This is a genomic window from Isoptericola cucumis (assembly GCF_014635665.1).
Taxonomy (GTDB): Bacteria; Actinomycetota; Actinomycetes; order Actinomycetales; family Cellulomonadaceae; genus Isoptericola; species Isoptericola cucumis.
This window is the reverse complement of the sequence record NZ_BMDG01000013.1, coordinates 1-170846: the sequence shown is the minus strand read 5'-3', so window position 1 is coordinate 170846 and position 170846 is coordinate 1. Positions and strand designations below refer to the sequence as shown.

The window sequence follows — 170846 nt, the reverse complement described above, 5'->3', positions numbered from 1 at the left end:
CGCCGCCAGCGTTCGTCCTGAGCCAGGATCAAACTCTCCGTAAAAGAGAGAAAACACCACGAACCACAAAGGCCCGCAGCATTCAACAATACCTGGCCAGACCAAAACAAACTAGCTAGTTCATTCAGTCCGATCCAAAGGAACCAAAAGGTTCAAAAATACTTGGCATTGACTATCAAGCACACTGTTGAGTTCTCAAACAACCGACACACACCATCAGCACCAGAACCTCAGTCCCAGCCCTCCGGGGCAACCCCTCAAACTTAGCAGATCCTTTTCTTCTTCTCAATTCGCCCTGATCCGGAGGATCGGGGCTCCTTGACGCGAAGGAATCCTAAAGTACCCACCGTTCGAGGCGCAGACATCTACCTCGAACTTGAGAGTGTGGATTTCAGTCCCGGCCCGGCCACCGGTACCCAGCCTCTCGGCTGTCTCCTCGGTGTCCGTCGGCCCGTCGGGCTGACGTCAGAGAACATTACCCACGTCCTGACCAGAACGCAACGTCGCCCGACGTGGCGCGCGACACGTCGTCGGCGAGTTCGCTCGCAGGCCCGGAATTCGGCGGCTGGGGGCTCCTGGGGAACGCCCGAGGGCGGCCCCGACCGTGATCGGGACCGCCCTCGGGCGTTGCCGGCCGCGCCTGGGCGCGCGGGCGAGGTCAGGCCGTCGCCGTCTCCGGCTCGGGCTTCTCGCCGGCGGCGAGCCGCCGGGCGAGCTCGAACTCCTCGAGCACCGCCGCGTCCGGCTTCGGCGTCAGGAGGCTGACCACCACGGCGACGACCAGCCCGCTGAGGAAGCCCGGCACGATCTCGTACAGGGTGTCCGCGAGTCCGGACCGCCCCCACGTGAACGCGACCACCGCGCCCACGACCATGCCCGACAGCGCGCCCCAGCGCGTGAGTCGTCGCCAGTACAGGCTCAGGATCACGAGCGGGCCGAACGCGGAGCCGAACCCGGCCCAGGCGAAGCCGACGAGGTCCAGGATCGTCGCCGTGCGGTCGAGAGCGATGAGGCCCGCGACCAGGGCCACGATGAGCACCCCGGCGCGGCCCAGCATGACCTCGGCCCGGTTGCTCATCGTCCTGCCCGTCATCTTGACGAGGTCCTCGACGAGAGCCGACGACGAGACGATCAGCTGCGAGGAGATGGTCGACATGATCGCCGCGAGGACGGCGGCGAGGACGAGCCCCGCCACCAGCGGGTGGAACAGCATCTGCGCGAGCACCAGGAAGACGGTCTCCGGGTTGTCGAGATCCAGCCGCCCCGCGGACGCGTACGCGACGCCGATGAGCCCGGTCATGACCGCCCCGAGGCTCGTGACGATCATCCAGCTGATCCCGATCCGGCGGCCGACCTTGGCGTCCTGCGGGCTGCGCAGCGCCATGAAACGCACGATGATGTGCGGCTGGCCGAAGTACCCGAGCCCCCAGGCGACCGCGGAGATCACGCCCGTGGCCGAGGCCCCTGCGAGGAACGACAGGTGGTTGACCGCCTCGCTCGTGTCCGCCGCGAGGATCCCGTCGCGCACCGCGCCCCAGCCGCCCAGGTCGATGAGCGCCATCACCGGCACCGCGACGAGGGCGGCGAGCATGAGCAGTCCCTGCGCGACGTCGGTCCACGTCGCACCCAGGAAGCCGCCGAAGAGGGTGTAGGCGAGCGTCACGCCGGCCACGACGAGCAGGCCCGTGAGGTAGCTGAACCCGAACGAGCTCTCGAAGAACGTGCCGCCGGCCACCATGCCCGACGAGACGTAGAAGGTGAAGAACACCAGCACGACGGCACCGGCGACGATGCGCAGCAGGTGCGCCGGGTCGCGCAGGCGGTTGTCGAAGAAGCTCGGGACGGTGATCGAGTTGTTCGCGACCTCGGTGTACGCCCGCAGCCGGGGCGCGACGAACTTCCAGTTCAGCCAGGCGCCGATCGTCAGGCCGATCGCGATCCAGGCCTCGACCAACCCGGACAGGTAGATCGCGCCCGGGAGCCCCATGAGCAGCCAGCCCGACATGTCGGAGGCGCCCGCGCTCAGCGCGGCCACGCCGGGGCTCAGCCGGCGACCGCCCAGCATGTAGTCGTCGAGGTCGGACGTGCGGCGGTAGGCGGCGTAGCCGATGGACAGCATCGCCACGAAGTAGGCGACGATCGCGATCGTCTGCCAGGTCTGATCGCTCATGCGATCGGTCACCCTCTCGGTCGTGTGGTGCAGCGTCTGGCGCCGTCGGCGCCGACCGCCGCGTGATGCACGACGGACCGGGGCCAGGTCAGAGCCATGGTCGGCGTTGACCTCGCTGCTGTGCCACCCCGTGGGTCCAGGAAAAGACGAACGGCCCGATCCCGAGAGGATCGAGCCGTCATCGTAGTACGTGCGCCCGGAGGGATTCGAACCCCCAACCTTCTGATCCGTAGTCAGATGCTCTATCCGTTGAGCTACGGGCGCAGTCCCGGTCGGCGCTCGCGCACCGGCCGACGAGAACATTACCGCCCCGGCGGCGGCTGACCAAACCGAGCACGCGCTTCGTGATGCACGACACCGCGAACCCCTCCGGCAGGTTCCGCAACCTCGCCGGGAGCCGGCAACAGAAAAGGCCCCGGGCGTCGAGCACCGGAGCCTTCCTGGCGGAGACGGCGGGATTTGAACCCGCGAACGGGTTGCCCCGTTACCACCTTAGCAGGGTGGCGCACTAGACCAGACTATGCGACGTCTCCTCGCGGCGGGCACCAGAACAGCCTCGCCGCGGCGCCCAGAGTAACCGCCCACGGCACTCCGGGGCAAAGCCGCGGCGTGGCGCCCCGCGCGCCCCCGAACCGCTAGCGTCGTGGCCCATGGTGAACGACGACGATCACGACGACCGCGACGACTACGACGTCGTGGTGGTGGGCTCCGGCTTCGGCGGCAGCGTCGCCGCGCTGCGGCTCACGGAGAAGGGCTACCGGGTGGGCGTCCTCGAGGCGGGCAGGCGGTTCGCCGACGACGAGCTGCCCCGCACCTCGTGGGACCTGCGGCGGTTCCTCTGGGCCCCCGCACTCGGCTGCTTCGGCATCCAGCGCATCCACCGGCTCCGGGACGTGCTCGTCCTGGCCGGGGCAGGGGTGGGGGGCGGCTCCCTCGTGTATGCCAACACGCTCTACCGCCCCTCGGGCCCGTTCTGGAAGGACCCCGCCTGGGCGCACATCACCGACTGGGAGGTGGAGCTCGCCCCGTACTACGACCAGGCGGAACGCATGCTCGGTGCCGTGACCTACACCCGCACGACGCCCGCCGACGAGGTGATGCAGGACGTCGCCGCACGGCTCGGCGTCGCCGACACGTACCGACGCGTGCGCGTCGGCGTCTACCTCGGTGACGATGCCGGGTCCGGGTCGTCGCCGGGCAGGAAGGGCTCCGTCCCGGACCCGTTCTTCGGCGGCGCGGGACCGGACCGCAGCCCGTGCCTCGACTGCGGGGCCTGCATGACCGGGTGCCGTCACAACGCGAAGAACACGCTCGTGAAGAACTACCTGCACCTCGCCGAGCGGGCCGGAGCCAAGGTCCACCCGCTCACCACGGTCACGGCCGTCCGCCCCGCTGCCGGCGGTGGCTACGAGGTCCGCACGCGCACGACGGGGCGACCGTGGGGCAGGCGGCGCACGTTCCGGGCCCGGCAGGTCGTCCTCGCGGCCGGGACGCTCGGCACCCAGCGGCTCCTGCACGCGATGCGCGACACCGGCACCCTGCCGCACCTGTCCGACCGCCTGGGTCACCTGACCCGCACCAACTCCGAGGCGCTGCTCGGCGCCATGCGCCCGGTGCGTCGCGGCGACGTGGGCGAGCCGGACTACAGCGAGGGCGTCGCCATCACGTCCTCCTTCTACCCGGACGAGCACACGCACGTCGAGCCCGTGCGCTACGGCCGCGGGTCCAACGCCATGGGCCTGCTGCAGACGGTGCTCGTCGACGGCGTCGGACCGGGTGAAGGACCGCGGTGGCGCCGCTGGCTCGGCGAGCTGTGGCGTCAGCGAGGACAGCTCAAGGCCCTCTACGACCTGCGGGGCTGGTCCCAGCGGACGGTCATCGCGCTGGTGATGCAGAGCCACGACAACTCGCTGACGACGTTCTCCCCCCGGGGCGTGCTCGGGCGCCGGCTGACGTCACGGCAGGGCACCGGGGCGCCGAATCCCACGTGGATCCCGTCCGCCCACGAGACCGTCCGCGCCATGGCCGAACGGATGGACGGCATCGCCGGAGGCACCGTCGGCGACCCGTTCGACGTCCCGATGACGGCACACATCCTCGGGGGCTGCGCCATCGGGGCCACGCCCGAGGACGGCGTCGTCGACCCGTACCTGCGCGTGCACGGGCACCCCGGGCTGCACGTGCTCGACGGCTCGGCCGTGACCGCGAACCTGGGGGTCAACCCGTCCCTGACCATCACCGCTCAGGCCGAGCGGGCCTGCGCGCTGTGGCCGAACCAGGGCGAGGACGACCCCCGGCCGGCACCCGGCCGGCCGTACGAGGTCGTCGCCCCGCGGTCCCCGGTGCGTCCGGCGGTCCCGGCAGCGGCCCCGGGTGCGCTGCGGCTGCCCATCGTCGAGATCCGCTGAGACGACGACGCCCCCGGCGACCGACGTCGCCGGGGGCGTCCTCCCGGGCGGAGGGCGAGGGATTCGAACCCCCGGTGCATTGCTGCACAACGGTTTTCAAGACCGTCACATTAGGCCGCTCTGTCAGCCCTCCTCAGGTCGGCCTGCAGGCGGCCGTCCGGCTCAGCAGTCTAGCCGCCGGCCCGTGCCCCCGGGCGCGGAGACGACGACGACGGCGGCCCCGGATCCCGGGACCGCCGTCGTCACCGCCTCGCGCGGGAGTCGTCGTCAGGCCGCGCCGCCACGCAGCTGGCGCATGGCGAGCTGCACGAGGGCGATGAGCGTCTGCTTCGTCGCAGCACGGGACCGCGCGTCCGTGTACAGCATCGGCACGTGGGCCGGGACCTGCAGGGCCTCGCGCACGTCCTCGAGGCGGTGCTTGGCGACGCCGTCGAAGCAGTTCACCCCGACCACGAACGGGATCCCCCGCGACTCGAAGTAGTCGATCGCCGGGAAGCACTGCTCGAGACGGTCGGTGTCCACGAGCACGACGGCGCCGATCGCGCCGCGCGCCAGGTCGTCCCACATGAAGAGGAAGCGGTCCTGGCCCGGAGTGCCGAAGAGGTACAGCCACAGGTTGCCCGGCAGCGCCACACGGCCGAAGTCCATCGCCACGGTGGTGGTCGTCTTGCGGTCCGAGACCCCGCCGGCATCGTCGACGCCGACCGAGTGCTCGGTCATCGCGGCCTCGGTGTTCAGCGGGTCGACGTCCGAGATCGACCCGATGAACGTGGTCTTGCCGACGGCGAACCCGCCGGCGACGACGATCTTCGTGACCGTGGGGGCGGCCGGCTGGCCGGCGGGCTTCGTGGCCGGCTGCGGGGCCGACCCCGCCCCGGGCGCCGTCGCGATCGGCTGCTGGGACTGCTGCGTCGGGACGGGCTGCGCGACCGGGCGAGGGGCCGCGGCCGGCTGCGCCGACGCGCCCGGCACCGACGTCACCGGGCCGGACGACGCGGACGCGACGGGCCGCGGGGCCGGAGCATCGGTCGCCGTGTTCCGCCCGCCGCCCAGCACGCTCTGCCGCGGCGGGTTCCCGCCCGCCGCCGGGGCGGGCGCGCCGGCCGCGGGTGCGCCCACGGCACCGACGGTCTGCGAGACCGGGGCCCACGCGGGGGACATGCCCCCGGACGCACCGCGCGTCGCGCTGTCAGAGGGCGGAAATGCCATTGAGAACACTCTCCAAGACGCTCAGGGACAGACCCGAGTGGGAACTGCCGTGCCCCGTGTGGACGTTGACCGGGGTCGAGGTGTGCACGGTGATGTGCCCCTCCTCCTGCATGTCCGCGACCAGGATGCGGACGACGCCGAGGGGCAGGCGCAGCAGCGCGGAGAGCTCCGCGATCGAGACGTACGTGTGCGCGGCGTGCTGCAGGATCGCCCGCTTCTCGGGGGTGAGGCCGACACTGTTGACCGCTCCCGGCATGACCTCGACCAGGGCCTCGAGCGGCAGGTCGGACAGCGCCGAGCGGACGCGGCCACCGGTGACCGCGTAGGGACGCACCGTGGAAGCCTCGTAGCCGTCCGCGGAGTGCGCGCCCAGGGAACCGAACGGTGCGTGCGTCATCGTCTGTCACTCATCCCATCTGCGCAGAGCGCGACGAGCCGTCGACGGGCAGGTTGCCACGCATCTCGGAGATGAGCTGCGGGGTGAGCGTCGCCTCGGTCCGCGAGACGAGCAGCGCCATCTCGTAGCCGATCAGCCCGATGTCGCACGACGACTCCGCGACCACGGCGAGCACCGAGCCGTTGGAGACGTTCATGAGGAACAGGAACCCGTTGTCCATCTCGATGACGGCCTGACGGACGTTGCCGGCGTCGAGCTGACGCGCGGCACCGCGGGTGAGGCTCGACATGCCGGAGACGATCGCGGCCAGCTGGTCACCGCTCGTGCGGTCCAGCTGGTCCGACATCGCCATGAGCAGACCGTCGGCCGAGACCACGAGGGTGTGGCGGCTGCCGGGAACCGTCCGCACGAAGTTGTCGAGAAGCCACCCGAAGTTGGTCGCTTCAGTACTGAGGGTCACGCTTCCTCCTCGTCAGGTACGCCGAAGGCGCAGGTCACCGCTGCTGCGGAGACGATCCAGGGACATCATTCACGGTCGGGGCGGGTTGCGTCGAGGCCTGTACGGCGCCAGCGTCGTTTCGGCCGCGGCTCGTCGCCGACTGGAACGCCGAGAGCCGCGCCCGCAGCTGCTCCGGGTCCCGGTCGATGCGAGCCGTGAACCGCTCGGCCGACGCGCTCGCCTCGCCGCTGCGGGTGCGACGGGCGAGCCCGCCCGCCGCGTCGGGCGCGACGGCGGCCGGCCGGTAGGTCTGCTCGTCGTTCGTCGAAGTCACGTTCCCTTCCTGGAAGACACCGCGCTGCAGCAGCGTGGACATCTCCTCGTACAGGACGGCCGACGCCATCCACTCGGACCGTGCCTCGACCGTGTCGGGCACGTAGTGCGGGTCGAGGGGGTCGCCACCTGCGGCCTCCGTGGAGCGCAGCGGGAGCACCGAGCCGCCGTAGGACGTCGACGCCCGCTGGGTGTCGTCCGTGGGCTCCGCCTGGGGCGGGGCCACGGGGGCGGGCGCCTCGTGCGCGGTCGGCATCGGCGGGCGGTACGCCTCCTGGGCGGGGGCGGGCTCCGGGGCCGCGGGCGGCGTCGCGGGGCTCGCGGGCGCCGACCAGGGTGTCGCGCCCGCGGGCTCCGCGGACGTGGGCGTGGCGCTGCCCGACTCGGTCGACGGCTTGCGCCCGAACAGCCCGCGCTTGCGGCCGCTGCCCGACGCCTCCTTCGCGCCCCGGCGTCCGGGCAGGTCCGCGATGAGGTCCTCGAACGCGGGCAGGCTCTCGTACTGGCCCTGCCCGGGCTCGGTGGCCTCGGCCGCGGGCACGGCAGGTGCGACGGGTGCGGCCGGTGCGGCCGGTGCGGCGGGAGCCTGCGGCGGGCGCTCGGCCCAGGCGGGCTCGGGAGCACGTCGCTCGGGGGCGGGCGCCGGTGCCGGGGCCGGCTCGGCCGGCTGCTGCGGCGCCCACGCGACCGGCTCGGCGGCCTCGCGGACGGGCTGCGGCTCCCGGGGCGCCGGGGTCTCGGGCACCGGCAGCGCGGCCGGTGCCGGCATCGGGACCTCGGTCACGGCGGGCGCCGGGGCCTCGGCCCGCGGCTCGTCGGCGAGCGGCGCGATGGCGTCCGGCAGTGCCGCGGGGTCCTCCGTGATCGCGTCCAGCTGCAGGGTGCTGTCCGTGTCGGACGTGTCGAGGGCGTCCATCGACCGGAAGCCCGAGAACAGGCCGGCGCGCTGCTCGACGTTCAGCACCGGGGCGGACGGGGCCTCCGGCTCGGAGATCGGGACGGGCGCCGACTCCGGCCGGGCACGGTGCCGGCTCGGGAGCGTGCCCGCCGAGCTCTCGGCGACCGCGCTCGGCGGGCGCCAGGCGTCCGTCGTCGTCTCGTCCGCGAGATCGGGCAGGGTGGGCGCCTCGAGGGGCGGCAGGACGATCGGGCCCGTGTCGGGCCGCTCGCTGCGGGAGTCGCCGGCGACCGAGCGACGACGACGCGGCATGCCGACCGACGTCGTGCCGTCGGTCAGCGAGTCGAGGTCCACGGGCACCGCGGCCGGAGGCTCCGGCTCGACGACCCCGCTGAAGGTCCCGGTGGGCGTGTACGCCGAGCCGGACGGCTGCGGCTCAGCGACGGGTGCCACCGTCGGTGCGCCTGCCGCCGGCAGGACGGCGGGCGTCTGCGTCGTCGGTGCGTCCTGCTCCGGGTACTGCTCGGCCGGGTACTGCTCGGCCGGGTACTGCTCGGCGGCGGGCGTGTGACCGTTCGAGAGGCCCGCGACCGCGGCCTGGGTGTCCGCCTGCAGCGGGTCGGTCGGCTGCGGCAGCGGGAGCGCGTCGTCGGGCAGGAACAGCATCGACGGGAAGACGACGGTCGCCTCGGTGCCGGTGCCCGACGGGCCCGTGCCGAAGACCACGGTGGCGCCGAGGCGCCCGGCGAGCCGGCCGACCACGTAGAGGCCGAGGCGCTGGGCGCCCACGGCGTCCGACGCGGCCGTCAGACCGACCTTGACGTTCGCCTCGGTGAGCTCCTCGGGGCTCATGCCCAGGCCGTGGTCGCGCACGGTGACCACGACGCCGCGCTCGTCGCGCGTCGTGGTCACCTCGACCGGAGTGTGCGGCTCCGAGAACATCGTCGCGTTCTCGAGCAGCTCGGCCAGGAGGTGCGCGGCGTTGAGCGCGTTGTGCCCGAGCATGTGCGGGTCGACGGTGAGGTTCAGCCGCACCCGGTCGTACAGCTCGATCTCGGACGACGCCGTCCGGACGACGTCGGACACGGGCATCGGGTTGCGCACGCGGCGCCCGGAGTCGATCCCCGCGAGGACCAGGAGCGACTCGGCGTTGCGGCGCATCCGGGTGGCCAGGTGGTCGAGCCGGAAGAGGTTCGACAGCGTCGAGGGGTCCTCCTCGGACCGCTCGAGCTCGTCGAGGAACGCCAGCTGGCGGTTGAGGAGCACCTGGTCACGACGCGCCACGTTGACGAACATCTCCGCGATGGAGCCACGGAGGGCCGCCTGCTCGCGCGCCACGACCATCGTGGTCTCGTTCACCTCGTTGAACGAGGCCGCCAGGCGTCCGATCTCGTCGCTGGACTCGACGGGGACCTGGACGAGGTCCACCGCGGGTGCCTGGCCCGGGACCGCCATCTGCTCCACCATCTGCGGCAGGCGGTCGCGCACCTCGGCCGTGGCGACGGTGAGGCGTCGCAGCGGCTCGACGATGCGGCGCGCGATGACCAGCGCCAGCAGGAACGAGATGAGCACGACGCCGAACGCCGCCGCACCCGTCAGGAGCGCCGTGCGCTGCTCCTCGCTCGCCTTGTCCGCCGAGTACTCGACGGTCATGTCACGGACCTCGTCGCGGACGGGCTGCGTGTCGTCGACCCAGCCCTGCGAAAGGTCGTTCCACTGACCGGCGAGCTCGGGGTCGATGCCCGAGAAGTTCAGGTAGCGCAGCTGGAGGCGCATCTGGTCGAGCTCGTCGGAGAACTCCGGCACCTCGATGTCGCCCGGCAGGAGGTCGAGCCGATCCTGCGCGTCGCTGCGCAGCGAGTTCGTGGCCTGCAGGGCCGTGACCATGCGGTTCATCAGGTCGGGGCTCGGGTTGCCGTCCTGCGCGTCGGCCAGGGCGGCCGCGACGATCGGTCGCTCCAGGGTGTTGGCCAGCATGGCCTGGTCCATCGCGACGTACGCGTTGATGCGCTGGGCGAGGCCCGGGTCCTCGGCGCTCTGCGAGACCGAGCGGGGCACGTCGAGCGCACGCTCGATGAGGTCGGTGTACTGCGCGGTCGCCCGCTCCTCGGTGATCTGACCCGAGGTCACCTTGCGCTGCAGCTCGTCGATGACCTTCCGGTCCTCGAGGGTGCGGTCGACCGCGTTCTGCACGTTGGTCGTCAGGACCGACGTGTCGAGCAGCTCGAGCCGCTCGTCACGCTCGTCGAGCGACCTGTCGGTCTCCGACTGGCTCTCGACGAGGGCGTCCCGGGCGTCCGGGAGGCCCATCGAGGCCGCCAGGTTCAGACCACGCTCCTGGGCGAAGGCGGTACCCGCCGAGTCCTGGAGCTCGAGCGAGTCCATGAGAGCCGCCGTCTGCTCCGCCTTGCGGTTCTCCTGCAGCGACTGCCAGGTGATCCAGCTGGCCGTGAGGGCCAGGACGAAGATCGGCACGGCGAGTGTCGCAAGGATCTTCCCGCGAACGCCCAACCTGCGGAGCATCTGAACCTCTCTCCATCCCTGTTCGAACAGGGTTCGTCGGCGGTCGCCGCGTACCCCGGTGAGGTGCCATCACGTCCGGCACCGTCCCACGCGCCCGGGGCAGCTCTGGGCGCACGGGTAGGCTCCATCGGTGTGCGAGCGGTCACGATATCGGCACCGGGCGGTCCAGCGAAACTCACCCCATCCCACGTAAACCTAGAGAAACCGGGCGTCGGGCACGTCCTGATCGACGTGGCGGCGGCCGGGATCAACCGGGCTGACCTGCTGCAACGGTCCGGACACTACCCTGCTCCAGCCGGTGCTCCCGAATGGCCGGGTCTGGAGATCTCGGGTACCGTCCGCGGCCTCGGCCCCGGGGTGACCACCTGCGCCGTCGGCGACGAGGTCGTGGCGCTGCTCGAGGGCGGCGGGTACGCGGAGCAGGTCGTGGTCCGCGCCACGCAGGTGCTGCCCGCGCCGCAGGGCGTCGACCTCGTCGACGCGGCCGCGCTGCCGGAGGCGGTGGCGACCGCCTGGACCAACCTCGTCGACACGGCCCGGCTGCGCGCCGGCGACCACCTGCTCGTGCAGGGCGGGTCGGGCGGGGTCGGCAGCGTCGCGGTGCAGCTCGCCGCCGCGCTCGGCGCCCACGTCGTCGCCACCGCCGGCGGCCCGGAGCGCGTCGCCCGCTGCCTGGAGCTGGGGGCCGAGGTCGCCGTCGACCACCGCACCGACGACGTGGTCGAGGCCGTGCGTGCCGCCACCGACGGGCGCGGGGCCGACGTCGTGCTCGACGTGCTGGGCGCCGGCGGCCTGCGCGACAACGTGCGGGCGCTCGCCCCCGGCGGGCGGCTCGTCGTCATCGGCCTGCAGAAGGGCGCCCGCGGGGAGGTCGACCTCGGTGCGCTCATGGCCAAGCGCGCCTGGGTGACGGGGACGCTGCTGCGGGTGCGCACCCCGCAGGAGAAGGCCGACATCCTCGCCGCCGTCCGCGAGCACGTCTGGCCGATGGTGGCCGACGGGCGGCTGCGGCCCGTGGTGCACGCCCGGCTGCCGCTCGACGACGCCGCCCGCGCGCACGAGCTGATGGAGTCGGGCGAGGTGTTCGGCAAGGTGCTGCTGGTGCCCTGACCTCGACGCCGTCCAGGCGGGTCGCCACCGGCGACGCCCGCCGTCGCCGGTGGCGGCCCTCTGGGCCAGACTGGGAGGCATGAGCGGCAGCGACCCGAACGACCGCAGCGACGAGACGACGAGCCCGACGGGAGGCCCGCGCGTGGTGCTGCCCGACGGGAGCGACGCCCCGGCGCGTCGCGGCACGGCCGCCGCGGACGAGCCCCGGCCGGACGACCTGCCGCACGGGGAGCCGGACGACGAGCCGGGCGAGGAGACCTCGCGGATCGAGGAGCCGGCCAAGGTCATGCGCATCGGTGCCATGATCAAGCGGCTGCTCGACGAGGTCCGGGACGCCCCGCTCGACGACGCGGCCCGCACGCGGCTGGCCGAGATCCACGAGCGGTCCCTCGCAGAGCTCGAGGACGGCCTCTCCCCCGACCTCGTCGAGGAGCTGCACCGCATCGCGCTCCCGTTCTCCGACGACGCCGCCCCCTCGGACGCGGAGCTCCGGGTCGCGCAGGCGCAGCTCGTGGGGTGGCTCGAGGGCCTCTTCCACGGGATCCAGACCGCGCTGGTCGCCCAGCAGATGGCCGCCCAGGCCCAGCTGTCGCAGATGCGCCGCGCCCTGCCCCCGGGCGCGCACCCGGCGCCCTTCGGGCCGGGCGGCCCGGGCGGGCAGGGCGGCCCGCCGTCGGGCCACGGGCACGAGCGGCCCGAGGACGGCCGCCCGTCACCGGGTCAGTACCTGTAGCCCCGCACGACCGGCCGAGGCCGGACGATCAGGTCCGCGCCGTCATCACGATCGCGCCCGAGACCAGCGCCAGCCCGACGATCTCGGGCCAGGTCGGCAGCTGGCGCAGGACGACCGCGCCGACGACGGCGGCCGTGGCGGGCAGCAGCGCGAGGAGGACCGCGAACGTCGCCGTCCCCAGCCGGCGCAGCACCACCTGGTCGAGCACGTAGGGCACCACCGACGAGCAGACGGCGACGACCAGCAGGAACAGCAGCAGGCCCGGGTCGACGACGACCTCCGGCACCGAGGCGCCGAAGAACGGTGCGAAGACGAGCGCCCCCACGGCCATGCCCACCGCGAGCCCGTCGACGCCGGAGCCCGCCCCGGCGACCCGCTTGCCGAGCACGACGTAGCCGGCCCAGAAGGCCGCGGCGGCGAGTGCCGCCGCGAGCCCGATCAGCACGTCCTCGCGCGGCAGGCCGGAGTCGAGCGTGACCCCGGCGAGGAGGACGACGCCGCCGCCCGCGACGAGGATGGCCGCCCGCTCGCGCCAGCCGCGGCCGGTGACGGCCGCGACCACCACCGGGCCGAGGAACTCCATCGCGACGACGACCCCCAGCGGCAGATGACCGATGGCGATGTAGAAGGCGATGTTCATCGCGGCGAGGACGACACCGAACATCCCCGCGCCGACGAGCTCGCGGCGCCCCGGCCGGCGGCGCCAGGGCCGGCGCCACGCCAGGAGCACGACCGCGGCGAGCACGATGCGCCACCAGCCCACCGCCGGGGCCCCCAGCTGCGCGAACAGCCCGACCGCGACGGCCGCGCCGGCGTACTGCGTGAGCCCGGAGACGACGAACAGGGCCGGAGCCGGGACCCGGTCCAGGCCCGTGGCGGGGCGAGCGGTGGGGATCGGCACCACGGGAGCATACGGGCGCTGCGCCGGGGCGTCGCCCCAGCGTCCGGGCCGAGGGTCGGCCCTCACGGACGCCTGGGAAAAACATGAAGGAAGTGTGATGGGATCCTGGACGCCATGTGCCGGAGGCCCTACGCTCTGGCGCGGCGCCGACCGGCGCCACCCTGCGACGTCGCCGACGTCTCGACCGATGAGGTAGCCACCCGATGTCACTCCCGGACGCAGTCAAGTCCGTCCTGTCCCAGTACGCCTCGTTCTCGGGGCGCGCGCGCCGCTCCGAGTACTGGTTCTGGGCCCTGTCCTTCCTGATCCTCGAGATCGTGCTGCTGATCCCGCTGGGCATCGTCATGGCCCAGTCGGTCGACCCCGAGACGATGACCTACGGCGCCGGCGCCTCCGTCGCCTACGGCATCTTCTCCCTGGTCATGCTGGCGCTCGTCCTGCCGACGCTCGCCGTGACGGTCCGCCGCCTCCACGACCAGGACAAGTCCGGGTTCTTCTGGTTCATGGGGCTCATCCCGGTCGCGGGCCCGATCATCATGCTGGTCTTCATGGCGTCCGACGGCACGCCTGGGCCGAACCGCTTCGGGCCCAGCCCCAAGGCCGTGGACGCCCCCGCCGTCCCCGCGCCGCAGCCGGCGGTCTGACGCACCACCCCGCTCGACGACGGCGGCCCGGGCAGCGTGCCCGGGCCGCCGTCGTCGTCTCGGCGCGTGCTCGGCGCATGGTCGGCTCGCGTCGGCTCGTGCGCCGGGCTCAGCCCTTGACCGCGCCGGCGAGCATGCCGCGCACGAAGTAGCGCTGCAGCGCGATGAACACGATCAGCGGCACGATCATCGAGATGAACGCGCCGGCGGTGAGGATGTGCCAGTCGCCGCCGCGCGAGCCGGCCATCTCCGCCACGGCCACCGTCAGGGGCCGGTACGGGGTGTCGGTGAAGGTCAGGCCGACGAGCAGGTCGTTCCACACCCACAGGAACTGGAAGATCCCGAACGACGCGATCGCCGGCACCAGCAGCGGGAAGAGCACCCGGAAGAAGATCTTCACGTGCCCGGCGCCGTCGACGCGCGCGGCCTCGACCAGCGACGGCGGGATGTCCTTCATGAAGTTGTGCAGCAGGAAGATCGCCAGCGGCAGCGCGAAGATCGAGTGCGACAACCAGACGGTCCAGAAGGTGCCGTTCACGCCGGCGTCGACGTAGTCCGACAGCAGCGGGACGAGCGCCACCTGCAGCGGCACCACCTGCAGCGAGAACACGGCGACGAACAGGAAGTTGCGCCCGGGGAACTTGATCCAGGCGAACGCGTACGCCGCGAGCAGCGCCAGCGTGATCGGGATGAGCACGCCCGGGATGGTGATGACGAACGAGTTGACGAAGAACGTCGACAGGTCGTTGCTGTTCCCGTACAGCGCCTCGTTGTAGTTGTCCATCGTGAACTCGGCGTTGCCGGTGAAGACCGTCCACCAGCCGCTGCGCCGGATGTCGCTCTCGGGCCGGAACGACGTCACGAACAGGCCGATGGACGGGATCGTCCACAGGAGGGCGATGACGATCGCGACGCCGGACGCCCACGGCGAGCTCAGCCGCCCCTTGGTGGCGATGGCGCGCTTCTCGAGCCGGGAGAGCTTGCGCGGTGCACCGCGGGCGTCGTCGTCGACCGCCGTACCCGCGACGGACTGGCCCGGGGTGGGGGTGGTGGTCATCGGATCTCCTCCGACTTGCGCATCTGCCGCACGTTGTACGCGATGATCGGGATCACCAGCACGAACAGGACCACGGCGAGCGCCGCCGCCAGCCCCTGGTTCCCCTGGCGGAACGCCTGCGTGTAGAACTCGTTGGCCACCACCTGGGTGCCGAACTGACCGCCTGTCATCGTCCGCACGATGTCGAACGCCTTGAGCGTGCCCATCGCGATCGTCGTGAGGACGACGACCAGTGCGGGCCGGATGCTGGGCACCGTGATGTAGCGGAACATCCCGAAGCCGTGCAGCCCGTCGAGGCGGGCCGCCTCCGTGATGTCGTCCGGGATCGCCTTGATCGCCGCCGACAGCACCGTCATCGCGAACCCGGTCTGGATCCAGATCATCACCACGATGAGGAACCCGGAGTTCCAGGGCTGCCCGATGAGGAACTGCTGGGGTGGGATGCCCAGCCACACCAGCAGCTGGTTGAGCAGGCCGATCTGGTTGACGCCCGGCTGGTCGGGGCGGAACTCGTAGACGAACTTCCAGATGATCGACGCGCCCACCATCGAGATCGCCATCGGCACGAAGACGAGCGCCTTGGCGAGCTTCTCGAAGCGGGTGCGGTCGACCAGCACGGCGTACGCCAGGCCGATGATCGTGCTCAGCAGCGGGGCGAGGATCACCCACGCCGCGGTGACGAGCAGGACCTTCTGGAACTGCCCCTCGGTGAACGCCCGCAGGTAGTTGTCGAAGCCGATGAACTCCGAGCCGGTGCGGTCGAAGAAGGACTGCCACAGCGTGATCAGCCCGGGCCGCACCAGGCCGTACGCGAGGAACGCGAGCGGCACACCCACGAACCCGAGGGCGACCACCCACGCGGGGACCCGCTTGGGACGGTCCACGGCGAACAGGATCACGCCCATCACCACGACGAACACGGCGACCGCGACGAGCATCACCGCGAACTTCTCGACCGCGCTGCCGGGTTCCAGCAACCAGGTCATCGACGACCTCCTCCGAGAGTCAGGAACACCTCAGGTCCGTCCGGGCGCGCCGGCCGCGTGGCTCGGGGCGCCCGGACGGACCTGTCGCGTCACTTCGGCCAGTTGTTCTCGACCTGCGTGGTGACCTCTTCGGTCGTGGCTCCCGTCAGCCAGTTGACGATGGCGGTCCAGAACGAGCCGGCACCGACCTCGCCGGGCATCAGGTCCGAGCCGTCGAACGCCTGGTAGGAGTTCGGGTCGTTGAGCTGCTCCACGACGAACTTGTCGAACTCCGTCGACAGGTTCTCCGGGTCCAGCCCGCTGTTCGCGCTCACCCAGCCGCCGTCGGGCGTGTTGAGCGCCTTCTGGTTGGCCCAGTCCGCGCTCGAGAGGTAGGTCTGGAAGGCCTGCACCTCGGGCCGGTCGGCGAACGCGGCGACGAACTCGCCGCCCACGAGCATCGGCTTGACGTCGGTCTGGTCGGTGGGCAGGTAGAAGGCGAAGACGTCGCCGTCCTCGGAGACCTCCGTGCCCTCCGGCCACTGCGTCTGGTAGAAGTTCGCGGCGCGGTGCATCCAGCAGGTGCCGTCGAGGATCGGCGTGCCGGCGTCCGTCCACGACTGGGTGGCGATGGAGTCCACGCCGCCCAGGCCCGCGTTCACGAAGTCCGGGTTCTTGAGGATCTCGCCGGCCGCGTCCCACGCCTCGACGTACTGCGGGTCGTTGAACGGCTTGGCGTGGCTGTACCACTGCTCGTAGGCCTCACCGTCCGTGGTGCGCAGCACCACGTCCTCGATGAAGTCCGTGCCCGGCCAGCCGGTGGCGTCGCCGGACTCGACGCCGGCGCACCACACGGGCCCGCCGGTGTCGCTGCGGATCTGCTCGGTGAGGTCCATCATCTCGGTCCACGTCTGCGGGATCTCGTAGCCCGCGTCGGCGAACGCCTGCGGCGAGTACCAGACGAACGACTTGGCGTTCGCGCCGAGGGGCGCCGCGTAGAACGTGTCGTCGACCGTGCCGTAGCCCTTCCACGTCTCGCTGAAGAACTCGTCCACGTTGGCCGCCGTCGCGTCGGGCGCGGGCTTGATGACGTCCGGGTAGTCGTTGACGATCGTGTTGAGCAGGCCCGGCTGCGGCAGGTACGCGATGTCGGGCGCGTTGCCCGCCTTGATGCGCACCTGGAGCTGCGCCTCGAACTCGCGCGACCCCTCGTACTCGACGGTGACGCCCGTGCACTCCTCGAAGGCGTCGTAGGAGTCCTCCTGGGACTTCTGCTCGGGCTCGACGATCGAGGTGTAGACGGTGACCGTCTTGCCCTCGAGGTCGCCGAACTCGTCGTAGGCGGCGCAGTCGATCTCCGCGGAGGAGGCGGTCGTCTCGCCGCCCTCCTCCGCGACGCCGCCCTCGCCGTCAGGGTCGCTGCACGCGGCGAGCACGAGCGCGAGGCCCGCACCGCCCGCTGCCAGCACCAGCGCGCGTCGCCGCGCGGCCGTCGTTCGTCTGGTCATGCCAAGCTCCTCCACTGCGTCGTGGTCCGGCCGATCGCCGGCAGGGCGTCAGCCGTCGGACCCATGGCCCCCATGGCACGGATCCTTCCTCCTCCCAGAGTCGACCGCACCTGGACCCCCCGGTGCAAGTTCCGGCAACTCGTTTCATGGTCACGACTCGATGACGATCCGTGACACCCTTGGAGCAGCAACGCCCTTGTCACGCCCTACGCCACCGGAAGGACCGCCATGATCGAGCTGAGGAGCCCGCGCGAGATCGAGGAGATGCGCCCCGCGGGACGCTTCGTCGCCGACGTGCTCACCGCCGTGCGCGACGCCGCGGGCGTCGGGGTGAACCTGCTCGAGCTGGACGCGCTGGCCCACCGGATGATCAAGGACCGCGGCGCCGAGTCCTGCTACATCGACTACCACCCGTCCTTCGGCGCGATGCCGTTCGGCAAGGTCATCTGCACCTCGGTCAACGACGCGGTCCTGCACGGCCTGCCCCACGACTACGTCCTGCGCGACGGCGACCTGCTGAGCATCGACTTCGCCGCGTCCGTCGACGGCTGGGTGTCCGACTCCGCGGTCTCCTTCGTCGTCGGCGGCTCGCCGACCCCGGAGCGTGCCGCGGGCGACGCGAAGCTCATCCGCACCACCGAGGAGGCCCTGGCGGCCGGCATCGCCGCCGCGCAGCCCGGCAGGAAGACCGGCGACATCTCCGCCGCCATCGCCGCCGTCGCGCGCGACGCCGGCTACTCGATCAACACCGACTTCGGCGGCCACGGCGTCGGGCGCACCATGCACGGCGACCCGCACATCCCCAACGACGGTCGCGCCGGGCGCGGGTTCCCGCTGCGGCCCGGGCTCGTCATCGCCGTCGAGCCCTGGTTCCTCGAGACCACGGACGAGATCTACACCGACCCCGACGGCTGGACGCTCCGGTCCGCCGACGGCTCCCGCGGCGCGCACAGCGAGCACACCATCGCCATCACCGCCGACGGCCCGCTCGTCCTCACGGCCCGCTGACACGCCGCTGACCCGTCACGCACGGGTGCGGTGGTGCGGGCCCCCGGACCACCGCACCCGTCAGGACAGTGAGCGGTCAGGGCAGGGAGCGCAGGACGGCGACGGCGCCGTCCTCGTCGATGCTCCCGGTGACCTCGTCGGCCGCGCCGCGCACGACGTCGTCCGCGTGGCCCATCGCGACGCCGCGCGCCGCCCACCGCAGCATGTCGACGTCGTTGTGCCCGTCGCCGACGGCGACCGTGGCACCCGGGTCGACGCCGAGGCGCTCGCGCAGCCGCTCCAGCGCCGACGCCTTCGTGACGCCGCGGGGCGCGACGTCCATCCACGCCGTCCACCCGACCGCGTAGGTGACGTCGTCCAGCCCGATCCGGGCCGCCATCGCGCTGAACTGGTCGGGCGTGTGCTCCGGGCTGCGGACGATGACGCGGGTCACCTCCCTCGCCCAGAGCTGGTCGAAGTCGACGACCTGGTGCTCGCCGTCCAGCTCGCCGTCGGGGAACAGGGCGTTGAGCCGGAAGCCCACCCCGATGTCCTCGACGGCGAACCGTGCACCCGGCAGCTCGTCGCGCAGCAGGCGCAACGCCGGCTCGGGGTCGAACGTGCGCACCTGGTCGAGCTCCCAGCCCCGCGGCAGGGCCGGGTCGAGCCGCACCGTCACCGCGCCGTTGGAGCACACCATCCAGCCCGACGTGATGCCCAGCAGCTCGGCGACGGGCGTCATCGCGGTGAGCGACCGGCCCGAGGCGAGCACCACGTGGTGCCCGGACGCCTGCGCCGCCGCCGCCGCGTGCTGCACGTCGGCGGAGAGCACGCCGTCGTGCGTCAGCAGCGTGCCGTCGATGTCCAGGCCGACGAGATGGCTCTCCGCCGGCCCGGCCGGCGCGGGCTCGACCCGGGACCCGGCCGCCGAGGGCTCGACCGCGCTGCTCATGCGACCGGCTCGAGCACCTCGAGCCCGCCGAGGTACGGGCGCAGCCCCTCGGGGACGCGCACCGAGCTGTCGGCCTGCTGGTGGTTCTCCAGGATCGCCACGATCCAGCGCGTGGTGCCGAGCGTGCCGTTCAGCGTCGCGACGGGGCGGGTGGTGCCGTCCGCCGTGCGCTCGCGCACCGCCAGCCGGCGGGCCTGGAACGTGGTGCAGTTCGACGTCGACGTGAGCTCGAGGAAGCGCTCCTGCGTGGGCAGCCAGGCCTCGCAGTCGAACTTCCGCGCGGCCGACGTGCCCAGGTCGCCCGCCGCGGTGTCGATCACCCGGTACGGCAGCTCGACCTTCGCGAGCATCGCCTCCTCCCACGCCAGCAGTCGCTGGTGCTCGGCCGCCGCCTCCTCGGGAGGGCAGTAGCTGAACATCTCGACCTTGTGGAACTGGTGGACGCGGATGATGCCGCGCACGTCCTTGCCGTGCGAGCCCGCCTCGCGCCGGTAGCAGGCGCTCCAGCCCGCGTACCGCCGGGGTCCGTCCGAGAGGTCGATGATCTCGTCGGCGTGGTAGCCCGCGAGCGCCACCTCCGACGTGCCCACCAGGTACTGGTCGTCCTTCTCCAGGTGGTAGACCTCGTCCGCGTGGCTGCCGAGGAAGCCCGTGCCGCGCATGGTGTCCGGCTTGACGAGCGTCGGCGTGATCATGGGTGTGAAGCCCGCGGCGACCGCCTGGTCCATGGCCGCGTTCAGCAGCGCGAGCTCGAGCCGCGCGCCGATCCCGGTGAGGAAGTAGAACCGGGCGCCGGACACCTTCGCGCCCCGGGCCATGTCGATGGCGCGCAGGCCCTCGCCGAGCTCGAGGTGGTCGCGGGGCGCGAAGCCCTCGGCGGCGAAGTCGCGGATGGTGCCCTCGTGTCGCAGCACCTCGAAGTCCTCCTCGCCGCCGGCGGGCGCGCCGTCGACGACGTTCGGGATGCGGTAGAGCAGCCCGTCGACCTCGCGCTCGGCCTGGGCCGCGTCGGACTGGCGGGCCTTGACCTGCTCCGCGAGGTGCTTCGTGCGCGTCAGCAGCTCGGCCTTCTCGTCGCCGGAGGCCTGCGCCACCTGCTTGCCCAGCGCCTTCTGCTCGGCGCGCAGCGTCTCGTAGTCCGTGAGGGACGAACGGCGGCGGGCGTCGGCGTCGAGCGCCGCGTCGACGAGGGCGGGGTCGTCGCCGCGGGCCTGCTGGCTCGCGCGGACGACGTCGGGGTTGTCGCGCAGGAGGCGGAGATCGATCACGCCCGCCAGCCTAACCGCCGGGCCCCGCGGCGCCGCGCGAATTCCGGCGCCGGCGGCGACCCGGCGGCGCGAGCCGCACGGCCTCGGCGCGGGCGGGAGGACCTCGGCGGGTCGGGACCGGGGTTTCGGCATAGGTTGCCCTCATGCCGTGGGGAGTCTGGATCGGGATCGTCGCACTGGTCGTCGCTCTCGCCGCGCTCGGGGTCGCGCTGCTGCTCTGGCGTCGGGCGCATGCGCGCACGTCGGCGCCCGAGACGACGCCCGACGACGACGCCGAGGCCGGGGTGCGCCTCGCCGTCGTCATCAACCCGTCGAAGGAGGGTGCCGCCGACGTGCGCGCGACGGTCGAGCGCGTGTGCGCCGACGCCGCGATGCCCACCCCCCGGTTCTACGAGACCACCATGGACGACCCCGGCACCGGCCAGGCCCGCGCGGCGCTCGCCGACGGCGCGGAGGTGGTGGTGGCCGCCGGCGGCGACGGGACCGTGCGTGCCGTCGCGGAGGCGCTGACGGGCACGGGCCGCGCCATGGGGCTGCTCCCCGTCGGCACCGGCAACCTCCTGGCCCGCAACCTCGACATCCCGCTCACCTCGGTGGCGGACGCGCTGGCCGTCGTGCTGGGCGGCCGCGACCGCACCATCGACGTCGGCCGGGCGCGCGTCACCGAGTTCGCCCCCGACGCCGAGCTGCCCGACGACCCCGACGCCACGCACGTCTTCCTCGTCATCGCCGGCCTGGGCTTCGACGCGGCGATGGTCGCGGACGCCGACGACCAGCTCAAGGCCCGGGTCGGCTGGGTGGCGTACTTCCTGGCCGGCGCCCGGCACCTGCACGGGCGCCGCATGCGCGCCACGATCCGCCTCGACGACGGCGAGGCGGTCGAGGCCCGGCTGCGCAGCGTCATGGTCGGCAACTGCGGGCGGCTGCCCGGCGGGATCACCCTGCTGCCGGACGCGATCATCGACGACGGGGAGCTCGACGTCGCCGCGATCGACACGCGCGGCGGGCTCGCCGGGTGGGCGCAGCTGCTGGGCGAGGTCGTCGCGCAGGGCCTGGGCGTGCGCAACGACCTGCCCGGCAAGATCGGCCGCATCGACCACATCCGCGCCAAGCGGGCCGTCGTCCGCGTCGACGGGGGCGAGCAGGCGCAGGTCGACGGCGACCCCCTCGGCCGTGCCGTGGAGCTCGAGACGTGGGTGGACCCGTCCGCCCTCGTCGTGCGGACCGGCTGACGCCGCAGCGCAACCGCAGGCGTCAGCCGCACCACAACCGCTGACGCCATCGGCGCTACGGAGGGGTGGGGGCCGAGGGCTGATCGCGTGAACGTCCGGGGGCGACGACGGCACGGGCCGGGCCGCGGGGACGCCCCCGCATAGGCTGGCCTGCGTGATCAGCCCTGCCCGCACGCTCTCGGCCGCCCGTGCCCCCCGCACCCTCGTGGTCCTCGCGGGCGTGGCGGCGGTGCTGCTCCTGCTGCTCACCACGCTCGCCGGCGCCGCGCGGGCGACGGCCGGCACGCTGTCGGCTCCTGCGGGATCGGCGGGCGCGGCGGGTTCAACGAGCACGGCGGGCACGGCCCGGGCCGCCGGCGACGCGGCGCCGGACACCCCGCTGGTCGTCGCGGGCGTGGCGGGGCTGCAGTGGTCGGACGTGGACGCGGGCCGCACGCCGAACCTGTGGCGGCTCATCGGCGGCGGGTCCGTCGCGTCGGTCGCCGTGCGCACGATCACGCCGACGTGCCCGCTCGACGCGTGGCTGACGTTCTCCGCCGGCGCCAAGGTCGTGGCCCAGGGCGACGACGACGCGACGCCGTCCGGCGTCGACCCCGACCAGGAGGAAGGCGCCGACGCCGCGGACGCGCAGGACGGCGACGCAGCGCGCGGGTGCCCGACGCTGCCGGCGCCGGCCGCGACGCAGGGCGACGCCGTGCCCGCGCACGTGCCCGGCTGGTCCGACCTCACGACCACGGACCCGGTGCTGCCCGCGACCGCCGAGCCGGGCGCGCTCGGCGACCTCACCGACGTCGCCGGCACGTGCGCGACGGCGGTGGGCCCGGGGGCGGCGGTCGCGCTCGCCGACGCGGGCGGCAGCGTGCCGCGCTACCTGTCCGACCCCGGGCAGCTCACGGCGGAGCACGTGGCGGCCTGCCCGGCCACCGTCGTCGACCTGGGCGAGCTGCCCGACGCCGCCGGCAAGCGCAGCAGCGCCGTCCAGGAGCTCGACGCCCAGGTCGGCCGGCTCTCGCAGCTGCTGCCGGGCGGCGGCCGCCTGGTCGTCGCGGGCGTCTCCGACACGCCGCTCGGCCCGTCGGACCTGCAGGTCGTCGTCGACTGGACCGCCCCCGGCGGGCGGGCGACCTGGCTCACGTCGACGTCGTCCCGCTGGGTCGGCGTCGTGGTGCTGGCCGACCTGTCGGCGACCATCGCCGACGCCGTGACCGGCGGCGGGCTCTCCGGCACGGCGCCCGAGGACGAGGCGGACGAGGGCGACGGCGCCGCCGACGACGCCGAGCCCGACCCCCTCACCGAGGCGCTCGCCCCCTTCACCGGATCGCCGCTGGAACGCGGCGACGACCGCCGCATCTCCGTGGCGCGCACGGTGGAGAACCGCCAGTACCTGAGCGTGCTCACCGACACCGTGCCGCGCCTGTCCCCGCTCCTGGTGGGCCTCGTGGTGCTGGCCGACGTCGCGGTGGTCGCGGCCCTGCTCCTCGCACGCCGACGGGCCACGCCGGGCTCCCGGGGCCCGTCGCCGTCCCCTGCCCCCTCCGGCCTCCGCATCGGGACCGCCCTGCTCGTGGTCGCGTCGAGCCTGCCCGTGGCGGCGTCGCTCGCGACGCTGTCGCGCTGGTGGGCCTGGCCGTCGCCCGTGATGACGCTCGTCCTGTCGCTGACGGTGGCGGCCCTGGTCGCGGCGCTGGTCGCGTGGGCCGCCCGCCGGCTCCTGCCGCCGTCCCCGTGGCGGCTGACGACGTGCCTCGCCGGCGTCACCTGGCTGGTGCTCACGGTCGACGGCCTCACCGGCACGACCCTCCAGCAGGGGTCGCTGCTCGGCCCCGCGCCGTCGCTCGGCGCACGGTTCTACGGCTTCTCGAACACGGTCTTCGCCGTCTACGCGGTGGCGGGGATCGTCCTGGCGGCCGGGCTCGCGGCCGTCCTGCGCGCCCGGGGCCGGGGCCGGATCGTGGCCGCGTGGGCTGCGGGCGCGGTGGGCGTCGTGACGGTCCTCGTCGACGGGCTGCCCCCGTTCGGTGCCGACCTGGGCGGGATCCTCGCGCTGGTGCCCGGCTTCGCGGTGCTCGTGCTCGGCGTCGCCGGCGTCCGCGTGACGTGGCGGCGGGCGCTGCTGGTCGGTGCGGGCACCGTCGCCGTGGTCGCCGTCGTCGCCGTCGTGGACTGGTGGGCCGGCGGCGGCAGCAGCCACCTGGGCGGCTTCGTGCAGTCGGTCGTCGACGGCCGGGCGCTCAGCGTCGTGGCGGGCAAGGCCGCGGGCGCCTGGGCGACGGTCGCGAACCCGGCCGGCGCGGCCGCGCTGGCCGTCTGCGGTGTGGCGGCGTGGGCGGTGCTCGCCCCCTCCCGCGCCCGGCTCGAGGGCGTCGCCGCGGCGTACCGCGGCGACGCGATGCTGCGCCGGCTCGTCGTGGCCCTCGTCGTCACCGCCGCCGTCGGCACCCTGCTCAACGACTCCGGCATCGCGGTCGCGTTCCTCGTGCTCGTGCTGGCCCTGCCCGTGGTGCTCGCCGGACGGCTGGAGCACGCGGCCGGGCAGGAGGCCGGGCAGCGGGCCGGGCAGGCCGCCCCGGCGACCCGCGAGCCCGGGATCCGGCGCATGCCGACGATCCTGCTCACCGTGAGCGGGACCGCGCTCGTGCTGCTGCTGCTCGCCTCCCAGGTGATGTCCGCGGCGGGCCTGCGCTCGGAGTCGGACGCCGCGCAGGCGGGCGCGCAGGTCGCCCCCACGCGCGCGGACACGGTCGCGACCGACGGGCCCCTCGTCGTCGTCGGCACGACCGGCGTGCGGTGGGACGACGTCGCCGAGGGGCGCGCGCCCACCCTGCACCGGCTGCTCGCCGACGGCGCGGGCGCGGGCGGCATCGCGCAGCCGACGGGCTCCGCGAGCCGGTGCGTCGTGGGGGGCTGGCTGGCCCTGTCGGCCGGCACGCTCACCGAGGTCGCGACCGAGCGGGCGCCGGACGGGACCTGGGCCTGCCCGAGCCCGCGGCCCGAGCCCGCGGGCGACGGCGCCACGGTCGCCGGCTGGCCGGGGCTGGTCGACCTCCAGCAGGGGTCCACCTACCAGGCCCGGCTGGGCTCGCTCGGGTCCCAGCTCGCCCCCGCCACCTGCGCGACCGCCGTCGGCCCCGGCGCGGCGCTGGCGCTCGCCGGGCCGGACGGCGACGTCGCGCGGTACCGCGACCTCGACGCCGCCCTGGCCCCGGGTGCCGACGCGTACGACTGCCCCATCACCGTGGTGGACGCGGGCGACGCCACGTCGCCCCCGGTGGACCCGGAGCTGACCGGGGACGAGGCGCGGGCGGCCCGCGAGGACGTGCACGCCGACCGCCTGCGGTCCGTCGACGACACGGTGCGCCGCGTGCTCGCCGCCACCCCGGACGACGCGACCGTGCTGGTCGCCGACCTCGCCGGCACCCCCGGCACCCGCCCGGTGCTCGGCGCCGCGCTCGCCCGGGCCGCGTCCGGCGGACCCGACCAGCCGCGCTTCCTCACGAGCGCCGCGACCCGCACCGACGGCGTCGCTCGCGTCCTCGACGTCCCCGCGACCGTGCTCGGCGCCGCCGGGATCACGCCGGCGGCGCCCGTCCAGGACACGCCCCTCGCGTGGGGCTCCCCGCGCCCCGCGGACTCGGCGTCGTCGGCCACGTCCCTCGCCGACCTGACCGAGCTCGACCACGTGCGCCGCGCGGTGTACACGTCGTTCGTCGACGCACCGCTGTACGCGGGACTGGCTCTCGCGGGGGCCTGCCTGCTGCTCGGGCCCCGCTCGGCCCGGGCGCGGACGGCCCGCGAACGGGCCCGCTGGCGCACGGCGTGGGGCTGGGCCCGCGGCGCCGCCCTGGTGCTGGCCGCGATGCCCAGCGCCGCGTTCCTCGTGTCGCTCACGGGGTGGTGGCACATCGACCAGCCGATGGTCGCCGTCGTCGCGTCCACCGTGGGGGCCACCGCCGTCGTGGCGGCGCTGGGTGCGCTCGCGCCGCGACGACCGGTGTGGCTCGGGCCCAGCATCCTCGCGGGCATCGCTTTCGTCGTGCTCACCCTGGACGCCTTCATCGGGACGCCGCTCAACCGGGCGAGCCCGCTGGGCTCCGCCCCCACCTTCGGGGCGCGCTTCTACGGGTTCGGCAACCCGACCTTCTCCGTGTACGCCGTCGCGGCCCTCGTGGTCGCGGCGGGGATCGCGCAGTGGCTGGTGCACCGCGGCCGCCGCGGTGCCGCGGCGGCCGTCGTGGCGGGGATCGGCGTGGTGACGATGGTCGTCGACGTGTGGCCCACCCTGGGCGCCGACCTCGGCGGCGGGCTCGTCGTCGTGCCCGCGTTCGCGGTGCTCGGGCTCGCCGCCTCCGGCGCCCGGCTCACCTGGCGCCGCTTCTTCGGGGTGGCCGCGGCCGGCGTCGCCGCCGTGGCGGCCGTCGGCGTGCTCGACTGGATGCGGCCCGCGGACGAGCGCTCGCACCTGGGGCGCTTCGTCGGCCAGGCGATCGACGGCGAGGCGTGGGAGACGCTGTGGCGCAAGGCCGGCTACGCCGCACGGTCGCTGCTCGGCGGGGTACCGGTCTGGCTCACCCTCCTGGTGCTGGTGGCGTGCGCCCTGCTGCTGTTCGCGCCCGGGCGGTTCACCCCGCGCTGGTTCGCCGTCACCGAGGAGGCGTGGCCGCTGCTGCGCCCGACCGTGCTCGCGGTGTGGATCGTGTGCGTGGCCGGCTCGGTCGTCAACGACTTCGGGGCGCGGATCGCGGTGATCGCCCTCGTGCCCGCGGTCCCGCTGCTCACCGCCGCCGTGCTGCACGCGCGGTGGCCGGAGCCCTACCCGGCGGAGGTGGGCTCCTCCGCCGAGGATCCCGTGGATCCCGCAGAGCCGGCCGTGGAGCCCGTGGACGCCGGCTCCGGTTCCCGACCGGGGCCCCTGCCGGGGAGGTAGACGGAGGTCTCGGGCTCCGGGTGCTGGCGCGCCCGGACGACGAACAGCGCGACCCCCAGCGCGATCGCCACGAGCGACGTCCAGATGTTGGCCGGGACGCCGAGCGGCGCGTTGCTCGTGGGGTCGATGCGGACCGCCTCCAGCCAGCTGCGCCCGAGGCCGTACCAGACCAGGTACAGCGCGAACAGCCGGCCCCAGCGCAGCCCGTACCCCGGCTCGCCGACGGCGTCCGCCCTGACCTCGCCACGCCGGCGTGCCAGGCGCTCGACGAGCAGCAGCACGGCGACACCGAGGAGGTTCCACAGCATCTCGTACAGGAAGATCGGGTGGAACAGGGTCGCGTCGGGGTGGCCCGCCACCGCGCCGTCGATCTCCAGGCCCCACGGCAGCGTCGTCGGCGCGCCGTACAGCTCCTGGTTCACATAGTTGCCGAGGCGCCCCACGGCCTGCGCCGCGAGCATGGCGGGGGCGAGCGCATCGGCGAACGACCAGAACCGCAGCCCCGCACGCCGGCACCCGATCCACACGCCGAGCGCCCCGCCGAGCAGGGCGCCGTAGATCGCGATGCCCCCGTCCCAGACGCGCACCCACTCCCAGTAGCCCCAAGGCCCCGTGCCGTCCGTGTAGTCGCCCAGGTGGGTGAGCACGTGGTAGATCCGCGCGACGACGATGCCCAGCGGGACGGCCCAGAAGACGACGTCGAGCGTCACCTCGCGGTCGGCGCCGCGCGCGACGAGCCGCCGGTGGGTGACGTACGTGGCCAGGGCGATGGCCGCCAGCAGGCACAGCGCATAGGTGTGGACGGTCAGCGGCCCCAGGGAGAACTGGGACCACGACGGGTCGGGGCTGGGGATGGACGCGGTGATCCCCGCTGCGGCCGGCATGGCCCCGAATCTACCCCCCGCCCGTCGGCGCCGGTCACGGGGCCGGTCGCAGGGCCGGTCGCAGGGCCGGTCGCAGGGCCGGTCGTCAGGTCAGTGGCCGGCGCCGAGGTTGCCGCCGAGCCGGTCGAGCCGCGCCGCGCTGTCGGCGTCGAGGCCACGGAAGGTCACGACCTTGCCGTGCGCGGCGTACTTGTGCTGGACGGCGTCCAGCGCGGCGACGGTCGAGGCGTCCCACACGTGCGCGTTCGACATGTCGATGACGACGCGCCCCGGGTCCGCGGTGTAGTCGAACTGGTAGACGAGGTCGTTCGAGGAGGCGAAGAACAGCTCGCCGTCCACGGCGTACACCCGCTCGTCGTCGGCGTCGGAGGCGTCCAGGCGGGTGACGGTCGTCAGGTGCGACACCCGCTGCAGGAACAGCACCGCGGCGACGGCCACGCCGACGACGACGCCGTAGGCGAGGTTGTGCGTGACCACGGTGACGACGACGGTCGCCAGCATGACCGCGGTCTCCGACCTCGGCATCCGCCGCAGCGTGGACGGCCGGACCGAGTGCCAGTCGAACGTGCCGACCGCCACCATGATCATCACGGCCACGAGCGCCGCCATCGGCATGATCGCGACCACGTCGCCGAGCCCGACGACGAGGACGAGCAGGAACACGCCGGCGAGGAACGTCGACAGGCGGGTGCGGGCGCCGGACGACTTCACGTTGATCATCGTCTGGCCGATCATGGCGCAGCCGCCCATGCCGCCGAAGAGGCCGGTGACGACGTTCGCGACGCCCTGGCCCCAGGACTCGCGCGTCTTGTTCGAGTGCGTGTCGGTGATGTCGTCGACGAGCTTCGCGGTGAGCAGCGACTCGATGAGGCCGACCAGCGCCATGGCCAGGGCGTACGGAGCGATGATCTGCAGCGTCTCCAGGTTCGGCGGGACGTCCGGGAGGAACAGCGTCGGCAGCGACTCCGGCAGCGCCCCCTCGTCGCCGACCGTGGGGACCGCGACCGACGCGGCCACGGCGACCAGCGTGAGCAGCACGATCGCCACGAGCGGCGCCGGCACGACCTTCGTCAGGCGCGGGAAGAACACCATGATCGCGATGCCGGCGGCCACCATGGGGTACACGGCGAACGGCACGCCGGCCAGGTGCGGGAGCTGGGACGTGAAGATGAGGATCGCGAGCGCGTTGACGAAGCCCACCATGACCGAGCGCGGGATGAACCGCATGAGCCGGGCCACGCCGAGCACGCCGAGCACCACCTGCAGCAGGCCGCCGAGGAGGACGGTCGCGACGAGGTAGTCCAGGCCGTGGTCGCGCACCACGGGCGCGACCACGAGGGCGACGGCGCCGGTGGCGGCGGAGATCATCGCCGGCCGGCCACCGACGAACGAGATCGTCACGGCCATCGTGAACGCCGCGAACAGGCCGATGCGCGGGTCCACCCCGGCGATGATCGAGAACGCGATGGCCTCGGGGATGAGCGCCAGGGCGACCACCAGCCCGCCCAGTACCTCGGTCCGCAGGCGGCGCGCCGAGGAGAAGGCGGCGCGGAACGAGCCCGGGGACGCTGCCTCGGGCGCGCCGGTCACCGGCTGCGGTTCGGGCGCGGGGTCGGGCAGCGAGGCGCGCAGGTCCGCCATGGGGCTCCGTTCGTCGCGGGGCGGCCGGTGGCACGCCCGGGCGGGGCACGCGTCGTGGTGACGGCGCTCCTCCCCCGATGGTCATGGTCGAGGGGCGCGTCGTCGCGCTGAGAAGTTCGAGGAGGCCGCGGGGACGTCGGGCACGAGCGCCCGCGACCGCCACGGACTCTACCCTCACGTGAGGGTAGAGTTCCACTCCGCCGGCGGCGGGCGCACCGCGCGGCATCGGTCAGACTGGATCCCATGACCGAGCTCTCCCCCGACGCGACCCTCCACATCGGGGCCGTGGCGACCCGCACCGGGCTGTCGCTGCGCACGCTGCGGCACTACGACGAGGTGGGGCTGGTGCGGCCATCAGCTCGCAGCGAGGGCGGCTTTCGCCTCTACACGGAGGACGACGTCGAGCGCCTCCTGCTGGTCCGGCGCATGAAGCCGCTGGGCTTCACGCTCGACGAGATGGCCGAGCTGCTGGAGATCACCGACGTCCTCGAGGCGGGCACGCTCGACGACGGCGGAGACGACACCGGCGGCGACGCACGCGCCCGGCTCGCCGGCTATCTCGTCGCGGCCACCGAGCGCCGCGCCGCCCTCGCCCGCAAGCTCGACATGGCCGACGAGTTCATCGCGCTGCTGCGCTCACGCTGACCCGGTCCGGGCGGGCGCGGTCAGCCGGCGAGCTCGCGGTCCAGGGCGTGGGCCCGGACAAGGCCGACCGCCTGCCGGACGGCACCCGTGCGCACGACGTCGGGGCCCAGGTCGGAGATCACGACCTCGAGCGCGGGGTCGTGCAGGTGGGCGGGGAGCAGGGTCCGGGCGTGCTCGACCACGGGCCCCAGGGACGGCGCCATCGCGCCGGTGACGACGACGCGGTCCAGGTCCAGCAGCCCGGCGAGCACCACGCACACCCGGGCCAGCCGGTCGGCGAGGCCGGCGCAGATCCGCCGGGCGACGGCGTCCCCCGCCGCGGCCGCCGCGAGGACGTGCTCCGCGTCGAGCAGGTGCGGGTCGACCGCGGCGAGCGGGGTGCCCTCGGCCTCGCCGTCCGCGACGGCCGCCCGCGCCTCCTCCCTCGCCTGGGCCCCGAGGCCGTCGCTGGAGCCGACGCCGCGCACGAGGTCGAGGATCCGCAGCTCGCCGATCGCACCGCGCGGTCCGCGGCGCAGCTCCCCGTCGAGCACGACCCCCGCGCCGAGCCGCTCGCCCACGAGGAGCGCGGCGTACGCCGGTGACCCGCCGGCGTGCTCGGCCTCCGCCACGGCGGCGAGGTTGGCGTCGTTCTCGACCACCGTCTCCCAGCCGCGCGGCGCGAACAGGTCGCCGAGCCCGGGGTTCATGAGCGCCCAGAACGGGTTGCGCTCCCCCGCCGGCACGCCGGTCGTCGCCACGGGGGCGGGCACCCCGACGACGACGGCCGCGACCGCGTCGTCCCCCCGGCCGGTGTCCGCGAGCGCCTCGTCGACGGCGCCGAGGACGGCGGCCCGGCGCGCGTCCGCGCCGCTCTCCGGGTCGAGGTGGACCGCGCGGGAGGCCAGGACCCTGCCGTGCAGGTCCGCGACGGCGGCGGACACCCGGTGCTGGCCGGCGTCCACCCCGACGACGAGGGCGGCGTCGGGGCGGAACGCGTACCGCAGCGCCGGCCGGCCCTTCGTGTAGGCGCCGGCGGCGCGGGCGTCGTCGAGCTCGGTCAGCCACCCCCGGTCGGTGAGCGTCCGGCAGAGCGTGAGGACGGTCGAGCGAGCCAGCCCGGTCGCGGCCATGAGGGCGCTCGCCGTCACCGGCTCGCCGTCCCAGACCTCCTGCAGCACGCGTTCGGCGTTGAGCCGTCGCAGGAGGTTCGTCGAAGGCGTGCTGGCCTCCGCGCCGTTCGTCATCGCGCTCCGTTTCTCCGTGGGGTGGGACCAGTATGGTCTGCGAGTTGATTCTAGTGTTAGATTTTCGCCGCCAACATAGTTCGACGACGAACGGAGTGAGCATGAGGGCACGAGCGACGGCGGGCGCCCTGGGGGTCGCCCTGCTGGCCGGCCTCCTCACGGCCTGCGGCGCCGGCGACGGCGAGGCGGAGACCGTGAGGTTCACCTTCAGCAAGCGCGAGGCGATCCCCTACATGACCAAGGTCGTCGACGACTACAACGCGTCGCAGGACGACGTCCGCGTCGAGCTCGACACCTCGGGCGTCGACGTCGTCTCCGCGAGCTTCGTGCGCGGCAACCCGCCCGACCTCATGCTCGCCAATTACAACAACGAGGTCGCACGGTTCGTCGACCGCTGCACGCTCAGCGACCTGGGCGACACCCGGGCCGCGAGCGCGATCCGCACGGACCTGCAGCCCCTCATGGACCAGTACGGACGCTGCGAGGGCCGCACGAGCGCCCTGCCGTACTCCGTGATGGCCGCCTCGGTCATCTACAACAAGACGATCTTCGCCGAGCACGACCTCGAGGTGCCGCGGACGTGGAGCGAGCTGATCAAGGTCGCCGACACGCTCGCGGACGAAGGCGTGACACCGTTCTACGGCACCTTCAAGGACGACTGGACCGTCGCCCAGGGCTGGTTCGACTATGCGGTCGGCGGCCAGGTCGACACCATCGACTTCTTCGACCGGCTCGCCGCCGAGGGGTCCGACGTCGGCCCGCGCTCGGCCGCGTCCTTCGAGAAGGACTACACGCGCCCGCTCGAGCAGATGACGCAGCTCGCGGGCTACGTGAACGACGACGCCCCGAGCCGCGCCTACGGCGACGGCAACCTGGCCTTCGCCCAGGGCGAGGCCGCGATGTACCTCCAGGGGCCGTGGGCCTTCAGCGAGATCGCCAAGACCGCGCCCGACCTCGACCTCGGCACGTTCCCCCTGCCGATGACCGACGACCCGGCGGACCTGAAGGTGCGCGTCAACGTCGACCTCGCCGCCATCATCCCCGAGGGCTCGCAGCACCAGGAGGCCGCGCGCGACTTCCTCGAGCACCTGTACCGGCCGGAGGTCATCGAGCCCTACAACGAGTCCCAGCTCGGCTACACGCCCACGACCGACGCGCCACCGCCGTCCGACCCCCGCCTCGCGGGCATGACCGACTACTACGACACCGGGAAGGTCTACCAGGGCGCCTCGGTGCTCGTGCCCAAGACGATCCCCCTCACCAGCTACGCGCAGGGGATCGCGTTCGGCGAGGACGTGGGCACCACGATGCGCACCCTCGACGAGGACTGGGCCCGCCTGGCGATGCGCCAGTAGGCCCGCCGTCAGGAAGCCCTGCGCCACCGGAGCGGAACGAAGGAGTCTTGCTCATGTCCACCCTCACGACGACCCCGAAGGGCGCCGCCCGCCCGAAGCGGGGCGCCCCTCATCACACCAGGCGCGTCGAGCCGGTCTACTACCTCTTCCTGCTGCCGAGCCTCGTGCTGTTCACGCTGGCGATCCCGGTCCCGGCGATCATCGGCATCTTCTTCAGCTTCACGAACTCGATCGGCATCGGGGACTGGGAGCTCGTCGGCCTCGTCAACTACGTCGCCGCGTTCAGCGACCCGGCCATCTGGCAGAGCTACCTGTTCACGTTCGGGTTCTCGCTCGTCACCGTGCTCGTGGTGAACGTCGCCGCCTTCCTGCTGGCGGTCGGGCTGACGTCCCGCATCCGGCTGAAGGTGAGCCTGCGGGCCGTCTTCGTCATCCCGATGGTGGTCTCCGGCATCATCATCGCCTACGTCTTCAACTTCCTGTTCTCGAACTCCCTGCCGGCCGCGGGCACCTCGCTCGGCATCCCGTTCCTGAGCACGAGCCTGCTGGCGAACCCCGACCTCGCGTGGGTCGCGATCGTCGCCGTCACGGCGTGGCAGGCCGTCCCCGGCGCGCTGCTCATCTACATCGCGGGCCTGCTGGCCATCCCGGGCGACGTGTACGAGGCCGCCGAGATCGACGGCGCGAGCCGGGCGCAGCGGCTGACGCGGATCACCCTGCCGCTCATGGCGGGCTACGTGGTCATCAACGTCATCCTCGGCTTCAAGAACTTCCTCAACGCCTACGACATCATCGTCGGCCTGACGAACGGCGGGCCGGGCACGTCCACCCGGAGCGTCGCGATGACCATCATCACCGGGTTCAACAGCGGCGACTACGCCTACCAGATGGCCAACGCCACGATCTTCTTCGTGGTCGCCGTGCTGATCGCCTTTCTCCAGCTCTCGGTCACCCGCGGAAGGAACACCCTGTGACGACGACGCTCACCACGCCGCCCCGCTCCGAGACCTCCGCCCCGAGCGGCGCCCGCGGCCGGGCGAGGAAGCCGCGGGAGCGGTGGAACAGGCCGGGCACGCTCGTCCTCGTCCTGTGCTCCGTCACCGTGCTGCTCCCGCTCTACGTGACGCTCTCGATGGCCTTCAAGTCGCCGGCGCAGGCGGTCGACGGCAACGCGTTCTCGCTGCCCGCGCCGCTCAGCGTCCAGGGCTTCGTACAGGCGTGGCAGCTCACCGGGTTCCCCGTCGGCCTCGCGATGTCGCTGCTGGTCACGGCAGGCACGGTCGCGGCGACGATCCTGCTGGCCGCCCTCGCCTCCTACGCGATCATGCGCAACTGGGAGCGGCGCATGTTCCGCTGGTCGTTCTTCTACCTGCTCGGCGCGATGTTCATCCCGTTCCCCGTCGTCGCGCTGCCGCAGATCCAGCTCACCGGCCGACTCGGCCTCGACAACCCCGCGGGCGTGGTGCTGCTGGCGACCATGTTCCAGCTGAGCTTCAGCGTGCTGCTGTTCACCGCGTTCCTCCGGTCGATCCCGGCGGAGCTCGAGGAGAGCGCCCGCATCGACGGCGCGACGACGGCGCAGACGTTCTGGAGGCTCGTCTTCCCCCTGCTCGCGCCCATGAGCGCCACGGTCGGCATCTTTGCCTTCCTGTACGCGTGGAACGACTTCATGATGCCGTCACTCATCATCTCGGACCCCGCCCTGCAGACGCTGCCCGTGCGGCAGCAGCTGTTCCAGACCCAGTTCTCCAACAACTACAACGTCTCGTTCGCCTCGTACCTCATGGCGATGGCGCCCGCGATCGTCGCCTACCTGTTCACGCAGCGCTGGGTGATGCAGGGCGTCACCCAGGGCGCCGTGAAGGGCTGAACCCGGCCCCCGGACCGCACCACACGAAGAAGGGCAGCACCCATGACCGACCTGCTGGACGTTCCCGCCGCGAAGGGCGACGGCTCCGACGCCGCGTCCGACCCGACCTGGTGGCGCCAGGCCGCCGTCTACCAGATCTACCCCCGCAGCTTCGCGGACTCGGACGGCGACGGCATCGGCAACCTGCGCGGCATCACCTCCCGCGCGGACTACCTCGCCGCCCTGGGGATCGACGCGGTGTGGCTCAGCCCGTTCTACCCCTCGGCGCTCGCCGACGGCGGGTACGACGTCGCGGACTACCGCGACGTCGACCCCCGGATCGGCACCCTCGACGACTTCGACGAGATGGTGGCCGCGCTGCACGGCGCCGGCATCCGCGTCGTCGTCGACATCGTCCCCAACCACACCTCGGACCTGCACGAGTGGTTCCGCGAGGCCCTCGCCTCGCCGAAGGGCTCGCCGGCGCGCGACCGCTACATCTTCCGCGACGGCCTGGGCGCGGACGGCGAGCTCCCGCCCGCCGACTGGACCTCGACGTTCGGCGGTCCCGCGTGGGAGCCCGTGGGCGACGGGCAGTGGTACTTCCACCACTTCGCGACCGAGCAGCCCGACCTCAACTGGGACAACCCCGAGGTGCGCGAAGACTTCCTGCACACGCTGCGGTTCTGGTCCGACCGGGGCGTCGACGGCTTCCGCATCGACGTGGCGCACATGCTCACCAAGGACCTCCCGGCGCCCGGCGAGCCCCTCCCGCCCCAGGCGGAGCTCGAGGCGATGCCGCGCGACGGCCGGCACCCGCTGTTCGACCGCGACGACGTGCACGAGGTGTACGCCGGGTGGCGCGAGGTCTTCGACGCGTACGACCCGCCGCGCACGGCCGTCGCCGAGGCGTGGGTGGAGTCCGCGGAGCGCCGCGCCCGCTACGCCAGCAAGGAGGGCCTGGGGCAGGCGTTCAACTTCGACCTGCTCGAGGCCGACTTCGACGCCGCGCAGTTCCGCCGCATCATCACGGCCAACCTGGAGCTCGCGGCGACGTCCGGCTCCTCGACCACGTGGGTCTTCTCCAACCACGACGTGGTCCGCCACGCGACCCGGTACGGCCTGCCGCCCCGCGGCGACCGGCCCGGCAAGGGCGGCGCCGAGTGGCTCCTCGCCGGCGGACCGGAGCGGGAGCTCGACCGCGCGGCCGGGTTGGCCAGGGCCCGCGCGGCGACGATGCTCGAGCTCGCGCTGCCCGGGTCGTCATACCTGTACCAGGGCGAGGAGCTGGGTCTGCACGAGGTGGCGGACATCCCCGACGACGAGCGTCAGGACCCGTCGTTCTTCCGCAACCCCGGCGTGGACATGGGCCGCGACGGTTGCCGGGTGCCGCTGCCGTGGACGACGGACGGTCCGTCGTTCGGCTTCGGCGACGGGCCGGCCCACCTGCCGCAGCCGGCGTGGTTCGCCGACCACGCGGCGGGTGCGCAGGACGGGGTCGAGGGCTCGACGCTGGAGCTGTACCGCGCGGCCCTCGCGCTGCGCCGCAAGCTCCAGACGGGCGAGGAGCTGGAGTGGCTCGAGACCGGGCCTGCCGACGTGCTCGCGTTCCGCCGCCCGAACGGCTGGGTGAGCGTCACCAACTTCGGCGACGCCCCGGTCCCCCTCCCCGACGGGGAGGTGCTGCTGAGCAGCGCGCCGCTCGACGGCGGCGTCCTGCCCGGCGCGACGACGGCGTGGGTCATGGCGCGCTGAGCGCCACCGGGCCCGTCGGGGCGACCCCGACGGGCCCGCCGGCCGTCAGTCCTCGTCCTGGTCGTTTTCCTGGTCGCCGTCGTCGTGGTGGCCGCTGAAGTGCGCGACGTCCGCGTGCCGGTCGTGCTTGACCACGAGGCGCAGCCCGACGTCCTCGCCGTGCGACGCACCCGTGAGGATGCCGCGCAGCCGGTCGGACTCGCGCTCGGCAGCCTCCGTGACGACGTCCACGTGGTCGGCCGTCTCCGGGGACGACGACCAGGTGCCCGCGTCCGCGAGCGCCGCCACGGCGTCGTCGACGGCCCGGGCCCCGCCGCCGTCGACCGTGACACCGGTCAGCGCGGCCAGCTGGTCCGGGGCGACCGTGATCACGGTCTTGTGCTCGTCGGAGTACCGGACCACGAGCGGTGTGCTCCCGGTCGACGGCTGGTTCGACGGCTCGGCCGTGGGCTCCTGCGACTCCGGGCCCGCCGCGGCGTCGTCGTCCGACGTGCCCGAGCAGCCGGTGAGCGCGAGGGCGGCGAGCAGGGCTCCCGCCGCCAGGGCGCGGGTGCGCCTCGAGGTCGTCGGCGTGGTCATCGGTCCTCCGGTCGTGCGTGCTGGTGGTGGACCGTCCACGCTACGAGGGCCCCACGGGTCGACCGGCTCCCCGGCTGCCGTTCGTGGCCGACCTCACCGATGGTGCGGCTCACACGGTCAGGTCACCGGCCGTCGGCGACGACTCCGCGGCGGCCACCGCGGCGTCGTCCCGCCCGCGCAGCGGGTACAGCCAGAAGCAGACGAACGCTGCGGCGGCCAGCACCACCGGCACGGCGCCGATGAGGAGCCGCACGCCGGTCGCCACCTCGGGCGCCTGGGCGGCAGCGCCCTCGACGTACCCGCTCGCGCCGAGCACGACGGCCAGGACCACCGCCTGCACGACCACCGACCCGCGCACCACGAAGCCGTTCGCGCCGAAGTACATGCCCTCGCGTCGCAGGCCGGTGCGGGTCTCGTCGTCGTCGATGACCTGACCGAGGGCGACCTCGAGCACCTGCATGAGCCCGGCCACGCCGAGGCCGACCGCGAGCCCGGCGGCCGCCGCCCCGATCACGGTCGTCGGGATCAGGTACAGGCAGGTCGCGAGGCCGTAGACCACGACGACGGCGAGCATGGCGGTGCGCGGGCCGACCCGGCGCACCACCCACGACCAGCCGACGATCGCGGGGATCGCGGCGACGAAGATCGGCGCCAGCAGCAGCGTCGCGTCGGCGTCCGTCCCGCCGACGGTGTACCGCACGTAGAACGGGACGCCGGCCAGCAGGATCGCCGTCGTGCTCTGCAGCAGCAGCGAACCGAGCACGTAGGTGACGAACGCCCGGTTGGCGAACGTGTACCGCAGCTGGTCGCCCAGGCCGACGGCGGCCTCCCGCTCGCGCACCGCCGCCAGGTCCACCGGGCGCTCGACCATCCCGACGACCGACCAGCAGAAGAAGCCCAGGCTCACGACGGCCAGGACGAGGCCCATCGCGGCCCAGCCCACGGAGTCGTACAGCAGGGGCGCTCCGGCGGTGCCGAGGATCATGCCGACCAGCGCGAACAGCTGGCGCGGGGAGTTGCCCCGCGCACGCTCGGCCGTCGTGCGGAAGATCTCCGGGAACAGCGCGGACACGTTGAGCACCACCGCGACGTACGCGACGTCGTAGATCGCCACGACCACGAGGAACCAGACGACCAGGCCCGCCGGCGGCAGCGGCGGCGGCATCCACACCAGCGCGAACGCCACGACGAGCGGCACGACGCCCAGCCCGATCCACGGCACGCGACGGCCCCAGCGCGTGCGGCGCCGGTCGGACGCGGCGCCCACCACCGGGTTGAGCAGCGCGTTGAGGATGCCGTGCGCGATCATCGCGCCGGCCACCCAGCCCGCCGGGACGCCGAGCCGGTCGACGTAGAAGTACACGACGAACGCGGAGAACGTCTGCAGCAGCAGGTTGGCCGGGAACGCCGACGCCCCGTAGGCGACGGTCTGCGCCCGGGTGGGCTCTCCCACCAGGCGGCGGTCGCGCAGGCGGGCGAGGCCGCCGCCGCCGGCGGCGCTCATCGCTCACCCCGCTGGACGGCGCGCAGGTCCCGCCAGCCGACGCGCACGAGCCCCTCGGCGGCGATCGTGGCCGCGACGTCCGGGTCGGCGAGCAGACGGTGCTCGAAGGCCCGCTTCGACGCGGCGTAGTCGACCGCGTCGGCGAGCTCGTCGTCGTGCAGCATCGGGTGCAGGAAGATCTCGGTCACGCCCGGCTCGGCGGCCCGCAGCAGGTCGAGGAAGCCGGCCTTGACGTCGTCGTAGCCCTCGGCGTCGGGCGTGCCCTCGCCCGCCAGCTCGAACGGGTGCGTCCACAGCCGGTCGAGGACGACGACGCCGAGCGCGTCCGCCGCCGTGGTCGCCGTCTCGAGCACCTGCTGGGCGCCCGGGCCGGTCACGTCGGCCCCCGTCGCCTCGAGCCGGTCGAGCGAGCGCGGCAGCCGGAACGGCAGCCCGCGCTCGGCCGCGAGCCGCAGCACCTGGGGCAGGAACGAGCGCCCCGTCGCCAGCCCGTAGACCGAGCCCATGTGGTTGTCGAGGTGGCTGACGTCGACGCCCGCGGCCAGCGCCGCGTCGAGCTGCGCCGCGAGCTCGGCCGCGACGTCCTCCTCGCTCGCCTGCCGCTCGACCGCCGGCACGTCGGCCGGGAAGTACCCGGCGTCGTCGACCAGGGTCGTGCCCACGCCCGTGAGCGGCCGCCACCGGTACCGGGTCCACTCGCTGGTGAGCACGAGGTGCACGCCGACGTCGAGCGCCGGGTCGGCCGCCGCCGACGCGAGCGCGTCCGGCGCCCACGGGCACGGCACCATGACGGTGGCCGAGTCGAGGTGGCCCGCCTCGAGCAGCGGCACGATCGCGCGGTTGGCCGCGCGGCACATGCCGAGGTCGTCGGCGTTGAGGATGATCGCGCGGGCGCCCGGGTCCAGGCCGAGGCGTGCGGTGAGGTCGGACGGCGCGGCGGTGCTCACCGCAGCGCCTCGCTCGCGGCCTGCGCCGCACCGCGCACGACCGCGTCGGGCCCCAGCGGGGACCCGACGACGCGCGCCGGCAGCACGGCGACCTGGTCACGCAGCCACGCGGCCACCCGGTCCAGGATCGGCGGCCGTGCAGCCTGGTCGCCCAGCACGAACAGCCCCGGGTCCAGCACGATCGCCATCGACGCGACGACGACGCCGAGCCGCCGGGCGACCTCGCGCACGACGTCGTCCGCGACCTCGTCCCCCGCCTCGGCGCGGTCGACGAGGTCGCCCATCCCAAGGGACTCCGGCAGCCCGTGCTCCTTGGCCAGGGCGGCGAGCGCCACGTCGCCCAGCACCTGCGAGCCGATCGCGCGGCCCGGCTGCGGGATGAACGCCACCTCGCCGGCGAGGCCGGAGGCGCCGCGGTGCAGTCGGCCGTCGAGCATGATGCCGGCGCCGAAGCCGTCGTCCAGCATCAGCGCCACGAACGTGTCCTCGCCCTGCGCGGCGCCCTGCCGGTGCTCCGCGACCGCCGCCAGGTTCACGTCGTTCTCCAGGATCACAGGGCAGCCGAGCGCGTCGACGAGCGCGTCGCGCAGCGCCGTCCCGCCTTTCTCGTGCCCGGGGACCCGGTAGACGCTGGCGTGGTCCGTGCCCACGACGGCGGGAAACGCCGCCACCGCGTGGCGGACCTCGACGCTCTTGCCGGTGCCCAGCCGAGCCTCGACGTCCTCGCTGCAGGAGTGGGCCAGCACCGCCACCGCCCGGGCGCGCGCCGCCGGCGTCGCGCGCACGTCGCGTCGTTCCGCCCGGGCCCGGACCGTGCCACCGGCGTCCACGAGCGCCACGCGGACCCGGTCGCGGGCCACCTCGACACCGAGGCCCAGCACGTGGTCCGGGACGGTCGTGGGGGCCGGGGCCGCGGCGCCCTGGTCGGGCTGGGCTGAGACGGCTGATGACGTGTCCATTGAGCCTCCGTCGAGCGGTAGGACGCGATGGCCGGGGCGCAGGTCGCGACCTCGTCGGCTACCCGAGCGTAGCCACGCCCGCGGGGGATGTCGACGCGTCCGTGCTGGCCGGGCGTGCCTTTCGGGGCTCGGGCCTCGTCGGTCGCTGCCTCAGCTGCGGGCGCGGTCGCGGCCCATGCCGCGCACGGCGGCCACCGCCCCGCGGACCCGGCGCGCGTTCACGGCGAGCACGACGTCACGGTACTGGCCGGCCCGGTGCAGCTGGCCCTTGAGGTCGTTCGACGACGCGCGGTGCTTGAGGTCGCACGGCACCTCGACGGCCACGTAGCCCGCCCGCAGGAGGTCGATCGTCATGCCGGTCTCCACGCCCCAGCCGTGCGCCAGCGGGGTGGCGGACTCGAACGCCTCGCGGGTCAGGCAGCGCATCCCGGACAGCGGCTGGCTCGGGCTCCAGCCCGTGAGGTGCTGGATGGCGCGCCGGGCCGTGCCGACGACGATGCCGCGTCCGCCGGCCCCCGTCTGCCGGGGCAGGAGCGCGATCGCGAGGTCGGCGACCCCTTCGCGCACGGGCGCGACGAGCGGGGCGGTGTTCACCGCCGTGTCGCCGAGGTCCCCGTCGACGAAGAGCAGGAGGCGCGGGGCGCGGCCGTCGGCGTCGCGCATCGCGACCACGGCGGCGCCGGTCTCCATCGCCGCCGCCTTGCCCCGGTTGTGCGAGTGCCGCACCACGACCGCGCCGGCGTCGCGCGCGACGTGCTGGGTCTCGTCCGTCGACCCGTCGTCGACGACGAGCACGAGGTCGACGTGCGGGATGGCGCGGGCGGCGCGGACGGTCGCGGCGATGCGCTCGGCCTCGTCCTTGGCGGGGATGATGACGGCGACCCGCTGGGTGTTGCGCTTTCCCGGCCCTGTCGGTGGGCGGGGGGTCTTCGCGACGGGCAGGACGCCGACCCGCGTCGCGGCCGTCGTTCCTGCCTCGTGCTCACCGGTGGACGCCAGTGCGGCGTCCGTGGAGGTGACGCCCTGGTCCGTGTTCACGACTCCCTGCCCGTTGCCCTCATGACCTGCTGCTCGACATAGATTCTTGACCAAATCTGCGGGGTTCGCCTGCGGAGCGTTTTCCCCGGCACGACTCTACTCCCCCGGCGTCCCCGAACCTGGTCAAGAAAAGGTGTCGGGAAGTGCGTCGAGTGAAGATCCGGCGGAGCCGCCCGCCACCCGTCCGACGTCGTCGTCGTGGCCGTCGTCCTGGCCGGGTGGATCAGCGCAGCGTCACCTGTCGAGAGACGATACCCGCCCGCGCCCGCCGCTCGTTCGCATCCAGCGGCGCGTCGACGCCGAGCGCCTCGTCGAGCTTGCGCCCGAGCTCCGCGACCGGCTCCTCGAGGTCGGCCGCCTCGGTGCCGCGCGGGAGCTCCCACACCGGCACGACGATGCCGCACGCACGGAACATCCCGAGGAACTTGCCACCCGCGAGACCCGACTCGCGCCGGGCGTGCAGGCGCGCGATCGCGTCGACCACGCGGTCCTCGTCCTCGGTGCGGGCCCAGCGCAGGAACTCCTTGGACATCTGGCACCAGTAGGCGGCGTCCACGGCCGAGAGCCGGACCGTGGGGATGCTCGTCTCCGCGGCCTCGTCCAGGGACTCGCGCACCTCGGCCGTGACCTCGGTGGTGCTGTCCAGCCAGTAGTCGTAGCCCTCGTGCACCGTCACCTCGAACGGCACGTCGGCGTCCAGGACCTCCTGGAGGCGCGGGGCGGCCGAGGTGTCCCCCAGCTGCTCCGGCAGGATCCCGGTCCCGGGCTCCGCGTCGACGGCGGCGAGCAGCGCCGCCGCGAGGTCGCGGCTGATGTCGTCCGAGGCGAGCACGCCCTGCACGGCGACCAGCACGGTGCCGTCCTCGCGGTGCAGCGCGCTCCAGCCGCCGGGCAGGACGGTCGTCACGACGACGTCGCGCCCGCCCCGGTCGGCCGTGGTGCGCGCCGTCGCCGTCGCGGACGGGACGATCTCGCGCATCGCCACCCAGTCCGCCTCACCCGGCAGGCCTTCGAACGGACGCAGGACGAGGTCGGACTGAGCGGTGGGGGCCATGGCCAGGATCCTAACGGCTCACGCGGTCGTTCGTGGGGGCCGTCGGCGCCGGCTCCGGCAGCGGCGCCGGGTGCCGCAGCGACAGCAGGCCGCCGACGACGAACGTGACGATCACGCCCATCAGCGGGTACCACTGCCACGCCACCCACACCTCGCCGGTGACGTACTTCTCCATCACGAAGAAGAACGCGTTGACCGCCACGGCGAGCACGAACGCGACGTTGGCGTCCGCCGCCCGGGCACGCTTGTTGAGGATGCCGAAGACGAACGCGCCGAGCAGCCCGCCGTACGTGATGCCCGCGACGCCGAGCGCCAGGATGACGATGTTGCCCTCGTCGGACTGGAACACGGTCGCCGGCGCGATGAACGCCAGTCCCCAGCCGATGGTCGCCCACCGGCCGGCCCTCAGGCCCTGCTCGTCGGTCATCGGCGTCTTCTTCAGGCGCCCGTACACGTCGGTGACGGTGGACGACGACAGCGCCGACAGCGACGACGACAGGGTGGACATCGCCGCGGCGAGGATGCCGGCGAGCAGCAGGCCCGAGACGCCCTGCGGCAGGCCCTCGATGATGAACATCGGGAAGATCTCGTCGTCGCGGCCCAGGCCGAGGTCGGCCGGCGAGGCCCCGTCGTAGTAGCCCCACAGCGCCAGCCCGACGAGCAGGAACACCGCGAACTGGAAGAAGACGATGATGCCGGACCAGATGAGCGCCTTCTGCGCCTCGACCTTGGAGCGGCAGGTCAGCAGCCGCTGGACGACGAGCTGGTCCGAGCCGTGCGACGCCATCGCGAAGACCGCACCGCCCAGCAGCGAGGGCACGAACGCCGACGCGTCGGAGATCGGGTTGCCGGAGAAGATGAACATGTTGAGCTTGCCGGCGTCCGCGGCCTCGGCGAACCAGCCGCCGCCGGTCTGCGCGGAGATCACGACGATCGCGACGATGCCGCCGAGCACGTAGAGGAACATCTGCGCGACGTCGACCCACACCACGGCCTTGATGCCGCCGATGAACGTGTAGAGGATCGTCACGATCGCCAGCACCACGATGATCGTGAAGTAGTTCGTGTGGATCCCCATCCCGTCGAGGATGAGCTTGAGCGGGATGGCGGCGGCCAGCACGCGGATGCCGTCGGCGAGCAGGCGGGTGAACATGAAGGTGACGCCGGCCGTGGTCTGCGTGCTCTGCCCGAACCGCTTGCCCAGGTAGGCGTACGCGGTCACCATCTCGCCGTCGTAGTAGCGCGGCAGCATGAAGAACGCGACGACGATGCGCCCGAGGATGTAGCCCAGCGCCAGCTGCAGGTACGAGATGTCGCCGAGGTAGCTCATCACGGGCGTGCCGATGACGGTGAGCGCGCTGGTCTCCGTCGCGACGACGGACAGGCACACGGCCCACCACGGCAGGTTCCGCCCGCCGAGGAAGTAGTCCTTGAGGCCGGTCTGCTTGCCGCTGAGCCTGAGGCCCAGCCAGGCGGTCGCGGCCAGGTACGCCACGATGACCAGGAGGTCGAGGGTCTGCATGCCGTGTCTCCTTCGGCGGGATGCGTCCGGGCGTCGCCCGGGTCAGTGCTGGTGAGTGGTGCGGTTCTGGGGGTTCGGGGATCAGCCGACGACGCGCAGGCGTGCCGGCAGGGTGTCGAGCGGTGCGGCGAGCCGCAGCGGGCCCGCCCCGGGCGTGAGCCGCCCGGCGACCGTGCCGCGGGCGGCGCCCGTGACGCTCGGCAGGGCGGCGGGCAGCCCGTGCCAGGTGAGCCAGCCGACGAGCGCCATGAGCGTCGCCTCCTTGGCCCCCTCGGGCAGCCCGAGCCGGTCCGTGGTGTCCACGGGGTGCCCGAGCTCGGCCTCGAGGGCCCGCATCAGGGTCGGGTTCCGGGTGCCGCCGCCCGACGCGACGACCGCGCCGACGCCGTGCGCGCGGCACTGGTCGGCGACGGTGCGCGCGGTGAGCGCGGTCAGGGTGGCGATGACGTCCAGGTCGTCGGGGGCGCCGTGCTGGTCGGTGTACCGCGCGAGGTGGCGGTCCAGGTACGCGGCGTGGAACAGCTCCTTGCCGGTGGACTTCGGCGCGGGCAGCGCGTAGTACGGCTCCGCGAGGAGGTCGTCGAGCAGCGCCGGGAGCACATGACCGCGGGCCGCGAGCGCCCCGTCGCGGTCGTAGCCGCGCCCGTCGCCGGTGATGCGGCGCGCCATGAGGTCGACGAGGGCGTTCGCCGGGCCGGTGTCGAACGCGACGGTGTCCCGCCCGGGCGCGACGACCGTGATGTTCGCGATGCCGCCGAGGTTGAGCGCCGCGGTCGGCGCGTCGGCGCCGGCCAGCAGCAGGTGGTCGAGGATGCCCGCGAGCGGCGCGCCCTGGCCGCCGGCGGCGACGTCGCGGGACCGCACGTCGGACAGCACCGGGACGCCGGTGCGCTCGGCGATCCACGCCGGCTGCCCGATCTGGAGCGTGCCGGTGACGCGGCCGTCGGCGACGTCGTGCCGGACCGTCTGCCCGTGCGACACCACGAGGTCCGCCGCGACGCCGGTGTCGGCGAGCACGCGCTCGACCGCGTCCGCGCAGAACCGGCCGAGGCGGGCGTCGACTCCGCTGACGAGCGCGAGCGGCACGTCGCGCGGCTCGAGCAGGCGCAGGAGGTCGCCGGCGAGCTCGTCGGCGAACGCCACCTCGCGGTGGTCCAGCAGGCGCACGACGAGCTCGCCCGCGACGTCCTGCGCGGCAGCGCCCTGCGGGGCGCCGTCCAGGGTGAGGTCGACGACGGCGACGTCCAGCGCGTCCGCCGACGTCCCGGTCATGAGGCCGACGACGATCATCGGCCCGCCCCCTGGCCCGGCAGGACGGCGCCGAGGTGCCCGCCGGCGGCGTCGAGGAGCTCGCGCGCCCGGCCGGCCGCGACGTCGAGCAGCAGGGCGGCGATCGCGACCTTGGCGTGCCCGCCGGCGGCGGCGAGCGCGCCCTCGGCCTCCTCGGGCCCGGCGCCGGTGGCCTCCATGACGATGCGCTGGCCGCGCACCCGCAGCTTCTCGTTGGTGACGTGCACGTCCACCATGAGGTTGCCGTAGACCTTGCCGAGCCGGATCATCGCGATCGTCGAGAGCATGTTGAGCACCTGCTTCTGCGCGGTGCCCGCCTTGAGCCGCGTCGACCCGGCGACGAGCTCCGGCCCGGTGAGCGTCTCGATCGGGTGCTCGGCGGCCGCGGCCAGCGCGGTGCCGGCGTTGTTGGTGATCCCGACGGTGGCGGCGCCTTCCTCGCGCGCGGCCGTGACCGCCGCGACGACGTACGGGGTCCGGCCGGACGCCGTGATGCCGACGACGACGTCGCGCGGGCCCACGCCCGCGGCGCGCACGTCGGCGGCACCGGCCCGGGCGTCGTCCTCCGCCCCCTCGACGGCGGTGATCATCGCGTCCTCGCCGCCCGCCATGAGGGCGGTGACCGTCTCGGGCCCGGCCCCGAACGTGGGCAGGCACTCGGCCGCGTCGAGCACGGCGAGCCGGCCCGGGGTGCCGGCGCCGACGTAGACCAGCCGGCCGCCGGCCTCCAGGCGGGACACGACCGCCCCCAGGGCCGCGGTGATCTGCGGCGCCGCGGCCTCGACCGCCTGCTGGACGGCGCGGTCGTTCTCGAGCTGGGCGGCCACGAGGCCGGCGACGTCCATCGTCTCGAGCCGCAGGTCCGGCCGGGAGCGCTCGGTGTCGAGGCGGGCGAGCTCGTGCGCCAGGTCTCCCGCGCCGGCGGGCCGCTCGTCGTGGTTGGCGGGCGTCTCGGCGGGGGTGTCGCCGGGGGTGGGTCGTGCGCTCATGGGGTCTCCGGTGGTGCGTCGGTCGGGCGCGGGTCGCGGGTGGACGACGCGCCGTGGTGCGGGAGGTCGGGGCGGGTGGCCAGCAGGTGCGCGCCGGCGAGGGCGTCGTCGTCGGGCTCCTGGCGGGCGACGCCGGGGAGGCGCTCGGCGAGCGCGAGGTCGAACGGGCCGGCGAGGACGGGCCCGGCGCCCAGCAGGCCGCCGGTGACCGCGACCACCGGGGACGTGCCGAGCCCGGCACGGCGCGCGGCGGCGGCGACGGCGTCGGCGAGGTCGGCCGCCGCGTCGGTGCAGATCCGGCCGGCGTGCGGGTCGCCCTCGCGGGCGGCGTCGAAGACGTCGCGGGCGAAGCCGGCCACGACGCGCGCGGGGTTGTCGGCCCCGTGCACGAGCCGCGGCACCTCGCGCGGGACACCCCAGCGCGCCACGAGCCGTCGCAGCAGCGCGGCGCTGCCGCCGCGGCCGTCGTCCTCGCGCAGGGCGGCCTCGATGCCCGCCCTCCCGATGGTGTAGCCGCTGCCGGCGTCGCCGAGCAGGTAGCCCCAGCCGTCGACGAGGTGCAGCACCCCGTCGACGCCGAGGCCCACGGCGCTGGTCCCCGTGCCCGCGGCCAGGACGACGCCCGGCCGCCCGGACAGCGCGCCGGCGTGCGAGGTGACGGCGTCGCTGGTCACGACGACGCGGGCGCCCGGGAACCGGGCGGCCAGCCCGTCGAGCAGCGGCGCGGCCTGCTGCGGCGCGCTGAGCAGCCCGGCGAGCCCGGCGACGACGGTCGCGGGCGACGCCGGGCCGCCGGGCAGCCCGGCGGCGGTCGCGGACATCGCCTCCAGCGCGGCGCGGGTGCCGCCGGCGCCCGCGAGGCCGACCGGCCCCGGGCCCTCGGCCTCGGCGGCCCGCACGCCGCCGGTCCACAGCGCGGCACGGCAGCCGGTCTTGCCGACGTCGAAGGTCAGGACGCTCGTCGGGGCGGTCATGGTGCTCCCTCGGCCGGCACGGTCAGCTCGGTGCGGATCTGATAGCGGTCGCCGCGGTAGACGGAGCGCACGAACTCGACGACGCCGACGTCCTCGCCGTCGCGCGCGCCCCACGAGGTGCGCTCGAACTGCAGGGCGGGCGAGTGCGCGGGCACGTCGAGGGCGCGGGCCTCGTCCTCGTCGAGGACGGTCGGTTCGATGGTCTGCACGCCGCGCACGACGCGCACGCCGTACCGCGAGCGCAGCAGGTCGTAGAAGGAGGCGTCCTGCAGGTCGGCGGCCTCGAGGCCCGGCACCAGGGCGTCCGGGACGTGCAGCTCCTCGATGGCCATCGGCTCGCCGTCGGCGAGCCGCAGGCGCGTCACCCGCACGACACGGTCGGTGGGTGACACCCGCAGCCGGCGGCCGACCCGCGCGCCGGCGCTGCGGCGCTCGAAGGCGAGCGTGCGGCCGCCGGGCCGCAGCCCGCGGGCGCGCATGTCGGCCGTGAACGACGACGCGACGAGCCCCGGGTCGAGCTTGGGGCTGAGGGCGAAGACGCCGGACCCGGGGCGCCGGCGCACGGCGCCGCGCGCGACCAGGTCGTCGATCGCGCGCCGCAGCGTCATCCGGGAGACCCCCAGCGACTGGGAGAGCTCGCGCTCCGGGGGGAGCTGCTCGCCGGCGGCCATCACCTCGAGGCGGTCGAGGAGCTGCTCGCGCACCCCGTGGTACTTCGTCACGGGCCCCATTGACACACAGACTCGGCCACAGTTCAAGACCACTGGACTAGAAATGGCGGCCCCAGGAGGGCCCTGCCACGCGGCGATCCTCACGCTGACCGGCGAAGATGGACCACCGGTCCGTCCGCAGATCCGTCGCGCAGGACGGCGTAGCGTCGGGACATGGAACCGTGGCGCCGCCTGGTGGCGGAGTACGAGACGGGCCTCGGCGAGGACGCCCCCGCGCCGGCGGCGCCCTCCGAGCCGCCCGTGCCCGACGGCGCCCGCGACGCGTGGCTCGCCGCCACGCTCCCCGTCCTCGATCTCGCGCTCGGCGCGGTCGCGGCGCTGTGCGCCGCCGCGGCCCGCGCGGGCGCGACGGGCCCGCTCACCGAGCGCGGCCCGGACCCGGCCCGCGTCGCGGCATCGTTCGGCTCCGACCGGCTGCTGCGCCTGGACGGCCGGCCCGTCGAGGGGTTCGCGCCGCTGTCCGGGTTCTTCCGCACCGCCGACGGCTGGGTCCGCACCCACGCCAACTACCCGCACCACCGCTCCCGGCTGCTGCACCTGCTGGGCCTGCCCGACGGCACCGGCCGCGAGGACCTGGCGGCGCGGCTCGCCGACGCCGACGCGGCGGCCCTCGAGGACGACGCCGCGGCCGCGGGCGCGATCGCGGTCCGGGTGCGCGACGAGGACGAGTGGCGCGCCTCCGCGCCCGGGACGGCCGCCCGCGCGCACCCCCTGGTCCGTGCCGCACGGCGCGCCGACGGCGTCGCCCGCCCGGCGGCGGCCATCGGCGGGGAACCGGAGGCGGGCGGGCGCCGCTCCGGAACACGCGGGGGCCCGGCCCCGCTCGCGGGGGTGCGGGTGCTCGACCTCACGCGCGTCATCGCGGGCCCCGTCGCGACGCGGGCCCTCGCCCAGCTCGGCGCCGACGTGCTGCGCGTCGACCCGCCGGTGCCGGCCGAGATCCGCTGGCAGCACCTCGACACCGGCCAGGGCAAGCACAGCACGCTGCTCGACCTGCACGACGCCGGCGACCTCGACCGCGCCCAGGCGCTGCTGGACGAGGCCGACGTGCTCGTCACCGGCTACCGCCCCGGCGCCCTCGACCGCTTCGGGCTGCGCCCGCCGCCGGGCGTCGTCCGCGCCCGGGTCAGCGCGTGGGGCGACGCGGGCCCGTGGGCCCACCGGCGCGGCTTCGACTCGATCGTGCAGGCGGCGTCGGGCGTCGCGCTCGTCGAGTCGCCGGACGGCACCACCCCCGGGGCGCTGCCCGCGCAGGCGCTCGACCACGCGACCGGGTACCTGCTCGCCGCCGGCGTCGTCGACGCGCTCGCCGCGCGGGCGGCCGACGGCAGCGGCCGCGACGTGGACGCGGCCCTCGCGCGCACCGGGGCCTGGCTGCTCGACGCCGGGCCCCGCGACCACGCGCACCCGCCGGCCGCCGCTCCGTCGTCGTCCGCGACGGTGAGCCACGGCCACCGGCCGCGCGTCACGACCGCCCGGCCCGCGCTGCCGGGAGCCGACGACCACCGCTCCCCCGCCCGCCCCTGGGGCACGGACCACGCCACCTGGTGACCGGCCCGCCCCTGCGGGCCGAGCCCGTCGGTCCCCGCTGGCGAGGCCACGGCGGGTCTGCTCTGATCGTGGGGCCGACACGGAGCACCCATCGGGAGGCCTGCCATGAGCATCGTGACGCGGGGGTTCGGAGGGCGTCGCGACGACCCGGGTGACGACGTGCCGCCGGGCCAGTTCGTCACGCAGGACTTCCCCGTGCTGTCGACGGGCCCGACGCCGTCCGTCGACGAGGCGCACTGGCAGCTGGCGGTGCACACCGAGACGGGCGCGGCGCACCGGTGGTCGTGGGACGAGCTGATGTCCCTGCCTGCCGAGGACGTCACGACCGACATCCACTGCGTCACGCACTGGTCGAAGCTCGGGACGACGTGGCGCGGCGTCTCGCTGGACACCCTCTTCGCCGACGTGGAGACGAGCGCCGACTTCGTCATGGCGCACTCCTACGGCGGCTACACCACCAACGTCCCGCTCCAGGACCTGCTCGACGGGCAGTCGTGGGTGGCCTACGAGTTCGAGGGCGAGCCGCTGGAGCCGGTGCACGGCGGCCCGGCCCGGCTGCTGGTGCCGCACCTGTACTTCTGGAAGAGCGCGAAGTGGTTGCGCGGCCTCGTCATGGAGGACGACGACCAGCCGGGGTTCTGGGAGAGCAACGGTTACCACGCCTACGGCGACCCCTGGCTCGAGCAGCGGTACTCGTGACGGCCGGGGCGACCGGCGGCTGGCACGTCGCGACCGTCGTCGGGGCACGCCCCCTGACGCGCTCGGCACGCGAGCTCACGCTCTCGGTCCCGGGGCTCGAGGCGTCGTCGCCCGGGCAGCACCTGGACGTGCGCCTCACCGCCCCGGACGGCTACCAGGCCACGCGCGCCTACTCCCTGGCCGCCACCGGACAGGCGGAGCGCGCCGACCTCGTCGTGGACCGGGTGCCGGACGGCGAGGTGTCGCCGTACCTCGTGGACGTGGCACGTCCCGGGGACCTGATGGAGGTGCGCGGCCCGCTCGGCGGCTACTTCGTCTGGCGCCCCGGCGACCCCGGGCCCGTGCTCCTGGTGGCCGGCGGCTCCGGGGTCGTGCCGCTGCTGGCGATGCTGCGGGCCCGGCGGGCGTCGTCGAGCCGCGCCCCCTTCCGGCTCGTCTGCTCCGTGCGCGGCCCCGCGGACGCGATCGGCCGCGAGGAGATCGACGAGCCCACGCCCGGCGTCGAGGTGCACTGGGTGTTCTCCCGCGAGTCGCCGCCGGGGTGGCCGACCCGCCCGCGCAGGGTGGCCGACGACGACCTGGCCGCACCCGGGTTCACCGCGGCCGACGGGCCCGACGTCTTCGTCTGCGGCCCGACCGGCTTCGTCGAGGCGGCCGCGGCCCTGCTCACCGGACTCGGCCACGCGCCGGACCGGGTGCGCACCGAACGCTTCGGAGGTGCCTGATGGACCGTCCCGCGCACGACGCCCCGCTCGACGGCAACGCCGTCGCCGGACTCCTCGGCGAGGCCTTCGCCTTCGAGACGACGCTCGCCTTGGTCCGCTGCGCCACCTGTGGGCGCACCGACGTCGTCGCACGGGCCCGGGCACACGTCAGCGCGATGGGCGCGATCGTGCGGTGCGACGGGTGCGACGCGGTGCTGCTCGTCGTCGTCGAGCGACCGGACGGGACGCTCGTCTCCACGCGCGGGGCCGCCTGGTTGCGAGCGCCTCGCCCCGCCGACCGGCCGTACTGACCTGACAGGCCGGCGGACCGGGTGTCCGGCGGTTCGTCGCCGCGGACCGTCACATGTGGTCGAGGCGCTGCAGGATGGCGCCCTCCCGCAGCGCCCACGGGCAGATCTCGACCTCGTCGACGTCGAGGGCGCGCATCGCCTCCTGGGCGACGACGCCGCCCGCGACGATCTGCAGCGCACGGCCGGGCCCGATGCCGGGCAGCACGGTGCGGTCCACGGACGACAGCCGCGCCAGCCGCGGCACCCAGTCGTCCAGGTGCTCGCGGCGCATGCGCCACCGGCCCGTGGGGCCGAGCACGTCGCGCGGCATGCCGGCGAGCCGCGCCAACGAGCGGAACGTCTTGGAGGTCGCGACGACGTGGTCGGGCGACGGCGCGGCCCGCAGCGGCCCGACGGCACCCGCCACGACCGCGCGCACGTGCGCGCGGAGCCGGTCGACGGACTCGGGGGCCGGCGGGTCGGACTCGAAGAGGAACGCCCGCGTGGTGCGGCCGGCGCCGAGCGGGAGCGACACCGCGGCGTCCGGGTCCTCGTCGACGCCGGTCGCGAGCTCCAGCGAGCCGCCGCCGATGTCGAGCAGGAGCAGGCGGCCGGCGCCCCAGCCGTACCAGCGGCGCGCGGCGAGGAACGTCAGCCTGGCCTCGTCGTCGCCGGCGAGCACCTCGATCGGCACCCCGGCCCGCTCGGCGAGCGCCGCCAGCACCTGCGGGCCGTTGGTCGCCTCGCGCAGGGCGGAGGTCGCGAGCGCCAGCGTCTCGTCGGTGCCGTGGGCCCGGCCCAGGTCGGCCGCCGTCCCGACGGCCTCGGTGAGCGCGGCGACGCCCTCGTCGGAGATCGAGCCGTCCGGCTCGAGGTAGCGCATGAGGCGCACCACGGAGCGCTGCGACACCTGCGGCACGGGCCGCGCGGCGGCGCGCGCCTCCATGACGAGGAGGTGGACGGTGTTGGAGCCGATGTCGATCACGCCGAGCCGCATCGACACACGCTATCGGGCGGGGGTCCGCCCGTCCGCCGCCCGGTCGCCGGCGAGCCCCACGAGCCCGGCGGCGGTCGCGCCGAGCGCCCCGGGCACGAGCGAGTAGTAGGCCCAGCGGCCGCGCTGCTCGCGGACCAGCAGCCCGGCGTCGACGAGGATCTTGAGGTGGTGGCTCACCGTCGGCTGCGCGAGCCCGACCGGCTCGGTGAGGTCGCAGACGCACGCCTCTCCGCCGCCCGCCGCGGCGACGATCGACAGGAGCTGCACGCGCGTCGGGTCGCCCAGCGCCTTGAACGTGCGCGCGAGGTCGCGGGCGTCGGCCGCGTCGACGGGCGCGACCACGGGGCCGCAGCAGCCGGCGCCGCCGACGGCGGCGGCCGGGGCGAGCAGCGGCAGGTCGGTCGTGGTCATGCGGGCCATCTTGCCACGCATCGAAGAATATGGATACGTTGTCGACTGTCAGGCATCGACGTTCTTCGATGCTTCGTGGACACGAAGGAGTGCGAGATGGTCACCACGGTGCGGGACGAGCTTCCGGTGGTCGTGATCGGCGCAGGGCCCGTGGGCCTGGCCGCCGCCGCCCACCTGCTGGAGCGGGGCCTGGAGCCCCTGGTCCTGGAGGCCGGCGCGCAGGCCGGTGCGGCGATCGCGTCGTGGGGGCACGTGCGGCTGTTCTCGCCGTGGCGCTACGACGTCGACGCCGCGGCCCGCCGGCTCCTGGAGCCGACGGGGTGGACCTCGCCCGACCCCGACGCCCTGCCCACCGGCGCCGAGCTCGTCACCCGCTACCTCGCCCCGCTCGCCGCCACCCCGGCGATCGCCGCCCGCCTGCGCACCGGCACCCGCGTCCTCGCCGTGGCCCGCGACGGCGCGGACAAGACCCGGTCGCTGGGCCGCGAGCGGCAGGGCTACCGGGTGCGGACGGTGGACGCCGCCGGCCGCGTCACCGACGTCCTCGCCCGCGCCGTCGTCGACGCCTCCGGCACGTACGCGACGTCGAACCCGCTGGGCGTCAGCGGGCTGCCGGCCGCCGGTGAGGCCGACGCCGCGCCGTTCGTCACCGGCCCGCTGCCCGACGTCCTCGGCGCCGACCGCGCCCGGTTCGCGGGGAGGCACACGCTGGTCGTGGGGATGGGCCACTCCGCGGCGAACACGCTGCTGAGCCTCGTGGAACTGGCCGAGGGCGCGCCGGGCACCACCGTCACCTGGGCGATCCGCGGGGGGTCCGCTCGCCGGCTGTTCGGCGGCGGCACGGACGACGAGCTGCCCGCCCGCGGCCTGCTGGGCACCCGGCTCAAGGAGGCCGTGGACGCCGGGCGCCTGCGCCTGCTCACCCGGGTGTCGATCTCCCGGCTCGTCCCGGGCGCGGAGTCGGTGCAGGTGCTCGGCACCACCAAGGACGAGGCCCTCGCCCTCGACGCGCACGCGATCGTCAACGCCACCGGCTTCCGCCCCGACCTGGGCATGCTGCGCGAGGTGCGCCTCGACCTCGACCCGGTGGTCGAGGCGCCGAGCGCGCTGGCGCCGCTCATCGACCCGAACCAGCACTCCTGCGGCACGGTGCCCCCGCACGGCGAGGCCGTGCTGGCCCACCCCGACGACGGCTTCTACCTCGTGGGCATGAAGTCCTACGGCCGGGCCCCGACCTTCCTGCTGGCCACGGGCTACGAGCAGGTGCGGTCCGTGGCGGCTGCGCTGGCCGGCGACCGGGCCGCGGCCGACCTCGTCGAGCTGAACCTGCCCGCCACCGGCGTCTGCTCCACCGACCTCGCGCTGGACGCCGACGGCGAGCCCGGCGCCGGGTCGTGCTGCGGGAGCGCGCCGGCCGAGCCGCAGCTGGTGACGCTGGGCGTCGGCGCCCCCGCCGGGGTCGGCTTCGGCACCGGCGTCGCCCACGGCCGCTCCGGCGACGACGAGGCCTGAACCAGGGTCGAACCCCTTCGAGAACGCGATCGTGGACGTCATCCGCCCAGATGACGACCACGATCGCGTTCTCGAAGGGGTGGGGGCCGAGGTCAGATGGCGGCGGGCTCGACGCCGAGGGAGTCCAGGAGGCCCAGCACGCGGCGGCGGATGTCGTCGCGGATGGGGCGCACGGCGTCCAGACCCTGGCCCGACGGGTCGTCGAGCTCCCAGTCCTCGTAGCGCTTGCCGGGGAAGATCGGGCAGGCGTCGCCGCAGCCCATGGTGATCACGACGTCCGACGCCTGCACGGCCTCGGTGGTGAGCACCTTGGGCTGCTCGGCCGTGATGTCGATGCCGACCTCGGTCATGGCCTCGACGGCGACGGGGTTGATCCGGTCGGCGGGCATCGACCCGGCGGAGCGCACGTCGACCGCCCCGCCCGACAGGGCGCGCAGGAATCCCGCCGCCATCTGGGAGCGGCCGGCGTTGTGCACGCAGACGAACAGGGCGGACGGCTGGGGCGCGCGGGCGGTCGTGTCGGTCATGGTGTTCTCCGTCGTCAGGGCTGGGTGGGCAGGTCGGTCGGCAGGTCGGGCGGCAGGGCGAGGTCGGGCAGCAGGTCGGCGAGGAGAGCCCGGACCCGCCGGTCCAGCTCGTCGCGGATGGCGGCCACGCCGGCGGGCGAGGCGAGGGCCGGGTCGCCGACGAGCCAGTCCTCGTACCGCGTGCCGGGCAGGACGGGGCACACGTCGCCGCAGCCCATGGTGACGACCACGTCGGCGGCACGGACGGCGTCGTCGGTCAGCGGTTTGGGGAACGGGTCGTCGGTGCCGAGGGCGGCGAGCTCGGGGCGCACGGCGGGGTGGACGTCCGCGGCCGGCGTGGACCCGGCGGAACGGACGACCACCCGGTCGCCGGCGTAGCGACGCACGAGCGCGGCCGCGAGCTGCGAACGGCCCGCGTTGGCGACGCACACGAACAGCACCTGGGGGCGCGCCGTGCCCGCGTCGCGGGTCAGGTCGGCCAGCCGCTGACGGGCGAACCGGTCGGTGAGGGTGAGCAGGTGGGCGGACACCGTGGCCGAGCGGGCGAGCGCGGTGTACGACTCCCGCACGGTGCGCAGCACCACGTCCGCGCCCAGCCCGGCGTGCTCGACGACGAGGTCCGCGGCGAGGCGGTCGAGCGACGCGTCGACGTCCTCGAGCCCGGCCAGGTGCGGACGCTCGCCCCCCGCGGCCAGGGCGGCGGGGGCGAACGCCTCCAGCATCGTGCTGACCGCGGACTTGTAGCCGGGGGTGATCCGGTACCAGACCCACGTGCCGCGCCGCTCGGAGGCGAGCACGCCGACGTCGCGCAGCACCTTGAGATGGTGGGAGACCGTGGGCTGGGACACGTCCGTCAGCTCGGCCAGGTCGCAGACGCACGCCTCGCCCGACGGCGCGGTGGCGACGAACGAGAGCATCCGCAGCCGCAGCGGCTCGGCCAGCGCCTTGAGCGCGGCCGCGACCACCCCCGCGGCCTCGGTGCCGATCGCGTGCGCGTCGACCTGTGACCCGCAGTCCGGGTCGCGCGGGGCCGCGAGCGGCGTCGCCACGGTCGTGCCGGTCGCCGCAGTCGTGCCGGTGGTCATGACCTCACCTCGTTCAGCTCTCGTGCGGGTGCCGCCGTGGCGTACGGGTCGGCGGCGAACCAGCGTCGGCCGACCCACAGGGACACGTAGACCAGGCCCACCAGGACCGGGACCTCGATGAGCGGTCCGACGACGCCGGCCAGCGCCTCGCCGGAGCTGGCGCCGAAGGTGCCGATGGCCACGGCGATGGCGAGCTCGAAGTTGTTGCCCGCAGCGGTGAACGCGAGCGTGGTGGTGCGGGCGTAGCCGAGGTCGAGCACCTTGCCCAGCACCGTGCCCAGGCCCCACATGACGGCGAAGTACACCAGCAGCGGCAGGGCGATGCGCACGACGTCGACCGGGCTCGACGTGACCGCCTCACCCTGGAGCGCGAACAGCAGCACGATCGTGAACAGCAGCCCGTACAGGGCCCACGGGCCGATGCGGGGGACGAACCGCTCCTCGTACCAGTCGCGGCCCTTGGCACGCTCACCGAACCAGCGGGAGGTGAACCCGGCCACCAGCGGGATGCCGAGGAAGACCAGGACGTTCAACGCGATCTCGCCCACGGAGACGTCCAGCCCTTGGCTGTCCAGCCCGAGCCAGCCGGGCAGCACGGTGAGGTAGAAGTACCCGAGCAGGGAGAACGCGACCACCTGGAAGACGGAGTTGATCGCGACCAGCACGGCGGCCGCCTCCCGGTCCCCGCAGGCCAGGTCATTCCAGATGACGACCATGGCGATGCAGCGGGCCAGGCCCACGACGATCAGCCCGGTGCGGTACTCGGGCAGGTCGGGCAGGAACGTCCACGCGAGGGCGAACATCAGCGCCGGGCCGACGATCCAGTTGAGGACCAGCGAGGAGACGAGGAGCCTCTTGTCCCCGGCGACGGCCGCGACCTTGTCGTAGCGGACCTTGGCCAGCACCGGGTACATCATCACCAGCAGACCGAGGGCGATCGGGACCGAGATGCCGCCGACCTCCATCGCAGCAAGCAGGTCCGAGACCCCTGGCACGAAGCGCCCCAGCGTGATCCCGCCGAGCATGGCGAGGCCGATCCACAGCGGGAGCCACCGGTCGAGGGTGGACAGACGGCGGGCGGCAGGCTGGTCCCGCGCTTGTATCGACATACGTCTATGTTGACACACGTCAATATAAGCGACCCACGGGCACACGCACGACGACGCCCGGCCCCGCGGGTGCGGGACCGGGCGTCGACCGGGTGGGCGGATCGCCTCAGGCGAGCGCCTTGGCCTTCAGCCGCTCGAACTCGTCCGGGGTGATCGAGCCCTCGTCGAGGAGGCGCTTGGCGGACGCGATCTGGTCGGCCGGCGACGGCTGCGTCGCGACCGACTGGATGTACGCCTCGGTGTCGGCCTTCGCCGTCTTCACCGCGGCCACCTGCCGCTCGGCCATGCCCCGCCCGCGGGCGATGAGGTAGACGAGGGCCGTGAGCAGGGGGATGAAGATCAGGCAGATCACCCACAGCGCCTTCCACCAGCCGGAGAGCTGGTGGTCACGGAACAGGTCCGTGAGGATCTGGAACAGCACCATCAGGTAGGCGATGAAGAAGAAGATCCAGATGAGATAGAGGATGTAGTCCCAGAAGCTGTCCATCGTCGGAGGGTCCTTCCGTTGCGGGTCAGGTTCTCGGCGGGAACCGGCACCCGAACCGGGTTTCCGCGTTCAGGACGCTAGTCCCGGCATGCCGGATGTGCTCGTCGAAACAGGGTGATGCCGGTCTCGTCCGTCGAAACGTGCCACTCCGGGACGTTCACGGCACGCCGCGACGCCTCCGCCGTCAGTGCGACCGGCTGGGCTCCTCGGCCGCCACGAGGGCCTCGGCCCCGGTGACGACGGCCGCCTCCTGTGCCCGCGCCCGCGCGAGCGCCGCGGCCCGGACCTCGACGATCCGGGAGTGCAGGGCGGAGTGCACCCGGCGACGCACGCCGCGTGCGATCGCGTCGAGGTCGGACTCGTCCGGCGTCTCGCCACGGGGCGCCAGCTCGGCCGCCAGCCGCGCGGCGGCGTCGTCCACCTCGGCACGGATCCGGGTCTCGGCCTCGTCGAGCAGCGCGACGACCGCGGCGTCCGCCGCGCGCCCGAGCCGCGTCTCCTCGAACGCGTCCGCGGCGCCGTCGACGATCCGGCGCGCCTCCGCCACCCCCGCGGCGGCCGCCGGGGCGTGCGCCTTGAGGGTGCTCAGGTCGTAAAGCAGCACGCCCTCGACGTCCGCCACGCGCGGGTCGACGTCACGGTGCAGCGCCAGGTCGAGCACGATCAGCGGCGCGCCGGTCTCGCGCCGGCCCGAGCCGGTCGACGGGCCGTCCGCCAGGGCCGACGCCCGCTCGCGGGCCCGCACCACCGCGGCGGCGTCCAGCACGTACTCCAGCGACACCTCGGCCCGGGCCTCGACCGGCTCGCCCGCCACGGACCCGCCCGCCGGCGCGCGGCCGCGGGCACCGGAGCAGGAGACCACGACGTCGGCGTCGGCCAGCGCGTCCACCAGCGCACCCGGGACGTCCGGCACGGCCTCGATGCCGTGCGACGCCGCGAACTGCTCGGCACGGCCCGACCGGGAGTAGACCCGCACGTCGTCACAGCCCCGCGCCCGCAGCGCCGCGACCGACGCACCGGCGTAGGAGCCGGTGCCGATGAGCACGACGCGCGCGCCGCGCCACGGTGCACCCGCCGGCCCTGCCTGCCCCGTGAGGTCGCGCTCCGCGAGGTCGAGGCCGAGCGAGACGACGGACCGGCCCGCCGCGCCCAGCGCCGTGCGGGTGCCGACCTGCTTGGAGGTGCGCGACGCCGTCTGGAACAGCAGCTCGAGCGTCTTGGACGTGGTCCCGTCGGCGCGGGCCTCGGCGAGCGACCGCTTCACCTGTCCGGCGATCTCGCGCTCCCCCACCACCATCGAGTCGAGCCCGGACGCCACGGCGAACAGGTGCTCGGTCACCTCCGGGCCCGTGCGCACGGTGAACGACTCGACCGCCGTCGGTGTCGAGACGCCCGAGCTCGCCGCGACCAGCTCGGCCACGTGCCCGGTCGCGTGCCGCACGGCGTCGCCGTCCAGGGGGGCGTCCACGTCGAGGTAGAGCTCGAACCGGTTGCACGTGGAGATCACCACCGACCCCCGCACCGGACCACAGGAACCGACGACGGCGCGGCCCACGGACGCCGAGCCGGTGGACAGTCGCTCGAGCGCGTCGAGGTCCAGCTCGCGGTGGGAGGCGGTGAGAGAGAGGAGTACCACAGTGCTCCAACTTTAAGAGAGGCGAGCCCCCGGGGCAGAATCATTGACCGTGACATCCCCCACGCATCCTGCCGCCGCCCCGGCGCACCTGCCCGCCGACCATCCGCTGGCCGACGGACGGACCGCCGGCGCCCCGCTGGTGCGTGCCCTGCGGGGCGAGCGCCCGTCCGACGCCGCCGGGACGATCCCGGTGTGGTTCATGCGCCAGGCCGGCCGGTCGCTGCCGGAGTACCGCGAGGTCCGTCAAGGAACAGGGATGCTCGAGTCCTGCCTCATGCCACACCTGGCGGCGGAAATCACCCTCCAGCCCGTGCGCCGGCACCGGGTCGACGCCGCCATCTTCTTCAGCGACATCGTCGTCCCGCTGCGCCTGGCCGGAGTGGACGTCGACATCAAGCCCGGCGTCGGGCCCGTGATGGACCGCCCCTACCGCACGGCCGACGACGTGGCGCGGCTGGTCGAGCGCGACCTCACCGACGCGGCGCTGGAGCCGATCACCGAGGCGGTGCGGCGCACGGTCGCCGAGCTGTCCGCCGAGCACCGGTACGCGGACCGGACGGGCGCGCACGCCGTCGAGGGGGTCGACGCCGACGCCGCCGTGCCGCTCATCGGCTTCGGCGGCGCGCCGTTCACGCTCGCCGCCTACCTGGTCGAGGGCCGCCCGTCGCGCGACCACCTCGCCGCCCGCACCCTCATGCACGCCGACCCCGAGACGTGGGCGCGCCTCACCGCCTGGACGGCCGACCTCACCGGCCGCTTCCTGCAGGCCCAGGTGCTCGCGGGCGCGTCGGCCGTGCAGCTCTTCGACTCGTGGGCCGGGTCGCTCTCGCTGGCCGACTACGAGGCGCACGTCGCGCCGTCGTCGACGCGCGCGCTCGCGCACGTCGCCGGCCTCGGCGTCCCCGGCATCCACTTCGGCACCGGCACCGCCCACCTGCTGCCGGCGATGCACGACGTGCTCACGCGTGCCGGTGTCGCCCACCCGACCGTCGGCGTCGACTACCGCACCCCGCTCGACGAGGCCGCGGCCCTGCTCGCCGCCGGGCCCACCTCCGGGACCGGCGCCGGCGTGCCCCTGCAGGGCAACATCGACCCCGCCCTGCTCGGCGCCCCGTGGCCCGTGCTGGAGGCGCACGTGCGCGACGTCGTCGCCCGGGGGGCCGCCGCACCGGGGCACGTCGTCAACCTCGGCCACGGCGTCCCGCCCGAGACCGACCCCGCCGTCCTGACGCGCGTCGTCGAGCTGGTGCACAGCCTGTGACACCACCCCTCCCACCTTCCGAGCCGGGCTCCGGTCGCGGGCCGGAGGTCGTCGACGCCGTCGTCGTCGGCGGGGGCGTCGGCGGGCTCGTCGCCGCGCGCACCCTGGTGAACCGGGGGCTGCGCGTGGTCGTGCTCGAGGGGGCCGACCGCGTGGGCGGGCCCGTGCGGGGCGGGGCGTTCGGGTCGTTCCCGCGCCTGCGGCTCGACCTGGGGGCGGAGTCGTTCGCGGCGCGCGGCACCGCCGTCGCCGACCTGGTCGCCGAGCTGGGGCTCGACGTCGTGAGCCCCGCGCCCCTGTCCGCCTGGGGGTACGCCGCCGGGCAGGCGTTCCCGCTGCCGAGGGCCGGCGTGCTGGGCATCCCCGCCGTCCCCTGGGCGCCCGACGTGCGGCGCGCGATCGGGTGGCCGGGCGTGCTGCGTGCGGCCCTGGACCGCGTGCTGCCGCGGTTCGTCGCCGACACCACCGACCTGGGGACGTTCGTGCGCTCCCGGCTCGGGCAGCGCGTGGCCGACCGGCTCGTCGCCCCCGTCGCCACCGGGGTGCACTCCGCGCCGCTGGACCGTCTCGACGTCGCCGCCGTCGCGCCCGGCCTGCTCGACGCCTTCGCCGCCGAGTCGTCGCTGTCGCGCGCCGTCGGCCGACTGCGGGCCGCCGCGCCCGCCGGGTCCGCGGTGCGCGGGATCGACGGCGGGATCCACGCGCTCGTCGAGGCCCTCACGGGCGAGGTCGCCGCGAGCGCCGAGGAGTGGGTCGACTCCCCGCGGGTCGACCAGACCGGCCCCATCCACACCGTGGTGCGGGTCGGGCAGCGCGTGAGCGGCGTCGAGCGTCTCGACGCCGGCCCGGGCGGCACCTGGCTGGTGCGCACCGACGCCGGCGCGCAGGTGGCCGCCGAGCGGCTGGTCGTCACGACGCCCGCCGTCGCGCCGCTGCTCGCCCCGTGGCTGCCGCCCGCGCCCGACGGCGGCGCCGTGGCGGTGCCGACGCCGGAGCGGGGCGCCGACGTGTGGCTCGTGACGCTGCTGCTCGACGCGCCCGAGCTCGACGACGCCCCCCGCGGCTCCGGGATGCTGGTGGCGCCCGACGCCGCGGACGGGCCGGGGCACGAGGGCGGCGCCGGGGTGCGGGCGAAGGCCCTCACGCACGCCACCGCGAAGTGGCCGTGGCTGGCCGAGCGGGTGCGCAAGGCCGTGGGCGAGGGCGTGCACGTGGTGCGGCTGTCGTACGGGCGGCTGGGCTCGGAGACGGAGCCGCCGACCGCCGAGGAGGCCGCCCGCGACGCGTCGGTGCTGCTCGGCGTCGACCTCACCGACCGGGTGCACGACCACCTGCTGCAGCGCTGGGACGGTTCCCTGCCACCCCCGACGCCGGCCTACCGTGCGCAGGTCGCGTCGTTCACGGACGCCGTCGGGCGGACGCCGGGGCTGGCCGTCACCGGCGGCTGGATCGCCGGGACGGGGCTGGCCGCCGTCGTCGCCCACGCCCAGGCCACCACCGAGCACCTCTGACGCCGTCCTCGCCGCGGTAGTGCCTCCCGTGCTCCGGTAGGTCCCCCCGGGCACTACCGGAGCACGGGAGGCACTACCTCGCGGCACCGGGCGGCCGAGGATCTGACCGCGCGACAGCAACCGTGTGAGATCGGCCTCCGAGCCCGGCCGCGGTTGTCCACAGGCCGGGCGACTGCGAGAGACTGGGGCGGTGAGCACCTCCTCCTCGCCCGGAACGTCGCCCGGAACCGCACCGCTGCGCCTCGGCACCCGCGGCAGCGCGCTGGCCACCACGCAGTCGGGCACGGTCGCCCGCCGGCTGGAGGAGCTGCTGGGCCGGCCGGTCGAGCTGGTGCGCATCCGCACCGAGGGCGACGTGAAGACCGGGTCGCTGGCCACGCTCGGCGGCACGGGCGTCTTCGTCACCGCCCTGCGCGAGGCGCTGGCCGACGGCCGGTGCGACGTCGCCGTGCACTCCCTCAAGGACCTGCCCACCGCCCAGCCCGACGGCCTGACCATCGTCACCCCGGAGCGCGAGGACCCTCGGGACGCGCTGTGCGCGCGGGACGGCCTCACGCTGGAGACGCTGCCGCGCGGGGCCCGTGTCGGGACGGGGTCGCCGCGCCGCGCCGCGCAGATCCAGGCCGCGCGCCCCGACGTCGAGCTGGTCGACATCCGCGGGAACGTGGAGACGCGGCTCGCCCGCGCGCTCGGCCCCGACGCCGACCTCGACGCCGTCGTCCTCGCGTACGCGGGCCTGTCGCGGCTGGGCCGCACCGAGGTCGTGACCGAGGTGCTCGACGCGAAGGTCGTGGCCCCCGCGCCCGGGCAGGGCGCGCTCGCCGTCGAGGCCCGGACCGGCGACCTCGGCGCCTCGGCCCTGGCCGGCGCGTTCACCGCCCTCGACCACCGGCCCACGCGCCTGTCCGTGCGCGCCGAGCGCGCCGTGCTCGCCCGGCTGGAGGCAGGCTGCGCCGCGCCGGTCGGCGCCCACGCGCGCGTCGAGGCGGGAGAGCTCCAGCTCACCGCCGTGGTCGCCCGCGTCGACGGCACGGAACAGCTCACGCACTCCGCCGCGACGCCCCTCGCGGCCGACGCCGACCCCCGCACCCAGGACGACGCCGCGCACGCCCTCGGCGTGCGGGTCGCGGAGGCGTTGCTCGCCGACGGCGCCGCCCGGCTGGCGCCGCTCACCGTCGGCGCCGCCCCGGCGGAGCTCGACCCCGCCGCCCGCGCCGACGTCGCCCCCTTGCGCGCGCCCACCGGCACCGACGACCCGGAGGGCGCGTGACGTCCGCAGCGGTCCTCGTCGCGCGTGCGCCGGAGCGCGCCGCGGGGCTCGTCGCCCGGCTGCGGGACGGCGGGCTGGACGTCACCGCGGCCCCCGTGATCGAGCGCGCACCGGCCACGGACCCCGCACCGCTGGACGAGGCCGTGCGGCGGCTCGTGGGCGGCGCGTACGCGTGGAGCGTCGTGACCAGCGTCAACGCGGTCGACGCGCTGCGCGCGGCCGCCGGCCGCACGGGCACCGACCTGGCCACCGCCGCGACCCGTTGGGCCGCCGTCGGGCCGGCGACGCGCACCGCCCTCGAGGGCGCGGGCCTGCGCGTGGACCTGCTGCCCGCCGACGACGACGCGACCGCGGCGGGGATCGTCGCCGCGTTCCCGGCGCCGGGCGGCACGGCGGGGACCGCGGCCCGCGTGCTGCTCCCGCTCGGCGACCTCGCGCGCCCCACGCTGCCCGACGGCCTGGCCGCGAAGGGCTGGGAGCCCGACGTCGTCACCGCCTACCGCACGGTGCGGCGCGAGCTGCCCGCCGACGTCGCCGCCCGCGCCCGCTCCGGCGGCTTCGACCTCGTCGTCGTGACGTCGGGGTCGGTCGCCCGCGAGGTCGCCCGCCAGGCCGGGACCGCCACGCCCGTCGTCGCGATCGGCCGCCCCTCGGCCGACGTGGCACGCGCCGCCGGCCTCACCGTGGCCGCCGTCGCCGCGTCCCCCACGGACGAGGCGCTCGCCGCCGCCGTCGTCGCCGCCCTGACGACCTCCGACCCCTCCCCGACCGACGTCCTCACCTCGAAGGAGCACCCGTGAGCAGCCCCACGTCCGGCATCGTGTACCGACCGCGCCGCCTGCGCACCACGCCGCGCATGCGGCGTCTCGTCGCCGAGCACCGGCTGCACGCCGCCGACCTGGTGCTGCCGCTGTTCGTCAAGGAGGGCATCGACGCACCGGCCCCCATCGCGAGCATGCCCGGGCAGGTGCAGCACACCGAGGCGAGCCTGCGCGACGCCGTCGCCGAGGCCGCCCGCGCGGGCGTGGGCGGCGTCATGCTCTTCGGCATCCCCGCCGAGCGGGACGCCACCGGGACGGCGGGCGACGGCCCCGACGGGATCCTGCAGCGCGGCCTGCGCGTCGCGCGCGAGGCCGTCGCCGCGGTCGAGGGCGAGACCGGCGCCCCGGGGCCGGTGGTCATGGCCGACACGTGCCTCGACGAGTTCACCGACCACGGGCACTGCGGCGTGCTCGCCGACGACGGCACCGTCGACAACGACGCCACGCTCGAGCGCTACGCCACGATGGCGGTCGCCCAGGCGCGGGCCGGGGCGGACGTCGTGTCGCCGAGCGGCATGATGGACGGCCAGGTCGCCGTCATCCGCGACGCGCTCGACGACGCCGGCTTCGCCGACGTCAGTGTCCTCGCCTACAGCGCCAAGTACGCCAGCGCGTTCTACGGCCCGTTCCGCGACGCCGTCGACTCGGCTCTCCAGGGCGACCGCCGGACCTACCAGATGGACGCCGCCAACTCCCGCGAGGGGCTGCGCGAGGCGGACCTCGACCTCGCCGAGGGCGCCGACATGGTGATGGTCAAGCCGGCCGGCACGTCGCTGGACGTGCTGCGCGGCGTCGCCGACCGCTCCGACGTGCCGGTCGCGGCGTACCAGGTGTCCGGCGAGTACGCGATGATCGAGGCGGCCGCCGCGAACGGCTGGATCGACCGGCGCGCCGCCGTCCTGGAGTCGGTGCTGGCCATCAAGCGCGCCGGCGCCGACGTCGTCCTCACCTACTGGGCGACCGAGATCGCGGAGTGGATCAAGTGACGGGAGCAGATCAGGTGAACCCCAACCACACGGCGTTCCTGCGCGCGCAGGCCGCGATCCCCGGGGGCGTGAACTCGCCCGTGCGCGCCTACGGCTCCGTGGGCGGCGACCCTCGGTTCCTCGCCAGCGCCCGCGGGCCGTACGTGACCGACGTCGCGGGTCGCGAGTACGTGGACCTCGTCTGCTCGTGGGGGCCGGCGCTGCTGGGCCACGCGCACCCGGAGGTCGTGGCGGCCGTGCAGGACGCCGCAGCCCGCGGCCTGTCGTTCGGCGCGCCCACCGTGGCCGAGGTCGAGCTGGCGGAGGAGATCCGCCGCCGGGTGCCGGTCGCGGAGCGCGTGCGCCTGGTGTCCACCGGCACGGAGGCGACGATGACGGCGGTGCGCCTGGCGCGCGGCGCCACCGGCCGGCCGCTGATCGTGAAGTTCGCCGGCTGCTACCACGGGCACGTCGACGCGCTGCTGGCGGAGGCGGGCTCCGGCGTCGCGACCCTGGCGATGCCGGGTACCGCCGGGGTCACCGAGGCGTCCGCGGCCGAGACCCTCGTGCTGCCGTACAACGACCTCGCGGCCGTCGAGGCCGCGTTCGCGCAGCGCGGCTCGCAGATCGCGGCCGTCATCACCGAGGCCAGCCCCGCCAACATGGGCGTGGTCCCCCCGCACGAGGGCTTCAACGAGGGCCTGCGCCGCATCACCCGCGAGCACGGCGCCCTCATGATCATGGACGAGGTGCTCACCGGCTTCCGCGTCGGGCCGTCCGGCTGGTGGGGGCTCGAGAACGACGCGATCCGCGCGGCCGGCGGCGAGGGGTACGTCCCCGACCTGCTGACGTTCGGCAAGGTCGTGGGCGGCGGGATGCCGGTGGCCGCGATCGGCGGTCCGGCCGCGCTGATGGACCAGCTCGCCCCGACCGGCCCGGTCTACCAGGCGGGCACCCTGTCCGGGAACCCGGTGGCGGTGGCCGCGGGCCTGACGACGCTGCGTCTGGCCGACGACGCCGTGTACGCGCGGGTCGGCCTGGTCGCCGACACCCTGGCGGCGGCGCTGTCCGACGCCCTGTCCGCCGAGGGCGTGGAGCACCGCGTGCAGCGCGCGGGCACCCTGTTCTCGACCTTCTTCGGGCCGTTCGCCGCCGCCGAGGGCGTGCGCGACTACGCCCAGGCCCAGGCGCAGGAGGTGTTCCGGTACCGCGCGCTCTTCCACGCCCTGCTCGACGCCGGGGTGAACCTGCCGCCGTCCGTCTTCGAGGCGTGGTTCGTCTCGTCCGCGCACGACGACGCCGCGGTGAACCGGGTCCTCGACGCCCTGCCGGCGGGGGCCAAGGCGGCGGCCGCGGCACGTCCCTGACCAGCCGGCGGGCCGGGAGCTCGCCTGTGGACGGTCGTCCGGCCGTCCGCGACGTCTCGTCTACCCTCGTCCAGGCACCGAAGCAAGGCACGACAGGGGGGGACCTGGTGGGAGAGCGGCTGCAGCTGGACCTCGACGGCGTCCGGGACACGGCGTCCCGGCTCGGGTCGATCGGGTCGGCGCTCGAGGGCGCGGAGACCGCGGCGAACGAGCTCGCCACGATGATCGGGCACCCCGCGCTCGCCCGCGCCGTCGGGACGTTCGGCAACAACTGGGACGCCGCGCGCACCGAGCTGATCGAGAAGCTGGACGGCCTCCAGCAGGCGACCGGCGCCGTGGCCGACATGTTCACCGATGCGGACGCCGAGCTCGCACGCGCCGCGGAGGGCGAGCGGTGACGGCGCGCACCGAGGCGCTGCGCCGCAGCTACGAGATGCAGCCCCTGGAGGGCAACGCGGAAGGAATCAGCCAGCACGCCACCCGGTACTCGCAGCTCGCCGGCGACGTCGGGCGGGCGGTCGGGGATCTGAAGACCGCCATCGCCGACACCGAGTCGCACGAGTCCGAGGCGATGACGGAGCTGGCGGCACAGGCCGACGAGGTCGTCCCCCGGCTGGCGCAAATCCAGGGGCGCTACGAGACCGCGGGCACCGTGCTCGGCACGTATGCCGGGGTCCTGGCCGAGGCGCAGGGCGAGGTCGAGCGGGCCCTGCGGACGCGAGACTCGATCGCCGACGACGTCGAGCGGTACGACGTCCGCATCCGTGAGGCCGAGGGGGACGTGCAGCTCGCCGCACCTGAGGACCGGGAATCACGGCGCGACGACCTCACCCGGCTCGTCAGCGCCGTCGAACCGCTCACGCAGGAGCTCGTGGCCGCACGCGCCCATTACGACGCCGCTGTCGCGACCGCCGAGGACTCGGGTGCCCGTGCCGAGCAAGCCATCGCCGAGACTGTCGAGGCCGACGGCCTCACCGACTCCGCCTGGGACAGCTTCAAGGGCTGGGTGACGGAGAACATGGGGTGGATCAAGGCCCTCAAGGACGCCATGTCGATCATCACCACCGCGCTTGGCATCCTGTCGATCTTCTTCCCCGTCCTGTTGCCGTTCGCAGCCGGCTTCGCGTTAGCCACCCTGGCGATGAGCAGCACGCTCGCGGCCACGGGCAACGGTTCGTGGCTGGACGTCGGGTTGGATGCCGTCGCGCTTCTGACGCTGGGGGTCGGCGCAGCCCTGGGCTCGGGCGTCAAGCTCACGATGAAGGCCGTCCGCGTGACGAGGTCGGCGCGGCTCGCGTGGGCGGGATCGCGGCGGCCTGGCGTCCTCGGTGCCGTGCTGCGCCCGGCGCGCGCGAGGCTGCGGTATGGCGATGCCACGGCTCGGGTCACGGACGACCTCGCGCGGTCCATGCCGCGCGGCGTCCGGCTGGAGAACATGCAGCTCGTCGGGCGCCCCACCTATCGGAGCCTCGAGGACGTCGCCCGCGTCTTCAAGGGTGGCGGCGTCGACGGAACGGCGTTCGTCTCCGTCGCCAGGAACGCCACCGTCGGGTCCGGCGGTTTCGTCGACAACGCCCTCCTCGGGGCTGGGCGCAACCTTTCGCAGATGTCGCTCACCAACAACATCGTGGGTCTTGCCGACTCGGCAGTGAGCTGGCACGACGACGCCATCAACGGAAACATTCTCAACATTCCCGGCGGACTACGCGACGTGGTTCCTGACGAGTTCGGCGGTGACGCCCTCGGTCGCTACGGCGACTGGTGGGCCGAAGTCGATGGAGCTACCTATGACGTCGCAGGCCAGTGGGATCCTGCGGGCAAGTCATGACACGACGGCAGATCTCCGACCGTTGGGACATGGTCGGCAAGTTGGCCTTCGTCGTCGCGATGTGCTCGTGCGCCGAGATGCTGATCTTCGTGATCCAGGGACTGATCGGTCTGGCTATCGGCGGGTTCGGGTCCACCGGCGTCGTCGGTGTCGCCTGGCGCAACCTGGCGTGGTTGCCCGTCGTCATCTACGCCGCCGCGGTGGTCCTCAGCATTCCGCTGCCCCGTTGGCCCGGGCGGGAAACCCGATGGTCTGGGAACGGCAAGGTCCGCATGCCACCGATGGGCAGAGGAATGCTTCTGCTCTTTGGCTGGATCCTCTTCCTCGGGACCGCCCTCCACGTCTTGTCACTCCGCGGACAGGATGAACCGATGGACGACGCATCCGGGTATGTCATCGTCGCCTGGGCCGGCGCGGTCGCGTTGCTCTTGCTCCGGATCGTTCTCGGCACGTTGCGTCTGCTCCCCCGGTCGTGGCGCGTACTCCCACCGGACGACGGGCCGCCGGTGGCGGATACCCGCCCCGACGTCGTGATCCCCGACCAGCGGTTCGCCCCGAAGGACGGCTGACGATGAACGAGACGTCCACGCCCGGCTACGCGCTGATCCTGCCGCCCGGCTTCGTGCTCGTCCCCGCGCAGGGCGACGTCGAGGCGGACGTGCGCGCCGTCGTGCAGCGGCACTACGAGGGCGTCCCGCTCGACGACCGCACGCGAGGCCGGGTGCGCCACGTGGAACGATCCCTCACCGCCGCGGTCCGGTCGGCCAAGGAGCGCGGCGTCGTGGACGTCGTCCTCCCGCTCGGCACGCCGTGGAAGGTGCCGGTGTCGCTCGCACTCGCGTTTGCCCCGGCACGCCGGGACGGCGGTCCGCCCGTAGGGCCGGCGTCGACGATCGTCACCACCCGTGCCGGTGACGCCCGCCGCGAGGAAATCGGTCCGTCAGCCGGGGCGCCGGACCTCGACCTGCCGGGCGGGACCGCCGGCGGCACGCTGCGCACGGTGCACCACGTGTGGGAGTCCCCGTCGCCTGACGTCCCGTACCTGGTCGGCACGTTCACGGTCTCCGGTGACCGGGATCCCGAGCTCGCCCCGATGGTCGATGCGCTCACCGAGCTCGGCGACACGATCATGTCCTCCCTGCGGTGGCGCGACGCCCACGCAGAGCCTTCGCCCGCGCCCGAAGCCGTCAAGGAGCCCGCATGACGCTCAAGGTCGACTTCGACACAGACCGCTGGGTCTACGTGCCCCGCGACTTTCCGTGGAACGGCTACGCGACGGCGGACGAGTGGGTCACGACGGTCACCCGCCTCGCCTCGGGGGCCTTCGAGTACGGCGAGGACGCGTCGGGTCGGCTCGAGCTTTTCCTGCGTCAGCTGCTCGCCTACCCGCGCATGACGCCTGACCTCCACCGGTTCGCCCTGCTCGGCGCCCCCGACGGCTCGCTGGAGATGGTGCAGGTCCTGGAGAACCCCACCGACGAGGCCATGCCCGCCGACCGGCTCCTCGGCCTGCCCGAGCCGGACGCGACGCGCGCACCGGAGGTCACCACCGTGCACGGCGGCCTGGGGACCGGTCGTCGGGCCGTCCGCTACACGCGGGCCGACAGCATCGGCGGCGACATCGTCGTCTCCGTGAACTGGGGCTGGCGGACGGGCGGCAGCGACGTCGTCGTCATGTACGGCACGTCGAACCTCGTGCACCTCGACGCGGTCCTGCCGGTCCTCGACGAGTTCGCCGCGTCGATCAGCATGGCGGACGCGTCGTGACGGGGCGCCTGAAGATCGACCCCACGCTCGACCCGTCGGAGTTCCGGGCCCGGTAGCGCAGTGTCCTGGGGCGGAATGCGGAGCATCGGTGTCGCAGCTCCCGCCTGGAGCACCCACCCGGACGACGCCTACGCGGCGCTTGTCGCCGAGACGTGACGCAGGTGCGGCGGCGGCGGGCCTGTGGTAGTCCGGTGACGTCGGACCCTCGACGGCGAGGGGGTGCACCAGCAGGGGGCGCGTCGGCGCGATCGGCGACGGTGCAAACGACCGGGGCGACGTCCGCCCGCGGTCGTCGGTGACCACGGGTCCGGCATGCTCGCCCGCGTCGGCACGACGTGCTCGACCCCGGCGGGACGGCGCGACGTGCTCGCGCGCCCGCCCCGGTCGTGGCCGTCATGCGCCCGGGAGGCCGCAGGCCCTCGGGTGTCGGCGCGCGCCGGCAGGCGGGCGCGGGGGTGACCGACGACGGGTGACCGGCGACGGGACCCGCGACGGCACGGCCGCACGACGACCATGCCGGACGGAGTACCGACCCATGTCACCCAGCATCCGACGCCGCAGGCGGCACGACAGGCGCAGGCCACGCGCGCTCGTCGGCGCGCTCGCCCTCCTGGCCCTCGCCCTCCCGACGACCGCCGCGACCGCGGCACCCGACCCCGGGCCCGCCCCGGACGCCGACGAGCGCGCGCTCGTCGCCCAGGCCGAGGACGACGGCCCGATCACCGTCGTCGTCGAGCTCCGCGACGACCGGGAGCGCGGCCGCGACGTCCGCACGCGGAACCTGGCGGCCGACGTCGGCGCACGGACCGTGCGCACGTACGACGCGTTCCCGTACGCCGCGATGCGCGCCGACGCCGACGCGATCCGCTCCCTGGCGACGTCGCCCGACGTCGCGAAGGTGCACCCGAACCGCACGTACCGCCCGACCCTCGACTCGAGCACGGCGGTGATCGGCGCGGACGTCGCGCACCGGCGCGGTGTCGACGGCAGCGGGCAGACCGTGGCCGTGCTGGACACCGGCATCGACGGGCAGCACGAGTTCTTCGACGACCGGGTCGTGGCCGAGTCGTGCCACTCGAACGCGTCCGGCCTGGGGCGGACGCTGTGTCCCGGCGGCGGGGAGGACGAGTCGGGCCCCGGCTCGGCGGACGCCCTGACCCCCGCCTGCCTGGACGGGGAGGTCTCGATCTGCGACCACGGGAGCCACGTCGCCGGCACCGCTGCGGGCGGTGGCGGCGGCAGCGCCCCGTCGGCGGGGGTCGCGCCGGGCGCCGGGATCATCGCGGTCCAGGTGTTCACCCGCTATGACGATCCCGAGATCTGCGACGGCGTCGCGCCGTGCGTCGCGTCGAACACCGCCGACATCCTCGCGGGCCTGGACGACGTGGCGGCCCTCGCGGGCGAGCACGCCGTCGCGGCCGTGAACCTGAGCCTCGGCAGCCCCGAGAACAACACCGGCCACTGCCCCGGCGACCCCGTCGCGGGGGCCTTCGGCACCCTCGTGGGCGCCGGGGTCGCGCCGGTGGTCTCGGCCGGGAACGAGGGACACCAGGCCGGCGTCGGCAGCCCCGCCTGCGTCGAGGCGGCGGTCACCGTCGGCGCCACGGCCGACGACGACTCGGTCGCCGGCTTCAGCAACCGCGGCGTGCTGCTGGACGTGTTCGCGCCGGGGGTGGACGTCACGTCGTCGGTCCCGACCGCGACCCACGACGCCTACGCACCGATGCAGGGGACGTCGATGGCGGCCCCGCACGTGGCCGGCGCGCTGGCGGTGCTGCGCCAGGAGATGCCCGACGCTTCGGTGGGCGAGCTGGTCGAGCTGCTCCGGGACACCGGCGCCGACGTCACGTACGACAGCGGCGGCACCCCGGTCACCACGCCCCGGATCGACCTGGCCGAGGCCCTGCCCCGCATCCCGACGGTCGTGACCTGGTCGGGGCCGGACGCGGTGGCGAACGGCGCGTCGACCGAGCTGTCCGCCGTGCTGACCGAGGTGTCGGCGGACGGGCCGCCCGTCGCGGGGGCCGAGGTGACGCTGAGCCTCGGCGCCGGGGACGACCGGCAGACCTGCACGGGCGAGACCGACGCCTCCGGCGAGGCCACGTGCACCGTGGTGCCCGACCAGCCGCTGACCGACGACGCCACGCTCCCGGTCGGTGCCGAGTTCGCGGGCGACGACGTCTACGAGCCGTCGTCGACGTCGGACACCGTGCTGCTCGAGCACTACACCGGGCGGGCGTCGGGCCTGAGCGCGAGCGTCGGCCTCCCGCTGCTCGACCTCGAGATCGACCGCGAGCCGGACACGGGGCCGGTCCGGACGGCGCAGGCGACCACCACGGACACGCCGTGCACGCCCTCCGTGGGGGTGCTGGTGCTGCGCGCCGGCGGCCTGTGCCCCGAGGTGACGACGAGCCTCGACCCGGGGACGTCCACCGCGACGTCGTCGGTGGGCGACGTGCGGATCGGCCTGCCGGGCCTGCCGGTGATCGAGGTCGAGGGGCTGACGGCCACGTCGACGAGCACCTGCGCCGACGGCGGCTCGGCCGAGGGTTCGGTCGGCCTGACGCTCAAGGTGGGCGGGAAGACCGTCCCCGTGGACCCGGGCGTCGGCGTCGAGGTCGACCTGCCCGGCGCGGCCCGGATCGTGGTCAACGAGCAGACCCCGGTCCCGGGCGCCGACCACGGGCTCACCGTGAACGCGGTGCACGTGACCGCGCTCGGCGGGCTCGCGGACGTCGTGGTCGGCACGGCCACGAGCGACGTGCACCACTGCGCGGGCTGACTCCACCCGGTCAGACGCGGTCGGACGCCGCCCGCCCCGGGCTGCCCGGGGCGGGCGGCGTCGTGCCGCGAGGGCTCAGGGCGCGACGGCCTTGTCGACGGTGCGCACCAGCATGGGGACGATGTCGTGCCGCGCGGCCTGCCCCTCCCGGAGGGTGGCCCACGCGAGGTACAGCTGCGCCCACACGACGCCGACCACCCACTCCACGTCGAGCTCGGGGTCGATGCTGCCCTCGCGGTGCCCGCGCGCCACGAGCGCGGCGAGCGGGGCGGCGCCCTCCCCGTCGAGGACGGCGTCGGGGACCACACCGGTGAACAGCAGGGTGAGCAGGTCACCGAGCAGCAGGTACTCGGGGCACAGCCGCCGCAGCGCTGCGCGGGCGTCGCCCTCGTCGACCCGGGCGCGGGCGTGCACCTCGGTCAGCCGGGCGACGGTCTCCGCCCCGACCGCGGCGAGCAGCTCGGCCCGGTCGGGGAAGTACCGGTGGAGCGTCGTCCGCCCGACGCCGGCGGCGTCCGCTATCTGTCCGAGCGAGGCCGCGGAGTCGCGCGCGAGCTCCCGTACCGCGGCCTCGACGATCGCCCGCCGGGTGCGCGCGCGGGCACCGGTCTCGATCTCCTGCGCCTCCGTCATGCGGCGAACGCTACACCCGGGAATGGATCACTTCTTGACCATGTTGGAACATCAATGTTCCACTTCGGGGCAGATCGTTCCGACAACTGGTCGTCAACCAGGGTTGACGAAACTGAGGAGTGTCAATCATGGTTGACAGCATGCCCGCCACCGACCCACGGCCCCCCGCCCCAGGCCCCGACGCGCCCGACGGCGGCTCCGCCGCTCCCGCACGATCCGGCCGCGAACGCCTGCGCATCCTGCTCGGCTTCGTCCGCCCGCACCGCCGCACCCTCGCCCTCGGCCTCGTGCTCGGCCTCCTGGCGACCGCGATGAGCCTCGCCACGCCGATGGTCACCAAGTGGGTGCTGGACACGCTGTCCACGGGGGCGTCGATGGGCGGGCCGGTCACCTGGCTGGTGGCCCTGATGGTCGTCGGCTCGGTGGTGGGGCTGTTCCAGTGGATCCTGCTCGGCCGGCTCGCCGAGGACGTCGTCTACGAGGCGCGCTCGTCGATCGTCACGCGCTACCTGCGGGCGCGCGTCGGCGCCATCACCTCCAAGCCGGCGGGCGAGCTGGTCACCCGGGTCACCTCCGACACGCTGCTGCTGCGCGAGGCGACGTCGAACAGCCTGGTCAGCCTGGTCAACGGGTTCATCTCCCTGGTCGGCACGCTCGTGCTCATGGCCGTGCTCGACCTCACGCTGCTCGGCTCCACCGTCGCGGCGATCGTCGTCGTGGCGGTCGCGATGGCGCTGCTGCTGCCGGGCATCGGCAAGGCCCAGCACCGCACGCAGGAGGCGGTCGGGCGCCTGGGCGGCGCGGTCGAGGGCGCGGTCCGCGCCGTACGGACCGTCAAGGCGAGCGGCGCCGAGGAGCGCCAGGGCCGCAAGATCCTCGACGACGCCCAGGAGGCACGGAAGCACGCGGTGACGGCGGTGAAGACGGAGGCCGTCGCCTGGACCGTCTCGTGGAGCGGCATCCAGCTCGCGATCATCGTCATCCTCGGCCTGGGCGCGTGGCGGGTCTCGCAGGACCTGCTCGCCGTCTCCAGCCTGGTCGCGTTCCTGCTGTACGCGTTCAACATCGTGGGCCCGATCTCGGAGCTCACCCAGGCGTTCACCACCCTGCAGTCCGGGCTCGCCGCCGCCGAGCGCATCCGCGAGGTGGAGCAGCTCGAGCTCGAGGAGGACGACGACCGCCCCGTCGCCACGGGCTCCACGACCGCCGACGGCGGGACCGGGACCGACCGGCCCGTGCTCGTCCTGGACGGGGTCACCGCCGGCTACCGGGCGGAGACGCCGGTGGTGCACGACGTCTCGCTCGAGGTGCCGCGCCGCGGGCACGTGGCGCTCGTCGGCCCGTCGGGCGCGGGCAAGACGACGCTGCTCGCCCTGCTGCTGCGGTTCCTCGAGCCCGACGCCGGCGAGCTGCGCCTCGACGGCACGCCCTACCGGGAGCTGAGCCACGCGGCCGTCCGCGCGCGGTTCGCGTACGTCGAGCAGGAGACGCCCGTCGTGCCCGGAACGATCCGGGAGAACCTCCTGTTCAGCCGGCCGGACGCCCCCGAGGAGCGCGTCCGCGAGGTGCTGGCCGCCGTCCGCCTCACCGACGACCTGGAGCACCTGCCCGACGGCCTCGACACGTCCCTCGTGTCGTCCGCCGTCTCCGGCGGGCAGCGGCAGCGCATCGCGCTCGCCCGCGCCCTGCTCAAGGAGCCGGACGTGCTGCTGCTGGACGAGGCGACGTCACAGGTGGACGGCCTCACCGAGGCCGCGATCCACGACGCCATCCGCTCGCACGCCCGCCGCGGCGCGGTCGTCACCGTCGCGCACCGCCTGTCCACCGTGCTCGACGCGGACACCATCCTCGTCATGGAGGGCGGCCGCGTCCGCGCGCGGGGCACCCACGAGGAGCTGCACGCCGCCGACGAGCTCTACCGCGACCTGGTCGCCGCCCTGCGCATCGCCGTCGACGCCGCGCCGGACTCCGCCGAGGAGCCCGCCCCCGCCTGATGCGCGGGGGCGGCCGTCCACAGGGACCGCTCCCCGTCGGCCGGGTCCAGGTCGTCTGGCATCCTGATCTGCGCAACGACCGACCGTCAGAGGTCGACGGAGCGGACGTTCGACGTCCAGCCCGGGCGCGCGGTACGCCGACATGACGCAGCGCCCGCTGTGGGCCGACCAGGGTGGGGTCGAGCTCGCGTCGCGACGGCCTTCTCGTCGCGCCCGCTCCCTAGTCGAGGACCGCGTACGCCTCGATCTCGACGAGCACGTCGGGCTCGAAGAGGATCTCGACGCCGATGAGCGAGACGGGCGGCCACGGCTGCGGGAGGCCGAGCTCGTCGGCGACCCGGTCGATGCCGGCGAGGAGGTCGCCGTACCTGTCGGGGTGCCACTGCGTGACGAAGAAGCGCAGGCGGACGACGTCGGCGAAGCCGGCGCCGGCGCCGGCGAGGCCCCGGGCGACGTTCCGCAGGGCCTGTTCGACCTGCCCCGCGAGGTCGCCCGGCGCGATGCTCCGGCCGTCGGCGTCGCGGGCGATCTGCCCGGCCACGTGCACCTGCCGCGTGCCGGTGGCGGTCGCGACGTGGTGGTACGGGACCGGCTGGAACATGCCTTCGGGGGTGTGGAGCTCGACGGCCACGGAGTGTCCTCTCGTCGGGATGGTCGGTAGGTATCCGATGTCTACCTTGTATCCGAAAGACACCTCAACGAGACTAGGTGTCGTGACCGAGACCGCCCCGGCGACCGCCCCGCCCGCACTCACCGCGGCCCACCGCGAGCTGCTCGACCAGGTGCTCGACAAGTGGTCGCTGCAGGTCCTCGACTCCCTGTGCGAGCAGCCGCAGCGGTTCAACGAGCTGCGCCGGAGCGTCCCGGCAGTGACGCAGAAGTCGCTCACGTCGACCCTCCGGCGCCTGGAGCGCAACGGGATGGTCGAGCGGCTGGTCGTGCGGTCGCGGCCGGTCGCGGTCCAGTACCGGATCACCCCGCTCGGCACCACCCTCCAGGACCTGGTGGACGCCCTCCTGCACTGGACGGCGGTCACGCTGCCCGACGTCGAGGACGCCCGGTCGCGGTACGACGCGGAGGTCTTCGGCGACGCACCCTGACCGCCGTGGCGCCCCGACGCGGCCCTTACCCCTCAGGGGTATGCTGGACCGCATGACCGAGACGACTGCTCCCGCCCCACCCGCTCCCGTCGGGCACGCCCACAACGGTCCGCACGGCTACGCCTCCGACAAGGAGGCCTACCTCAAGCGCATGCGCCGCATCGAGGGCCAGGTCCGCGGCATCGCGCGCATGATCGACGAGGACGTGTACTGCATCGACATCCTCACGCAGGTCTCCGCGGTGACGAAGGCGCTGCAGGCGGTGTCGCTCGGGCTCGTCGAGGACCACCTGGGCCACTGCGTCGTCGACGCCGCACGCTCCTCCGAGGCCGAGGGCGCCGCCAAGGTCAAGGAGGCGGCCGACGCCATCGGCCGCCTCGTCCGCAGCTGACCCCGAACCCCTGAAGGAGCACCCATGAGCACCGTCACCACCCTGGGCGTCACCGGGATGACCTGCGGCAACTGCGTCGCGCACGTCACGAAGGACGTGTCGGCCGTGGCCGGCGTCGAGGACGTCAGCGTCGAGCTGCACGCCGGCGGCACCTCCGAGGTCACCGTCTTCTCCGACGCCCCGCTCGACGAGGGCGCGCTGCGCGAGGCCGTCGACGAGGCCGGCTACGACGTCGCGTCGTTCGCCGTGCAGAACGACGCGCTGGCCGCCCAGCAGGCCGCCCAGGCGTCCGCCCGCCAGGAGGCGCACAACCGCGCCTGCGGCTGCGGCTCCGCGGAGGCCGGCACCGCCGCACCCGCCACGAAGACCTACGACCTGTCGGTCCCGCCGCGCGCCTGACCGACCCGACCACCACGCCGCGACGCCAGGCCCCCTGACCCGCGGCCCCGCCCCGACCCGCCCAGCCCTGCCCAGCCCACGTCCGGAGCCGCCCATGTCCGCCCCCGCCGGCACGCCACCGGTCCACGAGGTCGAGCTGGCGATCGAGGGCATGACCTGCGCGTCGTGCGTGGCCCGGGTCGAGAAGCGCCTCAACCGCGTCGACGGCGTCAGCGCCACCGTGAACCTGCCGCTCGAGACCGCGCACGTGGAGCTCACGGCGCCGGTCGACGACGCCGCACTGGTCGAGGCCGTCGAGAACGCCGGCTACGCCGCGCGCGTCACGTCGCGTCGTGACGTGAGCCCGCCGGCGGCCACCGACCGCGGCGCCGACCTGCGCAGCCGGCTGGTCGTCTCCGCCGTCCTCACGGTGCCGGTCGTGGCCCTGTCGATGGTGCCCGCGCTGCAGCTCACCGGCTGGCAGTGGGTGGTCGCGGCGCTGACGCTGCCGGTCGTGACGTGGGGCGCGTGGCCGTTCCACGCGGCGGCGGCCCGGGCGGCCCGGCACGGGGCGTCGACGATGGACACGCTGGTGGCCCTCGGCGTCGTGGCCGCCACGGTGTGGTCGCTGTGGGCCCTCACCCTGGGCGGCGCGGGCGAGCTCGGCATGCGGATGCGGCCGTCGCTCGTGCCGTCGGCGTCCGGCGGCACCCCCGAGCTGTACTTCGAGGTCGCGGCCGTCGTCACGACGTTCCTCCTCGCCGGCCGCTACGCCGAGCACCGCGCCCGGCGCCGCGCGGGCGACGCGCTGCGGACGCTGCTCGAGCTCGGGGCCAAGGACGCGGAGCGGGTGCGGACCGCGGCGGACGGCTCGGCCGCCGTCGGGCCGGACGGCGCGCGCCTTACCGAGCGGGTGCCCGCCGCCTCGCTCGCAGTCGGCGACCTGTTCGTCGTGCGGCCAGGAGAGAAGGTCGCCACGGACGGCGAGGTGGTCGAGGGCACCAGCGCCGTCGACGCGTCCCTGCTCACGGGCGAGCCCGTGCCGGTGGACGTCGGCCCGGGCGACGCCGTGACCGGCGCGACCGTCAACGCGTCCGGCCACCTGGTGGTGCGGGCCACCCGCGTGGGCGAGGAGACGACGCTCGCGCAGATCGGGCGGCTCGTCGCCCGGGCGCAGACCGGCAAGGCCCCGGTCGCCCGGCTGGCGGACCGGATCTCGGCCGTGTTCGTGCCGGTCGTGCTCGGGCTGTCCGTGCTCACGCTGGCGGGCTGGCTGCTGGCCGGCGCGGACCTGCAGATGGCGTTCACCGCCGCCGTGGCCGTGCTGATCATCGCGTGCCCCTGCGCCCTCGGCCTCGCGACGCCCACCGCGCTGCTGGTCGGCACCGGCCGCGGCGCCCAGCTCGGCATCCTCATCAAGGGCCCGGAGATCCTCGAGTCCACGCGCCGCATCGACACCGTGGTGCTCGACAAGACCGGCACCGTCACCGTGGGCCGCATGCAGGTGGAGCGCGTCGTCGCCGGCCCCGCCGGGGAGCAGGAGGTGCTGGCCTACGCCGGCGCCGTCGAGGCGCTCAGCGAGCACCCGATCGCGCACGCGGTCGCGGAGGCGGCCCGCACCTCGGCCCCCCGGTCGGAGGCGGGGACGGGGGCCGACGGCGTGTCGATCGGCGCGCTGCAGGCCTTCGGCTTCGCGGCCACGCCCGGCGGTGGGGTCGAAGCAGTCGTGCGGCGCGCGCACTCCGGGCTGACGGGCCTCGCGGCCGACGGCGGCCTCAACGCCCGGCGCGTCCTCGTGGGGCAGCCGTCGTGGTTGGCCGGCCAGGGCGTCGCGCTCCCCGACGACCTCGCGCGGGCGTTCGCCGACGCGGAGGCCACCGGCGCCAGCGCCGTCGTCGTCGCCTGGGACGGCGCGGCCCGCGGCGTGATCGTGCTGCGCGACCCGGTCAGGGCGACGTCCGCCCGGGCGGTCGCGGAGCTGCGCGACCTCGGGCTGCGGCCCGTGCTGCTCACCGGCGACGGCGAGGGCGCGGCCCGCGTCGCCGCCCGGGAGGTGGGCATCGCGGACGAGGACGTGGTCGCCCGTGTGCTGCCGCAGGACAAGGCCGCCGTCGTCGCCCGGCTCCAGGGCGAGGGGTGCGTCGTGGCGATGGTGGGCGACGGCGTCAACGACGCCGCCGCCCTCGCCACCGCCGACCTGGGGCTCGCCATGGGCACCGGCACCGACGTCGCGATCGAGGCCAGCGACATCACGCTGGTGCGCGGCGACCTGCGCTCCGCGCCGGCGGCCGTCCGGCTGTCCCGGCGCACGCTGCGCGTGATCCGGCAGAACCTGTTCTGGGCGTTCGCGTACAACGTGGCGGCCATCCCGCTCGCCGCGGCCGGGCTGCTCAACCCGATGATCGCCGGCGCCGCCATGGCCGCCTCGTCGGTCATCGTGGTCGGCAACTCGCTCCGCCTCCGCCACGCCGGGGAGCTGCCGGGTCAGCGGAAGCGGCGGCCCTCGTCGCGGCGGTAGGCGCCCACGGCCAGGGCTGCGAACAGCACGGTCCAGCCCAGCAGCACCGGCCAGGCCAGCCCGTAGGCCGGCTCCCCGGTGAGCGCCTGCACCAGCAGGTCACGACCCGCCCGGGTCGGCGTCGCCTGCGAGATGGCGTCCAGCCACGGCGGGAACATCATCGGCGGCAGGAACAGCCCGCCGGCGAACGCCAGCGGGAACAGGATGACCTGCACGACGGGCAGCGCCGCCTTGGCCGTCAGGGAGTACCCCACGGCCATGCCGAGCAGCACGAACGGCACGGAGCCCAGCAGGATCATCCCGGTCCCGGCGAGCAGCTGCGACCCGGTGACCGACGCCGACGTGAACAGCCACGCGACCAGGACGAGCGGCACCAGCCCGAACAGCGCGAAGACCGCGCCGTTGACGATGCGTGCCACCATCCGCGGCCCCGGGCCGGCGGGCAGGGAGCGCACGAACGGGTCGAACGGCAGCTGGCGGTCCTCCGCCACGCCCAGCCCGTAGGTGAACAGGCTCGCCGAGCAGACGGCGAAGAACGACAGCCCGGCGACCGCCATCGTCGCCCACGCCGGGTTCTCGGCCACCTCCCGCTGGGGCACGACGAAGAAGAACATCGCGAGCGCCGGGAACAGCATGTTGCCCAGCACCGCCATCGGGATCCGGACGGTCTCGAGGAACTGGAACCTCAGGTGCAGCCAGGTCAGCCGCACCGGGCCCACGACCGGCGTCGCGGCGGGCGTGGTCGTGGTCATCGGACCGCTCCTTCGATGCTGGGTGAGCTCTCGGGCGTGCTCTCGGGCGTGCTCTCGGGCGCCACCATCTCGGCGAACGCCTCCTCCAGGCTCGCGCCGCGGATCTCCAGGTCGCGGAACTCGACGTCCGAGACCACGAGGTCGCGCACCAGCACGTCCGCGTCGGGGGTGAACAGCTCCTGCCGCTCGGGCGGCGCCCCGTCGACGGGCCGCGACCGGACCACGCCGGCCCAGGTGGACAGGTCGGCGGGCGCGGTGAGCACGACCCGCCGCAGCGCGACGCGCCGCAGGACGGCGTCCAGGGAGTCGTCGGCGCGGACGGCGCCGCGGTCGATGACGACGACGCGCCGGGCGAGCGCCTGCACCTCCTCGAGGTAGTGGCTGGTCAGCAGCACGGTGCCGCCGCCGGCGTGGTACTGGCGGATCGCGTCCCACAGCGCCTGGCGGGCGGAGACGTCGAGGCCGGTGGTCGGCTCGTCGAGCAGCACGACGCGCGGGCGCCCCACGAGGGACAGCGCGATCGCCAGCCGGCGCTTCTGGCCGCCGGACAGCGCGCCGGTCTGCTTGCGCGCCAGGTCGGTGAGGCCGAACTGCTCCAGGAGCTCCGGTGTGGGCACCGGGTCCGGGAAGTGGCCGCCGACGAAGTCGGCCACCTCCCCCACGCGCAGGGTGGGCGGCAGCCCGGTCTCCTGCGGCGTGACGCCGAGCCGGGTGCGCGACCGGGCGTCGCGCGGGTCGCCGCCGAACAGGCGCACGGTGCCCGTGTCGGGCCGGCGCTGGCCGCTCACCAGCGACAGCAGGGTCGACTTGCCCGCGCCGTTGGGGCCGAGCAGGCCCACGATCTCGCCGGGGCCGACGTCGAGGGACACGTCGTCGAGGGCGACGACGTCACCGAAGCGGCGCGTCACGCCGTGCACGGCGACCGCCTCCCCGGAGGTGGTGGGCGGGCGGCTCAGGGTCTCCGCGGTCGGTTCGGCACTCATGCGCCGGCTCCTTTCAGCAGCCCGGTGAGGGCCTGGGTGTAGTCCTCGAACGCGCGCCGACCCTGGGGGGTGAGCGCGAGGTAGGTGACCGGCTTGCGGCCGGCGTGGGTCTTGGACTGCCGGACGTACCCGGCGTCCTCGAGCTTGCGCAGGTGGGTGGACAGGTTCCCGGCGGTCATGTCGAGCAGCTGCTGCAGCCGGGGGAAGGTGATCTCGTCGTCGGCGCCCAGGGTGGCGAGGGTGGCGACGACGCGCAGCCGCGCCGGGGCGTGGATGACGGCGTCGAGCTCAGCCATCGGTGCGGTCCTGCTCGACGGCCCCCGCGGCGACGTGCCCTGCCCGTGCCCGCCGCCGGCGCCGGGTCTCGACCACCTGCCACACGAGGGTGATGACGAGGAAGCCGCCTCCGCCGAGGAACGCCATCACCAGGTAGGTGGTCGGCATCCCGACGACGGTCGCCACGGCGCCGGTGAGCACGATCCACACGCCGAGGACGTACAGGCTGACGTCCGCGAAGCAGGCGGCGCCCGTGAGGTACATGATCCCGACGATCATGCAGGCGAGGGCGTTCGCGACCAGCCCGATCACCTCGTCGGAGGCGCCGGCGCGACCGAGGCCCCCGATGATGAACGGGTAGGCGACGAAGGCGACGAACCACGCGGAGCCCCACAGCGCCCCGGCAAGGCGGCTCGCGCCCCGCGTCCCGGCCGTGCGGCGCACGCTGTGCACGATCGTGACGACCACCGCCGTGGCGAGCAGGACGCCGAAGACCACGAACGCGGGGGCGCTCGGGATCCCCTCCGAGCCGCGGGCGCCCGACCACAGCACCAGGTAGCCGACGAGCCACGCGACCCCCCAGAGCAGGCAGAGCAGGCGGCCGTCCGGCTCGAGGCCGGAGCGCGCGCGCTCCTGCTGCTCGCGGATGAGCCGCAGCGACTCGGCCGCTGCCAGCTCGGGGCCGTCGTGCGGCCGGTCGGGGGACGAACTCATCGATACCTCACAGAGAACTTTGCGTTGCAAACTTGTTTGCCATCGTGCCACGCCATCAGCCCGGCCACAACCCCCGAGTTCGCACCGACCGCCCCGTCGGCCACGCCGGCACCCGCGTGGACGTCGAGGAGCGCCGGGCCTGGTCGCTCGGCGCGGGCGGCGCGGTGCTCGCCTTCGTCGTCGCGCTCGCCGTCCTCGCGGCCGGCGTCCTCGGCGCCGTCACGAACGACACGCCCGCCATGGTGGGCGTCGCCGCGCTCGGACTGCTCCTCGCGCTGGTGATGCTCAGCGGCATCTCGGTGGTCAGCCCCGGCGAGACGCTCGTCGTGCAGCTCTTCGGCCGGTACCTGGGCACGGTGCGGCGCACCGGCCTCGTCATGACGGTCCCGCTCAGCACCAAGCGGCGCGTGTCCGTGCGCGTGCGCAACTTCGAGACCAGCGAGCTCAAGGTCAACGACGCCGACGGCAACCCGGTCAACATCGCCGCCATCGTCGTCTGGCAGGTGGCCGACACCGCCCGGGCCAGCTTCGCCGTCGAGGACTACGACGACTTCGTCTCCGTGCAGTCGGAGTCCGCGCTGCGGCACGTCGCCATGTCGCACCCGTACGACGGCGGGGACGACGTCGAGTCGCTGCGCGGCGCCACGGAGCTGGTCTCCGGCGAGATCGCCACCGAGGTCGCCGAGCGCGTCGCCGTCGCCGGCGTCGAGGTCGTCGAGGCGCGCATCTCCCACCTCGCCTACGCGCCGGAGATCGCCCAGGCCATGCTGCAGCGCCAGCAGGCCGGCGCGATCATCGCGGCGCGGTCGCGCATCGTCGAGGGCGCGGTGTCCATGGTGGAGAGCGCCCTGCACCGCCTCGAGGCGGACGGCGTCGTGACGCTCGACGACGAGCGCCGCGCCACCATGGTGTCCAACCTGCTCGTGGTGCTCTGCGGCGAGAGCCGCGCCACCCCCGTCGTCAACGCGGGCTCGCTCTACCAGTGACCCCCCGCACCCCGCCCGAGCCCGACGACGCGTCGCCGCCGTCGGGCTCGCGGCGCGCCCGCAAGCAGGTCCTGCTGCGGCTCGACCCCGCGATCCACGACGCCCTGGCCCGGTGGGCGGCCGACGACCTGCGCAGCGTCAACGCGCAGGTCGACCTGCTGCTGCGCCGCGCGCTCAAGGACGCCGGGCGCCTGCCGCGCGACGTCGCACCCACCCGCCGTCCAGGGCGTCCGCCTACGCTGGGCGCGTGACCGCCGTCCCGCCCGCCACGGCCACCGCCGTGGCGCCCGCCACCACGCCGTCCGCACGGCGCCGCACCACCGCCGAGATCTGGATCGTGCTCGGGCTGAGCCTCGGCCAGAGCGGCGTCTACGCGATCGTCAACATCGTCGCGCGGCTCACCGCCGACACGAGGCTCGCCGACCAGACCGCGACGCTCAACGCCAGCCAGTCCGACCGCTCGCTGCTCGACCTCGTCTACCAGCTGCTGGGGATCGCCTTCGCCCTGGTGCCCGTGGCGCTCGCGCTGTACCTGCTCAGCGGGCGGGCGTCGGCCACGTGGACCGGGACGCGGCGGCGCATCGGGCTGGACTGGGGCCTCGACGGCGCCCGGCCGGGTCGCGACGTCGCGTGGGGCTTCGGCCTGGCCGCCGCCATCGGCGTCCCCGGGCTCGCGTTCTACCTGCTGGGCCGCGCGCTCGGCATCACCGTGTCGGTGCAGGCCAGCGCGCTGAACGAGCACTGGTGGACCGTGCCCGTGCTGGTGGTCGCCGCGCTGCAGAACGGGCTGCTCGAGGAGGTCGTCGCCGTCGCCTACCTGCACGAGCGCACCCGCGACCTCGGCTGGCACCGGGCGTGGTTCGTCGTGTGGAGCTCGCTGCTGCGCGGCTCGTACCACCTGTACCAGGGCGTCGGGCCGTTCTTCGGCAACGTCGTGATGGGCGTCGTCTTCGCCTGGTTCTACACCAGCCGGTGGGGGCGCCACCGCGTGCTGCCGCTCGTCGTCGCGCACACGGTGCTCGACGTCGTCGCGTTCGTGGGCTACGCCCTGCTGCCGCAGGACTGGAAGGACGCGCTCGGCCTCTGACCGGCCACAGACGCCCGCCCCGAGACGGCAACGTGCGTGCTGACTCGATCCTCAAAGGTGCTGTTCGAGGATCGAGTCAGCACGCACGTTGCTGGGGGCGGGGACCGCTCAGCCCGCGTGCAGGACGCGCAGCGCCTCGCGACGCTCGGCCTGGGCCACCGGGTCCGGTACGGGCAGCGACGCCAGCAGGCGCCGCGTGTAGTCCTCGTGCGGGCTGCCGAGCACCTGCTCGCCGATGCCCTCCTCGACCAGCTCGCCGCGGTACAGCACCGCGATGCGGTCGGCGAGGAGGTCCACGACGGCGAGGTCGTGCGACACGAACAGGCACGCGAAGCCCAGCTCGCGCTGCAGCTCGGAGAACAGCTCCAGCACGCGGGCCTGCACCGACACGTCGAGCGCCGACGTCGGCTCGTCCGCGATGAGCAGCTCCGGGTCGAGCGCAAGCCCGCGCGCGAGCGACGCGCGCTGGCGCTGCCCGCCCGAGAGCTCGTGCGGGAACCGGTCGCCGTAGCTGCGCGGGAGCTGGACGGCCTCGAGCAGCTCGTCCACCCGGCCCCGCGCCGCCTCCGGCGACGCGAACCTGCCGTGCACGACCAGCGGCTCGGCCACGCACTCGGCGATGGTCAGCAGCGGGTTGAACGACGTGGCCGGGTCCTGGAAGACGAAGCCCAGGCGCGGGCGCATCCCCTTGAGCTGCCGGCCCTTCGCCCCGCGCATCTGGGTGCCGAGCACCTTCAGCGACCCGTCGGACACGGGGGTGAGGCCCGCGATGGCCCGCGCGATCGTCGTCTTGCCCGACCCGGACTCGCCCACCAGGCCCAGCACCTCGCCCGGCCGGATCTGCAGGGAGACGTGGTCGACCGCGGTGAACGCCGGCTGGCGGAAGCGGCCCGGGTACGTGATCGTCAGGCCGTCGGCCTCGACGACCGGCTCGCCGGCCTTCCACTCCTCGGTCCGTGCCGCGGCACGCTCGGCCGCCCGGGCCCGGCCCTCGCCGATCTTCGGCACGGCCTTGAGCAGCGCCTTCGTGTAGTCGGCCTGCGGGTCGGCGAACAGGTCGCCGACCGGCGCCTGCTCCACGAGCTTGCCCTGGTACATCACCGCGACGCGGTCGGCCAGGTCGGCCACCACGCCCATGTTGTGGGTGATGAGGACGATCGCCGTGCCCGTCTCGTCGCGCAGCGTGCGCAGCAGGTCGAGGATCTCGGCCTGCACGGTGACGTCGAGCGCCGTGGTGGGCTCGTCGGCGACGATGAGGCTCGGGTCGAGCACCAGCGCCATCGCGATGACGATGCGCTGCTTCTGGCCGCCCGAGAACTGGTGCGGGTAGTGGTCGACCCGATGCTCCGGGTCGGGGATCCCGACGGTCCGCAGCACCTCGACGGCCCGGGCCCGCGCCTCCTTCTTCGACACGTCGCCGTGCGCCCGGAGGCCCTCGGCGATCTGCCACCCCACCGTGTAGACGGGGTTGAGCACGCTCGACGGCTCCTGGAACACCATCGCGACGTCGCGCCCGCGCGCCGCGCGCAGCTGCGCCGGGGGCACGTTGATGACGTCGGTCGTGCGGCCGTCGCGGCCGGTCAGCACGACGGCGCCGCGGGTGGTGGCGGTGGCCGGCAGGAGGCCGAGGATCGTCTTCGCCGTCACGGTCTTGCCCGACCCGGACTCGCCGACGACGGCGAGCACCTCGCCCGGCTGCACGTCGAGGCTCACGCCGTCGACGGCGCGCACCGGGCCGGCGTCCGTGGCGAAGGAGACCGCCAGGTCGGTGATCGTCGCGACGGCGCTCATGCGTCGTCCCCCTTCTGCTTCGGCTCGGCGGTGTCGACGGGCGCGACGGACGTGTCCGCCTCGACCGACGTCGCGGCGACCGCCCCCGCGACCTTCCGGGAGCGGGCCCGGGACCGCAGGCGCGGGTCGGACAGGTCGTTGAGCGACTCACCCATGAGCGTCATGCCCATCGCGGCCATGACGATCGCCAGGCCGGGGAAGAGCGCCGTCCACCAGATGCCGGACGTGACGTCCGCGACCGCGCGCTGCAGGTCGTACCCCCACTCGGCCGCCGCGGTCGGCTCGATGCCGAAGCCGAGGAAGCCGAGGCCCGCGAGCGTGAGGATCGCCTCCGACGCGTTGAGGGTGATGATCAGCGGCAGCGTGCGCGTGGAGTTGCGCAGCACGTGACGCGTCATGATGCGCCAGTGACCGGTGCCGAGCACGCGCGCCGAGTCGACGAACGCCTCCTGCTTGACCCGCACCACCTCGGCGCGCACCACCCGGAAGTACTGCGGTACGAACACCACGGTGATGGACAGCGCGGCCGCGAAGATGCCGCCCCACATGCTCGACTGCCCGCCCGAGATGACGATGGCGAGCAGGATCGCGAGCAGCAGGGACGGGAACGCGTAGATGGCGTCGGCGACCACCACGAGCATGCGGTCGAGCCAGCCGCCGAAGTACCCGGACACGAGGCCGAGCAGCACGCCCACGACGATCGAGGACGCCACCGCGACGACCACCACGAGCAGCGCCGTGCGCGCGCCCCACACGACGCGGGACAGCACGTCGTACCCGCCGACGGTGGTGCCGAACCAGTGCTCGGCCGACGGCGGCTGCTGGGCGCCGAACGCGCCGTCCAGGTCCCGCAGCTGCGACCAGCCGAACGGGGCCAGCACGGGCGAGAGCACGGCCACCAGCACGAACCCGGCCGTGAGCACGAGGCCCGCGATCAGCATCCCGCGCTGCAGCCCCACGCTCTGGCGCAGCTGGTGCACCACGGGCAGCTTCTTGAACCAGGCGCCCCGGCCCTCGAGGTGCTCGGGGGCTGCGGCAGCGGCGCCGGACGCCTCGGCGCCGGCGATCTCCGGTGCGGTCATCAGTACCTCACCCTCGGGTCGACCAGGGCCGCGATGATGTCGACCAGGAAGTTCGTCACGGCGACGACGACGGCCATCAGCACGACGATCCCCTGCACGGCCACGAAGTCGCGCGCCTGCAGGTACTCGGCGAGCTGGAAGCCCAGCCCGCGCCACTCGAACGTCGTCTCGGTGAGCACGGCGCCCACCAGGAGCATCGCGATCTGCATGCCGGCGACCGTGATGATCGGGATCAGCGCGGGCCGCCACGCGTGCTTGGTGACGAGCCGGCGCTCACCGACGCCGCGCGAGCGGGCGGCGTCGATGTAGTCGGCGCCGAGCGTGCCGATCATGTTGGTGCGCACGAGCCGCAGGAACACGCCGGCGGTGAGCAGGCCCAGCGCGGCGGCGGGCAGCACGGCGTGCGAGACCACGTCGAGGACCACGGCGGGGTCACCGGTGGCGAAGGCGTCGACCAGCATGAAGCCGGAGTCCGCCCCGGCGATCTGCATCTCGATCTCGCCGTCGGTGGACACCCTGCCCGCCACGGGGAACCAGCCCAGCCACACCGAGAAGACGAGCTTGAGCAGGAGGCCGGCGAAGAAGACCGGGGTCGCGTAGGCGAGGATCGCGAGGATGCGCAGGACGGCGTCGGGGAGCCGGTCGCGGAAGTAGCCGCCGACCATCCCGAACGGGACGCCCAGCAGCAGGGCGACGATCACGGCGTAGGTCGCCAGCTCGAGGGTGGCCGTCCCGTACTGGGACAGGACCTCGATCACGGGACGGTTGTCGCTGATCGTGGTGCCGAAGTCACCGGTGAAGATGCCGGTGAGGTACTCCCAGTACTGCACGAGGATCGGCCGGTCGTAGCCGGCGGCGTGGATCCGCTCGGCGAGCTGGTCGGGCGTCAGGCGCCCGCCCAGTGCGGCGGTGATCGGGTCACCCGTCGCGCGCATGAGCACGAAGACGGTGGTGACCAGGATGAACACGGTGGGGATGATGAGCAGGAAGCGCACCAGGATGTAGCGTCCCAGTGCGCTTCCTGCCGAGCTACGCGAGGCCACGGGGCAGGATCAGCCCTTGGCCAGCGCGCCGTAGCGGAACTTGAACGACGCGTCGAGCGTGTCCTCGGCGCCGGTGACGCCGGAACCGACGACCGCCACCTGGTCACCCTGCAGGTAGGGGACGGTGGACAGGTCCTTCGCCTCCTCCTCCTGGATCTGCTCGATGAGCGCCGTGCGCTCCTCCGCGTCGGGCGTCACGGCCTGCTGCTTGATCAGCTTGTCGATCGCGGGGTTCGAGTAGTTGTTGTCGAGGAAGTTGCCCTCGATGAAGAACGGCGAGAGGTAGTTGTCCGCGTCGGAGTAGTCCGGGAACCAGCCGAGCTGGTAGGCCGGGTAGACGTCGGACGTGCGGTCCTTGGAGTACTGCACCCACTCGGTGGTCTGCAGGTTCACCTTGAACAGGCCGCTCTCCTCGAGCTGGTCCTTGATGAGCGCGTACTCGTCGCCCGACGACGGGCCGTAGTGGTCGTTCGAGTACTGCAGGCTGAGCTCGACCGGCTCCGTGACGCCCGCGTCCGCGAGCACCTTCTTCGCCGCGTCCGCGTCCGGGCCGCCCTCGCCGTCGCCGTACATCTCCTTGAGGGGCTCGGTGGCACCGGTCAGGCCCTCGGGCACGAAGGAGTACAGCGGCGTGTAGGTGCCCTTGTAGACCTGCTCGGCGATGGCCTCGCGGTCGATCAGGTGCGCCACGGCCTGGCGGACGGCGAGCGCCTTCTTCTCGTCGGCCTCCGGCTGGCTCGCGCCGAACGGCTGCGAGTCGAAGTTGAACGTGATGTAGCGGATCTCGCCGCCCGGGCCCTTGACGACCTTGACGGAGTCGTCGCCGCCCAGGTCCTCGATGTCGGTGGGCGACAGCGAGCGCCACGCGACGTCGACGGAGCCGTCCTGCACCTCGAGCTTGAGGTTGGACGAGTCGGTGAAGTACTTGACGTTGACCTTGGGGGTCTTCGGGGCGCCGAGCAGGCCCTCGTAACCCTCGTACGCCTCGTATGCGATGAGCTCGTTCAGGGAGTAGCTCGTGATCTTGTACTGGCCGGCGAAGGCGTCGCCGTCGACGATCTCCTGGTCCGGGGTGAGCTCGTCGGGCGAGAAGACGTCCTCGTCCACGATCGGGCCCGCGCTGGTCGACAGGATCTGCGGGAACGTCTGGTCGTTCGGCTGCTTGAGGTGGAAGACGGCCGTGGTCTCGTCGGGCGTCTCGACCTTCTCCAGGTTCTGGAGCAGCGACGACGGGCCGTTCTCGTCCGCGATCTTGAGCTGACGGTCGAACGTGAACTTCACGTCGGACGAGGTCAGGTCGTTGCCGTTGGAGTACTTCAGGCCCGGCTTGAGCTTGACCGTGTACTCCTTGGGCGAGGTGAACTCCGCCGACTCCGCGATGTCCGGCTCCACCTCGGAGCTGCCCTGCGGGTTGTTCATGAGGAACGGGTAGACCTGGAGCATCACGGCGAGCGAGCCGTTGTCGTACGCTCCCGCCGGGTCCAGCGACGTCACCTTGTCGGTGGTGCCGATGGTCAGCGACTCTCCGCCGCCTCCGCCGTCACCGCCGTCGTTCCCGCCGCCGCCGCAGGCGGTCAGTGCCAGTGCTACGGCCGCCGCGCCGGCGGTACCGGCGAGCAGCCTTCGTGAGGCTCGGATCGCACTCATCTTCGGGGGTCCCCTTCTTCTGACGGGCCACAGCATCGACGCCATCGCCCAGGCCACGATGCGGGCGTTTCTAGCACACCGCAGTGTCGCGCAGGTCACGGTCGCCGGTCACAGCCGGACTCGTGATCGCATCGTGATGGGGGAACCTACCACCGCGACTCACCGGATGTCACAGGCCGGGCGGCCCCATACCACCTAGACTCACCGACATGTCCGGAGCGAGCGCCGCGGGTCCCTCGCGCGATCCGTCGCAGGACCCGGCTCCCCCGACAGGCCCGCTGCAGGCCCTGCTGGGACGGGACGTCCCGGGCCGCGACGCCGACCACGACCTCGTGCGCGTCGTCGACACCCCGGAGCCGCGCGTGCGGCACCCCTCCGACATGCTCGGGATGGTGACCAGCGCGCTCGGGATCGCGCTGGTGCTGGTGCTGTCCGTGGTCGCGCACGCCACCACCGAGGGCGTCACGCAGGACGTGCAGACCTTCAACACCCTCCTGGCGCGCATCCTGTTCATCCCGGTCGCGGTGCTGGAGGGCATGGTCACCCTGTTCGTCCCGGTGGCCGTGCTCGTGGAGCTCGGCGTGCGCCGCCTGGGCCGGCAGGTCGTCGAGTCCATCTGCGGCGCGGCGCTGGGCCTGCTGCTGGGCGTCCTGACGGTCGTGATGATCTCCGCCTTCGGCAGCGACGAGCTGATCCGCGGCCTGTCGGTGCGCCGCGACGGGGAGTGGCTGCTGACGATCCCCGGCTACGTCGCGGCGATCGCCGGGCTGCTCACCACCGCGGGCCCGCGCACCCGCCGCCGCACGGTGCGCTGGTCGTGGAACGTGCTGTACCTGGCCCTGTTCATCGTGCTCATCACCGGGCAGGTCTCCCTGCCGGGGATCCTGGTCGCGCTGCTGCTGGGCCGCCTGGCCGGCCAGACCGTCCAGTACGTGTCCGGGGTCCGCAGCGAGCGGGCCTACGGCGCCGACCTCGTCTCCGCCGTCCGCCGGGCCGGCTTCCGGCCGACCCTGCTGGTGCGGGTGCGCGACTCGGCCACCGCCGTCGCCGCCGCCGACCACGTGCCCGACGAGGACGACGCCGCCGCCACGGACGACGAGGACGCCGGGGCCGGCGGGTTCTCGGGCCCGGTCCACGTCGACACCATCGCCTCCTACGACACCGCGGGCGGGCTGGTGACCCCGGTCGACCCGGCCGACGACGCCCGCGCCGGGGAGACGATGGACGCCCTCGGGCGCACCGGCGACGAGGACGCCCCGGGCCACGCGGACGACCTCCCCGACGACTCCCCCGCCGACCCGGCCGCCCTCGCCCTCACGCGCTCCGGCGACAACCGCGTGTACGCCATGTTCACGGGCGACGGACGACGCCGGGACGTGGTCGTGCTCGACGGCGACCGGCACGTCATCGGCACGCTCACCCGCGCCTGGCGGGCCCTGCGGCTGCGCGGCATCGAGGGGCGCACCGCGATCTCCCTCAAGGCCGCGGCCGAGCGCATCGCCCTGCTGTCGTACGCCGCCACGGCCGCGGGCGTGCGCACCCCGCGCCTCGAGGGCATCGGTATCGCCGACGACTCGGTCGTCATGGTGCAGGAGCACGCCGCCGACGCGGTGTCCCTGCGCGACGCGTCCGACGAGCTGCTCGCCGGCGAGCGCGGCGACGCCATCCTCGCCCAGGCGTGGGAGCAGCTGCGGCGCGCGCACGAGGCCGGGCTCACGCACCACGCGCTGACCCCCGACGTGCTGCTGGTGCACCACGACGCGCACGGCGACCCGCACGTGTGGCTCACGGGGTGGGAGCTGGGCGAGATCGCGTCGTCCGTGCTGTCCCGCCGCCTCGACCTCACGCAGATGCTCGCGCTGCTCGCCCTGCGCGTCGGGGCGGAGCGGGCGCTCGCCTCCGCCGTGCGCGCGCTGCCGGACGAGGACATCGCCGCGATCGGGCCGCTGCTGCAGACGATCGCGCTCCCGCCGGCCACCCGGGTCGAGGTGCGGCGGGCCAAGGGCCTGCTCGACGAGCTCCGCGAGGCCCTGGTGGCGCGGCTGCCGCAGGCGGACGTCCAGCCGCAGAACATCACCCGGTTCGGCGCCCGCACGATCATCATGGTGACGCTGACGATCGTCGCCGTCGCCGTGATCGTCACGACGATGAACTTCGAGGAGATCGCGGCGTCGATCGCGGCGGCGAACCCCTGGTGGGTGGCGGCGTCGTTCGCGTTCGGGGCGGTCACCTGGTTCGGCGCGGCCCTCACGTTCTCCGCGTTCTCCCCGGAGAAGCTGCCGTTGTGGCGGGCCACGCTCACGCAGATGGCCGGGTCGTTCGTGGCCCTCGCCGCGCCCGCCGGGATCGGTCCCGCGGCGCTCAACCTGCGCATGCTGACGCGGCGCGGCGTGGCCATGCCGATGGCGGTCGCGACGGTCGCCCTGGTGCAGGTGTCGCAGTTTGTCGTCACCGTGCTGCTGCTGGTGGTCCTGTCGATCCTCACGGGTTCCGGCGGCCTCATCGAGCTGCCGTCGACGACGGTGCTGCTCGCCATCACGGGCGTCGCGCTGGCGGTCGTCGCGACGCTGCTCGTGCCCGCCGTCCGGCGCTGGGCCTGGGAGAAGGCCCGCCCCACCCTGGAGCAGGTGTGGCCGCGGCTGTCGCAGATGCTCGGCCAGCCGGCGCGCCTGGCGCTGGGGCTCGGCGGGAACGTCGTGATGACGCTCGGGTACGTGCTGGCCTTCGACGCGGCGCTGGCGGCGTTCGGCCGGTCGCTCAACCTCGTCGACGTCGCGGTGATCTACCTGGTCGGCAACGCCCTGGGCGCCCTGGTGCCGACGCCCGGCGGCCTGGGCGGCGTCGAGGGCGCGCTCACCGCCGGCCTCACCGCCGCCGGCATCCCGGCGTCCATCGCGTTCTCCGTGACGATGCTGTACCGCGTCGTCACCTACTGGGGCCGCGTACCCATCGGCTGGGTCGCGATGCGGTACCTGGAGCGCAAGGGCGACCTCTGACCTTGTCGGAAGTACTCTAAAGATTTTAGAGTACTTCCATGTACACCAGCGAGGTCGACGACGCCTTGACCGCCGAGGATCCCCTCGCGCGCCTCGCGCAGATGCCTGAGGGGCAGTGGTACGAACGGAAGTCGGGCAGGATCAAGGCACGAGACCTCGCCGTCCCTCTCGTCGCGTTCGCCAATGCCGAGGGCGGCACCGTGCTCGTCGGCATCCACTCCGGCCGGGCCGACGACATCTCCGCACAGCGGATCAACGAGCTGCGGCAGGCCGCACACGATTTCACCCGGCCGGTCGTCAGGCACCGTGTCGAGGAACGAACGACGGCCGAGGGCGCCGCACTGCTCGTCTTCCGGGTCGAGCCCGGCGAGCAGGTCCATGAGACCGCATCGGGCGAGTGCTACCTCCGAGTCGGTGACGAGTCCCGGCGTCTGGGGTTCGCCCAACGACAAGAGCTCGAGTACGACCGTGGGAGCGCGCCCTACGACGGCACGCCCGCAGACCGTGAGCTCGGCGACCTGGATCCCGCACAGGTCGCCCCTTACGCCGCGGACATGGGGGCCTCGGACCCGCATTCGATGCTCCGGGCACGGAGCCTCCTCACACGAGACGGCCGTCTCACCACGGCCGCGTACCTGCTGTTCGCCGAGCATCCCCAAGATCTCTACCCGCACGCCCACGTGCGCGTGCTGCGCTACGCGGGCGTCGAGCGCGGCACCGGCGCCGAGCTCACCCTCGACGAGGACGCAGACATACGGTGCGAAGGATCCATCCCCGCGCAGATCATGTCCGCTGCCTCAACGATGGACCGTCTCGTTCCCAGGCGGCGGTCGCTGGCCGCGAGCGGTCGATTCGAACCGAGCCCGATCGTGCCGCGCGACGCGTGGCTCGAAGGGCTGGTCAACGCGGTGCTGCACCGCTCCTACAGCTCGGTCGGGGACCACGTGCGGGTCGAGATCTTCCCGGACCGTGTCGAGATCTCGAGCCCCGGCAGGTTCCCCGGGCTTGCGAACCCCGCGCATCCCGAGACGATCTCGCGCCATGCCCGCAACCCGCGCATCGCCCGTGTCTGTGCCGACCTGAGAATCGCGCAAGAGCTCGGTGAGGGCATCAAGCGCATCTTTGCGCAGATGCGCCAGCGTGGCCTCACGGACCCGATCTACCTCCAGACGAGCGGATCCGTGCGCCTCGTGCTCGCGGCAGCCGACGCCGTCCCGGAGGACGTGCGTTCGACTCTGCCACGGGGCGCACTCGGCGTCCTTGACGCTCTCCGGCGGGCCGGTCGCCCGCTGGGAACGGGCCAGATCGAGGAGATCGTCGGGATCACCCGGCCGACCGTCGTCAAACACCTCCGAGCGCTGCGGGACGCCGGACTGGTCCGATGGGAGGGCGCTTCGGCGCGCGACCCCCGTGCCACCTGGCATGTGGCATGAGCGCGACGCATTCCCGGACCGACGACGGTAGCGCGGGAGCCTGCGGGGTCTCGTCCGACGCCGCGGCCACGTCGGCGGAAGCGGCGGCGGCAGAGCTGGACCGCGTGCTGGCCGGCCTGCAGTGGCGGTTCGTGGCGCGCTCGCGGCACGAGCTCGCGGCGGGCGAGTGGGTCGAGCACGCGACGGGCGACCCGGCCCTGCTGCTCGTCACCTGCGGCCTGGTGCGGGTGCGCGGCGTGGGCGAGGTCGTCGACCTGGCGCCGGGCGACTTCCTGTTCCTGCCGCACGGGCCCCGGTTCGAGCTGCACGCCCTCTCGGACTCGGCCGTCCGGTGCGTCCAGGTCGCGCCCGTCGGCGCGGGCACGGGCGCGGGCACCCTGCCGGACCACGTGCTCCTCACCGAGCTCCCGCAGTCCGAGCCGACGGCCGCGACGATGTTCCGGACGCTCGTGGAGGACTACCGGACCCCGCGCAGCGTGCTCGGGGACCGGGTGGTCACGCTCGTCGCGTCGATGGCGATCAGCGCCTGGTACGCCCGCGGCTGCGCGCCTGCGCGCTGGCTCATGCAGCGGGAGGACCCGGGCCTGGCGAGCGCCGTCGCCGCGATCCACGCCGACCCGGGCCGGGACTGGACCGTCGACGAGCTGGCGCGGGTCGCGCTCGCCTCCCGGTCCGGCTTCGCCGCCCGGTTCCGCGCGGCGACCGGGCAGACGCCCGGCCGCTACCTCGCGGCGGTGCGGGTCGCCCACGCCCGTTGCCTGCTGACGGCGGGAGACCTCCCCGTCGCGACGGTCGCGCGGCAGCTCGGCTACGGCTCGGACACGGCTCGGACACGGCCTTCGGCCGCGCGTTCCGGCGCCACACCGGCCGCACGCCGTCCGAGTGGCGACGAGCGGCCGGCGCGTCCCCGTCGTCCGGGCCGGCGCCGGCGGGCGAGGTGGACGTGGTGGGCGGGGCCGCGGCTGGCCCCGGCCTCAGCGGGCGGCGCGGGCCGACGCCCGCGTGAGGGTGCTGCGCACGAGGATCCCGCCGGCGACGGCGACCACGGCCGCCACCAGGTAGGCCCAGCCGACGCCCACGGCGTCGACGCCCACCCCGCCGACCGCGGAGCCCAGGATGATCGCCGTCTGGAACCCGGCGACGACCAGCCCGCTGCCCGCCTCGACCTGGTCGGGCAGGACCCGGGTGATCCACACCTGCACGACGTTCAGCACGCCGCCGAACGCCGCGCCCCACACGACCACCGCCGGGTAGGCGAGCACCGGGGCGAAGGCGGCCAGGCCGACGGCGGCGACGCTCACGCCGATCGCCACGGGCACGGCGAGCAGCAGCACCGGCAGGTGCCGGTCGACGAGGGCGCCGATGGCGAAGTTGCCGACCAGCCCGCCGACGCCGAACAGCGCGAGCAGCACCGCGATCGTGCCGACGTCGGAGCCCGGCAGCAGCGACAGCGCCGGGCGCACGTAGGTGAAGCCGACGAAGTGCCCGCCGATGACCGCCACGATGCTCACGACGCCGACGGCGACGCCGGGCGAGCGCAGGGCGCGGCCCATGGCCGACCAGCCGATCCCCGGCGTCGGCGCGATGAGCGGCAGCGCGAGGCGCATGGCGACGGCCGTGACGACGGTCAGCGCCGCGGCCGACCAGAACACGACCCGCCAGCCCGCCGCCGCGCTGATCAGCACCCCGAGCGGCACGCCGGCGACGGTGGCGACCGTCGTCCCCGCGTTGACGATCATCATCGCCCTGCCCACCCGGTCCGCCGCGACGAGCCGCGCCGCGATCACCAACGACATGGACCAGTACCCGCCCAGCGCGGCCCCGAGCAGCAGCCGCGCCACCATGAGGACGCCGATGCTGGGCGCCACCGCGACGAGCACGTTGGAGACGACCGCGCCCAGCGCGAGCACCACCAGCAGCGTCCGCCGGTCGGTGCGGGGGAACATCGAGCTCAGCCCCAGCGCCGTCAGCAGCGCCGTCAGGGCGGTCACGCTGACGGACAGCCCCACCACGCCCTCCGTGACGCCCAGGTCGTGGGCCACCGGCGTCAGCACGCCGGGCGGCAGGAACTCCGCCGTCACCAGGGAGAAGCTGCCGAGGAACATCGTGGCCAGCGCGAGCCACGCCCGCCGGGGCGACAGGGGCGCGGCGCGCCCCGCCGCGGCGCCGGTCGTGGTGCTCGTCGTGCTCGTCGTCTCCGTCGGGTTCGTCGTCATGCTCGTCGCAACAACCCGGGAAGGCGATCGGGCCGACCCGGGCTCCACGCCGTTCGATCCAGACGCCACGCCACCGCAGCCGGTGAGTCGGTCGACGGCGCCCTATCGTGACCGCATGTTCACCGGCACGCAGGTCAATCTGTACGCCGACGACGTCGAGGCGGTCGTCGGGTTCTACCGGGCGCTCGGCTTCGCCGAGAGCTACCGCTACGCCCCGCACGGCGACCCGTGGCACGTCGAGCTGCGGCTGCCCGGGCTGACCCTCGGCGTCGCCTCCCCGATCGCCGCCCGCACGGAGCACGGCATCGGGGTGTCCGCCGAGGGCGCGGCGATGGAGCTCGTGCTGTGGTGCGACGACGTCGACGCCGAGTTCGCGCGCGCCGTCGACACCGGGGCGGAGGTGATGCGGGCGCCGCACGAGTTCCAGGACGGGCGGCTGCGCGTCGCCTGGGTGCGCGACCCCGCAGGCAACCCGATCGAGCTCGTCACGGTGCTGCGGCCCGGCACGTCCTGACGCGCCGGGCCCGGGGACGACGGAGGCCCGCCGCTCGCGACGTGGCGAGCGGCGGGCCTCCGAGCGGCTGACGCGGCGGACGTGACGTCCCGCCGGTCAGCGGACGATCACTTGGCGACGGCCTTCTTCAGGACCGAGCCGGCGCTGATCTTGACACCGTAGCCGGCGGGGATCTGGATCTCCTCGCCCGTGCGCGGGTTACGACCGGTGCGGGCGGCGCGCTCGACGCGCTCGACCGACAGCAGACCGGTGACCTTGACGGCCTCACCCTTGGCGAGGGACTCCTCCAGCACCGCCTGGAAGGCGTTGAGGAACTCCTCGGCCTGCGCCTTGCTCAGGTTCTCCGCCTTGCCGGCGATGGCCGAGACGAGCTCGGACTTGTTGAGCGACATGTGAATCCCTTCTCCGGATCACGACGCGCGCTGCCCGCACGTCGTCACGTTCACGCGTTCCCCGGCTCGCGCCGGGAGGACGGGGAACACACTAAGGAACATCCGCGGATTCCTGCGACTTTTGCGCGCGTGGCGTGGCAGACACGCCCGAAGTGCCCCACTCTCGCGGGCCCGCGACCGGTGAGAGCCGGCGCCCGTGACGGTCCTAGGCTCATGCCTGCAGAGCCCGCACGGCCCGATCCCCGACCCGTTCCCAGCCCCGGAGACCCCGTGACCGACCCGAGCGCCACCCCCGCCCGACCCCGCGGGCACGCCCGCAACATCACCGCGCTCGTGCTCGGCAACGCGCTGGGCGGCATCGGGGTCGCCGTCGGCGCGGCCGTGAGCGCCCTGCTCACCGAGCGGCTCGGCGGCACGTCGATGGCCGGGCTCGCACAGGCCGCGGGCGTGCTCGCCGCCGCGGTCGCAGCCATCCCGCTGGCCAACCTCGCCGTCCGGCGGGGACGGCGCACCGCGCTCACCCTCGGGTACCTGCTCGCGGCGACGGGCGCGCTGGTCATCGTCGTCTCGGCGGCGGTCGGCTCGATCGTCGTCCAGCTCGCGGGGATCGCGCTGTTCGGGGTGGCGAACGCGGTCACGCTGCAGTCGCGGTTCGCCGCCGCCGACGACACGCCGGCCGCGACCCGGGCGCGCACGATGTCGGTCGTCGTCTGGGCGACGACCGTCGGCTCCGTGCTCGGGCCGAACCTCACCGCGCCGGGCGACGACCTCGGGCAGTCGTTCGGGCTGCCGGAGTTCGCGGGGCCGTTCCTGTTCGCGCTCGTCGCGCTGCTCGCGGCCGCCGCCGTCGTCGGCGGTCTCTACCGCGCGCCCGCCCCGGTCTCCCTCGAACAGGCCCACGGCGCACCCCGCGCCAAGCGGGTCGGGGCGCGGGCGGCCCTCGCGTGGGCGTGGGGCCACCCGGTGGCGCGGTTCGCCGTCGTCATGCCGGCGTGCGCGCACGCCGTGATGATCGTCGTGATGGTGATGACGCCCCTGCACATGCAGCACGCGGGCATGTCGCTCGAGATCGTCGGCGTGGTCATCAGCCTGCACATCCTGGGGATGTTCGCGCTCAGCCCCGTGTTCGGCTGGCTGGCGGACCGCGTCGGCGGGGTGCGCACGACGGCGCTCGGGATCGGGCTGCTCGCCGTCGCGCTGGTGCTCGGCTTCACGGCCGCGACGACCACGGCGACCGGCGAGCACGCCGCGCACGGCGGGGGCGGGAACCCCACGCTGACGGCCGTCGCGCTGCTCGTGCTCGGGCTGGGCTGGTCGGCCAGCCTCATCGGCTCGTCCGCCCTGCTGGCGGGCGTCGTGGAGGCGCACGTCAAGGTCCCGCTGCAGGGCGCCTCGGACGCGGCGATGAACTACGCCGGGGCAGCCGCGGCCGCCGTCGCCGGACCGGTCCTGGCGGCCGGCGGGTTCGAGGCGGTCAACGTCGTCGGCGCGGTGATCCTGGTGCCCGCGGTCGTGGCGCTCGTGGCCTCGGCCCGGCGGCGGGCGCGCCTGGCCGGCTAGGTGTCTCGCCGGTCTCGCCCGGATCGACGCACGCCAGGCAACCCGGCACGCAACACCGAGTTCACCGCCCCCGCCCCGTCTGCTCGAACTTCAACGCGGAACCCGGTGATCACGCTGACGAGAACACTCCCCCCGTCTCTTCTCGCGGTTTCTCCTTGCGGTGCAGCGGCAGGTGCGGCGATCATCGCCTCGGCGTCCGGTGCGACCTGGGCTCAGATATCGAGATCGATGGAGCCCGAGGGCGAGACCTCGGGCGACTCGTCGTCGACGAGAGGCGTGAGCACCGCGATCCTCCAGCCTGCTGCTGTCTGGACGAGCTGGTAGATGAACTGCTCGGCGGATGTGCCGTCGTAGGACCAACAGACCTTGACCCATGAGCTGTGGCTGGTGTCCGCAATGGTCTCGACGGCAGCGGTGACGTCCGAGATGTCTTCGTACTGGCCGAAGGAGGCCGCGAAGAACTGCTCCGTCTGGGACGCGTCGGAGACCGCCACGGCCTGGCCGGGGAACTCGACGAGAGCGGGCACGGCGTAGAGGTCAGCGATCGATTTCGCGTCTCGCTCGAGCATCGCGGCGGCGTACGCGTCGAAGAACTTCTGAGGGTCGAGCTTTTCGTGGGTGTTCATCAGTGATCCTCTCGGTCAGGAACCGTGGGTCGGCTCGGTCTGGTGCTCAGGAAGCGGGTGAGGTGCGCAGCCGCGGTGCCTTCGTCGCAGCAGGATGCCGACGAGGATCGCTGCGGCGACCAGGATCCCCGCGCTGACGGCCAGGGCGGTGGTGTAGCCGTGCACGATGGCTTCGTCATCGGTCGCCGTTTCGGTGGCGTGATAGGCGGTGCTGGAGATGACCGCGACGGTATTGAGCAGCGCGACGCCGATCGCGGCACCGAGCTGCTGGGAGGCGTTGTAGGCGGCCGAGGCGGCTCCGATCTCGTGTGCGCCGACGCCCTCGGTCGCGGTGCTCGCGGTGGCGGTGATCACCAGGCCCATTCCCAGGCCGGTCAGCACCATGGCGGGCACCAGGTAGATGACCAGGACGTGGGTCGACCGGACGTCGAGGAACGTGAGGACGGCCAGCCCGGCGGCGGCGGCGAGGAGCCCGGAAACCACGAGGGCCGCCGGCGGGACGCGGCCGAGGAGCCGCCCAGCAATGATCATGGATCCGATCAGTGCGGCGACGGCATGAATGAGTAGCACGAGGCCTGCGTTCAGGGGCGGGTAGTCCAGCTGAGCCTGCATGTAGTAGCTCATGAACAGGTAGAAGCCGAACATCGCCGAGAACATCAGCCCGATGGCGATGAATGAGCCGGCGCGGGCGGAGCTCTCGAGGATCGTCAGCGGGAGGATCGGATTGGGCACCGCGCGTTCGACGAGCACGAAGGAGAAGAGCAGGACGAGGCCGCCGCCGATCAGGGCGGCCACGACGGGTACCGAGACCTGCTGGCCGTCGAGCTGGCCGATCCCGATCACGATGGCGGCGATGCCGCCGGTGCTGAGCAGCGCACCGAAGACGTCGATGCGGCCGGTCTGTCTTACTGCCGATGTCCGCGGGATGACGGCGGCACCGATCGCGATGAGCACGGCGATCGGGACATTGATGTACAGGCACCAGCGCCAGCTCGCGAAGTCGGTCAGCGCACCGCCGAGGAGCAGACCGACCGCGGACCCGGCCGCGCCCACAGCGGCGAACACGCCGAAGGCCCGGCCCCGTTCCCGGGCCTCGGTGAACGACATGGCGAGCAGGGACAGCGCGGCGGGTGCCAGCAGCGCAGCGAACGCGCCCTGGAGCGCTCGAGCGACGATGAGGACTTCGGCACTCCATGCCAGTCCGCCGACCAGGGAGGGGACGGAGAAGCCGAGCAGGCCGATCACGAAGGCCCGCCGGTGCCCGATCGTGCTGCTGATGCGCCCGCCTATCAGCAGCAGGCCCCCGAAGGTCAGCAGGTAGGCGGTGATCACCCAGTGTCTATTCGCCTCCCCCAGGCCCAGCTCAGCGTCGGCCGAGGGTAGGGCGATGTTGACGATGGTGCCGTCCAGCACCACCAGCAGCTGCGCCAGCGCCACCAGTGCCAGCGTCCACCAGCGCGCCGACGATCCTTCTCCGTCTTTCGTGCTCAACTCTGGTCTCCCTAACGATGGTCATGCGTACCTAACGCTGTTAGATTAACCTAGCAGCACACCGGGACGCGGTGACGAAGCAAGGAGAGCGATCGGATGCCAGAACCCCGTGAAGAGCACGCAGAGCCGTCGAACGTGTGGCTGCGTCCGCAGCGCTCCCGACGCGGCGAGCCACCGGTCACGAGCGAGCGGATCGTCGAGGTCGCCGTCGAGATCCTGGACGGCGGCGGGCTCGGGTCGTTGACCATGCGGCGCGTGGCCGAGCAACTCGGCGTCGTGGCCCCGTCGCTGTACTGGCACGTCAAGACCAAGGACGACATCATCGACCTGGCCGTGGACCACGTCTTCGCCGAGACCGATGCCCCGACCGGAGCGCAGCCGGACGGTTGGCGGGCGTGCATCGAGGCGATCGCGGTCGCGTGGCGGGCGACCCTGGTCGAGCATCCCTGGGTTGCACCGGTGGCGGCGTCTCGTCCCAGCTTCGGCCCGAGCTATCTCGACCAGCTGGAGCTGGTCATGTCCACCCTGCTCCGCGCCGGCCTGACCGGCGCAGAGCTGTCGGCTGCGATGTGGACGCTGCACAACCTGATCTTCGGCTCCGCCTCGACCGAGGCGACCCTGAACATCACCGACCACGACCGCGAGGTCGGGCAGGCCCTCCTGCAGCAGAACGCGGACCGCTACCCGACGCTGGCCGGCCACCGCTACCTCGACGACGACGACTGGCTCGGGGACTTCACCCGGGGTCTCGCCTACTTCCTCGACGGACTCGAACTCCGGATCCGTACCCGACCCGACCTCACCTCATCACCACGGACCCCACCCGGAGGGGAACGACCATGAACCAGGGGGCCGGCCGCACGATCCCTGCCGGCTGATCGTCGCGCAGGGAGGATCGGTCAGGAATCGAGAAGTTCCACGACGGGGTGCTCCCCATAGCCTCAAGGCACCGGAGCTCAGCCCACCAGAGGAGAGAGAAATGACCGAGAAGACGGCCCGTCCCGATCCGCAGACCGATAGCGACACCATGTCGGCACAGGAGCGCGCCGCCATCAGGGAGCGCGCCGCGGAGCTCAAGACCCAGGGCCGCAACGGCAAGGCCGCGGACAAGGCGGCCGCCAACGAGGCGGCCCTGGTGGCGAAGATCGACCAGATGCCCGAGCCCGACCGCACCCTCGCCCGGCGCGTTCACGCCATCGTCACCGCGTGCGCCCCGGACCTGGAGCCGAAGCTGTATTACGGCCAGCCCGGCTATGCGAGGAAGGGGAAGGTGCTGTGCTTCTTCCGCAGCGGCCAGGGCGACAAGGAGCGGTACTCGACCTTCGGGTTCAGCGTGCAGGCCGACCTCGACGACAACAGCGGTCTCTGGGCGACCTCCTACGCCCTGACCGAGCCGAGCGAGGCCGCCTGGGATGAGTTGGAGAGGCTGATCAGGAAGGCCGCCAAGTGAACGAGCAGACCCGTCACACAGAGACCTCGCTCGCCCTGGACGTCGTCACCCTCGCAGGCGATCTCCCCGCATCCAAGGAGTTCTACGCCTCAGCATTCAGCCCGCTGATCAGCGAGAGTGCCGAGACCGTTGATGTGGACATGCACGGCACCGGCCGCTTCGAACTGGCACCGCCGACGACCACTGGCGCGGGATCCGAGGGGGAATCGTCACCGTTCCCGGGATACGTCGTGACCTACGCGCTCGCACAGCCGGCCGAGGTGCAAGCGGTGATGGACGCCGCAGCCCACGCCGGCGCGCACGTGCTCAAGCCGGCCAAGAAGGCTCTCTTCGGTTCGTTCTCGGGGGCCTTTCGGGCACCCGACGGCTCGATCTGGAAGGTGGCTGCCGATTCCAACAAGAAGTCAGGGGAGGCCGCTGCAGTTCCTCGGCCCACCGAGATCAGCATCATCCTCGGCGTCAAGGACCCCCGAGCCTCGCGGACGTTCTACCAGGCACTGGGCATGGCAACCGACCGCGACTATGGAAACAAGTACATCGACTTCCAGCCACAACAGGGAGCAGCGCGTCTGTGCCTGATGCCGCGGGCCGTGCTGGCGAAGGACGTCGGCATCGACGACCCTGGCCACCGCACGGGCGGACTGGCGCTGGGCCACCGCACGGAGACCCAGGAGGGCCTCGACCAGCTCATGTCCGCCGCCGAATCCGCCGGCGGCAGCCCCGTTGCCCCGCAAGAACCGGCGGCCGGTTCCGACTCGAGCCACTTCACCGATCCGGACGGATTCCGCTGGAGCCTGTCGCTCTGAGCGCTGAATCGCGCAGGAGACGGCCCGCCCGACTTCCACGACCAAGGAGATGAGCATCGGACATGACGCGTCCATCCACGCGCCTCGACACTGCTCGGATCCGCGCGGCTCGAGAGGTGATCGACCCCGTCTTCCTCGACACTCCGCTGTATCGCTGCGAGGCGCTGGAGCCCGACCTGGGGTGCACGGTAAGCATCAAGCTCGAGACGGCGAACCCGGTCCGCAGCTTCAAGGCCCGCGGCACAGAGCTGGTGGCGAGCCAGCTGGCAGCCAGAGGCGAAAGGGCCGTCGTGTGCGCCAGCGCGGGAAATCTCGGCCAGGCGCTGGGCTGGTCCGGCCGCGGCCGCGGGCTCGACGTCACCGTCGTGGCGTCACGGTTCGCGACGGCGGCCAAGCTCGACCGCATCCGCGCGCTGGGAGCCGGGTTGGAGCTGGTGGACGGTGACCACGAGCTGGCTCGCGAGCGGGCGGCGGCCGTCGCCCGGCTCGACGGCATCCGCCTGGTCGAGGACAGCCTGGACATCGAGACGTGCGAGGGCGCGGCGACCATCGGCCTGGAGCTCGTGGAGACGCTGCCGTCGTTCGACGCCGTCCTGATCGCTCTCGGCGGCGGGGCCCTGGCCACCGGTGTCGGTCATATCGTGAAGTCCTGCGCGCCAGGGGCCGAGGTGATCTGCGTCCAGCCGCAGGGCGCGCCGGCGATGACGCGCTCCTGGCACCTGGGGCGCGTCGTGACCACCGGGCCGACCGACACCATCGCCGATGGTGTCGCCGGACGGCGCCCGATCCCCGTCGTCCTGGATGACCTCCTCCAGGTCGCTGACGACGCCGTCCTGGTCGAAGAGGCCTCCATCGTGACGGGCATGCACATGCTCCTCGAGCACGCCGGACTCGTCGTCGAACCCTCGGCCGCGCTCGGCATCGCCGCCCTCCTCGAGGACCGGGATCGCTTCGCCGGCCGGCACGTCGTCACCATCGTGTGCGGCAGCAATGTCGACCTCGACGCCTATCGCAGCTGGCTCGATGCCGCTCCGGTGCACAGGTCGTGAACACCGCTCGACGCCACCCGTCGATCGTGTCGAGGCTGCTGGCCGCGCCCGAGCGGCCTAAGGTGCCCGCTCTTCCGGAGCCGGTGCCGTCCTCGGCCCGCGTCCCTCGATGACGGTGAGCACACCTCGATGAACGCCCCGAGGCGATGCGGAGACGCCGGCAAGCCGGACTGATGTCGTCGCCTTGCTCAGATCTGCAAATCCCGCCTAGCGGCCGGCGGGGCCGTCCTCAGGGCCGTCGCCGGGCGGCTCGCGGTCGTCCAGCTCCTGCCGCATCCGGCGCTGCCGCAGCACCATCGCCGCCGCGACGGCGACGAGGGCGAGGACCGCCGCGCCGAAGAGCCACGACGCGGCCCAGCCCGCCTCGCCGTTCTCGTCCAGCTCCGCCCCGGGCACACCGGTGGGGTGCTCGTGACCGTCGGTGCCGGCGGAGGACGTCATGTCGCCCGAGGGCCGTTCGCCGTCCGGCGACGGTGCGTCCGTGGCCTGGCCCTCGCTCGTCGGCGACGGGCTGGCCTCCGGCTCCTGGGTCGCCTCGGTGGCCGGCTCCGCCGCGGCGGCGACGTCGTACGACAGCTCCCCCTCGATCGGGTGCCCGTCCGACGACACGACCCGCCACACGACGTCGTGACCGCCCGCGGGCAGGTCGCCGGGCAGCTCCGCCGTGACGACCGCGCCGTCCACGGCGACCTCGCCCTCGACCGAGCCGTCACGGGTGGAGACGATCACCTGCGCCCCCGACGGCAGCACGTCACCGCTGAACGTCAGGACGACCTGCGACGGCGGGGTGTCCAGCTTCGCGCCGTCCTCCGGGTCGGCGGAGACCAGCCGGTCGTGCGCGGCGGCGGGCTGCACGACGGTGAACCCGAGCCCGAGGCCCAGGACGGCCGCGAGCAGGACGAGGGCGCGTCGTCGTCGCGCAGGCTTCAGGTGCATCCTCCGACCCTAGCGAGCCCCGCTCCCGCGCCCCACGCGCTGTCGGGACCGCACGCGGGCACGGCCGCACGACTCGTGGGGCGCCGCCGTGTTCCTACACTCGGGGGGTGGACTTCTCCTCGGCCTACGCCCACGGCTTCGCCCGCGTGGCGGCCTGCACCGTCCCCGTCGCCGTCGCCGACCCGCGCGCGAACGCCGCGGCGGTCCTCGCCGAGGCGCGCGCGTGCCACGACGACGGCGTCGCGGTCGCCGTCTTCCCCGAGCTGTGCGTGTCCGGGTACGCGATCGACGACCTGCACCTCGCGGACACGCTCCTGGAGGCGACGTCCGACGCGCTGGCGGAGATCGTCGAGGCGAGCGCCGACCTGCGGCCGATGCTCGTCGTCGGCGCCCCGCTGGAGGTCGGGAACCGGCTGCTGAACTGCGCGGTCGTCGTCCACCGGGGCCGGGTGCTGGGCGTCGCGCCCAAGTCGTACCTGCCGAACTACCGCGAGTTCTACGAGAAGCGCTGGTTCGCGCCCGGCGACGACCGCCGCGGCGCCACCGTGACGCTGCCGTTCGGCGACGACGGGCCGGTGCCGTTCGGGCCGGACCTCGTCTTCCGTGCGTCCGACGTCGCGGGTCTCGCCGTGCACGTCGAGGTGTGCGAGGACCTGTGGGTGCCGGTGCCGCCGTCGGCCGAGGCGGCGCTGGCCGGCGCGACGGTGCTGCTCAACCTGTCGGCGAGCCCCATCACCGTGGCCCGGGCGGAGGACCGGCGGCTCATGGTGCGCTCGGCCTCGCACCGCGGGCTGGCCGCCTACGCGTACGCGGCGGCGCAGGGCGAGTCGAGCACGGACCTGTCGTGGGACGGCCAGACGATGATCTACGAGGTGGGCGACCTGCTCGCCGAGACCGAGCGCTTCCCCGACGGCGCCCGGCGCTCCGTGGCCGACGTCGACCTCGACCGGCTGCGCCAGGAGCGCCTGCGGATGGGGTCGTTCGACGACAACCGCCGCACGCTCGCCGACCGCACCGACGCGTTCCGGACGGTGCCCTGGACCGTCGACCCGCCGACGGGCGACGTCGGGCTGCGCCGCAAGGTGGACCGGTTCCCGTTCGTCCCCGACGACCCGGAGCGCCTGGCGCAGGACTGCTACGAGGCGTACTCGATCCAGGTGGCCGGCCTGGAGCAGCGGCTGGCCTCGATCGGGCAGCCGAAGATCGTCATCGGCGTCTCCGGCGGCCTGGACTCGACGCACGCGCTCATCGTCGCGGCCCGGGCGATGGACCGGCTCGGCCGGCCCCGCACCGACATCCACGCCATCACCATGCCCGGCTTCGCGACGTCGTCCGAGACGAAGGACCGCGCCACCCGGCTCGCGGAGTCGCTGGGCGTGCACTTCGAGGAGCTGGACATCCGGCCCGCCGCGGAGCAGATGCTGCGCGACCTGGGCCACCCGTTCGGGTCGGGCGAGAAGGTCTACGACGTCACCTTCGAGAACGTGCAGGCCGGGCTGCGCACCGACTACCTGTTCCGCCTCGCCAACCACCGCGGCGGCATCGTGCTCGGCACCGGCGACCTGTCCGAGCTGGCGCTCGGCTGGTGCACGTACGGCGTGGGCGACCAGATGTCGCACTACGCGGTGAACACGGGCGTGCCGAAGACACTCATCCAGCACCTCATCCGCTGGGTCGCGGACACCGGCCGCTTCGAGGCCGAGACCAACGACCTGCTGCGCGAGATCCTCGCCCAGGAGATCTCCCCCGAGCTCGTGCCCGCCGGCGAGGGCGAGGCCCCGCAGTCCACCGAGGCCGCCATCGGCCCGTACGCGCTGCAGGACTTCACCCTGTTCTGGACGCTGCGGCACGGGCTGCGACCGTCCAAGATCGCGTTCCTCGCGTGGCACGCCTGGCGGGACGCCGAGGCAGGCGAGTGGCCGCCGAACTTCCCGCACGACGAGCGCTCCGCCTACGACCTGGCGACCATCCGGAAGTGGGAGCTCGTGTTCTTCCGGCGGTACTTCTCGTCGCAGTTCAAGCGCTCCGCCATCCCCAACGGGCCCAAGGTCGCCGCCGGCGGCTCGCTGTCGCCCCGCGGCGACTGGCGCATGCCGTCCGACGCGTCCGCCGCCGCGTGGCTCGCCGAGCTGGAGGAGAACGTCCCGGCGGAGTGAGTGTCCCGTTCAGGGGCGCGCTGCCGGGCCGAAGCCGGTCCAGCGCAGCTCGGGCGGCAGGTGGCCCATGTCGTTGTAGACGATCAGGGAGGCGCTGCGGTCGTCGCGGTACTCGACGGTCGTGAGGGCGGCGTTGCCGTACGGCAGGCCCAGCCAGCTCTCGGGCGGCGCGGCGAGCGCGTCGCGCACGAGCCACGCGACCTGGAAGGCGTGCGTGATGAGCACCTCGTGCGTCTCGACGTCGGCGGGCCGGGCGAAGCGCGCGGTGAGCGCGGCGGCCAGCCGCTCGCCCTCGGCCGCCTCGGCGGCGTCGTACCCGTCGAAGAAGCCGGCCCACGCGGGCGGCATCGGGTCGGGCAGGTACGGCACGTGGTCGACCAGCTCTTCCGCCGGGGCGACGGGGACGCCGGGCAGCTGTGCGCCCAGCACCGCGGCCGACCGCACGGCCCGCGGCAGCGGCGAGTGCCAGACGGCGTCGACCGGCAGGGCGGCCAGCCGGCGGCCGGCGAGCTCCGCCTGCCGCTCCCCCTCCGCCGTGAGCTCGCCGAAGGGGTCCGCGGCGCCGTGGCGCAGCACGTGCAGGTGTCGCGTCGGCATGGCCCGACCGTAGCGGCATGATGGCCGGCATGACTACGCCGATCCGCACCGCTCGCTCGTCCGTCGCCATCACGGGCGGCTACGTCGTCCCCGTCGACGGCCTGCCGGTCTCCGGGGGCACCGTCCTCGTCACCGACGGCGTCATCACGGCCGTCGGCGCGGACGTCGAGGTCCCCGACGGCGTGCGCACGCTCGACGCGGGCGGGCGCTGGGTGCTGCCCGGCCTGGTCGAGTCGCACGGCCACCTGGGCGTGCACGAGGAGGCCGAGGGCTGGGCCGGCGACGACACCAACGAGAAGACCGGCCCGGACGGCGCGCACCTGCGCGCGCTCGACGCGATCAACGCCGAGGACGAGGGGTTCCGCGACGCGCTCGCGGGCGGCGTCACGACCGTCGTCGTGAAGCCCGGCTCGGCCAACCCGATCGGCGGGCAGACGGTGGCGATCAAGACGTGGGGCGGGCGCACCGTCGACGAGCAGGTGATCCGCGAGGCGGTCTCGGTGAAGTCGGCGCTGGGCGAGAACCCCAAGCGCGTGTACGGCGAGCAGAAGAAGCAGCCGTCCACCCGCCTCGGCGTGGCCGCCGTCATCCGCCAGGCCTTCCTCGACGCGCAGCACTACGCGGCGGCGCGCGCGGCGGCCGAGGCGAAGGGCGAGCCGTTCGCCCGCGACCTCGGCAAGGAGACGCTGGCCCGGGTGCTCGACGGCGAGCTCGCGTGGGACCAGCACACCCACCGCGCCGACGACATCGCGACGGCCCTGCGGCTCGCCGACGAGTTCGGCTACCGGCTGGTGGTCAACCACGGCACGGACGGCGCGCAGGTCGCCGACGTGCTCGCCGAGCGCGACGTCCCCGTCATCTACGGCCCGATGCTCACCTCGCGCTCCAAGGTCGAGCTGCGCCACCGGGACATCGGGAACCTGGCCCGGCTCGCGGAGGCGGGCGTGCGCGTCGCCATCACGACCGACCACCCGGTGGTGCCGATCAACTTCCTCGTGCACCAGGCCTCGTTCGCGGTGAAGGAGGGCCTGGACCCGCAGGTGGCGCTCGAGGCGCTCACGGTGAACCCGGCGTCGTTCCTCGGCCTGGACGACCGCGTCGGGGCGCTGGCGCCCGGGCTCGACGGCGACGTGGTCGTCTGGTCGGGCGACCCGCTGGACGTGACGTCGCGCGCCGAGCACGTCTTCGTCACCGGCACCGAGGTGTACACCTGGGACGCGGCGGCGGACGGCGGGCGCGGGGCCGGCCGGGTGCGCGAGCGGGCGGAGCGCTTCGCCTCCTGACCTCTCGCGCGGGAGCCTAGTTAGGCGACAGGTGTTGCCTAACTAGTTTCCCGGGCGTATCGTCGAAGACGTCGGGAGCCCCCGCTCCCGAGCCGTCCGGCGGGAGGTGGGAGCGTGGACAAGCGGGTCGAACGCACCGCGGAGGCGCTGCGCACCGCCGTCCTCGAGCTGGCCGCGGAGCAGGACGTCGCCACGCTCACCGCGTCCGCCGTCGCCGCCCGCGCCGGCATCAACCGGGCGACGTTCTACGACCACGCCGCCGGCCCCGCCGAGCTGCTCGCCCGCGCCCTCGCCACCGAGCTCGACGCCATCCACGACGAGTTCGTCGCGCACGTGCGCGAGATCGCCGGGCACGCCACGCGCACCGACGCCGAGCAGGTCGTCGACCGCTACACCCACGCCCTGCTCGCGCACGTCCAGGCGCACCTGCCGGTCTACGAGCGGGCGCTCGACGGCGGCCTCAGCGCGCCGCTCGCGCGGCTGCTCGCCGACCACGTCACCCGCACCCTCACCGAGCACCTCACGGAGCACCCCGGCCTCATGCCGCTCGACGACGGGACGCCGCCAGAGGACGTCGCGCTGCACGCGCGCGCCTTCGCGACGTACGTCGGCCTGGGGACGGTCGGCGCCCTCGAGGTGTGGCTCGCCGCGCCCGAGCCCCGCGACCCCGCGTTCTTCCCGCGGGTCGCCCACATCGCCCTGCCCGCCTGGTGGACCACGCCGTCGTGACGTCCCCCTCCCTGTCCGGTGGCACGCGTCCCGGGCGGGCAGGTGCCCCCAACCCCTCGCTCCCCTCTCGACGAAGGAGGCCGTCATGGCCAGCACAGGAACCCGGGTCCACAACAAGGTCGCGATCGTCACCGGCGGCTCCGGCGGCATGGGCGCCACGCACGCCCGCGCGCTCGTCGCCGAGGGTGGCAAGGTCGTCATCGCCGACCTCGACGACGCCAAGGGGCAGGCCCTCGCCGCCGAGCTGAACGACGAGCAGGGCGCCAGCGCCCGCTACACGCACCTCGACGTGACCAGCGAGGACGACTGGGCGCGGGCCGTCGCCTTCACGCTGGACGAGTTCGGCCGCATCGACGTGCTCGTCAACAACGCGGGCATCGCCAACGGCGCGCCGATCACGGAGTACGACGTCGACGCGTGGCGCACGATCCTCGACATCAACCTCACCGGCACGTTCCTCGGCATCCGCGCGGTCTCCCCGGTCATGGCGAAGGCCGGCGCCGGGTCGATCATCAACATCTCGTCGGTGGAGGGCCTGCGCGGCAGCCGCGGCCTGCACGGGTACGTGGCGTCCAAGTTCGGCGTGCGCGGGCTCACCAAGTCGGTGGCGCTCGAGCTCGGCCCGGCCGGGGTGCGCGTCAACTCGGTGCACCCGGGCTTCGTCGCCACGCCCATGACCACGGGCATCGACGCCGACAGCCTGCTCATCCCCCTCGGGCGCGGCGCGCAGCCGGAAGAGGTCTCGCAGACGGTCCTCTTCCTCGCCAGCGACGAGTCCAGCTACTCCACCGGCTCCGAGTTCGTCGTCGACGGCGGGCTCGTCGCCGGGGTGCCGCACCGGGGCTGAGCCCTGGGCGTCAGAGCCCCTCGAGGAACTCCTTCATGAGGGGCCCTGCCGTGTCGGAACCGCGGTGGCCGTCCTCGACGAAGACGGCCACCGCCAGGTCGTCCTTGATCGCCACCATCCACACGTGCTGCTTCGACCCGTCGCCGTACTGCGCGGTGCCGGTCTTGGCGCCGACGACGCCCGGGACGTCCTGCAGGAGGTCGGCGCTGCCGTCGGTCACCACCCCGTGCATCAGGTCGCGCAGCACCGCCGCCTCGTCCTCGGTGACCGGGGCCTTCGGCGCCGCGTCGTCCTTGCCCCCGCCGTCCTCGTCGGAGCGCACCAGGACCGGCTGCACCGGCTCACCGGCCGCGACGCTCGCGGCGACCGTGGCCATCCCGAGCGGCGACGTCTGCACCTTGCCCTGACCGATGAGCGACGCGGCGTGCTCGGTCCCGCTCGCCTCCGCCGGCACCGACCCGAGGAACGCGGGCACGCCCAGCGCCGCCGTGGCGGCCTCGTCGCCCGCCAGCCCGAGCCCGGCCGCGGCGGACGCCAGGTCGCCCTGCCCCACGAGCTCGTGCTGCGCGATCATCGCGGTGTTGCAGGAGTGCGCGAAGGCCGTGCTCAGCGGCACCTCGCCCAGGGCCGACGCCGGGTAGCCGGGGACGTTGCCGAACTCGCGCCCCTCGACGGTGATCGTGTCGGCGCACTGCACGGTGGAGTCCGCGGTGAGGCCCGCCCGCTGGAACGCGAGCGCGTCCACGATCTTGAACGTCGAGCCGGGCGGGTACTGGCCGAGCGTGGCCGTCGACCACCCCTCCCCGCCGGGCCCGCTCGCCGCCGCGAGCACGGCGCCCGTCGACGGCCGGACCGCGACGATGGCGCTCGCCGGCCCGACGCCGGACAGCACGTCCTCGGCCCGGCCCTGCACGCCGAGGTCGAGCGTGGTGCGCACCGGGGCGCCGTCCTTGGCGTCCACGCGGAACACCTCGCGCGGCTCGCCGTCCTCGACGACCTCGGAGCCGTCGAGCGACGTGTCCGACCCGTCCGGCGGCAGCACCCGCACCACGACGCCCGGCACGCCGGCCAGCCGCTCGTCGTACTGACGCTGCAGGCCCGTGAGGCCGGCGACGTCCCCCGCCTGCACCCGCCCCTCCGACTCCTCGACGACCTCCGCCGTCGCCTCGCCCGAGCGGCCGAGGATCGGTGCCGCGAAGTCGCTGTACGGGGCCAGCTCGAGGGAGTCCTCGACCGCCAGCACCCCGGGGATCTCGCGGGCGTCGTCCACCGAGAAGTCCGTGCCCGGGTCGACGTCGCGCACCGTGATGGCCTCGACGAACGCGTCGTCGCCCGCGGCGTCCACCTGGGCGAAGAACTCGTTGGGCTCGAGGCCGACCAGGACGGCGAGCTCGCGGGCCGCCGACTCGATCCCCAGCCCCTCGACGGCCGTCTTGTCGACGCCGAGGTGCCACACCTTCCGTGCGGTCACCATCGGCTGGTCGTCGCCGGCGAGCACGTCGGCACGGTCCGCGTCCAGCCGCTCGACCTCCAGCCGCTCGCCCGGCGCCAGCTCCGGCACCAGCACGTCGGGGCGCCACACGACCTCCCACGACCCCTCGCCGTCCGCCTCGGCGGGCTCCACGTATGCCAGGTCCGCCGTCGTGTCGTACTCCCACGCGGTGCCCTCGGCGAGCTCCCAGGTCCAGCCCAGCCTGACGGGCACGGTGACGGCGCCGTCCGCCTCCTGGGCCTTGCCGATGTCCTCGACGGTCACCGCACGCTCGCGCTCGCCGGTCGCCGTCGCGAGGGGGTCCAGGATCTGGTCGAGCTGCGTCTGCGCGTCGACCGAGCCGCCCACCTGCAGCGGGACGTCGGCCAGGTCGCGGGCCTGCAGGGCGCTCGCGAGCGCCTCGGCGACGTCGTCCGCGGGCGGCCGGTCGGGGCCGGAGCATGCCGCGAGCAACAGCATCGCGGGCGCGCTGGCCAGGAGGACGAGGGCGGGGCGGTTCCGACGGCGCACCTTGGCGAGCGTAGCCGCTGACTGGCAGTCTGGGAGGCGTGTCCCCGGAATGTCGTGTGGTCGTGCTGCGCAGAACCTGTGCGGCTCTTCTCACGACGACGATGCTGACGACGGCGGCGGTCGCGGGGGGCGCCGGCGCACCCGCGGCGACGGCCGCGATCCCCGTGCCCGCGCCCCTCGTCGACGGCGTGGGCACCCGCGCCGCGACCGACCCGGCTGACCTGCAGGTTCTCGTCAACAAGGCCTACCCGGTGACGCCGCGGGACTGGGCGCCGGAGCGGCTCACCCGCCCCGACGTGCGCGCCGTCGGCGGCAACGACCGGCTCCGGCCGGTCGCGGCGCACGCGCTCGAGCGCCTCGCCGCGGCCTCCGAGCGGGCGACGGGCCGCGAGCTCGTCCTCCAGTCCGGCTACCGGGACGCCGACACCCAGCAGCGGCTGTACCGGCGGTACGTCGAGCGCGACGGCCGGGCGGCGGCCGACACCTACTCCGCGCGCGGCGGCTACTCCGAGCACCAGACCGGCCTGGCGGCCGACGTCAGCGAGGCCGGGACGCCCTACACGCGGTTCGAGGGGACCCGGACCAGCCGGTGGGTCGAGGCCCACGCCTGGCGGTACGGGTTCGTCGTGCGCTACCCGCGCGGCGCCCGCGCCGTCACCGGCTACGCGCCGGAGGCGTGGCACCTGCGCTACGTCGGCGTCGGACTCGCGGCGCACATGCACGTCGCCGGCGTGACCACGCTGGAGGAGGCCTCCGGCGCCGGACCCGCCCCCGACTACCCGCCGCGGTAGCCCGCCCCGCCGGGGCCGACCGGAGGTCGGTTACCGCGCGAGGGCGGCGGCGATGCGCCGGGCGGCGTCCGTGAGGACCGCGGACGACGTCGCCAGGTTCAGCCGCAGCCGGCCGGTGCCGCCGCTGCCGAACGGGATACCGTCGCCGAGGGCGACGCGGGCGCGGTCCAGGACGAAGCCGTGGGCGGCGGCGGGGGCCACGTCCGCCGGCAGCGCGTCGCGCACGTCCAGCCAGGCGAGGTAGGTCGCCTCGGCGGGCTGCACGCGCACGGCGGGCGCGCCCTCGGCGAGCAGCCGGGTGGCCAGCCCGCGGTTGCGGGCCACCCCCGCGAGCAGCGCGTCCAGCCAGGCGTCGCCGTGCGTGTAGGCGGCGGCGTGCGCCAGCACCGCGAGGTGGTTGACGGCGTGCCCCGCCACCTCGGGGACGCGGCGCAGGTCGGCGGCCGCACCCGGGCCGCCGAGGGCGACCGCGGCGCGCAGCCCGGCGAGGTTGAACGCCTTGGACGCCGAGTGCACGACGATCGCCCGGTCCGCCCCGGCGACGCTCAGCAGCGGGACGAACGGCGCACCCTGCCCGACGCACTCGAACGTGAACGGCGCGTGGACCTCGTCCGCGACGACGCGCACGCCGTACCGGTCCGCGAGCGCGAGGACCGCCTCGAGCTCGGCCCGCGTGTGGACGGTGCCCGTCGGGTTGTGCGGGTTGCACAGCAGCAGCACCGCGCGCCGGCCGCTCCCGGGCCCGCCGTCCGGCCCTCCCCCGGTCGCGCGCCCGAACGCGGCCTCGAGGGTGTCGAGGTCGAGGCGCGCGTCCGTGGTGAGCGGCGCCTCGACGACCTGGCGCCCCTCGCCGGCGGGGAACTCGTAGAACGGCGGGTACACGGGCGGGGTGACGACGACGGCGTCCCCCGGGCTCGTGAGCACGCGCAGCACCTCGGTGACCGCCACCATGACGTCGGGCAGCGTGCGGCTGGACGCGACGTCCGGCGCCCACCCCCACCGGCGCTCGGCGAACGGCGCGAGCGCCTCGGCGTACATGGGGCCGGTGTGATAGCCCGTGTCGCCGTCGGCGAGCGCCCGGGCCACGGCGTCCGCGACGAACGGCGCGGTGGGCGTGTCCATCTCGGCGACGAACATCGGCAGCACGTCGGGGTCGTAGACGCGCCACTTCACGGACGTGCGACGACGCAGGTCGTCCAGGGTCAGCTGCTCCAGGGGGTTGTCGGCGGCGGGCACGGTCGAGGTGCCGGCCTCGCGGTCGGTGGTGGTCACGGACCCCGGTCTACCAGAACCCGCCGGCTCACCCGCCGGCTCATTCACCGGCTCACACCGAGGCGGCCGGCTTCACGACCGTCGTCCACTCCTCCTCGCGCAGCTGCGGCCCGTCCTCGTCGCGGCCGGCCCAGCGGCGGGCGTCGTCGACCGTCGTCCGGAGCAGGTCGTACAGCCGGGCGTCGACGTCCGGCACGAACGCCTCGCTGATGCCCTGCACGGCCGTGGAGACCACGGACGGCGCGGCGTCGCGCACGAAGCGCTTGGGCCGCACGCGCGTGCCCTCGCAGAACCGGTAGGCCCACTGGGCCGTCTTGGGCGCGGCGGCGAGGGCGTCGGCGCTCTCGGGCGCCAGCGTGCCGTCGGGCCGGTCGTCCAGCGTGTCCAGCATCCGCTCGGCGCCGATGATCGCGACGGCGAGCGTCTGCTGCCGGTCGGCGGGCGCCACCGGCAGGGCGGTCTGCGCCGCGTGCAGCGCGATGCGCACGTCCCAGCGCGGGTCGTCGCTGGTCAGCCCGATGACGGACGGGATCAGCGGCGCCAGGCGCGGCCGCGCGCCGTCGGAGGTCAGGTCGTTCACCGCGCGCGCGAGCATCGCGAGCAGCGGGTGCGTGCACTGCGGGTGGTCGCTCCACCGCTCGCCCGCCAGGAACGACGCGAGCTCCATGAAGCACGCGCCCTTCTTCGGGTTGCGGTGCTTGCCACGCCCCAGCATGGGCAGCGCGTCGAACGCGCCTGCTACAGATCCAGCCACGAGTCCACCCCCGTATCGGTCCGGTCTCCAGTGTGCGACCGGTGTGACCCAGATCGCAACGGATAGCCGTGACGGATGCCCGGGGCGATAGCAGGCCCGCCGGCGGCGGTGCACGGCCCCGGCGGGGTGCCTCAGGCCCCTCGCGGGACCACCTCAGACCACCCCCTCAGCAGGTCGGACGGCGTCTGAGGTACCCCGCCCGGCGAAGACGGGGCAACTGACCGATCCGCGGACCCCGGCCTCAGGACGAGCGTGGGCACCACGAGATCGACGGACAGCCGGCAGGGGCCGGCACGAGAGGCCGGGAACGCCCGGCCGGCGAGGGGACGAAGAGATGGACCAGATGTCGGTTTTCGACCTGGCGATCATGGCCGAGCAGGAGTACCGCCGCGAGCGGCTCGCCCGCAGCTACCAGCGGGGCACGCCGCGCATGGTGCGCACCGCGGGCACGTGGGTCGCCCGCCAGACGCGTCGTGCCGTGGAGGCCGCCGGCGCCCGGGTCGCGGCACGTCGCGCCGTCCGGGCCCGGGAGGTCGCGGACCGCGACGCCACCCGGACCGCCCGCGCCCGCCGGGCCGTCGAGCGGCTCGGGTCCGCGATGGACGCCGTCGCCGCCCGCACCGACGCCCGGGCGTGGGACCAGCAGGTCACCCGCCGGACGTCGGAGATCTCCGACGCCCTGGCCGCGATGCGGCCGCAGGACGGCGCCGGACGCCGGGCCGCCTGACGTGCGGGCGGTCGGCGCCCCCGGCCCGGCGGCCGGGGGCGCGGGAAATCCTGGGGCGGGTGTGGGCGGCCGGTGGGACGATCACGGGGTGCGCCGTTCCCCCCAGGTCCCGCTGATCGCCCGCGACGAGCAGGTCGACACCTTCCGTCGTGCGCTGGAGCGCGCGGCGGACGGGATGCCCGGCGTGCTGCTGCTCGGCGGCGACGCCGGGGTCGGCAAGACCCGGCTCGTCACCCACCTCGCCGAGGTCGCGCAGGCAGCAGGGGCGCGCGTCGTCACCGCGCACTGCGTCGACCTGGGCGAGGTGGGCATCCCGTACCTGCCGTTCACCGAGGCGCTCGCCCAGCTGCGCGACGACGCGGGCGTGTCCGACGTGATCGGCCAGCGGCCCGCCCTGACCCGGCTGCTGGACCCGGCCACCGGATCGGGCACCGACCACGCCGAGCGGCTGCAGCTCCTCGACGGCGTCGCGGGCAGCCTCGCCGCCGCCGGGCGGGCGGGCGCCCCGCTGGTGCTCGTGGTGGAGGACGCGCACTGGGCGGACGAGTCCACGCGCGACGTGCTGCGGTTCGTCGTGGCACGGCTGCGCTCCGAGCACCTGCTGCTCGTCGTGACGTACCGCAGCGACGACGTGCACCGCCGCCATCCCCTGCGGCCCGTCATCGCGGAGCTGCACCGGCAGCGCCCGGTGGAGCACGTGGAGCTGACGCCGTTCACCACCGACGAGCTGCGCGAGTTCACCACCGCGACCCGCGGCGAGCCGCTCGACGAGCGGGAGTTCGACGCCGTGCGCAGCCGGTCGGACGGCAACGCCTTCTTCGCGGAGGAGCTGCTCGACGCCGGGCAGTCGTCGGCGGGCCTGCCGTGGTCGCTGGCCGACGTGCTGCAGGCGCGGCTGCAGCGCCTCGACCCGGCCGTGCAGCAGCTGGTGCGCCTGGCGTCGGTGGCCGGGCGCCAGGTGGACGAGGCGCTGCTGCGCGCCGCGGCGCCGCGCACGTCCGGCCTGGACGCCCCCGGCGCGGCGGACGCCGCGCTGCGCGAGGCCGTGGCGCAGCAGGTGCTGGGCGTGGAGGGGCAGCACGTCGCGTTCCGCCACGCGCTCGTCGCCGAGGCGCTGGAGCTCGACCTGCTGCCCGGCGAGCGCACGGCGATGCACCGGGCCTACCTGGGGGCGCTCACCGACAACCCGGGGCTCGGCTCCGCGGCCAACCGCGCGCACCACGCGCTCCACTCCCACGACCTGCCCGCCGCGCTCGTCGCCTCGTGGGAGGCGGCACGGAGCGCGGCCGAGCTGCTCGCCCCCGCCGAGGAGCTGCGCCACCTCGACCAGGTCCTGTCGCTGTGGGAGTCGGTGCCCGACGCCGGGGACCTCGTCGGCGCCGACCGGGTCGACGTCGCGCTCCAGACCGCGGCCGCCGCCAGCTCCGCGGGTCAGACGACGCGGGCGGAACAGCTGGCCCGGCGGGCCGTCGAGGCCCTGCACGACGACCCGGAGCGCCAGGCGCGGCTGCGGCACGTGCTGGTCCGCCACCTGCTGGCGGTCGAGCCCGCGCACGACGCGCTGGAGCAGACCACCCTCGCGCTGGACGTGCTGCTCCCCGGCGCGGACGGCGCGGGCGAGCCGTCCGTCGACGACGCCGAGGCCACGGCGGACCTGGCGTGGACGCTCGCGGTCCGCGCCCGGGTGCTGCTCACCAAGGACCTGGACGACGAGGCCGGCACCTACGCACGGCTGGCGGTCGACGTCGCGCGGCGCGCGGGCGCCGCGTCCGCGGAGGCGGACGCGCAGACCACCCTCGCCATCCTCGAGGTCGCCGAGCCCGACGCCGCCGCGGGGCGCCTCGCGGCGGCCCGCGAGCGCGCCGTCGACGCGGGCGACCTGCCCACGGAGCTGCGGTCCTGGTACAACCTGTCCGCCACGCACTTCTACGCCGGCCGCCTCGAGGCCGCGGCGCACACCCTCGACGACGGGCTCGCACGGGCGCGCGCCACGGGCATGCTGTGGTCCACGTACGGGGTGGAGATGGTCGACCTCGCCCAGATCCTCCCCTACCTCACCGGGGACCTGACGGAGCGCGAGCTGCCCGCGGGCGCCCCCGCCTGGGTGCTGCCCTACCTCGAGACCGGCCGCCTGTACGCCGCGGTCGCCCGCGAGGGCGCCGACGCGGCCCCCCGGGCGGAGGTGCTGCGTCCCCACTGGGACTCCGACGGCCAGGTCGCGCTGATCTCCGGCGGCACCCTCGTCGACGCCATGACGTGGGCGGGCCGCTACGACGACGCGGTCGCGCTCGCGGAGGAGGTCGCCGCGCACCTGGGCGCCGCGTGGTCGGAGTTCTTCCTCGGCCGCATCTGGATCTGCGCGCTCGCCCTCGCCGCGCTGGCCGACGAGGCCGAGGCCCGCCCCCGGGGCGCCGCCGACACGGGGGCCGACGGGCTCGCCCGCGGCGACGCGCTGGTCGAGGTCGCGCGCGAGACCGCGCGCCGCGGGCGCCCGCGCGGCGGCCAGCTCGGGCCGGAGGGGCGCGCCTGGTTGCGGCGGGCGGAGGCGGAGCACTCCCGGCTGCGGGCCGCGCTCGCCGACGCCCCCGCCGACCCCGCCGTCTGGGAGTCGACGGTGCGCGAGTTCGACTTCGGCTACCGGTACGAGGTGGCCCGCTCCCGCTTCCGCTGGGCGCAGGCGCTGCGGGCCACCGGCGACGTGTCGGCCGCGGAGGTGGAGGCCGCCGAGGCGCTGGGCGAGGCGCGGGCGATGGGCGCGGCCCCGCTCGCCGACGCGATCCACGCCTGGGGGCGCCGCGCCCGCGTGCCGCTGCCGGGCGCCCGCCGCACCACCTCCGTCCTGACCGAGCGCGAGGAGGAGGTGCTGACGCTGGTGGCGCAGGGGCTGAGCAACCGGCAGATCGGCGAGCAGCTGTACATCTCCACCAAGACGGTCAGCGTCCACGTGTCGAACCTGCTCGCCAAGCTGGGGGTGTCCGGGCGGGCGGAGGCCGTCGCGGTCGCGCACCGGCGCGGGCTCCTCGGCGTCTGAGCGAGCAGGGTCCATACTGACGAGGTGCCGGAAGTCCAGGTCGTCGGCTCACTGCCCGCTCCCGAGACCGACCCCGCCGCCGGAGAGCCCGTCGCAGACGAGGTTTTCGACCGCATCGCGCGGCTCGTGCACCGCCAGCTGGGCGTGCCCGCCGCCGCCATCGTCATGCTCGGGCCCACGGGCCAGACTCTCCCGGGCGCGGTCGGCTTCCCGGAGGAGGCGCAGCGCACCCGCCGCATCTCCCTGCCGCAGCCGCTGACGGCGACGGTCGCGCGCACCCGCACCCCCCTGGTGGTGCGCGACGCCGAGAACGACCCGCGCGTCGAGGGCCGCCACCAGGTCCAGGACCTCGTGGCCTGCTCCTACGCCGGCTACCCGGTCGAGGACGCCCGCGGCCAGGTGGTGGGCGCGCTGTGGGCCCTGTCGTCCGAGGTCCGCGACTGGACCGAGGTCGACCTGGCCACCCTCGCCGACCTGTCCGCGGCCTGCTCCAGCGAGCTGCGCATGCGCGCGGAGCGGGAGCGGGCGCGCCTCGCCGAGCAGGTCGCGTTCCGCGCCCACCGTCGCTCCCGGTTCCTGCTCGGCCTGAGCGAACGGTTCGCGCGGGTGACCACGCTGGACGAGGTCGAGGACGCGATCGCGCACGTCATCGGCACCGGCACGGGCGCGCGCTGGGTGTCGCTCGCCCTGGTGGACGCCGACCGCCGCCACCTGTCGTTCTTCACCGTCGGGCACCAGGAGCCGGGCACGACGCAGATGCGCAGCACCCGCCTCGACGCCGCCCGGCCGGACACGCACGTCGTGCGCACCCGCACCCCGCTGCGCTTCCGCGACCACGCGGAGATGGTGGCCGCCTACCCGGAGATGCGGCCCGTCGGGTCGGTCTCCGAGGGGGCGCGCTCGTTCCTGCCGGTGTCCTCCAACGGCACCGTCGTGGGCGTGATCGCGTGCGTGTGGGACACGGTGCGGGAGCACGACGCCGAGACGGCGGCGCTCGAGTCGACCATCAGCCGGTACGTCGCCCTCGCGCTGGAGCGGGTGGCGCTGCTGGAGGCCCGGCGCCGCGTCGCGACGACGCTGCAGGAGTCGATGCTGACGGCGCCCCCGACCGTGGCGCACCTCGACATCGCGACCACCTACTCCCCGGCGGCGCGCACGGACCAGGTCGGCGGCGACTGGTACGACGCGGTGGTACGCGACGACGGCACGGCGATCGTGATGATCGGCGACGTGGCCGGCCACGACGTGCACGCCGCCGCGCAGATGGGGCAGCTGCGGTCGATGCTGCGCGCCCTGGCGTGGAGCCACGACGAGTCGCCGGCCGCGCTCCTGTCCCGCCTCGACCGCGCCAACGACCGCCTCGGCCCGAGCGCGATGGCGACGGCCGTCGTCGCCCGCCTGGACCGGGACCCGCCGTCGCCCTCGCCCGGGCCCGTCGCGACCGGGGCGGAGGCCGGTGACGACGCCGCCGAGCGCCCCGAGCGGGCGTACACCCTCACCTGGTCGGTCGCCGGGCACCCGCCGCCGATGGTCCTGCGCCGCGACGGGACGGTGCAGCGCCTGGCCGACGTGCCCGACCTGCTGCTCGGCGTCGTGCCCGCCACGGGGCGCACCGACCGCACCTGCCGGCTCCTGCCGGGCGACACCCTCGTGCTGTACACGGACGGGCTGGTGGAACGCCGGGGCGTCCCGAGCGAGGAGCGCCTCGCGGACCTCGAGCGGGTGCTCGCCGGCGCCCACGGCGAGGCCACGTCGGCGGTGCCGCGCGCGCTCCTGCGCGGCCTGGTCGCCGACCCGCAGCGCGACGACGTCGCGGTGCTGGCCGTGCGCGTGCGGGTGCCTGCGCCGTCCGGTCCCCCGTCGCCCGCGGGCCCCGCGCGCGCCGAGCGGCGCGTGGCCTCCGACGACCTCAGCGACCTGGGGCCGACCCGACGGTGGGTCGACGACGTCCTGGAGTCGTGCGAGGTCGACGACGAGCGGCGCCGCACCGCGATGCTGCTCACCTCCGAGATCCTCACCAACGCCCTCGAGCACGGCGAGGGGCCCATCACGGCCCGGGTCGAGGTGGACGGCCGGCGCCTGCGCGTCGGGGTGCGTGACGGCAGCACGGCCGAGCCGGAGCTGCAGTCCCCCAGCCCGCACGACCTGTCGGGCCGCGGGGTGCTCTTCCTCGACCGGCTGGCGTCGCGGTGGGGCGTGGAGCGCCACGACGGCTCGGACGCGGTGGGCCGGCACTCCGGGGTCGTCGAGGGCAAGACGGTGTGGTTCGAGATCGACCGGGGCTCGCGCCCGCTCACAGGCGCGGTGCAGCGGGTGCGGACGCGGCCGGCGACGCCGGCGTCGGGCACCGTGCCGCTCGTCGAGCGGGTGCTGCCGCGCGAGGACCCCCGCTGAAACCTCCCCCGCCGGAGCCCTGTCGAGTGTCGGAGGGCCGTCGTACCGTGTGACGCGTGACACGTTCACCTGAGGTCGAGACGCTCAGCCGCCCGGACACCACCACCGACGAGGACGTCGGCGCGCTCCTCGAGCCGTTCCGCGGCGAGCTCACCGGGTACTGCTACCGGATGCTCGGCGGCGCGTTCGAGGCCGACGACGCCGTGCAGGAGACCATGCTGCGTGCCTGGCGCGCGTACGACCGGTTCGAGGGCCGCTCGTCGCTGCGCTCGTGGCTGTACCGGATCGCGACCAACGTGTGCTTCGACCACCTGGGCTCCAGCAAGCGGCGCGAGCGGCCGATGGGCCTCGGCGGCGCGCAGCCCGCGGAGGAGCAGTACTTCGGCGACGTCCTGCCGGAGGAGCGGTGGGTCGAGCCCGTCCCCGACGACGCGGTGCTGCCGCGTGCGGGCGACCCCGCGGACATGGCGGTCGGGCACGAGTCGATCCGGCTCGCCTTCGTCGCCGCGCTCCAGCACCTGCCGCCCCGCCAGCGCGCGGTGCTCGTGCTGCGCGAGGTGCTGCGCTGGTCGGCGGCGGAGGTCGCCGCCCTCCTCGGCACCACCGTCGCGTCGGTCAACAGCGCCCTGCAGCGCGCCCGCGCCACCCTCGGCAGCAAGGCGCTGCGTCGCGACGCCGGCGAGGACGGTCGCGGCGACGGCTGGACGCCCGTGGACCAGGAGCTCCTGGAGCGCTACCTCGACGCGTTCGAGCGGTACGACATGGACGCCCTGGTGAAGCTCCTGCACGAGGACGCCGTGCTCAACATGCCCCCGTACACGATGTGGGTGAGCGGGCGCTCGGAGGTCGTGCGCTGGATGCTCGGCGCGGGTGCGGGCTGCCGCGGGTCGCGCTGCCTGCCGGTGCGCGCGAACGGGTCGATGGCGTACGCCCAGTACCGCCAGGACCCGACGGGCGGGTGGTCGCCGTGGGGGCTCGCGGTCCTGGAGGACGACGGCGGCGGCCGCATCACGGGCATCACCACGTTCCTCGACACCGCCACCTGGTTCCCCCGGTTCGGCCTGCCCGCGCGCCTCGACTGACGGGCGCACGCCGCGCCGCCGCGGCGGATGGGAGGCTGTGGCCATGAGCCTGATGCTGCTCGACACCGCGAGCCTGTACTTCCGTGCCTTCTACGGTCTGCCCGACTCGTTGCGCTCCCCCGACGGCAGGCCCGTCAACGCGGTGCGCGGGCTGCTGGACATGATCGCCTTCCTCGTCACCGAGCACCGGCCCGACCGGCTCGTGGCGTGCTGGGACGACGACTGGCGCCCCGCGTTCCGCGTCGACGCGATCGAGTCCTACAAGGCGCACCGGGTGGCCCGGCTGACGCCCGCCGGCGAGACCGACGTCGAGGAGGTCCCCGACGCGCTCACGCCGCAGGTGCCCGTCATCGTGGACGTCCTGGCCGCCCTCGGCATCGCGCGCGTGGGCGCCCCCGGATTCGAGGCGGACGACGTCATCGGCACGCTCACCGCCCGGCAGCTCGAGCGCTCCGCCGCCGCGGCCATGCCGGTGCCCGGGGTGGCGGGGGTCGTCATGCCGGCGGGCGTCGACATCGTCACGGGAGACCGGGACCTCTTCCAGCTGGTGGACGACACCGCGGGCGTGCGGGTGCTGTACCCGGCGCGCGGGGTGCGCGATCCGGACGTCGTGGACCAGGCGCGGATCGCGGAGAAGTACGGGGTGCCGACCGGGGCCGCCTACGCGGACATGGCGATCCTGCGCGGCGACCCGTCGGACGGGCTGCCCGGCGTGCCGGGCATCGGGGAGAAGACGGCGGCCAAGCTGATCGACGCGTTCGGCAGCCTCGACGCGATCCGCGCCGCCGCCCGCGACGGGGCGCCGGGGCTGACGCCCACCCAGCGCCGGCGGCTGATCGACGCCGCGGACTACCTCGACGTGGCGCCCGTGGTGGTGCAGGTGGCCCGCGACGCGCCCGTGCCGGACGTGGACGACGCGCTGCCGCGCGAGCCCGCCGACCCCGCCGCGCTGGACGCTCTCGTCGAGCGCTGGGGCATCCGCTCGAGCGTGGACCGGGTGCTGGCCGCGCTGGCCGGCTCGACCGCCCGCTAGCTCGGCGTCGGGAAGACGCAGAACTCGTTGCCCTCGGGGTCGGCCATGACCGTCCACGAGATCTCGGCGTCCGGGCCGCGCAGCACCTGCGCGCCCCGGGCGACCAGGTCGCCGGTGGTGACGCCGTCGCCCAGCGTCACGTCCCAGTGCACGCGGTTCTTCACCGTCTTGGGCTCGGGCACCGGCACGAAGTCGAACGACTCGAACGGCACGCCCGCACCCTCGTCCAGGTAGGCGTAGCCCTCGTCGTCGTCCATGGTCAGGACGCCGCCCAGCAGCCCGTGCCAGAACTCCGCCACCGCCCGGTAGTCCGCGCAGTCGACGACGACGTCCTTGAGGCGGTAGTCGGGCACGTCGTCGGCCGTGAACACGCAGAGCTCGCCGCCCTCCGGGTCGGCGATCACGGTCCAGAGGAACTCTCCCGGCTCGGTGAGCTGCGGGCTCGCCGGGAAGTCGTCGAGCGACGCCGCGCGGACGTCGAGGTGCACGCGGTGCTTGACCGTCTTCGCCTCGGGGACCGTGTTGACCCACACCGTGCGGTGCGGGTCCGGCTCGCGGCCGGGCTCGGGCACGTCGCGCAGCGCCACGTCGCCGTCGTCCAGCGACGCGGCCTCCAGACCCAGCGCGCGCGCCCAGAACGCCCCGAGCACCGTGGCGTCGGTGGCGTCGATGCACAGGTCCTTGAACGTCACGAGCGTCATCTGCCGAGTCTAGGACCGCCGCCGGGCCCCGGCCCCGCGGTCAGCCGAGCATGCCCTCGATCAGGTCCGCGGCGCGGGTCGTGCCGCCCTCGGCCCGGACCTCGGCCCGCAGCTGCGCGGACCGGCGGGCCACCTCGGGGTCGGCGGCGAGCCCGAGCAGGGCCGAGCGCAGCGCGTCGGCCGTCGCGTCGTCGGTGTCGATCCGGCGCGCGACGCCGAGCTCGACGAGCCGGTCGGCGTTCATGAACTGGTCGACGGCCTGCGGCACCGCGATCATCGCGACGCCGGCGAGCAGCCCCTCGCTGCTGCCGCCCATCCCGGCGTGGGTGACGAAGGCGTCCGCCTGCTCCAGGATCGCCCGCTGCGGGACCCACGAGTGCACCTCGACGTTCGACGGGAGCTCGCCGAGGTCGGCCGCCTCGAGGTACTTGCCGATCTGCAGCACGACGTGCCAGCCGGGCAGGTCGCCGAACGCCGCGAGGCACCGACGGTAGAACTCCGGCTGGCGGGTGTACGCGGAGCCGAGGGAGATCAGCAGGACCTTCTGCGCACCGGCCGGCCGGCGCCACTCCTCCTCCGCGGCGCGGACGTCGAAGCAGGGGCCGACGAACGTGACCGTGCCGGTGTCGACCCGCTCGGCCTCCGGCTGCATCGCCTTCGGGATGGTCGCGAGTACCGTGCCGGGCGCTCCGGGGAAGACGTCCACGTCCGTCGTGGTGGCCCCGTTCGTCGCGAGCCACCGGGCGAACTTCTCCCGGTACGCGTCGGCCCCCGGGAGCTGCCACAGGGGCGCCGCCACCTCCTCGGCGTAGCCGTCCCAGGCGACGAACGTCGGCGACAGCTGGACCACCGGCCTCCCCTGCGACTCGCCGAGCGCCCGCGCCGAGTACCCGCCGATGTCGTACAGGTAGAGGTCGGCCGGGTCGTCGTCGTAGAACGCGTGCAGCTGCGGCAGCGCCTGGATCTGGTCGTCGAGGAACGTCTCCATCGCGCCGATGGCGTCCTCGGGCCAGTCGTTGTCGGCGACCGGCAACGTCGACGTGACCGGCACCAGCTCGGCCCCGGTGGACGCGACGAGGTCGGCCACCGGGGCGTCGTTCGCGTACGTGACCCGGTGGCCGCGGGCGACGAGCTCCCGGATGATCTCGAGGCTCGGCAGGACGTGGCTGACGGCCGGGACGCCGACCATGGCGATGTGGGCGGGGCGACGTGGCATGCGCCCAGCGTCGCAGCGTCCCGGCCGGGCGACCAGCGCTTTTGTCGTCAGCCCGTGTTCTGCAGCCCGGCGGAGACGCCGTTCACGGTGAGCAGCAGCAGGTGCTGCCAGCGGTCCTTGTACCCGCCGTCGACCCACTCGCCGTCGTCGACGCGCAGGCCCTCGCTGGCGCCCTTGCTGCGCAGCGCGCGCAGCGCCCGCACCTGCAACAGCGACAGGGCGTCCACGTACGGGGAGCGCAGCTGCACGGCCCGGCCGAGCACGCGGCGGTTGGCGAGCGGCCACTCGTTGCCGGTCACACGCAGCACCCACTCGCGGGTGAGGCGCAGCTCGTCGAGCACCAGCCGGGCCAGGTCGTCGCGGTCACCGAGCGCCAGGTACTGGGCGGCGATGTCCTCCTGCGTCTTCGCGAGGCCCATGTCGACGGTGTCGAGCAGCGTCGTGAACAGCGGCCAGTCGCGGTAGGCGGCCTGCAGCTCCTCGAGCCCGCCGGGCTCCTCGCCGGCCGCGCGCAGCGCCGTGCCCAGGCCGAACCAGCCGGCGAGGTTGATGCGCGCCTGCGACCAGGAGAACACCCACGGGATGGCCCTCAGGTCGTCGAGCGAGTTGACCGACAGGCCGCGCTTGGCGGGGCGGGAGCCGATCGGCAGCAGGCCGACCTCCTCCAGCGGCGTCACCTGGGCGAACCACTGCGGGAAGCCCTCGGACTGCACCAGGCCGTCGAAGGCGGCGCGCGACGTCACGTCGAGCGTCTCGGCGAGCGGCGCGAACCGCTCGCGCGCCTCGGCGTTGCGCTTCTCCACCGTGGGCGCCGAGGCGAGCAGCGTGGCCGCGGCGACCTGCTCGATGTGCCGGGCCGCGATCGTCGGGTCGCCGTAGCGGGCGAGGATGACCTCGCCCTGCTCGGTGAGCTTGAAGCGCCCGTCCACCGAGTGCGGGGGCTGCGCGAGCACCGCCCGGTTGGCGGGGCCGCCGCCGCGGCCGAGCGAGCCGCCGCGGCCGTGGAACTGGGTGAGCGTGATGTCGTGCCGCTGCGCCCACTCGGCGATCCGCGACTGCGCCTTGTGCAGCGCGAGCGTCGCGGCGACGGGCCCGACGTCCTTCGACGAGTCGGAGTAGCCGAGCATGACCTCCACGCGGCGGCCGTTCTCCGCGAGGCGCCGCTGCACCTGCGGGAACTCGAGCATCGCCTCGAGGATGTCCACCGAGTTCTCGAGGTCGTCGAAGGTCTCGAACAGCGGGACGGCGTCGACGACGGGGGCGTCGTCGGTGCCGTCGAACGCGAGCTCGGCCAGCCGGTAGACGGCGGCCAGGTGCTCCGGCGCCTGCGTGAACGACACGATGTAGCGGCGGGCGGCGCGGATGCCGAACCGTTTCTGCACCGCGCCCAGCGCGCGGTAGGTGTCGAGCACCTCGCGGGTGCGGTCGGTGAGGTCGCCGTGGACGCCCTTCTCCTCGATCTCGGCGAGGGCGGCGGCGTGCACCTGGGAGTGCTGGCGCACCTCGAGCTCCGCGAGGTGGAAGCCGAAGGTCTGCACCTGCCAGACGAGCTTCTGCAGGTCGCCGTACGCGGCGCGGGGCGCGCCGGCCTCGACGAGCGAGGCCTGCACGACCTCCAGGTCGGCGACGAGCTCCTCGGGCTCGCGGTAGCCGAGGTCGGCGTCGCGGCGGCGCGTGGCGGCCACCCGGCCCGCGATGGCCAGCACGGCGGCGCGGTGCGGCTCCCGCGGCGAGTCGGCGGCGGCCTGCGTGACCAGCTCGTCCGACAGCTGCCGCATCCGCTGCCACAGCGCCTTGAGGTCGGACGACGCGGGGGTGCCCTCCTCGTCGAGCGTGAGCTTGCGGCCCGTCTCGCGGGCGGCGGACTCGAGGGCGCTGAGCGCGTGCTCGGCGGCGAGGGTCGCGGCCTGGCGCGTGACCTCGGCGGTGACGTTCGGGTTGCCGTCGCGGTCGCCGCCGATCCAGGAGCCGAGGAAGACGAACGGCCGCGCGACGGGCGCGGTGCGCCCCGCCTCGCCGTCGAGCAGCCAGTCGTCGAGCCGGCGGTACACCTCGGGGAAGGTGCCGAAGAGTGTGGCGTCGAAGACGCCCATCGCCGTCTTGACCTCGTCGATCACCGACGGCTTGCGCTCACGGATGGGCGAGGTGCGCCACATGGTGTCGATCTCGGCGACGAGCCGGCGCTCGTTCTCGGCGAGCGACGTGCCGCCGGGGCGCGTGATGTCCCGCTCGGCCAGCAGCGTGGAGACGCGCCGGACGGCGCCCGACACCGCGCGCCGGCGGGCCTCCGTGGGGTGCGCGGTCAGCACGGGGCGGAACTCGAGGCCCTCGAGGCGGCGCAGCGCCTCGTCCCGGCCGACCTCCTCGGCGAGCTGCGTGAACGCCTGCGGCAGCGAGTCGTCGACCGCGCCCGGCGTCGTGGAGGCCTCGCGGTCGCGCAGCACGCGGACGCGGTGGTACTCCTCGGCGAGGTTCGCCAGGTGGAAGTAGCAGGTGAAGGCCCGGGCGACCTGCTCGGCGCGCTCCAGCGGGAAGCCCGCGACGACGTCTGCCGCCTCCGCCAGCGTCGCGCCGCCGTCGTGCGCCCCGTAGGCGCGGATGGTCAGCTCGCGCAGGCGCTCCACGTCGTCCAGCAGGCCCTGCCCGCCGGCCTCCCGCAGCACCGTGCCGAGCAGCCCGCCCAGCAGGCGGATGTCCTCGCGCAGCAGGTCGGGCATCTCGTGGCGCGCGACCACACGTTCGGTCGAGCCGGTGGTTCCCTGGTTCTCGCTCACGGGACTAGAGGGTAAGCCGAACCGGGCTTGAGGCGTTCATGGCGTCCGCCAGGTGACCCCGATGCCTCACGGCGGCGCCGCCCCCGCGGCCCTCACCTGCGGCGTCAGCCGGTGTAGGCGCCCTGCCACACCGTGTCGAAGGGGGTGCGCGCCTCGACGCGGGCCTCGATGCCGCGGGTGACCATGTCCTTGGCGACCTGGACGGCGGCGCGGACGTCGGTGCCCTTGGCGAGCTCCGCCGTAATCGCGGCGGCGAACGTGCAGCCGGCGCCCGAGACGCGCTCCTCGCCGACCTTGGGGACGGCGAGGACGGTGACCTCCTCGCCGTCGAACAGCACGTCGACGGCGTCCGGGCCGGCGAGCTCGACCCCGCCCTTGGCGACGACGTAGCGCGGTCCGCGGCCGGTGTCGAGGAGGGCGTGGATGCGGCGGGCGGCCTCGGCGAGCTCGTCGACGGTGGTGATGTCGTCCATGCCGGCGAGGGTCTTCGCCTCGAAGAGGTTGGGCGTCACCACCGTCGCGAGCGGCAGCACGCGCTCACGCAGCGCGGTGTCGGTGTCGAGGGCGGCGCCGGGCTCCTGCCCCTTGCAGATCAGCACCGGGTCGAGCACCACGTGCCGCCACGGCTGCGCCTCGAGGGAGCGGGCGACGACGTCGATCGTCGCGGGCGTGCCCAGCATGCCGACCTTCACGACGTCGAGCGCGTGCGTCGACGTGGCGGCCTCGACCTGGTCCGCGATGACCTGCGGGTCGACCGGCACGAACCGGTGGCCCCAGTCGTGCTTCGGGTCGAACGAGACGATGCAGGTCAGCGTGCCGACGCCGTAGGCGCCCAGCTGCTGGAAGGTCTTGAGGTCGGCCTGGATGCCGGCCCCACCCGTGGCCTCGGAACCGGCGATGACGTACGCGAGCGGCGGCGTAGAGCTCATGGTGGCCCAGCCTACGACGCTGTCAGCACCAGTCCGTAGGGTGAGGGCATGAGCGTGAAGATCGGGGCCCACGTCGACCGGACCGACGCCGTCGCGGAGGCGAAGCGGATCGGGGCGGACGTGGTGCAGGTGTTCCTGTCCGACCCGCAGGCGTGGAAGGTGCCGCCGCTCGACCACCCGGGCGGTGCCGAGGCGTTCCGGGAGGAGACGACGGCCGCCGGCCTCGACGTCTACGTGCACGCGCCGTACGTCATCAACGTCGCGTCGACGAACAACCGGATCCGCATCCCGAGCCGCAAGCTGCTGCAGCAGATCATGACCGGGGCCGAGGCGATCGGGGCCAAGGGCGTGGTGGTGCACGGCGGCCACGTGACGGCGAACGACGACCCGGCCACCGGCTTCGACAACTGGCGCAAGGCGATCGACGCGCTCGAGACCGACGTGCCGGTGCTCATCGAGAACACGGCCGGCGGCGACCACTCGATGGCGCGCCGGCTCGAGCGGATCGAGCAGCTGTGGGCCGCCGTGATGCAGGCGAACGGTGCGGAGAACGTCGGGTTCACGCTCGACACCTGTCACGCCTGGGCCGGCGGGATCGACCTCGCCACGGCCGCGGACGACATCCGCGCGATCACCGGGCGCATCGACCTCGTGCACGCCAACGACTCCCGCGACGCCGCGGGCTCCGGCGCCGACCGGCACGCCCACTTCGGCGACGGCAACATCCCCGCCGAGCAGCTCGTCGGCGTGATCGCCGCGGCCGGCGCCCCGGTCGTCTGCGAGACGCACGGCGACATGGGCCCCGACATCGCCTGGCTGCGGGAGCGCCTGACCGCCTGACGACGCACGCACCCGTCCTTGCACCTGCTTGTGGACGACGGACGACGTCCTGCCGCCGTGACGGGCATGCTGCCTGGCATGACGAGGCCCGCCCGCACTGCCGCCGTCCCGTCCGCCTCCGCTCGGCTCGGCATCCGGCCGTTGCCCGACTCCGAGCTCGTCGTCGACATCGACGACGCCGAAGGGGGCCCGGGTGCCCCGCGGGATCGCCGCCGCCGCGCGCCGACGCTCCGCGAGGACGGGCTGGCGATGGTCGCGGCGGGCGCCGTCCGGCTCGAGAGCGCCCGGCGCGGGATCTCCCAGCAGCAGCTGGCGTGGGAGCTGGGGATGTCGCGCACTGCCGTCTCGGCCCGGTTCACGGGCCAGGTGCCGTGGAGCCTGGACCAGATCGGTCAGATCGCCCGGCTCTTCGGCTGCCGGATCGTCGATCTCCTCGTCGAGGCGCCCAACCTCCGCGGGATCGTGCCCTGGTGAGCTGCCCGCAGGAGTCGAGCCGGCGGCCGGCCCTCGCGAGCGCGGAGGCACGGGGGTTGCGTTTCGCCGCCTGTCGGCCCGGCGGGGACGCCGACACCGCAGCAGCACCCGATCCCGGCGTGCGGGCAGTTCCCGGAAGCCGGGAATCCGTCAGGCTGGGCGGGAAGCGCCCGCGCGACCGGAATCGGTGCCGCCTGGCCGACGCGGATCCCGGAGATCCGACAGTGGCCGAAACGACCTCTCCCCGCCGACGGGGGGCCGACGGGGGGCCGACGGGAGCCGACGGACGGTCAGCCGGCGAGGCCGGCGTCGTGCACCACGATCGCGGCCTGGACGCGGTTGGCGGCGTCGAGCTTGGTGAGGATGCGCGAGACGTGCGTCTTGACCGTCGGGACGCTCATGTAGAGCTCGGCGGCGATCTCCGCGTTGGACAGTCCCCGCCCGACGGCGAGCGCCACGTCCCGCTCCCGGTCGGTGAGCCCCGCGACGCGCGCCGCGGCGACCCGTCGCCCGTCCGGCGCGGAGCCGCGGGTGACGGCGGTGATGAGCTGCTCGGCGACCCGGGGCGACAGCGTCGGCTCGCCCGCCGCGGCCGCCTGCACGGCGGCCACGAGCCGGTCGGGCGGCGTGTCCTTGAGGAGGAAGCCCGCCGCCCCCGCGCGCAGCGCCTCGAGGATCATGTCGTCGGTGTCGAAGGTCGTGAGCACGATGACGCGGGAGGTCCCGCCGGCCACGAGGCGCCGGGTCGCCTCGATGCCGTCCAGCCGCGGCATCCGGATGTCCATGAGCACGACGTCGGGCTGCTCCCGGGCGACGACGTCGAGCGCCTCCAGCCCGTCACCCGCCTCCGCGACGACGTCGAGGCCCGGCCCGCCGCCGAGGATGAGCCGCAGGCCGGAACGCACCAGCGGGTCGTCGTCGACGAGCACGACGCGCGTCGTCGAGGAGGCGTCGATGTCGGTCACCGTGTCGGTCATGACGCCCACGGTAGCCAGGCGTGCAGGACGAACGCGCCGCCCGCCTGTCCGTACACGAGGCGCCCACCGCTCAGCTCGGCCCGCTCGGCCAGCCCCAGCAGGCCGAGGCCGGACGCCGGGGGCACGGGTTCGGGCTCCCGTGCCGGGCCGACCGTACGCACGGGGTTGCGCACCCGGAGCTCCAGGCCCTCGCCGGGCGCCCCCTCCACGCGTACCGTGACCGGCGCCCACGGCGCGTGCTTGCGCGCGTTCGTCAGGCCCTCCTGGACGATGCGGTAGGCGTGCCGGCTCACCGACTCCGCCAGGCCGTCGAGCGACCCCACGGCCCGCACCAGGTGCACCTCGACGCCGCTCGCACGGGCCTCGGCCAGCAGGTCGTCCAGGTCCTCCAGGGTCGGCTGCGGGGCCTCCGGCCCGGCCTCGACCGGATCCGCCGACGGGTCACGCAGCACCCCGAGCACCTCGCGGAGCTCGGTCAGCGCCGCGTGCGCGTTCGACTGCACCACCCCCGCGGTCTCCGCCACCTTCTCGGGCGGCAGGTCCGTGCGGTACGCGAGCGCCCCGGCGTGCATCGCCACGAGCGACATGCGGTGGGCGAGGACGTCGTGCATCTCGCGCGCGATGCGCGCCCGCTCGGTGGACCGCGCCTGCGCGACGCGGCTCGTCTGCTCGCGCTCCGCCGTCTCCGCCCGCTCCCGCAACGACTGCAGGTGCTCGCGGCGCAGGCCGATGTACGCGCCGATCCACACCAGCAGCGCGTACGACAGCGTGCCCGCGATCACGTCGAACAGTGGGCCGTAGCCGTCGGTCGGCGGGTGCGTCCTCCCGTAGACCCAGCCCGCCACGTTGAAGACCACGCCCAGGCCCACGATCGCCCACCACCGGCGCGTCGTCGCCAGGGAGATCGCGGCGATCGCCGAGGCCCCCACCACCGTGATCGACACGGCGCTCGCTGCCGCGAGCAGCAGCGCGATCGTCAGGGGCGCCCGTCGGCGCAGCAGGAGCAAGGGCAGCCCGCACAAGCCGACAAGGAAGTCCACCGCCCACAGGTCCGGCGGGAACACCCGCTGTCCGGTGTCGTACTCCCACGCGATGGCGAGCAGGCCGACCAAGCCGGCGAACGCCGCCAGGAGCACCCGCCACACCTCGCCCCACACGTGGGCGGCCCGCGAGCGAGCGGGAGCGCGGGCGGATGCGGGGTCGGGCATGCACCGAGACTAGGCACACGGCGGAGCCCGGGCATCCGTCGTCGGGCGACGACCGGCGGTGCCCGGGTCGTCCGAAGGGATGACCCGGGCGTCACCGCAGGTCCGCCCGGGCCCCCGGACTCCATCCTTCCGGCCGACGCGCGGGCCCCCGCCGCCACGGGAGCGTAGGGGCATGATCACCGTGGAGCACCTGACCAAGAGATACGGCCCCGTCGCGGCTGTGGACGACGTGTCGTTCACCGTCGAACCGGGCCACGTCACCGGCTTCCTCGGGCCGAACGGCGCGGGGAAGTCCACGACCATGCGCATGATCTGCGGCCTGACCCCGGCGACGTCGGGCAGCGCCCGCGTGCTCGGCAAGCCGTTCACCGCGCTCAGCAACCCCGGCCGCCGCGTCGGCGTGCTGCTCGACGCCGCCGCCCAGCACTCCGGCCGCACCGGCCGCGAGGTCCTGACCCTGGCCGCGATGATGACCGGCGTCGACCGCGCCCGCATCGACTCGACGCTCGACGTCGTCGGCCTCACCCAGCGCGAGGCCGCCCGCCGCGTCGGGCAGTACTCCCTCGGCATGCGGCAGCGGCTCGGCCTCGCGTCGGCGCTGCTCGGCGACCCGGAGGTGCTGATCCTCGACGAGCCGGCCAACGGCCTCGACCCCGCCGGGATCCGCTGGATGCGCGACCTCCTGCACGACTTCGCCGGCCGCGGCGGCACCGTGCTGCTGTCGTCGCACCTGCTGCGCGAGATGGAGCAGGTCGCGGACCGGCTCGTCGTCATCGGCCGCGGCCGCATCGTCGCGCAGGGCACCAAGGAGGAGCTGCTGCGGCAGGCGGGCGCGTTCGTGCGCTCCACCGACGACGCCGCGCTCGCCGAGGCCCTGCGGCGCGCGGACGTCGGCGTCGAGGCGCTCACGACCGGCGGCCTGGCCGTCGAGGCCGAGCCGCTGGACGTGGGCCGCGCGGCCGCGGCGGCGGGCGTCGTGCTCGCCGAGCTGCGTGCCGCGGACTCGCGCGGGCTCGAGGAGCTCTTCCTCGAGCTCACCGCCGACGACGCGCGCGAGTCCGCGACCGTCCACACCCGTCAGGAGGTGCCGGCATGACCGCCACGACCCCCGCCGCCCAGGCCCCGACCCGGTCCGCCGCGCGCGCCGGGGCGGAGGTCCGCCCGCTCACGTTCGCGACCCTCACGCTCGTCGAGTGGCGCAAGCAGCTCGACACGCGCGCCGGCCGCTGGCTGCTGGCCGTCATCGCCCTCATCACCGCCGGCGTGCTCGCCGTGATGGTGGCGGTCAACGGCGGCAACCACTCGTTCAGCGCGTTCCTCGTCGCGACGAGCACCCCGATGGCGATGCTGCTGCCCATCGTCGGTGTGCTGGCGGCGACGTCCGAGTGGTCGCAGCGCACCGCGCTGGTCACGTTCACCCTGGAGCCGCGGCGCACCCGCGTCGGCATCGCCAAGGTGGTCGGCGCGATCGGCTCCGGGCTCGCCCTGCTGGTCCTCGCGGTCGGCCTCGCGGCGCTCGCCCACCTGGTGGTCGTCAGCTTCCGTGACGCCGACCCGGCCTGGGACGTCACCGCGCAGAACGTCGCCTACCTCGCGATCTCGGTCGTGCTGTTCATGGCCCAGGGCGTCGGGTTCGGGCTGCTGCTGCGCAGCACCCCCGCGGCGATCGTGACCCTGCTGCTGATGCCGACCCTGTTCGGCATCGTGGGCGGCCTCGTCCCGGGACTGGCCGACGCGCTGCCCTGGATCGACCTCGGCACCGCCGGCGAACCGCTGCTGTTCGGCGCCGCCCTCGACGCCCAGGGCTGGGCACAGCTCGCGTCGGCGTCCGCGATCTGGGTCGTCGCGCCGCTCGTGGGCGGGCTGTGGCGCGTCGCGCGCAGCGAGATCTCGTCGTCCTGAGCCGTCATCCTGACCGGTGGCTCAGTCGCCGGTGTGGTGACCCCGCATCTCGACCGCCATCTGCTCGGCGTCCAGGAGGTCGAGCGACCGCTGCAGCAGCGCGGAGTCGTACTTCCCCAGCGCGCGGGCCTCGAGGAGGGCCGCGCGCTGGGCCGTGATCACGGCGAGGCGCAGCTCGAAGAACTGCGCCTGGAGGTCGTGGGAGGCCGCCTCCTCCTCGTCCTGGTCGTGCTGGTCGCGCAGGACGACGTCCCGCACCCGCTCGATGACGTACGGCGCGTACGGCGAGCCGTCGGGGCGGCTCAGGCCGGGCTCGGTGAGCATCCGGCCGGCGGTCCCGTCGACGATCTCGCGCAGTCCCGCCGTCCCCTCCTCCAGCCGGGGTGACGGGACGCCGGCGAGCCCGAGACGTCGCACGACCCACGGCAGCGTCCCGCCCTGCACCAGGAGCGTCCCGACCGCCACCCCGACGGCCACGAGGATCAGCAGGGAACGCTGCGGGAAGTCCGGCGGCAGGGTCTGCGCCGCCGCCAGCGTCACGACGCCGCGCATGCCGGCCCACACGAGCACCACGCCCTCCCGGGGCCCGAGCGGCGCCGCGAGCAGGTAGTCGACGTCGGCCAGCCGCCGCGTGAACCGGCGCCGGAACTCCGCCGCGCGCGCCGTCATCCGCGAGCGCTGCCGCTCCCGCTGCTCCTCGGTCAGCGAGTCCTTGCGCCGGCGCGCGGCCTCCATCCGGCGGCGCTGCCGCGCGGCGTCGCCCCTCCCTCGCCGGCCGCGGGGCCCGCCGGGCAGCCGCGCGGCGTCGTCCCGCATGGACCGGGCCATCGCGAAGGCGGCGTCGGGCGTCAGGACGCCGTCGGCGTCCGCGAACGCCTCGAGCTTGGCGGCCACCACCTGCTGGTTGCGCTCCACCGTGCTGCGGAGGTGCCCGGCGCGCTCCCGCTTGCGGGCGAGGTAGCGCAGCAGCGGCAGCACGAACAGCGCCCGCACCACCACCACCCCCACGGCCCCGAGCGTGGCGACGCCGAACGCGAGCCACAGCGACCCGTGCTCGGCGCGCACCTCCTCGACCAGGCCGAAGACCTGCAGCCCCATGGCGAGGAAGAGCCCGCCCTCCAGCAGCGTCTCGATCGTGCGCCAGTTGCTGTGCTCCGCGACGCGGTCCTGCGGGCGCAGGAACCGCGCCGACCCGGCGCTCGTGACGAGCCCCGCCGCGACGGACGCCACGATGCCGGACGCGTCGAGCGCCTCCGCGGGCAGGTAGGCGGCGAACGGCACGACGAACGACACCGCCGTCGACAGCGCGGCGTGCTCCAGGTGCTTGCGCACCAGCAACCCGACCCAGCCGACGACCAGGCCGAAGACGACCGCGACGAGCACCGCCTGCGCGAAGTCCCCGACGACGCCCCAGAACGACACGCTCGCCGCGGTGGCCGCGATCGCCGAGCGGAGCAGCACCAGGGACGTCGCGTCGTTGAGCAGCCCCTCGCCGTCGAGCATGACGACCACCCGCTGCGGTGCCCCGAGCTTCTTGATGATCGACGTGGCGACGGCGTCGGTCGGGCTGACGATCGCCCCCAGCGCGATGCCGGCCGCCAGGTCGACGCCGGGGATCACCCACGCGAAGACGAACCCCATGACGGCGGCCGACAGCACCACGAGCAGCACCGACATCCCGCCGATCGCCGTGAAGTCGCGCCGGAAGTCCATCGACGGGAACGACGCCGCCGACGCGTACAGCAGCGCGGGCAGCACCCCGGCGAGGATCACCTCGGGGTCGATCTCGATCGCCGGGATCGCGGGGACGAAGCTCACACCCACGCCGATCAGCACGAGGAGCAGCGGGGCGGCGACCCCGGCGCGGGGTGCGAGCGCGGTGACCGCGATGACGACCACGGCGGACGCGACGGCGATCAGCAGGGTCTCCATGGCGACCAACGTAGGCCTCAGACGACGATGGCGCCGGGCCCCGCCAGCTCGCGCCACGTGTCCGGGGCCGGCCCGGCGGCCCGTGCGGCGGCGGGCAGCACGTCGGCCGCCACCAGCGGGCCGAGGTCGAGCGCGGTCAGCGCGGCGACGTCCGCGACCGGCACCTGGAAGGTGCGGAACGGGCCGAGCGGCGGCAGCTCGCCGTCCGCGAGGGCGCGGGCCGTGACGGCGCGCAGCTCGGCGTCGTCCAGCTGCGGGGTCTGGTCCAGCACGAACGCGGCGGCCCGCAGGGGCCGGGACCAGGCGGCGACCTTCCAGAAGCGGCGCGGGATGCCGACGCCGCGGTAGACCGGGTCGTCGGCGGCCAGGACGGTGCCGGTGTGCACGACGAGGCGGTGCTCGTGCACCTGGGCGTACTCGAGGACGTGGTCCTCGAGGCCGTTCCACAGCTCCTGGGACTGGTTGAACCGGCCCACCTGCGGGGCGGCGTTGGTGTAGACGAACGTCGCCTCGCCGGCGCGGCGCGCCTCGTCGCGCGTGCCCCACATCGGGTCGCGACGGCGCACCAGGTGCCCCCGGTCCAGCGCGTTGCGGTGGTAGAGCTCCGGGCCCGCCTGCTCGGCGGCGGGCGCCTGGTCGTCGAGGCGCCAGGAGCCGGTCCGAGGCAGCGGCTGCAATCGTCCGCCGTCGACGGTCACGGCGGTGGCGGCCGCGAGCCGCCGGCGCGGGTCGAGCAGCACCGTGAAGTGGGGGTGGTCGAGCTGCCGCAGCTCGCGGTCGGGGTCGGTCGGGGTGGGCAGCGGCACGCGGAGCGCGTCCTGGGGTCCGAGGAACGCGGGGTCGTAGCCGGTCACGGTGGTAGCCAACCATCCGCCGAGGTCAGGGGCACGCGCAGCGAGCGCCGGACGGCGTCCCGCGTCAGCCGAGGCCGACGATCTCGGTCGGCGTCCACCGCAGCAGGTGGCCGTCGACCGCCAGGTGGACGCCCCACTCCTGGCCGTCGGTCCGCTCGGTCCAGAGGTCCTCGCCCGTGGTGACGTCCACCGCGAGCCAGTGCACCTGGTCGGCCTGCGGCCCGCCCGCCACGACGAGCACCGCGGCGCGGCCGTCCGTGAACGCCGCGTCCACCACCTCCGGCGAGAAGCCCCGCGAGTAGGCGGTCTCGATCCCGTCGAGCAGGTCCTCGCGGGACCACAGCTCCTCGCCCGTGGCGAGGTCCAGCCCGTGCACCGCGCGGTCCTCGTCCACCACCACCGCCACCTGCGACGTGCGCGCCGCGAACGCGGCCGCCTCGAGATCGCGCGACCACAGGTCCTCGCCGTCCGCGTCGACCGCGACCACCGCGTCGTCACGGCGCAGCAGCTGCACGTCCTGGCCGCCGCCGTCGCCGCTCATCGGCACCAGGTAGCTCCCGTCCAGCGCGTGCCGCCGCTCGCCGTCCGGCCCGAGCAGCCGCGCGACGGGCTCCCGGCCGTCCTGGCCCGCGGCCGCCGGGTCCGCCTCCTCCTGCGCCACGAACCCGCCGCTGCCCAGCGGCCAGACGGCGAACCCCTCGAAGGTCGTCGGGTCGTCGGTCCGGTCGAGGCGGTCGCCGTCGCCGGTCAGCCAGGCGTCGATGCCGCAGCCTGCCACCCACAGCAGGTCCTGGCGCACCAGGGTCTGCACCCCGCCCCGCAGCTCGACCCCCGACACGGCGCCGTCGTCCGACCAGCGCACGCACAACGACGGGTCCACCGTGCCGTCGAACGGCACCGTCCGGCTCCAGCGCTCCTCCCCCGTCGCCGCGTCCTCGAGACGCACCTGCAGGTCGTAGCCGTCCTCGATCACCGGTCCGCCGTCGCCCGCCATCAGCTCCTCGACCGAGAGCCGTTCCAGCCCGCGCTCGGCGCCGTCCCGGCCGGGCTCGTCCGTGCGGGCCTCCCCCACCCACCGCACGACGACGAGCCCGCCGTCCGGGCCGGGGAACAGCATCGTGTGCGACGCCATGACCGTCCGCGACGCGAGCACCGTGCCGTCCGCGTCGACGACGGTCACCGTGCTGCGCTCGCGGGTGTCGGCCTCGACGTCGGGGTCCGCGTCCCCGCCGGACCCGCCCGTCGCGGACACGCAGACGATCTGGTCGGCCGACGCCATCTGGAAGCTGCGCGACCACAGGTCCATGCCCGGCCCGCAGCCGCTGGCCGCGTCGGGCAGGCGGGCGCTCCACCGGCGCTCCCCGTCGGCCGGGTCGATCCCCAGCAGCCGGTCACGGTGCTGCACCGCGACCACGCCGTCGAGCACGCCCGCCAGCCCGCCCGGCAGGTCGCCCTCCGCCCCCACGCGCCACAGCTCGCGGGGCTGGTCCACGAGGTCGAGCACACCGCCCGGCGCCGCACGCAGCGCCTCGAGCCGGCCCCGGTCGCCCACCGTGTCCACGACCAGCGCCGTCAGCGCGAGCGCGGCGACCACGACGACGGCGACCAGCCGCCGGCCGCGCAGGACGTCGTGCACCCGGCGCGCGGCGACCCGCAGCCCGCCGTCCCGGGGGCCGTCCCCACCAGCGCCGTCCGGGCCGTCGTCGAACGGTGGCTCGGCATCGGCGTCCAGGTCGGGGTCGGGGTCGAGGTCGATGAGCAGCGTCGAGGACTGCCCGCCCCGGGCCGCGACGACGCGCGTGGAGCCCCGTGCCCGCACGCGACGCGAGGAGCGCCACGGCCGGCCGGAGCGCCCCGTCGCCGCCGGGTCGCCCGCGGGGCCGTCTGCCGAGTCGTTCGCGGGGGCGCCCGTCCCTCCGCCCGCAGGGTCGTCCGCCTCGGGCCCCTCCGGCTCGAGGTCGAACGTGTAGGCGTCGGAGTCGCCGCCGCGTCGTCGGGCCACCCCCCGAACCTACGCCGAGCGGGGGTCGCTCGCCCCGCCCGCGGTGGCGTTCGGAGCCCGTGTTTCACCCGCTCGGCGCCAGCTCAGGCGCGGCGGCGCTCCGTGGACCGGGTCACGACCAGCTCGAGCAGCGCCGTCTGCGCGCGTCGACGGCGGTCGGCCGGGTCGACGGTGAGCAGGTCGCCGCGCGTGGGGCGCCGGACGGCGTCCACCGGCGGCGCGTCCACCGGCGGTGCGTGCGGCGGCCGGGCGGGCGACGGGCGTGGCTGGCGGCTCGCACGGGCGAGCGCCGACGGGTTCGCGTCCATGAACGCCTCCTCCTCGCGGCCCCGGTGGCCGCACGGCCCCATCGTGCGCGGCCCGCATGTCGGCGGTGTTGCCGCCCGGTGACGATGCCGCGTCCGGGCCGTCCGTCAGAGGAAGACGGCGGTCTGCGGCCCGAGCGGCCGCAGCAGCACCCGCCAGCTCACGGTCTGGGCCACGAGCACCGCGGCGAACGCGCCGAGCACCGGCCACGTCAGGTCGTGCAGCACGCCGGCCGGGGCCGCCATCGCCAGCACCTGCGGGCCGACGACGGCGGCCGTCGCGACCACCGGGGCCAGGACCAGCGCCGGGCCCGCCCACCGCACCGCCGGCTGCCGGTGCTGGCCGCGGTCCAGGTCGAAGCGGGCCGCGAGCGCCAGCGCCGCCGCCGCGAGGAGGGCGACGGCGCCGACGACGGCCGACGTCGTGCCCAGGGTGGCGACGCCGAGGGCGCCCAGCGCGCCGACCGTGGCGAGCCCCGCGGCCGGCACGAGCGCGGTGCGCGCCCGGCGCCGGGCCCCCGCGGCCAGGGCCTCCGGCGCCCGCCGGCCGACGACGAGCCCGCCGTGCACCCGCGCGGCCACCGCCCACAGCGCCGCCAGGAGCACCGGCAGGCCGAGGGTCAGCAGGACGACGGTCCCCGCGCTGCCCCGCTCGGCGGCCAGGACGTCCGTGAGCCCGACGGTCACCCCGGGAGACACCGCCGACAGCTGCACCCACGCGATCCCGGCGAGCGCGCCGAACGAGGCGGGGAGCGCCACGCTCGCGGCCTGCGCGGCGACGTCCCAGGCGCGGCGCCACCCGGGCGCGTGCAGGCGGCTGCGCAGCCACAGCGCGGCGTCGCGCACCGCCCAGGCCGCGATCAGGGCGACGACCAGCGGGTAGCCCGCGCGCCAGAGCGTCGCCTCGACGTGCCCGAACGCGGCCAGCAGCACGCCCGCGGCGGCGACCAGCCACACCTCGCCGAGCAGCAGGATGGGCGCGAGGGACGCGAGCACGACCCGGCGACGGGCGTCGTCACGACCGCCCACCGGGCGCACCAGCTGCACCCCGCCCTGGACGGCGCCGTCGAGCACGGCCCAGCCGGCGAGCAGGACGGCCAGCAGCAGGCCCCAGCCGAGGGGGTTCATCGGGTGCCTCCGAAGGTGAGGAGCTCGGTGCGGTCGGGGTCGCGGAGCGCGTCGCCGGCCGGGGCGCCGAGCGCGAGCCGGTCGGCGCCCCGGCGGGCGAGGTGCGTCATGACCGCCCAGTCGACGACGGCGAGCACGAGCATGACGCCGACCAGCACGACGAGCGACGTCACCACCTGCCCGGCCGGGGCGTCGGTCACGGCGTCCTCGGTGCGCAGCACGCCCTCGATCGCCCACGGCTGGCGGCCCACCTCGCGCGCGACCCAGCCGAGCAGCGCGGTGAGGAACGGCAGCGGCAGCAGCACGACCAGCACCGCGTACAGGCCCCGGCGCAGCGGCCGCCACATCCGGAACAGGGCGTTGCCGGCGAAGAGGACCACGAGCCCCGCGCCGACGAGGAACGTCAGGTACGCGACGACCTCCATCGTCAGGTAGGCCGTGCCGATGACGCCGGGCGCGTTCGCGAGCGACTTCTCGGCGTCGAGGTACGAGTACTGCCCGAAGCCGAACGAGATGGCGAGGAACGCCCCGACGGTGCCGGTGACGACGCCGGTGCGCATCGACCGGCGCCACAGCTCGTTCTCGGGCGACATCGTCGCGCCCGGCAGGCCCGCCGCGACGACCCCCGGCATCCGGGACGGCGCGCGGCGCAGGTGCCAGGCGCTGACCCCGACCAGCAGGAACGCCCCCGCCATCAGGCACGCCCCCACGACGTGCAGGCCGGACAGCAGCGCGGCCGGGTTGGTCACCAGCGCGGCGGCGTCGGTCACGCGCGCGGTGCCGTCCACCATCTCGAAGCCCACCGGGTGGCGCATGAAGCCGTTCGCGACCATCACCGTGAACGCCGACAGGTAGCCGGTGAGCACGACCAGCCAGAACGCGGCCGTGTGCGCCCACCGCGGCAGCACGTGCCAGCCGAACACCCACAGGCCGAGGAAGGTGGACTCCAGGAAGAAGGCCGCCATCGTCTCGATCACCAGCGGCGCCCCGAAGACCCCGCCCCCGACGTCCAGCAGGCCCGGGAAGTTCAGCCCGAGCTGCAGCTCCATGACGATCCCCGCGGCGATGCCGAGCGCGTAGTTGACGAGGTAGAGCTGGCCCCAGAACCGGGTCGCGCTCTCGAAGACCGCGCGCCGCTCCGGCCGGCGGGCGAGCGCCCACCGCGTCTGGAAGACCGCGACGACCGGCCCGAGCCCCAGCGTCACGAGGACGAAGAGGAAGTGGGTCCCGGCCAGCAGCGCAAACTGCAGACGGGCGGCGTCGAGGGTGGTCACGAGAAGGACGCTAGCGCCCTGAGCCGCGGAATTCCGCGGCTCAGGGCAACTTCGGGGGGCATCCCTGAGCCCTTTCGGGGGTCACCCCTACCCCGGCTCACGCCGAGGCGGCCAGCGCGCGCTTCCAGCTGATGCGCCCGCCGGTCTGCAGCAGCGCCCCGCGGTACGCCCGCTCCCCCACGAGCACGGCCACGGCCGTGAACGCGAGGAGGATCAGCAGGGACACGATCGGCTCCCACCACAGCGTGTCGCCCGACAGCACCCGCACCGGCATCGAGACGACGTTCGCGACGGGCACGTACGACAGCACGGTCTCGAAGGCGCCGCTGGCGGAGAACGTCATGAAGTAGACGCCCATGACGGCCATGGTCATCGGGGTGGTGGTGTGCTGCAGGTCCTCGGCCCGGGACGCGAGCGCCCCGGCGACGGCGTACAGGGCCGCGAGCCCGAGGAAGCCGACCGCGAAGAAGAGCACGAACCACAGGAGCGACGCCGACAGCGCCGGCAGGATCGCCGACGTCGGCGTGAACGACAGCGCCACCAGGCCTACGCCCGCGAACACGACGTTCTGCGCGAGCGCGACCACCGAGCTGCCCAGGATCTTGCCCACCAGCAGCTGCCGCAGCGGCACGGCCGTGGCCATGATCTCCACGAGCCGCGACTGCTTCTCCTCCACCACGCTGCCCGCGATCATCTGGCCCGCGCCGATGACGCCGATGAAGAACAGCAGCGCCAGCGCGAAGGACGCGAAGAACAGCGTCTGCGAGTCGACGGCGCCCCCGTCGATCTGGTCGGTGGTCAGCGACGCACCGGCCGTGAGCTCGGCGACGGACGTGCCCGCCGCCTCCGCGTTGCTCTCCAGGTTCTGCTGCTCGACGCCCGCCGTGACCAGCTGCGTCAGCGAGCCGTCCGGGTCGCCCTGCCCGGTGAGCACCCAGCCGTCGCCGCCGTCCGCGGGGTGCAGCCAGGCGTCGGCGTCGCCGTCGGCGAGCGCGGTGCGCGCCGCGTCGGCGTCCGCCACCTCGAGGGTCGTGAGCTCGGTGCCGCCGCCCTGGGCGTCGGCGACCGAGGCCGCCGAGGTGACCGACGCCGTGGCCGCCGCGTCGTTCTCGCCGACGGCGACGGTGAAGCTGTCGGTCTGGCTGCCCTGCCAGGCGAAGAACGCCGCGAGCGCCGCGATGATCGCGACCGACACGAGCAGCCCGACGAGGAACGCCTTGTTGAGGGCGCGCACGACGATCTCGCGCCGCATCACGACGAGCCACGCGCCGCGGGTGCCCTCGGTGTCGTCCGCCGCTGCCTGGCTGCGCTGGTCGGAGCCCGGCTGGAGGGTGGGGGTGGTGGTCATGCCGTCACCTCGCGGTAGATCTGGGCCAGCGTGGGCCGGAGGGGGGTGAGCTCGCGGACGCCGCCGCGCTCCAGCGCGGTCGCGAGGAGGCGCTGCACGGCCGCGTCGTCCGCCAGCTCCAGGAGGGCGACGGAGCCGTCGACGTCCACCGCGTGCACGCCGGGCACGCCGCGCACCCAGCCGGCGTCGCCGTCCGCGACGAAGCGGTGGCGCAGCCGCCCCGCCTGCTGCAGCTCGGCGGGGGCGCCGTCGGCCATGACCCGGCCCGACTTGAGGATGACGAGCCGCTCGCAGAGCCGCTCCACGAGGTCGAGCTGGTGCGAGCTGAACAGCACCGGCACACCGCGGGCGGTGTGCTCGGCGAGCAGGTCCACCATCCCGTCGACGGCGGCGGGGTCGAGGCCGCTGAACGGCTCGTCGAGGACGAGCAGCCGCGGGGAGCCCATGAGCGCGGCGATGATCTGCACGCGCTGCTGGTTGCCGAGCGACAGCTTCTCCACGTGCTCCTTCGACCGCCCGGCGAGGCCGAGACGGTCGAGGTGGTCCAGGACCTCCGCCTTGGCGCGGGCCGCGGGGATGCCCCGCAGCCGCGCCAGGTAGACGAGCTGGTCGAGCACCGGCTGCTTGGGGTACAGGCCGCGCTCCTCGGGCATGTACCCGAAGGTGCGCCGGTCGGCGCGGGTCACGGGCCTGCCGCCGAACCGGACCTCGCCGGCCGTCGGGGCCAGGACGCCCATGATCATGCGCATGGTGGTCGTCTTGCCGGCGCCGTTGCCGCCGACGAAGCCGGTCAGCAGCCCGGGCGGGGCAGCGAACCTGACGTCGTCGACGGCGGTCAGGTCACCGAAGGTGCGGGTGAGCCCGCGCACCTCGAGGGAGTCCGTCGTCGTCATGACCACGAACCTACGGAACGCGGGGCTGGAGCGTATCCGCCGCGGGACGGAGATCCGGGCTCCACCCACCGGCTGAGCCGCGCAGCTCAGGCGGTGTCCACCAGATCGGCTCGCGGCGACGGGGTGCCGTTCTCGAGGGTGCCGGCAGGGCCCGAACCGTACCGTTCCCGCCGGACCGAGTCCGGCCCAGCAGGCAATTCCCGTAGTGCAGGATCGATGCCGCCCGAGCGCTAGCCAGGCCGCGTGAACGGAAGATGCCCGCGACGCGGGAGTGCGTACGGGTGAGCGGTCACCGTGCCCGCTGGGCCGACACCGCTCGACAAGACAACTCCTCCGCCGCGACGACTCGCCGGCCGGGTCGGACGGCTCAACCGTCGCCCACGGTCCGGTGGTAGAAGACGACGGCCTGCACGCGGTCGCGCAGGTGCAGCTTCGACAGCACGTTCGACACGTGCGTCTTGACCGTCGCCTCGCCGAGGAACAGCTCGCCCGCGATCTCGGCGTTGGACAGCCCGCGCCCGACCAGCACCAGCACCTCCTGCTCCCGCGGGGTGAGGAGATCCAGGCGCGGGTCGGCCGGCGGCCCGGTGGGCGCGGGCGACGGCACGGCGCCAGAGGCGACCATCCGCTCGATGACGCGGCGGGTCACCTCGGGCGCGAGCAGCGCGTGCCCGGCGGCGACGGTCCGCACGGCGTCGACCAGCCGGTCGGCGTCGGAGTTCTTCAGCAGGAAGCCCGACGCGCCCGCCGTGAGGGCGTCGTGCACGTAGGCGTCGTCGTCGAACGTCGTGAGCACCAGCACCTTCGCCAGGTCCTCGGCGACGATCCGCCGGGTCGCCTCGATCCCGTCCATCACCGGCATCTGCACGTCCATGAGCACGACGTCGGGGCGCAGCGCCCGGGTCTGCTCGACGGCGGCGGCGCCGTCCGCGGCCTCGCCGACGACCTCGAGGTCCGGCTCGACGGAGCAGATCATCGCGAAGCCGGAGCGCACCAGCCGCTGGTCGTCGACGAGCAGCAGCCGGGTCGGGTGGCCGGTCGACGGGCCGGTCACGGTCGCTCCTCGGGCAGCGGCAGTCGCACCCGGACACGGTAGCCGCCGGTCGTGCGCGGTCCCACGTCCGCGACGCCGCCGTGGGTGGCGACGCGCTCGCGGATCCCCAGCAGGCCCATCCCCGTGCCCGACGACCCGGAGCGCGGCCGCCCGTCGTCGAGCACCTCGACCTCGGCGTACCCGTGGGGGAACCGCTCGACGTCGGGCGACCCGCGGTCCACCTCCCGCTCCACCCGCACGACGACGCTCGCCCGCCGTGCGGTGGAGTGCCGGCGCACGTTCGCGAGGGCCTCCTGGGCGGTGCGGTACAGGCTGAGCCCCAGGGGCCCGGGCACGCCGTCCGCCGCCCCCGGGTCCGCGACGACGCGCACCTGGACGTCGAGGCCGTCGGCGGCGTCCGCGAGCCCGGGGATGTCGGCGAGGCCCGGCTCCGGGGCGCGCGACCCGCCGTCGCCCGGCTCGTCGTCCATCCCCCGCAGGGTGCCGAGGAGGCTGCGCATCTGTGCCACCGCCTCGCGGGACTCGCCCTCGATGGTCTCGAGGGGCGCGGCGGCCGCACCCGGGTCGCGCGCGAGGAGGCGCCGCGCCGCGGCGGCCTGGATGCCGATGACGGACACGTGGTGCGCGACGACGTCGTGCAGCTCGCGGGCGATGCGCAGCCGCTCGGTGACGACGGCCTGGCGCTGCAGCTCCGCCGTCTGCCGCTCGATGGTCTCGGCCTGCACGGCGAGGCGCTCACGCCGGCGGGCGGCGTGCCACATGAGCTGGCCGGCCACGGCGGCGCCGTAGAAGTAGGCGAAGTTCACCAGCAGGTTGTAGAGGGTCACCGCGAGGGCGGGGTTGACCGAGCCCGGCTGCTCGTCGGCCAGGCCCATCTGCTCGACGATGCCCTCGACGCCCGCGCCGACGGCGAACTGCCACGTCAGCCAGGCGAACATCGCGAACAGGGCGGCGCCGACGACGAGGACCATCGCCTGCCGGTCCCGCGCCCAGGCGACGGCGCTGAACAGCGCGACGAAGTAGACCACCTGCAGCGGCGCGAGGATCGTCACCATCGGGACGGTCAGCCCCACCACGAGGAAGTGCACGTACACCACGGACAGCACCACCAGCGGGTACCGCCGGCGCCAGACCAGCGGGGCGGCGCCCGCGGCCGCCAGCAGGTACAGCAGCCAGGGGGGAGCCGGCTCGTCCTCGAAGTACCCGATGCTCCGGCCGAGCTCGGTGCCGACGACGGAGACGACGACGAACGCCAGCCCCAGCCAGGCGTCGTTGCGGAAGGCGCGGGGCGGGTCGGCGGGCACGCGCACCCAGTCGGCGTCGATCCCCCACCAGTCGGCGAGGCGGGTGGTCCACCCTCGGTGCTGCGGCATCCGCACAGCGTAAGGAGACCAAAGGGGTAGGCGCCTCCGCCGGGAGGTGGAATTCTGTGCGGCATGACCTCACCCGGGAACGACGAGACCTTCTGGATCTGCCGCACCTGCGCCGTCGAGCACGCGCACCGGCCCGACGTCTGCGCCGTCTGCGACGACGAGCGGCAGTGGGTGCCCGCCGCCGGGCAGGCGTGGGCCACGCTCGAGGAGCTCGCCGCCGAGGGCCACGCCGTCGAGGTCGCCGAGCTGGAGCCCGGCCTCCTGGGGCTGCACACCGCGCCCGGCGTGGGCATCGGGCAGCAGTCCAAGGTGGTGCGCACCTCGGCCGGCGCGCTGCTGTGGGACCCGCTCGGCTTCGTCGACGACGCCGGGGTCGCGGCCGTCGTGGACGCCGCCGGGGGCGGCGACGTCGTGATCGCCGCCAGCCACCCGCACATGTTCGGCGTGCAGGTGGAGTGGAGCCGGCGGCTCGCCGCGGCCACGGGTCGCGACGTCCCGGTGCTGGTCAGCGAGGCCGACGCCGGCTGGGTGGCGCGCCCCGACGTGGTCGTCGAGGCCTGGTCGCCCGGCCCGTCCGGCGAGCGCGAGGTGCTGCCCGGCGTGGTGCTCAGCCAGCCGGGCGGGCACTTCCCCGGCTCGGCGGTGGTGCACTGGGCGGACGGCGCCGACGGGCGGGGCGTGCTGCTGTCCGGCGACACGATCTTCGCCAACCCCGACCGCACGTCCGTGAGCTTCATGCGCAGCTACCCGAACCGGATCCCGCTGTCGGGCGCGGTCGTGACGCGGGTCGCCGAGCACGTCGCCCGGCGGCCGTTCGAGCGCCTCTACAACAACTTCGAGGGCGTGATCCCGGCCGACGCGCGCGACGTCGTGCTCCGCTCGGCCGAGCGGCACGCCGCATGGGTGCGCGGCGACTTCGACCACCTCACCTGAGGAGCCCGATCTCACAGCCACCGCATGCCGGGAGCGGCCGGCCCCGCGACTAGGATCCCGTGATCGTGGCAACCATCGTGAGCGCTCGGCAGCGTGCCTTCGGCGTCGCGCTCGCGATCGTCGCGGGGTTCGCCGCCGCCCTGCAGAGCCGGGTCAACGGCACCCTCGCCACGGAGACAGGCACGGCGTTCGGCACGGCCGCCCTGTCCTTCGGCTCGGGCCTGGTGCTCCTCGCCCTGGTGCTGCCGTTCTCGCGCGCGGGACGCTCCGCGGTCGGGCAGGTCCGCGCGGGGCTGCGCCGCGACGGCTCCGGGCGCGACGGCTCCGGGCGCGACGGCTCCGGGCGCGACGGCTCGGAGCGCGGCCGGCTGCGCTGGTGGGAGTGCCTCGGTGGCCTCGGCGGCGCGTTCTACGTGACCTCGCAGGGGCTGACGGTCGACGCCCTCGGCGTGGCCGTCTTCACCATCGCGCTGGTGGCCGGGCAGTCCGTGAGCTCGCTGGTCATCGACCGGGTCGGCCTCGCGCCAGGCGGCGTGCGCCTCGTGACGCTGGGGCGGGCGCTGGGCCCGGTGCTGACCGTCGTGGCGGTGGTCGTGGTCTCCGGAGCGGGCGCGTCGACGGCGGCGCTCGGGCTGGCGGTCTTCCCGCTCGTGTCGGGGGTGCTGCAGTCGTTCCAGCAGGCGCTCAACGGGCGGGTGCGGGCCGCGGTGCGGCCCGGCGTGCCGCGACCGGACGGGCGGACGGGTCGCGACGGCGGGGTCCTCGCGGCGACGTTCGTCAGCTTCCTCGTCGGGACGGCGGCGCTGCTGGTCCTGTTCGGGGTCTCGCTGGTCGTCGACGGCATGCCCGCCGGCACGTTCCCGCCGGACCTGCTGCTCTACTCGGGCGGCCTGCTCGGCATCGTCTTCATCGCCCTGCAGGCCGCGGTGGTCCAGCGCATCGGCGTGCTGCTGCTCGGCCTCGGGATGATCGCCGGGCAGGTCGTCGGTGCGCTCGTGCTCGACGTCGTCTCGCCGGGCGTCGCCGCTCCCGGCGTCGCGACGTACGTCGGCGCCGGCCTGACGCTCGTCGCCGTCGCCGTGCCGCTGCTCGAGGGCCTGCTCCGCCGCCGCGGCTGACCCTCGCGCCCCCCGAGGTCGACCTACCGCGCGCGGCGCGCGCCGGCGACGAGCACGGCGAGCAGGTAGACGCCGCCGAGGACGATCGTCACCACGCCCACGGGCAGCGCGGTGGGCAGCACGTGCTCGGCGACGAGGTCGGCGCCGAGCAGCAGCACCGAGCCGGTGAGCGCCGACGCGACCAGCGGCAGGCCCGGTCCCCGCACGAGCCGCTTGGCGACCTGCGGCGCGGACAGCGCGACGAACGCGATCGGCCCTGCCGTCGCCGTCGCGACGGCGGTCAGCGCCACCCCGATCCCGAGGATCCCCAGCCGCGCGGGCTCGACCGCGACGCCGTGCGCCGCGGCGAAGTCGTCCCCGAGCTCGAGCTGGCGCAGCAGCGGCGCGCACACCACCACCCCGGCCCCCAGCACGGCGAGCACCACCGTCGCGGGCGCGACCTGCTCCCAGCCCACGAGCGACAGCGACCCGGCGCCCCAGGCGGCGGCGCTCATCGCGATCTCGGTCTGCGCGCGCATCAGCATGAAGGTGTTCGCCGCGTGCAGCATGGCGGAGACGGCGACCCCCACGACGATCAGCCGGAAGCCCTGCACACCGCGCTGGTACGCCAGCAGGTAGACGACGACGGCGGTGAGCAGCCCGCCCGCCAGGGCGGCCGCCGCCGTCCCCAGGTAGCCCGGGCCGACGACCGTCATGACGACCAGCACACCGGTGTACGACCCGGTGGTGAACCCGATGATGTCGGGCGAGCCCAGCGGGTTGCGCGTCAGCGACTGGAACAGCGCGCCGGCGACGGCGAGCGCGGCGCCGAGCACGAGCCCCGCCAGCACGCGCGGCAGCCGCCACTCGCGCACGATCGTGGTGGCGAAGTCGTCCTGGCCGAGCAGCGCGCGGCCCACCTCGGCGACGGTCAGCGGGTAGTCGCCGAGCGCGAGCCCGGCGACGGCGAGGACGGCGGCGACCACGGCGAGCGTGGTGACGACGACGCCGCCCCGCCTCACAGGCCCACCATCCGGCGGTGGCGCACGAGCACGATCAGCACGGGCGCCCCGAGGAACGCCGTCACGATCCCCACGGGGACCTCGCCGGGCCACATGACGACGCGCGCGAGGATGTCGGCGACGAGCACGAGCACCGGCCCCAGCACCGCGGACAGCGCGAGCACCCAGCGCTGGTCGGGCCCGGTCACCCAGCGGGCGGCATGCGGCACCATGAGGCCGACGAAGGCGATCGGCCCGGCGAGCGCGGTCGCCCCGCCGGCGAGCACCGCGATCGCCACGACCGACCCCACGCGGGTGGCCGCCACGGACGTGCCGAGGGCGCCGGCGACGTCGTCGCCCAGCGCGACGGCGTTGAGCGACCGGCCGAGCAGGAGCGTGCCCGCGAGGCCGACGATGACGAAGGGCGCGACGGGCGTGATGACGTCCCAGCCGCGCGACTGGAACGATCCGGACTCCCACACGAGCAGGGCGGAGAACTCCTCGGGGTCGCTGAGCCGGATCGCCGAGACGATGCCCGACAGCACGGCGGTGAGCGCCATCCCGCCGAGCAGGAGCTGCGCGACGTCGACCCGCCCCCGGCCGGCGCCCCCGACGACCCACACGACGACGGTCGCCACGAGCGCGCCGCCGAGGGCGAACCAGACGTAGCCGGACGGCGAGGTGACGCCCAGCACGGCGATCGCCATCGCGACGGCGAAGCCGGAGCCGGCCGTCACGCCGAGGATGCCGGGGTCGGCGAGCGGGTTGCGGGTGAGCGCCTGCACCACGGCCCCGGCCATGGCGAGCGCGGCGCCGACGAGCAGGCCGAGCACGGTGCGGGGCAGGCGCAGCCCGACCACGGCCGCCTCGTCCGCCGCGGGGACGTCCCCGCCGGTCAGCGCGGCCCAGACGCCGGTGGGCGGGACGGGGCGCGAGCCGATGGCCAGGCTCGCGACGAGCGCCACCAGCAGCAGCACGACGGCGCCCGCCAGCCAGAACCACCGCGCCCGGCCGCGGCGGGCGGCCGAGGCCGTCCCGGCCGACGGGCCGTGGGACGCGCCCGCCGGCGGCGTCGTGGTGACACTCGACATGGACGCCCGCTCCTCCGACTACTTAGTTGAGGCTAACCTATGCAATATGGCCGACCTGCTCGGCCGCGCCCTCTCCCCGACGAAGGATCATCCCTCATGAAGCTCCCCGCACGCCTCGCGGCGACCGCCGTCGTGGCCCTCGCCCTCGCCGCCTGCTCCGGCACGGGCGACGACGGCGGCGACGCCGGCACCGGGTCGGCCCCCGCGGCCGGCGGCGACTTCCCGGCCACCGTCGAGACCGCGTTCGGCGACATCACCGTCGACGAGGCGCCCGAGCGGGTCGTGGCGCTCGGCTGGGGCGACGCCGAGACGGCGCTGGCCCTCGGCGTCCAGCCCGTCGGCGCCTCCGACTGGCTGGGCTTCGGCGGCGACGGCGTCGGGCCCTGGTCCGAGGGCCTGTACGACGAGTCGCCGGAGATCATCGAGACGCTCGAGCCCAGCTACGAGCAGGTCGCCGCCCTCGAGCCGGACCTCATCCTCGACGTCAAGAGCTCGGGCGACCAGGAGCGCTACGACCGGCTCTCGCAGATCGCCCCGACGGTCGGCATCCCCGCCGGCGGCGAGAACTACCTCACCAGCACCGAGCAGCAGACGACGATGATCGCCGACGCCCTGGGCGTGCCCGACGAGGGCGCCGCGCTCCTGGACAAGAGGGACCAGGCGTTCGCGGAGGCGGCCGAGGCGCACCCCGAGTGGGACGGCATGACGGCGACCGCCGCGACGCGGACGTCCGAGGGCTGGGGGGCCTACATCGAGGGCTCCGAGCGGGTCGAGTTCCTCGAGCGGCTCGGCTTCCAGCAGTCGCCGACCATCGACGGCCTGAAGGCCGGCGCGACCGGGTTCTCGGTCGACATCTCCGACGAGCAGCTCGACCTGCTGGACGCCGACCTCATCGTCGCCTTCCCGATCTTCATCGACAAGGCCGAGATCACCGACGACCCGCAGTGGCAGGCGATCCCCGCCGTCGAGAAGGGCCACGACGTCGTCATCGACGGCGACCTGCAGGCCGCGTACTCGCTCGGGACCGCCGAGTCCCAGGTCTACGCCGTCGACGAGCTCACCGGGCTGATCGAGGACGCCCTCGGCTCCTGACGCCTCCATGAACGACCGGCGGCCGGCCACCCGCGAGGGTGACCGGCCGCCGGCGTCCGTGGCGCCCGGCCTCTGCCGCCGGCCGGGCTCGGACTCTCAGAACTTCTGCTGCATCTGCGGGTTCAGCGACCTGAGGTTCGTCTTGGCCTTCCCGTCGATCGAGTCGTCGATGTCGAAGGTGTCGAAACCGATCCCCAGGTCGTTCGAGTAGGCGTAGCCGTTGTACCAGTAGGTGGACCAGGTGCCACCGTCGGAGACGCCCGCGCCGCGGTCGAACCAGGCGAGCTCGGTCGGGTGCGACGAGTCGGTGAAGTCGAGCACCGAGACACCGCCCTGGTACCAGGACTGGACCATGAGGTCCTTGCCCTCGACCGGGATCAGCGAGCCGTTGTGGGCCACGCAGTTCTCGGTGTCGTCGTTGATGCGCGGGATCTTGTAGTAGCTCTTGAGCACGAGCTCCTTGCCGTTCTTCCCGCCCTTCTTCTTCGCCTTCTCGATGTCGTAGATGCCGTTGGCACCGAGCTCCGGCGCGTACTCGCCGGTGCACGTCGCCAGGCCGCCGCCGCCGAGCTCGTCGGTGAAGACGACCTTGGTCGCGTCGTTGTTGAAGGTGGCCGAGTGCCAGAACGCGAAGTTCTCCGTGTCGCGGACCGTGGTGATCACCTTGGGGTGGGCGCGGTCCTTGATGTCCATGAGGATGCCGTCGCCCATGCACGCACCGGCGGCGATGTCGTACTTCGCGTACGTGGTGATGTCGTGGCAGCCGGACGTCGCCGAGGCGTCGCGCGACGCGTCGCCCTCGTAGCCGCCGCCCGGGAACAGGTTCGGCGTCGCGACGAGCTCGGCCCCGGCCGGGTCGTCAGCCGGGATCTTCACGATCGAGATGAGGTCGTGCGGCGGCTGGCAGTCGGGGAAGGACGAGCGGGGGCTGTACGACGAGACGTAGACGTAGACATCCTTGCCGTTCTTGGTCGGGGCCATCGAGTGGGTGTGGGACCCGCACGCCGTCTCGACCGCCTTGACGTACTCGGGCTCGAGCGGGTCGGAGATGTCCCAGACCTTGAGGCCTTCCCAGGCGTCCTTCTCCGTCGCCGGGCGGGTCGTCGAGTCGCAGGAGTCGTCGCTGCGCGACGAGTCGGTGGACAGCACGAGGATGTCGCCGTAGACGGAGACGTCGTTCTGCGAGCCGGGGCAGTACACCTGCAGCGCCTGGACCGGCTTCTCGGGGTCGGACAGGTCGTAGACGGTGAAGCCGTCGTAGTTGCCCGCGAAGGCGTACTTGCCCTGGAACGCGATGTCCGAGCCGGTGCCCTGCAGGGCACCGTTCTTCGGGTTGTTGCTGAGGTGCTCGATGTTCGACGACGCCACCTCGCCCGGCGGGACGTCGGGGGCGGGCAGGTCGGCCGCGGACGCGGGGGCGGCGAGCCCCAGCACTCCGGCGACCAGCGCGAGCGAGAGGGCGACTCCGGTGGCGCCCCTCGTCCGTGAACTTCTCATCCGTGATCTCAGGGTTGAACGACGCACAGGCGCCACACCTCCTCGTTAGGTCACACTGAGTGTCGTCTGGAAGCATCCTCCGAACCAGGTGATCAGGCATCTTTTTACGCAGCGGCAACAACCCCCCGAGAGGATCGTCAGGTGACCCAAGACCCCGGCGGCCGTCACGCGACCGGCCACCGCACCGTCATGACCTGCGTCTTCGTGCTCGCGGCGGGGCTCGCCGCAGCGGGGTGCACCGCGGAGACGCCCGAGCCCACCTCGACGCCGTCCTCGGCCGTGCTCGCGCCGGGGAAGCCGGGCGAGCCCGCCGAGACGATCGCCCCCGAGGACTACGAGGGCATGGGCGGCGAGGACGTGGTCACCGATGCCGACGCCGACTTCATGACGCGGATGATCGGCCACCACGCCCAGGCCGTGGAGATGGCGGAGCTGGTCCCCGACCGGTCGACGTCGGAGCAGCTCACCAAGTTCGCCGAGCGCATCCGGCTGACGCAGGAAGGCGAGATCGACTACATGGGCCGCTGGCTCGACGACCAGGGCCTCCCGGTACCCGCCGACGACTCGCCGGACACGGCGCCGTCGGACGGGAGCGGGCCGCGCGCCGCGCAGCCCCACGACCACGACTCCATGCCCGGCATGCTGACCGAGGCCGAGATGACGGCCCTGGCGGACGCGGAGGGCGCCGAGTTCGACCGGCTGTTCCTCGAGGGCATGATCACCCACCACGGCGGTGCGCTGGAGATGGTCGACGAGGTCGGCGCCGCGGGGCGGGACGAGACGGTCCAGGAGTTCGCCGGGAACGTGGCGGCCGACCAGATCGCCGAGATCGACCGGATGTCCCGGCTGCTCGACGAGCTCGCCGGCTGAGCCTCTCGGTCAGGGAGCGGTGACGAAGACGTCGAAGAGCTCCGGGTGGTGCCCGTGCACCAGCACCGCGAACACCACCAGGTCGAACAGCAGGTGCACCGCCACCACGTAGCTGAGGCTCTTGTACCGGCTGAAGATCCACCCCTGCACCAGCGCGAACGGCACGGTCAGCGCCGGCCCCCACTCGCGGTACCCGAGCTCCCACAGGAACGACACGAAGATCACGGCCTGCAGCACGTTCGCCGTCCACAGCCCGAAGTGCCGGCGCAGCAGCGCGAACACCGTGCACACGAAGAACAGCTCGTCCCAGATGCCGACCGCGTTCACGCCCACGAACAGGCGCGCCACGTCCTGCCCGCCGGCGAGGTCCGGCCAGTTGAGGTACGCGCCCGAGCCGAGGAAGTAGGGCGGCAGCACCAGGTAGCCCACCAGCACCACCACCGCCAGGTACACCCACTGGCCGCGCGACCAGCGGCGGCCCGTCGCGACCGGGAAGCGCACCGCCCCCGCGCCGTCGTCGTCCCGGAAGACGTACCGCGAGGCGGCCCACGGCACCAGCACCGCGAGCGAGAGCACGACGGCGAAGCGCGCCATCCCGGCGTCGGACAGGTCCGCCTCGAGCGAGATCGTCGAGATGATGCCGAGCGCGACGGCGATCAGGGCCAGGTCACGGCCCAGCCGGCGGTCGACGGCGAGGCCCAGCGCCACGCCCGCCACCAGCGGCAGGTACGCCAGCGGGCGCACGTGCACCGCGAAGAGCAGCACGGCCGACACCGAGACGAGCGCCGCCGCGACGAGGCGCAGCACGGTGCGCGCCGTCGTGGCCGGCGGCGCCGTGGCGGCCGCGGTGCGGGTGGTGCTGTCCATCGTGGTCTCCATCGTGCCGCCCATGGTGCCGCGAGGATAGCGGCCCGCGTGGAACAATCCGGGGATGGTCGCGGGTCACCTGGCATACGGCGCAGACTCAGGCACGGGCCGATGACGGCGGCGCACCCGGCGCAGGCACTGGAGGCCGCCGGCCTCGCGCGGCCCGTCGCCGACTCCTCGTTCGACCGCATCGCACGGCTCGTGCAGCGCCAGCTCGGCGTCCCGACCGCCCTCGTCACCATCGTCCTGCCCGACGCCCAGGTGTACCCGGGCGCGCTCGGTCTGCCCGACCCGTTCCAGGCCACCCGGCGCACCACCCTCACGGAGCCGCTGTGCGGCACGACGATCAGCATGGGACGCCCGCTGGTGGTCGAGGACCTGCGCGCCGACCCCGTCCTGTCGCGCACCGCGACCGTCACCGAGCTCGGCATGGGCGCGTACGCGGGGTTCCCGATCTTCGACCGCAACGGCATCCCCGTCGGCACCGTCTGCGCCCTGGACTCCGAGCCGCACCCGTGGAGCTCCACCGACCTGGCCACGCTGGCCGACCTCGCCGCGTCGTGCACGGCCGAGCTGCGGCTGCGGCTCGAGCGGCAGCGCGCGCACCGCATCCAGAAGGTCGCCGTGCACGCCACGCGGCGCACCCGGCTGCTCCTCGAGCTCACGGAGCGCTTCGCGGGGGCCACGACCCTCGAGGAGACCGTCGAGGCGATGCGGGCGTCGGCCGCGGGCATCGGCACCATGTGGGCGGGGATGGCCCTCCTCGACCCGTCGGGCACCGCGCTCACCCTGGTCGAGCGCGAGGGCACCTACCCGCACCTCGCGCGGCACTGGCCGCTGACGCACCCGGCCGTGGCCGCGGCGACCCGGACCCGCCGCCCGGCCTTCTTCCGCGACGGCGCCGCGGTGCTGCGCGCGATGCCGACGTTCGCCCCGTGGGTCGACGAGTCGATGGGCGCGATGGCGTTCCTGCCCCTGGTGACCGACGACCGGCTGCTCGGACTCGTCGCCCTGCTGTGGCGCGGCCCGCACGACCACGACGACGAGAACCGGCGCACCGCGGCGGCGCTGGCCACGAGCGTCACCCAGGCGCTGGCCCGCGTCCGCGTGCTCGACGAGCGCCACCGGGTGGCGACCACCCTCCAGGCGGCGATGCTCACCGACCTGCCGGCCGTCCCGCACCTGGAGCTCTCGTCGACGTACGCGTCCGCCACCCGCACCGACAAGGTCGGCGGCGACTGGTACGACGCCGTCGTCCTGGACGCGCGCTCGTGCGTGCTGATGATCGGCGACGTCACGGGCCACGACATGCAGGCCGCCGCCCGCATGGGCCAGCTGCGATCCATGCTGCGCACCCTCGTGTGGTGCCAGGCCGGGCCGCCGGCCGAGCTGCTGCACGAGCTCGACCACGCGAACATCGGCCTCGGGCTGGCGGCGAGCGGGACCGCCCTCGTGGCGCGGCTCGACTGCACCGACGACGACGGCTGCCGCCTCACGTGGTCGACCGCCGGGCACCCGCGCCCGGTCGTCGTGCGCGCCGACGGGCGGGTCCAGGAGCTGGCCGGCCGCCCGGACCTCATGCTCGGGTTCGCGCCGTCGACGCGCCGCACCGACCACACCGCCGACCTCGCGCGCGGCGACACCCTCGTCCTGTACACGGACGGGCTCGTGGAGTCGCGCACGGTCGACTACGCGGTCCGCGCCGACGAGCTGTACCGGGCGCTGCAGGACCTCGCCTCCTGCCCGACGGCCGACCTGCCGCGCCGCCTGGTCGAGCGGCTCGTGCACGGCGAGCAGCGCGACGACGTCGCCGTCCTCGCCGCCCGCGTCCGCTGACACGGTCCGAGCCGCGCTGCGCCGCGCGATCGTCCGAGGTAAGGGGTGGGCGGACCCCAGCTCGGCGAACACGGCCCGGTTCAGGCGGAAGGCGCGCTGCGCCTCGGCCACCGCCGCGTCCGTCTCGGGACCGCTGAGCGCCAGCCCGTCGAGGCGCTCGCGATAGGTGTCCTTGAACGGCTTCGCCTTGGGGATCCCGGCGAAGGTGTAGAACTCCAGCCCGGCGCCGTCGAGCCCGTAGTGCCGCTCGAGCATCCGCTTGACCACCTGGCCGCCGGAGAGGTCTCCGAGGTAGCGGGTGTACGCGTGCGCGGCGTAGCACGCGAGGTCGCCCCCGACGTCGCGCAGCCGCGCGGCGTAGACCTCGGTGGCAGGCCGCGTGACGACGGCGTCACGCCAGCCGGGCCCGTACAGGTGCGCGAGGTCGCGCTCGATCGCGGGGACGCGGGTCAGGGCGTCGAAGACGAGGGTCCGGCCGCGGGCGTCGAGCCGCATCCGCCCGGACGCCTCCTCGAGCGCCCGGTAGACGACGAGCTGCTGGGCCGCGAGGTCCGCATAGGCGGTCAGGTCGAGCCCACCGGACAGCAGCCGTTCGACGAAGCCCTCCGACTCGGCCTCGGCGTGCTCGGCGCGCGTGCCCTCGCGCAGCCGGGCCGAGAGGGTCGGGACGTCCGTGACCAAGAGGCGTGGAGGTGAGTGTGGGTGGGTCCGGGCACGCTGGGGCGATGACGACGACATCCCCGCCCGCGGACGCGAAGGCCGTGCTGCACCGCTACCTGAGGGCCGCCCGCGAAGCCCTGGTGTCGAAGGTCGAGGGCCTGTCGGAGCGGGAGGCGCGGCTGCCGCGCACGCCCACCGGCACCAACCTGCTCGGCCTGGTCAAGCATGCCGCGACGGTGGAGATCGACTACTTCGGCGGCGTGTTCGGGCGCACCTGGCCCACGCCTCAGGACACGCCGTGGCTCGCCGCGGCGTCGGCCGCCGACCCCACGCCGGCCGACGAGCAGGCGGAGTTCTTCGCCACCGCCGACGAGCCGGCCGAGTACATCGTCGGCCTGTACCGCCGCGTGTGGGCCTTCGCCGACGCGACCATCGACGCCCTCGCCCTGGACGCGCCGGGCCACGTGGCGCGCTGGCGCGCCGGCCGGCGGGACGTGACGCTGCACCAGATGCTCGTGCACATGACCGCCGAGCTGCACCGGCACGCGGGCCACGCCGACATCCTGCGCGAGCTGTCCGACGGCGCCGTCGGGCTGCGGGCCGACTACCTGGCGCGCCGATTCGACTACGCCGCGTACACCCGCGAGCTGCGCGACCTCGCCGAGCAGTTCCCCGAGGAGGCACGATGACCGGCGCCGTCCCGACGATCCGCCAGGTCGTGCTCGACACGACGGACGCGCGAGGCCTCGCGGAGTTCTACCGCGAGCTGTTCGGCCTCCGCTACCGGCCGGGCGACGAGCCGCCGCCGTCGGGCGCGCCCGACCCGCGCGGCGCCGACTGGCTCGTGCTGCGCAACCCGGGCGGGGTACCGCTCGCGTTCCAGCAGGTGGAGACGCTGCCGGCGTCCACCTGGCCGGGCGACGGCGTGCCGCAGCAGCTCCACCTCGACACGACGGTCCCGGACGCCGCCGAGCTGGACCGCCAGCACGAGCGCGCCCTCGCCCTCGGGGCGCGGCTGCTGGCCGACCGGTCCCACGACGCCGAGGAGCCGCTGCGGGTGTACACCGACCCGGCGGGCCACCCCTTCTGCGTCTTCGTCGGCTGAGGCGGAGGTGCAGCACAACGGCCGTTCAGGGGGTGCCCAGCGCGGATCCGGCGTAGTTTGCCGGTGACTGTCCGGCGTCGGGCACCTGCCACAGAGACGTGGCACCCGGACCGGACGTCTCGCTCGTTCCGACCGAGACGAAGGGTGCGCACCCATGCGCTTGCGAGAACACCAGTCCAGACTCCGGCTCGTCGCCGCCACCTCGGGCGTCGCGCTGGTCCTCTCCTCCCTCACGGCGACGGCCGCGGCAGCCGCGTCCGTCGACCCCGACGACCTGCGCCTCGCCGACGCGCAGCCGGCGCTGGCCTCGCGCGACGAGGGCGCCAAGTCGCCGTCGAGCGCGCTGGCGACGACGCCGAAGCGGCTGCTCGGCATCGAATCGGCGAAGAAGATCCCGGTGATGATCAAGTACGACGTCGAGCCGGTGGCGTCGTACACCGGCACCGTGCCGGGTTACGACGCGACCAGCCCGTCGGTCACCGGCGAGACGCTGAGCACGCAGGGCGCGGAGACGAAGAAGTACCGCGGCTTCGTGCGCTCGCAGCAGCGCGAGATCACGGCCGAGGTCGAGGCGGCGGTGCCGGCCACGGACGTCGTCGGTACCTACGAGACGGTGTACGGCGGGGTCGCCGCGCTCGTCCCCGGCAACCGGGTCTCCGAGCTGCTGGACGTGCCCGGCGTCGTCGCGGTGCAGGAGAACGTGCTGGAGCAGCCCCTGACGGACTCGAGCGTCGAGTACATCGGCGCCCCCGCGGCGTACGAGGCGCTCGGCACGGAGGCGGAGGCGGGCGACGGCCTGGTGCTGGGCAACATCGACACCGGCATCTGGCCGGAGCACCCGTCGTTCGCCGACCACGGCAACCTCAGCCCGTACGACGGCCCGCAGCTCGCGTGCGAGTTCGGGCAGGACCCGACGACGCCGCGGGACGACCCGTTCGTCTGCAACGACAAGCTGGTCGGCGGGTACGCGTTCACCGACCTGTACGACCTGCTCAACCCCGGCGACTACCTGTACCGCGGCACGGCGCGCGACGCGGAGGGCCACGGCTCGCACACGTCGGGCACCAGCGCGGGCGGCATCGTCCGGGACGTGCAGACCGTCGGCCCTCAGATCGCGCGGATCCAGGGGGTCGCGCCGGGCGCGAAGATCGTCGAGTACAAGGCGCTCGGACCGGGCGGCGGGTACACGTCCGACCTGGTCGCCGCGGTCGAGCAGGCCGTGGTGGACGAGGTGGACGCGATCAACTACTCGATCTCCGGCGGGACCACGGTCGACGACCCGGTCGAGCTGGCCTTCCTCGGCGCGTACGACGCGGGCGTCTTCGTGGCGGCGTCGGCCGGCAACGACGGCCCGGGCGCGGCGACCGCCAATCACGTCAGCCCGTGGCTCACGACGGTCGGCGCGTCCACCCAGGACCGCGAGTTCTCCTCCACCCTCAGCCTCACCGCGGGTGACGGGGAGACGTTCACCGTCGACGGGGCGTCGATCGTCCCGGGCGTCGCCGAGCCGCTGCCGGTGGTGCGTGCGGGCGACGCCCCGTACTCCGACCCGCTGTGCCAGGAGCCCGCCCCCGCGGGCACCTTCGACGGCGTGATCGTCGTCTGCGAGCGCGGGGAGAACGCCCGCGTGCTCAAGGGGCACAACGTGCTGCAGGGCGGCGCGGCGGGCATGGTGCTCGTCAACCCGACGCTGGCCGACGTCGCGACCGACAACCACTTCCTGCCCGCCGTGCACGTCGCGGACGGCACGGAGCTGGCGGCGTTCCTCGAGTCGCACGACGACGTGACGGGCTCGTTCACGGACGGCGCGCCGGCCGAGGGCCAGGGCGACGTGATGGCGGCGTTCAGCTCGCGCGGGCCGGCCGGTCCGTTCGTCAAGCCGGACGTCACGGCCCCGGGAGTGCAGATCCTCGCGGCGATGACGCCGACGCCGCTGTCGGCCGAGGGCGGGCTGCCCGGCCAGTACTACCAGGCCATCCAGGGCACCTCGATGTCGTCGCCGCACGTCGCGGGCGTCGGCCTGCTGCTCCAGGCCGCCCACCCGGACTGGACGCCGGGCCAGATCAAGTCGGCCATGATGACGCAGGCACGGACGGACATCGTCAAGGAGGACCTCACCACTCCGGCCGACCCGTTCGACATGGGGGCGGGCCACGTGGACGTCGGGGCGTCGCTGACCCCGCCGGTGACGATCTCGGACACCACCGAGAACTTCGCCGCGCTGGCGGCGGACCCGGTGCACGCGGTCGACCTCAACGTCCCGTCCATCAACGCCCCGACCCTGCCGGGCCGCCTCACCACCACCCGCACGCTGGAGAACACGTCGGGCCGCCCGCTGGTCGTGCACCCGCGGGCCGAGGCGCCGGACGGTGCGAAGATCACGTTCAGCCCGCGGATCGCGACCGTGCGGCCGGGCAAGAGCGTCGACTTCGACATCACGATCACCGACACGTCGGCGAGCGAGGAGCAGAAGTTCGGCGCGGTGACGTTCCGCACCCAGCGGGGCGACGCACGGATCCCGGTGGCGTTCGTGCCCACCCAGGGCAACGTGGCGGTGGACCAGTCGTGCGACGCGGAGAAGATCCCGCTGCGCGGCGACGTCACCTGCACCGTCACGGCCACGAACGAGTCGTTCACCGCGCAGACGGTCACGTCGACGACGTCGGGCACGGGGGCGCTGCGCGGCTCCACGACCGAGTCGGCCGAGCTGGCGGGCGCCGAGCTCGGCGTCCCGAGCGTCGAGGACGTCCCCGAGGGATCGCCCGCGGGCGGCTTCGCCGACCTCGAGTCCTTCGGCATCGCCCCGCGGGCCGTGGGCGACGAGGAGCTGGTGAACTTCACCGTGCCCGCGTTCTCGTACAACGGGCGCACGTACTCGAGCGTCGGGGTGGACACCAACGGGTATCTCGTGGCCGGGGGCGGCACCTCGCAGGACAACGAGTGCTGCACCCTGCCGGACGGCCCTTCGCCCGCGCGCCCCAACGACGTGCTCGCACCGTTCTGGACCGACCTCAACGGTGTGGCCGGCGACGGCACCCAGGCCGAGGGCATCCGGGCCGGCACGCTCACCGACGGGGTGAACGACTGGTTGGTGCTGCAGTGGGACGTGTTCGTGTGGGGCACGCAGGACGCGCGGGCGTTCCAGGTGTGGATCGGCCTGAACGGGACGCAGGACGTCTCGTTCACCTACGCGGACGCGATGGCGGACCCGAACGGGATGCCGTTCCTCGTCGGGGCGGAGAACGCCGGCGGCCAGGGCGACATGGTGGCCGAGCTGCCGGACGGCACGGACAAGGTCGTCACGTCGACCGACCCGGCGCCGGGCGGCACGCTGACCTACGACGTGACGCTGCGCCCCAGGTTCCCCGGCAAGGGGCTGGTGCGCACCGAGCTGGTGGCCGACGAGGTCCCGGGGGTGACGGTCGTCGAGACTCCGGTGCGGGTCACGGTGTTCGGTCGCTGAGCTGACGGCGACCTGACACCGACCCGAGCCGACCGCGGGTGGCGGCGGCCGTAGCCTGGTGGGGTGCAGTGCCCCCACTTCGACGCCGGCCGCTGCCACTCGTGCACCCTGCTGGCCACCCCGTACCCGACGCAGGTGGCCGAGAGGGCCGAGCACGTCGCCGCGCTCCTCGACTCCGCCGTCCCCGGCGCCGCCGTCGACTGGCTGCCGCCGGTCACAGGGCCCGAGTCGGGCTTCCGCAACAAGGCGAAGATGGTGGTCACCGGCACCGTCGACGAGCCGGTGCTCGGCATCCTCGGCTCGGCGACGGGCCCGTTCGCCGGGCAGGGGGTCGACCTCACCGACTGCGGGCTGTACCCGCCCGCGCTGCAGGACTCGTTCCCCGCCCTGGCGGAGCTGATCACCCGCGCGCGCCTGCAGCCGTACGACACGACGTCGCCCTCCCGCGGCCCGCGACGCCGGGAGTCACCCCGCGAGTCCGCGTGGCGTGGGGAGCTCAAGCACGTGCTCGTCACCCTGTCGCCCGACGGCGAGCTCATGGTGCGCTTCGTCCTCCGCAGCCAGGAGCCGGTCGCCCGCCTGCGCAAGCACCTGCCGTCGCTGCTCGCCGCCCTCCCCCGGGTCGCCGTCGTCAGCGTGAACGTGCAGCCCGTGCACGCCGCGGTGCTCGAGGGCGACCTCGAGATCGTCCTCACGGAGCGGTCGACGCTGCCGATGCGCGTCGCCGCGGGCGGTGGCGCCGACGACGGCATCACGCTGCACCTGCGGCCGCAGAGCTTCTTCCAGACCAACACCGCGGTCGCCGCCGCCCTGTACGCGCAGGCGCGCCGGTGGGTGGACGAGGTCGCGCCCGCGTCGCTGTGGGACCTGTACTGCGGCGTCGGCGGCTTCGCGCTGCACTGCGCCGCGCCCGGGCGCAGCGTCACCGGCATCGAGCTGTCCGCCGAGGCGATCGCCAGCGCCGTCACGACCCGCGACGAGCTCGCGCACCTGCCCGCCAGCGCCGTCGTCGCCACCCACGACGCCGCGTGGTGGGCGGCAGCGACCCGTGACGTGCGCTTCGCCGCCGGCGACGCGACGGCGTTCGCCCGCGACGGCGGGCCGCAGGCGCCGGAGCTGGTGGTCGTGAACCCGCCGCGACGTGGGATCGGCCCCGAGCTCGCCGCCTGGCTGGAGTCCTCCGACGTGCGGCACGTGCTGTACTCCAGCTGCAACGCGACCACGCTCGCGGCCGACCTGGCGCACATGCCGTCGCTGCGCCCGCGCCGCGCCCGGCTGCTGGACATGTTCCCCCAGACCGGCCACTACGAGGCCCTCGTGCTGCTCGCGCGCGCCTGACCAGCACGGCCGTCGGCGGGGTTTCCGGATCCGCCGCCGCGTCCTACGCTCACTGGTCAACCGGTCCCCGCAACGACGCGGGGTCGTCCGATCAGGAGGTCGACCGTGAGAACAAAGATGTTCCCCACGGCCGTCGCGAGCGCAGCCCTCACCGGGCTCGTCCTCGCGGCGTCCCTCGCCCCCACCGCGACCGCGGCACCACCCGCGGCGGCGGGCAAGCACGACCCCGGTGAGCACCGGGGCAAGGACCTGGCCAAGACCGTCTCCGGCAAGAAGGTGTTCCGCCACCTGGAGGAGCTGCAGGAGATCGCCGACGAGAACGGCGGCAACCGCGCCACCGGGACCCCGGGCTACGAGGAGTCGGCCCGGTACGTCGAGCGGGTGCTGCGCAAGGGCGGCCTGGAGACGGAGCGGCAGTACTTCGAGGCCGAGACCTTCGAGGTCGCGGACCTGAGCGTCGAGGTGCCGGGCGTCGACCTGACGCCCGTGGCCATGACGTACTCGACCAACACGCCCGACGACGGCGTCACGGCCGGCGTCGTGCAGCCCGCCATCGTCGACGGCTGCCCCGCCAGCGACGACCCCGCCGCGCCCCACGACGACTCGTGGGCCGACGTCGACGCCACCGGGAAGATCGCGCTCGTGCGGCGCGGCGCCTGCTCGTTCGGTGCGAAGGCGCTGGCGGCCGGCGAGGCCGGCGCCGCCGGGCTGATCATCTACAACAACGACATCGGGGCCCTCAACGGCACGCTCGGCGCCGTGGACGACGGCTACGCGCCGACGGTCGGCGTCACGCAGGCCGAGGGCGAGGCCGTGCTGGCCGCGCTCGAGGCCGACCCCGACCTGCAGGTGACGTTCGACTTGCAGGCGAGCGTCGAGACCGTCGAGACGTTCAACGTCCTGGCCGAGACCCGCGCCGGCGACGACGACAACGTCGTCATGCTGGGCGCGCACCTCGACGGCGTCGAGGAGGGACCGGGCATCAACGACAACGGCACGGGCTCCGCGGCGATCCTCGAGACCGCCGTCCAGCTCAACAAGAGCAAGAAGCTCAACAACACCGTCCGGTTCGCCTGGTGGGGCGCCGAGGAGCTGGGGCTCATCGGGTCCGCGCACTACGTGGACGACCTCGTCACCAACGACCCCGAGGCGCTCGACGACATCGCCACCTACCTGAACTTCGACATGGTCGGCTCGCCGAACTACACGATCGGCGTGTACGACGCGAACGAGTCGACGTTCGAGGCGCCAGTGACCGTCCCCGAGGGGTCGGTCGAGACCGAGGCGCTGCTCACGGACTACTTCGACGCGGTCGAGCAGCCGTGGGTCGACTCGGAGTTCTCCGGCCGGTCGGACTACGACGCCTTCATCAGCAACGGCGTCCCGGCGTCGGGGCTCTTCACCGGCGCGGACGCCGTCAAGACGGACGAGGAGGCCGCGATCTTCGGCGGCGTCGCGGGCGAGGCGCTCGACCAGAACTACCACAGCGCCGGTGACGACCTGTCGAACGTGAGCCTGGAGGCGCTCGACATCATGTCCCGCGCCATCGGGCACGCGGCCCAGCAGCTCGCCCACAGCACCGAGGCGATCAACGGCGTGGCGCCCGACGACGGCCACGGTCACGGCCACGGTCACGGCGGCGGCCACGGCGGCGGCCACGGTCACGGCGGGGGCCACGGCCACCGCTGACGACGACTGACCGCGAGGTGGTGCGGGGCCACGGCCCTGCACCACCTCGCGGCGTGTCGCGACGCTCTCCGGTCAGGCGTCGTTCCAGCGGCCGAGCTGCTTGAGAGTGGCGCTGGGCCGTGAGCCGGGCGCCCCCTCGAGCTCGACGGTGACGGTGGCCTCGTCACGACCCCAGGAACCCACGTACCAGGTGCGGAACCCCGGCCACTGCGTGGTGTCCCCGTCCGCCGACCGCACCCCGACGACCTGCGCGTCTTCGCCCAGCGGTACCACCTCGTACACGCGCGCGATCCGGGACTCCGGCACCGTCAGCGAGACGGTGCGGGTCGCCGGCTCGGTCGGGGTGGGAGTCGGGGTGGGGGCCGGCGTGGTGGGGGACGGCGTCGGGGACGTCGGCGTCGGGGTCGGCTCCGGGCTGGTCGGCCGTGCCGTGGGTTCGTCCGCGGGGTCGTCGCTCGGGTCCGGGGTGCCGGACGGCGGGGTCGACGGCGGCACCGGCTCGGGCCGGTCCGTGGTCGGCCCGTCGGAGGGCGCGGACGGGTCGGACGGCGCCGGGTCCACGGGCGAAGGGTCCACGGGCGACGGGTCCACCGGCGCCGGGTCGGCGGGCGGGGCGATCGGCGGGTCGGACGGCTCGTCGTCCGCCGGGTCCTCCGGGTCCTCCGGCGGGTCCGCCGGCACCTCGACGGGCGGGGCGGGGTCGGCAGAGCTCGGCGGCGCGGCGGCGGGCGCCTCGGGCTTCGGCCCGCCGCCGACCAGCGGGACGGCGACGGCCGTCACGGCGACCACCGCGACGACACCGGCCCCGGCGAGCCCGGCCTTGCCCAGCCGGTCGAGCCGGAGCACCTGCCCGCGCAGCCACTCCCAGGCCGCGGCGAGCGCCGCCCCCACGGAACCGAGGCCGGCGAGGCCCGCACCCGTGCTCCCGGCCGTCATCGCGCCCACCACGACGGGCCCGGCGGTCGCGGCGGACAGGCCGCCGAGGAGCAGCGGCCCCGCGTCCCGCAGCGCCCACGACGCCTGCCGCACGTCGATGAACGCGCGCATGCAGCCGTCGCAGCCGAACAGGTGCTCCTCGAGCACCGTGCGGCGCCGGAGCGCGAGCCGGTGGCTCACGTACTCGCGCAGCGAGGTCCGCGTGTCGAGGCACCCGGGCGGGCACGCGCGGGCGTGAGCGTCCGCGAACGCGGCCGCGAGCCGCTGCTCCGCGTGGTGCAGGCGGCGGCGCAGCGCCCGGGCGTGCACGCCGATCTCGGCGGCGATGGTCGCCAGCGACCGGCCCCTCACGTGGTGCGACCACAGGAGCCGCTGGTCGTCGTGCGGCAGCGTGGCGAGCACGGTGCGCAGCACGTCGGGGTCGACGGTCCCGGGCGCGCCCGGACCGTCGTCGTGCCCACCGGCGGCGGCCGCGTCGCGCATCCGACGGATCGCGTCGTCGACGTCGGCGGCCGGCGCCCGCCCTTCGCTCACGTCACGTCTCCCGTCCCCGTCCTCAGGACGGTGCCGGCGCGGGGGTCGGCCCCGCGCCGGGGGCCATGATCGCAGCGCTCCGCGGGGGCAGGGCAAATCACGGTCGGTGACCTGGGAGGACGCCGGCGCGCCTCAGCCCCGGCGGGCCGCCGTGCCGGCGAGCAGCGTGTCGCGGCCGTCGCGGCCCGCGAGCCCCATGAGCCGGTCGAGCGCGCGACGGGCGGACGCGTCGTCGGCGCGGCCGGCGGGGGCGGCGTCCCCGGGGGCGGCGTCCCCGGGGGCGGCGTCCCCGGGGGCGGCGTCCGGGTCCGGCGCACCGGCCTCGTCGGCGGCCCGCACCAGGGAGAACAGGTCCTTGGGGTCGTCGGGCTCCGCGACGAGGTCGAGGTGGCGCAGCAGGTCGGCGGGGACGTCGTCGTGCACGAACCGCAGGGTCGCCCAGTCCTCGACGGCGAACCCGACGGAGTCGAAGACGGTGACGCCGGTGGCGTCGAGCGCGGCGCGCTCCCCCACCCCGCGCTCGAACGGGGCGCCCGCGCCGGCGGGCGTGCGCCCCACGCCCCGGCGTCCCGGCCGGCGGCCCGTCACGACCTCCCACAGCTCGGTCACGCCGAACGCCTCCGGCATCTGCTGCAGCTCGCCCTCGACGCGGGTCTGCGGCTCGTACTCCACGAAGACGTCGGCGCCCGCGAGGATGCGCGGGTCCAGCTCCGTCTTGCCGGGGCAGTCGCCGCCGATGGCGTTGACGTGCACCCCCGGATGGGCGAGCGCCTGGACCATCTCCTGCGTGAGCACGGTGGCGTTCGTCTTGTCCGCGGTGCAGGTCGTGATGACGTCGGCGCCGGTCACGGCGTCGGCGGCGCTGCTCGCCTCGTGCACCTCGAAGCCGAGGGCCCGGGCGTTGCGGGCGAGCTTCGCGAGCGCGCCCGGGTCGGTGTCCCACGCCCGCAGGCGCGTGATGCCGAGCGCCGCGCGCATGCCGAGGGCCTGGAACTCCGACTGCGAGCCGGTGCCGAGGAGGGCGAGCGTGCGCGAGTCCGGGCGGGCGAGCAGCCGGGCCGCGAGGCCCGACGTCGCCGCCGTGCGCAGCGCGGTGAGCAGCGTCATCTCGGCGAGGAACGTCGGGTAGCCGTTGCGGACGTCGGCGAGGACGCCGAACGCGGTGACGGTCTGGTAGCCGCGGGCCGGGTTGCGCGGGTGCCCGTTGACGAACTTGAAGCCGTAGGTGGTGTCGTCGGAGGTGGGCATGAGCTCGATGACCCCGTCGCGCGAGTGCGACGCGATGCGGGCGCGCTTGTCGAGCTCGGGCCAGCGGGCGAAGTCGGCGGCGAGGGCGTCGATCAGGCGCGCGATGACGGCCTGGGGGCCGCGGCGGGCGACCCAGCGCGCCGTCGCGGCGACGTCGAGGAACGGGACCGTCGTCATGCGTGGGCCTCCTGCGTCGTCGTGGTCGCCGCGGGGCGCAGCTCCAGGGTGCAGCACTTCACCGAGCCGCCGCCCTTGAGCAGCTCGGACAGGTCGACGCCGACGGGGTCGAAGCCGCGCCGGCGCAGCTGGTCGTGCAGCCCCGTGGCCCGGTCGGTGAGGAAGACGTGCCGTCCGTCGGAGACGACGTTGAGGCCGAGGACGGCGGCGTCCTCGGGCGTCGCGAGGATCGCGTCCGGGTAGCGCTCGGCGAGCACGGCCTGCGAGGCCGGGCTGAACGCCTCCGGCAGGTACGCGATCGTCGCGGGCGTGGTGCCGGTGTCGAGCACGGCCAGCGCGGTGTCGAGGTGGTAGTAGCGCGGGTCGACGAGCTCGAGCGTCAGGACCTCGACCCCGAGCAGGTCGGCGACCTCGGCGTGCGCGGCGCGGGAGGTGCGGAAGCCGGTGCCCGCGAGCATCACGTCGCCGGCGAGCAGCAGGTCGCCCTCGCCCTCGTTCTGTTCCGTGGCCTGGCCGAGGCTCGCGAAGCCCAGCGCCCCGGCGGCGGCGAACCAGGCCTCGTAGGCGGCTCCCTCCGGCTGGCGCTCGGGGTAGGTGAACCGCGCGGCGAGCGAGCGGCCGCCGGCCACGACGCCGCCGTTCGCGGCGTACACCATGTCGGGCAGGCCCGGGACGGGGTCGATCACCTCGACGCGGTGCCCGTGCGCCTCGTAGGCGGCCTTGAGCCGTTCCCACTGCCGCACGGCGCGGGCGCCGTCGACGGGGACGCCGAGGTCCATCCAGGGGTTGATCTCGTAGACCACGTCGAAGTACGTGGGCCGGCACATGAGGTAGTGCCGCGCGGTGGGCGTGCGGTCGGGGGAGCTCGCGGCCTCGTGGGCCGCGGTGCCCGGGAGGGTGCCCGACGTCGTCGTCGGGGAGGTGATCGCCGTCATGCCGCGACGGTAGGGGTGCCGCCGTTGCCCACCACGCGCGTTTCGTTGTGCGTGCGGGTGAGAACCCTGGCCAATCTGAACCTCGAGGTGAACAATCCGAGGGTATGGACGCCGTGAACCGCAAGATCGTCGGACACCTGCTGCGCGACGGCCGTGCGACGTACGCCGACATCGGCGCCGACGTCGGCCTGTCGGCGCCCGCGGTGAAGCGCCGGGTGGACGTCATGCTGGCGCGCGGGGAGATCGCCGGGTTCACGGTGCGGGTGGCCCCCGAGGAGCTCGGCTGGGGCGTCGAGGCGTACGTCGAGCTGTTCTGCCGCGGCAACGTCTCGCCGGCCACGCTGCACCGCGACCTCGCCGCGATCCCGGAGGTCGTGCGGGTGGACACGGTCACGGGCGAGGCGGACGCGATGGTGCAGGTCATGGCGGGCGGGATGGCGGACATCGAGCGCACCGTCGAGGCCATCCGGGCCAGCGGGCGGGTGGACAAGACCCGCACGTCGCTGGTCATGACCCGCGTCATCGACCGCCCGGCCCGCGCCGGGTCGACGACGAGCGAGGGCTGACGGTGGCCGGCACGACGCGGCGGCTGCTGGCCGCAGCGTGCGTGCTGCTGGTCGTCGCGGGGTGCACGCCGGGCGAGCAGGACGAGCGCCCGCCGGTGGACGCCGAGAGTCTCCGGGCCGAGCTGCGCCAGGACCGCACGCAGTACGCGGACCGCACCGCCGCCGTGCGGGTGGTCAACGAGGGCGCCGCGCCGCTCACCCTGTTCGGCGGTGCGCTCGACGCGCCCGGGTTCGGGCCGAGCAGCCCGGACGGCGACCACCCCGCGCGATCGGTCCCGCCCGGCTCCGGACGCGACGTGCGCATCCGGCTCGGCGACGTCGACTGCGACGCGCCGCCGCCCGAGGCCGCCACCGGCGCCGCGGCCACCACGACCGAGGTCGCGACGGCGACGGTGACGGTCGCGACCGGCGAGGACGCCGCCGAGGGCGACGGCACCGAAGTCACCCTCGGCGTCACCGACCCGCTGGGCCGCCTGGCGACCGTGCACACGGAGGTCTGCGCCGAGCGGCTGGTCGCGACGGGCGTGCGGCTGCGGGTGACCCGCGTCGAGCCGGCGACGGTCGGCGGCCGGGGCGGCGACGGGTCCGGCAGCGACGGCGAGGCGGGCGAGCCCGGCGGCCGGGTCACGCTCGCCGTCGAGCCCGTACCGGGCGGCCCGCAGGTGCGTCTGGTGCGCGTGGCCGGGACGACGCTGCTCTCCCCCGCCGGCGCCGTCGCCTGGACGGGCGACGCGCTCGCCGGGCAGGCGGAGGGCGCCGTCGTGCTCGACGTCGTCCCGGCGCGATGCGACCCGCACGCCGTCGGCGAGGACAAGCGCGGCACGTTCCTGCCGGTCACCGCCGAGGTCGACGGCGTCCGGCAGCCCGTCGTCTACGTGCCGATGTCGGACGCCCAGCGAGCCGCCGTCTACGACCTCGTGCACGACGCCTGCGGCTGGGACTGACTGTGAGGATCGCGTTCGCAGCCTGTTGGTGCTGGGCTGTGGTTCGGCGGTCGTGGTTGTG

The 170846-nt window shown here is 74.4% G+C and carries 144 protein-coding genes, 3 tRNA genes and 3 pseudogenes; 72 read left to right on the top strand and 78 right to left on the bottom strand.

All coding sequences use genetic code 11. The annotated features are described in order from the left end of the window. Window positions 1–658: 658 nt before the first annotated feature. The 3 genes from putP to IEW03_RS17600 all read right to left on the bottom strand — a co-directional run bounded on the left by putP (window position 659) and on the right by IEW03_RS17600 (window position 2703). Window positions 659–2170: a sodium/proline symporter PutP gene (putP, locus tag IEW03_RS17610; RefSeq protein WP_188525006.1), complete on the bottom strand. Its 1512-nt coding sequence runs from the start codon at window positions 2168–2170 to the stop codon at window positions 659–661. Window positions 2171–2361: 191 nt separating this feature from the next. Further along, window positions 2362–2434: transfer RNA gene (locus tag IEW03_RS17605), tRNA-Arg, on the bottom strand. A gap of 177 nt (window positions 2435–2611) precedes the next feature. Continuing rightward, window positions 2612–2703: transfer RNA gene (locus tag IEW03_RS17600), tRNA-Ser, on the bottom strand. Window positions 2704–2820: 117 nt separating this feature from the next. Here IEW03_RS17600 and IEW03_RS17595 point away from each other — a divergent pair. Continuing rightward, window positions 2821–4578, top strand: a complete 1758-nt coding sequence (locus IEW03_RS17595; protein ID WP_188525005.1) for a GMC family oxidoreductase — start codon at window positions 2821–2823, stop codon at window positions 4576–4578. A 48-nt stretch (window positions 4579–4626) separates the two neighbouring features. Here IEW03_RS17595 and IEW03_RS17590 read toward each other — a convergent pair. The 5 genes from IEW03_RS17590 to IEW03_RS17570 all read right to left on the bottom strand — a co-directional run bounded on the left by IEW03_RS17590 (window position 4627) and on the right by IEW03_RS17570 (window position 10329). Then, window positions 4627–4711, bottom strand: a tRNA-Ser gene (locus IEW03_RS17590). A 134-nt stretch (window positions 4712–4845) separates the two neighbouring features. Next, complete coding sequence (locus IEW03_RS20510) at window positions 4846–5385, bottom strand: GTP-binding protein (protein ID WP_229738405.1); 540 nt, start codon at window positions 5383–5385, stop codon at window positions 4846–4848. Window positions 5386–5767: 382 nt separating this feature from the next. Then, window positions 5768–6184 carry a DUF742 domain-containing protein gene (locus tag IEW03_RS17580; protein ID WP_188525003.1) on the bottom strand — a complete coding sequence of 139 codons (417 nt, stop codon included), beginning with the start codon at window positions 6182–6184 and terminating at the stop codon, window positions 5768–5770. Between the two features lie 10 nt (window positions 6185–6194). Beyond that, window positions 6195–6644 (bottom strand): roadblock/LC7 domain-containing protein, encoded by a 450-nt coding sequence (locus tag IEW03_RS17575; protein ID WP_188525002.1) that lies wholly within the window; start codon window positions 6642–6644, stop codon window positions 6195–6197. A 34-nt stretch (window positions 6645–6678) separates the two neighbouring features. Next, entirely contained in the window at window positions 6679–10329 is a 3651-nt protein-coding gene (locus tag IEW03_RS17570; RefSeq protein WP_188525001.1) for a sensor histidine kinase, read from the bottom strand. A 111-nt stretch (window positions 10330–10440) separates the two neighbouring features. On the opposite strand from IEW03_RS17570, the gene IEW03_RS17565 reads away from it, so the two are divergent. Both IEW03_RS17565 and IEW03_RS17560 read left to right on the top strand, forming a co-directional pair. Then, complete coding sequence (locus tag IEW03_RS17565) at window positions 10441–11487, top strand: NAD(P)H-quinone oxidoreductase (RefSeq protein WP_308808246.1); 1047 nt, start codon at window positions 10441–10443, stop codon at window positions 11485–11487. 79 nt (window positions 11488–11566) lie between these two features. Next, window positions 11567–12220, top strand: a complete 654-nt coding sequence (locus tag IEW03_RS17560) for a bacterial proteasome activator family protein (protein ID WP_229738401.1) — start codon at window positions 11567–11569, stop codon at window positions 12218–12220. Window positions 12221–12248: 28 nt separating this feature from the next. On the opposite strand, the gene IEW03_RS17555 is transcribed toward IEW03_RS17560, so the two are convergent. After that, window positions 12249–13121 carry an EamA family transporter gene (locus IEW03_RS17555; RefSeq protein ID WP_229738400.1) on the bottom strand — a complete coding sequence of 291 codons (873 nt, stop codon included), beginning with the start codon at window positions 13119–13121 and terminating at the stop codon, window positions 12249–12251. Between the two features lie 203 nt (window positions 13122–13324). Between IEW03_RS17555 and IEW03_RS17550 the strand changes: the two genes are divergently transcribed. Next, window positions 13325–13765 carry a DUF805 domain-containing protein gene (locus tag IEW03_RS17550; RefSeq protein ID WP_188524999.1) on the top strand — a complete coding sequence of 147 codons (441 nt, stop codon included), beginning with the start codon at window positions 13325–13327 and terminating at the stop codon, window positions 13763–13765. 109 nt (window positions 13766–13874) lie between these two features. Here the strand turns inward: IEW03_RS17550 and IEW03_RS17545 are convergent, their stop codons facing one another. The 3 genes from IEW03_RS17545 to IEW03_RS17535 all read right to left on the bottom strand — a co-directional run bounded on the left by IEW03_RS17545 (window position 13875) and on the right by IEW03_RS17535 (window position 17295). Continuing rightward, entirely contained in the window at window positions 13875–14822 is a 948-nt protein-coding gene (locus tag IEW03_RS17545; RefSeq protein WP_188524998.1) for a carbohydrate ABC transporter permease, read from the bottom strand. Further along, a complete protein-coding gene (locus tag IEW03_RS17540; protein WP_188524997.1) occupies window positions 14819–15808 on the bottom strand; it encodes a carbohydrate ABC transporter permease in 990 nt (329 codons plus the stop codon). The genes IEW03_RS17545 and IEW03_RS17540 overlap by 4 nt, the downstream gene beginning before the upstream one ends. 89 nt (window positions 15809–15897) lie before the next feature. Beyond that, window positions 15898–17295, bottom strand: a complete 1398-nt coding sequence (locus tag IEW03_RS17535; RefSeq protein ID WP_188524996.1) for an ABC transporter substrate-binding protein — start codon at window positions 17293–17295, stop codon at window positions 15898–15900. A gap of 228 nt (window positions 17296–17523) precedes the next feature. Between IEW03_RS17535 and map the strand changes: the two genes are divergently transcribed. Then, window positions 17524–18303 (top strand): type I methionyl aminopeptidase, encoded by a 780-nt coding sequence (map, locus tag IEW03_RS17530; RefSeq protein WP_188524995.1) that lies wholly within the window; start codon window positions 17524–17526, stop codon window positions 18301–18303. 76 nt (window positions 18304–18379) lie between these two features. Here map and IEW03_RS17525 read toward each other — a convergent pair whose 3' ends face one another. Further along, the gene (locus IEW03_RS17525; RefSeq protein ID WP_188524994.1) at window positions 18380–19234 is read right to left on the bottom strand and encodes an HAD family hydrolase; all 855 of its coding nucleotides are present in this window, start codon (window positions 19232–19234) and stop codon (window positions 18380–18382) included. After that, on the bottom strand, window positions 19231–20502 hold the full coding sequence (gene serS / locus IEW03_RS17520) for a serine--tRNA ligase (RefSeq protein ID WP_188524993.1): 1272 nt from the start codon (window positions 20500–20502) through the stop codon (window positions 19231–19233). Before serS ends, IEW03_RS17525 begins: the two co-directional genes overlap by 4 nt. Before the next feature lie 143 nt (window positions 20503–20645). Between serS and IEW03_RS17515 the strand changes: the two genes are divergently transcribed. Both IEW03_RS17515 and IEW03_RS17510 read left to right on the top strand, forming a co-directional pair. Further along, complete coding sequence (locus IEW03_RS17515) at window positions 20646–21734, top strand: diacylglycerol/lipid kinase family protein (protein WP_188524992.1); 1089 nt, start codon at window positions 20646–20648, stop codon at window positions 21732–21734. A gap of 154 nt (window positions 21735–21888) precedes the next feature. After that, on the top strand, window positions 21889–26658 hold the full coding sequence (locus tag IEW03_RS17510) for a hypothetical protein (RefSeq protein WP_188524991.1): 4770 nt from the start codon (window positions 21889–21891) through the stop codon (window positions 26656–26658). Here IEW03_RS17510 and lgt read toward each other — a convergent pair. Together lgt and IEW03_RS17500 are read right to left on the bottom strand one after the other, a co-directional pair. Further along, on the bottom strand, window positions 26544–27542 hold the full coding sequence (lgt, locus tag IEW03_RS17505) for a prolipoprotein diacylglyceryl transferase (RefSeq protein WP_188524990.1): 999 nt from the start codon (window positions 27540–27542) through the stop codon (window positions 26544–26546). The two genes, IEW03_RS17510 and lgt, sit on opposite strands and share 115 nt — an antisense overlap. Window positions 27543–27632: 90 nt before the next feature. Further along, window positions 27633–29183 carry a SulP family inorganic anion transporter gene (locus IEW03_RS17500; protein ID WP_188524989.1) on the bottom strand — a complete coding sequence of 517 codons (1551 nt, stop codon included), beginning with the start codon at window positions 29181–29183 and terminating at the stop codon, window positions 27633–27635. A gap of 243 nt (window positions 29184–29426) precedes the next feature. Here IEW03_RS17500 and IEW03_RS17495 point away from each other — a divergent pair, with 243 nt between their 5' ends. Continuing rightward, window positions 29427–29828, top strand: a complete 402-nt coding sequence (locus tag IEW03_RS17495) for a MerR family transcriptional regulator (protein WP_188524988.1) — start codon at window positions 29427–29429, stop codon at window positions 29826–29828. A gap of 20 nt (window positions 29829–29848) precedes the next feature. On the opposite strand, the gene IEW03_RS17490 is transcribed toward IEW03_RS17495, so the two are convergent. Continuing rightward, the gene (locus IEW03_RS17490) at window positions 29849–31054 is read right to left on the bottom strand and encodes an ROK family transcriptional regulator (protein ID WP_188524987.1); all 1206 of its coding nucleotides are present in this window, start codon (window positions 31052–31054) and stop codon (window positions 29849–29851) included. 101 nt (window positions 31055–31155) lie between these two features. Between IEW03_RS17490 and IEW03_RS17485 the strand changes: the two genes are divergently transcribed. From IEW03_RS17485 to IEW03_RS17470, 4 genes are read left to right on the top strand one after another with little or no spacing between them, the layout of a single operon-like run. Continuing rightward, window positions 31156–32409, top strand: coding sequence for an ABC transporter substrate-binding protein (locus IEW03_RS17485; RefSeq protein WP_188524986.1), 1254 nt, complete (start codon window positions 31156–31158; stop codon window positions 32407–32409). Between the two features lie 53 nt (window positions 32410–32462). Beyond that, on the top strand, window positions 32463–33383 hold the full coding sequence (locus IEW03_RS17480) for a carbohydrate ABC transporter permease (protein WP_188524985.1): 921 nt from the start codon (window positions 32463–32465) through the stop codon (window positions 33381–33383). Continuing rightward, window positions 33380–34279: a carbohydrate ABC transporter permease gene (locus IEW03_RS17475; protein ID WP_188524984.1), complete on the top strand. Its 900-nt coding sequence runs from the start codon at window positions 33380–33382 to the stop codon at window positions 34277–34279. The genes IEW03_RS17480 and IEW03_RS17475 overlap by 4 nt, the downstream gene beginning before the upstream one ends. Before the next feature lie 42 nt (window positions 34280–34321). Continuing rightward, window positions 34322–36013, top strand: coding sequence for a glycoside hydrolase family 13 protein (locus tag IEW03_RS17470; protein WP_188524983.1), 1692 nt, complete (start codon window positions 34322–34324; stop codon window positions 36011–36013). A 45-nt stretch (window positions 36014–36058) separates the two neighbouring features. On the opposite strand, the gene IEW03_RS17465 is transcribed toward IEW03_RS17470, so the two are convergent. From IEW03_RS17465 to IEW03_RS17415, 11 genes are all read right to left on the bottom strand, one after another. Next, window positions 36059–36592, bottom strand: a complete 534-nt coding sequence (locus IEW03_RS17465) for a hypothetical protein (protein ID WP_188524982.1) — start codon at window positions 36590–36592, stop codon at window positions 36059–36061. A gap of 109 nt (window positions 36593–36701) precedes the next feature. Beyond that, complete coding sequence (locus IEW03_RS17460) at window positions 36702–38096, bottom strand: MFS transporter (protein ID WP_188524981.1); 1395 nt, start codon at window positions 38094–38096, stop codon at window positions 36702–36704. Further along, window positions 38093–39043: a ChbG/HpnK family deacetylase gene (locus tag IEW03_RS17455; protein ID WP_229738399.1), complete on the bottom strand. Its 951-nt coding sequence runs from the start codon at window positions 39041–39043 to the stop codon at window positions 38093–38095. Before IEW03_RS17455 ends, IEW03_RS17460 begins: the two co-directional genes overlap by 4 nt. Next, window positions 39040–40002 (bottom strand): ROK family protein, encoded by a 963-nt coding sequence (locus tag IEW03_RS17450; RefSeq protein ID WP_188524980.1) that lies wholly within the window; start codon window positions 40000–40002, stop codon window positions 39040–39042. Before IEW03_RS17450 ends, IEW03_RS17455 begins: the two co-directional genes overlap by 4 nt. Window positions 40003–40152: 150 nt before the next feature. Continuing rightward, window positions 40153–40944, bottom strand: coding sequence for a glycosyltransferase family 2 protein (locus tag IEW03_RS17445; RefSeq protein WP_188525021.1), 792 nt, complete (start codon window positions 40942–40944; stop codon window positions 40153–40155). 319 nt (window positions 40945–41263) lie between these two features. Beyond that, entirely contained in the window at window positions 41264–42094 is an 831-nt protein-coding gene (locus IEW03_RS17440; RefSeq protein ID WP_188524979.1) for a DUF5926 family protein, read from the bottom strand. Between the two features lie 10 nt (window positions 42095–42104). After that, the gene (locus tag IEW03_RS17435) at window positions 42105–43616 is read right to left on the bottom strand and encodes a sodium:solute symporter (protein WP_188524978.1); all 1512 of its coding nucleotides are present in this window, start codon (window positions 43614–43616) and stop codon (window positions 42105–42107) included. Between the two features lie 81 nt (window positions 43617–43697). Continuing rightward, on the bottom strand, window positions 43698–44906 hold the full coding sequence (locus IEW03_RS17430; protein WP_188524977.1) for an anhydro-N-acetylmuramic acid kinase: 1209 nt from the start codon (window positions 44904–44906) through the stop codon (window positions 43698–43700). Next, the gene (murQ, locus tag IEW03_RS17425) at window positions 44903–45895 is read right to left on the bottom strand and encodes an N-acetylmuramic acid 6-phosphate etherase (RefSeq protein ID WP_188524976.1); all 993 of its coding nucleotides are present in this window, start codon (window positions 45893–45895) and stop codon (window positions 44903–44905) included. Before murQ ends, IEW03_RS17430 begins: the two co-directional genes overlap by 4 nt. After that, complete coding sequence (locus IEW03_RS17420) at window positions 45892–46869, bottom strand: N-acetylglucosamine kinase (RefSeq protein WP_188524975.1); 978 nt, start codon at window positions 46867–46869, stop codon at window positions 45892–45894. Before IEW03_RS17420 ends, murQ begins: the two co-directional genes overlap by 4 nt. Next, the gene (locus IEW03_RS17415) at window positions 46866–47600 is read right to left on the bottom strand and encodes a GntR family transcriptional regulator (protein WP_229738398.1); all 735 of its coding nucleotides are present in this window, start codon (window positions 47598–47600) and stop codon (window positions 46866–46868) included. The genes IEW03_RS17420 and IEW03_RS17415 overlap by 4 nt, the downstream gene beginning before the upstream one ends. A 153-nt stretch (window positions 47601–47753) precedes the next feature. Here IEW03_RS17415 and IEW03_RS17410 point away from each other — a divergent pair, with 153 nt between their 5' ends. The 4 genes from IEW03_RS17410 to IEW03_RS17395 all read left to right on the top strand — a co-directional run bounded on the left by IEW03_RS17410 (window position 47754) and on the right by IEW03_RS17395 (window position 50865). Further along, window positions 47754–49151 (top strand): CoA transferase, encoded by a 1398-nt coding sequence (locus tag IEW03_RS17410; RefSeq protein ID WP_188524973.1) that lies wholly within the window; start codon window positions 47754–47756, stop codon window positions 49149–49151. Window positions 49152–49256: 105 nt separating this feature from the next. Then, window positions 49257–49850: a sulfite oxidase-like oxidoreductase gene (locus tag IEW03_RS17405; protein WP_188524972.1), complete on the top strand. Its 594-nt coding sequence runs from the start codon at window positions 49257–49259 to the stop codon at window positions 49848–49850. Continuing rightward, the gene (locus IEW03_RS17400) at window positions 49847–50575 is read left to right on the top strand and encodes an FAD-binding oxidoreductase (protein WP_188524971.1); all 729 of its coding nucleotides are present in this window, start codon (window positions 49847–49849) and stop codon (window positions 50573–50575) included. The genes IEW03_RS17405 and IEW03_RS17400 overlap by 4 nt, the downstream gene beginning before the upstream one ends. Further along, window positions 50575–50865: a DUF6510 family protein gene (locus tag IEW03_RS17395; protein ID WP_188524970.1), complete on the top strand. Its 291-nt coding sequence runs from the start codon at window positions 50575–50577 to the stop codon at window positions 50863–50865. The genes IEW03_RS17400 and IEW03_RS17395 overlap by 1 nt, the downstream gene beginning before the upstream one ends. A gap of 49 nt (window positions 50866–50914) precedes the next feature. Here the strand turns inward: IEW03_RS17395 and IEW03_RS17390 are convergent, their stop codons facing one another. Both IEW03_RS17390 and IEW03_RS17385 read right to left on the bottom strand, forming a co-directional pair. Further along, a complete protein-coding gene (locus IEW03_RS17390) occupies window positions 50915–51841 on the bottom strand; it encodes a Ppx/GppA phosphatase family protein (RefSeq protein ID WP_188524969.1) in 927 nt (308 codons plus the stop codon). A gap of 9 nt (window positions 51842–51850) precedes the next feature. Further along, a complete protein-coding gene (locus IEW03_RS17385) occupies window positions 51851–52252 on the bottom strand; it encodes an ArsR/SmtB family transcription factor (protein ID WP_229738397.1) in 402 nt (133 codons plus the stop codon). A 96-nt stretch (window positions 52253–52348) separates the two neighbouring features. Between IEW03_RS17385 and IEW03_RS17380 the strand changes: the two genes are divergently transcribed. Next, a complete protein-coding gene (locus IEW03_RS17380; protein ID WP_188524967.1) occupies window positions 52349–53764 on the top strand; it encodes an FAD-dependent oxidoreductase in 1416 nt (471 codons plus the stop codon). A 92-nt stretch (window positions 53765–53856) separates the two neighbouring features. On the opposite strand, the gene IEW03_RS17375 is transcribed toward IEW03_RS17380, so the two are convergent. The 5 genes from IEW03_RS17375 to IEW03_RS17355 form a co-directional block, all read right to left on the bottom strand. Continuing rightward, the gene (locus IEW03_RS17375) at window positions 53857–54291 is read right to left on the bottom strand and encodes an arsenate reductase ArsC (protein ID WP_188524966.1); all 435 of its coding nucleotides are present in this window, start codon (window positions 54289–54291) and stop codon (window positions 53857–53859) included. Window positions 54292–54305: 14 nt separating this feature from the next. Next, on the bottom strand, window positions 54306–55376 hold the full coding sequence (locus IEW03_RS17370) for a metalloregulator ArsR/SmtB family transcription factor (RefSeq protein ID WP_188524965.1): 1071 nt from the start codon (window positions 55374–55376) through the stop codon (window positions 54306–54308). Beyond that, a complete protein-coding gene (gene arsB, locus IEW03_RS17365; protein ID WP_188524964.1) occupies window positions 55373–56485 on the bottom strand; it encodes an ACR3 family arsenite efflux transporter in 1113 nt (370 codons plus the stop codon). The genes IEW03_RS17370 and arsB overlap by 4 nt, the downstream gene beginning before the upstream one ends. Window positions 56486–56591: 106 nt before the next feature. Further along, entirely contained in the window at window positions 56592–56972 is a 381-nt protein-coding gene (locus IEW03_RS17360) for an SHOCT domain-containing protein (RefSeq protein WP_188524963.1), read from the bottom strand. Between the two features lie 184 nt (window positions 56973–57156). After that, entirely contained in the window at window positions 57157–58608 is a 1452-nt protein-coding gene (locus IEW03_RS17355) for a glutamyl-tRNA reductase (RefSeq protein WP_188524962.1), read from the bottom strand. A 49-nt stretch (window positions 58609–58657) separates the two neighbouring features. Between IEW03_RS17355 and IEW03_RS17350 the strand changes: the two genes are divergently transcribed. The 12 genes from IEW03_RS17350 (at window position 58658) to IEW03_RS17295 (ending at window position 72180) form a co-directional block, all read left to right on the top strand. Beyond that, window positions 58658–59869, top strand: a complete 1212-nt coding sequence (locus tag IEW03_RS17350; protein WP_188524961.1) for a uroporphyrinogen decarboxylase — start codon at window positions 58658–58660, stop codon at window positions 59867–59869. Continuing rightward, a complete protein-coding gene (locus tag IEW03_RS17345) occupies window positions 59866–61380 on the top strand; it encodes a protoporphyrinogen/coproporphyrinogen oxidase (RefSeq protein ID WP_188524960.1) in 1515 nt (504 codons plus the stop codon). Before IEW03_RS17350 ends, IEW03_RS17345 begins: the two co-directional genes overlap by 4 nt. Window positions 61381–61570: 190 nt before the next feature. Further along, window positions 61571–62650, top strand: a complete 1080-nt coding sequence (hemC, locus tag IEW03_RS17340) for a hydroxymethylbilane synthase (protein WP_188524959.1) — start codon at window positions 61571–61573, stop codon at window positions 62648–62650. Next, window positions 62647–63450 carry a uroporphyrinogen-III synthase gene (locus IEW03_RS17335; protein ID WP_188524958.1) on the top strand — a complete coding sequence of 268 codons (804 nt, stop codon included), beginning with the start codon at window positions 62647–62649 and terminating at the stop codon, window positions 63448–63450. Before hemC ends, IEW03_RS17335 begins: the two co-directional genes overlap by 4 nt. Before the next feature lie 56 nt (window positions 63451–63506). Continuing rightward, on the top strand, window positions 63507–64457 hold the full coding sequence (gene hemB / locus IEW03_RS17330) for a porphobilinogen synthase (RefSeq protein ID WP_229738404.1): 951 nt from the start codon (window positions 63507–63509) through the stop codon (window positions 64455–64457). A 14-nt stretch (window positions 64458–64471) separates the two neighbouring features. Further along, complete coding sequence (gene hemL / locus IEW03_RS17325) at window positions 64472–65803, top strand: glutamate-1-semialdehyde 2,1-aminomutase (protein ID WP_188524956.1); 1332 nt, start codon at window positions 64472–64474, stop codon at window positions 65801–65803. A gap of 107 nt (window positions 65804–65910) precedes the next feature. Further along, window positions 65911–66201 (top strand): hypothetical protein, encoded by a 291-nt coding sequence (locus IEW03_RS17320; RefSeq protein WP_188524955.1) that lies wholly within the window; start codon window positions 65911–65913, stop codon window positions 66199–66201. Beyond that, window positions 66198–67631: a hypothetical protein gene (locus IEW03_RS17315; protein WP_188524954.1), complete on the top strand. Its 1434-nt coding sequence runs from the start codon at window positions 66198–66200 to the stop codon at window positions 67629–67631. The genes IEW03_RS17320 and IEW03_RS17315 overlap by 4 nt, the downstream gene beginning before the upstream one ends. A gap of 29 nt (window positions 67632–67660) precedes the next feature. Then, window positions 67661–68200, top strand: a complete 540-nt coding sequence (locus IEW03_RS17310; protein ID WP_188524953.1) for a hypothetical protein — start codon at window positions 67661–67663, stop codon at window positions 68198–68200. 2 nt (window positions 68201–68202) lie between these two features. After that, on the top strand, window positions 68203–68835 hold the full coding sequence (locus IEW03_RS17305) for a hypothetical protein (RefSeq protein ID WP_188524952.1): 633 nt from the start codon (window positions 68203–68205) through the stop codon (window positions 68833–68835). Beyond that, complete coding sequence (locus IEW03_RS17300) at window positions 68832–69398, top strand: hypothetical protein (RefSeq protein ID WP_188524951.1); 567 nt, start codon at window positions 68832–68834, stop codon at window positions 69396–69398. The genes IEW03_RS17305 and IEW03_RS17300 overlap by 4 nt, the downstream gene beginning before the upstream one ends. Before the next feature lie 535 nt (window positions 69399–69933). After that, a complete protein-coding gene (locus IEW03_RS17295; RefSeq protein ID WP_188524950.1) occupies window positions 69934–72180 on the top strand; it encodes a choice-of-anchor P family protein in 2247 nt (748 codons plus the stop codon). 75 nt (window positions 72181–72255) lie between these two features. Here IEW03_RS17295 and IEW03_RS17290 read toward each other — a convergent pair whose 3' ends face one another. Then, window positions 72256–72813 (bottom strand): TetR/AcrR family transcriptional regulator, encoded by a 558-nt coding sequence (locus tag IEW03_RS17290; RefSeq protein ID WP_188524949.1) that lies wholly within the window; start codon window positions 72811–72813, stop codon window positions 72256–72258. Window positions 72814–72941: 128 nt separating this feature from the next. Between IEW03_RS17290 and IEW03_RS17285 the strand changes: the two genes are divergently transcribed. Then, a complete protein-coding gene (locus tag IEW03_RS17285) occupies window positions 72942–74807 on the top strand; it encodes an ABC transporter ATP-binding protein (RefSeq protein WP_188524948.1) in 1866 nt (621 codons plus the stop codon). Between the two features lie 220 nt (window positions 74808–75027). On the opposite strand, the gene IEW03_RS17280 is transcribed toward IEW03_RS17285, so the two are convergent. Then, complete coding sequence (locus IEW03_RS17280) at window positions 75028–75438, bottom strand: RidA family protein (RefSeq protein ID WP_188524947.1); 411 nt, start codon at window positions 75436–75438, stop codon at window positions 75028–75030. Window positions 75439–75520: 82 nt separating this feature from the next. Here IEW03_RS17280 and IEW03_RS17275 point away from each other — a divergent pair, with 82 nt between their 5' ends. The 4 genes from IEW03_RS17275 (at window position 75521) to IEW03_RS17260 (ending at window position 79194) form a co-directional block, all read left to right on the top strand. Then, window positions 75521–75907: a winged helix-turn-helix transcriptional regulator gene (locus tag IEW03_RS17275; protein WP_229738396.1), complete on the top strand. Its 387-nt coding sequence runs from the start codon at window positions 75521–75523 to the stop codon at window positions 75905–75907. Between the two features lie 52 nt (window positions 75908–75959). Further along, window positions 75960–76298, top strand: coding sequence for a metal-sensitive transcriptional regulator (locus tag IEW03_RS17270; RefSeq protein WP_188524945.1), 339 nt, complete (start codon window positions 75960–75962; stop codon window positions 76296–76298). Window positions 76299–76322: 24 nt separating this feature from the next. Next, on the top strand, window positions 76323–76697 hold the full coding sequence (locus tag IEW03_RS17265) for a heavy-metal-associated domain-containing protein (protein ID WP_188524944.1): 375 nt from the start codon (window positions 76323–76325) through the stop codon (window positions 76695–76697). A gap of 94 nt (window positions 76698–76791) precedes the next feature. After that, window positions 76792–79194, top strand: a complete 2403-nt coding sequence (locus IEW03_RS17260) for a heavy metal translocating P-type ATPase (protein ID WP_188524943.1) — start codon at window positions 76792–76794, stop codon at window positions 79192–79194. On the opposite strand, the gene IEW03_RS17255 is transcribed toward IEW03_RS17260, so the two are convergent. The 4 genes from IEW03_RS17255 to IEW03_RS17240 are packed head-to-tail and all read right to left on the bottom strand — an operon-like array spanning window position 79161 to window position 81919. Then, on the bottom strand, window positions 79161–79946 hold the full coding sequence (locus tag IEW03_RS17255; RefSeq protein WP_188524942.1) for an ABC transporter permease: 786 nt from the start codon (window positions 79944–79946) through the stop codon (window positions 79161–79163). The genes IEW03_RS17260 and IEW03_RS17255 overlap by 34 nt on opposite strands. After that, entirely contained in the window at window positions 79943–80929 is a 987-nt protein-coding gene (locus tag IEW03_RS17250) for an ABC transporter ATP-binding protein (RefSeq protein WP_188524941.1), read from the bottom strand. Before IEW03_RS17250 ends, IEW03_RS17255 begins: the two co-directional genes overlap by 4 nt. Further along, a complete protein-coding gene (locus tag IEW03_RS17245) occupies window positions 80926–81225 on the bottom strand; it encodes a transcriptional regulator (RefSeq protein WP_188524940.1) in 300 nt (99 codons plus the stop codon). The genes IEW03_RS17250 and IEW03_RS17245 overlap by 4 nt, the downstream gene beginning before the upstream one ends. Beyond that, entirely contained in the window at window positions 81218–81919 is a 702-nt protein-coding gene (locus IEW03_RS17240; RefSeq protein ID WP_188524939.1) for a hypothetical protein, read from the bottom strand. The genes IEW03_RS17245 and IEW03_RS17240 overlap by 8 nt, the downstream gene beginning before the upstream one ends. A 44-nt stretch (window positions 81920–81963) precedes the next feature. On the opposite strand from IEW03_RS17240, the gene IEW03_RS17235 reads away from it, so the two are divergent. The 3 genes from IEW03_RS17235 to IEW03_RS17225 are packed head-to-tail and all read left to right on the top strand — an operon-like array spanning window position 81964 to window position 83992. Next, window positions 81964–82905 (top strand): SPFH domain-containing protein, encoded by a 942-nt coding sequence (locus IEW03_RS17235; RefSeq protein WP_188524938.1) that lies wholly within the window; start codon window positions 81964–81966, stop codon window positions 82903–82905. After that, window positions 82902–83156, top strand: coding sequence for a type II toxin-antitoxin system antitoxin (locus tag IEW03_RS17230; protein WP_229738395.1), 255 nt, complete (start codon window positions 82902–82904; stop codon window positions 83154–83156). Before IEW03_RS17235 ends, IEW03_RS17230 begins: the two co-directional genes overlap by 4 nt. Next, on the top strand, window positions 83153–83992 hold the full coding sequence (locus IEW03_RS17225; RefSeq protein WP_308808242.1) for a CPBP family intramembrane glutamic endopeptidase: 840 nt from the start codon (window positions 83153–83155) through the stop codon (window positions 83990–83992). The genes IEW03_RS17230 and IEW03_RS17225 overlap by 4 nt, the downstream gene beginning before the upstream one ends. A gap of 108 nt (window positions 83993–84100) precedes the next feature. On the opposite strand, the gene IEW03_RS17220 is transcribed toward IEW03_RS17225, so the two are convergent. The 4 genes from IEW03_RS17220 to IEW03_RS17205 are packed head-to-tail and all read right to left on the bottom strand — an operon-like array spanning window position 84101 to window position 89555. Continuing rightward, window positions 84101–85783, bottom strand: coding sequence for a dipeptide ABC transporter ATP-binding protein (locus IEW03_RS17220; RefSeq protein ID WP_188524937.1), 1683 nt, complete (start codon window positions 85781–85783; stop codon window positions 84101–84103). Beyond that, a complete protein-coding gene (locus tag IEW03_RS17215; protein WP_188524936.1) occupies window positions 85780–86865 on the bottom strand; it encodes an ABC transporter permease in 1086 nt (361 codons plus the stop codon). The genes IEW03_RS17220 and IEW03_RS17215 overlap by 4 nt, the downstream gene beginning before the upstream one ends. Next, complete coding sequence (locus IEW03_RS17210) at window positions 86865–87908, bottom strand: ABC transporter permease (protein WP_229738394.1); 1044 nt, start codon at window positions 87906–87908, stop codon at window positions 86865–86867. The genes IEW03_RS17215 and IEW03_RS17210 overlap by 1 nt, the downstream gene beginning before the upstream one ends. A gap of 9 nt (window positions 87909–87917) precedes the next feature. Then, a complete protein-coding gene (locus tag IEW03_RS17205; RefSeq protein WP_188524934.1) occupies window positions 87918–89555 on the bottom strand; it encodes an ABC transporter substrate-binding protein in 1638 nt (545 codons plus the stop codon). 209 nt (window positions 89556–89764) lie between these two features. Here IEW03_RS17205 and IEW03_RS17200 point away from each other — a divergent pair, with 209 nt between their 5' ends. From IEW03_RS17200 to IEW03_RS20685, 3 genes and pseudogenes are all read left to right on the top strand, one after another. Continuing rightward, window positions 89765–92551, top strand: a complete 2787-nt coding sequence (locus IEW03_RS17200; RefSeq protein WP_188524933.1) for a lysylphosphatidylglycerol synthase transmembrane domain-containing protein — start codon at window positions 89765–89767, stop codon at window positions 92549–92551. A 38-nt stretch (window positions 92552–92589) separates the two neighbouring features. After that, window positions 92590–93984 (top strand): ATP-binding protein, encoded by a 1395-nt coding sequence (locus IEW03_RS17195; protein ID WP_229738393.1) that lies wholly within the window; start codon window positions 92590–92592, stop codon window positions 93982–93984. Window positions 93985–94547: 563 nt separating this feature from the next. Continuing rightward, window positions 94548–94844, top strand: a pseudogene (locus tag IEW03_RS20685) (helix-turn-helix domain-containing protein); the annotation flags it as partial. Between the two features lie 114 nt (window positions 94845–94958). On the opposite strand, the gene IEW03_RS17185 reads toward IEW03_RS20685, so the two are convergent. Then, the gene (locus IEW03_RS17185) at window positions 94959–96200 is read right to left on the bottom strand and encodes an MFS transporter (protein WP_188524932.1); all 1242 of its coding nucleotides are present in this window, start codon (window positions 96198–96200) and stop codon (window positions 94959–94961) included. Window positions 96201–96315: 115 nt separating this feature from the next. Between IEW03_RS17185 and IEW03_RS17180 the strand changes: the two genes are divergently transcribed. Continuing rightward, on the top strand, window positions 96316–96714 hold the full coding sequence (locus tag IEW03_RS17180; protein WP_188524931.1) for a VOC family protein: 399 nt from the start codon (window positions 96316–96318) through the stop codon (window positions 96712–96714). 107 nt (window positions 96715–96821) lie between these two features. Here IEW03_RS17180 and IEW03_RS17175 read toward each other — a convergent pair whose 3' ends face one another. Further along, window positions 96822–97106: an HU family DNA-binding protein gene (locus tag IEW03_RS17175; RefSeq protein WP_188524930.1), complete on the bottom strand. Its 285-nt coding sequence runs from the start codon at window positions 97104–97106 to the stop codon at window positions 96822–96824. 270 nt (window positions 97107–97376) lie between these two features. On the opposite strand from IEW03_RS17175, the gene IEW03_RS17170 reads away from it, so the two are divergent. After that, complete coding sequence (locus tag IEW03_RS17170) at window positions 97377–98666, top strand: MFS transporter (protein ID WP_229738392.1); 1290 nt, start codon at window positions 97377–97379, stop codon at window positions 98664–98666. Between the two features lie 212 nt (window positions 98667–98878). Here IEW03_RS17170 and IEW03_RS17165 read toward each other — a convergent pair whose 3' ends face one another. After that, entirely contained in the window at window positions 98879–99292 is a 414-nt protein-coding gene (locus tag IEW03_RS17165) for a DUF6841 family protein (protein ID WP_188524928.1), read from the bottom strand. A 15-nt stretch (window positions 99293–99307) separates the two neighbouring features. Further along, the gene (locus IEW03_RS17160) at window positions 99308–100783 is read right to left on the bottom strand and encodes an MFS transporter (RefSeq protein WP_188524927.1); all 1476 of its coding nucleotides are present in this window, start codon (window positions 100781–100783) and stop codon (window positions 99308–99310) included. A gap of 96 nt (window positions 100784–100879) precedes the next feature. Between IEW03_RS17160 and IEW03_RS17155 the strand changes: the two genes are divergently transcribed. The 4 genes from IEW03_RS17155 to IEW03_RS17140 all read left to right on the top strand — a co-directional run bounded on the left by IEW03_RS17155 (window position 100880) and on the right by IEW03_RS17140 (window position 104088). Beyond that, window positions 100880–101626 carry a TetR/AcrR family transcriptional regulator gene (locus IEW03_RS17155; protein WP_188524926.1) on the top strand — a complete coding sequence of 249 codons (747 nt, stop codon included), beginning with the start codon at window positions 100880–100882 and terminating at the stop codon, window positions 101624–101626. 136 nt (window positions 101627–101762) lie between these two features. Next, entirely contained in the window at window positions 101763–102233 is a 471-nt protein-coding gene (locus IEW03_RS17150; RefSeq protein WP_188524925.1) for a DUF1801 domain-containing protein, read from the top strand. Next, window positions 102230–103039 (top strand): VOC family protein, encoded by an 810-nt coding sequence (locus tag IEW03_RS17145; RefSeq protein WP_188524924.1) that lies wholly within the window; start codon window positions 102230–102232, stop codon window positions 103037–103039. The genes IEW03_RS17150 and IEW03_RS17145 overlap by 4 nt, the downstream gene beginning before the upstream one ends. Before the next feature lie 62 nt (window positions 103040–103101). Continuing rightward, window positions 103102–104088 carry a threonine ammonia-lyase gene (locus IEW03_RS17140; protein WP_188524923.1) on the top strand — a complete coding sequence of 329 codons (987 nt, stop codon included), beginning with the start codon at window positions 103102–103104 and terminating at the stop codon, window positions 104086–104088. A 207-nt stretch (window positions 104089–104295) separates the two neighbouring features. Here the strand turns inward: IEW03_RS17140 and IEW03_RS17135 are convergent, their stop codons facing one another. Next, window positions 104296–105024, bottom strand: a complete 729-nt coding sequence (locus IEW03_RS17135; RefSeq protein ID WP_188524922.1) for a copper resistance CopC family protein — start codon at window positions 105022–105024, stop codon at window positions 104296–104298. Window positions 105025–105131: 107 nt separating this feature from the next. On the opposite strand from IEW03_RS17135, the gene IEW03_RS17130 reads away from it, so the two are divergent. Beyond that, a complete protein-coding gene (locus tag IEW03_RS17130; protein ID WP_188524921.1) occupies window positions 105132–107180 on the top strand; it encodes an NAD(+) synthase in 2049 nt (682 codons plus the stop codon). Between the two features lie 9 nt (window positions 107181–107189). Here IEW03_RS17130 and IEW03_RS17125 read toward each other — a convergent pair whose 3' ends face one another. Next, window positions 107190–107777 (bottom strand): histidine phosphatase family protein, encoded by a 588-nt coding sequence (locus IEW03_RS17125; protein ID WP_188524920.1) that lies wholly within the window; start codon window positions 107775–107777, stop codon window positions 107190–107192. Window positions 107778–107806: 29 nt separating this feature from the next. Here IEW03_RS17125 and IEW03_RS17120 point away from each other — a divergent pair, with 29 nt between their 5' ends. The 3 genes from IEW03_RS17120 (at window position 107807) to IEW03_RS17110 (ending at window position 110636) form a co-directional block, all read left to right on the top strand. After that, a complete protein-coding gene (locus IEW03_RS17120) occupies window positions 107807–109060 on the top strand; it encodes an amidohydrolase (RefSeq protein WP_188524919.1) in 1254 nt (417 codons plus the stop codon). A 114-nt stretch (window positions 109061–109174) separates the two neighbouring features. Continuing rightward, on the top strand, window positions 109175–109789 hold the full coding sequence (locus IEW03_RS17115) for a TetR/AcrR family transcriptional regulator (RefSeq protein WP_188524918.1): 615 nt from the start codon (window positions 109175–109177) through the stop codon (window positions 109787–109789). 85 nt (window positions 109790–109874) lie between these two features. Further along, window positions 109875–110636, top strand: coding sequence for a glucose 1-dehydrogenase (locus IEW03_RS17110; protein WP_188524917.1), 762 nt, complete (start codon window positions 109875–109877; stop codon window positions 110634–110636). Window positions 110637–110646: 10 nt separating this feature from the next. Here IEW03_RS17110 and IEW03_RS17105 read toward each other — a convergent pair whose 3' ends face one another. Continuing rightward, window positions 110647–112638, bottom strand: coding sequence for a penicillin-binding transpeptidase domain-containing protein (locus tag IEW03_RS17105; RefSeq protein ID WP_229738391.1), 1992 nt, complete (start codon window positions 112636–112638; stop codon window positions 110647–110649). A 62-nt stretch (window positions 112639–112700) separates the two neighbouring features. On the opposite strand from IEW03_RS17105, the gene IEW03_RS17100 reads away from it, so the two are divergent. Then, window positions 112701–113429: a M15 family metallopeptidase gene (locus IEW03_RS17100; RefSeq protein ID WP_188524916.1), complete on the top strand. Its 729-nt coding sequence runs from the start codon at window positions 112701–112703 to the stop codon at window positions 113427–113429. A 30-nt stretch (window positions 113430–113459) separates the two neighbouring features. Here the strand turns inward: IEW03_RS17100 and IEW03_RS17095 are convergent, their stop codons facing one another. Both IEW03_RS17095 and IEW03_RS17090 read right to left on the bottom strand, forming a co-directional pair. Next, the gene (locus IEW03_RS17095; RefSeq protein WP_229738390.1) at window positions 113460–114701 is read right to left on the bottom strand and encodes a MalY/PatB family protein; all 1242 of its coding nucleotides are present in this window, start codon (window positions 114699–114701) and stop codon (window positions 113460–113462) included. A 52-nt stretch (window positions 114702–114753) separates the two neighbouring features. Then, on the bottom strand, window positions 114754–115455 hold the full coding sequence (locus IEW03_RS17090; RefSeq protein WP_229738389.1) for a hypothetical protein: 702 nt from the start codon (window positions 115453–115455) through the stop codon (window positions 114754–114756). Window positions 115456–115789: 334 nt separating this feature from the next. Here IEW03_RS17090 and IEW03_RS17085 point away from each other — a divergent pair, with 334 nt between their 5' ends. The 5 genes from IEW03_RS17085 (at window position 115790) to IEW03_RS17065 (ending at window position 123722) form a co-directional block, all read left to right on the top strand. Beyond that, on the top strand, window positions 115790–116182 hold the full coding sequence (locus IEW03_RS17085) for a hypothetical protein (protein WP_188524915.1): 393 nt from the start codon (window positions 115790–115792) through the stop codon (window positions 116180–116182). Window positions 116183–116270: 88 nt separating this feature from the next. Continuing rightward, entirely contained in the window at window positions 116271–119213 is a 2943-nt protein-coding gene (locus tag IEW03_RS17080; protein ID WP_229738388.1) for a helix-turn-helix transcriptional regulator, read from the top strand. 24 nt (window positions 119214–119237) lie between these two features. After that, complete coding sequence (locus IEW03_RS17075; protein ID WP_229738387.1) at window positions 119238–121607, top strand: SpoIIE family protein phosphatase; 2370 nt, start codon at window positions 119238–119240, stop codon at window positions 121605–121607. 56 nt (window positions 121608–121663) lie between these two features. Next, on the top strand, window positions 121664–122689 hold the full coding sequence (locus IEW03_RS17070) for a sigma-70 family RNA polymerase sigma factor (RefSeq protein ID WP_188524914.1): 1026 nt from the start codon (window positions 121664–121666) through the stop codon (window positions 122687–122689). Between the two features lie 43 nt (window positions 122690–122732). After that, window positions 122733–123722, top strand: coding sequence for a 5'-3' exonuclease (locus IEW03_RS17065; RefSeq protein ID WP_188524913.1), 990 nt, complete (start codon window positions 122733–122735; stop codon window positions 123720–123722). On the opposite strand, the gene IEW03_RS17060 is transcribed toward IEW03_RS17065, so the two are convergent. The 4 genes from IEW03_RS17060 to IEW03_RS17045 all read right to left on the bottom strand — a co-directional run bounded on the left by IEW03_RS17060 (window position 123719) and on the right by IEW03_RS17045 (window position 129342). Next, entirely contained in the window at window positions 123719–124423 is a 705-nt protein-coding gene (locus tag IEW03_RS17060; protein ID WP_188524912.1) for a VOC family protein, read from the bottom strand. The genes IEW03_RS17065 and IEW03_RS17060 overlap by 4 nt on opposite strands. A gap of 40 nt (window positions 124424–124463) precedes the next feature. Next, window positions 124464–125639: a macrolide family glycosyltransferase gene (locus IEW03_RS17055; protein ID WP_188524911.1), complete on the bottom strand. Its 1176-nt coding sequence runs from the start codon at window positions 125637–125639 to the stop codon at window positions 124464–124466. Window positions 125640–125686: 47 nt separating this feature from the next. After that, a complete protein-coding gene (locus IEW03_RS17050) occupies window positions 125687–128356 on the bottom strand; it encodes a phosphoenolpyruvate carboxylase (RefSeq protein ID WP_188525012.1) in 2670 nt (889 codons plus the stop codon). A 161-nt stretch (window positions 128357–128517) separates the two neighbouring features. Continuing rightward, window positions 128518–129342, bottom strand: a complete 825-nt coding sequence (locus tag IEW03_RS17045) for a hydroxymethylpyrimidine/phosphomethylpyrimidine kinase (RefSeq protein ID WP_188524910.1) — start codon at window positions 129340–129342, stop codon at window positions 128518–128520. Between the two features lie 48 nt (window positions 129343–129390). On the opposite strand from IEW03_RS17045, the gene IEW03_RS17040 reads away from it, so the two are divergent. Beyond that, complete coding sequence (locus tag IEW03_RS17040) at window positions 129391–130182, top strand: deoxyribonuclease IV (RefSeq protein ID WP_188524909.1); 792 nt, start codon at window positions 129391–129393, stop codon at window positions 130180–130182. 78 nt (window positions 130183–130260) lie between these two features. Further along, the gene (locus IEW03_RS17035; protein ID WP_188524908.1) at window positions 130261–130656 is read left to right on the top strand and encodes a helix-turn-helix transcriptional regulator; all 396 of its coding nucleotides are present in this window, start codon (window positions 130261–130263) and stop codon (window positions 130654–130656) included. Between the two features lie 290 nt (window positions 130657–130946). Here the strand turns inward: IEW03_RS17035 and IEW03_RS17030 are convergent, their stop codons facing one another. Together IEW03_RS17030 and IEW03_RS17025 are read right to left on the bottom strand one after the other, a co-directional pair. After that, entirely contained in the window at window positions 130947–131633 is a 687-nt protein-coding gene (locus tag IEW03_RS17030) for a response regulator (RefSeq protein ID WP_188524907.1), read from the bottom strand. Then, window positions 131630–132841 carry a sensor histidine kinase gene (locus tag IEW03_RS17025; RefSeq protein ID WP_188524906.1) on the bottom strand — a complete coding sequence of 404 codons (1212 nt, stop codon included), beginning with the start codon at window positions 132839–132841 and terminating at the stop codon, window positions 131630–131632. Before IEW03_RS17025 ends, IEW03_RS17030 begins: the two co-directional genes overlap by 4 nt. Window positions 132842–133013: 172 nt before the next feature. Between IEW03_RS17025 and IEW03_RS17020 the strand changes: the two genes are divergently transcribed. Next, a complete protein-coding gene (locus tag IEW03_RS17020) occupies window positions 133014–133937 on the top strand; it encodes an ABC transporter ATP-binding protein (protein WP_188524905.1) in 924 nt (307 codons plus the stop codon). Then, on the top strand, window positions 133934–134743 hold the full coding sequence (locus IEW03_RS17015; protein ID WP_188524904.1) for an ABC transporter permease: 810 nt from the start codon (window positions 133934–133936) through the stop codon (window positions 134741–134743). Before IEW03_RS17020 ends, IEW03_RS17015 begins: the two co-directional genes overlap by 4 nt. A gap of 21 nt (window positions 134744–134764) precedes the next feature. Here IEW03_RS17015 and IEW03_RS17010 read toward each other — a convergent pair whose 3' ends face one another. The 10 genes from IEW03_RS17010 to IEW03_RS16965 all read right to left on the bottom strand — a co-directional run bounded on the left by IEW03_RS17010 (window position 134765) and on the right by IEW03_RS16965 (window position 146906). Further along, a complete protein-coding gene (locus tag IEW03_RS17010; RefSeq protein WP_188524903.1) occupies window positions 134765–136675 on the bottom strand; it encodes a cation:proton antiporter in 1911 nt (636 codons plus the stop codon). 17 nt (window positions 136676–136692) lie between these two features. Then, window positions 136693–137529, bottom strand: a complete 837-nt coding sequence (locus IEW03_RS17005) for a DNA/RNA non-specific endonuclease (protein WP_188524902.1) — start codon at window positions 137527–137529, stop codon at window positions 136693–136695. Window positions 137530–137593: 64 nt separating this feature from the next. Beyond that, window positions 137594–139531: an outer membrane protein assembly factor BamB family protein gene (locus IEW03_RS17000; RefSeq protein WP_188524901.1), complete on the bottom strand. Its 1938-nt coding sequence runs from the start codon at window positions 139529–139531 to the stop codon at window positions 137594–137596. Window positions 139532–139614: 83 nt separating this feature from the next. Continuing rightward, window positions 139615–139839 carry a hypothetical protein gene (locus IEW03_RS16995; RefSeq protein ID WP_188524900.1) on the bottom strand — a complete coding sequence of 75 codons (225 nt, stop codon included), beginning with the start codon at window positions 139837–139839 and terminating at the stop codon, window positions 139615–139617. Between the two features lie 105 nt (window positions 139840–139944). After that, the gene (locus IEW03_RS16990; RefSeq protein WP_188524899.1) at window positions 139945–140964 is read right to left on the bottom strand and encodes a cytochrome d ubiquinol oxidase subunit II; all 1020 of its coding nucleotides are present in this window, start codon (window positions 140962–140964) and stop codon (window positions 139945–139947) included. Next, window positions 140961–142238, bottom strand: coding sequence for a cytochrome ubiquinol oxidase subunit I (locus IEW03_RS16985; protein WP_188524898.1), 1278 nt, complete (start codon window positions 142236–142238; stop codon window positions 140961–140963). Before IEW03_RS16985 ends, IEW03_RS16990 begins: the two co-directional genes overlap by 4 nt. A gap of 97 nt (window positions 142239–142335) precedes the next feature. Next, complete coding sequence (locus tag IEW03_RS16980) at window positions 142336–143586, bottom strand: ABC transporter permease (RefSeq protein ID WP_188524897.1); 1251 nt, start codon at window positions 143584–143586, stop codon at window positions 142336–142338. Next, on the bottom strand, window positions 143583–144479 hold the full coding sequence (locus IEW03_RS16975; RefSeq protein ID WP_188524896.1) for an ABC transporter ATP-binding protein: 897 nt from the start codon (window positions 144477–144479) through the stop codon (window positions 143583–143585). The genes IEW03_RS16980 and IEW03_RS16975 overlap by 4 nt, the downstream gene beginning before the upstream one ends. 367 nt (window positions 144480–144846) lie before the next feature. Beyond that, window positions 144847–145533, bottom strand: coding sequence for a response regulator (locus tag IEW03_RS16970; protein WP_371870636.1), 687 nt, complete (start codon window positions 145531–145533; stop codon window positions 144847–144849). Further along, complete coding sequence (locus IEW03_RS16965) at window positions 145530–146906, bottom strand: sensor histidine kinase (RefSeq protein ID WP_188524895.1); 1377 nt, start codon at window positions 146904–146906, stop codon at window positions 145530–145532. The genes IEW03_RS16970 and IEW03_RS16965 overlap by 4 nt, the downstream gene beginning before the upstream one ends. A gap of 63 nt (window positions 146907–146969) precedes the next feature. On the opposite strand from IEW03_RS16965, the gene IEW03_RS16960 reads away from it, so the two are divergent. Together IEW03_RS16960 and IEW03_RS16955 are read left to right on the top strand one after the other, a co-directional pair. Next, the gene (locus IEW03_RS16960; RefSeq protein ID WP_188524894.1) at window positions 146970–147839 is read left to right on the top strand and encodes an MBL fold metallo-hydrolase; all 870 of its coding nucleotides are present in this window, start codon (window positions 146970–146972) and stop codon (window positions 147837–147839) included. 65 nt (window positions 147840–147904) lie between these two features. Beyond that, window positions 147905–148957 (top strand): DMT family transporter, encoded by a 1053-nt coding sequence (locus IEW03_RS16955; protein WP_229738386.1) that lies wholly within the window; start codon window positions 147905–147907, stop codon window positions 148955–148957. Window positions 148958–148980: 23 nt separating this feature from the next. Here IEW03_RS16955 and IEW03_RS16950 read toward each other — a convergent pair whose 3' ends face one another. Then, entirely contained in the window at window positions 148981–149958 is a 978-nt protein-coding gene (locus IEW03_RS16950) for a FecCD family ABC transporter permease (RefSeq protein ID WP_229738385.1), read from the bottom strand. Continuing rightward, window positions 149955–151028, bottom strand: coding sequence for a FecCD family ABC transporter permease (locus IEW03_RS20505; RefSeq protein ID WP_229738384.1), 1074 nt, complete (start codon window positions 151026–151028; stop codon window positions 149955–149957). The genes IEW03_RS16950 and IEW03_RS20505 overlap by 4 nt, the downstream gene beginning before the upstream one ends. Before the next feature lie 96 nt (window positions 151029–151124). Between IEW03_RS20505 and IEW03_RS16945 the strand changes: the two genes are divergently transcribed. Continuing rightward, the gene (locus tag IEW03_RS16945; RefSeq protein ID WP_188524893.1) at window positions 151125–152120 is read left to right on the top strand and encodes an iron-siderophore ABC transporter substrate-binding protein; all 996 of its coding nucleotides are present in this window, start codon (window positions 151125–151127) and stop codon (window positions 152118–152120) included. Window positions 152121–152216: 96 nt separating this feature from the next. Here IEW03_RS16945 and IEW03_RS16940 read toward each other — a convergent pair whose 3' ends face one another. Beyond that, entirely contained in the window at window positions 152217–153617 is a 1401-nt protein-coding gene (locus IEW03_RS16940) for an LVIVD repeat-containing protein (RefSeq protein WP_229738383.1), read from the bottom strand. 141 nt (window positions 153618–153758) lie between these two features. On the opposite strand from IEW03_RS16940, the gene IEW03_RS16935 reads away from it, so the two are divergent. After that, window positions 153759–154487 carry a DUF305 domain-containing protein gene (locus IEW03_RS16935; RefSeq protein WP_188524892.1) on the top strand — a complete coding sequence of 243 codons (729 nt, stop codon included), beginning with the start codon at window positions 153759–153761 and terminating at the stop codon, window positions 154485–154487. A gap of 9 nt (window positions 154488–154496) precedes the next feature. On the opposite strand, the gene IEW03_RS16930 is transcribed toward IEW03_RS16935, so the two are convergent. Then, window positions 154497–155354: a CPBP family intramembrane glutamic endopeptidase gene (locus IEW03_RS16930; RefSeq protein WP_188524891.1), complete on the bottom strand. Its 858-nt coding sequence runs from the start codon at window positions 155352–155354 to the stop codon at window positions 154497–154499. A gap of 111 nt (window positions 155355–155465) precedes the next feature. On the opposite strand from IEW03_RS16930, the gene IEW03_RS16925 reads away from it, so the two are divergent. Then, window positions 155466–157190, top strand: a complete 1725-nt coding sequence (locus IEW03_RS16925; protein ID WP_188524890.1) for a GAF domain-containing SpoIIE family protein phosphatase — start codon at window positions 155466–155468, stop codon at window positions 157188–157190. 120 nt (window positions 157191–157310) lie between these two features. On the opposite strand, the pseudogene IEW03_RS16920 reads toward IEW03_RS16925, so the two are convergent. Continuing rightward, a pseudogene (locus IEW03_RS16920) lies at window positions 157311–157928 on the bottom strand (biliverdin-producing heme oxygenase); the annotation flags it as partial. Between IEW03_RS16920 and IEW03_RS16915 the strand changes: the two are divergent. The 5 genes from IEW03_RS16915 (at window position 157916) to IEW03_RS16895 (ending at window position 165445) form a co-directional block, all read left to right on the top strand. Further along, window positions 157916–158539, top strand: coding sequence for a DinB family protein (locus IEW03_RS16915; RefSeq protein WP_188524889.1), 624 nt, complete (start codon window positions 157916–157918; stop codon window positions 158537–158539). The pseudogene IEW03_RS16920 and the gene IEW03_RS16915 sit on opposite strands and share 13 nt — an antisense overlap. Continuing rightward, a complete protein-coding gene (locus tag IEW03_RS16910) occupies window positions 158536–158955 on the top strand; it encodes a VOC family protein (RefSeq protein ID WP_188524888.1) in 420 nt (139 codons plus the stop codon). The genes IEW03_RS16915 and IEW03_RS16910 overlap by 4 nt, the downstream gene beginning before the upstream one ends. A 154-nt stretch (window positions 158956–159109) precedes the next feature. Continuing rightward, window positions 159110–162418 carry a S8 family serine peptidase gene (locus IEW03_RS16905; RefSeq protein WP_188524887.1) on the top strand — a complete coding sequence of 1103 codons (3309 nt, stop codon included), beginning with the start codon at window positions 159110–159112 and terminating at the stop codon, window positions 162416–162418. A gap of 63 nt (window positions 162419–162481) precedes the next feature. After that, window positions 162482–163756, top strand: coding sequence for a 23S rRNA (uracil(747)-C(5))-methyltransferase RlmC (gene rlmC / locus IEW03_RS16900; protein ID WP_188524886.1), 1275 nt, complete (start codon window positions 162482–162484; stop codon window positions 163754–163756). Window positions 163757–163861: 105 nt separating this feature from the next. Continuing rightward, window positions 163862–165445, top strand: a complete 1584-nt coding sequence (locus tag IEW03_RS16895; RefSeq protein WP_229738382.1) for a M20/M25/M40 family metallo-hydrolase — start codon at window positions 163862–163864, stop codon at window positions 165443–165445. A 72-nt stretch (window positions 165446–165517) separates the two neighbouring features. Here IEW03_RS16895 and IEW03_RS16890 read toward each other — a convergent pair whose 3' ends face one another. From IEW03_RS16890 to ddaH, 3 genes and pseudogenes are all read right to left on the bottom strand, one after another. Further along, the gene (locus tag IEW03_RS16890; protein ID WP_188524885.1) at window positions 165518–166915 is read right to left on the bottom strand and encodes an RNA polymerase sigma factor; all 1398 of its coding nucleotides are present in this window, start codon (window positions 166913–166915) and stop codon (window positions 165518–165520) included. 324 nt (window positions 166916–167239) lie between these two features. After that, window positions 167240–168340 (bottom strand): annotated as a pseudogene (ocd, locus tag IEW03_RS16885) (ornithine cyclodeaminase); the annotation flags it as partial. Beyond that, complete coding sequence (ddaH, locus tag IEW03_RS16880; protein ID WP_188524883.1) at window positions 168337–169275, bottom strand: dimethylargininase; 939 nt, start codon at window positions 169273–169275, stop codon at window positions 168337–168339. The pseudogene ocd and the gene ddaH, both read right to left, overlap by 4 nt. 104 nt (window positions 169276–169379) lie before the next feature. On the opposite strand from ddaH, the gene IEW03_RS16875 reads away from it, so the two are divergent. Beyond that, a complete protein-coding gene (locus IEW03_RS16875; RefSeq protein WP_188524882.1) occupies window positions 169380–169841 on the top strand; it encodes an Lrp/AsnC family transcriptional regulator in 462 nt (153 codons plus the stop codon). A gap of 2 nt (window positions 169842–169843) precedes the next feature. Continuing rightward, the gene (locus IEW03_RS16870) at window positions 169844–170785 is read left to right on the top strand and encodes a hypothetical protein (RefSeq protein WP_188524881.1); all 942 of its coding nucleotides are present in this window, start codon (window positions 169844–169846) and stop codon (window positions 170783–170785) included. Window positions 170786–170846 lie beyond the last annotated feature (61 nt).

Excerpts from the sequence above, each read along its gene's own strand:
- putP (WP_188525006.1), bottom strand. The coding sequence starts at position 2,170 with ATGAGCGATCAGACCTGGCAGACGATCGCGATCGTCGCCTACTTCGTG.
- IEW03_RS17595 (WP_188525005.1), top strand. The coding sequence starts at position 2,821 with ATGGTGAACGACGACGATCACGACGACCGCGACGACTACGACGTCGTG.
- IEW03_RS17580 (WP_188525003.1), bottom strand. The coding sequence starts at position 6,184 with ATGACGCACGCACCGTTCGGTTCCCTGGGCGCGCACTCCGCGGACGGC.
- IEW03_RS17560 (WP_229738401.1), top strand. The coding sequence starts at position 11,567 with ATGAGCGGCAGCGACCCGAACGACCGCAGCGACGAGACGACGAGCCCG.
- IEW03_RS17550 (WP_188524999.1), top strand. The coding sequence starts at position 13,325 with ATGTCACTCCCGGACGCAGTCAAGTCCGTCCTGTCCCAGTACGCCTCG.
- IEW03_RS17545 (WP_188524998.1), bottom strand. The coding sequence starts at position 14,822 with ATGACCACCACCCCCACCCCGGGCCAGTCCGTCGCGGGTACGGCGGTC.
- IEW03_RS17540 (WP_188524997.1), bottom strand. The coding sequence starts at position 15,808 with ATGACCTGGTTGCTGGAACCCGGCAGCGCGGTCGAGAAGTTCGCGGTG.
- IEW03_RS17535 (WP_188524996.1), bottom strand. The coding sequence starts at position 17,295 with ATGACCAGACGAACGACGGCCGCGCGGCGACGCGCGCTGGTGCTGGCA.
- map (WP_188524995.1), top strand. The coding sequence starts at position 17,524 with ATGATCGAGCTGAGGAGCCCGCGCGAGATCGAGGAGATGCGCCCCGCG.
- IEW03_RS17525 (WP_188524994.1), bottom strand. The coding sequence starts at position 19,234 with ATGAGCAGCGCGGTCGAGCCCTCGGCGGCCGGGTCCCGGGTCGAGCCC.
- IEW03_RS17515 (WP_188524992.1), top strand. The coding sequence starts at position 20,646 with ATGCCGTGGGGAGTCTGGATCGGGATCGTCGCACTGGTCGTCGCTCTC.
- lgt (WP_188524990.1), bottom strand. The coding sequence starts at position 27,542 with ATGCCGGCCGCAGCGGGGATCACCGCGTCCATCCCCAGCCCCGACCCG.
- IEW03_RS17500 (WP_188524989.1), bottom strand. The coding sequence starts at position 29,183 with ATGGCGGACCTGCGCGCCTCGCTGCCCGACCCCGCGCCCGAACCGCAG.
- IEW03_RS17495 (WP_188524988.1), top strand. The coding sequence starts at position 29,427 with ATGACCGAGCTCTCCCCCGACGCGACCCTCCACATCGGGGCCGTGGCG.
- IEW03_RS17490 (WP_188524987.1), bottom strand. The coding sequence starts at position 31,054 with ATGACGAACGGCGCGGAGGCCAGCACGCCTTCGACGAACCTCCTGCGA.
- IEW03_RS17485 (WP_188524986.1), top strand. The coding sequence starts at position 31,156 with ATGAGGGCACGAGCGACGGCGGGCGCCCTGGGGGTCGCCCTGCTGGCC.
- IEW03_RS17480 (WP_188524985.1), top strand. The coding sequence starts at position 32,463 with ATGTCCACCCTCACGACGACCCCGAAGGGCGCCGCCCGCCCGAAGCGG.
- IEW03_RS17470 (WP_188524983.1), top strand. The coding sequence starts at position 34,322 with ATGACCGACCTGCTGGACGTTCCCGCCGCGAAGGGCGACGGCTCCGAC.
- IEW03_RS17465 (WP_188524982.1), bottom strand. The coding sequence starts at position 36,592 with ATGACCACGCCGACGACCTCGAGGCGCACCCGCGCCCTGGCGGCGGGA.
- IEW03_RS17460 (WP_188524981.1), bottom strand. The coding sequence starts at position 38,096 with ATGAGCGCCGCCGGCGGCGGCGGCCTCGCCCGCCTGCGCGACCGCCGC.
- IEW03_RS17450 (WP_188524980.1), bottom strand. The coding sequence starts at position 40,002 with ATGGACACGTCATCAGCCGTCTCAGCCCAGCCCGACCAGGGCGCCGCG.
- IEW03_RS17440 (WP_188524979.1), bottom strand. The coding sequence starts at position 42,094 with ATGGCCCCCACCGCTCAGTCCGACCTCGTCCTGCGTCCGTTCGAAGGC.
- IEW03_RS17435 (WP_188524978.1), bottom strand. The coding sequence starts at position 43,616 with ATGCAGACCCTCGACCTCCTGGTCATCGTGGCGTACCTGGCCGCGACC.
- IEW03_RS17430 (WP_188524977.1), bottom strand. The coding sequence starts at position 44,906 with ATGATCGTCGTCGGCCTCATGACCGGGACGTCGGCGGACGCGCTGGAC.
- murQ (WP_188524976.1), bottom strand. The coding sequence starts at position 45,895 with ATGAGCGCACGACCCACCCCCGGCGACACCCCCGCCGAGACGCCCGCC.
- IEW03_RS17420 (WP_188524975.1), bottom strand. The coding sequence starts at position 46,869 with ATGACCGCCCCGACGAGCGTCCTGACCTTCGACGTCGGCAAGACCGGC.
- IEW03_RS17415 (WP_229738398.1), bottom strand. The coding sequence starts at position 47,600 with ATGGGGCCCGTGACGAAGTACCACGGGGTGCGCGAGCAGCTCCTCGAC.
- IEW03_RS17410 (WP_188524973.1), top strand. The coding sequence starts at position 47,754 with ATGGAACCGTGGCGCCGCCTGGTGGCGGAGTACGAGACGGGCCTCGGC.
- IEW03_RS17405 (WP_188524972.1), top strand. The coding sequence starts at position 49,257 with ATGAGCATCGTGACGCGGGGGTTCGGAGGGCGTCGCGACGACCCGGGT.
- IEW03_RS17395 (WP_188524970.1), top strand. The coding sequence starts at position 50,575 with ATGGACCGTCCCGCGCACGACGCCCCGCTCGACGGCAACGCCGTCGCC.
- IEW03_RS17390 (WP_188524969.1), bottom strand. The coding sequence starts at position 51,841 with ATGCGGCTCGGCGTGATCGACATCGGCTCCAACACCGTCCACCTCCTC.
- IEW03_RS17385 (WP_229738397.1), bottom strand. The coding sequence starts at position 52,252 with ATGACCACGACCGACCTGCCGCTGCTCGCCCCGGCCGCCGCCGTCGGC.
- IEW03_RS17380 (WP_188524967.1), top strand. The coding sequence starts at position 52,349 with ATGGTCACCACGGTGCGGGACGAGCTTCCGGTGGTCGTGATCGGCGCA.
- IEW03_RS17375 (WP_188524966.1), bottom strand. The coding sequence starts at position 54,291 with ATGACCGACACGACCGCCCGCGCGCCCCAGCCGTCCGCCCTGTTCGTC.
- IEW03_RS17370 (WP_188524965.1), bottom strand. The coding sequence starts at position 55,376 with ATGACCACCGGCACGACTGCGGCGACCGGCACGACCGTGGCGACGCCG.
- arsB (WP_188524964.1), bottom strand. The coding sequence starts at position 56,485 with ATGTCGATACAAGCGCGGGACCAGCCTGCCGCCCGCCGTCTGTCCACC.
- IEW03_RS17360 (WP_188524963.1), bottom strand. The coding sequence starts at position 56,972 with ATGGACAGCTTCTGGGACTACATCCTCTATCTCATCTGGATCTTCTTC.
- hemB (WP_229738404.1), top strand. The coding sequence starts at position 63,507 with ATGCGGCGTCTCGTCGCCGAGCACCGGCTGCACGCCGCCGACCTGGTG.
- IEW03_RS17310 (WP_188524953.1), top strand. The coding sequence starts at position 67,661 with ATGGTCGGCAAGTTGGCCTTCGTCGTCGCGATGTGCTCGTGCGCCGAG.
- IEW03_RS17305 (WP_188524952.1), top strand. The coding sequence starts at position 68,203 with ATGAACGAGACGTCCACGCCCGGCTACGCGCTGATCCTGCCGCCCGGC.
- IEW03_RS17300 (WP_188524951.1), top strand. The coding sequence starts at position 68,832 with ATGACGCTCAAGGTCGACTTCGACACAGACCGCTGGGTCTACGTGCCC.
- IEW03_RS17295 (WP_188524950.1), top strand. The coding sequence starts at position 69,934 with ATGTCACCCAGCATCCGACGCCGCAGGCGGCACGACAGGCGCAGGCCA.
- IEW03_RS17290 (WP_188524949.1), bottom strand. The coding sequence starts at position 72,813 with ATGACGGAGGCGCAGGAGATCGAGACCGGTGCCCGCGCGCGCACCCGG.
- IEW03_RS17285 (WP_188524948.1), top strand. The coding sequence starts at position 72,942 with ATGGTTGACAGCATGCCCGCCACCGACCCACGGCCCCCCGCCCCAGGC.
- IEW03_RS17270 (WP_188524945.1), top strand. The coding sequence starts at position 75,960 with ATGACCGAGACGACTGCTCCCGCCCCACCCGCTCCCGTCGGGCACGCC.
- IEW03_RS17265 (WP_188524944.1), top strand. The coding sequence starts at position 76,323 with ATGAGCACCGTCACCACCCTGGGCGTCACCGGGATGACCTGCGGCAAC.
- IEW03_RS17260 (WP_188524943.1), top strand. The coding sequence starts at position 76,792 with ATGTCCGCCCCCGCCGGCACGCCACCGGTCCACGAGGTCGAGCTGGCG.
- IEW03_RS17255 (WP_188524942.1), bottom strand. The coding sequence starts at position 79,946 with ATGACCACGACCACGCCCGCCGCGACGCCGGTCGTGGGCCCGGTGCGG.
- IEW03_RS17250 (WP_188524941.1), bottom strand. The coding sequence starts at position 80,929 with ATGAGTGCCGAACCGACCGCGGAGACCCTGAGCCGCCCGCCCACCACC.
- IEW03_RS17245 (WP_188524940.1), bottom strand. The coding sequence starts at position 81,225 with ATGGCTGAGCTCGACGCCGTCATCCACGCCCCGGCGCGGCTGCGCGTC.
- IEW03_RS17240 (WP_188524939.1), bottom strand. The coding sequence starts at position 81,919 with ATGAGTTCGTCCCCCGACCGGCCGCACGACGGCCCCGAGCTGGCAGCG.
- IEW03_RS17220 (WP_188524937.1), bottom strand. The coding sequence starts at position 85,783 with ATGAGCGCCGTCGCGACGATCACCGACCTGGCGGTCTCCTTCGCCACG.
- IEW03_RS17215 (WP_188524936.1), bottom strand. The coding sequence starts at position 86,865 with ATGACCGCACCGGAGATCGCCGGCGCCGAGGCGTCCGGCGCCGCTGCC.
- IEW03_RS17205 (WP_188524934.1), bottom strand. The coding sequence starts at position 89,555 with ATGAGTGCGATCCGAGCCTCACGAAGGCTGCTCGCCGGTACCGCCGGC.
- IEW03_RS17200 (WP_188524933.1), top strand. The coding sequence starts at position 89,765 with ATGTCCGGAGCGAGCGCCGCGGGTCCCTCGCGCGATCCGTCGCAGGAC.
- IEW03_RS17195 (WP_229738393.1), top strand. The coding sequence starts at position 92,590 with ATGTACACCAGCGAGGTCGACGACGCCTTGACCGCCGAGGATCCCCTC.
- IEW03_RS17185 (WP_188524932.1), bottom strand. The coding sequence starts at position 96,200 with ATGACGACGAACCCGACGGAGACGACGAGCACGACGAGCACCACGACC.
- IEW03_RS17180 (WP_188524931.1), top strand. The coding sequence starts at position 96,316 with ATGTTCACCGGCACGCAGGTCAATCTGTACGCCGACGACGTCGAGGCG.
- IEW03_RS17175 (WP_188524930.1), bottom strand. The coding sequence starts at position 97,106 with ATGTCGCTCAACAAGTCCGAGCTCGTCTCGGCCATCGCCGGCAAGGCG.
- IEW03_RS17165 (WP_188524928.1), bottom strand. The coding sequence starts at position 99,292 with ATGAACACCCACGAAAAGCTCGACCCTCAGAAGTTCTTCGACGCGTAC.
- IEW03_RS17155 (WP_188524926.1), top strand. The coding sequence starts at position 100,880 with ATGCCAGAACCCCGTGAAGAGCACGCAGAGCCGTCGAACGTGTGGCTG.
- IEW03_RS17150 (WP_188524925.1), top strand. The coding sequence starts at position 101,763 with ATGACCGAGAAGACGGCCCGTCCCGATCCGCAGACCGATAGCGACACC.
- IEW03_RS17140 (WP_188524923.1), top strand. The coding sequence starts at position 103,102 with ATGACGCGTCCATCCACGCGCCTCGACACTGCTCGGATCCGCGCGGCT.
- IEW03_RS17135 (WP_188524922.1), bottom strand. The coding sequence starts at position 105,024 with ATGCACCTGAAGCCTGCGCGACGACGACGCGCCCTCGTCCTGCTCGCG.
- IEW03_RS17125 (WP_188524920.1), bottom strand. The coding sequence starts at position 107,777 with ATGCCGACGCGACACCTGCACGTGCTGCGCCACGGCGCCGCGGACCCC.
- IEW03_RS17120 (WP_188524919.1), top strand. The coding sequence starts at position 107,807 with ATGACTACGCCGATCCGCACCGCTCGCTCGTCCGTCGCCATCACGGGC.
- IEW03_RS17110 (WP_188524917.1), top strand. The coding sequence starts at position 109,875 with ATGGCCAGCACAGGAACCCGGGTCCACAACAAGGTCGCGATCGTCACC.
- IEW03_RS17085 (WP_188524915.1), top strand. The coding sequence starts at position 115,790 with ATGGACCAGATGTCGGTTTTCGACCTGGCGATCATGGCCGAGCAGGAG.
- IEW03_RS17065 (WP_188524913.1), top strand. The coding sequence starts at position 122,733 with ATGAGCCTGATGCTGCTCGACACCGCGAGCCTGTACTTCCGTGCCTTC.
- IEW03_RS17060 (WP_188524912.1), bottom strand. The coding sequence starts at position 124,423 with ATGACGCTCGTGACGTTCAAGGACCTGTGCATCGACGCCACCGACGCC.
- IEW03_RS17055 (WP_188524911.1), bottom strand. The coding sequence starts at position 125,639 with ATGCCACGTCGCCCCGCCCACATCGCCATGGTCGGCGTCCCGGCCGTC.
- IEW03_RS17050 (WP_188525012.1), bottom strand. The coding sequence starts at position 128,356 with ATGCCCGACCTGCTGCGCGAGGACATCCGCCTGCTGGGCGGGCTGCTC.
- IEW03_RS17045 (WP_188524910.1), bottom strand. The coding sequence starts at position 129,342 with ATGAGCTCTACGCCGCCGCTCGCGTACGTCATCGCCGGTTCCGAGGCC.
- IEW03_RS17040 (WP_188524909.1), top strand. The coding sequence starts at position 129,391 with ATGAGCGTGAAGATCGGGGCCCACGTCGACCGGACCGACGCCGTCGCG.
- IEW03_RS17035 (WP_188524908.1), top strand. The coding sequence starts at position 130,261 with ATGACGAGGCCCGCCCGCACTGCCGCCGTCCCGTCCGCCTCCGCTCGG.
- IEW03_RS17030 (WP_188524907.1), bottom strand. The coding sequence starts at position 131,633 with ATGACCGACACGGTGACCGACATCGACGCCTCCTCGACGACGCGCGTC.
- IEW03_RS17025 (WP_188524906.1), bottom strand. The coding sequence starts at position 132,841 with ATGCCCGACCCCGCATCCGCCCGCGCTCCCGCTCGCTCGCGGGCCGCC.
- IEW03_RS17020 (WP_188524905.1), top strand. The coding sequence starts at position 133,014 with ATGATCACCGTGGAGCACCTGACCAAGAGATACGGCCCCGTCGCGGCT.
- IEW03_RS17015 (WP_188524904.1), top strand. The coding sequence starts at position 133,934 with ATGACCGCCACGACCCCCGCCGCCCAGGCCCCGACCCGGTCCGCCGCG.
- IEW03_RS17010 (WP_188524903.1), bottom strand. The coding sequence starts at position 136,675 with ATGGAGACCCTGCTGATCGCCGTCGCGTCCGCCGTGGTCGTCATCGCG.
- IEW03_RS16995 (WP_188524900.1), bottom strand. The coding sequence starts at position 139,839 with ATGGACGCGAACCCGTCGGCGCTCGCCCGTGCGAGCCGCCAGCCACGC.
- IEW03_RS16990 (WP_188524899.1), bottom strand. The coding sequence starts at position 140,964 with ATGAACCCCCTCGGCTGGGGCCTGCTGCTGGCCGTCCTGCTCGCCGGC.
- IEW03_RS16980 (WP_188524897.1), bottom strand. The coding sequence starts at position 143,586 with ATGACCACCACCCCCACCCTCCAGCCGGGCTCCGACCAGCGCAGCCAG.
- IEW03_RS16975 (WP_188524896.1), bottom strand. The coding sequence starts at position 144,479 with ATGACGACGACGGACTCCCTCGAGGTGCGCGGGCTCACCCGCACCTTC.
- IEW03_RS16965 (WP_188524895.1), bottom strand. The coding sequence starts at position 146,906 with ATGCCGCAGCACCGAGGGTGGACCACCCGCCTCGCCGACTGGTGGGGG.
- IEW03_RS16960 (WP_188524894.1), top strand. The coding sequence starts at position 146,970 with ATGACCTCACCCGGGAACGACGAGACCTTCTGGATCTGCCGCACCTGC.
- IEW03_RS20505 (WP_229738384.1), bottom strand. The coding sequence starts at position 151,028 with ATGTCGAGTGTCACCACGACGCCGCCGGCGGGCGCGTCCCACGGCCCG.
- IEW03_RS16945 (WP_188524893.1), top strand. The coding sequence starts at position 151,125 with ATGAAGCTCCCCGCACGCCTCGCGGCGACCGCCGTCGTGGCCCTCGCC.
- IEW03_RS16940 (WP_229738383.1), bottom strand. The coding sequence starts at position 153,617 with ATGAGAAGTTCACGGACGAGGGGCGCCACCGGAGTCGCCCTCTCGCTC.
- IEW03_RS16930 (WP_188524891.1), bottom strand. The coding sequence starts at position 155,354 with ATGGACAGCACCACCCGCACCGCGGCCGCCACGGCGCCGCCGGCCACG.
- IEW03_RS16925 (WP_188524890.1), top strand. The coding sequence starts at position 155,466 with ATGACGGCGGCGCACCCGGCGCAGGCACTGGAGGCCGCCGGCCTCGCG.
- IEW03_RS16915 (WP_188524889.1), top strand. The coding sequence starts at position 157,916 with ATGACGACGACATCCCCGCCCGCGGACGCGAAGGCCGTGCTGCACCGC.
- IEW03_RS16910 (WP_188524888.1), top strand. The coding sequence starts at position 158,536 with ATGACCGGCGCCGTCCCGACGATCCGCCAGGTCGTGCTCGACACGACG.
- IEW03_RS16905 (WP_188524887.1), top strand. The coding sequence starts at position 159,110 with ATGCGCTTGCGAGAACACCAGTCCAGACTCCGGCTCGTCGCCGCCACC.
- ddaH (WP_188524883.1), bottom strand. The coding sequence starts at position 169,275 with ATGACGGCGATCACCTCCCCGACGACGACGTCGGGCACCCTCCCGGGC.
- IEW03_RS16875 (WP_188524882.1), top strand. The coding sequence starts at position 169,380 with ATGGACGCCGTGAACCGCAAGATCGTCGGACACCTGCTGCGCGACGGC.